This window comes from Mycolicibacterium sichuanense, from assembly GCF_033741125.1.
Lineage (GTDB): Bacteria > Actinomycetota > Actinomycetes > Mycobacteriales > Mycobacteriaceae > Mycobacterium.
Genome location: NZ_JAWQPU010000006.1, coordinates 281,262 through 491,817, shown reverse-complemented (window position 1 = coordinate 491,817; position 210,556 = coordinate 281,262). Strand labels below are relative to the sequence as shown.

Below are 210,556 nucleotides of genomic sequence, written 5' to 3'. Positions count from 1 at the left end.
GCCCGGACCCATCCCGAACCCGGAAGCTAAGCCTACCAGCGCCAATGATACTGACCACACGGTCGGAAAAGTAGGACACCGCCGAACACCCTTTATGGAATCACCCCCCACGATTGCGTGGGGGGTGATTCTCTTTGGCGACCAAGTGAATGCAATTCGCCATTCATCGCGAATTGCCGAACACCGCCGTATCCTCGTGCGGAACGGTGAGCAGAACAGGGAAGGCAGACGTGGCCCAGGACACGCAACGCGGAGGCGAAGAACGACGGCCTCGGCGGACCACGGGTGCCGGCGCGCCGCGACGAGGCGCTGGCGGCGACCGGCGCGGGGCACCTCGATCGTCAGGGCCCGACCGACCTCGGCGCCCCTCGTCTCCGTCCGAGGACCCTCGTTCGGATCGCAATGCGCCTCCCATTCCAGATGGTGTCGAGGCCAAGCAGTTGGCTCCCGACGTCCGCGGCGAGTTGATGACCCTGGACAAGGCGACCGCCGACTACGTCGCCAAGCATCTGGTGGCGGCCGGCGATCTGCTGGACACCGATCCGGAGCTCGCGCTCAAGCACGCCCAGGCGGCCAGGACGCGATCGGGTCGCATCGCGGCGGTACGGGAGGCGGTCGGCATTGCGGCCTACCATTGCGGTGATTGGGCGCAGGCGCTCTCGGAGTTGCGCGCCGCCCGGCGGATGGGCAGCAAGTCGCCACTACTGCCGCTGATCGCCGACTGCGAACGCGGCGTCGGCCGCCCGCAGCGTGCCATCGACCTGTCCCGCACGCCCGAGGCCGAGGAGCTCACCGGTGACGACGCCGACGAGCTGCGCATCGTCGTGGCCGGCGCGCGGTCGGATCTCGGCCAACTCGAACAGGCTCTCTCGGCCCTGTCCACGCCCGCGCTCGACCCGGAGCGGACCGGGCTGACGGCAACGCGGCTGTTCTACGCCTATGCCGACACCCTCTTGGCCCTCGGCCGCAGAGACGACGCGCTGCAGTGGTTCATTCACGCCGAAGCCGCCGACATCGATGGCGTCACCGACGCCGACGAACGAATCACGGAGCTGAGCTGACTTGACGATCCTCGCGCAGGAACACGACTGCCTGCTGCTCGACCTGGATGGCACCGTCTTCCGGGGCCAGCAGCCCACGGAGGGCTCCGTCGAAGCCCTCGAGGCCATCGAGGTCCGGACGCTGTTCGTCACCAACAACGCCTCGCGTGGTCCCGAGGAGGTGGCCAAGAACTTGCAGGCAATGGGGTTCGCCGCCAAGGCCGACGACGTCGTGACCAGCGCGCAGAGCGCGGCGCGGCTACTGGCCAATCAGTTGGATCCTGACGCAGCGGTCTTGGTGATCGGCACCGAGGCGCTTGCCGAGGAGGTCCGCCGGGTCGGGTTGCGACCCGTCCGGCAATTCGCCGACGGACCGGCTGCCGTCGTGCAGGGGCACTCGCCGCAGACCGATTGGGCCGATCTCGCCGAGGCGGCGCTTGCCATTCGCGACGGTGCCCTCTGGGTTGCGGCGAACGTGGATCGCACGCTGCCGTCCGAACGCGGGCTGCTGCCGGGCAACGGGTCGATGGTCGCGGCGCTCGAGGCGGCTACCGATCAGCGTCCGCAGATCGCGGGCAAGCCGCAGCCACCGTTGCTGCTCGACGCTCTGGCGCGGGGTGACTTCGAGCGTCCGCTGGTGATCGGCGATCGATTGGACACCGACATCTCCGGCGCCACCGCCGCGGGGTTGCCCAGCTTGCTGGTGCTGACCGGTGTCAGCACGGCAGCCGACATGGTCCATGCCGACGCCGCCGAGCGTCCGAACTACCTGGCGCGGGATCTGCGGTCGCTGCACGCCGACGGCAGTGCCCTGCGGGTCGCGCCACATCCCGCGTGGCGAGTAGAGGTCGGACCGCAGGACGTCACGGTCTACTCGACCGGCCGCGATGCCGACGACTCGTTGAGCGTCGTGCGCGCGGTCGCGAGCGCGGTGTGGGGGTCCAGTGTCGACGGCGTGCGCTTCGCGATCCTCGGCGGCGATCATGCGGCGCAGGAGGCGTTGCAACAGTGGTCGCTGGTGGATACCGGCGATCGGATAGCGTAGGCGTCGACATGACGACCGATCCCGACCAGATCCGTGCCAGGGTGGCGGCGCTGCTCGCCGAGCTGCCCGACCCGGACGCCGAGGACGCCGCGCACGTCGACGTGGAGTTCATTGCGGCCCGGTTGGAGGAGGCACACGACGTGCTGGTCCGGGCGCTGGAATCCGTCGAGAGGTAGCCAAAGGTGACTCGGCGCGCTCGGGTTGATGCCGAGCTGGTCCGGCGCGGTCTGGCGCGCTCGCGTCAGCAGGCCGCCGAGTTGATCGAGGCCGGTCGCGTGCACATCGACGGCATGCCCGTCGCGAAGGCCGCCACCGCCGTCGCCGTCGAAGCCAAGCTGACGGTGGCCGTCTCCGACGAGCGCACCTGGGTGTCGCGCGGTGCGCACAAGCTGATCGGTGCGCTCGACGCGTTCGCCGTGACCGTCGAGGGTCGCCGGTGCCTGGACGCCGGGGCGTCCACTGGGGGATTCACCGAGGTGCTGCTCGACCGTGGTGCGGGTGAGGTCGTCGCCGCCGACGTCGGCTATGGCCAGCTGGCCTGGTCGCTGCGATCGGATTCGCGGGTCACGGTCCTGGAGCGAACCAACGTCCGCTCGCTGACCGCCGAGGCGATCGGCGGTCCGGTCGACCTGGTGGTCGCCGACCTGTCGTTCATCTCCCTGGCCACGGTGTTGCCCGCTCTCGTGTCCTGCGCGTCGGCGGCCGCCGATATCGTTCCCATGGTGAAACCACAGTTCGAAGTCGGCAAGGACCGCGTCGGGCCGGGTGGCGTGGTGTCCGATCCCGCGATCAGGGCCGACGCGGTGCTCTCGGTCGCGCGGCGGGCAGGTGAGCTGGGCTGGCAGACGGTCGACGTGACGTCGAGCCCGCTGCCAGGCCCGTCGGGCAACGTGGAGTACTTCCTGCGTCTGTGCGCGCAGACCGACGATCCCCTGCTGGGTGCGTCGCTGGAGGATGCCGTCAGCCGAGCCATCGAAGAGGGGCCACGATGACCTGCGAGCGCCAGGTTCTGCTCGTCGTGCACACGGGGCGCGACGAGGCCACCGAGACGGCTCGACGCGTGGAGAAGGTGCTCGGCGAGAACGGCATCGGCCTGCGCGTGCTTGCCGCCGAGGCCGTCGACCATCAACCCCTTCACCTGGGATCGGCCGAGCTGGCCGCGCTGGGGGTCGAGGTCGAAGTGGTCGACGCCGACGAGCGCGCGGCCGAGGGCTGCGAGATGGTGCTGGTGCTCGGTGGCGATGGCACCTTCCTGAGGGCCGCGGAACTCGCGCGCAACGTGGAGATCCCGGTGCTCGGCGTGAACCTCGGTCGCATCGGCTTCCTCGCCGAGGCGGAGGCCACCGCGATCGACCAGGTGCTGGAGCAGGTGATCGCCCGCAACTACCGCGTCGAGGACCGCATGACGCTCGACATCGTCGTGCGCGTCGACGGTCAGATCAAACAGCGCGGCTGGGCACTCAACGAGGCCAGTTTGGAGAAGGGCCCACGACTCGGCGTCCTGGGCGTCGTGTTGGAGGTCGACGGCCGGCCCGTCTCGACGTTCGGGTGCGACGGCGTGCTGGTGTCGACGCCGACTGGTTCGACGGCGTACGCGTTCTCCGCGGGCGGTCCCATCCTGTGGCCCGATCTCGAATCGATCCTGGTGGTTCCCAACAACGCTCACGCGCTGTTCGCGCGCCCGATGGTGACCAGCCCGGACGCGTCGATCGCGATCGAGGTCGAGGCAAGCGGATACGACGCGATGGTGTTCTGCGACGGCCGTCGCGAGATGGTCGTGCCCGCGGGCGGCCGCCTCGAGGTCACGCGGTGCGGAACGCCGCTGAAGTGGATTCGGCTGGACAGCGCACCCTTCACCGACCGACTGGTACGCAAGTTCCAGTTGCCCGTCACCGGCTGGCGGGGGCACGGTGCTCGCTGAGATCCGCATCTCCGAACTCGGGGCCATCAGGGCGGCCACCGCCGAGTTCGACCGGGGATTGACGGTGCTGACCGGCGAGACCGGTGCCGGCAAGACCATGGTCGTCACCGGTCTGCATCTGCTGGGTGGCGCGCGCGCCGATGCCAGCCGGGTGCGCTCGGGTTCCGCGCGGGCCGTCGTCGAGGGCCGCTTCACCACCACCGACGTCGGCAGTTCGGTGGCCGCGCGGATCGACGAGATCCTCGATTCCTCGGGCGCTGACCGCGACGACGACGGCACCGTCATCGCCGCCCGCTCGGTCAGCCGCGAGGGTCCGTCGCGCGCCTACCTCGGCGGGCGCAGCGTGCCGGCCAAGTCGCTGAGCACGTTCACCACCGAACTCCTGGCGCTGCACGGCCAGAACGACCAGCTGCGGTTGATGCGCTCCGACGAGCAGCGCGTCGCGCTCGACCGGTTCGCCGACGTCGAGGCGCCGCTGGCCCGCTATCGCGCGGCGCGTGAGGAATGGCTGACGCTGCGGCGTGACCTGGCCGATCGCCGGAACCGGGCGCGCGAGCTGGCGCTGGAGGCCGATCGCCTGCAGTTCGGGCTTGGGGAGATCGACGCCGTCGCACCCCAGGTCGGGGAAGACGAGACGCTGGTCGCCGAGATCCGCAGGCTGTCGGAGCTCGACGCGCTGCGCGACGCTGCCCAGACCGCCAGGATGGCGCTCTCCGGTGAGCTGGACGATCCCGCGTCGGGCGCGGTGTCCGCGGTCGACGCCATCGGTCAGTCGAAGGCTGCGCTGCAGGCCACCGACGACGCGGTACTGCGGGCGCTGGGGGACCGGCTTGGCGAGGCGCTGGCCATCGCCGCGGACGTGGGAGCCGAGCTCGGCGACTACCTGGCCGAGTTGCCCAGTGACGCAAGCACCTTGGAGGCCAAGCTGGCGCGTCAGGGGGAGCTGCGCAACCTCACCCGCAAGTACGCCGCCGACGTCGACGGCGTGCTGGCCTGGGCCGAGGACGCACGCACCCGGTTGGCTCAGCTCGACGTCTCGGAGGAGACCCTGGCGACGCTGGCCGCGAGGGTCGACGAACTTCAGGGCAAGGTCGTGGCGGCGGCAGCCGAGGTCACCAAGGTGCGCACCAAGGCCGCCAAGGCGATGGCCAAGGCGGTGACTGCCGAACTGGCCGGCCTGGCGATGTCCGGGGCGGGCTTCAGCATCTCGGTCGGTCCGCTGCTGGCCCGCGCCGACGACTCGGCGCCGTTGACGCTGGCCTCCGGTGAGGTGGTGCACGCCGGGCACGACGGCGTCGACGCCGTGGAGTTCGGCTTCACGCCGCACTCCGGGTCCGACGTGCTGCCCCTGGCCAAGAGCGCCTCCGGCGGCGAGCTGTCACGCGTGATGTTGGCACTCGAGGTCGTGCTCGCGGCATCGGCCGAGGGGACCACCATGGTCTTCGACGAGGTCGACGCCGGTGTCGGTGGCCGGGCTGCGGTCCAGATCGGCAAGCGCCTGGCCCGGCTGGCGCGCACGCATCAGGTGATCGTCGTGACGCACCTGCCTCAGGTGGCGGCGTTCGCCGACGTGCACCTGGTGGTCGACAGCAGCTCCGGCAAGGGGAAGTCGAGCGAGGTGCGCCGTCTCGACGACGAGGACCGGGTCGGCGAGCTGGCCCGGATGCTCGCCGGGTTGGGCGAGACCGACAGTGGGCGGGCGCACGCCCGCGAGCTCCTCGAGTCCGCGCAGCGGGAATCCGAGACCGAACCGTCGGCCTGATCGTGTTGCGCATGTGACTGGAGATGACTTCTGAGGCTGGTGTTACGGCGCGCCTCCACCTCAACTTGAGGGTTGGCCGACAGAATCCCAGCATGAAGATGTCAGCGCTGCTCTCGCGTAATGCCGGCTCCCGACCCGGCGTATCCGGCACGGCCCGCGTCGATCGCGACATCGATCGCCTGCTGCGTCGCGTCGGCCCCGGTGACATCGTGGTCATGGACGCGCTGGACCTCGACCGCATCACCGCCGACGCGCTGGTGGACGCGCAAATCGCCGCCGTCGTCAACGCCTCGCCGTCGATCTCGGGCCGCTACCCGAACCTTGGGCCGGAGGTGCTCGTCGCCAACGGCGTCGTGCTGATCGACGAGGCGGGCCCCGACGTCTTCAAGAAGGTCAAGGACGGCGCCAAGGTCCGGCTGCACAACGGCGGCGTCTACTCCGGTGACCGCCGGATCGCGCTGGGCACCGAGCGCAACGACGAAGAGATCCACGATCTCATGCACGAGGCCAAGAGCGGCTTGGTCGCCCACCTCGAGGCGTTCGCGGGCAACACCATCGAGTTCATCCGCAGCGAGAGCCCCCTGCTGATCGACGGCATGGGCATCCCGGACATCGACGTCGACCTGCACCGCAGGCACGTCGTCATCGTGGCCGACGAGGCCGACGCCGCCGAGGATCTCAAGGCGCTCAAGCCGTTCATCAAGGAGTACCAGCCGGTACTGGTCGGCGTTGGCGCCGGTGCCGACGTGCTGCGCAAGGCCGGGCACCGTCCGGCCCTGATCGTCGGCGATCCGGAGGAGATGAGCGTCGAGGTGCTGCGGTCCGGGGCGCAGGTGGTGCTCCCGGCCGACGCCGACGGTCACGCGAAGGGACTCGAGCGCATCCAGGATCTCGGGGTCGGGGCGATGACCTTCCCGGCTGCCGGATCGGCCGCCGACCTGGCGATGCTGCTGTGCGACCACCATGGTGCGTCGCTGATCGTCACCGCGGGCCACAACGCCAGCATCGAGGAGTTCTTCGACCGCTCCCGCCAACAGAGCAACCCGTCGACGTTCCTGACGCGGCTCAAGGTGGGCGAGAAGCTGGTCGACGCCAAGGCGGTCGCCACGCTGTACCGCAGCCGGGTATCCGGCGGTGCCATCGCACTGCTGGTGCTGGCGATGCTCGTCGCAGTGATCGCCGCCCTGTGGGTGTCGCGGGCCGACGCCGTCGTCATCCAGTGGGTCACGCAGTACTGGAACCAGTTCTCCCTGTGGGTGCAGGGTCTGGTCACCTGACCCGTCGGCGCACGTCACTTCTTGTGGAGGCACAGTGATTTCCCTACGCTCGCACGCGATTTCGCTGGCTGCGGTCTTCCTTGCCCTGGCGATCGGCGTCGCCCTGGGGTCCGGGTTGCTGTCGAACACCCTGCTGGCCGGCCTGAAGGACGACAAGGCCCAGCTGCAGAACCAGATCAACGGGTTGACCGATGAGAAGAACGTGCTCAACGAGAAGCTCAGCGCGGCTGGTGAATTCGACGCTCAGATGGCACCGCGCATCCTGCGGGACGCGATGAAGGGCAAATCGGTGGTGGTGTTCCGCACCCCCGACGCCGTCAACGACGACGTCGAGGCGGTCTCGCGCATGGTCGGTGATGCCGGCGGGGTGGTCACCGGCACCGTCAACCTCACCCAGGAGTTCGTCGAGGCCAATTCGTCGGAGAAGCTTCTCTCGGTGGTCAATTCGCCGATCGTGCCGGCCGGCAGGCAGCTCAGCACCACGTCCGTCGACCAGGGGTCGCAGGCCGGTGACCTCCTCGGCATCGCACTCTTGAGCGGCCGCGATCCGGGCGCACCCGCGGTCGACGACGCGCAGCGCGACGCCGTGCTGGCCGCGTTGCGTGACACCGGTTTCCTCACCTACGGCTCGCAGCGGATCGGCGCGGCGGACACCGCGCTCGTCGTCACCGGGGGCGGCCTGGCCGACGACGCCGGCAACCAGGGCGCGACCGTGGCCCGCTTCGCCGCGGGTCTGGCGCCGCACGGCACGGCCACGCTGGTCGCCGGCCGCGACGGGTCGGCGTCGGGTACCGGTGCCGTCGCCGTGATCCGCGCCGACGCCAGCCTGGCCAACGTGGTGAGCACCGTCGACGACGTGGACAGCCAGTCCGGGCGCATCACCTCGGTGCTGACGTTGCAGGAGATGGCGGGCGGTGGGCGGCCAGGGCAGTACGGCATCGGGCGCGGTGCGAGCTCGGTCACCATCGCCCAGTGATTCAGCCCAAGACACCTCCCGATCCTGCCTCCGACCGGCGCGTCCGCGACGAGTTGTCGGTCTCGGTGTTAGGGTGAGTTTCCGTGGGTCGGCAGGCCCCAAGCCATTCGCCACGGAGGTTGCTCTTGCTCAGCCGAACCAATCCGCTACGCAGGCACCCGCAAACCACGACCAAGCACTTGTTCGTCAGTGGTGGTGTGGCGTCCTCTCTCGGCAAGGGCCTCACCGCCAGTAGCCTCGGACAGTTGCTCACCGCGCGCGGTCTGCAGGTCACCATGCAGAAGCTCGACCCCTACCTCAACGTCGACCCGGGCACCATGAACCCGTTCCAGCACGGTGAGGTGTTCGTCACCGAGGATGGTGCCGAAACCGACCTCGACGTGGGACATTACGAGCGCTTCCTGGACCGCAACCTGTCCGGGTCGGCGAATGTCACCACCGGGCAGGTGTATTCGACGGTCATCGCCAAGGAGCGCCGCGGCGAGTACCTCGGCGACACCGTGCAGGTGATCCCGCACATCACCGACGAGATCAAGCGCCGCATCCTGGCGATGGCCCTTCCCGACGACGAGGGCAACCGGCCCGACGTCGTCATCACCGAGATCGGTGGCACGGTCGGCGACATCGAGTCGCTGCCGTTCCTGGAGGCGGCCCGCCAGGTCCGTCACGAGGTGGGCCGCGACAATGTGTTCTTCTTGCACGTGTCGCTGGTGCCCTACCTGGCGCCGTCCGGCGAGCTCAAGACCAAGCCCACCCAGCACTCGGTGGCCGCGCTGCGCAGCATCGGCATCAGCCCCGACGCGCTAATCCTGCGCTGCGACCGTGACGTGCCGGAGCCGTTGAAGAACAAGATCGCGCTGATGTGCGACGTCGACGTGGACGGGGTCATCTCCACGCCCGACGCGCCGTCCATCTACGACATCCCGAAGGTGCTGCACCGCGAGGAGCTCGACGCCTACGTCGTGCGCCGGCTCAACCTTCCGTTCCGCGACGTCGACTGGACCGAATGGGACGATCTCCTGCGCCGCGTCCACGAGCCGCAGGAGACTGTGCGGATTGCGTTGGTGGGCAAGTACATCGACCTCTCCGATGCCTACCTCTCGGTGGCCGAGGCGCTGCGGGCGGGTGGGTTCCGCCATCACGCCAAGGTCGAGATCCGGTGGGTCGCCTCCGACGATTGCGAGACCGACCCCAGTGCGGCCATGGCGCTGAACGACGTGCACGGCGTGCTGATCCCTGGCGGCTTCGGCATTCGCGGCATCGAAGGCAAGCTCGGCGCGATCAAGTTCGCCCGCAAGCACGGTGTCCCCGTGCTCGGCTTGTGCCTTGGGCTGCAGTGCATCGTCATCGAGGCGGCGCGCTCGGTGGGCATCGACGACGCCAACTCCGCTGAGTTCGACCCCGACACGCCGAACCCGGTGGTCTCCACCATGGCCGACCAGCAGGACATCGTCGCCGGTGATGCCGATCTCGGCGGCACCATGCGCCTCGGTGCGTATCCGGCTGTCCTGCAGGAGGGTTCGCTGGTCGCGCAGGCTTACCAGTCGACCAAGGTGTCCGAACGGCACCGGCACCGCTACGAGGTCAACAACGCCTACCGCGACCGCATCGCCGCGAGCGGGCTGCGCTTCTCGGGCACCTCACCCGACGGTCACCTGGTCGAGTTCGTGGAGTACGACGCGAACGTGCATCCGTTCCTGGTCGGCACGCAGGCCCACCCCGAGCTCAAGAGCCGGCCGACCCGGCCGCATCCGCTGTTCGTCGCCTTCGTCGGGGCCGCCCTGGACTACAAGGCCGCGGAGCGGTTGCCGGTCGAGCTCGCCACCCAGCGGCCCAACGGCGCCGAGCTGCCCGAGCCCGCGCACCGTGGCTGACCACGAGTTCAGCACGGTCGCCAGCGAGACGATCTACGTCGGCAACATCTTCGCGCTGCGCGCCGACGAGGTCAGCATGCCGGGCGGACGCACCGCCCGCCGCGAGGTGGTGGAGCACTACGGCGCCGTCGGCGTCGTGGCACTGGACACCGACGGCAACGTCGCATTGATCTGTCAGTACCGCCATCCCGTTGGTCGCCGGCTGTGGGAGCTGCCGGCCGGTCTGCTCGACATGGGTGCGGAGGCGCCGCACTTGTCGGCTGCCCGCGAGCTCGAGGAGGAAGCCGGCCTTCGGGCGCGGGATTGGGGCGTGCTGGTCGACGTCATCTCGGCGGCAGGGTTCAGCGACGAGAGCGTGCGCCTGTACCTGGCGACGGGACTCACCGACGTCGGGCGCCCCGACGCGCACGACGAAGAGGCGGACCTCACGCTGAAGTGGGTGCCACTGGCCGAGGCCGTCGACATGGTGCTCAGCGGCGAGATCGTCAATTCCCTTGCGGTGGCCGGAATTCTGGCCGCCCGGATGGTCGGCCAGGACGGCCGGGCGTTGCGCCCCGTCGATGCGCCGTGGCCGGACCGGCCGACCAGGTTCGCCGCCAGACGGGCCGCCAGGTGACGATTGCCCTGCGCGCCGTCGACGATCAGCTGCAGGGGTACCTCGACCACCTGACGATCGAGCGCGGGGTGGCGGCCAACACGCTGAGCTCCTACCGGCGTGATCTGCGTCGGTACGTCGCCTACCTGTCGGCGCGGGGCATCGACGACCTCGCCGACGTCACCGAGCAGGACGTGAGCGACTTCCTGGTCGCGCTGCGGCTCGGCGACAGTGATCAGGGCCTGACGCCGCTGTCCGCGGTGTCGGCGGCGCGGACCCTCATCGCCGTGCGCGGGTTCCACCGCTTCGCCGCCGCCGAGGGATTCAGCACCGCCGACGTGGCCCGCGCGGTGAAGCCACCCACGCCGACCCGTCGGCTGCCCAAGAGCATCAGCGTCGACGAGGTGGTCGCGCTGTTGGAGGGCGCCGGCGGTGACAGCGAGACCGACGGCCCGCTGACGCTGCGCAACCGGGCACTGCTCGAGGTGCTCTACTCGACCGGCTCGCGCATCTCCGAGGCCGTCGGGTTGGACGTCGACGACGTCGACACCCACTCCCGGTCGGTGCTGCTGCGCGGCAAGGGCGGCAAGCAGCGGCTGGTGCCGATCGGCAGGCCCGCGGTCAGCGCGCTCGACGCGTACTTCGTGCGCGGCAGGCCCGACCTGGCCCGCCGGGGCAAGGGCACACCGGCGATCTTCCTCAACTCCCGCGGTGGCCGGCTGTCGCGACAGAGCGCCTGGCAGGTGTTGCAGGACGCCGCCGAGCGCGCCGGGATCTCCGCGTCGGTGTCGCCGCACACCCTGCGCCACTCGTTCGCCACCCACCTGCTCGAGGGTGGTGCCGACGTGCGCGTCGTCCAAGAGTTGCTCGGGCACGCGTCGGTGACCACCACGCAGATCTACACGTTGGTGACGGTGTCGGCACTTCGTGAGGTGTGGGCCGGCGCGCATCCGCGGGCCCGCTAGTCTCATCGGCCGCGACGACCGGGGAAGCGGGTGCTTGTCGATCGCGTTGCGATTGCCATGGATTCGAACGCACGGCTGGGTCTGTCGGCTGACGAGGTACTCACCACCACGCGGGCCGTTCGCAGGCGGTTGGACTTCGAGCGACCCGTCGCACGCGAGCTGTTGCGGGACTGCGTGACGGTCGCCCGCCAAGCCCCCAGCGGGCGCAACCGTCAACGCTGGGACTTCGTCTTCGTCGGTGACGGTCCCCGCAAGCGGGAGGTGGCGGAGTGGTGGTTGGCGGGATTGCGGGCCGGCCAACCCGGTGGGGCGCTCACCCGCGACGGGTCGTCTGCGGGGTGGCGGCGGATCGCGGCGAGCCTGGACGACCTCGCGTCGCGACTGCACGATGCGCCGTGGTTGATGATCCCGTGCGTCCGGGTCGATTCTCGCGCCGAACTCGACGACGTGCGCGGGCAGGCGGGCGCGTGGGGATCCGTGTTGCCCGCGGTGTGGAGTTTCATGTTGGCCGCCCGCGAGCGTGGTCTGGGCACCGCGTGGACGACCGCGCACCTGACCTTCGAACGCGAGGTCGCCGGCGTCCTGGGCATCCCGTACGACACGGTGGTTCAGGCTGCGCTGACCCCCGTCGCCCACACCGTCGGCACCGACTTCGCACCGGCGCGACGGGCGCCCACGGAGGACTTCGTCCACTGGGATGAGTGGTAGCGGTCGCTGCGGCGCCTCGGGAGCGGTGTTGCGGTCCGTCGAATGGGGCCGTCGTGCGGTATTGGTCGACCCGGGTCGCGCGGGTCTGGCGTCCGAGGCGTTCTCGTCCCGTTAAACTCCATGCGATGTTCGCCAAGCCCGAAGGTTGCCTGAGCGGCGGCGGTTCCTCGTGACCGACGACGCCGGCACCACCGACGGCATCGGACATACCGGTCGTCCCTTCCGGCCCATCCCGGAACCCAGGCCCCGAAGCGTGCACGGCCCCGCCAAGGTCGTGGCGATGTGCAACCAGAAGGGCGGGGTCGGCAAGACCACGTCGACCATCAACCTGGGTGCGAGCCTCGCCGAATACGGCCGACGCGTGCTGCTCGTCGACCTCGATCCGCAGGGTGCGCTGTCCGCGGGGCTGGGCGTGCCGCACTACGAACTCGACAACACCGTGCACAACCTGCTGGTCGAGCCGCGGGTGTCCATCGACGACGTGCTCATCAAGACCCGGGTCAAGGGCATGGACCTGGTGCCGAGCAACATCGACCTGTCCGCGGCGGAGATCCAGCTGGTCAACGAGGTGGGGCGGGAGCAGTCGCTGGCCCGCTCGCTGCATCCGGTGCTGGATCGCTACGACTACGTACTGATCGACTGCCAGCCGTCGCTGGGCCTGCTCACCGTCAACGGGCTGGCCTGCTCGGACGTCGTCATCATCCCGACCGAGTGCGAGTACTTCTCGCTGCGCGGCCTGGCCCTGCTCACCGACACCGTCGACAAGGTGCACGACCGGCTGAACCCCAAGCTCAGCATCGGCGGCATCCTCATCACCCGCTACGACCCGCGCACCGTGAACTCGCGCGAGGTGATGGCCCGGGTGGTGGAACGCTTCGGCGATCTGGTGTTCGACACCGTCATCACCCGTACCGTGCGTTTCCCCGAGACCAGCGTCGCCGGCGAACCGATCACCACGTGGGCGCCGAAATCGACTGGTGCGCAAGCATATCGGTCACTGGCGCGCGAGGTCATCGACCGGTTCGGCGCGTGAGCTCGCCAGAACCCGACGAGGCGCCCCAGGCTGGATTTCAGGTTCGGCTGAGCAACTTCGAAGGCCCTTTCGACCTGCTGCTGCAGCTGATCTTCGCCCACCGCCTCGACGTCACCGAGGTGGCGCTGCACCAGGTCACCGATGACTTCATCGCCTATACCAAGGACATCGGTCGCCAACTCGCACTCGACGAGACCACCGCCTTCATCGTGATTGCCGCCACTCTGCTCGACCTCAAGGCCGCCCGCCTGCTGCCCGCCGGCGAGGTGCACGACGAGGAGGACCTCGCGCTGTTGGAGGTTCGCGACCTGCTGTTCGCCCGGCTGCTGCAGTACCGCGCGTTCAAGCACGTGGCCGTGATGTTCGCCGAGCTCGAGGCCGCCGCGCTGCGCAGTTATCCGCGGGCGGTGTCGCTGGAGGACCAGTTCGCCGACCTGTTGCCCGAGGTCATGCTGGGTGTCGACGCCAAGGACTTCGCCCAGATCGCGGCGACGGCCTTCACGCCACGGCCCGTCCCCACCGTCGGCACCGACCACCTGCACGTCCAGGGCGTTTCGGTACCAGAGCAGGCGAAGCGGTTGCTGGCGATGCTCGAGGAGCGCGGGATCGGTACCTGGGCGTCGTTCACCGAACTGGTCTCTGACTGCGAGGCGACCATCGAGATCGTCGGCCGCTTCATGGCGCTACTCGAATTGTTCCGGGCCAACGCGGTAGCATTCGACCAGCCAGAACCGCTTGGTGTGCTGCAGGTTTCCTGGACCGGGGATCGCCCCACCAGTGAGTACCTGGCCACCGCGGTGGAAGAGTGAGAAACACGCAATGACGGACGAGTACCCAGAACCCGGTCCTGCCCCCGATCCGGGTGAGGCCGAGGCCGTCGTCGACCTCGGCATCGACGTCGCAGAACCGCCCGAGATGGACGATTCCCAACTCGGTGCCGTGCTCGAGGCGATGCTGCTGATCGTCGACACGCCGGTGACGGTCGACGCGCTGGCGACGGCGCTGGGCCAGCCGGCCTACCGCGTCGCGGCGAAGCTGCGGCTGTTGGCCGACGAGTTCGCCGCCCGCGACAGCGGCATCGACCTACGTGAGGCCGGCGGCGGCTGGCGGATGTACACCAGGGCGCGCTACGCACCCTACGTCGAGCGCCTGCTGCTCGACGGCACCCGGTCCAAGCTAACGCGCGCCGCGCTGGAGACCTTGGCGGTGGTGGCCTACCGCCAGCCCGTCACCCGGGTGCGGGTGAGTGCGGTGCGCGGCGTCAACTGCGATGCGGTGATGCGGACCCTGCTGGCTCGCGGCCTGATCACCGAGTCGGGCACCGACTCCGAGACCGGCGCAGTCACCTTCGCGACCACCGAGCTGTTCCTGGAGCGTCTCGGGTTGTCGTCGCTGACCGACCTGCCCGATCTCGCACCGCTGCTGCCCGACGTCGACGTCATCGACGACATCACCGAAACACTGGGCGACGAACCGCGTTTCGCGAAGCTCGGAGTAGTGCCCGCCAACCAGGGGTTGGCATTCGACGTGGACAAGGACTGACATGACTGACGAAGACGAAGGCACCCGACTGCAGAAGGTGCTGTCGCAAGCCGGGGTGGCGTCGCGCCGGGTCGCAGAACGGATGATCCGCGACGGACGCGTCGAGGTCGACGGTCACATCGTGACCGAGATGGGCACCCGGGTGGATCCCGACACCTCCGAGATCCGGGTCGACGGGGTGAAGGTCCGCGTCGACGACACGATGGTGTATCTCGCCATCAACAAGGAACGCGGCATGCACTCGACGATGTCCGACGACCAGGGCAGGCCGTGCGTCGGGGATCTGGTCGAGTACCGGGTTCGAGGCCACAAGAAGCTGTTTCACGTCGGACGGCTCGACGCCGACACCGAAGGCCTGCTGATCCTGACCAACGACGGCGAGCTGGCGCACCGCCTGATGCACCCGTCCTACGAGGTGCCCAAGACGTACCTGGCGACGGTCGTCGGCGCGGTGCCGCGCGGGCTCGGCAAGAAGCTCAAGGCCGGCATCGAGTTGGACGACGGTCCCATTCACGTCGACGACTTCGCGATGGTCGACACGGTGCCCGGCAAGTCGCTGGTGAAGGTGACGCTGCACGAGGGTCGCAAGCGGATCGTGCGCAGAATGCTGGCGGCGGTGGGCTTTCCGGTCACCGACCTGGTGCGCACCGACATCGGGACGGTGTCCCTCGGTGAGCAGAAACCCGGCAGCATCCGAGTATTGACCAGCAAGGAAGTCGGCGAACTGTACAAGGCGGTGGGAATGTGAGCGGCGCCTTGACGGTGGCCATCGACGGACCGGCGGGTACCGGAAAGTCCTCGGTGTCGCGGGGTCTGGCGCGCGAACTCGGTGCGCGCTACCTCGACACCGGTGCGATGTACCGGATCGTGACGTTGGCGGTGCTGCGGGCCGGGCTCGACCTCGACGACGCCGCCGCAGTCGCGACGCTGGCGTCCGGCGTGGATCTCGCCGTCGGCTTCGACCCGGACGAAGATCTGTACTTCCTTGCGGGAGAGGATGTCTCGGCCGAGATTCGCGGTGACGCCGTCACCAAGGCAGTCTCGGCGGTGTCGGCCGTGCCCGACGTGCGGACCCAGCTGGTGCAGCGACAGCGCGAGCTGGCAGACGGCCGGGCGGCAGTGGTCGTGGAGGGCCGCGACATCGGCACCGTCGTGCTGCCGGATGCCGACGTGAAGATCTTCCTGACCGCCTCGGCGGAGGAACGGGCCCGCCGGCGCAACGACCAGAACCTGGCCTCCGGGCTGGCCGGTGACTACGACGCGGTGCTGGCCGACGTGCGTCGTCGTGACCACCTGGACTCGACGCGGGCGGTGTCGCCCCTGCGGGCCGCCGAGGACGCAATCGTCGTCGACACCAGCGACATGACCGAATCCGAGGTCGTGGCAAGCCTTCTCGACCTCGTCGAGCAGCGACGCGGCAGCGATGAGCGCTTACGCCAAGAGCAGAGAGTGCAGCGATGAGCGAGACAGAGGTCGACGGCACGTGGTCCGACGAAGGCGATTGGGAGCTGCCTCCCGAGGGTGTCGACGTCGGTGACCTCGAGGCCGAGTACGCCCCGCCGCCGGTGGTCGCGGTGGTGGGCCGGCCCAACGTCGGCAAGTCGACGCTGGTGAACCGGATCCTGGGGCGCCGCGAGGCCGTCGTGCAGGACATCCCCGGAGTCACCCGCGACCGGGTGTCCTACGACGCGAGCTGGCTGGGCCGGCGTTTCCTGGTGCAGGACACCGGCGGTTGGGAACCCGACGCGAAGGGGCTGCAGAGCCTGGTGGCCGAGCAGGCGACCGTGGCGATGCGCACCGCCGACGCGATCATCCTCGTCGTCGACGCCGTCACCGGGGCCACCAGTGCCGACGAGGCGGCGGCCAAGCGGTTGCAGCGCTCCGGCAAGCCGGTCTTCCTGGCGGCCAATAAGGTCGACAACGAGAAGATGGAATCCGAGGCCGCGCTGCTGTGGTCGCTGGGGCTGGGCCAGCCGCATCCGGTCAGCGCGATGCACGGCCGCGGGGTCGCCGATCTGCTCGACGCGGTGCTGGCCGTGCTGCCCGAGGTCTCCGAGATCGGCACGGCGACAGGCGGTCCGAGGCGCGTGGCGCTGGTCGGCAAGCCCAACGTCGGCAAGAGCTCGCTGCTCAACCGGCTCTCCGGGGACGAGCGGTCGGTGGTGCACGACGTCGCGGGGACGACGGTCGACCCGGTCGACTCGCTGATCGAATTGGACGGCAAGCTTTGGCGTTTCGTCGACACCGCCGGTCTGCGCCGCAAGGTCGGGCAGGCCAGCGGGCACGAGTTCTACGCCTCGGTACGCACGCACGGCGCCATCGACGCCGCCGAGGTGGTCATCGTCCTCATCGACTCGTCGCAGCCGCTGACCGAGCAGGACCAGCGCGTGCTCACGATGGTGATCGAGGCCGGCCGCGCAGTGGTGCTGGCGTTCAACAAGTGGGACCTGATGGACGAGGATCGGCGCTTCCTGCTAGACCGCGAGATCGACCTGTCGCTGGAACAGGTGCAGTGGGCGCAGCGCGTGAACATCTCCGCCAAGACCGGTCGCGCGGTGCAGAAGCTGGTGCCCGCGTTGGAGAGTGCGCTCGCGTCGTGGGACCGGCGCATCGCCACCGGCCCGCTGAACACCTTCATCAAGGAGATCGTGGCCGCTACCCCGCCGCCGGTGCGCGGCGGCAAGCAGCCCAAGATCCTGTTCGCCACGCAGGCCACGGCGCGCCCGCCGACATTCGTGCTGTTCACCTCCGGCTTCCTGGAGGCGGGCTACCGGCGCTTCCTGGAGCGCAAGCTGCGGGAGAAGTTTGGCTTCGAGGGTAGCCCCATCCGGATCAACGTCCGGGTTCGGGAGAAGCGGGGAGCTGGCGCCAAGAAGCGCTAGATAGGGTCAGACGAGTGTCCGTCCTCAACATGATCCTCATTGCGCTGGCCGGTGTCGGCGCGGGCGCCATCAACGCCGTCGTCGGGTCTGGCACGCTCATCACGTTCCCCACGCTGGTGGCCCTGGGTTATCCGCCGGTCACCTCGACGATGTCCAACGCCGTCGGCCTGGTCGCCGGCGGTGTCTCCGGAACCTGGGGCTACCGCCGCGAGCTGGCGGGGCAGTGGGACCGGCTGAAGTGGCAGATCCCCGCCTCGCTGCTCGGTGCTGTGCTGGGGTCGTGGCTGCTGTTGCACCTGCCCGAGCGGGTGTTCGTCTCCGTGGTGCCGGTGCTGCTGATCCTGGCGCTGCTGCTGGTGGTGTTCGGACCGAGGATCCAGGCGTGGGCGCGGGGGAGGTCGGCCGACGAGGGGCAGCCGGTCTCGATGCGGCGGATGGCGCTAGTGGTGATCGGCACCTTCGCGGTCGGCGTCTACGGCGGGTACTTCACTGCGGCGCAAGGCATTCTGCTCATCGGCGTGATGGGCGCGCTGCTGCCCGAGTCGATGCAGCGGATGAACGCCGCCAAGAACCTGCTGTCGCTGCTGGTCAATCTGGTGGCCGCCGCGGCGTACACGCTGGTGGCGTTCGACCGGATCAGCTGGGCGGCGGCCGGGCTGATCGCGGTGGGCTCGCTGTTGGGCGGCTTCCTCGGCGCGCACTACGGGCGCCGGCTGTCACCGAATGCGCTGCGCGCGGTGATCGTCGTGGTGGGGCTGATCGGGTTGTACCGGCTGCTCGCGCTCTAGAAGTCCTCGCGGACGGCTTCCTGTTCGAGGACCGCGTCGAGGTCGGCGAGCCGGTTCATGTTGGCGACCACCCGCTGGGTGCGGTTGTTGTTGGCGAGCATCTCGCGGTTGCGGTGCACGAAGTTCCAGTAGCCGGCGGTGAACGGGCAGGCGTCATCGCCAAGGCGCTTCTTGGGGTCGTACGCGCAGTCGCCGCAGTGGTCGCTCATCTTGTTGATGTACGCGCCGCCGGAGGCGTAGGGCTTGGTGGCGAGCAGGCCGCCGTCGGCGTGCTGGCTCATCCCGACGACGTTGGTGGGCATCACCCACCGAAAGCCGTCGACGTAGGCGGTGGCGAACCACTCGGTGAGCTCGTCGGGTCGGTAGCCGCGCTGCAGGGCGTGGTTGCCGAGCACCATGAGGCGCTGGATGTGGTGGCTCCAGCCGCGGTCGCGCACCCCCTCCAACGCGTGGCTCAGGCAGGCGGCGGTGACCGCGTCGGCGTCGAGATCGGCCCACCAGTCGGGCAGGGCAGTCGTGGCGCCGAGGGCATTCTTGGCGGTGTAGTCGGGGCCGAAGTGCCAGTAGAGATGCCACATGTACTCCCGCCAGCCGAGGATCTGCCGGATGAAGCCCTCGACGGCCGACAGCGGGGCGTCGTCGCGGCGGTAGGCGGCCTCGGCGGCCTCCACGGCGTCCAGCGGATGTAGCACGCCGAGGTTGAGGGGGACCGACAGCAGCGAGTGCGACATCGCCCAGTCCTGGCTCATGATGGCGTCCTCGTAGCGGCCGAAGGCGGGCAGCCGATGCTCGATGAACCGGTCCAGGGCGCGCTTGGCCTCGGCGGGGGTGACGGCGAACAGCCGCGGCCCGTCGACGCCGACGGTGTCGAGGTTCATCCGGTCCAGGTCGTGACGGACCTGTTCGTCGATGTCGTCCTCGCGCGGTTGATACGGCTTGGGCAACTCGAGGGTCTTCTGCTTCTTCGGAGGGGGTTCGCGGTTGTCCTCGTCGAAGTTCCACCGGTTGCCGACGGGGTCGGTGCCGTCCATCAGCACGCCGAAGCGGCGGCGCTGGTCGCGGTAGAAGTCCTCCATGCGGAACCGGCTGCGGTTGCCGGCCCAGTGCTCGAAGTCCTTGCGCGGCAGGGCAAACGTCGGGGTGGGCAACACGTCGGCGACCAAGCCCTGGTCGCGCATCCGGTGCACGAACCGCTCGGCGGCGTGGGAGGTCGGCTCGTGCACCAGGACGGGACGGCCGTACCGTTCCAGCGCCTCGGAGTAGGTGTCGGACTGCAGCAGAGTGGCGCGCTCACCGAGGTCGCGGGCGGCGTGGCGCAACGCGGAGAGCACCAGGTGCAGCTTCTGGCGGTGGTAGCGCCGACGGCCCAGGGCCGAGGTCGCCTCGACCAGCAGCACCTCGCGGTGGGCGTGATCACCCCCATGCACGGCCGGGCCGAGCTGGTCGGCGAACAGCCAGAGGGGAGTGTCCTCGCGTACCTTCGGGCTCACCCGGTGGGTAGTACCCGAAGCGGTGCGTGGTGACGCGTCCCTGGCGGTTGGGATTGCGGGTGGGGGCTGGGGTAGCATTTCGACCGCTGCCGGCGATGCCGGTGGCGCCGCGGGCTGTGGCGCAGCTTGGTAGCGCACTTGACTGGGGGTCAAGTGGTCGCAGGTTCAAATCCTGTCAGCCCGACGCAGAGAAACCGCTTCGACCGTGGGTCGGGGCGGTTTCGTCGTTTCGGGATCTGGGTGACGAGGCTTCGCTCCGGCGATCAGACGTGTCAGCGCGCGACCATCAGTCCGACCATGTCGAACACGACGGTGGCTGCGGCGATCGAGGTGATCTCGGCGTGGTCGTAGGCCGGTGCCACCTCCACCACGTCGGCACCGACGAGGTTCAGGCCGGTGAGTCGCCGCAGCATCCGCAGCAGTTCCCGCGCCGTCAGCCCACCGGATTCGGGGGTACCCGTGCCGGGCGCGAAGGCGGGGTCCAGCACGTCGATGTCCACCGACAGGTAGACCGGCGCATCGCCCACCCGGCGCCGGATCACGTCGACGGCGGCGTCGATGCCCATGACGTCCAGATCGCCGGCGCGGATGACGCGAAAGCCCATCGCGGCGTCGTCGTCGAGGTCGGCGCGGTCGTAGATGGGCCCGCGGATGCCGATGTGGATCGAGTGGTCCTCGATCAGCAGGCCCTCCTCGAACGCGCGCCGGAAGATCGTGCCGTGGGTCACCGGGGCGTTGAAGTAGGTGTTCCACGTGTCGAGGTGCGCATCGAAGTGCACCAGCGCGACGGGGCCGTGCACCGCGTGCAGCGCGCGCAGGTTTGGCAGGGCGATGGTGTGGTCCCCGCCGATCGAGACGATGCGGCGGCGGCCACCGCCGAGGATCTCGGCGGCGTGCCGTTGGATCTGGCGGCACGCCTCCTCGATGTCGAACGGCGTGACCGTGACGTCGCCGGCATCGACGATCTGCACGACCTCCAGCGGCGCGACGCCCAGTTCGACGTGGTAGCCCGGCCGCAGCGTGCGGGCGGCCTGGCGGACCGCCATGGGACCGAAGCGGGCTCCAGGCCGGTAGGAGGCGCCGCCGTCGAAGGGCACGCCGAGGATGGCGATGTCGTAGTCGCTCACCTCGCCGATGTCGGCGATCCGCGCGAAGGTCCCCTTTCCGGCATAGCGCGGCACGTCGATTGCGGGTACGGCGCCCAGCGGCGCGGACTCGGTCATCGGGAGTCCACCTCGCGCGCAAATTCCTCGTCCAGGACCTCGAGCACCCGCTCGACGAACCACTCGGTCAGCATGCGGCCCTTCTCGGCACTCGCCGGCACCGGCGAGGACAAGGCTCCACTCGCGGTGGACAAACGCGTGTCGATGGGCAACACGTCGTGATCCACCACGCGTTCGGGCTGATCGGGGGCGATGCGCTCGGTGCGCACCATGTCCGGCTGATGGTGCATCCACAGCGAGGTTTCGATGACCGCCGCGTGTTCCAATGCGAGTCCGGGAAACGCGTCGGGCCAGAGGAGTTCGCGGCGCTGCGGGGTGTAGTCGGGGTTGACGTCCTCGATGACGACGATCTTGACCTCGGGTCGTCGCTGGCTGACCAGAAAGGCTGGCTCGTAAACGAACCCGCTGTTCTCGAAGTGCCAGTTGTACAGCACGATGCTGCGGAATCCGCCACGGACGAGTTCGTCGAGGACGTCCTCCAGGACGCTGATCAACGTGGTCGCGCGCAGCGAGAGCGTGCCCGGAAAGTGTTGTCCGCCGCCGCTTCCCGGCCGGCTGCGGTAGCCGAAGGGGATGAACGGTCCGACGACGAGGCGGCGATGCCGTGCGGCGTGCACCAGGATCCGTTCGGGCAGCACCCAGTCTGTGCAGACCGGGAGGTGGTGACCGTGCTGCTCGGTGGCTCCGATGGGAATCACCACGGGCACGTCGGCTGCGGCCGCGTCGGCGATCTCCGGCCACGTCATGTGTTGGTAGAGAACGGGAGTGACGGCGCCGGTCATGGCGTCGGCTCCAGGTCCGGGGCCTCGACGGCCTTGGTGGGCGTGGGCGGTGACCACACCTTGGATCCGGCCCACGCCAGCAACGCCACGGCGATCAGCACCAATTCGGCGATCAGGTACGGCGTGTCCTGGGTGGCCAGCGCGATCGCGGTGAACGCCACGACCGCCAGCGGCGGCAGCGGCCACAACGGCATCTTGAACGGGCGCGGCTCGTCGGGCAGCGATCGGCGGCTGCGCAACGCGGCCAGGCCGATGCACAGGTACACCGCGGCGATGACGGTGCCCGCGAAGATGATCAGGAAGTTCAGCGCGGAGGTGAACACCAGCACCGCGGCGGGCACGGCCAACACCAGCACGCCGACTCCTGGCGCCCGGAACCGGTTGAGGCTGCCGAGCATCCGGTTCACCGGCGGTGGCCAGGCCCCGTCGCGACCCGTGGTGTAGACCCCCCGGGCGAAGTACATGAGCAATGACAGCATCGCGTTGAACAACGCGACGATGGCACCGATGTCCACGATCGCGCCCGCCTTCGAGCCCAGGGACGCCTCCACCGAGTAGACGACCGGCGCCGGGGCGCTGAAGAACTCCTTGAGGTCCGGCGCGGCGACCACGGCGGCGATGAGCGGCACCATGATCAACACGCAGGCCAGCACCGCCGAGATGATGACCGCCTTGCCGATGTTGCGTTCACCGCCCTTGAGTTCCTCGGAGAAACCGAGCGCGGCGTCATACCCGTTGATGACGTTGAAGGCCGGGGCGAGCGTCGCGAGCATGACCGCGAACCCCACGGCGACGAGTTCGCCGTTGCTGAGCACGGTGGGGTGGAACGTGACCTCGGTCAGGGACTGATGCGGATTGGCGAAGGCGGCGATCGTGATGATGCTCAGCACGACGAGCTCGACGACGACCATCAGCGCGGTGGCCCACGCTCCGATCTCGACGGTGGTCAACGCGAGAGCGGTGGCCAACGCTAGCAAGATTATCGCAATGACGCCGTCGGACAACGTGATCCCCGGGATCAAGTTCTTGAGGAAGGCACCGATTCCGAGCGCGATACTGGCGGGGATGACGACGCCCTGGATCAGGTAGTTGAACATCGTGATCCAGGACAGCGGCCCCGGCAGCACCTTCTGGACGAGTGAGTACATGCCGCCAGCGATGGGGAACATGCCCGCGAGTTCGGCCAGACACAACGAGATCAGCACCACCACAACGGACAGGAGCAGGCCCGCCCCAATCGAGAACGTGCCGCCGACGACGAACACGCCCGCGGAGAGGAAGAGGACGGCCATCGTCGGGGAGACGTCGGCCATGGCCAGGCCGACGACCTCAGGGACATTGAGTCGGCGGTGCAGGTCCTGGGTGTAGCCCAGCTGTTCGAGCCGGGACGGGGCTGGGGCTCGTTCTGGTTCGGTCATCGTCGTGCTCTCCCTCTCGTAGATCGGGTTCTATTGGGCGGCAACGCCGATGGTGCCCACGGGTACGCAATTGGTGCGGCCGCCGTCGGCGACCATCTGGGCGCCGGTGACGTAGCTGGCGCGATCGGAGAGCAGGAATGCGACGACTTCGGCGATCTCCGCTGGTTCGGCGATGCGTTGCATCGCCACGCTCGCCGCGTTGTCGGCGAGCTCCGCCTCTGGGTCCGTGGCTCCGTCGAACTCCGCGAGGAACATCGGGGTCTTGGTGGTGCCGGGACACACCGAGTTGACCCGGATTCCCCACGAGGCAAGTTCGGCGGCGGCGCTGCGGGTCATCGCCAGGATGGCCCCCTTGGTGGCGGTGTACGCGACGTAACCGGCCTGGCCGATCAGCGCGAGTTCGGATGCGGTGTTGACGACCGCGCCGCGGCGACGGGGCTGCATGACGCGGGCGGCTTCGCGCAGGGTGTGGAAGCTGCCTGCCAGATTGGTGCGCACCAACCGGTCGAACATCTCGTCGGTGGTGTCGACGAGCGGTGCCACGATCGAGATGCCCGCGTTGTTGTGCACGGCGTGTATGGGGCCGAGGTCACGTTCGACGCGTTCGAAGGCATCGCGAACGGAGCGGGGGTCGCCGACGTCGACTCCGACCGGCATAGCCTGGCGGCCATGGCCTTCGACGAGCTCGACGGCGGCGCCGAAGTCATCCTCGGCGCGCGAAAGCAGTGCCACGTCGGTACCGTCGCGGGCGAGTGCGGCGGCCGTGGCCATCCCGATTCCCGATGCGGCGCCGGTGACCAATGCAACTCGTCGAGCACTCGATGTCATGGGTGTTGCTCCTCGTGGTGGTGTTCGGGTGTCAGGTGTTCGCGCGCAGCCAGTCGATCTGATCGCGTAGACCCCGGTCGAGGTCCCACTGCGGGCGATAGCCGAGGTCGCGTTCGGCCGCGGAGATGTCGAAGGCGCCCATGTGGTCCCAGGCCGGTAGCAGGCCGGGTCCGATGTCGAACGTCGCCTGCGGCAACAGCTTTGCGAGCATCGCGGCGGTCTCGGTAACCGAAACCTGCCGTCCGCCGGAGACGTTGTACGTCGGTTGGGCGGGCGCGTCGGCGATGGACGCCAGCCGTGCCGCGGTGGCGACGTCCTCGACGTGGACGAACTGGAACGGGTGGTCCCCACCCTCGGGGAGACGGAACGGCTCCTGGTTCAGTGCCGCGCGGATCATGTCGCCCAGCAGGCTGGGCATCCAGAGGCCCGGCCCGTATACCTCGGTGATGCGCAGGGACACGACGTGAATGCCGTACAACGACGTGTAGACCGAGCCGAGCAGTTCCCCCGTCACCTTGGTGACGCCGTAGACGGTGGTCGGGGCGGGGGTGACGGCCTCGCCTACTACCGTTCCCGGCGCGATGTTGCCCAGTGCGCACTCCGACGAGAAGTTGACCACTCGCTCGACGCCGGCCATTCGAGCGGACTCGAGGACGGAGAACGTGCCCTCGGCGTTGGCTGCGAATGTGGTCACCGGGAGCTCGATGGAGACGCCGGGATGACTCTGCCCAGCGGTGTGAATGATTCGCGTGACCTGGTGGTCGCGCAGCGTCTGAACCAGCCGGGGGATGTCGAACAGTTCACCCTGGACGAGCACGAGCCCGTGGCGGTCATCGACGGCGAAGTCGCGGTTGTAGCTGACCACCGGTTCGCCGAGGCCGATGAGCTGGTCGACGAGGTGGCGTCCGACGAATCCGCGGCCGCCCGTGACGAGGGTGCTCATGTGGTTCTCCGCTCACCAGGTGGGATAGACGGCGGGGTCGACGGCCAGCGGTTCGAGGCGCCGCCGGTCGACGGTGGGGTCGGCGAGCACCGCGTCGCGCAGCTGGGTGCCGGTCATGAAGGTGACGTCGCCGCGGTCGTAGATGATCTCGATCATGCGGCGCAGGTTCCGCGCCCGTCCGGCACGACCGGATAGGAAGGAGTGCGCGGTGAGCTGGAACAGCCCGCCGAATTCGCGCAGTCCGTCGAGTTCGGCGGTCCAGAGGGCGAGCGCCTTCTCCGGAGGCTCGATGACGTAGCCGAGGTGTGGCTCGGGCAGGTATGCGTACTGTTCCCAGTCGTCCAGCGACCAATGCGGCGGTAGTTCGACCAGCGGGCCGTGGTCGGTCTCGATGACGTAGGGGCGGTCGTCGTCCATCAAACTGGTGTCGTAGGTCAGCCCGTGCTCGACGGCCAGTCCCGCGCTGCCCCACGTGGCGGCCCACATGGGGGAGCGGTAGCCGTTGGGCGTGATCCCCAGTCTGGCGAGGGCTTCGTAGCCTCGCTCGAACTCGATGCGCTCCTCGGCGGCGCTCAGCTGGGTGGCGGGCCGGTGCGAGTAGCTGTGGTGGGCGACGTCGTGGCCGCGCTCCACGATCTCGGTCACCAGCGCGGGCCAGAGCTCGGCGGAGATTCCGGGCACGAAGAACGTTGCCTTGATCCCGAATTCGTCGAGGATGTCGAGAAGCCTCGGGGTGCCACGGCGCGCGTCGAACTGCTGGTGGGTGACTGCCATCGCGTTGTCGGCGTGCCTGCGTCCTGCGGCGAGGACCGGTGTCACGCCGTCGACGGCGAAGGTCAACATGGCGACTGCTGCCGCGCCGTTGCGCCACCCGGGGGATGGGTGCGTGGACTCGCGCGGGTTCACTGCCGGTTGGGCGGTCATCGGGCTCCTGTCTGCCGTGACCGCCAACGATTGTCGCGTTCGTGCGCCGTTGCAACGGACGTAGTGTCAGCAATACAAGCCCGAATCATGGGACATACTGTCGTATGAGTTTGATCCTGAGCGAGGTGCTCGACCACCCGCTGTTGCAGTTGGCCGACCCCGTCATCCTGAGCGGGCACGACAACCTCGATCACACGGTGCGCTGGGTGCACTCCGCCGATCTGCTCGACATCGCACCGCTTCTGCGGGGTGGCGAGGTGTTGCTGACCAACGGTGTGGGACTGGTCGGCGTCGACCAACCGACACGACGGCACTACGTTCGGAGCTTGGCCGAAATCGGAGTTGCGGCACTGCTGTTCGAAGTCGGTCGGACCTTCATCGAGGTGCCGCAGGAGATGGTCGTCGAGGCGACGGAAGCAGGTCTGACCATCGTGCAGATGCAGCCGGTGCTGCGGTTCACCGAAGTCGCCGAGGCGGTGAACAGCGAGTTGATCGATCGGTCGGTGATCCGGCTGCGTCATGCCGACGAGACGTCCCGCGCGCTGTCCGTGGCACTGGCCCGCGGTGCCTCGCTGCGTGAACTCGTCGCACAGGTGGCGGCCACGCTGGGCTCTTGGGCGCAGCTTCGAGACCGGGCCGGCCGGCTGGTGGAGGAGGCCGGTGGTCCGCACGATCCGGAGGCCGCGAGCGCCGACGCGCCGGTGTTGGTCGACGGCGCCGCCTGGGGGCGGCTGGTGATCGGAACGGACGGCGCACCCGAAACACAGTGCGAAGCGGTGCTGGATCGCGCCCCGACGGTGCTGGGGTTGTGCCTGATCCGCGAGCACAAGGACGTCGCAGACGCGGTCCGCGCTCAGCAGATCCTGCTCGAGCAACTCGTCGGGAACCGTTCGGTGGCGCGCGGACTGCTCGAGGCCCAGCTGGCGGCAGCCGGGGTGGCCGTCGACGGTCACGAGTACGTCTGCCTAATCGCAGACTTGCACCGGATCCCCTCCGCCGAGCACTTCGTGGACAAGGTGCTCCGCCAGTGCGGGCACGGAATCTTCGGCGTCGTAAGAGGTTCGCTGTGCGCGGTGGTAGCCCGCAGCCGCGACGTCGAGGGGGCGGCGTTCGGCGACACCGTGCGGCGGGTGGCCAAGCGCGAGCTCGGGCGGGACAAACGGGTCTGCGCTGTCGTGGGCCGCCGGGTCCAGGATGTCTCCGACGTACCCAGGGCAATGGCGGATGCGCACGCCACCCTCGAACTGGCTCGGGAACTGCACCAGTCCGACCCCGTCATCGAGGTACAGCAGCTCGCGCTTCAACGACTGCTCGATGGGTACAGCGACCGGGAGACGCTGCGCCAGTTCGTCAACGAACAGATTGGCATGCTCGACGACTCCGACAAGCGCCGCAGCGGGCAATTGCTGCAGACGCTGGAGGTCCTGGTGGCGTGCGCGGGCAACAAACTCGAAGCCGCTCGACGCCTGCACATTCGGCGCCAGTCGCTGTACTACCGTCTCGACCAGATCCAGCGGCTCACCGGCCGCAATTTGGACGACGCGCAGCAGCTGCTGCCGATGGCGGTCGCGTTGACGGCGCGCACCATGCTGACCGCCGGCCGCTGATCGAGAAGCGCTCGGCCGGAACGCAGCACGGGGTTGAGGGTCGGTCCCTGCTTCGCCGCTAGTTGAAGTTCACGGGTGTGAATCCGCTGGCATCCGTGTAGGTGGGCGGCAGCCAGTCGGGTTCGCCCGGCACAACCGTGTCCGGCGTGACCGGGTACTTCACCTTCTCGAAGATCTGTTGGTCTTGCCAGTAGCCGCCGCTGGTGCTGCAACTGTAGGTGCCGCAACTCGTACTGATCGGCACCTGGTGCGCCGGTATCCAGACCATGCGGAATCGCACCCAGCTGCCGTCTGGTTGCTTGGGTCCATCGCAGATGCTGCGGGTCTGCATGCCGAGGAATCCCCACCGATCGTCTTGACACCCGGCTTGCACGTCTGCGTTTGCCTGCGGGACCCAAGCAAGCCCGGCGACCATCGCGGTAAGCGCTGCGACAGCTAATCTCAAATTCACGACTTCCCCTCCCCAACTGGCAATGTAGACCTCAGTTCGTCTCCACGGCAAGGAAATTGCCGAAGTGGAACGGCTTGCGTTGCCAATGGTTCTGATGTTGCTGGTGTGGCTGGCGCAGGTCGGGGCACCATGATTTGACGACCGCCGTGAACACCGATGCCAGGCGCCCGTGGGCCGGAATGCAGTAGTGCTCGAGGCGAGCAGGGAAAGGTGCAGCGATCGCAGGCGGAAGCAAACTCTCCTGCTGAGGATGCGTGCGCGGGATAGGTTGTCGCCGTGAGTCGATGGCTGGTGTCCTACGTCCCCGCTGGGGTTTTGCTCGTCCTCCTCGTCGTGTTGGTCTCCGGCGGAGCGATGCTGATCCAGCGGTTCGTCCGGCGACGCTTCCCGACCCTCACCGGCGACGAGCACAACGACGTCACCAGATTCACCTACGGGTTCATCGGTTTCGTCTACGCCTTCTTCACCGGCTTCATCGTGTCGACGATGTGGGGCCAGATCAATACCGCCGACGGCGACGCGCGGAGCGAGGGGGCCGCTGCCGTCCAGATGGTGCGTGACGCCGTGGTGTTCGACGGGTCGGACCGGGCCGGCATCCAGTCATCGCTTCGCCGGTACGCATCGGCTGCCATCGGGGAGTGGAACACCGCCGACTTGGCGACGTCGAAGGCGGCCGACGAGGCGTTGGCCGGCGTGTACGCCGCCTACCAGCAGGTCCGGCCGACGACGGACGTGCAGAAGGCTGCCCTCGCCACCTCCCAGTCCAACCTCGACGAGATCAGTCAGGCGCGAACCGTTCGCCTGCTGACGGCACGCGAGGACACCGGACCGCCGGGGCCGCTGTGGGCCGTCATCCTGGTCACCAGTGCCCTGGTGCTCGGCACCGCCATCGTCTACGGCGTCGAGCGTCCCAGATTGCACTACCCGATGGTGGCGATCGTGGGCATCATCGTCGCAACCAACCTCTTTCTCGTGTTGGAGCTCTCCCACCCCTACGCCGGGGCCGTGTCGACGTCCTCCGACGCGCTGCAGGAGGTGCTTCGCGTGCTCGACCGGTGACCGACGGCGAGGTCGGCGGGCCGTGAGACGACCGACTTGCATTGTGGGACAACGCTCTTGCCGAGCTGGCCGCGCACCCAGGTTCGCGTCCTAGGGTGGGAGGTTGCGCGACCGCATAGTCGAGGGAGGCTCGTGAAGATCACGGCGTTGGAGGAGCACTACCTGACATCGGAGGTGGCCGCAGCCTGGGATCGGCTCGACGAGCGATGGCGTGATCCGACGGCCTCGCTCTCGTCCGCATCCGACATCGGTCGCCAGCTGGTCGACCTCGACGACGAACGACTGGCGATCATGGACGCCGCGGGCGTCGACCAGCAGGTGCTGTCGCTGACGACCCCCGGTCTGTTCGACCTCGACCCGGCTGACGCCGTCGCGCTGCAAACGACGGTCAACGATCGGGTCGCCGACGCGGTCCGGCGCCACCCGGAGCGGCTGCAGGGCTTCGCCACGCTGGCACCGCAACGGCCGGATGAGGCCGCCGCCGAACTCGAGCGCGCGGTACGGCACCTGGGATTCCATGGCGCACTGATCTTCTCGCGCGTGCGCGACGAACAGATCGACCACCAACGGTTTTGGCCGATCTTCGAGGCCGCCGAAGCGCTGCGCGCACCGCTGTACCTGCACCCCCAGACCCCGCCGGCCGCAGTCCGGCAGGCCTACTACGGCGGCCTGCGCGACGGGCTCGGAGCGGCACTGTCCACGCACGGCATCGGTTGGCACTACGACGCCGGTCTGCAGTTCCTGCGTCTGGTGCTGACTGGCGTCTTCGACCGGTTCCCCGACCTCCAGGTGATCCTGGGGCATTGGGGCGAGATGATCGCGTTATATCTGGATCGCATCGACCGCGTCGCCCCCATCGCCGGTCTGGACCGCAGCATCACCGACTACGTCGCCCACAATGCGTTCCTCACCCCTGGCGGCGTCTTCAGCCAGCGCTATCTGGGCTGGGCGCGGGAGGTGGTCGGCACGGACCGGCTGCTGTTCGCCGCCGACTACCCCTACGTCCCGACCGGGGGCGGGGCAGCGCGCAGGTTCCTCGACGAGGCCGCGTTGTCCGACGAGGACCGGCGCATGATTGCCTCGGGCAATTGGGACAGACTGGTGGCGGGCATCCGGCGCTGAGCCATACCGGCTGAATCGAAGCAGGGGGAGAGACCATGGCAGTCGACGACTTCTTCCGGGGTTTCCTGCGGGCCGCTCCGCTGTTGAACGGGCCGGTCGAAGCGATGGTGAACTCCCGGATCCTGGGACGCTTCGTCGGCCGCAGCATCGCAGTGCTCACCTACACCGGCCGCCGGTCGGGTCGCGAGATCACCATCCCGGTGTCCTACCGCCGCTCGGGTGACGACGTCCGGATCGCCGTCGCCATGCCGGATGCCAAGACCTGGTGGCGCAACTTCACCGGAGACGGCGCACCACTGTCGGTGCGACTCGACGGCGTAGACCGCGCCGGACATGCCGTGGCGCAGCGCGACCCCAGCGGGCGGGTCAAGGTCGACGTCCGGCTCGACGCGTCCTGACCTCAGCCCGCCGCGTGGCGGCCAGCCCGGAGCGGCCCGTGCCCCCGGTCTCACTGCTCGCCCGGTAGGCGTGGCTCTCGATGCGACATGCCGCTCGGCGCGGTGATGACAGCGTCTGTCATCACGTCTAGTGTCGATGACACTCACTGACATCGTGCGGTCGTCCGGCCGCCCCGAGGAGGATCTCGTGAACACCATCGTCGATGCCGCCCATCAGTCCCTCGGGCCGGTTGGCGCACTCCTTCCGGTGACGTTCACCGATACGCCGTCGGTCGACGAGCAGCGCGAGGCCGCCCGGCGACTCGAGCGCGCCGGTTACGGCACCACGTGGACCAACGAGGTGATCGGCAAGGACGCGCTGGTGCAACTGGCGATGTTGTTGGGGGCCACCGAGCGCATGGTGTTCGGCACCAGCATCGCCAACGTATGGGCCAGGGCACCGCAAACCTTGCACGCTGCCGCCGCGCAACTGGCCGATGGACACCCCGGCCGGCTGGTGCTTGGGCTGGGGGTGGGCTATCCGCAGCAGGCGGAAAGCACGGGACGGGAGTTCGGCAAGCCGCTGTCGACGATGCGCGACTACGTCCAGCGCATGGACGGTCAGACCTGGCCGCCGGCGCCTGCGGCCAGCTACCCACGATTGATCGCCGCGAACGGTCCGAAGATGCTGGCGCTGGCCGCGGAAATCGCCGATGGCGCACTGCCCGCCGGGTTGCCCCCGGAGTACACCGCCCTGGCGCGGCAGGCGCTGGGCGTCGACAAACTGCTGGTCGTCGGCATGTCCATCGTCGTCGATTCCGACCTCGACCGGGCGCGGGCGAAGGCCCGCGAGACGGTGACGGCTTTACTGGGGCAGCCGTCCTACGGGGCGACTCTCGATCGGCTGGGTTACGCCGACGAACTCGACGGTGTCGGTGACCGACTCGTCGACGCGGTGGTCGGCCATGGTGACCCGGCTGGCGTCGCGGCCGCGATTCGGCGACATCTCGCCGCGGGCGCGGATCACGTCATGGTGATGGGACCCAGCGGCGACTTCGACGCCGGACTACGGCAGCTGGAGAGTCTGGCTCGGGTTCTGACCACCATCGGCTGATTCGGCATCACAGCCCGAAGGCGCCCCCCTCGACCAGGATCGCGGCCCCGAGGCCGATCAGCACGACGGGTAGCAGGACGTGGCCCCACCGGACCAGCGCCCGCGCGACGACCGGGCGGGTCGCCAGGTACCGCCCCGCGGCGAGACATCCGGCAACCAGGACGAGGAACGTCACGACGTAGACGCCCGTTTCGGCCACGCCCGCCGTGGCGAAGATCGGGACGTACACCCCGACGTTGTCGCCGCCGTTCGCGAACGTGACGGCGGTGACCTCGAACACCGTAGGCCCACTGGGCCCGATCGACGGGGCATCGCCGTCGGTGTCGGTGCCTCGGCGTGCCTCCCAGGCGGCCTTGAGTCCAAGGATCAGCGGGAGAAGTCCCAGGTAGGGCAGTGCGGCCGCGGGCAGCAACGTCGCTCCCCAGGCTCCCGCCACGGCAACGACGAGGATGAGCGTGAAACCGAGGTACTGGCCGGTCGCGATGCGCGCCGTCGACCCCCGGTGATCGGCACCACGGCCGAAGAACAGCGCCAGGATGACAAGGTCGTCGACGTTGGTCACCACGAAGATCAGCAGTGCCTGCCAGAGCAGGCCCGCGCTCACCGGCGCCTCGTCGGCGTGCGCGCACTCACGCCCGCACTGTACGGCCCGGCTTCATCGGGACGAGACGCCAAGGCGTGCAACGCTGCTGGTGCGCCATGGGACCAGTCGATCTCAGCGGCCGAAGGTCGACACCCCGTCGGGTGTCACCTGGAATCCCTGCGTGGCCCCGGCCAAGGTGCCGACGCACGCCACGCCGCCGGTTACCGCCATGCAGGTCGAGCCGATGCCGTTGACGCGGTAGCCCACCGGCAGCCGTTTGATCGGCCCCGGATACGCCGGCGTGCCGAACTTCGGCGCGTCGGTGCGCCGGATTCCGGCGCCACCGGGCAGCTGGGCGTAGACCTCGTTCTCACCGCCGGAGACGCCGGGCAACGGTCCGTCGCAACCGATCTCGCCACCGCTGGACACGACGATGGAGCAGGTCAAACCGCCATCGACGGTGAACACCGGAAACATGTTCTTGGCGCCCTGACCCACCAGGTAGCTCTCGTCGCCCACGACGTAGGCGTTCGGGTCCGGGAAACCCGGCGGCAGGCCCTCGGTGGCGGGTCCGATGCCGGTGCCCTGCGGCGACACCACCATCCACTGCGCCACCGGCTGGCCCTTGGTACAGGCCGTGAAGGACCCCGCACCGACGGCGCACTCGAAGTCGCCGAACACCAGCTTCTGGCCCACTGGCAGGACCCGGGCGGCGTCACCGGTCGACTTCACGAAGTCGTGCGAGCTGGTGGCGCGCAGCCCGCCGGCGTTGACGTCGGCCGACAGCACGATCTCGTTGGCGCCGCTGACCGTGCCCGGCAGCCGGCCGCCGCATCCCGCGACGCCGTGGTCGGGCTGGATCGCGCAGAGCAGACCGTCGGGGGTCTGGAAGTAGGCCTCGTTGCCCATCGTGAACGGCTCCGGTGCGACCGCGATGTAACCGCGCAGGTCCGGTGCCGCTGGGGGCTGGGCGCCCGCGGGGGTGATCGGTGACAGCGCGAGGCCGATGACGAGGGAGAGGAGGATCAGGGCGAAACGCATCACCTAGCAATGTAGGCGAATGACGCGCGGGGTCCCAAGGCCGCTCGTCGGCCGGAGGAGGTAGACCGGCGATCCGCGGTGTGATGATCCCCACTGCTAGCTAGAGCAAGCGATTCGTTTGCGCTGGCAAGCGCAGGGGAATGCAACTCGCGCCACTTGCACCAAGAGATTGAGATGACCCGTGGAAATGCCAGACACCGTCCGAGGCGTTGGTCTTGGCGTGATGACCCTCAGTGCAGCCCAGGCCGACACCGCCCGCCGTCTGCTGGATTCGGTGCGCTCCGGCGCCGGCCTCGGGTCGCTGCCGTCCACGGCGAACCTTCTGGGCAGGACCATGGTGACGTGGGTGGATGCGTTGTCGCTCGCACCTCGCGCCGAATGTCCCGTCGAGCCGGCCCAGGGTTACGTCATCGTCGACAGGGCGCTCACTCGCTGCTGATCTGGCGAGCCCGACCCGACCTATCCCCGGACGACGAGGTCGGCGACGGAGCGCGGGTCGTGGTGGGCGATGTGAGCGCATTCCTGCGCGGCCCAGCGGTCCCACTGCGCCGCGAAGGTGGCGCCGTCGCGGCGAAGCGCGCGCCGTTTGCGCGTGTCGTCGGCGCATTCGATCCAGATGCCGAGGTCGGCCAACGCGCGATTCTCCGGTGTGAGGGCGCCTGAACCCTCGACGATGAGCGGTCGATCGGGTGCGACGTCGTGCCACTCGGCGGGTGACTCTCGCGACCAGTCCCATCGCCGCCAACGACCGCCGCGGTGGGCGCGGCGTGGCGCCAGCAGAGCATCGTGAACGTGCTCGACGCCGGCGCTCAGCCCGCCCCAACCGGGATAGACGTCGTCGAGGTGCACCACGGCGCTGTCCTCCCACAGGGCCTGAAGCGCCGCGGCGAACGTGGTCTTGCCGGCTCCCGATCGCCCATCGACCAGTACGGTCCTGGCCTCGGCGCGCACGAGGCGGCGGACGACCTCACTGGCGTCCAATGAAGTTCCAGTGTCCCGTCGCGATCGAGGCGCCGACCGAGATGGCGGCGATCGAGATCCCGGTGGCGATGAGCGCGACGTCCCGCCCGTGCAGCGACGAGGGCCGTGCCCAGGTGCGCGTGCGGTGAGCGCCGAGGCCACGCGCCTCCATGGCCGTGGCCAGCATGGAGCCCCGCCGGATCGCCGACACCAGGAGGGCGAATGCTTGCCCGGTGGCTCGTCGAATCCTGGCGTGATCGCCGACCCCGCGCGCTCGCCGCGCGTATCCGATGGTGCGCCAGTCGTCGGCGAGGACCCCGACCAGACGCAGTCCGGCGAGGGCGCCGAGGACGAAGCGGGCTGGCAGCCGCAGGATTTGACCGAGGGCGTCGGACAGGTCGGTGGGGTCGGTGTCGATGAAGAGCGCAATCGACGGCAACGCGATCGCCAACACCCGCAGCAGCGTGGCAACGGCCAGAGTGATCGACCCGTCGCTGACGTTGATCAGCAGGAAGTGCCAGTGCACGGTACCGGTCCTCTGCCCGTAGAGCAGGATGGTGACCGCCGTCAACGCCGCCGCGAACACCAAAGGAACGGATCGAATTATCAACGTTTGCAACGGTATTCGTAGAACGGCAATCAGCACGATCTCGAGGACCAGTGCCGTCAGTGCGGACACCCAGTCGACGCTCAGGACCAGTGCGCAGGCAATGATCACCGTCGCCGCAAGCTTCGCTACGGCATTCAACCGCGGGGCAGCGGCCGTCGTCGAGGTGACCGGCGCCGTCATGGGTGCGCCCCTAGTGCGTCCGATCCTCGGATCGACGGCAACTCGATGCGCCGATCGGCGAGCGCCTCGACGAAGTCCAGGTCATGGGTGCAGGCCACGACTGCGACTCCGTCGTCGGTGGCTTCGGCGAGCAACTGGACGAGTTCGTCCCAGGTGTTGCGGTCCTGGCCGAACGTGGGCTCGTCGAGCACCATGACGCGCGGTCGGGTCGCCAGCACGGTGGCCACCGATAGTCGGCGCTTCTCACCGCCGGAGAGCGTGTAGGGGTTGGCCTCGGCGAGATGAGTCAGTCGCAATCGAGCCAGTAGGCCGTCGGTGATCTCGGTGACGGTGGCGGGGGAGCGCTTGAGCGCCCGGGGGCCGAGGCTTATCTCGTCGCGGACGTCACCGGTGAGGAACTGGTGCTCGGGGTCTTGGAAGACGCTGCCGATGCGGGTGAGCAGCTCCCTGGACCGCCAGCGGATCGGGTCGCGTCGGCGCGAGCTGGGTGCCAGGGCGGTGCTCGCCTGCAATCGGCCGTGGCGGCCGGGGATGAGTCCGCCGAGGGTGAGCGCGAGAGTGGACTTGCCGGTTCCGTTGGGGCCGGTCACAACCGTGGCTGCGCCCGAACCGATCTCGAAGTCCAGGCGATGGGAGAGCGGCTCGGCCGCGGACTGTCCGATCTCAAGTCCGGACGCGACCAGCGAAGGTTCCCGGGCGCCGTTGCCGGACCGCGTGATCCGAGGGGGTGGGTGGCCGGGAACCCACACCCCGGCCCTGTCGAGGTGACTGCGTTCGCGGGTGACGACCTCTTGGCCTGGCCCGTCGGCCAGGATCTGGCCCCGCTCATCGAGCACGACCACCCGGTCGACGACGGGCAGCCACACCGACGTGCGGTGCTCGATGACGACCAGCGTGGCGCCGGTGCGGTCCGCCACCGCCGCGACGGCGTCACGCACCTCGATCACCCCCGCCGGGTCGAGGTTGGCGGTCGGCTCGTCGAGCAGTAGCAACCCGGGGCGCATGGCCAATACCCCGGCGAGGGCCAGGCGTTGCTTCTGCCCACCGGACAGTGTCGACGTCTCGGCATCGAGCGGGACGGCCAACCCGACGTCGGTCAACGCCTCGTGGACCCGCGACCAGATCTCGTCGCGGGGGACGTTGAAGTTCTCCATGCCGAACGCGACGTCGTCACCGACTCGGGGCAGGATGACCTGGCCGTCGGGGTTCTGCAGCACCATGCCGATTCGATGCCGGGTCTGGGTGGGCGATACATCGTCGACGAGCAACTGCCCGCTCTCGCAACCGTCTTCGCTGCCGCCCAGCAGTCCCGCGACACCGTGCAGGAGGGTCGACTTCCCGGAGCCGGATGCGCCGAGCAGCAGCACTCGCTGCCCTGGCTCGATGGTGAGGTCGAGGCCCTCGATGGTCGGCCGCAAGCGGCCGGCATGGCGCCATCCCCACCCTCGCGCGTCGACCCGAGCGCCGCCCTGGCGGCCCGGGTGCGGCGTGGTCATGCCGCGTCGAGCCGCTTGGCCTGCCTGCCGGATTCGAAGCGTGACAGTGCGCCGGTGCGGGCCAGGGCGCGCACCACGAGCCAGGACAGCACTCCGGCGATGAGCGCACCGGAGGCGACCCCGGCGACGGTGTACACGACGGCGAACGCCGCCGCCGAGCCCGGATACCACAGGATGAGGTCGTTGATCGCCATGGCAAGCCCGGCCACCGCTCCGGCGAGCGCCGCGACGGGAAGACCCCACCGGCGATACAGGAAGACCGCGAAGACCAGCTCGGCGCCCAACCCCTGCACCAGACCGGACTCCAAAGTCAGTACGCCCCACTGGTTTCCGACCAGAGCCGACAGCGCGGCAGCCACCAGTTCGCCGTAGAGGGCGGCACCGGGCTTGCGGATCACCAGACCGGTGAGCACGCCGGCGAACAGCCAACCGCCCCCGACGAGGGCGTTCAGGCCCGGCAGCACGGCACCCAGCGGAGCGCTGATTGGATTGGACGCGACGTTCCACAGCACGAACACCATGCCCGACGCGACGGCGAGCACGCTGGCTACGACGATGTCGATGACGCGCCAGCGGTGCACCTGGCGAGCCTTCTCGGTAACGGACGACGTTCTCATCACTTCACTCCCTACGCCGGCATTACCCGGTCAGGTTCGTACGGTCGACGGACCAGCCGTCCTCTCAGCGCACCCGGTGTGCGCTCCCGCGTGGATTGCGACTACCAACTTAGAGCACGTCTGCCGCTCGAGGTCGATCGCCGACATGGTGACCCATCCGGGTACTACTACTCATGTGCAACGGCCCGCGGCCCGGCATGCTGAGGTCATGGCACTGACCAAGCCCTCGCCCGACGCGTCGGCGATGGCCGGCGCGCCCCCCGGCCGCGACCGCGCCGTCGACGTCGCCCGCCTCGCCGCGCTGCTGGTGGTGATGTTCGGGCACTGCGCGCTGCTGCTGGCCACCATCGACTCCAGCGGCCTGTGGATCGGCAATCTGCTTGGCCAACTGCCCGCGCTGGCGCCGATTACCTGGGTGGTGCAGGTGATGCCCCTGTTCTTCCTGGCCGGCGGCGCCGCCGGTGCCTACGGCTGGAAGCCGGGCACGCCGTGGGGCACGTGGTTGTTCACCCGCTCGCAGCGTCTGTGCCGCCCGGTGTTCTGGTATCTCGCCGCCTGGGTGGTGGGACTGCTCATCACGCGGATGGTGCTCGGTGCCGAATCCGCCGTGGGCCTCGGCCGCGAATGCGTCGCCCTGCTGTGGTTCCTCGGGGTCTACCTGGTGGCGCTGGCCTTCGTGCCCGCGCTGACGCGGCTGCGGACGGGGCGTGCGGTCGTCGGCGTCGTGCTCGCGTTGCTGACGGCCGCGGCCTCGAACGACGCCATCCGGTTTGCCGTCGGCACGCCGGAGGCGGGGCTGGCCAACTTCCTGTTCGTGTGGCTGATCTCCGTCGTGATCGGCGTCGCGCTGGCCCGCCGCTTGCTCGGCCCGTGGGCGGCCCTGGCCATCGCCGTGGTGGCGTTCGCCGCGCAGGTCGGGTTCGCGTTGCTCGGGCCCTACGAGGTCTCGCTCGTCGTCACCGGCACCGAACGCCTGTCGAACGTCTCGCCGCCGACGCTGCTGCTGGGACTGCACTGCACCTGGATGTCGTGTCTGTTCGTCGCCGTCGTCGGACCGATTCGGCGGTGGGCCCAGCGCCCGCGGGTCTGGGGTGTCGTCGCGCGGGGCAACGGCGGTGCCATGACGCTCTACCTCTGGCACATCCCGGCGATCGCAGTGGCCACGTTCTCGCTGCATGCCGTCGGCCTGGACGCCTACGACGTGCACGCAGCCCACTTCTGGCCGCTGCTCGCGCTGCGCGAGGCGGTGTTCGCGGTGGTCATGCTCGTCGCGTTCGTCCTGCTCTCACCGTTGGAGCACCGCAAGCTGCCCTGGTGGGACGCACCCAGCCGGGCCAGGGGAGCCCGTTCGGTCGCTGCCGGCATCCTGGTGTGCGTGGCCGGGCTCGCCGTGCTGTCGATGGCCAAGGACGGGCTGAGCGGGGTGACGGGGTGGTCGGCGCTCGGCGCCTTCGTCGTGGCGGCCGCCGCGGCGCGTGCGTGTGCCGGGTCCGGTCGGTGAGCGACGCGCCCGCCCCACCAGCGCCGGGAGGGCCCGTCGGACTCATTGGGTAGGGTCTCGGCGTGACACAGAGCGCCCCCGTCAAATCCGTAATTGCCCGTCTCGCTGATGAACTGGCTGTTCGCGAGGCTCAGGTGGCCGCGACAGTCCGGTTGCTCGACGAGGGGGCCACGGTGCCCTTCATCGCCAGGTACCGCAAGGAGGTGACCGGCAGCCTCGACGATGGGCAGCTGCGCCTGCTCGAGGAACGCCTGGGCTACCTGCGTGAGCTCGACGCTCGCCGCACCGCGGTGCTGGCCTCGATCGAAGAGCAGGGCAAGCTCACCGACGACCTGCGGGCTGCACTGCTCGCCGCCGAGACGAAGTCCCGGGTGGAGGACATCTACCTGCCCTTCAAGCCGAAGCGGCGGACCAAGGCGCAGATCGCCCGCGAGGCCGGCCTGGAACCGCTGGCCGACCGGTTGCTGAGTGACCCGACGCTGGTGCCCGAGGACGCGGCCGCCCAATTCCTGGGCGACGACGTCGCCGATGCCGCCGCCGCGCTGGACGGCGCCCGGCACATCCTCATCGAACGGGCCGCCGAGGACGCGGAGCTGGTGGGTGCCGTGCGGGCCAAGTTCTGGGCCGACGGGTCGTTGCGCACCTCGCCGTGGTCCGAGGAGATCGCCAAGAGCGCTGCGGCACAGAAGTTCCGGGACTACTTCGACTTCTCCGAGCCGCTGGAGAAGATGCCGTCGCACCGGGTGCTCGCCGTGATGCGTGGGGAGAAGGAGCAGGTGCTCGCGCTGCAGCTCGAGGGTGGTGACGAGGAGGTGTACCACGCCATGGTCGCCAAGACGCTTGGCGTCGACCTGTCCGCAGGCGCACCGGCGACCCCGTGGTTGGCGACCACCGTCAGGCTGGCGTGGCGGGTCAAGCTGATGGTCTCGGCGGCGGTCGACGCCCGCATCCGGCTCAAGCACCGTGCCGAGGAGGACGCCGTCGCGGTGTTCGCCAAGAACCTCAAGGACCTGCTGCTCGCGGCGCCGGCCGGAACGCGCACCACCCTGGGCCTGGACCCGGGATTCCGGACCGGCGTCAAGGTTGCCGTCGTCGACGCCACCGGCAAGGTGGTCGACACGTGCGCGATCTTCCCGCACCAGCCGCAGCAGAAGTGGAACGAGGCCAAGGCGACCCTCGGTGCCTTGATCGCGCGCCACGGGGTCGAACTCATCGCGATCGGCAACGGGACGGCCTCCCGCGAAACCGATTCCCTGGCAACCGAACTCATCGCCGACATCCAGAAGTCCGGTGCCAAGGCCCCGATCAAGGCCATGGTCAGCGAGGCCGGCGCCTCGGTGTACTCGGCCTCGGCCTATGCGGCGCACGAGCTGCCCACCCTCGACGTCACGCTGCGGGGCGCGGTGTCGATCGCACGTCGCCTGCAGGATCCGCTGGCCGAGTTGGTGAAGATCGAGCCGAAGTCGATCGGCGTCGGCCAGTACCAGCACGACATCACGCCGGGCACGCTGGCCCGCAGCCTCGACGCGGTGGTCGAGGACGCCGTGAACGCCGTCGGCGTCGACCTCAATACCGCCTCGGTGCCGCTGTTGGCCCGAGTGTCCGGGGTGACGGACTCGTTGGCCGAGGCGATCGTCGCGCACCGCGAGTCGACCGGTCCGTTCCGCAACCGCAAGGCGCTGTTGACGGTTCCGCGGCTGGGGCCCAAGGCATTCGAGCAGTGCGCCGGGTTCCTACGGATCCGCGACGGCGAAGACCCGCTCGACGGGTCGGGCGTGCACCCGGAGTCCTATCCCGTGGTGCGCCGCATCCTGGACCGCTCGGGCGTGACCCTGGCCGAACTGATCGGCGACGAGAGGGCGCTGCGCCGGCTGGCGCCTGCCGACTTCGCCGACGACCGGTTCGGCATCCCGACGGTCACCGACATCCTCGCCGAACTGGAGAAGCCGGGCCGCGACCCGCGGCCGGCATTCTCGACCGCGACGTTCGCCGCCGGCGTGGAGAAGGTCGCCGATCTCGAGGTGGGCATGGTGCTCGAGGGCGTGGTGACCAACGTCGCCGCGTTCGGTGCGTTCGTCGACGTCGGCGTCCATCAGGACGGCCTGGTGCACGTCTCGGCGATGTCGGACCGCTACGTCTCCGACCCGCACGAGGTGGTCCGCTCCGGACAGGTGGTCAAGGTGAAGGTCCTCGAGGTCGACGTGGACCGGCAGCGCATCGGGCTGACGCTGCGGCTCAACGACACCCCGCAGCAGCGCAGTGCGGGCAAGCCCGGAGGGCAGGGGCAAAGGAGCCGGACGGAGCGGCCAAAGGTCAACCGCGGCAAGGACACCGGACGGCGCGAGGCGGCCCCGGCGGCCGGGTCGATGGCGCAGGCGCTGCGGGACGCCGGCTTCGGCCGCTGACGCCGGCCCTAGGGCGTCACCACAACGAGAGCTGCCGGGTGTCCTCGTCGCCGAACTTCACCGGCACCGGCCGGTTTCGCACCCGCACGGGCCACCAGAACCACCGCCCGAGGATCGCCGCGATGGACGGCGTCATGAACGACCGCACGATCAGCGTGTCGAACAGCAGACCAAGGGCGATCGTCGTACCGATCTGCCCGAGCACCACCAGATCGCTGACGATGAACGAGGCCATGGTGAACGCGAACACCAGCCCGGCGGCGGTGACGACCGAGCCGCTGCCCGCCATCGAGCGGATGATGCCGGTGTTGATGCCGGCGTGGATCTCCTCCTTGAACCGCGTGACGAGCAGCAGGTTGTAGTCCGATCCCACGGCCAGCAGCAGGATGATCGCCAAAGCCAACACCACCCAATACAGCTGGACGCCAAAGATGTACTGCCACACCAGAACCGACAGCCCGAACGACGCTCCCAGCGACAGCGCGACGGTGCCCACGATCACCACCGCGGCGATGATGCTGCGCGTGATGAACATCATGATCAACAGGATCAGGCTGAGCGAGGCGATGCCGGCAATGATCACGTCGTACTTGGCCATGTCCTGAATGTCCTTGTACGTGGCCGCCGTCCCGCCGAGGTAGATCTTCGACCCGGCCAGCGGTGTGCCCTTGACCGCCTCCTGGGCCGCGTGCCGGATCCCGTCGATGTGCGAGATGCCCTCGGGCGTCGCGGGATCACCGTCGTGGGTGATGATCATCCGGGCGGCCTTGCCGTCGGGGGAGAGGAACAGCTTCAATCCGCGAACGAACTCGGGGTTGGTGAACGCCTCGGGTGGCAGGTAGAAGGAGTCGTCGGTCTTCGACGCGTCGTATGCCTTGCCAAGCGCCGTGGCGTTGTTCAGCGCCGCCTGGGTCTGGTCGTAGATGCCGGCGGTGGTGGCGTAGTTCGTCATCGTCAGATCGCGGTTGGTCTGCTGGTTCTGGATCTGCGGCGGAATCAACGACAGCAACTTGGGTTGCAGCGCATCCAGTTTGGCGATGCTTCCCGACACCGTCGCCAGCTGATCGGTCAGTGCGTCGATGCCGTCGAGGGCATCGAAGATCGACCGCAGCGAGGCGCAGACCGGGATGTCGAAACAGTGCGGCTCCCAATAGAAGTAGCTGCGCAGGGGTCGGAAGAAGTCGTCGAAGTTGGCGATCTTGTCGCGCAGGTCCTGCGCGGTGGCGACCGTCTGCTTGAATGCCTCACTCTGCTCGTGGGTGATCGCACCGGACTGTTGCTGCAGCGAATACTGTTGGCGCAGCACGTTGATCGTGTCGTCGATGACTCCGACCTGCTTGACCAGATCGGAGGCGCGGGCCTGCTGGTAGGGCAGGTTGTTGATCTGGGAGGCGCTCGATGCGCTGATCTGGAACGGAATGGACGTGTGGTCCAGGGGCGTGCCCAGCGGGCGGGTGATCGATTGCACCTGGGCGATGCCGTCGGTGTGGAAGACAGCCTTGGCGACGCGTTCGAGCAGGATCATGTCCGTCGGGTTGCGCAGGTCGTGGTCGGTCTCGATCATCAGCAGCTCGGGGTTGAGCCGGGCCTTGGAGAAGTGCCGCTCGGCCGCGGCGTAGGCGAGGTTGGACGGGGCGTCGGCGGGCAGATAGGCGCCGACGTCGTAGCTCGTCTTGTAACCGGGCAGGGCGAGAAGACCGATGAGCGCGATGCCGATGGTGGTGAGCAGGATCGGCACCGGCCAGCGCACGATCGCCGTGCCGATGCGCCGCCAGCCGTACTTCTTGGTCGCCCGCTTGGGGTCGAGCAGCCCGAACCGGCCGCCGATGACGATCACGGCGGGAGCCAGGGTGAGTGAGGCGAGCAGGGCGACGAGCACCCCGATGGCGGCCGGCACGCCCAGGCTCTGGAAATAGGGCAGGCGCGTGAAGCGCAGGCAGAACACCGCGCCGGCGATCGTCAAGCCCGACCCGAGCACGACGTGGGCCGTCCCGCGGTACATGTCGTAGTAGGACGGTTCGCGCTCCGCGCCATTGCCGCGCGCCTCGTGATAGCGCCCAAGCAGGAAGATCACGTAGTCCGTGCCGGCGGCTATGACGAGCAGCGTCAGGATGTTGGTCGAATACGTCGACAGCCCGATCAGGTTCGCGTTCGCCAGGAAGGCGACGATGCCGCGGGCGGCGGCCATCTCGACCAGCACGGTGACCAGCGCCAAGAGCATCGTGACGAACGAGCGGTAGACGATGAGCAGCATCACCGCGATCACCCCGACGGTGAGTGCGGTGACCAGGTTCGTGCTGTCATTGCCCACCTCGAACTGGTCGGCGATCTGTGACGCCGAACCGGCGACGTAGGCCTTGACCCCGGGCGGTGCCGGGGTGTCGGCGACGATCTTGCGCAGCGCATCGACCGACTCAAGCGACCTCGCCTCGCCCTGGTTGCCGACGAGGAAGACCTGGACGTAGGCGGCCTTGCCGTCGGGGCTCTGGGAGCCGGCCGCGGTGAGCGGGTCGCCCCAGAAGTTCTGCACGTGTTGGACGTGGGCGGTGTCGGCCTCCATCCGCTTGACCAGGTCGTCGTAGTAGCGGTGAGCGTCGGCACCGAGGGGAGCGTCACCCTCGAGCACGACCATGGCCTCGCTGTCGTAGTCGAACTCGTGGAAGACCTTGCCGATGTGCTGAAACGCCTGCAGGGACGGCGAATCGGGCGAACTCAACGCCACGTTGTGCTGCTCACCGACGGCTTCGAGCTGGGGGACCAGCACGTTGGTGAGGCCGGCGACGACGACCCAGAACACGACGATGGGCACGCAGAGTGGGCGAATCCAGCGAGCCGTGCGGTCGGTCAGTGATGAGGGTTCGGCGTGCTGTGTGATCATCCCGACTTGTCCAGGCAGAAAGTGTAGGCGTTCAGAGTGTTCGCAGTGCGCTCGTCCTTGACGGCATCGTCGATCTTGATCCGGCAGCCGATGGAGTCGCTGTTGCCCTGGGCCTGCACGTTGACGAAGACCGCCGGCTGGGTGGTGGTGGTGTCGTAGGCCCACGGCAGGGTGGCGGCGTCGACCCGCTGGGGTTGGGCTTCGACGTCGAGATAGGTGATCGTCGCGACCGTGCCTGGGGGCCCGAAGACCTCCATGACCACGTGTTTCGGGTTGAACGGGACGATTGCGTTGGCGTTTCCGTCACCGGTGGACGTGACGTCCTCGGAGCCGAAGATGCGGTTGAGGCGGTAGACGGCGAAGCCCGCGATGGCCACGACCACCACGGCAACGACGATCATCCACCGCCGCCTCAGCACCCCGCCGGGCGAAATCCGCTGCATCCGTGACCCTTCGCCGATCCAAACCAGTACAACCGGTGGTGTGCGCGCTCAGCGCATGTCAACTAGGTTGATTCTTACGGTACGAAGCGGTGCGCCGCAACACCGGCGCCGAATCAACAGGCATCCTCGTGCTCGGCGAACGCCCGGTCGCGGGCGGCGCGCGGTGCGGCACCCGGCAAACGGCGACGGCTGCGCATCTGCAGCCAGACGGCCAGTGACGACATCGCGGCGTAGGCGCACCACAGCGAGGTGAAGGCATCGAAGTAGGCCACGGCGACGACGATCAGACCCGCCAGGTTGAGCACGCCGAACACCACCACCAGACGGTGGCTGGACGTCACCAGCGCCCCGACGATGGCCACCACGTACAGCGTCGCCCACACCAGTGGGTGCGTGACGCCGGTGCGGTACTCGAGCGCGTGCGGGTGCACGACGACCACGACGGGACGGGTGAGCACGACGGTGGCCAGGTAGGCCGCGACGACGACGCCCATCGCCACGAACGGCGCCATCCTGCGCCGGGCCTGCCTCGGTTCGAGCAGGATCACGGCGATCGGCACCAGGGCCGGCAACAGCGGCCACGCGATGAACACGTACACCAGTGCCGCGAGGTGGCCCGTCTCGGCGGAGACCCGCCCATCTCGTTGAGCCCACACCAGTGCCTCGATCAACTGGTGTGCGGCGAACACCGCGGGCAGCGCGGCGAAGGGAACCTCGCGCCAGTGCCGAACCTCGCGCAGCGTGAGTGCTGCGACCGGGAGCAACGCCGCACCCGCCGCGAGATCGGCAGTGACCGAGAAACACATCCCTGGCGGCACCTCTCGTGGGCGTTCTACGAGAACAGGTTGCCACGAGCCTGGCGGCGCGCGGGGGTCATGACACGGCTAGCCTCGAGGGATGCGCATCGTCGTCCTCGGTATCGGCATCGTCCTGGCGTGTTTCGGCGTCCTGTTCGCCCTGCAGGGTTTCGGGTTCGTGCACGGCAGCCCGATGACCAACACCACGACCTGGTCGGTGCTCGGGCCCATCATCGCGCTGGTGGGCATCGCCATCGCCGGGTTCGGCGTGCGAATGCGAAAATAGTCTTGCCTCAGGGCAATTCAAGCTCCGCGGTGAACATGCTGACGTCGGTGAGTGCCTGCTCGAGACGCTCCATGACGGCGTCTGGACCACACCGGTCGGCGACGCCGCTGGCGATGATGTCGCGGCACGCGCTGACGATGGTCGTGCTGAACACGGCGACCGCCAACTCCAGGCGAGGATCGTCGGTGGCGACGCCCATCTTGGCGGCCAGCGCCTCCATTGCGGCTGGACAGCGGTAGTCGATGGCCGCCTGCCGCAGCGTCGGCGACGAGTACACCACCCGAAGGATCAGCATGATGCGTTCGGCGGTCAGTCCAGCCGAGACCCGTCCCCGTGCCGCCCGCGTCAACACCGCAATGTGCGCGGCCCGCAAGGCCGCCAGCGGACCGACGGTGGACTGCTGGGAATCGAGCTCGGCGGCGATCTCGTTGGCGAGGTCGTCGATCACCGCGATGAACACCGCGTCCTTGGAGGCGAAGTAACGGTTGAAGGTGCGCGGCGAGACCGAGACCGCATCCGAGATCTGCTCGACGGTCGTGTTCTCATAGCCTCGACTCAGGCAGAGGTCGACCGCGGTGTCGATCAACATCTTCCGAGTTCGAGCCTTCTTGCGCTCACGCAGTCCCGCTGGATGCGAGCCGGAGGGGTCGACCACGCGCCACACCATACCGGCGTGGGTGACCCGCCAGGCCGGGACGAAACCGTCGACCGGACCCGCCGAGATGGTCGCGGCGGCGGTCCGGCGAGCCGGTGAGCAGCCCGTTTGGCTCCACGGGCCGCCGTCGTCGGTGCTGGCGCATGCGCGGCTGGCCGACTCGATGCGTCACGAAATGGAAAGAAGGCGCCCTCGCCGAGCGGTCTAGATCGCGACGGGTCCCGCATCGGGAGCCGGCGGCACCTCGGACGCCGGTGGCGGCGGTACCTCGGCGCCTGGCGGCGGCAGCAGCTGTGCGTCGGCTCCCTCGACGGCCGGAAGGTCGGCGGGCCCGGGGGCGGGCGGTGGCGGCGCGAACGGGTCCGCCGGCGGGGCCTGCGGATCGGTGGCCGGCTCGTCCTGTGCCAGCGGTAGGTACATGTGCCGGGTGAACTGGGGCTGGAAGGCGCCGCCGCCGCCGATGCGCACGCCGCTGCCGCTCTCACCGGCCGAGACCGGGGTGCCGTCGGGCAGCGTGACGGCGGTGTGGCCGGAGTTCCAGCCGATGTTCAGCGCACCGGGCTCGGTGCCGTACTTGAACCCGCGCGCCAGCAGGGCCTGCTCCTCGTTGCCGGTGTGGAACCGATCACCGTAGATCGGCCGGCCGCTTGCCGCGTTGGCCACCCATGACACCAGGCCTGAGCAGTCCGTGCCGGCAGGAGAGTCGCCACCGGTGCGGTACGGCGTTCCCGAGACCTGGTTGACCAGAGTCAACAAGGCCGTGGTCGCAATAGCATCGATCATGCCGTCGGACGCTAGCAACGGGCTTTGCCCATCACCAAAATCTGTGGCGGCCATCACGTTTCATGATCATTACGGTGCAAATCGCAAAATACGTTGGGAGAAGCCCTTTCTCGCGCAAAATCTGGTGGCTGATCGACGTTCGCGATTCTCCGGGAAGCAAATTGGTGAATTGTCCCGGTAGGTCCACGAATGTGCATGTCAAAGCGCATATCTCGACACGGCGCCAGTCTGTCGCACACCCGCTCTGGCAGCTTCGCCGGCACGTCGGCCGTCGTTGCCAAGATCGCGCAGCCGTGACGTCGATCAGGTCGTCGGTGAATCGATCAAGTGCGTCAGCGGAATACGCCCATCCCGCCGTCGACCATGATGGTCTGGCCGGTGATGTAGCGGCCGTCCTGGCTCACCAGGAACGCCACGACCGCTCCGATGTCCTCGCGTGTGCGCCCCACCCGTCCCAATGGGACGCCGCGGAGGGCCCGTTCGAAGTCCTTGGGGGCGACGTCCTGCCAGAAGCGAACACCGGGGGAGTCTGCGAACGGGCAGACGACGTTGACGTTCACCGCGTCGCGTCCCCATTCCAGTGCGGCGGCCTTGGACATGCCACGGATCGCCTCCTTCGCCGCCGCGTATGCGGCGAATCGAGCCTGACCGCCCGTTCCCGAGGCCGACCCGAGGTTCACGATCACCCCACCGCCGCCGGCCTTGAGCACGGGATGCGCAGCCTGCATCAGGAAGAACGTCGCCCGTGGACCGACGTCGAAGACCAGGTCGTAGTCATCGGAGGTGATGTCCACCAAGGGTTTTGGCTCGTTCGTCGCAATCGCGTCGTTGACCAGCGCATCCAGTCCGCCAAATCTGCGGACGGCAGTCTCGACGATGGCGCGCGGACTGCCGGGATCGCGTAGGTCCGCCACCATTACCTCGAATTCGCCTGCTGCGGTGGAGAATTCGTCACCGGTCTGGTGCAACGTATGGGCGTCGTGGTCCACCAGGAGGACTGACGCGCCTCGGTCGAGCAGCGCACCGGCGATGCCCTTGCCGACGCCTTGGGCTGCACCGGTCACGATCACGGTGTGGCCCGCCAACGCCGCCGGATGCGAGTAACCGCCCGGGGTGGCTGGTGGGCTCGTCATGGCGACAATGTACCGGCCAGGACGCAGGCAGATGACCGATTCGTGACGTCCCGTGCGTCGATGCTTCGTTTGCCAAATAGGGGGTAATAGGGTCGCTGGGTCGTGGCACCGTCGTAACGTAGGGTGGCGAGCGGTGCCGGCCCGGGGCCGACGCCGACGAGGCGCAAACACTTGAGGAGGCGCCCGTGAGTACGAATGAGGACAAGCTGGACCTGGAACCACATTTCGACGACATCCAGGCGCATTACGACCTGTCCGACGAGTTCTTCCGGCTCTTTCTCGACCCGACGCAGACCTACAGTTGCGCGTACTTCGAGCGGGACGACATGACGCTGGAGGAAGCGCAGATCGCCAAGATCGACCTGGCGCTGGGCAAGCTCGACCTCGAGCCTGGGATGACTTTGCTGGACATCGGCTGTGGATGGGGCGCGACGATGAAGCGCGCCATCGAGAAGTACGACGTCAACGTCATCGGGTTGACCCTGAGCCGGAACCAAGCCGCGCACGTGGAGAAGATGTTGGCCGCCATTCCCGGCGAGCGCAGTCGGCGCGTCGAACTCAGCGGCTGGGAGGAATTCGACGGATCGGTGGACCGCATCGTCTCCATCGGTGCCTTCGAGCACTTCGGCTACGACCGGTACGGCCGGTTCTTCGAGATGGCCTACCGGGCGATGCCCGACGACGGCGTGATGCTGCTGCACACGATCACCAGGGCCGGACCCGAGGAGCGGGCCGAGCTGAACCTGCCGGTGACCATGTCGCTGCTGCGGTTCACGAAGTTCATCGGCGACGAGATCTTCCCGGGCGGGCAGATTCCGGTGATCGCCGAGGTGGAGAAGTTCTCGACCGAGGCCGGATTCACCATCGAGCGGAGACACGAGCTCAGGGAGCACTACGCCAAGACCCTCGACATCTGGTCGGCGACGTTGGAGGCCAAGCACGACGAAGCCGTCGCGCTGCAGTCCGAGGAGATGTACGAGCGGTACATGAAGTACCTCACCGGCTGCGCCAACTTCTTCCACAAGGGCTACACGAACCTCTGCCAGTTCACGCTGGCCAAGTAGCCCTTGCCGCTAGGGCGCGCCGACGGCCGTCGACGCCACTTCCTTGGCCCAGCGGTAGTCGGCCTTGCCGGCGGGGGAGCGGACCACCTTGGGCGTCCTGATGAACGCCTTGGGCACCTTGTACCGCGCGATCGAGGTGCGGCATACCTCGAGGAGCTCCTCGTCGGTGGCCTCGGCTCCCTCGGCGAGTTGCACCACCGCGACGACCTCGTTGCCCCAGCGCTCCGACGGCCTGCCGACGACGACGACGTCGTAGATGCTGGGATGCGCGGCGATCGCGCGTTCCACCTCCTCGACGAAGATCTTCTCGCCGCCGGAGTTGATGGTCACCGAGTCGCGGCCGAGGAGTTGAATTCGCCCGTCGGGCAACACGTCTGCGCGGTCACCGGGCACCGACCAGCGCACCCCGTCGATCGTCGGGAACGTCTTGGCGGTCTTGGCTGCGTCGCCCAGGTAACCCAGGGGGATCAGATCGCGGCGCGCCAACCAGCCCTGGCCCTCACCGGGCTGCAACACCCGGTCTAGGTCGGCGGAGACGACCGCGGTGTCGAACTGCGGGGTGAACGTGGCCGGCGCGGTCTCATCTCCGGCCGTGGTGGCGGTACTCATCTGGGCGCCGGACTCCGAGGCCCCAACGGCGTCGAGCAGCATCAGGTGTGGCAGCGCCACGAGGAGGCGTTCGCGGACCGTCGGTGAGAGTGGCGCGCCGCCGTTGGTGATGGTGAGCAGGTTCGACAGGTCGTAGTCGCCCGCCTCGATCTCGTCGACCAGGGGCCGCGCGATCGCGTCACCCACCACCGGAAGGCTCAGCACCTTCTCCTCGACGGCCAATCGCAAGACGTCGGCCGGGCGCATGCGCTCGACGTCGTCGGGAATGACGATGCGGCCGCCCATCGTCACGGCATTGAACGCGGCCCACTGGGCGGCGCCGTGCATGAACGGCGGGATCATCAGCATCGACACCGCCCCCGCGCTCGCCCGCGCCTTCTCGGCCAATTCGTCGTGCGAGGCCAGCGGCTGGTCACTGCCCCACGGCCGGCCGCCCATCGACGACAGGAAGATGTCGTGCTGACGCCACAGCACGCCCTTCGGCATGCCGGTGGTGCCACCGGTGTACAGCACGTAGAGATCGTCACCGGACGGCGTCGGTAGGCCCGAGCCCGGAGCCGGGGTGGTCAGGATGGTCTCGAAATCGACTGCACCAGGCAGTAATTCGTGTCCGGAGTGATCGGCTACCTGGATGAGGATGCGCAGGTGAGGCAGGCGCTCGCGAATGGCCGCGACCCGCGGGGCGAACTCGCCGGGGTAGACCAGCGCCGCGGCCCGTGAGTCGGTGAGCAGGTACACCAACTCCTCCTCCACGTAGCGGAAGCTGACGTTGAAGGGTGCGACGCGCGCCCGGAAGGAGCCGATCATGGCCTCGAGGTACTCGTTGCCGTTGCGCAGGTAGATGCCCAGGTGGTCCTGGCCGGATTCGTGGCCAGCCAACCCGTCGCGTTCGGTGTGGCAGCCCAGCCCCACCGACGTCAAGTAGTTGGCGAAGCCGGTGACTCGGCGGTCCACCTCGCCGTAGGACAGCCGGCGGCCCCGCCACACCAGGAAGGTGTCGTCGGGAATGGTCTTGGCAACCGTGCCGAAGACATCGGAGAGATTGAACTCGGTGCCGCTACCCATGGCAATCGACCATACAGGCGCGTGGTCGATGTATGGTCTGACTTCGGCGATCAGCCGGGGAAGAACCCGGCTCCGGTGAGGGTGCCCGGCTGCCAGCCCTGCTCGCCAAGGCAGACCATCGGGCGTCCGTCGGGTGCCTGTGCGGCCATCTTCGGGCTCTCGCACGGCGAGCCGATGTCCTTGACCCCCTGCAGCGGATAGGACGACACCCAGAATCCGGTGTAGACCGGCGGCCACTGGTTGGGAATGTAGTGGCAGACCTCGGTCTGGCCGCCGGGACCGCGACCGAAGGTGAACAGCTGATAGTTGTCGCAGGGCGCGCCGAGCGACGCGTCGTAACGAATGCCGGGTACGTCGGTGGCGTAGTGCCCCGGATTGTCGGGATACATCGGACCCGGGTCGGCCATGGCCGACGGCGCCAGTGCGATGGCTGCCCCGGCGACCGCCGCGGCGACCGTCAGTTCGCGAATCATGATGAGCCCTCCAAACACGGTCGCCGCCGAGCGGCCCCAGAGACGTTTGGCAAAGCCTAGCGGGTCAGGCCAAGGCGGTGAGCGGGTTTGGGGCAGGTGTCGGTAGCCGCTACTCGGAGTCGAGCACGCTGACCGCGATGCCGTAGGGCAGGAACCGCACCCTGCGGCCGGGATCGGTGTTGTTCTTGTTGGCGCGCAACGCGTCCAGCTCGGTCGGGTAGACCTCTTCGATGTGGGCGCCACCGGCGTCGTCGACGGTGTAGATGGACCACACGCCGTCACCGGTCTCACCGGCGGTCTCCGGTTCGTTCTTTCCCCTGGTGCCCCTGGTGAACTCGTCGAGCAGCGTCGCCCAGCCCGCCTGCTTGCCCAGACGGCCCAGCGCATCGCGAAGCCCGTCGCCCGCCTCACGCATGACGCGGTCGAAGTCCTCGGGGTCGATTCCGAACGGATTCTGGCTCATGGCGGACTCCTCGTCTGCGCCGGCTCGAGGCGCGGCGCCTCCGTCCAGTGTGCAGGTCGCCGGCGAACTTCGCCACGACGGTGACCTGGCCGCACCCGCGGTGTTGGACGATGGGGGACATGTCCGCCAACCGCGCCGACCTGCTGGCCGCCGTCGAACGCTCCCCGCAGGCCGCTGGCGCACACGATCGCGAGGCCTGGGTCGGCCTGTTCGCCACCGACGGGGTCATCGAGGATCCCGTCGGGTCGCGCCCGCACCGCGGACGCGCCGCGATCGCGCGCTTCTACGACACCTTCATCGCGCCCCGCGACATCACCTTCCACCGCGACGCCGACTTCGTGGCCGGGTCGACGGTGGTTCGCGATCTGACCCTCGAGGTGCGGATGGGGTCGGCGGTGACCATGACCATCCCCGCCTACCTGCGCTACGACTTCGACGAGACGCTGAGTATCGTTCGGCTGCAGGCATTTTGGGAGTTGCCCGCGATGACGAGGCAGTTCGTCCGCAACGGTCGCGGAGCAGTGCCGGCCGGACTCGGCCTCGTGCTGGCGTTGCTGGGCAACCAGGGGCCAGCGGGAACGGCCGGTTTCCTGGCCGGGTTCGGCGGCGCCGCGACCAGGGGCAAGCATCACCTGGCGGGGCTGCTCGACGACGCCTGCGCGGGGGACCAGGTGGCCGTCAAGAGACGGCTGGGCGACGCGGCGACCCTGACCAGGGATGCCGGTGCACGCATCGGGACCACCGAGGTGGTGGCGCTGCTGCACGGCTGCCGGTGGGACGGGATGATCCGGGCCGGACGCACCGTGGTTGCCAGGGCCCGGCGGGACGGTCGCCGGGTGCTCGTCTTCGGCGACCTCGAGATGCGACCGACGCATTTCCGTGCACTGCACGTGTTCGCCGACGACCAGCCGACGTGACAAGGTGAATGAACCATGTCTGATTACGACTCGATGACGTACGAGGAATTCGGGCGCAGGTTCTTCGAGATCGCGGTGACCGAGGACCGCGTCGGCGCCGCGATCGCCGACATCGCCGGCGCCGAGTTCTCGATGGGGCCGATGGCGCAGGGCCCGGGCAAGATCGCCAAGGTCACCGCCAACGTCAAGGTCCAGGACCCTGCGGTCACGCGGCATGACGGCGACCTGCTGACCTTCGACATCCGCATTCCGCTCGAGATCGGGCTGGTCATCGACCTGCGCATCGACAAGCCACGGTTCATCGTGTTCGGCGAGATCGCGCTGCGAGCCACCGCGATCGCCGCGCACCCGCTTGCGCTAATCCTCGACGTCGAGAAGCCCCGCCCGTCGGACATCTCCATCCACATCACCTCGACCACCCTGCGGGCCGAGTTGCTGCGCATCGTGGGAGGGGTCGACGCCGAGATCAAGCGGTTCATCTCCCAGCACGTCGCCGGCGAGATCGACAGTCCGGGAGCGGCGAAGGCCAAGGTCATCGACATCGGTGGCCAGATCGACGAGGTGTGGACCGGCGTCTGATTGGGCCGATCCCGCGATTTCGCCGTACGCTTTGGCCCGTGGACAGCAAAACTCGCAAGTCGGCCTCGCGCATCGCCATCGTGACCGCCGGTGCCATCTGCACCGCGGTCCTCGCCGCGTCGCCCGCCTCCGCGGACTCGACGACCGACTTCATCGACTCGCTGGGCACCGCCGGCATCCCCTCGGTCGACCCCGGTCAGGCGGCCGACCTCGGACGCTCGGTGTGCCCGATGCTGTCCCAGCCCGGCCAGGACCTGGCCGACACCGCCGCCAAGGTCGCCGATGCGGGCGGCATGTCCCTCGGCCCGGCGACGATGTTCACCGGGCTTGCCATCTCGGCCTTCTGCCCCAGTGCGATGAGTTCGCTGGCCAACGGTGAATCGCCGGTTCCGCTCGGCCTACTCGGCGGCCTCGGCTTCTAGCTCGGGAGCCACGGGCGTCAGCAACGGGCGCTTCGGATCGCGGCCATTGCCGCTCGACAGCCCCCGCAGATGGCGCCAGATCCACGGCATCAGCAGGTTCTGTGTCCACAGCGCCTGCGAGTACAACCGCGAGCGCACCCCGGGCCTGACCACGTCGGTCTTCGCAATGGCCCAATCGTGACTGCTGCCCGGCAACTCCAGTGCCTCGGCGGCGGCCTCGGCGAACACGGCGTGCCCGGCCGGGGAGCCGTGCACGCGGTCGGGACTCCAGATGTCCGGGTCGCTCAGCGAGGGCGCGTGGTACAGGTCGACCAGCCGGAACCCGTGCCGCTCGGCCGCAGTCCTGATGACGGCGTTCATCTGCCGCACGCGCGATCCGAGGAGCCGGCCCACCGGCAGGATCCGTTCGAGGTCGGGGAAGGTGGTCGTGACGACGGTGGCGCCGGTGAGCGCCATCCGGTCGTGCAGCAGGTCGATGTCCTGCAGCGCGGTGGCGAAGCTGCGTCCGGGCCGGGTGACGTCGTTCATCCCGATGCAGCTGGTGATCAGGTCGGGCCGCATCGCGACCGCGGCCGGCAGCTGACGGTCCAAGACGTCCCGGATGCGACGCCCGCGTACGGCGAGGTTGGCGTATTGCACACCGGGATCGAGTTCCTCGAGTCTGGCGGCCAGCCGGTCGGCGAAACCCCTGACGCCCGAGGCGTCGTCACCGTCCCAGAGACCCTCGGTTTGACTGTCGCCGAGTGCGACGTATCGGCGGTATGACTCGTCGGCCACGAAGGCACTCTAGCGGTCGTGCGGCACGCGGGTCGGTCCTGGCGGGCGCGGGTGTGGGAAGGTGGGGCATGCCCGAGCCCGTGACCGCGACTGCAGCTCTTCTCGACGCGCCGCGACTCACCCGCGAGCAGGTGTTCGCCGAACCGTGCCCCGTGCCGAACGAGCCGGGTGTCTACGGCTGGTGGTTCCGCGGGCTGCCCGAGACCCTCGACGTGTCCGGCTGCGAGGTGCGCGACGGCTTTGCGCTGCTGCACGTCGGGATCAGCCCGACCCCGCCGCCCGCCAACGGCCGCCGCCCAGTGAGCCAGGACCTTCGCAAGCGCATCCGGTACCACTTCGGCGGTAGCCGCGGGAACGCCGAGGGGTCGTCGCTGCGCAAGACGCTCGGCGTGGTCCTCGCCGGTGAACTCGGACTCGAGCTGCGCCGCATCGGGTCGGGCCGGTCGATCACCCTCGCCGGTGGCGAGTCCGTGCTCAACGGGTGGATGGCCGAGAACGCGTTGGTGTCGTGGGTGGTGCAGCCCGAGCCATGGCTGGTCGAGGACGCGGTGGTCGCCGCACTGAAGCTGCCACTGAACCTGCAGGGCGACGACGACTTCCATCCGGAGCTCAAGCGCCTGCGGCGGGAGGCCATGCAGCGTGCCAACAAGCTACGCGTGCTGAAGGAGTGGTAGCGCGGTGCCACGCGTCAGCGCAGGCCTGCTGCTGTACCGACGCGCCGGTGACGACGGCATCGACGTCTTGATCGGGCACCCCGGTGGTCCGTTCTGGGCCCGCAAGGACGAGGCCGCGTGGTCGATCCCCAAGGGCGAGTACGCCGACGACGAGGATCCGTGGACTGCCGCGCAACGGGAATTCGTCGAGGAGATCGGCCTTCCGGTGCCCGACGGGCCGCGTGTCGAGCTGCCCCCGGTCAAGCAGTCGGGCGGCAAGATCGTCACCGCCTTCGCCGTCGAGGCCGATCTCGACGTGACCGACAGCAAGAGCAACACCTTCGAGATGGAGTGGCCCAGGGGTTCGGGAACGTTGCGCGAATTCCCCGAGATCGACCGCGTCGGTTGGTTTTCCGTCACCGAGGCGCGGGAGAAGCTGCTAAAGGGTCAACGACCGCTGCTCGACGCCCTCATCGCCCATCTCGAAGGAGTTTGATCGGGCGCGTCTCAATGGCGTTGACGGTCAACCGGCGGCCGTGGATGCGCCACCCCAGTGGAGTCTGTAGGTACTCGTCGTCGTAGCGAAGGTGCCACACCACGTCGGTGAGCTGGTCCGCGGCCCTGGTCCAGTGGTGTGCGACGCAGGTGATGCGACCCAGCGCGTAACCCGGCTCGGGGCCCGGCGCGTACACCTCGCCGACGATGGCGTGCTCCGTGCGTTCGATCGCGCGCAGGGCCGCCATCGCCTCGGCCACCCCGGCCCGGCCGCGCTTGACGATCACCGGTGCTAGGTCGCGGGGCGGATCTGGCAGGCGCAATTCGGCTGTCTCGGTGAATAATTCGGTCACGTCGTCGAGGCGTCGGTCGTCGACGGCGGCGGCGTAGAGGTGCACCAGGTCGGCCACGGCGAGCCGGTCGGCGAGGCTCAGCGTCACGGCAGCCCCTTGTCGCGCCGGATGTCCTCCCAGCACCGGAGCCGGGACTGACCCGTCTGCTGCATGCAGACCCGAACCGGCGTCTCCTGTTCGGTTGGCAACGGCGCCTCCGTCGGATCGACCGTCACCGTGGGGCTCGGCACCTGCCCGGGAGTCAGTGACCAGATCGTGGCGCTGGTGCCCTGCAGCGTCGAGCAGTACGCCGTCGCCCCGCTGGTCGTGGTCCCGCTGCTGCCGGCCGGAGCGCAGTCCGATCCGATCACGGCGGGCGCGGGTGCGGTGGTGGCCGTCGCGGCGGGAGTGTCGGTGGTGGTCGCCGACGTGGATGGCGAAGACGGCGGCCCGGGTGGTGGCGGCAGTGGGGTCACGGTGGGCATGGGCGTGGGGGTGGTCGCGGGGCCGGCCCGCTCGTCGTCGGCCCGGGTTAGCTCGAACAGTCCGAAGGCGAGTGCCGCCACCAGCAGAACGGCCAGCACGGCAGGCACCAGCACCGCCGTCCGCAGTGGTGATTGGCGTGTTGCGACGGGCGCCGACAGCCGCGTCTCGCCAGTGTCCGCCTCCTGCGCGAGACGATGTCGCAGGGCGCGGGCGAAGTCTGCGCACCGCTCGTAGCGGTCACCGGGATCCTTGGCCAGGGCCTTGGCGAATACCGGATCCAGCGCGGCCAATTCGGGCCGGCGATCGCCGATCACGGGCGGTGCGGCCGAGAGGTGCTGGCTGATGACGACCGCCGGATTCGAGTGCTGAAACGGCGGGGAGCCGGTCAGCAGGTGAAATGCCGTGGCGGCCAACGCATACTGGTCGGCGCGGCCGTCGAGCTCACCGCCCATCAGCTGTTCGGGAGCGGCGTAGGACACCGTGCCGACGGTCATGTTGGTTGCGGTCAGCCCGCTCGGATCGTCGACCCAGCGGGCGATACCGAAGTCCGCCAACGATATTCGACTGTCAGGTGTGCCAAAGTTGGCGAGCAGGATGTTGGCGGGCTTGACGTCGCGGTGCAGCAGCAGACGCTGATGCGCATAGTCGAGCGCGTCGGCCACGGCGGCGATGACGTCGGCGACGGCCGGACCGGGCATGCCGTCGGGGTACTGCCCGTGCAACAGCTGCGCGGCGTCGGAGCCGTCAACGTAGTCCATGTCGATCCACAACCGACCCTCGGCTTCGCCCCGGTCGTGCACGCCGACGATGTGCGGGTGCCACAGCGAAGCGGCGATGTCGGCCTCGCGATCGAAGCGCTCGCGATACTCGTGGTCGGCCGACACCTCCGGCCGCAGCACCTTCAACGCGTCGAGACGCGGCAGCCGCGGATGCTGGACCAGATAGACCTCACCCATACCACCGGTGCCGAGGCGCCGGACGATGGTGTAGCCGGCAAAGGTCGAACCCTCGTCCAACGGCATGGAGGCATGGTAGTCGGCCGGGAGGCCTCAGAGGTCGAGGATCAGGTCCTCGTCGCCCGCCGCCCGCGAGACGCAGGTCAGCATCATTCCGGCGGCGCGCTCGGGGTGGGTGAGCAGCATGTCGCGGTGCTCCACCGCGCCTGCCAGCACCCGGGTGCGGCACGTCCCACAGAACCCTTGCTGGCACGAGTAGGGCGCGTGCACGCCTTCCCGGTTGAGCGCGGTCAGCAGCGTCTCGTCCCTGCCGACGCGGATCCGGCGGGCGGTCGAGGCGATCGAGACGGTGAATTCGGCGCCGTCGACGACCGGGGGAGCGGCGAAGCGCTCGAAGTGCAGCTCGACGTCGTCGCGGCCGACCAGCGCCGTGCGCAGCGCGGTGAGTACCGGGGCAGGTCCGCACGCGTACACCGTGGTGCCGTCCGGGCAGTCCCCGAGCAGTTCGGCGGCCGTCGGAAGGCCCGCCTCGTCGTCGGTGCGGATCTCGATGCGGTCGCCGAATCGGGCCAGCTCCTCGAGGAACGGCAGGGTGTCGCGGCTGCGGCCGGCGTAGACCATCGACCACTCCACGCCGAGCTGCTCGGCCTGGGCCAGCATCGGCAGGATCGGCGTAATGCCGATGCCACCCGCGATGAACCGGAAGCGCTGAGCCGGCGAACCGTAACCCGGCACGGTCAGGGGAAACGCGTTGCGTGGTCCACTGGTGGTGATGGTCGCCCCGACTGCCAGTGAATCGTGCACCTCGATCGATCCGCCGCCCCCGGAAGGAATGCGGCGCACCGCGATTCGGTACGAGTCGGTGACGCCGGGATCGCCGCACAGCGAGTACTGGCGCACCAGCCCGCTCGGCAGGTGCACGTCGATGTGGGCTCCGGGATGCCAACGCGGCAGTGCACCGCCGTCTGGCGCGGTCAAGGTCAGGGCGATGACGTCCTGGTCGTGGGCGACGACGCGGCGGTCGGCGACGACGAGTGAGAAGGTGCGCTCGACGCCGGGCAGCGGCGCCACGTTGCGGACGGCGCCCGAGAGGTTGAAGAGCCCGTCGATCACGGTGGCGGCAAGGCCCAGCGGCACGTCGTGGCGGGACCGTCCGGAGGTGCTCGGGGGCGCCTCGCGAAAGCGCGCGAACATCAAAGATGCGCCGCGCGAGCCGCGGGGGAGCTCGCCAGGTAGGCGACGGCCTGTGCCGTCGACCCCATGTCCTCGGGGGAGAAGCCGGGGCGGAAGTAGGTGAAGGTGTTGGAGCCGAACAGCTTTCGATACTTGGGCAGCAGCCCGAGCTTCGAGTCCCGCATCCGCAGCTTCTGCATCTGGAACCAATTCATCGTCATCGTCGGGTCGTTCTTCGACAGGTACCAGGCGCCGCGCTGGAAGAACGTCGCCATCAGCACGACGGCCAGCATCATCGCGCGAATGCGATCGACGTAGCTGTCGTGGAAGTACCTGGCCACGTCGTGGGCCACCATCCGATGCTCGACCTCTTCGCTTCCGTGCCATCGGAACAGGTCCACCATCGTCGGGTCGGCGGCATGGTCGTCCCACGCGCAGTTCAGCGAGAAGTCGCCAAGCACGGCGGTGTAGTGCTCGATCGCGGCGATCAGCCACAGTCGGTCACACAGGTGGTTGAGCTTGCGCTTGGGATCGGTGATCGACGGATCCGGGGCGAGCACCTTCTCGAAGACGTACTCGATCTGATCGAGGACCGGCTTGACGTCGACCCCGTGCCCGACCATGTACTCGTGGAGCACCTTGTCGTGGACGTCGGCGTGGGTGGCCTCTTGGCCGATGAAACCGCGCATGTCCTCGGCGAGCTTGGGGTCACGCACCAGCGGCAGCGCCTCGTCGTAGGCGGCCACGAACCAGCGTTCGGCGGCGGGCAGCACGATGTTGAGCAGGCTGATCATGTTCGACGCCACCGGGTGCTCGGGAATCCAGTGCAGTGGGACGTCGTCGACGTCGAAGTGCACCCGACGGGCCTGGATCTGCACCGGACCGGGGTCGATCTCGGTGTGGAACCGCTGTGGTCGCAACATCGCGTACCCCTTCCTGCGAAGTGTCCGGAGGGATTCTACGCGGGATACATGGGAACGCGGGTCCCGGGTACTTCGGTTTAGCCGACGGGGACGGGAACCCCGATGGGTCCGCCATAGGTGCCCTGGCCTGCGCCGGGCGCCGGGGCGGTCCCGCCGGCAGCAGGGGCGCTCGGCGCGGCAGGCGTCGAGTCCGAGGCGTGGTCGGCCGCGGCCTGCGTGCAGTCCAGCATCAGGATCATCTTGTTCTTGGAGTTGACCTTCTGCTGGCTGACGATGCACTGGGACTGTGGCAGGTCACTGCCGAACGACCCACCGAACGTCGCCTTGACGCCTTGGGACTTCAAGATCACCACGGCCTTGGCGTACGGCTCGCCGACGACGTTCATCGCGTTCAAGCTGCCCGGGTCGGCGGATGCCGACACCGGGGCGAGCAGGGCCGACGCGATGGCGGCGGGCACGACGAGCCCAGCGGCTCCCAGTCCAAGAATCTTCTTCACGTGCCCTCCGAAGGTCGTGGTGCAAAGGCGAACATAACGCAGTTCAGTCTCGCGAGAAACTTCGTTCACTCGGCAGCCGGCGTTACCTGCGTGCGCATGACCTCGGCCAGCGCCGCAGCCCGCGGGTCGGCGAAGACGTCCTCGACCAGCATTTCCCGGCCGTCGGGGCCGGCCAGTTTGACCCGCCAATTCGGGTATTCGTCGGTGGTTCCCGGCTGATTCTGGGTGCGCACGTCGCCGACCGCGTCGGGCAGCGCCAGGGCCAGCAGCCGCGAGGGCGTGCGGCCCAGGTAGGCATACAGCGCCGCGACGACCTGCTCGACGCTGGGATCCTCGCCGATCAACTCGGCGTCCCGCAGGGTGGCCAGCCAGGCCTGCTGCTCGGCCCGGTCGTGCGCCAACTCCTCGCTCGCCGGCCGGGTGAGCAGCCCGAGCTCGTCGCGGATGCGGACGTGCTCGCCCGCCAGGTACCCCGCCGTCGGCGGCAGATCATGCGTGGTGACCGACGACAGGCAGTACTCCCGCCACCTCCTGGCGGGCAGCGGACCGCCGCCTGCGTCGCGGTCCAGCTCGAACCACAGGATGGAGGTTCCCAGCACGCCACGCTCGCGCAGGTAGTCACGCACCCACGGCTCGACGGTGCCGAGGTCTTCACCGACGACGACGGCACCGGCACGCTGCGCCTCGAGTGCGACGATGCCGATCATCGCCTCGTGGTCGTAGCGGACGTACGTGCCCTCGGTCGGAGCGGCGCCGTTGGGGATCCACCACAGGCGGAACAATCCGATCACGTGGTCGATGCGGACACCCCCGGCGTGCCGGAGCGCGGCGTTGACGAGCGCCCGAAACGGTTCGTACCCCTGCTCGATGAGTTGATCGGGTCGCCACGGGGGCTGCGACCAGTCCTGGCCGAGCTGGTTGAACTCGTCCGGCGGTGCGCCCGCGCTGACACCGAGCGCCAGCACGTCCTGCAGCGCCCATGCGTCGGCGCCGTTCGGGTCGACGCCGACGGCCAGATCGTGCATCACCCCGAGCGCCATGCCCGACTGGATCGCGGTGGCCTGCGCCGCCGTGAGCTGATCGTCGAGCTGCCACTGCAGCCAGCGGTGGAAGTCGACGGCGTCGGCGCGCTTGGCGGCGAACGCCGCGACCGCCTCGCTGGCGGGGTGTCGCAGGTCCTCGGGCCACTGGTGCCAGTCGTTGCCGTATTTCTCGGCGAGGGCGCACCAGGTGGCGAAGTGGTCCAGGCTGACGCCCTCGCGGGTGCGGTAGGCGGCGTAGGCCAGTTCCCTGCCCGCGGACCGCTTGACGCGGTAGACCGCCTTCAACGCCGCGCGCTTGATCTTCCACACCGAGTCGCGGTCGATGAGCTTGGACTTCTTCGCCCGGGCCTGGGCCACCGACCTGGCCTTGCGCAGTTCCCCGCGGTCGGCGACGTAGGCGAACTCCGGCACCGCCTCGACGCGCAGGTAGATCGGGTTGACGAAGCGCCGCGAGGTCGGCAGGTACGGCGACGGTTCCATCGGCGCCGCCGGAGCTGCCGCATGCAGCGGATTGACCAGGATGAAGCCCGCGCCGTGCTGGGCCGAGGACCATACCGCCAGATCGGTGAGATCGGTTTGGTCGCCCATGCCCCACGACTTGTCCGAGCGCACGCTGTAGAGCTGGGTGGACAATCCCCAGGTCCGCCCGCCGCCGAGCGCGGTGGGAAGACGGATGCCGTCCGGGGTGACGATGAGGGCCGCCGCGGCATCCACCCCGCCCGCGTCGACGTGCAGCCGGTGGTACCCGACGGGCAGGTCGGCGGGCAGCTCGAAGGTGGCCTCGCCGATCAGCCGACCGTCCAGTTCGTAGGGCGGCCGGTTGTTCTCCAGCTGACGTAGCCCGGTGCGGACCGTGCCGTCCTCGAGCCGGATCCACCCGCCGACGTGCTGGCCGTGGGTGACGTGGACCCAGAACGGCGTCGCGCGGCCCGACCTGGCCACCACGGTGTGCGGCAGCGTGCGGCGCCAGTGGTCGCGGTCCAGCGTCAGCAGCGCCGCCTGCCGGTCGTCCTCGGTGGCCGCGGCAACGCCAAGCGCGGCGAGGACCGCGACCAGCGTCGACTCCGAGACCACCCGGTGCCCACCCGTCCAGTCGTGGTACGTGGCCGCCACGCCATGGCGGCGGGCGAGTTCGACCAACGACGCGGCCAGTTCAGTCATGATCGCAATCTTGCCGGGAAAGGCCCCCGCGTGCGTGCTCCGGCGCACTCACCGGGCCCGGTTGGTCGCCCAGTATCGTCTGCTCGGTGGTGACGGGCGGCCGGGTCGACGCGAGCGCCGGCCGGGCCAGGGTCGCGGTGTCGGCGATGTTCCTCACCAACGGAGCCATCTTCGCCAACCTGGTGCCGCGCTTTCCCGAACTGAAGGCGCAGCTGGCGCTGAGCAACACCGAATACGGCGCCGTGGTGGCGGCGTTCCCGGTGGGCGCCCTGGTCGCCGGGCTGGCCGCCGGGGTCATCGTGCGCCGGCTGACGTCGGCGCGTACCACGCTGATCTGCACCGTCGGGATCGCGCTGTTGCTGTTCGCGGCAGGTCTGGCGACGACGCCGGTCCTGCTGGCGGTCCTGCTGTTCGGTGGCGGGCTGTGCGACTCGGTGACCGACGTCGCCCAGAACGCGCACGGGCTGCGCGTGCAGCGGGTCTACGGCCGTTCGCTGATCAACTCCATGCACGCGTTGTGGTCGGCGGGTGCGATGCTCGGAGCCGGCATGGCGGCCGTGGCGATTGCCCTGCACGTGCCGATCGGGGTGCACCTGGGGCTGAGCGCGGCCGCGTTCATCGCGGTGGCCGCCGCGGCCTACCCCTTCCTGTTGAAGGGGCCCGACGGCCGGGACCATGGCGCCGACCCGACGCCGGTGACCGGCCGGCCGGGGTGGCGGGTCTGGGCGGCCATGGCGACGCTGCTGGTCATCGCGACGGCGGGCGCGATCATCGAGGACGCTGGCAGCTCGTGGGCGGCGCTGTATCTCGGCGGTGGACTCGGCGCGGCGGGCGCGATCGCCGCTCTCGGCTACGTGGCGCTGCTCGGTGCCCAGTTCGTCGGGCGGTTGGTTGGCGACCGCCTGGTGGACGCGCTGGGGGAGCGAACCGTGACGCGGGTCGGCGGTCTGCTCCTCGCGGTGGGCATGGGGCTCGCGCTGGCGTTTCCGAGCGTGCCGGGCACCATCGCCGGGTTTGCCGCGGCGGGTCTGGGGGCGGCGACCGCCATTCCCGCAGCCATGCACGGCGCCGACCGGCTGCCCGGCCTGCGGGCCGGCACCGGGTTGGCGCTGCTGGCGTGGTTGATGCGCGTCGGTTCCGTCGGGGCGCCACCGATCGTCGGGGCCATCGCCGACGCGACGAGCCTGCGGGTCGGGCTGGTGATCGTTCCCGTCGCCGGGTTGGCGATCGCGGTCGCGGCCGGGGTGCTCAGTGGGCGGCGCCCACCAGTTCGATCGTGAGGACGCCGGCGATCACCAGACCGATGCCGATCAGCATCCGGGTGGTCAGCGGGTCGCCGAACAGACAGCGGGCGATCACCGCGACGAGGGCGACCCCGCAGGCCGTCCAGACGCCGTAGGCGATGCCCACGGGCATGCCGAGTCGCAGCGTCAACCACAGCAGGTAGAACGAGGCCAGGTAACCGGCCACGACGGGTGCGATCCACGCCCGTTTGCGCAGCCCGTCCGAGGCGCGCAGGCCCAGCGTGGCGAATACCTCGACGCCGATCGCCATCGCCAGGGCAAGCCACATCAGGACGCGCGATCCTCGGTGCGGGAACCGAACTCGATGAACAGCACGCCGGCGACGATGAGGGCGATGCCGAGCGCAATGGGCCAGGTGAAGGGATCGCCAAAGAGCACGGCGGCCAGTATCGCGGTGAGTGCCGTGCCGGTGGCGCCCCAGATGCCGTAGGTCACGCCGACCGGGAGGCCTTGTCGCAGCACCAGCGTCAGCAACGCGAATGCCGCCGCGTACCCCAGCACGACCGTCACCAGCCAGGCGGAGTGTTCCTGAGACGCACGCAGCGAGAGCGTTGCCCCGACCTCGGTGAGGATGGCCGCGGTCAGATAGGCCCACTTTCGCACCGAATCAACCTAGTCGCCCGGGCGGCGTCGAGGTTCGCGCGAGTAGCCTGGTGAACTTCAGGTTTCACCAGTTCGTTGATTTCGTTGAGTTCGTCGAGGAGTCCCGATGTCGGATACCCCATGTGCATTGACTGCGGTGCCGCTCGATCACCCGGGTTCGGCGACGGGGATCGAGGGCGACCGCGTCGCTGCCAGGGGTGACCGACGGTGACGGCGGGCCCCGGCACCGGACGATCCCTCGACGCACCGGTCGTCGACACCGCCTACGGACGGGTACGCGGCGTCGACGACGGCACCGTCAAGTCGTGGCGCGGTGTTCGGTACGCCCGCCCGCCCGTCGACGAGCTGCGCTGGCGGGCACCGCAGCCCCCCGAACCGTGGGCCGCCGTCGCCGACGCCACCAGGGTCGGGCCGGCCTGTCCGCAGCCCACCGACCCCCGGATTCCGATCGACCTCGGTGCGCCACAGGGCGACGACTCGCTCACCCTCAACGTCTGGGCCTCCTCGGACACCGAACCCGGGGACCGCAAGCCGGTCATGGTGTGGGTGCACGGCGGTGCCTACGTGCTCGGTTCGGCGTCGCAACCGCTCTACCGGGGACGGGCACTGGCCCGTGGCGGTGAGGCGATCATCGTCACGGTCAACTACCGCCTCGGCGCCTTCGGCTTCCTGGACCTGTCCTCCTTCTCCACCGATCGCACCCGCTTCGAGAGCAACCTCGGACTGCGCGACGTGTTGTTCGCCCTGGAGTGGGTCCGCGACAACGTCGCCGCGTTCGGGGGAGACCCCGCCAGGGTCACGCTGTTCGGGGAGTCGGCCGGTGGAGGCATCGTCACGACGCTGCTGGCCAGCCCCGCGGCCGCAGGGCTCTTCTCGGCGGCGATCGCCCAGAGCTCACCCGCGACGTCGGTGTACGACGCGAGCCGCTCGCGCGGCATCGCCCAACAGTTCCTCGACACGTTGGGCATCGCCGCCGACGAGGTGGACCGCTTGCCGGCGGCGCCGATGAGCGCCGTGCTGGCGGCCACCAAACGGCTCTTCGACGAGGTGCCCGTGCGCACGCCGGGCACGCTGGCCTACGCCCCGATCGTCGACGGCGACGTGGTGCCCGACTATCCCGTCGCGGTCGCGCGGGCCGGCAGGACGTTGCCGGTGCCGCTGATCATCGGCACCAACAAGCACGAGGCGGCGCTGTTCCGGTTCATGAAGTCGCCCCTGATGCCCATCACGCCGCCGGCGATCAAGGCGATGTTCGAGGGTATTGCCGCCGAGCAGCCGGGCTTGCAGCTGCCCAGCGAGGCGCAGCTGGGCTCGGCCTACCGCGGCCGCGGCAAGACGCCCGGCATGGGCGTGGCCAGGGACATCGGTTTCCGCATGCCGTCCATCTGGTTCGCCGAGGGGCACGACACCGTGGCGCCCGTGTACGCCTACCGATTCGACTGGGCCACCCCGATGCTGCGACTGATCCGCCTCGGAGCGGCTCATGCCACCGAACTGCCCTACGTCTGGGGCAACCTCGTGATGGGCCCGAAGGATCCGACCTTCAAGTTGGGCGGACTCAAGACGGGCACCGCGGTGTCCGAGCGCATCCGCACCCGGTGGCTGAACTTCGCCGCCACCGGCGAGCCGACGGGCCCCGCCGGTGAGCCGCGCTGGCGGCCCTACCGCGACGAGGACCGGGCGACGCTGATGATCGACCGGCAGGACACCGTGGTCGAGGATCCAGACCGGGCGCTGCGCGCGGCTTGGGGAAACGACGTCTTGAGCTTTCGGTGACGGCGCGGGGCTGACATCCCACTCGAGGAGGCGTGAACATGCAGTGGCTGGCAGACGTCCGTTCGTTCCTCGACGTGCTACCGCCGCAGATGCGGGATCCGGTGCTCTTTGCGATCCCCTTCTTCCTGCTGTCGTTGATCCTGGAGTGGACCGCCGCGCGCAAGCTCGAACGTCTGACCGATGCCGACGAACGGGCCCCGGCTGGGGCGTATCTGCGCAGGGACGCCGTGGCAAGCATCTCGATGGGCCTGGTGTCGATCGCCACGACCGGCGCGTGGAAGCTCCTGGCGTTGCTGGGGTATGCCGCGATCTATGCCTACCTCGCGCCCTGGCACCTGTCCTCGACGCGCTGGTACACCTGGGTCGTCGCGATCGTCGGTGTCGACCTGCTGTTCTACGCATACCACCGCATCGCCCACCGGGTTCGGCTGGTGTGGGCGACGCATCAGGCGCACCACTCGAGTCAGTACTTCAACTTCGCCACCGCGCTGCGCCAGAAGTGGAACAACAGCGGCGAGATCCTGATCTGGATCCCGTTGCCACTGCTGGGGATCCCGCCGTGGATGGTGTTCGCCAGCTTCTCGCTGAACCTGATCTACCAGTTCTGGGTGCACACCGAACGCATCGATCGGATGTGGCGGCCCATCGAATACGTCTTCAACACCCCGTCGCACCACCGCGTGCACCACGGGATGGACCCCGAATACCTCGACAAGAACTACGCCGGCATCTTCATCCTGTGGGACCGCCTTTTCGGCACCTACGCCGAGGAGCTGTTCCGGCCGCACTACGGGTTGACCAAGCAGGTGGCCACCTACGACATCTGGAAGCTGCAGACCCACGAGTACGTGGCGATGGCTCGCGACGTCCGGCGGGCCGAGCGCTGGCGCGACCGCCTCGGCTACGTGTTCGGCCCGCCGGGGTGGCAGCCCAAGCACGCGGCCCCTGCGGCTGGCCTCTCCAGCAGCAGGCTGGCTAGCGGTTCCTGAGTAGGGTCTACCCGTGCACACCGTCTTCGATGCCGCCGTCGATCCCGCGCTGATCGACCGGTCCCTGGCCGTCAGCGCGTTCGGCTCCATGTGGCTCGACGTCGAGCGGCCCGAGTATCCGAGGTTGACCCAGTCGACCAGTTGCGACCTGCTGGTGGTGGGTGGCGGCTACGCCGGGCTGTGGACGGCACTGCATGCCGCGCAACGCGATCCGGACCGGCGCATCGTCCTGATCGAGGCCCACCGCATCGGGTGGGCGGCCTCGGGCCGCAACGGCGGTTTCGTCGAGGCCAGCCTGACGCACGGCCGGGAGAACGGAAAGAACCGGTGGCCCAACGAGATCGACCAGCTCGACGTCATGGGTCTGGAGAACCTCGACGGCATGCAGGCCGAGATCGAACGCCTCGGGCTCGACGTCGAGTGGCAGCGCAGCGGCATGCTGGCCGTCGCCACCGAACCCCATCAGGTCGCGTGGCTGGCAGAGTCCGCTGCCGATGGCGACGGCGAGTACCTCGACGAGTCGGCCGTGCGGGCCGAGGTGCGCTCGCCGACCTACCTCGCCGGGTTGCAGCATGCGAACACCTGCGCGATCGTGCACCCCGCCAAGCTGGTGCTCGAGCTGGCTCGCGCCTGCACCGAGGCCGGCGTCGCCATCTTCGAGCACACCAACGCGACGGCACTGGACTCCGGGACCGCCTCGATCAACGTGACCGCCAGGCCTGCCACCATCCGCGCCAAGCAGGTGGTGCTGGCCACCAACGTCTTTCCGCACCTGCTGCGGCGCAACCGCTTTCACACGATTCCAGTCTACGACTACGTACTGGCCACCGAGCCGTTGACCGCCGAGCAGGTCGAGAGCATCGGCTGGCGCAACCGCCAGGGCATCGGTGACTCGGCCAACCAGTTCCACTACTACCGGATGACCCAGGACGACCGGATCGTCTTCGGCGGCTACGACGCCATCTATCACTTCGGCCGCAAGGTGGCCGCCGACTACGAGGATCGCGACGAGAGCTACCGCAGGCTCGCCGCGCACTTCTTCATCACCTTCCCGCAGCTGGAGGACGTCCGGTTCAGCCATCGCTGGGCGGGGGCGATCGACACCAATACCCGCTTCTGCGCGCATTGGGGGCTGGCCCGCGACGACCGGGTCGCCTACGTCAACGGGTTCACCGGGTTGGGGGTCGGGGCCGCGAGGTTCGCCGCCGACGTCTGCCTCGATCTGCTCGACGGCGTGCCGACGCCGCGCACCGAGCTCGAGATGGTGCGCCGCAAGCCCCTGCCCTTCCCGCCGGAGCCGTTCGCCAGCATCGGGATTCAGGCCACCCGGTGGTCACTTGACCGGGCGGACCACGCGGCCGGTCACCGCAACGCGCTGCTGCGCACCCTCGATGCGTTGGGGCTTGGCTTCGACTCCTGACCCCGACTCCCGACGTGCGTCTTCGCGAGATCGACACGCCACCGACTGTTCGTCAAGCGTTCTGATTCCGCTCAGCGGAATTGCCTCCGACGTCGAGGTCCGCGGTTACGCAGAAATTCTGCCTACGCGGAAAGGGCGAAATTCGTGGGAGACACACTTCAAAGCGGCGAGAAGCTCGAGGTAGGTCAGTCACTTACCTCGCTCAACGAGGCCTACACCCTGATCCTCCAGGACGATGGCAATCTCGTGATCTATGCCGGTGCCGAAGCCGTCTGGTCGACGGGTACCAACGGCAAGAACGTCGTTCGCGCCGAGGTTCAGGGTGACGGCAACTTCGTCCTCTACACGCCGGACGATGCGGTGTGGGCCAGCCAGACCAAGGGCGCCAAGGACGTTCGATTGACCCTGCAGAACGATCGCAACCTGGTGCTGTACGGATCCGATGGACCAGCGTGGTCGTCGGGAACGCAGACCGACGAGGTGCCTGCACCGCCGCCGGCCGCAGCGGAGCCCGAGGTGACACCTGCCGCCGCCGAGGAGCCGGCACCGCCGGTACCGGCCGAGGCCGAACCGGCAGAGGTGCCAGCACCGCCGCCGCCTCCGGAGCCCCGGACCTACACCGTGGTGTCGGGGGATACGCTGTGGGCAATCGCCGAGCGGTTCTACGGCGACGGCAACAGGTACCCCGACATTGCAGCGGCCAGCGGTATCTCGAACCCCGATCTCATCCAGCCCGGTCAGGTCGTGACGATTCCCTAGGCCATCCCTAGAGCCGCGTCGATGAGGCGGCTCGCACCTTTGGGTGCGGGCCGCCTTTGCTCTGGGTACGCTATGCGTTCTCTTGCCACTACCGATCGGAGACGACGATGCGTCTGATGCGTCTGACGCGCATGCGCGCGATCGCGCTGGCAACCGCGTCCGTCGCAACCCTCGTCGTCTCGCCCCTGACAGCGACGGCGCCGGCCGGTGCCACGCCGGGTGCTCCGGTGTTCCCTGGCATGGAGATTCGCCAGGACACCAACAAGTGCACGCTCGGATTCGTCGACGTCCAGGCGCGGACCGCGTTCACCGCGGGGCACTGCCGCGGCAGCGGGACGGTCGGTGACAAGGACGGCAACGTCGTCGGTCACCAGACGGTGTTCAGCGACAACACGCCCGACGGCGCCACCGTCTCCACCGACCATCCGATCTCGGACTGGGAGGCCATCGCACTCGCGCCCGACGTCCAGGTCAACGACACCCTGCCGAGCGGTCGGGCACTGTCCTACGACCCGACGGTCGTGCCGCAACAGGGGCAGCGCGTCTGCCACTTCGGCGTGGTGACGGGTGAGAGCTGTGGCACTGTGGAGGCCGTCAACAACGGGTGGTTCACGATGGCCAACGGCGTCGTCAGCCAGAGAGGTGATTCGGGTGGCCCCGTCTACGTGCTCACCGACGATGGCCGTGCCGTCATCGTCGGCATGTTCAACAGCACCTGGGGGCAGTACCCCGCGGCCGTGTCATGGCCGGTCACCGATCAGCAGATCCGCCAGCAGGTCATCAGTACGACGTCGGGAAGCGCCCCACTCCCGCAGTCCTGAGTCTTGCCGTCACCCATGAGGCGTCCGTTCGTCACGGGTGAGCGGTGGACCGGTCGACGGCTCGGCATCGCCATCTTGGCATCGATTGGCATCCTGGCGATGCTTGGGACCGTCTTGGTCGGCGTGGCAATGGGTTTCATGACCGAGCAGCCTGGCCGCGCCGCACCCCGCACCGCACCGATGCCAACGTCGCGCACGCCCGAGGTGATCGGCATACCGCTCGCGGTGCGCCCCGTCGTCGAGGTGCCCCTGGTTGCCACCCCCGAGGACTGCCCGCCCGTGCCGCCTCCCGCCCCGCCCGACGCACCCATCCGGGTGTGTGACGTCGACCGTGCCGCGGTGTTCCAGCTCGGCCCAGTTGCCTTGTCGCTCAACCTGACCGGGGCCACCGAAACGAAGCTGCCGACCAGTGACTTCCACACCGTGCAGATGTCGATGGACCCCGAGTCCAGCACCGCCTTCGCTCAATACACCGCCGCGAACGTCGGCAAGCAGCTCGCCTTCGTGCGCGATGGCGTGGTGCTCGCCGCCCCGGCCATCACCGAGCCGATCGACGGTCAGTCGCTACAGATCTCCGGTGAACTGAGCGCGCAGACGGCGGCCACCATCGCCAGGATGCTGCGCGAGGGGTCCTAGGGCTCGAACCTGCTGGCACACGTCCTGGACCGCGTGTCGTTGCCGGGCAACGGATCACACCGCGGGTGCTCGGTCGGTCATGGCGCGCAACGATCTGGCGTTACGCACCGCGTTGCCGTCGCCGTCGTTGTTGAAGTAGACCAGCACGTCGTGACCCTGGGCCTGCCACTCGTCGACCCGCTGTGCCCACCAGTGCAGGTCGTCATCGGAATACGAACCCGCGTAGAGGGTTTCGTGATCGGGACCGTGCATCCGCACGTAGACCAGGTCGGAGGTCGCCCGCAGTAGGCAGCCCATTCCGGCACCGCTGGTGACGACGTAGGACGCGCCGTGCCGCTCCAGCAGGTCGTAGACCGCCGGGTCGTCCCACGACGGATGTCGCAGTTCGACCGCCACGCGGACCCGTCCGCCCAGGCAGTCCAGGAAGTAGTCCAATCGGGCGTCGTCTCGCGGCTGCGCGGGATGGAGCTGGACGAGCAGGGGGCCACCCCTGTCGCCGAGCGCACCGCACGCCCTGATGATCCGAGTCGCCCATTCCTCGGGTGAGCGCAACCGTCGCGCGTGGGTGAGGCCGCGGGGCGCCTTCACCGACATCGTGAACCCCGGGGGCAGGCGATCCCGCCACGCCGCGAACACCTCGTCTCGCGGCCACCGGTAGAAGGTGGCGTTGACCTCCACGGTGTCGAATTCCTGGGCGTACCGAGCGAGTCGGGCCGCACTGGTCACCCCGGGTTCGTACAGCACGCCCCGCCAATGGTCGTACGACCAGCCCGACGTGCCAATGTGCACCGTCATCGTCGCGAGGTACCCGGCTGGCCGGCGGCCCAATCGGGCTCGGCGGGGCCATCACACCAGTTCGAACACCGGAATCGACGGCGCCGCGGCGCGGATCTCCTCGGCAGTGGACTCCGGGGTCAGCCCACCCACATGGCCCTTGACCTCCCAGTACCACCGCCGCAGGTAGTGCGCCAGCAGATCGGGCTTGGCGTCGTCGGGCAGCTCGCGGACCACGGCTTGGCGCCGACGCCACCGCGGACCGACCTCCACCTGGCCGGCGGCCCTGGCGTTGCGCGCCCACTGGGTGTTGCCGCGGGGTGAGACGGCGTAGTCGCGGCCATCGACGGTCAGCAGGTTGATCACCACGGTGCGGGTCTTGCCGGTGGTGCGGCCGCGCACGCGCAGAGCGCGTGTCCCGGCGATGCTGACGCCCCACTCGGCGAGCCGGCGGAAGACTTCGTTGGCGGCGCGGGCGGTGCGGTTGGGTACGTCGTAACGGGTGGTCATGTCGTCTCCTGGGCTAGATGGATTACGAGAGCATCGCTCTCGTTTTGAGCATGACACGAAGCGTCGGCGAAATCAAGAGCATTGCTCTCATTTCGTGCGACACTGGCGACATGGGCAAACGACAGGAGACCCGCGAGCGGATCGAACGCGACATCGTCGAGGTGGGCCGGCGGCATCTGGCGACCGACGGCGCGGCAGCGCTATCGCTGCGGGCGATCGCCCGCGAGCTCGGCATGGTCTCCTCGGCGGTGTACCGCTACGTGGCCAGTCGCGACGAGCTGCTGACGCTGCTCATCGTAGACGCATACACCGAACTGGCGGACGCCGTCGACCTGGCGGGCACCGGGGTAAGGGAGTGGCGGGCGCGGGTGCTGGAGATGGCGCGGGCGGCGCGCCGATGGGCCATCGCCGAACCGGCGCGGTGGGCGCTGGTCTACGGCAGCCCGGTGCCCGGGTACCACGCCCCCGCGGAGGTCACGGTCGGCCCGGGGACGCGGGTGATCGGCGGCCTGCTCGCGGCAGTCGCCGACGGCGTGGCCGCGGGGGACATTTCCGACACCGGTCCGGTCGTCACTCCGGCCACGTCGGCCGACTTCGCCCGCATCCGCGCCGAATTCGGCTTCGCCGGGGGTGATGGCGCGGTGGTGAAGTGCTTCGTGCTGTGGGCCGCCCTCGTCGGGGCGATCAGTCTGGAGGTGTTCGGCCAATATGGCGCGGACACGCTCTCGGACGCCGCGGACGTGTTCGACGGCCAGATCGGGCTCGTCATCGCGGGACTGTCGAACTAGAACACGTTCTAGCCAGCGGGGGCCGTCGGCGATATCCTCGATTCGATGCATGACCAGACACCTGTCCAGATTGCCTGGGTGACGCACGATCTCGACGCCACCGAGGCCGCGCTGAGCGCACTCGTCGGCGCCAGGAAGTGGGTACGGATGTCCGACGTCCACTTCGGCCCCGACACCTGCGTGCACCGCGGGCGGCCCGCGGACCACGTCGCCCACGTCTCGCTGTCCTACGCGGGGGACACTCAGCTCGAGGTCATCACCCCGGTGCGCGGGGAGAGCGTGTACGCCGAATTCCTGGCCGCGCGTGGGCCGGGGCTGCATCACGTCTGCGTCGCGGCGCCCGACGTCGACGGCTTCGACGCCATGGTGCACGACGCCGAATGCGGCGGCGCATCGGTTGTCGCGCACGGCATGATGCCCGGCGGCATGCGCTTCGCCTACGTCGCCAACGCCGAGGCCGGCGTGCCCTATCTCGAGATCGCCCACATCCCGTCGGAGATCCAGGCGTTCTTCGACTACGTGAAACAGGAGCAGAAGTGACGACGCAGCCCAGGAGCCATCGATGAAGCAGGTACCCGAAACCGTTGCTGCGTCCGATGTCTCGGAGTGGTCCGACGAGGTGGACGTCCTCGTCGTCGGCTTCGGCATCGCCGGCGGGTGTGCGGCGGTCAGCGCTGCCGCCGAGGGGGCCAGGGTGCTGGTCCTCGAACGCGCCGCAGCCGCCGGCGGCACCACCGCCATGGCCGGCGGACACTTCTACCTCGGCGGCGGTACCGAGGTCCAGAAGGCCACCGGACACGACGACACCGCCGATGCCATGTACGACTACCTGGTCGCCGTGTCGCGCGAACCGGAGCTCGACAAGATCCGCGCCTACGCCGACGGCAGCGTCGAGCACTTCGAATGGTTGGAGAGCTTGGGTTTCCAGTTCGAGCGCAGCTTCTACCCGGGCAAGGTGGTCGTGCCGCCGGGCACCGAGGGGTTGTCCTACACCGGCAACGAGAAGGTCTGGCCGTTCTGCGAGCAGGCCACCCCGGCGCCCCGCGGACATTCCGTGCCGGTGCCCGGTGAACTGGGCGGCGCCGCCATGGTGATCGACCTGCTGGTCAAGCGCGCCGCCGACCTCGGCGTGACGGTGCTCTACGAGACGGGCGCGACCAACCTCGTCGTCGAGGACGGCAGGCAGGACGGCAAGGTCGTCGGGGTCCGGTGGAAGCGCTTCACCGAGACCGGCGCGATCCGGGCCAAGTCGGTCGTGATCGCCGCGGGCGGCTTCGCGATGAACCCGGAGATGGTCGCCGAGTACACACCAGAGCTCGGAAAGCCGCGCCGCACCAAGCATCACGGCGTGGTCGAGCCGTACATCCTCGGCAATCCCCACGACGACGGTCTGGGCATCCGGCTGGGCGTGTCGGCGGGCGGGGTGGCCAAGAATCTCGACGAGAAGTTCATCACCGCCGCGGCCTACCCGCCGGAGAAGCTCATCACCGGGGTGATCGTCAACAAGGAGGGCCAGCGCTTCGTCGCTGAAGACTCCTACCACTCGCGCACTTCGGCGTTCGTGCTCGAACAACCGGACCAGACCGCGTATCTGGTCGTCGACGAAGAGCACATGGAGATGCCCGCCATGCCGTTGATCAAGTTCCTCGACGGATTCGAGACCATCGCCGAGATCGAGACGGCACTGGAGATTCCCGCCGGCAAGCTGGCCGCCACCCTCGAGCGCTACAACGAACACGCCGCGCGCGGCGAGGACCCGGACTTCCACAAGCAGCCGGAATACCTCGAGGCGCAAGACGCCGGGCCGTGGGCGGTGTTCGACCTGTCCCTCGGCGTGGCGATGTACTCCGGCTTCACCATGGGCGGGCTGGCCGTCTCGGTCGACGGCGAGGTGCTGCGCGGGGACGGCAGCGCGGTGCCAGGCCTGTACGCTGCCGGCGCCTGCGCATCCAACATCGCCCAGGATGGCAAGGGATACGCCAGCGGTACGCAGCTCGGCGAGGGCTCGTTCTTCGGCCGCCGGGCGGGTGCCCACGCGGCCCGCGGCCGGACCGGCAGCGCAGCTAGACCAGACCGCGGCTAGACCGGCACCGGCTCGGGCTGGGTCCCGACGTCCCTGAGCTGCCACTCGCCGCCACCGAGGAGGTGGAGCTCCTTGGTGTGATGCTGCTCGACGGTCTTGCGGTGGCTCACGCTGACCAGGATGGTGTCCGGCAGCTCGGTGCGCACCAGCTGATACAGCGTCATCTCCAAGCCCTCGTCGAGCGCCGAGGTGGACTCGTCGAGGAATACTGCCTTGGGCCGGGTCAGCAGGATGCGGGCGAAGGCTACGCGCTGCTGCTCGCCCGGCGAGAGCACCTTGGCCCAGTCCTGCACCTCGTCGAGGCGGTCGCGCAGATGCGGCAGCGCCACCTTGGTCAGCACGTCGTGCAGCTGGGAGTCATCGAGCGTGCCCTCCTCGCAGGGGTATGACACGACGGCCCGCAGATCGCCAAGCGGCACGTAGGGCATCTGCGACAGGAACATCGTCTCGTTGGGACCGCACGGCCGGGTCAGCGTGCCGCTGGTGAACGGCCACAGCTCGGCCAGGCTGCGCAACAGCGTGGTCTTGCCGCTGCCGGACTTGCCGGTCACGACCAGGGTGTCGCCGATCTCCAACCGCATGTCCAGCGGCTTGACGAGCTGCTTGCCGTCGGGGGTGCGGACCTCGACGCGCTCGAGCCGGACCGTGCCGTCGACGCAGGCCGCGGTCTCCACCGACGGCAGGGCCCGGCCCTCCTCGTTGGCGACGACGAGACCGTGCAGACGGATGATCGCCGCGCGGTAGCCGGCGAACTGGTCATAGGCGTTACGGAAGAAGGAAAGCCCGTCCTGGATGCTGCCGAACGCCGATGCCGTCTGCGTCATGTCGCCGAGCTTGATCTCACCGGCGAAGAACCGGGGGAACTGCAGCACGTAGGGCAGCGGCACGATGATCTGGCTCAGCGAGAGGTTCCAGCCGTAGAAGCCGATCATCCGGTTGATGTAGCGCTTGTAGTTGCCGACGACCGAGGCGAAGCGACGGCGCAGCCCCGTGCGCTCGGCGATCTCGCCGCGGTAGAAGGCGACCGCCTCCGACGCCTCGCGCAGGCGCACCAGCGCGTACCGGAACGCGGCGTTGTACTTCTCGTTGTCGAAGGCGAACCAGATGATCGGCTTGCCGATCCAGAACGCGATCACCGAGGCGAAGACCACGTAGCCCAGCCCGATCCAGAACATCGCCCTTGGCAGGGTGACGCCGAACAGCGTCAGCGGGCCGGAGAGATTCCACAGGATCTCGGTGAAGGAGATCATCGTGACGATCGAGCTGATCGCGCCGAACAGAAGCGTCGACCCGGTGGTGTTGTTCGGGTTGTTGGGCGTGGGGCCGACACCGGTGGTGAAGATGTCGATGTCGTACTGGATGCGCTGGTCGGGGTTGTCGATGGTGTCGTCGATGAAGCGCGCCCGGTAGTAGGCCTTCCCGTCGAGCCAGTCTCCGGTGAGCCGATCGGTCAGCCAGGCGCGCCACCGCAGGATGAAGCGCTGCATGAGGAACAGGTCGAGCATCACGCGCGCCACGTAGATGACGGCCATGATGCTGAACACCCCGATGGACAGCCAGAAACCCTCCCGGCCGGATTCCTTCACCGTGGCGTCGCCACCGCCGACACCGGCGGCAATGACCTGGAAGCTGGTCAGCATGTCGTTGCTCTGATAGCTGAAGAGCACCGTGAGCCGGACGCCGATGATCACCGACAGGAGCAAACCGGCGAGCCAGGCCCACACCTTGATGCTCGAACGCCCGCTGAAGTAGTCCCCGGTGACCTTCCAGAACTGGCGTCCCCAGGTGGTGAAGCGCGCGATGAGCACCAGGATCACCATGGTGGCCACGGCGGAGATCGCCCAGGCCTTCGCGATCCACCACAGCGAAGTGAGCCACTCGGCGCTCCAGTCGAGCGTCGGGGTGAACATTTCCATTCCGGCAAGGTACCCCGGTCTTCTCGTGAGAGCCGTCCTCCGGGTTCAGCGTGTGGCGGAAATCCGATCCAGCCGCCATCGGCCGTCACCGAGCAGGGTGAGCTGGCGGTCGTGGTGCTGCTCGACGGTGTCACGGTGGCTGACGCTGACGACGATGGTGTCGGGCAGTACGTCGCGAAGCAGCCGGTAGAGCATTAGTTCCAGGCCCTCGTCCATGGCGGAGGTCGACTCGTCGAGGAACACCACCCGCGGCGCGTTCAGCAGGATGCGGGCGAACGCGATTCGCTGCTGTTCGCCCACCGACAGCACGGTCGCCCAATCCCTGATCTCGTTGACGCGAATGACGAGATGGGGCAGTGCCACCTCGAGCAGCGCGGCCTGGACCCGGCCGAGGTCCACCTGGTCACCGGGCAACGGATAGGACGCGACGGCGCGCAGATCGCCGAGCGGGAGATAGGGAAGCTGCGCGACGAACATCACCTCGCGCGGCGGCACCGGGAAGCGCGCGTGCCCGCAGGCATGCGGCCACAGCCCCGCCAGGCTCGCCAGCAGGGTCGTCTTGCCGCTGCCCGACGGACCGGTGATCACCAGGCTCTCGCCGGGAGCCAGCCGGGCGTTCAGGGAATGCACCAGCAGTTTGCCGTCGGGAGTGCGGACGTCCACGCCCGCGCACTGCAGGCTGTCGTCGGCGGACTGCTCGACGACCAGCTGCGGATCGACCCGGGTACGGGCGTTCGCGTCGAGCAGGCCGTCGAGGCGGATCAGCGCGGCCCGGTAACTCGCGAACGCGTCGTAGGCGTTGCGGAAGAACGACAACGCGTCGTGGATGGCGTGGAACGCGGTCGCGGACTGCATGACGTCACCGAAGGAGATCTCGTTGGCGAACAGCCGCTGGGCCTGGACGAGGTAGGGCAGCGGGTTGATCGCCTGGCTCACCGAGAGGTTGAAACCGAGGAAGAGCACCATGCGGCGCAGCCAGTGCCGGTAGTTGGCGATCACCTCGCCCAGCCGGCCGGTCAGCTGCCGGCGTTCGGCCTCCTCACCGCGGTACAGGCCGACGGCACTCGCGGAGGCCTTCAACCGGATCATCGCGTAGCGGAAGCTGGCGTTGCGGAACTCGTTGAGGAAGCTCAGCCGGATCAGCGGGCGGCCGATCCAGAAGGCGACGGCGGTGGCCACCAGCACGTAGACGATGACGATCCAGAACAGCGCCCGCGGCAACGTGACGTCGAAGACGGTCAACGGCCCGGACAGCTGCCACATGATCACGCCGAAGGACGCGACGCTCAACACCGATTCGACGGCCCCGAACAACAACGTGGCACCCGATCCGTGCGACGGGGTGTTCGGCTCGCCCGTGCCCGCGGTGACGATGTCGACGTCCTGCTGGATGCGCTGGTCGGGATTGTCGATCGGCGTGCTCATCAGCTGGCCGCGGTAGTAGGCGTACCCGCCAAGCCAGTCGTCGACGAGCCGACGGGTCAGCCATATTCGCCAGCGAATGGTGAAGCGCTGCATCAGATAGAGGTCGACCAGCGTGCGGGCCGTCGCGACCGACGCCAGCACGGCGAAGATGCGCATGGCCGACCAGAACCCGTCGATGCCGGTGTGCTTGCGGACGCCATCCGGCGTCCCGCTGCCCTCGAACGCCACCTGCAGCGACGAGAACAGGTCGTTGCCGTAATAGCTGAGCAGCACGGTGATGCGGACCGAGACGATGGCCGAGACCAGCAGGGCGGCCAACATGGCCCACACGACCAGACGCGATCCGCGGGCGGTGAAGTACGGCCCGTTGATCCGCCAGAACTGACGTCCCCACGCGGTGAGGCGAGCGAGCAGGACCAGCACGACGGCCAGGCCGACCGCGGTGATGGCGAAGGTCTTCAGCACCCAGAGCGTGGAGCCGAGGAACTCGGTGCTCCAGTCGATCGAGGGTCTGAACCGTCCCGAATCCATCAGACCCCCCGCGGATGTCCGGCGACACTCCCGAGCGCGAAGTTACCGCAGTACCGAGGTCGGCGAGCGTGCGCGGAGTGCCGAAGTCGAGCGGCGTGTCGCGGACCGACACGCACGCTCGCAGAGTCCGGGAGGCGCCGCGTACCGTGAACGGGTGCCAAAGATCGCGCCCAAGACCAAGGACCGTACCCAGGGGCGGCTGAGCAACCGCTTCTGGAAGCTGCTCGGTGCCAGCACCGACAAGGACCAGGCCCAGTCCATGGATCTGGTGCGCGCCTCGGCGGAGTACGACGAGAAGGCGGCCGGCCTCGACGCCGAGAAGCTGCAGAAGGCCGCGAAGCTGCTGAACCTGGAGGGGCTGGCCGAGTCGGCCGACATCCCGCAGTTCCTGGCCATCGCCCGGGAGGCCTCCGAACGAGCAACCACGTTGCGCCCGTTCGACGTTCAGCTGCTCGGCGCGCTGCGCATGCTGGCCGGCGACGTCGTCGAGATGGCCACCGGTGAAGGCAAGACCCTGGCCGGTGCGATCGCCGCCGCGGGTTATGCGATCGCCGGGCGCAACGTGCACGTCATCTCCGTCAACGACTACCTGGCCCGCCGCGACGCCGAGTGGATGGGCCCGCTGCTCGAGGCCATGGGCCTGACCGTCGGCTGGATCACCGCCGAGTCGACCCCCGACGAACGCCGTGCCGCCTACGCCTGCGACGTCACATATGCCTCGGTCAACGAGATCGGCTTCGACGTGCTGCGCGATCAGCTCGTCACCGACGTCGAGGACCTGGTGTCTCCGGACCCCGACGTCGCGCTGATCGACGAGGCCGACTCCGTGCTCGTCGACGAGGCCCTGGTGCCGCTGGTGCTGGCCGGCACCACGCACCGCGAGACGCCGCGGCTGGAGATCATCGAGATGGTCGGCGAACTCGTCGCCGGCAAGGACTACGACACCGACGCCGACCGTCGCAACGTGCACCTGACCGACGCGGGCGCCCGCAAGCTGGAGAAGGCCCTCGGCGGCGTCGACATCTACTCCGAGGAGAATGTCAGCACCACGCTGACCGAGATCAACGTCGCCCTGCACGCGCACGTGCTGCTGCAGCGCGACGTGCACTACATCGTGCGCGACGGCCGGGTGCAGCTGATCAACGCCTCGCGCGGGCGCATCGCCCAGCTGCAGCGCTGGCCGGACGGACTGCAGGCCGCGGTCGAGGCCAAGGAGGGCATCGAGACCACCGAGACCGGCGAGGTGCTCGACACCATCACGGTCCAGGCGCTGATCAACCGCTACCCGACGGTGTGCGGCATGACCGGTACCGCGCTGGCGGCCGGCGAGCAGCTGCGCCAGTTCTACAAGCTCGGGGTATCGCCAATTCCGCCGAACACCCCGAACATTCGCGAGGACGAGGCCGACCGGGTCTACATCACCGCGGCCGCCAAGATCGACGCCGTCATCGACCACATCAAGTCGATCCACCGGACCGGGCAGCCGGTGCTCGTCGGCACGCGCGACGTCGCCGAGTCAGAGGAACTGCACGAACGGCTGGTCAAGGCCGGTATCCCGGCGGTCGTGCTGAACGCAAAGAACGACGAGGAGGAGGCGCTCGTCATCGCCGAGGCGGGCAAGCTCAACGCGGTGACGGTGTCGACCCAGATCGCCGGGCGTGGCACCGACATTCGGCTCGGTGGCTCGAACGAGGCCGGCCACGAGGAGGTCGCCGCACTCGGCGGGCTGCACGTGATCGGCACCGGCCGCCACCACACCGAGCGGCTGGACAATCAGCTGCGCGGTCGCGCCGGACGTCAGGGCGACCCGGGTTCGTCGGTGTTCTTCTCCAGCTGGGAGGACGACGTCGTCGTCGCGCACCTGGAGCCGGAGAAGCTGCCGATGGCCACCGACGAGGACGGGCGCATCACCAACCCCAAGGCCGCCCAGCTGCTCGAGCACGCCCAGCGCGTCGCCGAGGGCAGGCTGCTCGACGTCCACGCCAACACCTGGCGCTACAACCAGCTGGTGGCCCAGCAGCGCGCCATCCTGGTGGAGCGGCGAAACACGTTGCTGCGCACCGCAACCGCCCGCGAAGAACTCGCCGAACGCGCACCCGAGCGGTATGCCGAGCTGGCGGCGGAGGTCGACGAGGAGCGGCTGGAGAAGATCTGCCGCCAGATCATGCTGTACCACCTCGACCGCGGCTGGGCCGACCATCAGGCCTACCTGTCCGACATCCGCGAGAGCATCCACCTGCGCGCCCTCGGCAGGCAGAACCCGCTCGACGAGTTCCATCGGCTCGCCGTCGACGCGTTCGCCTCACTGGCCGCCGATGCCATCGAGGCCGCGCAGCAGACCTTCGAGACGGCCAACGTGCTGACCGACGAGCAGGGTTTGGACCTGTCCAAACTCGCCAGGCCGACCTCGACGTGGACCTACATGATTCACGACAATCCCTTGGCGGACGACTCCATGTCGGCGCTGAGCCTGCCTGGGGTGTTCCGCTAGGTTCATCTGCATGGAGCCCACGACGAAGGGCCGTGGCGAGGCTACCCGCGAGCCGAGCGACCGAATACTGACCATTCCCAACGCGCTGAGCGTGTTGCGGCTCGTCCTGGTGCCGGTGTTCATCTACCTGCTCGTCGCCCAGGCCAATGGCTGGGCCGTCGCGGTGCTGATGTTCAGCGGGTTCTCGGACTGGGCGGACGGCAAGATCGCCCGGCTCGTCGACAACCAATCGTCGCGGCTGGGCGCGCTGCTCGACCCGGCCGTCGACCGCATCTACATGGTCGTGGTGCCGGTCGCGCTGGCCTCGGTCGGCATCGTGCCGTGGTGGTTCGTGGTGGTGCTGCTGGTCCGCGACGTCGTGCTGGCGTCGACGCTGCCGGTGCTGCGCAGCCGCGGACTGACCGCGCTCAGCGTCACCTACGTCGGCAAGGCCGCCACGTTCGCGCTGATGTCGGGCTTCCCGCTGGTGCTGCTCGGCCAGTGGGACGCGCTGTGGAGCCGGGTGATCCTGGCCATCGGATGGGCCTTCCTTGGCTGGGGGATGGCGATGTACCTGTGGTCGGGCGTGCTGTATCTGATCCAGGTGACGATGGTGGTGCGACGGATGCCCCGGCGCCCGCGGGGACGTGTCTGACGAGGGGCGCGCGCTCGGCGGCTACAGCCCGGACGCCGGACGCAGCGCGCACGTCGCGGGGGCGCCGAGCCTGATCCCGGTGCCGTCGCTGTTGCGGTCGCTGCTGTCGGATCACCTCGACCCCGGGTACGCCGCGGCGGCCGAGCGCAGGGCTTCGGGGGAGCGGCGGGGGGTGGCAACGAACTGGGGCTGGCGGATCCTGGCCGGGTCACTGGTCACCGCGGTGTTCGCGGCCGCCGCCGCGCAGGCGCAGTCGGTCGCCCCGACGACCCAGGAGAGCCGGCAGGTGCTGGCCGAGGGGGTGCGTAGCGCGCAGCGCGCGACCGACCAGGACCTGGCCCGGCGCAATGCGCTGGCGGGACGGGTCGAGTCGGAGCGGCGCAGCCGGCTCGAGGGCGACCAGCGCGGCCGTCAGCTGCTGGCCGACCTCGACGTCGCGGAGTTCGCCGCCGCGGCCACCGCGGTGCACGGCCCCGGCCTGACCGTCACCATCACCGAGCCCAGCGCGGCCCGCGACCTGACCGACGTGACCAAGCAGCGGGTCGCCGGCAGCCCGCAGGTCATCCTCGACCGGGATCTGCAGCTGGTGGTCAACTCGCTGTGGGTCAGCGGCGCCGAGGCCATCGCCGTCGGCGGCGTGCGGATCGGACCGAACGTCACCATCCGCCAGGCGGGCGGGGGCCTGCTGGTCGACAATCAGCCCATCGCCAACCCGTACGTGGTCCTGGCCGTCGGGCCGCCGCACGGGATATCCGACACCTTCGGCCAGAGCCCGGCGCTGGCACGGTTGCATCTGCTGGAGGCGTCGTACGGCGTCATGGTCACCGTCGGCGAGGCCGACGACTTGAAGCTGCCCGCAGGCTCGGTCCGAGACGTCAACTTCGCCAAGCAGGTCGGGCCATGATGCGGGAATCCGTAGAGAGCGTGATCGGAGATAGATGGTCGGTATAGCCGCACTCGTCGTCGGCATCGTCCTCGGCCTGGTGTTCCATCCCAGCGTGCCGGAGGCGATCCAGCCCTACCTCCCGATCGCGGTCGTCGCGGCGCTGGATGCGGTGTTCGGCGGCCTGCGCGCGTATCTGGAGCGCATCTTCGACGCCAAGGTGTTCGTGGTGTCGTTCGTCTTCAACGTGCTCGTCGCCGCGCTGATCGTCTTCGTCGGCGATCAGCTGGGAGTGGGGACCCAGCTGTCCACGGCGATCATCGTGGTGCTCGGCATCAGGATCTTCGGCAACGCCGCCGCCCTGCGGCGCAGACTGTTCGGCGCCTGAGCCATGACCGAGACCGAACCCGAACCGACCCCCGAACCGACCCCCGAACACGGCAGGCACGAGCGGCGCGCCGGCGCCGCGCCCCCCGCCCCCCGCCGCAGCCGGTCCCAGCTCGTCTTCGGGGGGCTGGCCATCGTGCTGGTGGTGCTGCTCGGCGTGGCCATCGTCACGCAGGCGCGCCAGACCGAATCTGGAGACTCCCTGGAGACCGCAAGGCCGGCCGACCTGCTGGTCCTGCTCGACTCGCTGCAGCAACGCGAAGCCGCGCTCAATACCGAGGTCGCCGACCTGCAGCGCACGCTCGAGTCGCTGCAGTTCTCGGGCAGCAACGACGAGGCGGCGATCGAGAACGCGCGGGCGCGGCTGGCGGCCCTGTCGATCCTGATCGGCACGGTGGCTGCCACCGGACCCGGAGTGACGATCGCCATCGCCGACACCGCTCCTGGAGTGTCGCCGGAGACCATGCTGGACGTGGTCAACGAGCTGCGCGCCGCGGGCGCCGAGGCCATGCAGATCAGCGGTCCGGTCCAGCCGCCGGTGCGGGTCGGCGTCGACACCTGGGTGGTCGGGCAGCCCGGTGCGCTCGTCGTCGACGGCACCACGCTGTCCCCGCCCTATTCCGTTCTGGCAATTGGCGATCCGGCCACCCTGGCCGCCGCGATGAACATCCCAGGCGGGGCCGTGGACAGTGTCGAGCGGGTTGGCGGCACAATGTCGGTGCAACAGGCTGGCGTGGTGAACGTGACCGCCTTGCGGCAACCGAAACCCCGCCAATACGCTCAGCCAGTCAAGTGAGCACGACATCCGCACCACGCTGATGACCACCGAGGCCAATGAGGAGCCCAGTGAGCGAGATTCCGTCCGATCTCTACTACACCGAGGAACACGAATGGGTGCGTCGGACCGGCGACGACACCGTCCGGGTCGGCATCACTGACTACGCCCAGGCCGCGCTCGGGGACGTCGTCTTCGTCGAGCTGCCCGACGTCGACGCCGAAGTCACCGCCGGCGCCGAGTTCGGCACCGTCGAGTCGACGAAGTCGAATTCGGATCTGTACGCCCCGATCACCGCGAAAGTGGTTGCCGTCAACGGCGACGTCGCGGACTCGCCGGAGTTGGTCAACTCCGATCCGTACGGCGCCGGATGGCTCGTCGACCTGCAGATCGATGCCGCCGAGCTCTCCGAGGCACTCGACGGTCTGCTCGACGCCGACGCCTACGGCGCGACCCTCGACGAATGAAATTCAGGCGGTGGTGGACACGGCCGACCCCGGCGCGCGGTACGGTCGTCTCGAGACGCATGACGGCCGGCGTCGTGGTTGGCGTGTCCGCCGACCATCGCCACAGCAGCCAGTGAGGAGCACCGGGTGACGGACAACGACACCAGTTCGGGAGCTGATCAGTCCGAAGAAGTGACGGTCGAGACCACATCGGTCTTTCGATCGGACTTCCTCAACGAATTGGACGCCCCGCCAGCAACGGGCGGTGACAACGCCGTATCGGGAGTCGAGGGACTTCCGGCTGGTTCGGCCCTGCTCGTCGTCAAGCGCGGTCCGAACGCAGGGTCGCGATTCCTGCTCGATCAAGCGCGCACCTCGGCGGGTCGCCACCCCGACAGCGACATCTTCCTCGACGACGTCACCGTCAGCCGCCGCCACGCGGAGTTCCGGCTCGAGTCCGGTGAGTTCCAGGTCGTCGACGTCGGCAGTCTCAACGGCACCTACGTCAACCGCGAGCCCGTGGACTCCGCGGTGCTGGCAAACGGCGACGAAGTCCAGATCGGAAAGTTCCGACTGGTCTTCCTCACCGGACCGAAGGGCGACGACGGCAGCACGGCAGGCTAATGACCGCGCCCGACACCCCAGCGCTCGCCGGGATGTCGATCGGAGCGGTCCTCGACTCGCTGCGACCCGACTTTCCGGACGTGACCATCTCCAAGATCCGCTTCCTGGAAGCCGAAGGTCTGGTCACGCCGCAACGCTCGGGCTCGGGCTACCGGCGATTCACCGCATACGACTGTGCGCGGTTGCGCTTCATCCTGACCGCTCAGCGGGACCACTACCTGCCGTTGAAGGTCATCAAGGCCCAACTCGACGCGCAGCCCGACGGGGCGCTCCCCGACACCGGAACCGGTTATGGCGTACCGCGATTGGTCCAGGTCTCGCAGGACCGGGCCGGTGACGCCAGCGCCTACGACACGGCCGCCGTCGCGCCGGCCCAGGTCCGGCTGAGCCGGGAGGACCTGCTGTCCCGCTCTGGGGTCGACGAAGAACTCCTCGGCTCGCTGATCAAGGCGGGCGTGATCAGGACCGGGCCCGGTGGGTTCTTCGACGAGCACTCTGTCGTGACGGCGCAGTGCGCCAAGGCCTTGGCCGACTACGGCGTCGAACCCCGGCACCTGCGGGCGTTCCGTTCGGCCGCCGACCGGCAGTCGGACCTGATCGCCCAGATCGCCGGGCCGGTGGTCAAGGCAGGCGCGCGAGACCGCGCCGACGACCTGGCCCGCGAGGTCGCTGCACTGGCCATCACGTTGCACACCTCGCTGATCAAGTCTGCGGTGCGCGACGTACTCGATCGCTGAGGATTAGACTCGGCACGACGGTTTCAGGACCGGCTTTCAGGCGGAGGGCAGACACAGATGGGCGAAGTTCGTGTGATCGGAATTCGCGTTGAGCAGCCCCAGAACCAGCCGGTTCTGCTGCTACGCGAATCCAATGGTGATCGCTACCTGCCGATCTGGATCGGTCAGACCGAGGCCCAGGCGATCGCGCTGGAGCAGCAGGGCGTCGAACCGGCCCGCCCGCTGACCCACGATTTGATCCGGGATCTGATTACCGCCCTTGGCCATTCGCTCAAGGAAGTGCGGATCGTCGACCTGCAGGAGGGCACCTTCTACGCCGACCTGGTCTTCGACCGCGACATCAAGGTCTCGGCGCGCCCCTCGGACTCGGTGGCGATCGCCATGCGGGTCGGGGTGCCGATCTACGTCGAGGAGGCGGTGCTCGCCGAGGCGGGCCTGCTGATTCCGGACGAGTCCGACGAGGAGACCACCGGCGCGGTGCGCGAGGACGAGGTCGAGAAGTTCAAGGAGTTCCTCGACAGTGTGTCTCCCGACGACTTCAAGGCCACCTGACGCGATAGTCACGGATACGTCTCACGCGCTCGACACGCGGAGCGAGTTTCCCCGATGGAACCCGTCGACAGCCATACTTCATTCACTACGAGAGGCAGTGAGTGCCGAGCAGGGAGCGTATGCTCGACATACTCGAGAACTCGGAGCAAACGTGCTGAACCGTCGCTGACGGCTCGTGGGCACGTATCCAGTTCGATCGGCGAGAGGATGGGCAGTGGGCGACACGCCACGTCAGGAGCAGTTGGATCTCACATCCAGCGGCACCCCGGAGCGGGTGGTCTCAGCCGCACCTGGCGAACCCATCCAGGCGGGCCTGTTTCCCGACGACTCGGTGCCGGACGAATTGGTTGGCTACCGCGGTCCCAGTGCGTGCCAGATCGCGGGCATCACCTACCGCCAGCTGGACTACTGGGCACGCACCTCGCTGGTGGTCCCGTCCATCCGCGGTGCGGCGGGCTCGGGCAGCCAGCGGCTGTACTCGTTCAAGGACATCCTGGTCCTCAAGATCGTCAAACGGCTTCTGGACACCGGCATCTCGCTGCACAACATCCGTGTCGCGGTCGATCACCTACGCCAGCGCGGCGTCAAGGACCTCGCGAACATCACGCTGTTCTCCGATGGCACCACGGTCTACGAATGCACCTCCGCCGAAGAGGTCGTCGACCTTCTGCAAGGTGGTCAGGGCGTGTTCGGCATCGCGGTCTCGGGTGCCATGCGCGAACTCACCGGCGCCATCGCCGACTTCCCGGGTGAGCGTGCCGACGGCGGGGAGTCCATCCCCAGCCCCGAGGACGAGCTGGCCTCGCGCCGCAAGCACCGCGACCGCAAGATCGGCTAGATCCCGGCACTCCGGTAGACTCGGCACCGCATCGCCCCCTCGCGGGAGAGTTCCGTGGTCGCCAGCTGCGGACGCCGAAGGAGCAACACCTCTCCGTCAACCTCTCAGGCACCCAGGACCGCGCGGAGCCACGATGCCTCTGGAAAGCGGCGGATGTTCGCCCGCCCATGGGGAAAGGCAGAAACCGGCCCTGGCCGGCTCCGGCCGAATCTCTCAGGCACCCGTCACGGGTCGACGACAGAGGGAGAGGACCGCTAGCGGTTCCACGCTCTGACGTGTGAGAGGTCCTCCCTTGTCCGGTACCCCGCCCCATCCCCGCAATGAGCACCACACCCCCCGCTTCTCCGACCGGCACATCGGACCCGACACCGACGCCGTCGCGACGATGTTCGGGGTCATCGGTGTCGACAGCCTCGGCGAACTGGCCGAGAAGGCGCTGCCCGCGGGCATTCTCGACGCGCTGACCGCCGATGGCGTGGCGCCCGGACTCGACCAGCTTCCGCCGCCCGCGTCGGAGGAGCAGTCGCTGGCCGAACTGCGCGCGATGGCCGACGCGAACACCGTCGCCGTCTCGATGATCGGTCAGGGGTACTTCGACACGCTCACCCCGGCCGTGCTGCGCCGCAACATCCTGGAGAACCCCGCCTGGTACACGGCCTACACGCCCTACCAGCCCGAGATCAGCCAGGGCCGGCTCGAGGCGCTGCTGAACTTCCAAACCATGGTCGAGGACCTCACCGGCCTCGAGGTCGCCAACGCCTCCATGCTCGACGAGGGCACCGCGGCCGCAGAGGCCATGACGCTGATGCACCGCGCGGTGAAGGGTTCGGTGAACCGGATCGCCGTGGACGTCGACGTCTACGCCCAGACTGCCGCGGTGATCGAGACGCGCGCCAAGCCGCTGGGCATCGAGGTCGTCACCGCCGACCTGCGCGAGGGCCTGCCCGATGGGGACTTCTTCGGCGTCATCGTGCAGCTGCCTGGCGCCAGCGGACGCGTCACCGACTGGAGTGCACTGGTCGCTCAGGCCCACGAGCGCGGCGCACTGGTCGCGATCGGTGCCGACCTGCTGGCTGCCACGCTGATCACCCCGCCGGGAGACCTCGGCGCCGACGTCGCGTTCGGCACCACCCAACGCTTCGGCGTCCCAATGGGATTCGGCGGCCCGCATGCCGGTTACCTGGCCGTGCACGCCAAGCATGCCCGTCAGCTGCCCGGCCGCCTGGTCGGCGTGTCGGTGGACGCCGACGGGTCGGCCGCCTACCGGCTGGCCCTGCAGACCCGTGAGCAGCACATCCGCCGCGACAAGGCCACCAGCAACATCTGCACCGCGCAGGTGCTGCTCGCGGTGATGGCGGCGATGTACGCCAGCTACCACGGCGCCGACGGACTGACTGCAATCGCGCACAGGGTCCACGGCAATGCGCTGGCGATCGCCAGCGGACTCACCGACGCCGGTGTCGAGGTGGTGCACGACGCGTTCTTCGACACCGTGCTCGCCCGCGTGCCCGGCCGGGCCGAGGAGGTCCGCGCCGCCGCCAAGGAGCGCGGCATCAACGTGTGGCTCGTCGACGCCGACCACGTCTCGATGTCATGTGACGAGGCGACCACCGCCACCCACGTCGAGCAGGTGCTCGAGGCCTTCGGCGCGAGCCGCGGCGGTCAACACTGGGCGGGCCCGGAGATCGCCACCCGCACCTCGCCGTTCCTGACCCACCCCGCCTTCACGCGCTACCGCACCGAGACCGAGATGATGCGCTACCTGCGCTCGCTGTCGGACAAGGACATCGCGCTCGACCGCAGCATGATTCCGCTGGGTTCGTGCACGATGAAGCTCAACGCCGCCGCCGAGATGGAACCCATCACCTGGCCGGAGTTCGCCCGTCAGCACCCGTTCGGACCGGCATCGGACACCCCGGGGCTGCGCAAGCTGATCGCCGACCTCGAGACCTGGCTCACCCAGCTCACCGGCTACGACTCGGTGTCGCTGCAGCCCAACGCGGGATCGCAGGGGGAGTACGCCGGGTTGCTCGCCATCCAGGCCTACCACCTGAGTCGTGGTGACGCGCAACGCAACATCTGCCTGATCCCGTCGAGCGCGCACGGCACCAACGCGGCGTCCGCGGCGCTGGCCGGTATGCGCGTCGTAGTGGTCGCCTGCCGTGCCAACGGTGACGTCGACCTGGACGACCTGCGCGCCAAGATCGCCGAACACGGCGACCGGGTCGCGGCGCTGATGATCACCTACCCGTCGACGCACGGCGTCTACGAGCACGACGTCGAGGAGATCTGTGCCGCCGTCCACGACGTAGGAGGACAGGTGTACGTCGACGGCGCGAACCTGAACGCGCTCGTCGGGCTGGCCCGGCCGGGGCATTTCGGCGGCGACGTCAGCCACCTGAACCTGCACAAGACCTTCTGCATCCCGCACGGCGGCGGCGGTCCCGGTGTCGGGCCGGTCGCGGTGCGCAGCCATCTGGCGCCGTACCTGCCGGGACATCCGCGCGCCGACGAACTCGGTGAGCACTACACGGTGTCGGCGGCGCCCTACGGTTCGGCCTCGATCCTGCCGATCACGTGGGCCTACATCCGCATGATGGGAGCACCCGGCCTGCGCGCGGCGACCCTGACCGCGATCGCGTCGGCCAACTACATCGCCCGCCGGCTCGACGAGTACTACCCCGTGCTCTACACGGGCGAGAACGGCATGGTGGCCCACGAGTGCATCCTGGATCTGCGCACCATCACCAAGACCACCGGCGTCACGGTCGACGACGTGGCGAAGCGGTTGGCAGACTACGGTTTTCACGCGCCGACCATGAGCTTCCCCGTCGCGGGCACGCTGATGGTCGAGCCCACCGAGAGTGAGAGCCTGGCCGAGGTGGACGCCTTCTGCGAGGCCATGATCTCGATCCGCGCCGAGATCGACCAGGTCGGTTCCGGGGCCTGGTCGGTCGAGGACAACCCGCTGCGCGGTGCCCCCCACACCGCCGAGTGCCTACTGGTGGAGAACTGGAAGCACCCCTACACCCGCGAGCAGGCGGCCTACCCGCTTGGCAAGGGCTTCCGGCCCAAGGTGTGGCCGCCGGTGCGCCGCATCGACAGCGCCTACGGTGACCGCAATCTGGTGTGCTCCTGCCCGCCGGTGGAGGCCTTCGCCTAACCTGGGCCGATGTTGCCCAGAAGCGTCGAGGACTGGCTCGACGGAGGACACTTCGTCGAGACGCCGGTGGGTTCGGTCTTCGTCCGGGCATCGGCGGGTACCGGGCCGACGGTGCTGATGCTGCACGGGTATCCGTCGAGCTCGTACGACTACCGCAGCGTGGTGCCCCACCTGGGTGATCGCGCCTGGCTGACGATGGACTTCCTCGGGTTCGGCTTGTCCGACAAACCCCGACCGCATCGCTACAGCCTGTTCGAGCAGTCCGACCTGGTGGAGACGGTCGTGGCGGCCGAGATCTCCGGGCCAGTGGTGCTCGTCGCCCACGACATGGGCACCTCGGTCGCCACCGAGCTACTGGCTCGAGACATCGAGAGGCGCTTGAGTTTCGACCTTCGCGCGGCAGTACTCACCAACGGCAGCGTGATCCTGGAACGGGCATCCCTGCGGCCGATGCAGAAGGTGCTGCGGGGACCACTTGGGCCGCTCGCCGCGCGGCTGGCCAACCGCAGGACGTTCCGGACGGGCTTCGGTGAGCTGTTCAGCGCGGGCCACCCGCTGTCGGACGAGGAGGCCGAAGCTCAATGGGCGTTGCTGTCCCGCGACGGCGGCCACCGCATCTCCCACCTGACGATCTCCTACCTCGACGAGCGGGTGCGCCATGCGTCGCGGTGGCACGGCGCGGTGCGGAATTGGCCGAAGCCGCTTAGCTTCCTGTGGGCGCTGGAGGATCCGGTGGCCACGGTGAACGTGCTGGCGGGACTGCGTGAGTTGCGCCCCGCCGCCAAGGTCGTCGAGCTTCCCGGCGTCGGCCACTATCCACAGGTCGAGGTGCCCGGGGTGTTCGCCGAGCGCGCCCTCGAGTCGTTGGGCCCGCGTTAGCCGATAGCTGCCGTCAGCGCCGCGGTGAGGTCTGGACCCGCAGAGCTCGCGACGTTGCGGTAGCTGCCACCGGTCGTCTGCGCGACCGCCTCCCAGGTGGCGCGGTCGGGGTCGGACCCGAAGTCGATCACGTCGACCGCCACCGGCTTGGCCTGGTTGAAGGTTTGCTTGACGAAGTCCTGAAGGCCGGGCCCGTCCAGCGACTGGTCGGTGTGCGGACCCGCGGTGATCACCAGCACCGAATTCGGCTGTCCATCCCGGAAGTTGGCGACGGCATCCGGATACAGCAGCCGCAGCGTCGTGAACGACACGGCGCCGCCGTTGCTGGCCACCTGGCCGTTGAGGTTGGTGGTCAGTGCCGCCGAGCGGGGTTGGCCGCCGATGGGTTCGTCGAGTGCTCCCAGCGCGATCTCGGAACGCCCGGCCACGCCGTCGAAGGTCCACAATCCGACGGCGGCGTTGGGCGGCAGCGCCTGCAGTCGCGCGGTGAGCGCGGCGGTCACGTTGGCCAGCCGGGACTTGCCACCCTCGTCGGTGGTCATGGACTGATCGAGCAAGATCGTCACGGCCGGGTTCTGGGCGGGGGTGCTGACCAGGTTGGCCAGCGTTGCCCTGGTGCTGCCGTCACCCACCGAGAGCGGTGCCTGCAGGGCCGGGAAGTCGGTCACGTCGCTGGCCGGCATCGTGGCGCCGTTGGAGCGGAAGCCCGCTTCGGTCAGGCTGGCCAGCGCCTCGGGCTTGCGCAGGAATCGCGCGAATTCGCTTGCCGCGCTGATCTGTTCCTGGCTGAGCCAGTTGCCCGCGAGCAGCACCGTCGGATAGTCGGCCTGCGCCGTCGGCCCCGGGGGCAGCCAGGCGGCCAACCGGTCCTTGGCGCCCGACTGCGTGCCGCGCTGGAAGATCTGCTGCTCGGTGGCCACCACGGCGTGCACGTCGGCCGTCGCGGGATCGGCGGCCCCGAGGAGGGCATCCAGCGCCGTGGACGCCTTGGCGTCGGCCAACTTCGGCTGACCCGCCATCAGTGCGGCGACCGCATTGGCGCCCGAGGTGACTGGCGCGCCCGGCGGTGCCGCGGCCGACGCCACGGCCTCGGCGGCGAGGTAGGTCGCATCGCCACCTCCGGACATCGGCAACGCCAGTCGCAGTGAGCCCCAACCCGGCAGATTCAGCCCGTCCAACGACGTCGCGTTGTTCTGCAGACCGGGCAGCGCGCCCCAGTTCTGTTGTGCCAGAGCAGCCCTCAGCTGCGGCCGCACCGCGAGCACTACCGGCGAGGTGACCAGTGACCGACTGTCGCTGACGGTCTTCTCACCCGTCGACGCCTCCAGTCGGGCTTCGGAGATCGAACTGCCCGGGATCCACAGGGCCGGCCGCTCACCGAGGTCCGCGGGCCACGTCCCGCCGAAGCCGTCGACCACCTGATCGGCGTCGGCGGACTTCACTCCGATCTTGACGCACTTGTCGCCGACGGGATCGGCGGACTGGTTGTACTTGTCCGCGAGTGGGGTGATCTGCGGTTCGATCGAGGGATCGACCACGACCGCGACGGCGACCTCACCCGAGACGCAGCGGGCCGCACCCGCCTGTGAGCGGTGCGACAGGGCGTCGCCGAAGAAGCGCCACCCGATGACTGCACCGACGACCACGACGACGGTGACGAGCGCGACGATCACGCCGACGCTGATGCCGCGTCGCTTGGGCTGGATCGCGCGATGGCTGCCGGTCCACTCGCTGCTGTCCCAGTCACGACGGTTGGGCGGCGGAGCCGACGCGGCGAACGCGTGCGTCGTCTCTTCCTCGTCCCGTTCCGCTTCGGGGTGTGATGCTGGCTCGGAGTCCCCGAGGTCGGAGAAGTCGTTGCCCCGCGCCGGCGCCCAGTGGTCGTCGTAATCGTCGTCGTAATCGGCGTCGTAGTCGGCGCTTTCGTACTCACCGGACTCGTACTCACCGGATCCCTCGCCGGGTCGGTAGTCAGCGGGGCCGTACTCGTCGTCGGGGTAGTCGCTACCGGGACGACCCGGCTGGTCGGCGCCCGTCGGCACCTCGTCGGGGGAGTCCTCGGGGTCCGGAATGCTGTGCCTGCCCATCCCTAACCCCTGTCCTCCTCGTGTCCGTCGCGATCGTCGGGCTGCGTCACTCACCGAGCCGAGGCGTCGCCGGACGCCGTCTCGGTGAGCCCCGACGAAGTCTAGTCACTGCCCGGCGTGGCGAGCCTTGAACTCCCGGCGGCGCCGATGCAGGATCGGCTCGGTGTAACCGTTGGGCTGCGCCGCTCCCGACAGGATGAGTTCCTGTGCGGCCTCGAACGCGATGCTGGCCTCGGGGTCCGGCGCCATCGGCAGATAGTCGGGGTCCTTGGCGTTCTGCTCGTCGACGACGGCCGCCATCCGCCGCAGGCTGGCCTTGACGTCGTCGGCGGTGATGACGCCGTGGCGCAGCCAGTTGGCCAGCAGCTGGCTCGAGATGCGCAGCGTGGCGCGGTCCTCCATGAGGGCCACGTCGTGAATGTCGGGGACCTTGGAGCAGCCGACGCCGGCGTCGATCCACCGCACCACGTAGCCGAGGATCGACTGGCAGTTGTTGTCGACCTCCTCGCGGATCTCCTCGGGAGCCCACGCGAGCTCCTTGGCCAGCGGGATCGTGAGCAGTTCGTCGATGGTGGTACGCGGGGCCTCCTTGGCGATCTCCTTCTGCACCTCGAACACGTCGACCTGGTGGTAGTGCATGGCGTGCAGCGTCGCACCGGTCGGCGAGGGCACCCACGCGGTGGTCGCGCCCGCCTTGGGCTGACCGATCTTCTGCTCGACCATGTCGGCCATGAGGTCGGTCATTGCCCACATGCCCTTGCCGATCTGGGCCTTGCCGGACAACCCCGTCGCCAGGCCGGTGTCGACGTTGGCGTCTTCGTAGGCCTTGATCCAGGGCTGGCTCTTCATCGCGCCCTTGCGGACCATCGGGCCCGCCTCCATCGAGGTGTGGATCTCGTCACCGGTGCGGTCCAGGAAGCCGGTATTGATGAACACGACGCGGTCGGCGGCGGCCTTGATGCAGGCCTTCAGGTTCAGCGTGGTGCGCCGCTCCTCGTCCATGATGCCGACCTTCAGCGTGGCCTGCGGCAGGCCGAGGACGTCCTCGACGCGGCTGAACAGTTCGCACGTGAACGCGACCTCGGCGGGGCCGTGCATCTTTGGCTTCACGATGTAGATGGAGCCGGTGCGGCTGTTGAGCAGTGGCCCATTCTCGTCGTCGTCCTTCAAGCCGTGCATCGCGATCAGCCCGGTGAACAGGGCGTCCTGAATGCCCTCTGGCACCTCGGAACCGTCCTCGAACACGATCGCGTCGTTGGTCATCAGGTGCCCGACGTTGCGGACGAACAGCAGGCTCCGGCCGGGGAGCGTCAGCTCGGACTCGCCGCCGGGGGCGATGAACGTGCGGTCCTGGTTCAGCACCCGGGTGAAGGTCTTGCCGCCCTTGCTGACCTCTTCGGAGAGGTCGCCGCGATTCAGGCCGAGCCAGTTGCGGTAGCCCAGCACCTTGTCCTCGGCATCGACCGCGGCGACGGAGTCCTCGAAGTCCATGATCGTGGTGACCGCGGACTCCAGCACGACGTCCTTGACCCCTGCCCCGTCGGTGGAGCCGACGGGGGAGTCGGGGTCGATGAGGATCTCGACGTGCAGGCCGTGGTGGACCAGCAGCACCGACGTCGGGGCGCTTGGCTCACCGAGGTAGCCGGCGAACTCGTCGGGGTTGGCCAGGCCGACCGAGAGGCCGTCGCCGAGGGTGACCAGGAGCTGTCCGTCCTCCACCGTGAAGCCGGTGGCGTCGGCGTAGGACCCCGAAGCCAGCGGCACCGACTCGTCGAGGAACTTCCTGGCGTAGGCGATGACCTTGGCGCCGCGCACCTGGTTGTATCCGCCGCCACCCTTCTCGGCGCCGTCGGTCTCCGGAATCACGTCGGTGCCGTACAGCGCGTCGTAGAGCGAGCCCCAGCGGGCATTGGATGCGTTCAGCGCGAAGCGGGCGTTGAGGATTGGCACCACCAGCTGCGGGCCGGCGGTGCTGGTGATCTCCGCGTCGACGCCCGACGTGGTGATGGTGAAGTCCTCGGGTTCGGGCTCCAGGTAGCCGATCTCGGTGAGGAAGGCGCGGTACTCCTGCGCGTCGAACGGTCCGATGACGCGCTGCCGATGCCACTTGTCGATCTGCGCCTGCAGTTCATCGCGCCGCGCCAGCAGATCCTGGTTCTGCGGCGCCAGGTCGGTGACGACCTTGTCCACGCCCGCCCAGAAGCTGTCGGGGTCCAGACCGGTACCGGCGAGTGCCTCGTTGGTGATGAAGTCGTGCAGCACCTTTGCCACCCGCAGGTTGCCGACGGTCACGCGATCGGTGGTCATGGTTTCCTCTCTCAAGCGTCGATCAAGCTTACCCGTGGGTAATGCGCAGCCAATTGCCCTGTCTCGGGCTGAAATCGATGGGGACCACGAACGTGGGCGCGGTCACGAGGCGGGTGCGGCCCCCGGCAGGGGTACGACGGGCGTCGCCGGGGTGCCCAACCGGCCAGCCAGCCACGGCAGCGCGGCCGCGAATGCTCTTGCCGCGCCGCCGAAGTCGTGATTTCCGGCAGTCGGTACCACCGCGCACGGGATGCCGTGCGAACTGGCGAGGGGGCACAGGTAGGACGCGACCGCGAGGTGGTCCTCTGGCGCGATGTCGGCGGGTCGTTGGTCGGGTGGGTTGCCGCCGGCGGGGTAGTAGACCGTCGGGCCAGGCGTCGAGACCGCGAACCAGCCCGCCGGTCCGGTGTACTGGCCGTGCGCCTCCATCACGGTCGCTGGGTCGAACGCCGTGAAGGCCGTTGCGTCGCCGCCGAAGAGCCGGGCGATGGTCTGCTGGCGTGAGCCAGCGGTCGGCCCGAGTTCCCCGTCGACGTCGACGAAGGCCGAGAACAGCTCGGGGTGCATTACCGTCGTCATCAGGGCGCACGTCCCGCCGGCCGACCATCCGACGAAACCCCACCTCGCCGCATCGGAACTGGTGCCGAAATGCGAGACGACGAAGGGCACGACGTCCTTGGTGAGGTGGTCGGCCGCATTGCCGCGGATGCCGTTGACGCATTCGGTGTCGTTGCTGAACTCACCGCTGGTGTCGACGAACACCAGGACGGGGGCGTTGCCGCCGTGCGCGGCCGCGAAGGCGTCCGCAGTCTGGCGGGCCTGACCCGTGGTCGGCCAGTCGATGGGGTGACCGAACTCACCCCCCGCCATGATCACGGCGGGCAGCTCGGGCGGGGCATCGCCGGCGAACCACGCCGGCGGTAGGTAGACCAGTTCGTCGCGGTGCCGGAAGCCCGAGGCGTCCGCGCCGATCCGCACCGACACCAGCGTGCCCTCCGTCGGGTGCACGTGGCGCCGGCGCATGTCCGCAACGCCGGCCTCGTCGGTCTGGCTGGGCAGCGCGGCGCCGGTGGCGCGGCCCAGCGCCGCGTCCAGCGTGGGCAGGTAGCCCGTCCAACCGTCGACGAGCAACGCCACGCACACCGTGCACAGGGGGATCGCCGCCAGCGACGTCACCCGTCGCCACCAGCGGGAACCCCGCCAGCCGAGCACGGCGACCACGACAGCCAACCCCGTCATGGCGACCCACGGCCACAGCAGGACGGGTGCCGGATCGTCGGCCAGATCCTGGTCGGTGACGAACCAGTAGGCGACCGCGGCGAACGCGACCCCCACCGCCGCGGCCACCGGCACCCACCTCGACCGCCAGGTCCTCGACCGCCACCCGACCGCGGCGAGCACCACCGCGAGGGCGATCACCTGGACGACGATCGGCAACCAGCCGCGCACGAGAGAGACATCCACCAGACCAGGTATCGCAAACCTGCTCGTGAATCGGCTGAGTGCGGTGTCAGCTGGCGGCGGGCGCGGGGCAGTCGCTACGCGCCGCGACCCCTTGGAAGCGATCGGTCAGCCAGCCGATCGGGTCGGTGTCCGGCGTGCCGAACGTGATCGCGTCACCCATGGCGCACGCCCTGTCGACGGCCGCGGCGGCCTGCTCGGGCGGGATGACACCGTCGGGCGCTTCGGGCACGATCAGCATCGGCGATGCCGCGGGAGCCTGGGGCAGCGACGTCTTCTGCAGATATCCGCGCAGTACCTCGGTGGCATCGTCCCCGTCGGGTCGCAGGTCGTCCGGTCCGATCCGGTTCACCACGTTGGCCCGATCCTCGAGCGCCGGACCCCAGCACGCCGAGAGGACGTCCCACTGGTCCTTGACCACCCCGTGCCGGTAGGCGTCGACGTGGAAGTCGTCGTACTCGCGGCTGAGCGCGGCCAAGAACTGCTGCAGCGTGGTCTGCTGGTCCCTGTTCAGCGTGCCGTTGGCTGCGGCATCGGCGAGGCCGCCGAGGGCGGCCGTCGGCCGCACCGCCGCCACGCCGACCAGATCGAGGCCGCCACGGTAGTCGGCGGCCAGCTCGTCGGCGGCCCAGGCCGCCTGCCCGCCCTGCCCGATGCCGTACGCGGCGAAGGACTTCGACGCGGCGGGTACCAGGGTGCGCGCCGCCCGCACCGCGTCGATGACGTCGTAGCCCTCGGTCATCGAGTCCAGGAACGGGTGGTAGCCGTTGTAGGGGCCGATGCTCGGATCGGCCGTCGAATGATCGGTATCCCGCAGCCCGAGGCCCTGGTAGTCGGTGGCAGTGACGAGGAAACCGGCGTCGAGCAGCGCGGCGACGTCGGGTGCCGACCCGAGCAGGGTGGGCGACCCCGATGGCGCACACGGGGACTGGATGCCCGTCGCGGGGTGGGCGAACGCCACGATCCGCCAACCGCCGGGCGGCGGGGCGCCCTTGGGGACGAACACCGTCCCGGTGACCAGCGAGTGGCTGTCGTTGATGCCCGAGGTGGACTCGTAGACGATGCGCGCTGCCAGCGAGGTCTTGTCCCGCAGCTGGGGATCGAGGTCGACCAGCCCCTCGGCCGACACCAGGGCCCCGGGGCCGGTATGGCTGAAGTCGGCCGCCAGGGCCGGACCCCTCGGCGGACCGGGCTGCGGGGGGCCTGGCGCTGGATGGGTGCTGCATGCCGCGAGGACCAGGGCGGTCACGGCCAGCACGCAGATCCCGGTGCCGGTGGCTCTCATCGGTGCTCAGCCCTTCTCAGCCGTCTGCGGCCACGATCAGCTCGCCACACCAGCCAAGCAGCGCTGCCCGCAAGGGAGCTGCCCGTTTCACGAGAGCTTCCTGTGCACGCGCGTATTCGGCTCGGCCCGTGGGTGTTTCGATCGCAATGGGCTCGAATCCGTAGGCGGCCAGATCGTAGGGGCTGGCCCGCATGTCGAGCGCGCGCGCTTGGGCCGCCAACTCCAGACAGTCCATCAGCAACTCCGAGGGCGCCAGTGGGCCAAGCTTGTAGCACCACTTGTAGAGATCCATCGTGACGTGCACGCAACCCGGTTGTTCGGTGCCGATCTGGGTCTGCCGGCTCAGTGGCTCGGCGTTGCGTGGCACGGCGGCCGGGGTGAAGAAGCGGTAGGCATCGAAGTGGCTGCAGCGCAACGGCATCGACTCGACCACTGCGTCGGTGCCCGCGCTGCCGAGACGCAGCGGTACGCGGCCGTGCCGCACGTCGCGGGTCCGGTACACCATCGCCCACTCGTGCAGTCCGAAGCAGTTGAGTCGCGCCGGCCGGGTGGCGGTGGCGCCGAGCAACTCCGCGACGAAGCCGACCGTGTCACGGCGGGCGTGCAGGTGGGCGGTGGTCACGGCGGCGCCGTCGGCGGTGGCGCCGTACCCGGCGCGGTCCAGGAAGCGTCGCGCCGCGGGGCCGCCCAGCGCGACGCCGTAGCCCGGATGCCACCGCTGCACCTGGCGCGGCTTGAGGCTGTAGTAGCTGAACAGGAAGTCCCACACCGGATGCGGGTCACCCCGCTGGGCCCGCGCACGGTGTGGTGCGAGGAACTCCTCGGCCCGTTCGACGTGGCGTCGTTCACGCTCGGTCCAGTCGGTCTCGGCGAGTACCCGGTGCTCGAGCACCCGTGTCTCAGACACGGTGCGTTCCGTCGCGCACCGTCCCCACCAGATCCTCGACGAGGTCCTCCAGCGCGACGACGGCGGTGACGCGGTCGCCGGTGGTGACCAGGGCCAGGTGGCTGTTCTCGCGCCGTAGCCGGGACAGCGCGTCGGGCACCGGCAGCGTGGCCGCCAGGCGCGGCAGTGGCCGCACGCTGTCGGCGTCCAGGACCGCATCCGGATCGCTCATCCGGGAGAGGACGTCCTTGATGTGCAGGTAACCCAGGAAGGCGCCCGTGACGTCGGTGACGGGGAAGCGCGAATACCCGGTGTCGACCAGGGCCCGTTCCACCGCGGCGACGGTCGGGCCGAGTCCCGGTCCGGCGACGGGTACCGCACGGATGTCGTGAAGCGGAATCGCGACGTCGGCGACCACGTGGGTGCGCACCTGGAGGGCGCGGGTCAGCCTGCCGTGCTCCTCGGGATCGAGCAGCCCCTCGGACAACGACTCGGCGATCATCTCCGAGAGCTCCACGGTCGAGACCGTGACGTCGAGCTCGTCCTTGGGCTCCACCCCCAAGCCGCGCAACGTCGAGTTGGCGCACCAGTTGTAGAACGCGATGAACGGCTTGGCCAACCGCATGTAGACCAGATACGGCGGGATCAGCAGCATGGCCGCGGACTCCGGCCCGGCGATCGCGATGTTCTTGGGGACCATCTCGCCGAGCAGCACGTGCAGCGTCACCACCACGCCGAGCGCGATCAGGAACGAGACCGTGTGCAGCACCGTGTCGGGGATCCCGACGACGCCGAACGGCACCTCCAGCAGATGGGCGACCGCGGGCTCGCCGACCCGGCCCAGCAGGATGGAGCAGATCGTGATGCCCAGCTGGGCGCCGGCGAGCATCAGCGAGAGCCGTTCACCGGCCCTGATGACCGTGACGGCACTCTTCTTGCCCTGTTCGGCGAGCGCCTCGAGGCGGTCGCGCCGCGCGGAGATCAGCGCGAACTCGGCGCCGACGAAGAACGCGTTGAGGGCGAGCAGCAGCACCGTGAGCAGCACGCCGAAGACGTCGGATCCCATCAGGCCTCCTCGTCCGTCGCGCCGCGGCGGCCCAGCTCGGTGAGCTCGACGACGTCGATGCGGCGGCCGTCCATCTGGATCACCTTGGCCTGCCAGTGCACGGGATCGTCCAGCGGGCCGTCCGGGTCGAATTCGGTCAGCACGACGGTCTCCCCGACGTCGGGGATGTGGCCGAGCTCCTGCAGGATCAGACCGCCGATGGTCTCGTACTCGCCTTCCGGCGGCCGGAACGGCGTCTCGGTCTGGACCTCGTCGATGCGCAGCAGCCCGGAGACCTGCCAGCCGTCGCGCATCTCGACGACGTCGGGGGTGGCGTCGTCGTGCTCGTCGCGGACGTCGCCGACGATCTCCTCGATCAGATCCTCGACGGTGACCATGCCCGCGGTGCCGCCGTACTCGTCGACCACCAGCGCGGTCTGCAGGCCGTTGGCGCGGATCTGGGCCATCACGGCGTCGCCGTCCAGGCTGGACGGCACGGTGGCGACCGGCAGCGCGATGGCGGCCAGCCGGGTGTGTTCCCGCTCGGCGAACGGAATGGTGAACACCTGCTTGACGTGCACGATGCCGAGCGTCTCGTCCAAATCGCCGTCGACGATGGGGAAGCGGGAGAACCCGGTTTCCATGGCCTTGACGACGAGGTCGGCGACCGTGTCGTCGGCGTGCAGCGACTCGATCTTGGACCGGGGCGTCATCAGTTCCTCCGCGGAGCGTTCACCGAACTGCAGCGAGCGGTCGACGAGGTCGGCGGTGCTCGCGTCCAGTGAACCGCTTCGCTTGGAGGTGCGCACGAGCGAGACCAGCTCCTGCGGCGAGCGGGCCGACCGCAGCTCCTCGGCGGGCTCGATGCCCAGCCAGCGCAGGATCCAGTTGGCGGTGCCGTTGGTGATCTTGATGGCGGGGGTGAGGAACCGGGAGAACCACCATTGCAACGGGGCGACCCAGCGGGCGGTCGGCAGGGGCTCGGCGACTGCAAGGTTCTTCGGCACCAGCTCGCCAAACACCATCGACACCGACGTTGCGATCAGCAGCGCCAGGGCCAGGGCGATGCCGTCCACGGCGCCCGGCGGGATCTTCAGCGCCGTCAGCGGGGCGTGCAGCAGCGACGCCACGACGGGTTCGGCCAGATAGCCGGTGGCCAGCGTGGTGATGGAGATGCCGAGCTGAGCCCCGGACAACTGGAAGGACAGCGAGCGATGCGCCTTCTGGACGTACGCGTCACGCCAGCCGCCGTCCTTGGCGTTGGCCTCGACGGTGCTGCGCTCCAGCGCGGTGAGGGAGAACTCCGCGGCGACGAAGAGTGCCGTTCCTGCGGTGAGCAGCAGAAAGGCGATCAGACTCAGGACCAGGCTCAACGGAGCCTCGCACGACGGGCGCCGGGCACTAGGCCCGGCTGCCTACTGGAGGGTTCGGCGTCGGATGGCTCCGAGGAGGCCCGTTCGGGTTCGGGGGCCTCGGCGGGTGCCTGCGGCACGTGTTCCCTTTCGATCGAAGACGAGGAGAACCCAATGGTAGCCGAGTCGAGGCGGCACTCAGGGTCGGCTAACCCGGTTCACCACCCCGTGGGCAGGGGGTGTCCCTCGGCGAAGCCCGCCGCGGACTGCACGCCGAGGACGACCTTGTCGTGTAGTTCGGGCAGCGTGGCGGCGCCGACGTAGGTGCAGGTGCTGCGCACGCCGGAGGTGATGTGGTCGAGCAGGTCCTCGACACCGCCGCGCGTCGGGTCCAGCGCCATCCGCGACGTCGAGATGCCCTCCTCGAACAGTGCCTTGCGAGCCCGGTCGAACTGGCTGTCACCGGCGGTCCTGGCGGCCACGGCGCGCTTGGAGGCCATGCCGTAACTCTCCTTGTACAACCGGTCCTCGCGGTCGTGGAGCAGGTCGCCAGGGGACTCGTAGGTGCCGGCGAACCAGGAGCCGATCATCACGTTGGACGCGCCGGCGGCCAGGGCCAGTGCCACGTCGCGGGGGTGGCGGACTCCGCCGTCGGCCCAGACGTGACCGCCGAGTTGTCTTGCGGCAGAAGCGCATTCGACGACGGCCGAGAACTGCGGCCGACCGACGCCGGTCATCATCCTGGTGGTGCACATCGCCCCGGGGCCGACGCCCACCTTGACTATCGACGCCCCCGCGCTGATCAGGTCGCGCGTGCCCTCGGCGGAGACCACGTTGCCCGCCGCCAACGGCAGGCCCAGGTCCAGCGAGGAGACCGCCTTGATCGCGTCGAGCATCTTGAGCTGGTGGCCGTGGGCGGTGTCGACGACCAGCAGGTCCGCCCCCGCCTCGGCCAACGCCGTCGCCTTGGCCGCGACGTCACCGTTGATGCCGACCGCGGCGGCGATGCGCAGACGCCCGGAGGCGTCGACCGCGGGGGAGTAGATGCCCGCGCGGATGGCACCGGTGCGCGTCAGCACGCCCGCCAGCCGTCCGTCGGGCCCGGTCATCACGGCGACTCCGACGGGGCTGTGCTCGAGCAGGTCGAACACCTCCCGCGGAGCAGTGCCGACGGGTGCGGTGGCGAAGTCGGTGGCCGCGACGTCGCGCACCCGGGCGAAGCGGTCGACGCCGTGGCACGCGGCCTCGGTGACCAGCCCGACCGGCCTGCCGTCGGCGTCGACCACGACGGCCGCACCATGGGCCCGCTTGTGGATCAGCGCCGTCGCGTCGGACACCGAGTCCTCCGGTGACAGCGTGACCGGGGTGTCGACGACCAGGTCGCGGCTCTTGACGAACTCGACCATGTCGCGCACCGCCGAGGCCGGAAGGTCTTGCGGCAGAACGACGATTCCGCCGCGGCGGGCGACCGTCTCGGCCATCCGGCGGCCAGCGACGGCGGTCATGTTCGCGACCACCACGGGGATCGTCGTGCCGGACCCGTCGACGGTGGACAGGTCGACGTCGAACCGCGAGGTCACGTCGGAGCGTCCGGGTACGACGAACACGTCGTCGTAGGTCAGGTCGTAGGGCGGGCGGTGCCCGTCGAGGAACTTCATCTCACTTCGCTTACCGTCGGCGGGTAGATCATGCAGGTGACTCGCTGCGGTCACCGCTCCACTGGGTGTGGAACTTCTTGGCCGGATCCTCGTCGATGCGTCCGTAGGTATGGGCACCGAAGAAGTCGCGCAGGCCCTGGGTCAGCGCGGCGGGCAGCCGCTCGGTGCGCAGCGCGTCGTAGTAGGACAGCGCCGAGGAGAAGCCGGGGATCGGGATGCCCAGCTCGGTGGCGGTGACCACGACGCGGCGCCAGCTGTCGACCGCGGCCTCGATGGCGTCGCGGAAGTAGGGAGCGACCAGCAGCGTAGCCAGTTCGGGCTCCTCGTCGAACGCCTCCTTGATGCGGTTGAGGAACTTGGCCCGGATGATGCAGCCGCCGCGCCAGATGGTGGCCAGGTCGCCCGGGGTGATGCCCCAGTCGTATTCGAGGCTGCCGGCTTGGATCTGGTTGAACCCCTGCGCGTACGCGACGATCTTCGAGGCGTACAGCGCCTTGGACACGTCATCGGTGAACTTCGCCGCGTCGGTGGGCTTGGCGCCTAGCTCGCCGGAGGCCAGCCCGGTGGTGGCCTTGCGCTGCGCCACCGAACCCGACAGCGCGCGGGCGAACACGGCTTCGGCGATGCCGGTGACGGGGACGCCGAGGTCGAGCGCGGACTTGACCGTCCAGCGGCCGGTGCCCTTCTGCTCGGCCTCGTCGAGGATGACGTCGACCAGCGGCTTGCCGGTCTTGGCGTCGATCTGCTTGAGCACCTCGGCGGTGATCTCGATCAGGTAGCTGTCCAGGTCGCCCTCGTTCCACTGGGCGAAGACGTCGGCGATCTCGGGCGCCGACAGGCCGAGGCCGTCGCGCAGCAGCTGGTAGGCCTCGCCGATGAGCTGCATGTCGGAGTACTCGATGCCGTTGTGCACCATCTTGACGAAGTGGCCCGAGCCGTCGGGGCCGATGTGCGTGCAGCAGGGCACGCCGTCGACGTGCGCGGAGATCTCCTCGAGCAGCGGGCCGAGGGACTCGTAGGACTCGGCCGGGCCGCCGGGCATGATCGACGGACCGTTGAGCGCACCCTCCTCGCCACCGGAGATGCCGGCGCCGACGTAGTGCAGGCCGCGTTCGCGGATGGCCTTCTCGCGCCGGATGGTGTCGGTGAAGAGGGAGTTGCCACCATCGATGATGATGTCGCCATCCTCCATCGCGTCGGCGAGCTCGCCGATCACCGCATCGGTCGGGTCACCGGCCTTGACCATGATGATGACGCGGCGCGGCTTCTCGAGGGTGGCAAGGAATTCCGGGATGGTCTCGCTGGGGACGAAGTTGCCTTCCGAGCCGTGTTCGGAGATCAGCGCGTCGGTCTTGGCCTTCGACCGGTTGTGCACGGCGACGGTGTAGCCGTGGTGCGCGAAGTTGCGTGCGAGATTGGAACCCATCACCGCCAGTCCGGTGACGCCGATTTGAGCTGTTGCCTTGGTTTCGGGCGTGGACACGGGCAGCCTTTCGTCGAGGGTTCGCGCGGGGGTTCGACGCTTGAATCTACGCGGTGAGGAGTCGTTGCAGCTCGGTGAGCCACGGAACGGCGAGCGCAACGGTGGGCACGACGAGCACGGCCGCCGCCGTCACGTAGGCGGCCACGGCCAGTGGCACGCTGTTGGGCTTCCCGCCGAGCCTGCGTACCCGGGTGACGGTGTGCGGGCCGCCCGCACCGAGCGCACCCGAGGGTGTTCTGCCGGACGCGCAGGCGACCAATGCCCTGGCCAGCGGTGTCGGTCCGGCGGTCCGCACGGCGGCGTCGTCGGCGAGCAGCTCGATCAGCAGGCGGACGGCGTCCAGGGCGTTGCCGCTGCGGACGAACCGCGGGAACGCGGCGTGCACGGCGGTGAACATCTCCAGCACCAGGTCGTGCCTGGCGCGCAGGTGGGCGTGTTCGTGGCTGAGGATGGCCGACATCTCCGTGCCTGACAGCGCGCTGAGCGTGCCCTCGCTGACGACGACGCGGCTGCGCACGCCGGGCAAGCAGTAGGCCAGCGGCTGCTCGACGTCGAGGATCCGCAGGCCGCTGGAGCGGCGCAGACAGGGATCGTAGGACCGTCCGAGCAGGTCGACGAGCATGCGGTGATGGGCCCGGCGCCGGCGCGTCGCGATCGCCACCTGCACGACCGCGACCATCAGGCGGGCGCCGATCAGCAACGTCAGGCCGAACACGACGACGTAGAGCACCCACAGTGGCCAGCCCAGCGCCTCGATCTCACTGGTGACGGTCGCGGTCGGCCGTCCGTCTGGGCCGGGAACGAAGAGTCTGCTCGCAATGGCGATGCCGGCGCTGAAGGCCGACAGGACGGCCGCCAGCACGATCGACTGCCACAGCACGATGGCGGCCCTCGGGGCGCGCAACGTCCAGGTCGCCCGCGCCAACACCGCTGGCACTGGTCCAATCAGGAACAGCGCGACAGCGGAGAAGGCCAGCGCGGACACACCATGAGTGTCCCTTAGTCGGTGCCCGGATTGCTAGCGGGTTGGCGGAGGTGATCCTTGGCCTCGAGTTCGGCCAGCGCCCGGCGCAGGGCGGCCGCCTCGTCGGCGCCCACCCGCTCGACGAAGTGCACGAGGGCGGCCTCCCGGCTGCCCGAGTCCGAGGCCTGGTCGAGGGCGTCGACCATCAGTCCGGCGACCAGGACGTCGCGGCCGTGGGTCGGGGCGTAGCGGTGGGCCCGGTCGTCGCGGTGCTGGACGACCAGGTTCTTCTTCGCCAGGCGCTGCAAGACGGTCATGATCGTCGTGTAGGCCAGGTCACGCCGCGCCGCGAGTGCCTCGTGCACCTGGCGCACCGTTTGAGGTTCGCGCGCGGACCACAGGTGGTCCATCACTTCGCGTTCGAGTTCCCCGAGTCGCGTCTGCTTGGCCATTTTTCGTTCACTCTCCTGAGCAATGGATTCAGGGTACTACGCGCTTACTACCGTGCGTCGTATCCGTCGTGGACGTGCGCTCGACCTGGTGGGTGGGGCCGTCCGGCGGTGTGCTGGAACTGCCTTGGTCCTGCGGCGAGACGCCGTCTCGCGACGTCCCTGTGAGTCCGGTCACTAGGGCTGTCCTCGCCTCGGGCTGTCACTATAGTAAGGCTATCCTAACTTGGGAGGTGCTCATGTCCGTCGTCGTCGACGATCCCCTGATCGACCGGATGTCGATCAGCCGGACGCTTCCGCTGCACGAATCCAGTCGCAGGTTGCGGGAGCTCTATCCGGAGTGTCCGCGGGTCTACGGCGTGGCCGTCATGCGCGATCTGTCGCGGCGGCGCTGGTGGCCGCTGGCCGAGGCCCTCAACGGTGACCGGCTGCAGGCGATGTTCGACACGGCCGTCGCCGAGGCGGGCAATTGCGCGGCCGTCGCCCAGCAGCTCGCCGCCACCCTGGCGCACGTCGTCGTGGGGCGGGTCATTCCACTGCTGGTGTTGGAGGGGCGCGCCTGGGACACCGGCATCGAGAACCTCTGGGTGCACGTGGACTCCGAGGGGGCCATCGACTGGGTGGGGGTGGTGGACCCGACGCTGCGCGCGCTTCCCGACGACGCCTACTTCTCCGACCCGTTCGACCGTCCCGGTGGCGGTTTGGTCGCGCTGCCCAGCGAGGCGGCGCTGACGACCTGGGTAGCCCATCGCAGCCACCGTTCGTTGCAGCCGTTGTTCGAGCGGCTGTCCGCCGCCAACGGGGGCGTCCTGTCGGTGGCCGCGATGTGGCACGTCGTGGGGACGACGGTGGTCAGCGCCGCGACGCAGATCCCGCTGTTGGCCGGGTCGAGCGAGCTGACGAGCATGAGGCGCGGGCAGGCCGTCCTCGACGCGTTGGTCGGATTCGGCGCCCCGGTTCGGGGTCTGGGCCGGCCGGCGGCGGGAAAGGGGTTGCTTAATTAGGCTAGGCTTGCCTATTATCTAATCACGCCTTCGAGGGAGGGCAGAGATCCACCGGACCGCCGCGGAATCCTGAGGGCTGCAGAGATATCCCCGGTCCATTCGAGGATGGGCCCCGTACACGTAGTACGGGGCCCATCCGCATCTCCGGGCGGGCACGGAGAATTCCAGGGGGTGTCGCCGCGCCGGGCGGACGGGGCGTGTAGACACTTCGATGTGACGACTTGGATGCCAACGGGCGTGGGCGGCGGCTTCGACGACGAGATCGGACTGACCTACGCAGAGGTGACCCCGGACGGCGCCCGAGCCCAGGTGCTCATCGGCGAAAAGCACCTGCAGCCCCATGGCATCGTGCACGGCGGGGTGTACTGCGCGATCGTGGAGAGCGTCGCCAGCGTCTCGGCCGCGACATGGCTGGAATCCACCGGCGGCGGCAACAAGGTGGTCGGCGTCAACAACAACACCGACTTCCTGCGCGCCATCACCGCCGGCCTGGTCACCGCGACCGCCACCCCGATTCACCGCGGCCGGCGTCAACAGCTGTGGCTCGTCACGATCACCGACACCAATGATCGCGTCGTGGCCCGCGGCCAGGTTCGGCTGCAGAACCTCCCCAACGAGGGCTGAGCCGGGCCCTCCGCGTGAGTGCTGCTGACTCCCGCCCGCCGTGGCAGGATCGCCAGCTATGCGCTTGTCCCCGCACGAGCAGGATCGCCTGCTGATCTCGTACGCGGCCGAACTCGCCCGCCGCAGGCAGGCGCGCGGTCTGCGGCTGAACCATCCCGAGGCGGTCGCGGTCATCACCGATCACCTCCTGGAGGGGGCCCGCGACGGCCGAACCGTGGCCGAGCTGATGAACAGCGGGCGCGAGGTGCTCAGTCGCGACGACGTGATGGACGGCGTCCCGGAGATGCTCTACGACGTCCAGGTCGAGGCGACCTTCCCCGACGGCACCAAGCTCGTCACCGTCCACCATCCGATTCCGTGACGAGGAGCCAGCGATGATTCCCGGCGAGATCGTCTTCGGTGACGGTGACATCGAGATCAACCCAGGCGCCCAACGCATTTCGATGGACGTGCTGAATACCGGCGACCGGCCCGTCCAGGTAGGCAGTCACGTGCACCTGCCGCAGGCCAACGCGGCGCTGCAGTTCGATCGCGAGGCGGCCCACGGCCACCGACTCGACATTCCCGCCGGCACCGCGGTGCGCTTCGAACCCGGTGTCGCCCAGCACGTCCCGCTGGTTCCGCTGGCCGGCTCCCGCGAGGTCCATGGGTTGTCGCTGACCCCACCTGGAAGATTGGACGCCGAGTGAGCGAACTGTCCCGCAGCCGATACGCCGCGCTCTTCGGCCCCACCGCGGGTGACCGGATCCGGCTGGCCGACACCGACCTGTTCATCGAGATCACCGAGGACCGCAGTGGCGGTCCCGGGCTGGCGGGTGACGAGGCTGTCTTCGGTGGCGGCAAGGTGCTGCGCGAGTCGATGGGCCAGTCGCGGGCCACCCGTGCCGACGGCGCCCCGGACACCATCATCACCGGCACAGTGATCGTCGACCACTGGGGAATCATCAAGGCCGACGTCGGGATTCGCGACGGGCGCATCGTCGCGATCGGCAAGGCGGGCAACCCCGACATCATGTCGGGCGTGCACCCGGACCTGGTGGTCGGACCGTCCACCGAGATCATCGCCGGCAACGGCCGCATCTTGACCGCCGGGGCCATCGACTGTCACGTCCACCTGATCTGCCCGCAGATCATGGAGGAGGCCCTCGGCGGCGGCATCACCACGATCGTCGCGGGCGGCACCGGTCCCGCGGAGGGCAGCAAGGCCACCACCGTCACGCCGGGCGCCTGGCACCTGGCCCGCATGCTCGAGGCGCTCGACCACTGGCCGCTGAACGTACTGCTGCTCGGCAAGGGCAACACCGTCAGCAGCGAGGCCATGTGGGAGCAGTTGCGGGCTGGCGCAGGCGGATTCAAGCTGCACGAGGACTGGGGCACGACGCCCGCGGCGATCGACGCGTGCCTGACCGTGGCCGACGTCGCCGGCGTCCAGGTCAACCTGCACTCGGACACCCTCAACGAGGCCGGCTTCGTCGAGGACACGCTGGCCGCGATCAACGGCCGGGCCATCCACGCCTACCACACCGAGGGCGCGGGCGGCGGCCATGCACCCGACATCATCACGGTCGTCTCGCATCCCAACGTGCTGCCGAGCTCGACCAACCCGACGCGTCCGCACACCGTCAACACCCTCGACGAGCACCTGGACATGCTGATGGTGTGCCACCACCTCAACCCCAGCGTCCCGGAGGATCTGGCGTTCGCGGAGAGCCGGATCCGGCCGTCGACGATCGCCGCGGAGGACCTGCTGCACGACATCGGCGCGATCTCGATGATCGGTAGTGATGCCCAGGCGATGGGCCGCATCGGCGAGGTGGTGTTGCGCACCTGGCAGACCGCGCACGTCATGAAGAAGCGCCGCGGTGCGCTCGAAGGCGATGGGGCAGCCGACAACAACCGCGTCCGGCGCTACGTCGCGAAGTACACGATCTGCCCGGCCATCGCCCACGGCATGGACCACGAGATCGGCTCGGTCGAGGTGGGCAAGCTCGCCGACCTGGTGCTCTGGGAACCGGCGTTCTTCGGCGTTCGCCCGCACGCGGTGATCAAGGGCGGCATGATCGCGTGGGCCGCGATGGGGGACGCGAACGCCTCGATCCCCACGCCGCAGCCGGTGCTGCCGCGGCCGATGTTCGGTGCCGCGCCCGCGGCGGCCGCGGCGACGTCGTTGCACTTCGTCGCACCGCAGGCCATCGAGGACGGCCTGGCCGACCGGCTGGCGGTCAACCGCCGGCTCGTCGCCGTCGGCGACGTGCGCAACGTGGGCAAGGCCGACATGCCGCTCAACGACGCGCTGCCCCGCATCGAGGTCGATCCCGACACGTTCACCGTGACCATCGACGGCGACGTCTGGGCCGAGCAGCCCGCCACCGAGCTGCCGATGGCCCAGCGCTACTTCCTGTTCTGATGTCGTCTCTGGCGTCACTGTCCACGCTGCTTGCCCTGTCCGACTCGCGGCTGCCCACCGGCGGGCACGTGCACTCCGGCGGGGTCGAGGAGGCGGTGACGAGCGGACTGGTCACCGACGTCGCCAGCCTCCGGGCCTTCCTTCGCCGCCGCATCCGCACCAGCGGGCTGGTGGCCGCCTCGGTGGCGGCGGCCGTGCACGCGGGCTCGCTCACCGTGGCAGCGGCCGACGTCGAAACCGATGCGCGCACACCGGCTCCCGCGGCGCGCACGGCATCCCGGGCGCAGGGGAGGGGCCTGGTCCGGCTGGCCCGCAAGGTATGGCCGCAGCAGGACTGGGCGAGTCTCGGCGCCAAACCGCACCTCGCGGTCGCGGCCGGGGCGGTCGGTGCCGTCAGTGGCGTGCTGCCGGAGCAGACGGCACTCTCGGTCGTGTACACCACGATGACGGGCTCGGCGACCGCGGCGCAGCGCCTGCTGGCACTCGATCCCGGCGACGTCGCGGCGCTCACCTTCGAGCTCGCGGCGCTGTGTGACCGGACGGCCACCGAGGCCGCCAAGGAACTCGCCGACCTGTCCGATCCATTGCTCGACATGCTGGCCCAGCGTCACGTCGAACGCGACCGTCCGCTCTTCGTCTCCTGAAGTCCGCTTTCCTCGAAAGGCCTTTCATGCCACCACATCTGCTCGACGGCGAGCCCCATGACCACACCGAGCGCCCCCGGCGCGTCCGCCATGCGGGTGAGCCGCTGCGAATCGGCATCGGCGGGCCGGTGGGGTCCGGCAAGACCGCCCTGGTGGCCGCCCTGTGCCGCCAGCTGCGCGACGAGCTCTCGCTCGCGGTGCTGACCAACGACATCTACACCACCGAGGACGCCGACTTCCTGCGTCGCAACGCCGTGCTGTCCGACGAGCGCATCACCGCCGTCCAGACCGGCGGCTGCCCGCACACCGCCATTCGCGACGACATCACCGCCAACCTCGATGCCATCGACGATCTGATCGCAGCCAATCCGCGGCTCGACCTCATCCTGGTCGAGTCGGGCGGTGACAACCTCACCGCCACCTTCTCGTCGGGGTTGATCGACGTCCAGATCTTCGTCGTCGACGTGGCTGGTGGTGACAAGGTGCCGCGCAAGGGCGGTCCGGGGGTCACCTTCTCCGATTTGCTGGTGATCAACAAGACCGACCTGGCGCCGATGGTGGGCGCCGACCTCGAGGTGATGCGACGGGACTCGACCAAGGTGCGTGGCGATCGCCCGTTCGTGCTGGTCTCGCTGACCGAGGATCCCGCCGCGACGCCGGTGCTGGACTGGGTGCGCCGGCAACTGCGCGTCCCGGTGTAAGGCGCTGCGCCGCAATGCTCTCCGACGTCTTGATCGTCGCCGCCGCGGGGCGGGCGCCGCGCATCGAGTGCACGGGCGGGGTGGCGGGACGACGCACCCTCCCCGACACCGTGCATCTCATCTCGGCCGCGGCGACGCCGCTGGGCGGGGACACCATCAGGGTTCGGGTGGTGGTCGAGCCCGGTGCCGCACTCGCGGTGCGCAGTGCCGCCGCGACGATGGTGATGCCGGGAGCGGCGACCATGGAGTCCCGCTCGCACTGGGAGCTCGAGGTCGAGGGCGAGCTGGACCTGGACCCACAGCCGACGATCGTCGCTGGCCGCGCCAGACACGTCACCTCGACCCGCCTGACGGCCTCGGCGCAGGCCAGCGTGCGGGTGCGCGAGCGCATCCAGATCGGCCGGACCCGCGAGAACCAGGGCTTCTGGACCGGCTCGCTGTACGCCGACGTCGACGGCACGCCGCTGCTGCGGCACCGCATCGAACTCGGCGCCGGTTCGGTGACCGACGACGAACTGGGCACCCCGCTGGCGAACGTCAGTGAATTGCGCTATCCCAGTCCGGCTTTCGACGAGGCGGCCGGCACGCTGCTGGAACTGGCCGCCGGCGGCTGCCTGGCGACGTGGCAGGGCGACCGGTTGTGATCCCCGGGTCGCCCCCGCCCGTCGAAACCTAGCTCGCGGCGTACCAGGCTTCACAAAGCCTGCCATGATGCCATGATGCCATGATGTCTCGGTGGGGAGGCGGCTGGAAGCTGCCTGTGACAATCATGATTGTTGCGATGCTTGGTATCACGTGTGGTGGCTTGGCCAGTTCGCGTTGGTTCGACACCGCGAGAATATCGGAGGGGGTTACGTCGCAGAGTCAATATTCGTTGGGTTCGAACTCGGGCGACGGATGTCCGACGATAGATAGCGCGACGGCTACTTTCGATACAAAAGTCACTCCAAGTCGGCGTGGCCTGGGGATTGAGATGGCAGCCGATATAGTATTGGACGGCGTCTATCCCAGGGATCCGCCGGTTCATTTAGGTTCATTGGACTCGACTGACATCGTAGTGAACCGGCTAGGCCAGTGCATCCTAGGAACAACAGGAAGAATATCGAGTTTACAATGGTCTAGCGGCTCGATTCGCGCCCACATCTTCCTCCCAACGTCCACTGCAAGTGATTCGCTCGGATTGAATTCCGATTCGTCAGCTAGGGGCGTCACGTACTCGTCCTATGGACGTCCATATAGTCCACCCGCGGTGCTTCATGTAGGAGCTCATCGCGGAGCGGAATTAGTTCTCGACGTGTGCAACGCAGGCTCAAACGACGATCGATTCGCAGCAAGTCACCCATATTCAAACAGCACTACTCCATACATCTGTAGAACGCGTGCACACAACTTGATATCAGCGACTGTATCGGGGGTTGCGGCTCAAACTGTCGATCAGTACCGAGCCTGGACGCAGTTAGTACAACGCGATCCCCCTGCGAAGGTCGACAGCGGCGGCAGCGGAACATCGAATAGTCTGCTTGCGACTCCATTACCCTCGAAAATCGATTTCGAACGCGATTCTTTCTCGTTCCTCTGGGATGTTCATGGACCGTCGCCTAAGATCACTGTTTGGGTCGATGTGCCGTTTCGAGTGGGCGCTGGGTTAACATTATTGCACTTACGCACGTCTTTTATTTGTTCAGATGAATACGGATGCGCAGGGGGAGCCGACTGGTCTTTCATCGCTTACTGCTTTTCGGTATTTCTGATAATTGCAGCGGCGGCGGTCGTAAACCGGGGCTATATTTGCCGATCAGGTCTCCGTTCTATGCTGGTGATCTTTGCATTGTTACTGATCGGGAGTGTCTGGCTTGCTGGCCCGCGTTCCTCGACGGGCCCAGTTGGGGCAATCCCAATAATTTCGGGATGGTGTCTTCTTTCCGCTATGCTTCTGCCCTTTGGCAGTTCGTGGAGGGTATTTCGATGGGGTTTGATTAGCGCGACGACAGGAATGATGGGATGGCTGGTGGTGTCGACCGTTCTAACTTGGCGTTCCCTGCCTGCCACAGTTCCCGATAATGCAGATGGCAGGAATAGGGGATTTTCTGACATTCGATGTTACGGGCCGCCGGTAAGGCCACCTGTCGACTACTCTCAAGTCGTCGCGGGTGCCTTCGTCCTCATAATTGTCGTTATGGGCATTTATGTCATACTTTACCGCGTTTCAGATATCTTTCAGCTGGCGGTTCCGGCAGCAAGCTCGGACGCGAGAACGGTCCGCGGTATAGCGCTTTTGGGAACAGCGGGGTTGAGTGTAGGAGTTGGATATACGGTAATCGGGCCCGTTGTTGATTATTATCGATCAGGTGGTCAGTATCGAATAGATGACGTGGCACGTGCCATAGGATCCGATTTAGCGGATGCCTCTACGGTGGCGGCGGTGCAGTTAATTCCTACCGTTGCGTTGGCGCTTGTCGCGATTGCAATAACAGTGCGGCTTCGGTCAATGTTTGTGTGGCATTCCTTGTGGTGGCCCTTGGCGTTGATGCTTGCTATTGCGGTACCGTTTGCAGTAAACGGCACCATTCCATTCGTTATAGATTTGCCGGTGTGGATCATTCAATTCATCATCACAGCAGTCATCTTCAAATACTCGGTAAAGATGCGAACAATCGAGACTCGGCCTCGAAGTGGTGAGCGATTTTTGGCTCTAGCTCAAATTCGTTACGAAGATGCCCGACAATCTGATCTGCATTCTCGAAGGCCTCGGGGGTTGTCAGCAGTCACGTTCATGTTGTCGCACCCCGTCGCGATCGACGGACAGGCCTCGACATCGGCCGCGCGAATTCTCTTTCTCGGTCCTCGCGACGGCGTAGCAGAGAATGCGCGCTACGCAGCCAGAATGGCTGGAGCGATGTCAGTGGTCCCCGTATCGCTTCTCGCGTGGAACACGCTATCGGTAGGCGGCTGGCAGTCGTGGGGCTGGGGAACATTCATCACGGTAATCGTCGTCATGACAGAGGCCGCCAGATGGTTAGCAGCAGGATTCGTTTTCGGACTGCTCTACTCTCGGTTGCCCACGTTGTCGGGTCCCACCAAGGGCCTTGTGTTCGCTGCAATTTGGGCGTCGGGTGCCTGGGCGTCGGTCTTGGTGTCGAGAGTTTTCGGGGTTGACATTGCGCAGCAGGCAATTTACCGGACCATTCAGTTTGCCGTATTCATGCTGGTCCTCGGTCTTCTATATGACCTTCAGGCCATACGGTGCGGTGGCGGAAATTGGCGCGATCTGAGACGTGTTTATGCTTTGCACAACGTCTTTGAGGTCGTTGCGGCGATAGCGCCGGCTCTCCTGCTCACGATTGCACTCATCCAGCAGATATCGTCGGGCTCGGCCGTGGAGGTCGCTGATACGTTGATAAATGGGTTCAACGACATAGCCAAAGGGGTGCGGCCCAGTGGCGGCAGCGGATGAGTCTCGGCTTCCTAGCTGAGCGTGCCACTGACGTCGACGGCACGCCGCTGCTGCGGCACCGCGTCGAACTCGGCGCCGGTTCGGTGACCGACGACGAACTGGGCACCCCGCTGGCGAACGTCAGTGAATTGCGTTATCCCTGTCCGGCTTTCGACGAGGCGGCCGGCACGCTGCTGGAACTGGCCGCCGGCGGCTGACTGGCGACGTGGCAGGGCGACCGGTTGTGATCCCCGGGTCGCCCCCGCCCGTCGAAACCTAGCTCGCGGCGCGTTCGGTCTCGCGTACCGAGGCCGCGATGTCCTCGAGCTGCTCGATGCGCGTTCGCGCGTAGGCCTGCTGCTCGGTGATGGTCAGCTGACCGCGCTGCCTGCTCAGGAACGTCACCGCCCACGACAGCAGCGTGGCGATCTTGGTCTTGAAGCCGACCAGGTAGATCAGGTGCAGCCCCAGCCACGCCAGCCACGCGAAGAAGCCGCCGAACTCGAGCTTGCCGACCTGAGCGACGGCGTTGTACTTCGACACCGTCGCCATCGAACCCTTGTCGAAGTACTTGAAGGGCTCACGGGGCTTGGGCGTCGTGCCGTGCGCACGCGCCGCGACCTCGTTCTGGATGATCTTGGCGACGTACTTGGCGCCCTGGATGGCACCCTGCGCCATGCCGGGCACGCCCTCGACGAACGCCATGTCGCCAACGACGAAGACGTTGGGGTGACCGGGGATCGACAGATCGGGATTGACCTTGACGCGGCCGGCACGATCGACCTCGACGTCGGACTGCTCGGCCAGGTTGCGGCCGAGTGGGCTGGCGGCCACTCCGGCCGACCACACCTTGCAGGCCGATTCGATGCGGCGAATCGTGCCGTCGGCGTCCTTGACCGTGATGCCGTTGCGGTCGACGTCGGTCACCATGGCGTTGAGCTGCACCTCGACGCCCATCTTCTCCAGCCGCTCCTGCGCCTTGAGGCCCAGCTTCTTGCCCATCGGAGGCAGCACCGCGGGCGCCGCGTCGAGCAGGATGACGTTCGCCTCGGTCGGGTCGATGTGCCGGAAGCTGCCCTTGAGCGTCTGGTCGGCCAGCTCCTGGATTTGACCGGCCATCTCCACGCCCGTCGGACCCGCGCCGACGACGACGAACGTCAGCAGCTTCCTGCGGCGCACCGGGTCGCTGGAGCGCTCAGCCTGCTCGAAGGCGCCGAGGATGCGGCCGCGCAGCTCCAGCGCGTCGTCGATGGTCTTCATGCCCGGCGCGAACTCGGCGAAGTGGTCATTGCCGAAGTAGGACTGACCGGCGCCCGCGGCGACGATGAGCGTGTCGTACGGCGTGACGTAGTCGTGGCCGAGCAGCTCCGACGTCACGGTCTTGGCGGTCAGGTCGATGTGGGTGACGTCGCCGAGGAGCACCTGGGCGTTCTCCTGCTTGCGCAGGATCAGCCGCGTGGGCGGCGCGATCTCGCCCTCGGAGATGATGCCGGTGGCCACCTGGTACAGCAGCGGCTGGAACAGATGGTGCGTCGTGCGGGCGATCAGCTTGATGTCCACGTCGGTGCGCTTCAGCTTCTGGGCGGCGTTCAATCCGCCGAAGCCGGATCCGATGATGACGACCTTATGCCGATCCGATGCCGTAGCTCCGGGATGGCTCATTGCTGCTCCTCGCAAAACGGGAAAACCTACTCGGTACAACCCCTAGGTTAGTCGGCGGGCTTCCCCGCAGCGCGGTGAGATGACCCACCGCGCCGTTCGTTCACCTCGCGAGGTACGGCAGAAGCTTCTCGGCCACCTCCGTGGCACCGCCCGGCTGGTACCCGTTCAGGCTCGTCACCGGGCTGATGATGACGCCGTCCACGCCGGCGTCGAGGACCTTGGTCTTGATCTGGTCGGCGACCGACTCGGCGCTTCCGAACGCGGCCTGCTGACGGAAGTCCTCGGGGATGAAGTCGGCGGTGACGTTCTCATCGATGATCGCGACGACCAGCATGCTGGTCTCGAGGGTGGCGGGGTCGCGGTCGATCTTCTCGCAGTTGTCCTTGACGACCTGGATCTTGCGGGGCAGTTCGTCGAAGCCGGCGATGATGTTGAGGTGGTCGAAGTGCTTGGCCGCCAACGGAATCGTCTTCTTCTCGCCGCTGCCGCCGATCATCAGGGGGATGTGGTCGCGGAAGCGGGGCTCGGCCATGGCCTCCTGGGTGCGGTAGTACTTGCCGGTGACGGTGGGGCGCTCGCCGGCCAGCATCGGCAGGATGATCTGCAGGGCCTCGCCGAGCTTGTCGAATCGATCGGTGAAGGTGCCGAACTCGTAGCCCAGCGAGTCGTGCTCGAGTTCGAACCAGCCGGTGCCGATGCCGAGGATGGCGCGGCCGGCGCTGATGACGTCGAGGGTGGTGATGGCCTTGGCCAGCAGGGTGGGGTTGCGGTAGGTGTTGCCGGTGACCAGGGTGCCCAGTTGGACCTTCTCGGTGGCGGCGGCCAGTGCGCCGAGGGCGGTGTAGGCCTCCAGCATGGGCTGGTCGGGGGTGCCAAGGCCGGGCAGTTGGTAGAAGTGGTCCATCAGGAACACCGAGTCGTACCCGGCGGCCTCGGCCTCGCGGGCCTGCGCGATGACGGTGGGGAAGAGTTCCTCGACCCCGGTGCCGTAGGAGAAGTTCGGGATCTGGAGTCCAAGTCGAATGGTCACGATGTGAACGTAACCACGACTAAACGGAACCGGAACCCCGTTTCACTGTCCGCGAAGTGCGGAATAAATCGGTCGTCAGGCGAAGGTGGCCAGCGCACCATGGCTGACGTGCAGCGTCTGCCCAGTGATGTGCCGCGAAGCCGGCGTCGTGAGGAACAGGGCCAGCCGGGTGATCTCGGCCGCGACCGTCGGCGACGTACGCGCGATGCCGTCGTAACCGGGCTCGGCACCGCGCCCGGAGGCCACGGCGTTTACCGTGATTCCGCGGATGCCGAAGTGGCTGGCCTGTCCCTCGGTCCAATTGGACAGTGCGGCCTTCGCGGCGGCCTCGGGGCTGCCCTCGGTGGAGTTGTCGGCGACGACGTTGACGATCGATCCGCCCGAGCGCAGGTGGTCACCGAGGATCTGGACCGTCAGCACGGCCGACAGGACGGTGGCGTCCATCGCCGTGCGCCACGCGGTGGCGCGTTCGGTCAGCGTGTAGGTGCGTGGATCGCCGCCCCCGCCGCGATGAGCCGGCACGTTGACGATGGTGTCGAGGTGATGCGGGAACTGCGCGCGCGCCGCTTCCAGGCTGGCGGCGTCGGTGTTGTCGAAGACGATCGAATCGACGTCGAGCTCCTTGGCCGCGACCTCGAGATCGTCGCGGCGGGAACCGGTGATCACGACCTGGTGCCCGGCGTCGCGGAAACCTTCCGCGATGACGCGTCCGAGTTCGGTGTCACCACCGGTGAGCAGCACATCCGCCATCCCGACCTCCTTGTGTTCGACGCTGAACCCAGCGAGTCGCCGACCATGTTACTGGACAGTAGCTACCTGGCCGAATGCGCCACGCGGAGACGCCAGGACTCCGTCGGCGCGGTGACCTAGGGTTTGCATCGTGACACCCATGCGCACACCCTGGCGCTGGCTCCTCACCTTCGCCTCGCTGCTCCTGCTCGTCGCGGTCAGCGCCTGTGGATCGGGGAGTCGGCAGGGCACCCCGGCTAGCAGCAAGGCGCCTGCGGGCGGCTCGCTGACCGTCTTCGCCGCCGCCTCGTTGAAGAAGACGTTCACCGACATCGGCAAGCAGTTCTCGATCGACCATCCGGGCTGGACCGTCGACTTCACCTTCGCGGGGTCCTCGGATTTGGTCACTCAGCTCACGCAGGGCGCCAAGGCCGACGTCTTCGCATCCGCCGACACCAAGAACATGGACAAGGCGAGCCAGGCCGGTCTGCTGTCGGGCGCCCCGGTGAACTTCGCGTCGAACACGCTCGTCATCGTCACCGCGCCGGGCAACCCGAAGGGCGTGGCGAGCTTCGCCGATCTGGCCAGGCCGGGCCTTGCCGTCGTGGTCTGCGCGCCGCAGGTGCCGTGCGGTTCGGCGACCAAGGCGGTCGAGCAGGCCACCAAGGTCACGCTCGACCCGGTCAGCGAGGAGTCGCAGGTGACCGACGTGTTGACCAAGATCATCACGGGGCAGGCCGACGCAGGCCTGGTCTACGTCACCGACGCCATCGGAGCCGGCAATGAGGTGACCAAGGTGGACTTCCCGGAGTCCGCGACGGCGGTCAACACCTATCCGATCGCCGCGCTCAAGACCGCGACCAATGCGGGGGAGGCGAAGGACTTCATCGACCTGGTGACCAGTGAGGCAGGCCAGAAGACGCTGTCGCAGGCAGGCTTCGCGAAGCCTTGAACCGGTCGGGCGGCCTGCCGCGCTGGATCTTCGTCCCCGCCGCCATCGGCGCGATCTTCGTGGTCCTTCCCCTGGTCGCGGTGGCCGTCAAGGTCGACTGGTCGAACTTCTGGGCCCTGATCACCAGCCGCTCCTCGCTGACGGCGCTCGCACTGAGCTTCCGGACCGCCGCCGCGAGCACGGTGCTGTGCGTCGCACTCGGCGTGCCGATGGCGCTGGTGCTGGCGCGCAGCGGCGCGCGGATGGTGCGCTGGGCCCGGCCGTTGATCCTGCTCCCGCTCGTGCTGCCACCGGTCGTGGGCGGCATCGCCCTGTTGTACGCCTTTGGCAGGCTTGGGCTGCTGGGCAGATACCTCGACGCCGCTGGCATTCAGATCGCGTTCAGCACGACCGCGGTGGTGCTGGCGCAGACCTTCGTGTCGCTGCCGTTCCTGGTGATCGCCCTCGAGGGGGCGGCGCGCACCGCCGGAGCGGACTACGAGGTGGTGGCTGCCACCCTCGGCGCTCGGCCGACGACCGTGTGGTGGCGGGTGACGTTGCCGCTGCTGGCGCCAGGCTTGGCCTCCGGCGCGGTGCTGGCCTTCGCACGCTCGCTCGGCGAATTCGGGGCGACGCTCACGTTCGCCGGCTCGCGAGAGGGGGTCACGCGCACCCTGCCGCTGGAGATCTACCTGCAGCGCGAGGTCGACGCGAATGCCGCGGTCGCGTTGTCGGTCCTACTGGTCGCGGTCGCCGCGGTCGTGGTGGTGGGACTGGGCAGCCGACGAATTCGGGCCGGTGGTGTCAGTGGTTGGTAGCGAGCCGTGAGCGGCGTCGAACTCCGGGCCGTGGTGCGCGAGCGTGGACTGGACGTTCACGTCGAGGTGGCGCCCGGTGAGGTGTTGGCGATCCTCGGCCCCAATGGGGCTGGCAAGTCCACCGTGCTGAGCGTCATCGCGGGTCTGGTCCGGCCCGACGCGGGAACGGTCCGGGTGGGAGACCGGATGCTCACCGACGCGACCGCGGGCCGGCAGGTCCCCGTGCACGACCGGCGGGTTGGGCTGCTGATGCAGGACGCGCTGCTGTTTCCGCACCTGTCGGTGGCCGCCAACGTGAGCTTTGGGGCGCGCCGTGGAACCCGGCTGGCGCGCAAGGGGTCCCGGGCACTGGCCGAGCACTGGCTGAGTGAGGTCGACGCCGCCGAGCTGGCCGACCGCAGGCCGCGCCACCTGTCGGGCGGCCAAGCCCAGCGAGTCGCCCTGGCGCGCGCGCTCGCGGCCAATCCCGAAGTGCTGCTGCTGGACGAGCCGCTGACCGGCCTCGACGTGGGCGCCGCCACCGCGATGCGCAAGGTTCTGCGGCAGGTGCTGGGGCGCGATGGCCGCTCGGCGGTGCTGGTCACCCACGACCTGCTCGACGTCGTGACGCTGGCCGACCGGGTCGTCGTCCTGGAGGCGGGACGGGTGGTGGAGTCCGGGCCGACGGCCGCGGTGCTGGCCGCGCCTCGAAGTGGCTTCGGCGCACGATTCGCCGGGGTGAACCTGGTGGCCGGCCGGGCCGGGGCCGACGCGACGCTGGTGACCGGCGGTCAGCAGGTGTGGCACGGCGTGTTCGACGACGGCGTCCGTCCCGACGATCACGTCGTCGCCACGTTTCATCCGTCGGCGGTGTCGGTCTACCGGGACAAGCCGAACGGCAGTCCGCGCAACGCGGTCGAGCTGGTGCTCGCCGAGCTCGACACGCGGGGCCCCGCCATCAGGGTCAGGGCCGACGAGCAGCCCGACGGTGCGCCGGGATTGTCGGCCGACGTGACGGCGCAGGCCGCGGCCGATCTCAGGCTTGGTCCGGGGGAGCGGGTGTACTTCGTGGTCAAGGCGCAGGAAGTGGCGATCCACCCGGTGCGGTAACGGCAATCGGGGACGGCACGATCAACAAGCAGCACCGCCCGCGCGTCGCGTGGGCGCCTCGTCATGCCAGCAACATGTCAAAAGCTTGTGATTTGGGCGATCATCTAACCCAGCAACTCGCCGGAAAAGCACTTTAAGAGCAACTCACACTTGCGTCACGGCCGTAACACGGTAGTTTCTTCCCCATGCAGCACCCTCGTCGACGCAGGAGCCTTCCGAAGTCGCTGGCCACGGCCGCCGTGGCAGGCATGACTGCCGTGTCGCTGGCCGTCAGCGGCCCGGTCGCCCATGCCGATCCAGCTCCCGCACCAGCTCCTGCGCCTGCTCCCGCACCCGCTCCCGCGCCGGCACCTGCTCCCGCGGATCCGAACGCGCCGGCACCGGCGCCCGCGCCGCCGGCCGACCCGAACGCGCCAGCGCCAGATCCCAACGCGCCGCCGCCCCCCGCACCGGAGCCCGGTCGCGTCGACAACGCCGCGGGTGGCCTGAGCTTCGTCGTCCCCGCGGGATGGAAGGTCTCCGACAACACCCAGCTGTCCTATGGGCAGGCGTTGCTGACGAAGGTTCCCGAAGCCGGAGCCGAGGCGCCGTCCGATACCAGCGTGCTGCTCGGCCGCCTGGACCTGAAGCTGTTCGCGGGCGCCGAGACCGACAACGCCAAGGCGGCTACCCGACTCGCCTCGGACATGGGTGAGTTCTTCATGCCGTTCGCTGGCACGCGCATCAACCAGCAGGCCGGTCCGCTGGATGCCGCGGGCATGCCCGGTGCGTTCTCCGCCTACGACGTCAAGTTCACCGACGCCGCCAAACCCGACGGTCAGATCTGGGCGGGCGTCGTCGGCCAGGCCCCGGACCCCGGCACTCCGCGCGGTCAGCGAACCCCGCAGCGCTGGTTCGTGGTGTGGCTGGGGACGGCCAACCATCCCATCGACAAGGCGGCCGCGACCACGCTGGCGCAGTCGATTCGGCCGTTCACGCCGCCCCCGCCGCCACCACCGCCGGACCCGGCCGCGCCGCCGAACCCCAACGCGCCTGCGCCGGATCCGAACGCGCCACCTGCCCGGCCCGCCGTGGGCGTTCCGGTGCCGGTGACCAACGCGCCGCCGGAGATGCTGCCGCCCTCCTGATCCGCTGAATCGCGCCGATCGTCGATCTACCGTGCATCTTTCGCGTGCTCAATCGTTACCCGGCGCGGGTAATGATTGAGCGGTTCCAGTAAACGGTGCTGGATGGGTCGGAGGCAGGAGTTCGACATGAACGCGATTTTGGCAACCGATTTGGCCTTCGCGCCGCCGACTGCGGTCGGTTGGATCGCCTACATCGTCATCGGCGGAATCGCCGGCTGGCTTGCGGGCAAGATCGTCAAGGGCGGCGGTTCGGGCATCATCCTGAACGTCGTCATTGGCGTGATTGGCGGATTCCTAGGGGGGTTCCTCTTGGAGAAACTCGGTGTCAACGTCATTGCGGGCCGCAAGTGGTTCACGTTCTTCACGGCGTTGATCGGAGCAGTGATCCTGCTGTGGATCGTGGGTTTGGTTCGCGGCGGCTCGAAGCGGGGGTAGCGCCCGCGGCCTACATGGCCGCGAGGACGCCGCGCATCGCGGCGGCGAAGGAACCGCTTCGGTAGAGCGGGCCGCGGCCGTCGCCCAACAGCAGCCGCAGCCGTGCCATGCCGCGCGCCCGCACCGGCAGCGGTCCCAGCAGTCGCGCCAGTACGTCCCGCACGACGTCGGCCGATTCCTCGACGGCGTCGATGCGGATGGGCATCCGCGACGCGGTGCCACGAACGTGAGGCAGGCGACCGGCATCGCTCAACAACAGGGTGACGCTCGCCGCCATGTCCTGCCGTTCGCGGCGGGAGAGCAGGCGCGCGCGGTGTGCGGCCAGCGGTGAACCGGCGGCGACGGGGACGCCTCGTTCGAGCTGTTCGTCGTAGCGCGAGGCCAAGACGCGGGCCTGTAGGCGTCGGATGAAGGGCACGGTCACCCGGGCGCCGTTCTGCTGATCGGTGTCCGGGTGCAGCGGACCGGTGAGGTAGCTGGTCGCACCATCGCTCGATGTCATCGCCTGATCTCCCATTCATGACCTGTCTAGACGCTATACCGGTCACGGATGACCAGTCAAGAACTTTCAGTAGTCATGGGAGTTACCCTGTCCTGGTGACGCAAGAGCACTGGGCCGGGGACGACGAGGCCAAGCCGGCCCCGGAGCCGCTGCGCCGGGTCCAGGCCTTCGTCAACACCCTCGACATGGAGTCCGGCCGGGACCGGCTGGCCGACCCCGCCGATGCCCGCCCGTGGCTGGTCCGCAACGGTCTGCTGGCGCCGACCGCGACACCGGACCACGACGATCTGAACCTGCTCGCCGGGGTGCGCGAGGCGCTGCGCGCGTTGGTGATCCAGAACTCCGGCGGACCCACACCGGAGCCGGCCGCGATCGCGCCGCTACGGGTGATCGCCGAATCCGCAGCGGTCCGGCCCGTAGTCGACGAGAACTGCCGGGTGTCGCTGGTGTGCGACGGCGACGCCATTCGCGCGCGGCTGCTCGAGCTGTTGCTGATCGTCAAGGACGCCCAGGTCGACGGCAGCTGGACACACCTGAAGGCCTGCGCGAACGACGACTGTCGCTGGGCGTTCTACGACCGGTCGCGCAATCACGGCGGGACCTGGTGCGACATGGCGACGTGTGGCAACAAGCTGAAGAACCGCGACTTTCGGGCCAGACGCCGCCAGCACCGGTGACCCGCCCCTGCGCTAGGTGGACAGGTGCCAGACCAGCGCGGCAGCTAGGGCCCCGAGGCCGTTCAGCGACCAGTGCAGGGCGATCGGCGCGATCAGACTGCCACTGCGACGGCGCAGCCACGTGAATACGAAACCGGCCGCGCCCGTGGCGATCACCGCCATCACCACCCCGGCGACCATGCCGACGACGCCGGTCCCGAACAGATCGGTGAACCCGACGTTGCTGCTGGTCAGGCCCATGGAGGTGACGATGTGCCACATACCGAACAGCACTGAGCCGGCTGCGGCCACCCCGCGGAAGCCCCACGCCCGGTCCAGCGCGCCGTGCAATACCCCGCGGAAGGCGAGTTCCTCGGGGATCACCGTCTGCAGCGGAATGATGATCATCGATGCGACCAAGGCGCCGGACATGGTGGCGTAGTGATCGTTCAGGAACATCGGTCGCGTCCACGGCAGCAGGGCGCCGATCGCGATCACCGTCCCGACCAGTCCGACGGCGCCGAGCGCGTACAGAGTGCCCGAACGCCAGTGATCGCGGCCGAGCCCCAGCTCGCTCCAGCCAAGACCGCGCGAGCGCACCAGCAGGACCAGGCCGATTGCGGCGGCAGGTACCACGACGACGTTGGCCCACGGGGTGGTCAGATGGGCGATGAGGTTCGTGGCCGCCAGCACCACGACCACGACGGCGATGTCGACGTAGGTGCGGAAGTGATGCAGGGCGGAGAGCTGACCGATCAGCGGGTGGGGCGGCGCGTCGGCGGCGGCGAGGTCGGTCATGACCACGCCAGCGTACGCCGGGTTGGCATCGACGCAGCTCAACTGTGGGATCTGGTGGCGCACCCCGGTGACAGGTGTGTGTCGCCCCGGTGAAACTTCCGTGGGTGCGAGCGCCGGGGCGCGGACGGGAGTTGGATGGGAGTGAGCCCCCGACTGCGACGCCTAGGAGCCTGTTCGACGATGACTGCCTCGACCAAGGCGTGGAGTTCCCCGCCGTCCGTCCCCCTCGACGACGATGGCGTCGCCCAGCTGGACGGCTGGTGGCGCGCGGCGAACTACCTGTCGGTCGGGCAGATCTACCTGCTCGCCAACCCGCTGCTGCGTACCCCGCTCACCCGCGACGACGTCAAGCCGCGACTGCTCGGCCACTGGGGCACCACGCCGGGGCTCAACTTCCTATACGCCCATCTCAACAGGGCGATCAAGGCCCGCCGGCAGCCGACCATCTACGTGACCGGACCCGGTCACGGCGGACCGGGTCTGGTCGCCAACGCCTATCTGGACGGCACCTACTCGGAGGTCTACTCCGACATCACCAGCGACATCGAGGGCATGCGGCGACTGTTTCGGCAGTTCTCGTTCCCGGGTGGCATTCCGTCGCACGTCGCCCCCGAGACGCCGGGGTCGATCCACGAGGGCGGTGAGCTCGGCTACGCCCTCTCGCACGCGTACGGGGCGGCCTTCGACAATCCCGACCTACTGGTCGCTGCCGTCGTCGGCGATGGCGAGGCCGAGACGGGGGCGCTGGCGACCAGCTGGCACTCCAACAAGTTCACCAACCCGGCCAAGGACGGCGTCGTGCTGCCGATCCTGCACCTCAACGGGTACAAGATCGCCAATCCGACCGTGCTGGCCCGCATTCCGGAAGACGAGTTACGCAGCCTGATGATCGGCTACGGACACCAGCCGTACTTCTTCGAGGTGTCGGACGAGAACGAGGACCACGCCGAGGTGCACCGGAGATTCGCGGGGCTGCTCGACGAGGTGCTCGACGCGATCGCCGAGATCAAGGCGAGGGCGCTGGCCGGTGACGAGACCCGCCCGTCCTGGCCGATGATCGTCTTCCGCACCCCCAAGGGCTGGACCGGTCCGGCCTACATCGACGGCAAGAAGACCACTGGATCGTGGCGCGCCCATCAGGTGCCGCTGGCCAACGCCCGCGACACCCCCGAGCACCTGCAGGTGCTCGCCGACTGGCTGGCGTCCTATCGCGCCGAAGAGCTGTTCGACGAGAACGGCACGCTGCGTGCGGATCTCGCGGCCCTGGCACCCGAGGGCGAGCTGCGGATGAGCGACAATCCGCACGCCAACGGTGGCCTGCTGCTGAAGGACCTGCGCCTGCCCGACTTTCGCGACTACGCCGTCGAGGTGCCCGCGCCGGGAGCGACGATCGCCGAGGCCACCAGGGTGCTCGGGAGCTGGCTGACCGACGTCGTGCGGCTCAACCCCGACAACTTCCGCATCTTCGGGCCCGACGAGACCGCGTCGAACCGGTTGCAGGGCGTGTTCGAGGCCACCGACAAGCAGTGGAACGCCGAGTTCTTCGGCCCGGAGGTCGACGAACATCTCGCGCGGGCCGGCCGGGTCGTCGAGATGCTGTCCGAACACCAGTGTCAGGGCTGGCTGGAGGGGTACCTGCTGACCGGCCGGCACGGGCTGTTCAACTGCTACGAGGCGTTCATCCACATCATCGACTCGATGTTCAACCAGCACGCCAAATGGCTGAAGGTCACCAACCACATCCCATGGCGCCGCCCCATCGCCAGCTTGAACTACCTACTGTCCAGCCATGTCTGGCGTCAGGACCACAACGGGTTCAGCCACCAGGACCCAGGGTTCATCGACCACGTGATCAACAAGCGGGCCGAGGTCGTCCGGGTCTACCTGCCGCCGGACGCCAACACGCTGCTGTCCACCTACGATCACTGCCTGCGGTCGCGCCAATACGTCAACGTGGTGGTCGCCGGCAAACAGCCCGCGCCGAACTACCTCACGATGGAGGACGCCGTCGCCCATTGCACCAGGGGCCTCGGCATCTGGGAGTGGGCGGGCACCGAAGAGCTCGGCGAGGAACCGGACGTGGTGGTGGCCACGGCTGGCGACGTCCCGACGCTTGAGGGGCTGGCCGCCGTCGATCTGCTGCGCAGGCACGTCCCCGAGCTGAGGATCCGATTCGTCAACGTCGTCGATCTGATGCGGTTGCAGGACGAGAAGGAGCACCCGCACGGGTTGTCCGATCAGGCCTTCGACATGGTGTTCACCCGCGACAAGCCGGTGATCTTCGCCTATCACGGGTACCCGTGGCTCATTCACCGGCTGATCTACCGCCGCGTCGGCAGCCCCAACTTCCACGTCAGGGGTTACAAGGAGGAGGGCACCACCACGACGCCGTTCGACATGGTGATGCTCAACGACCTGGACCGGTTCCATCTGGTCATCGACGTCATCGACCGGGTGCCGTCGCTTCAGACCAGGTATGCGACGTTCCGCCAGGAGATGGTCGACGCCCGGCTGCGCGCCAGGGAGTACACCCGGCTGCACGGTGACGACCTTCCCGAGGTGCGTGACTGGGTGTGGCCGGCCGCGCGTGGGTTGGCGACGGGCACGGACGTCGCCGCGACCGCGTCCACCGGCGGTGACAACGAGTAGCCAGGACCCGCTCCGCGATGGTGCGAGGGGCTGAACGATACTGGTCGGCATGCTTGACGGGTGTCAGCTCTTGGCGTCGGTCCGGGTGCTGGACGCGGGTGGTCCCGGGTCCGATGGCGTGGGGCGACTCCTCGCCGATCTCGGTGCCGACGTCCTCAAGGTGGAACCGCCGGGCGGCGCCGTTCATCGCACCGCCGCGCCCGCCGTCGCCGGGGTGTCCATCGCCTTCGCCATGGACAACGCCAACAAGCGCTGCGCGGTGCTCGACCCCGCCGACGCGGGGGATCGCGTCCGGTTCGTCGAGCTCGCCGGCGACGCGGACATCCTCATCGACGGACCGCCCTGGGGCGTAGCCGCCTTCGGTACCTCGGCCGCCGAGCTCGCCGAGCGCTTCGCACACCTCGTCGCCGTTCAGATCACCGACTTCGGGACCAACGGCCCGCACGCCGACTGGCAGGCCACCGACGCCGTCTTCTACGCCATGTCGACGGCGCTGTCCCGGTCGGGACCGACCCAAGGAACGCCGGTGCTACCCCCGCAGGGGCTCGCCTCGGCAACCGCTGCCGTGCAGGCCGTCTGGGTGGCGCTGGTCGCCTACTATCACCGATTGCGTTGCGGGCACGGCGATTACATCGACTTCGCCCGGTTCGAGGCCGTCGTCCAGAGTCTTGATCCGCCCTTCGGTTCTGAGGGGCAAGCGGCCGTTGGGCAGAAGCCGTCGGCCAAATCGTGGCGGGGCCGTCCACGCAATCAACAGATCTATCCCACCTTGCCGTGCCGCGACGGATTCGTCAGGATCTGTCTGCTCTCGCCGCGCCAGTGGCACGGCATGCGAGCCTGGCTCGGTGAGCCCGAGGAGTTCGCCGACCCCAAGTTCGAGACGATCGCCGCGCGGTACGTCGCGTCGAAGGAGCTCAACGCCGCCATCGCCGAGCTCTTCGCGCCGCAGACGATGGATGCGCTCGTCGCCGAGGGGCAACGCCGGGGGGTGCCGATCGCGGCGGTGCTCTCGCCCGCAGAAGCGTTGGCCTCCGAGCACTTTCGCGCCGTCGCAGCGCTGACCGAGGTCGAGCTCGCCCCCGAGGTGTCGCTGTCGGTGCCCGCCGGACCATTCGTCGTCGACGGGCGCCGTGCGGGTTTCTCGCAGAACTGCCCCGCCCCGGGTGCCGACGAGGGCCGCTGGCTCGCCGCGCCCCGCCCGGTGGGAGCCGCGGTGAGCGGTGAGCTTCCCTTCGAAGGCCTGCGGGTCCTGGACCTCGGCGTCATCGTCGCCGGTGGTGAACTCGGCCGGTTGTTCGCCGACCACGGTGCCGAGGTGATCAAGGTCGAGAGCGCGACCTACCCCGACGGGTTGCGCCAGACCCGCCCCGGGCAGCCGATGAGCAGGTCCTGGGCACTGACCCATCGCAACGAGGTCAGCCTCGGCCTGGATCTGCGCCATCGGGAGGGCGCGGAGCTGTTCCGCCAGCTGGTCGCACAGTCGGACCTCGTGCTGGCCAACTTCAAACCGGGAACGCTTGATGCCCTTGGGTTCTCCTACGACGAGCTACGCCACGTCAATCCCCGCATCGTGCTGGCCGAGAGCAGTGCCTTCGGTGCCGCCGGTCCGTGGAGCGCGCGCATGGGGTACGGGCCGCTGGTGCGCGCCGCCACCGGCGTCAGTCGACTCTGGACCACGGATGACGACGACGGGTTCCATGACGCAACCACGATCTTTCCCGACCACGTCGTCGCCAGGATCACCGCGATCGCTGCACTGGCGGCGCTGGTCGACCGCGACGTCCGGAAATCCGGTGCACACGTTCACGTCTCACAAGCGGAGGCGGCCGTCAACCAGCTGGCAGTCTCCTACGTCGCCGACGCCGCCAAGGCCGCGGGGATCGCCGTCGAATCCGACGACGCGGTCCACGTCGTCTGCCCCTGTGCCGGTGACGACGAGTGGTGCGCGATCTCGGTACGCGGCGACGGGGACCGCGCCGCATTGGCCAAGGTGCTCGGCGTGAGCGAGTTGCCAACTAGTCGCGAGGAATTCGTCGCCACGGTGCGGGCCTGGACCGCGACGAGGGACAAGGCCGACGCCGTCGCCGCGATGCAGGGTGTCGGGGTGCCGGCCGGTCCGATGTACCGCGCCGTGGACGTACTCGCAGACCCACAGCTCGAAGCCAGGCACCTGTTCACCGAGATGGTGCACCCGCTCTTCGACGAACCCCTGACCGCCGAGTCCCACCCGGCGCCGTTCCGCCACATCCCCGACGCTCCGCTGCGACCTGCACCCATGCCGGGGGAGCACACCCGGCAGGTCGTCGGCGGCGTGCTGGGACTGGGCGCGGACGAGATCGACCGACTGCTTGCCGACCGCGTGCTCTTCGGCTGGAGCCCCGACCCCACCTCCCACTGACTCCCAGCGTGCGCCGACACGCCGCCAACATCCACAGCGCACGCACGCTCGCGTGCGCGACACATCGAGAAAGGCAGGCCCTTGCCCATCGCCCCCAGAACCCCGGTGCTCGTCGGCTACGGACAGGTCGATCATCGTGACGGCGATCCCGCCGTCGAGCCCGTCGACCTGATGGAGCGGGCGGCCAGGTCGGCCGCCGATGCGCGCGTCCTCGAGGCGGTCGAGTCGGTGCGCATCGTGAATCTGCTGTCGTGGCGCTACCGCAACCCGGGTGTCCTTCTGGCGCAACGGATCAACGCTCCAAGCGCGGAGGGCAGGTATACCAGCATCGGGGGAAACGTCCCGCAGGCGCTGGTGAACCAGGCCTGTCTCGACATCCAGCGGGGCAGCGTCGACTCCGTTCTGATCGCCGGTGCCGAGACCTGGCGCACCCGCACCAAGGTGCGGGCCGCGGGAGGCAAGCTCGACTACACCAAGCAGGACGACACCGTGCCCGTCCCACGGGGCGCCGAGGACGAGTTTCAGCTGGCCGGCCCGGTGGAACTGCGGATCCACCTGGACCGCCCGTCCTATGTGTATCCCCTGTTCGAGCAGGCCCTGCGCATCAGCGCGGGGCGGACGCCGCAGGAGCATCAGCGGCTGATCGGGGAGCTGTGGGCCGGCTTCAGCGCCGTCGCGCAGGGCAATCCGCACGCGTGGAACCGCACGCCGGTCAGCGCCGAGGAGATCGCCACGCCCAGCCCAACCAACCGCATGATGAGCTGGCCGTACACCAAGCTGATGAACTCCAACAACATGGTCGACCAGGGCGCCGCGCTGATCCTGATGTCCGCGGAAAAGGCTACCGCCCTTGGTATTCCGACCGAACGCTGGGTCTTCCCCTACGCGGGCACCGACGCCCACGACACCTATCTGATCGCCGAGCGCGCCGAGCTGGACCGCTCGCCGGCCATCAGGATCGCCGGCAATCGAGCGCTCGAGCTGGCCGGCGCCGGGGTCGACGACATGGACTTCGTCGACGTCTACTCCTGCTTCCCTTCGGCGGTTCAGGTCGCCGCGCGTGAGCTCGGGCTGTCGCTGGACCGTCCGCTGACGGTGACGGGCGGCCTGACCTTCGCCGGTGGGCCGTGGAACAACTACGTCAGCCATTCGATCGCGACCATGGCCGAGCGGTTGGTGGCGTCCCCTGGTGCGCGCGGATTCGTCACGGCCAACGGCGGCTACCTGACCAAGCACAGCTTCGGGGTCTACGGCACCGAACCTCCCATCGGTGAATTTCGTTGGGAAGACGTTCAATTCGCTGTCGATGCCGAACCGACCCGGGTTGCCGAGGACGTCTGGGCGGGTGTCGGGACCGTCGAGTCGTGGACCACGCCGGTCAGCCGCGATGGCGTGCCGGAAAAGGTGTTCCTTGCGGTGCGCACTCCTGCCGACAGCCGGGCGCTCGCGGTGATCACCGATGCCGACGAGGCGCAGGCCAGCATTCGCGAGGACATCGCCGGGGCCAAGGTGCGCGTCGACGACGAGGGCACCGCCCACCTCGTCTAACGCCGAAATCGCCGCAGGGGGGCGTTGACTTCCGCCACGACGTCTGGTTAGGGTGAGCCACGTCACGCATTGAAACGTTTCAATCGTCAGGAGACCCGGATGGCCGACGGTGCGATCCAGCGGGTGTGCTTCGTGCTCCCGCTCAAGCCCGAGCGTGTCGAGGAGTACGTCGAGGCCCACCTGCACGTCTGGCCCGAGATGCTCGCGGCCCTCAGCGCCGCGGGCTGGCGGAACTACTCGCTATTCGTCCGTGCCGACGACGGCCTGGTGGTCGGCTACCTCGAGACCGACGACTTCGAGGCCGCTCGGGCCGCGATGGCCGCCACCGAGGTGAATGCCCGCTGGCAGGCAGGCATGGCCGGCTACTTCCAGACCCTCGACGGCACCGCGCCCGACGAGGCGATGACACCGCTCACCGAGTACTTCCACCTCGACTAGACCCGAAGGACGTCCATGAGAATCGGAGCACGCGCCACGACCGGTTGGCGGGCGACCATCGCGGTCGCCATGTCCAACTACATCGAGGCGGGATCGATCATCGCGATCGCCACCAGCCTGGCCTTCTGGCAGTCGGAGTTCGGAATCAGCAACTTCGCCGTCGGTCTGCTGGCAGCGTTGAGCGCCAACGCCTTTGGTGCCGCCATCGGCGCCATCCTCGGCGGCCCGCTGTGCGACCGCTTCGGGCGCAAGGCGATCTACACCTACGACCTGCTGGTGTACATGGCAGGCGTGCTGCTGGCTGCCTTCGCCGTGAACTACACGATGCTGCTGGCGGCGTTCGTGATCACCGGAATCGCCGTCGGCGCCGGTGTTCCCGCCTCCTGGACCTACATCGCCGAGCAGGCTCCGTCCGACGGTCGCGCCAAGCACGTCGGCACCGCCCAGCTGGCGTGGTCGGTGGGCCCGCTCATCGGTTTCGCCCTGGCGGCGGGGTTGGCTCCGCTGGGGCTGCTCGGGTCACGCCTGGTCTTCCTGCACCTGTTCGTCGTCGCCGCGGTCGTGTGGTGGGTGCGCCAGGGGCTGGCCGAGTCGACCATCTGGACGCAGGAGGGCCGGCACGAACCGAGTGGAGTCGCGTCAGCCGTCGGCCTGGGCGGGCTTCGCGGGCTGTTCTCCCGCCGCGTCAACGTCTCGGCGCTGCTGTTCCTCGGCGGCATCTACCTGTTCTGGAACACCGTCGCGGGCCAGGCCGGCATCTTCATGCCCCGGGTCTACGACACCGCAGGCCTGCACAGCCCGGTCGCCCAGAACCTGCTGCAGGTCCTGGTGTGGGGGTGCACCGTGGCCGCGACCTACTTCGGCTTCATGCGCTACGGCGACCGGATGTCGCAGCGCCTGCTCTACGTGATCGGCGCCGCCCTCGGCATCGTTGGCTGGATCGTGCTGGTGGCCTTCACCGACGGAGGCGTGCCGACGATGCTCGCCTTCGCCGTGCTGTGGGGCGTCTCGGCAGGCATCGGTGCGCAGGCGTTCTACAGCCTGTGGGCCAGCGAGCTGTTCGCCACGCCATACCGCGCCAGTGCCCAGGGCGTGATGTTCTGCGTGGTGCGAAGCTTCACCGGTCTGCTGAGCTACTTCTTCCCGACGTTGCTCGCGGTCACCGGCCTGACCGCGGTCGGCCTGCTGCTCATCGGCCTGCTGACCGTGGCGCTGATCATCGGGGCGGTGTGGGCTCCCGAGACCCGGGGAAAGACATTGCAGCAGATCGAGATCGAGCGTTACGGCAAGATGGAGAGCTCGACCAACAACGAGGTGGCGGCATGATGCACGAGCTACTCGACAACCTGTCCATCGAATTGCCGTCCTGGGCGTTCGGAAACTCGGGCACCCGGTTCAAGGTCTTCGGCACTCCAGGCACGCCGCGCACCATCGAGGAGAAGATCGCCGACGCGGCGACGGTGCACCGCTTCACCGGCATGGCTCCGACCGTGGCTTTGCACATCCCGTGGGATCGGGTCGACGACTACACCGCGCTCGGTGAGTTCGCCGCCGAACACGGCGTTGCGCTGGGCACCATCAACTCCAACACCTTCCAGGACGACGACTACAAGTTCGGCAGCCTGACGCACGTCGACGAGATGGTGCGGCAGAAGGCGATCGACCATCACCTGGCCTGCATCGAGATCATGAACCAGACGGGGTCGCGGGACCTCAAGATCTGGCTGGCCGACGGTACCAACTACCCCGGTCAGGGTGACATCCGCGGTCGGCAGGATCGGTTGGCCGATTCGCTGGCGGCAATCTACCAGCACATCGGTGAAGGCCAGCGAATGGTGTTGGAGTACAAGTTCTTCGAGCCCGCGATGTACATGACCGACGTCCCGGACTGGGGCACCTCCTTCGCACAGGTCAGCGCGTTGGGCGAGCGGGCGAAGGTGTGCCTGGACACCGGTCACCACGCCCCGGGCACCAACATCGAGTTCATCGTCGCGCAACTGCTGCGGCTGCAGAAGCTGGGTTCGTTCGACTTCAACTCACGCTTCTACGCCGACGACGACCTCATCGTCGGCGCGGCCGATCCGTTCCAGTTGTTCCGCATCATGTTCGAGGTGATCCGGGGTGGCGGCCTCGACGAGGGTTCCGATCTCGCGCTGATGCTCGACCAGTGCCACAACGTGGAGGCCAAGATCCCCGGCCAGATCCGCTCGGTACTCAACGTCGCCGAGATGACCGCCCGCGCCCTGCTGGTCGACACCGATGCGCTGGCGACGGCGCAGGTCGACGGAGACGTGTTGGGTGCCAACGAGATCTTGATGGACGCCTTCTACACCGACGTGCGGCCAGCGATGGCGCGGTGGCGCACCGAGCGTGGGTTGCCGGCCAACCCGATGCGGGCCTTCGCCGAATCCGGTTATCAGAGCGCCATCGACGCCGAACGCGTCGGCGGCACCCAATCCTCGTGGGGAGCATGACGATCATGAGCAATCCGACCATCGACGACCTCATCGCCAGGTCCAACCGTCTTGGCGCCGATCCGAAGAACACCAACTACGCCGGTGGCAACACCTCGGCCAAGGGCACCGACGTCGACCCCGTCACCGGCAAACCGGTGGAGCTGTTGTGGGTCAAGGGATCCGGGGGAGACCTCGGCACCCTCACCGAGAACGGGCTCGCCGTGCTTCGGCTGGACCGGATGCGGGCGCTCGTCGACGTGTATCCCGGCGTCGAGCGCGAGGACGAGATGGTCGGCGCCTTCGACTATTGCCTGCACGGCAGGGGTGGGGCGGCCCCGTCCATCGACACCGCCATGCACGGCCTGGTCGACGCCGCGCACGTCGACCATCTGCACCCCGACTCCGGCATCGCGCTGGCCACCGCGGCCGACGGAGAGGCATTGACCAAGCAGATCTTCGGGGACCGGGTGGTGTGGATCCCCTGGCGGCGCCCAGGTTTTCAGCTGGGTCTGGACATCGCCGAGATCAAACGGCGCAACCCGCAGGCCATTGGGACCATTCTCGGCGGCCACGGCATCACCGCGTGGGGTGACACCTCGGCCGAGGCCGAGGCGCGGTCGCTGGAGATCATCGACACGGTGCAGCGCTACCTCGACGCCAACGGCAGGCCGCAGCCGTTCGGAATGCCGCTGGACGGATATGGGACGCTGCCCGATGAGCAACGCCGCACCAAGGCCGCCGAGCTGGCACCCTTCCTGCGCGGACTGGTGTCGACCGACAAGCCGCAGGTCGGTCATTTCACCGACGACCCGCGCGTGCTCGAGTTCCTGGCTGGCAGCGAGCATCCGCGGTTGGCGGCGCTCGGCACCAGCTGCCCGGACCACTTCCTGCGCACCAAGGTCAAGCCGATGGTGCTCGACCTGCCCGCGGATGCTTCGGTGGATGACTGCCGCGACCGGCTGACCGCGCTGCACGAGGCCTACCGCGCCGACTACCAGGCGTACTACGACCGGCACGCCTCGCCAGACAGCCCCGCCATCCGCGGCGCCGACCCGGCCATCGCGCTGATTCCCGGCGTCGGAATGTTCAGCTACGGCAAGGACAAGCAAACCGCGCGGGTGGCCGGTGAGTTCTACCTCAACGCCATCAACGTGATGCGCGGTGCCGAGGCCATCTCCACCTATGCCCCGATCGACGAGGCGGAGAAGTTCCGCATCGAGTACTGGGCGCTCGAGGAGGCCAAGCTCGCGCGGATGCCCAAGCCCAAGCCGCTGGCCACGCGCATCGCGCTGGTCACCGGCGCGGCGTCGGGCATCGGCAAGGCCATCGCCACCCGGCTGGCCGCCGAGGGGGCGTGCGTCGTGATCGCAGACCTCGACGCCGATAAGGCCGCTGCGGCAGCCAAGGAGATCGGCAACTCCGACGTGGCGATCGGGATCGCGGCCGACGTCACCGACGAATCGGCCGTGCAGGCCGCGGTCGACGCCTGCGTGCTGGCGTTCGGCGGCATCGACATCGTCGTCAACAATGCCGGGCTGTCGTTGTCGAAGTCGCTGCTGGAGACCACGGCCGAGGACTGGGACCTGCAGCACGACGTGATGGCACGCGGTTCGTTCCTGGTGTCCAAGGCCGCCGCCCGCGCGCTGATCGACCAGAAGCTCGGCGGCGACATCATCTACATCTCGTCGAAGAACTCGGTGTTCGCCGGCCCCAACAACATCGCGTACTCGGCCACCAAGGCCGACCAGGCGCACCAGGTCCGGCTGCTGGCCGCCGAGCTGGGTGAGCACGGCATCAAGGTCAACGGCATCAACCCCGACGGCGTGGTCCGCGGCTCGGGGATCTTCGCCGGCGGCTGGGGTGCCAAGCGGGCCGCCGTGTATGGGGTGCCCGAGGAGGAGCTCGGCGCCTATTACGCGCAGCGGACCCTACTGAAACGCGAAGTGCTGCCGGAGAACATCGCGAACGCCGCGTTCGCGTTGTGCACGGCGGACTTCTCGCATACGACGGGCTTGCACGTGCCGGTCGACGCGGGTGTCGCGGCCGCGTTCCTCCGATGAGCGCTCGCGCGAAGAGCAGCGTGATCCGATGAGCGCTCGCGCGAAGAGCAGCGTGATCCGATGAGCGCTCGCGCGAAGAGCAGCGTGATCCGATGAGCACGGGTCGGTACGTCGCCGTCGACCTCGGCGCCAGCAGCGGCCGGGTGATGCTGGCCGAGGTGGGCCCCGGGTCCTTCGAGATGCGCCAGTGCAACCGCTTCGCCAACGACCCGGTGTACCTGTGGGACGGCCGCCGCACTGCGATGCACTGGGACCTGCCCGGGCTCTTCGCAGGGGTCTGCACGGGTTTGGCGGAGGCCGGTAGGCAGGCGCCGGACCTGACCAGCGTCGGCGTGGATTCCTGGGCCGTGGATTACGGACTGCTGCGGGCCGGGAAACTGCTTGGGCTGCCGTACAACTACCGCGACGCACGCTGCGGTCGTGGTGCCGACATCGTGCACCGGAAGCTGTCGCAGGAGGACGTCTTCGCCCGCAACGGGCTGCAGTTCCTGCCGTTCAACACGATGTTCCAGTTGGCTGCCGACGATGCCGAGGGTCTGCTCGGGCTCGCCGATGCCGCGCTCCTGGTGCCGGATCTGATCGGCTACTGGCTCACCGGTGAGATGTCGACCGAACGCACCAATGCCTCGACGACCGGGCTACTCGGCCTAGACGGGCGCTGGGATGCCTTCCTCGAGTCGATGCTCGGCCTGCCGCGAGATCTGTTCCCGGCGCTGACCGAACCTGGATCGCGCCTCGGGCCGGTGCTGGACGATCTGGCCGACCGACTCGGCCTGCGCCGCGGGGTACCGGTCACCACGGTCGCCTCGCACGACACCGCTTCGGCGGTGGTTGCGATCCCGATGCAATCCGACACCGCCGCGTACGTGTCCTGCGGCACCTGGGCCCTGGTTGGCGTCGAACTTCCCGAGCCAGTGGTCAGCTCCGAGGCCCGGACCGCCAACTTCACCAACGAGGTCGGGGTCGACGGCCGAATCCGGTTCCTGCGCAACGTGATGGGGCTCTGGTTGCTCAGTGAGTCGGTGCGGCACTGGGAGCGCGACGGGGCCCCGGTCGACTTGCCGTCGCTACTGGCGCAGGCGGCGGATTGCCCACCGCCGGTCGAGGTGTTCGACGGTGACGACCCGCGCTTCGTCGAGCCTGGGGACATGCCGGGCCGCATCACCGCGTGGTACGCCGAACGCGGGTTGCCGCCGCCCGCCGGCCGGCCGGAGATGACCCGCGCCATCGTGGAGGCCTTGGCCGCCGGCTTCGCCAGGGGCGTCGAGCAGGCCGCCGAACTGTCCGGAGTGCCCGTTCGGACCGTGCACCTGGTCGGCGGCGGGGCCAGGAACCGGTTGCTGTGTCAGCTGGTGGCAGATCGGGTCGGCAGGCCGGTGGTCGCGGGCCCGGTCGAGGCCACCGCGATCGGCAACGTTCTGATCCAGGCGCGCGCGCACGGCCTGTTGCACGGCGACCTCGAGGATCTCCGTGGCACCATGGCCTCGGCGCTGGCCGGGATGCGTTTCGAGCCCCAACGAGCTCCGACCGAAAGGGTCAGACGATGAAGAGAAGATTGCCGAACAGGCATGACCTGGCGCCGCTGATGCAGTTCAAGAAGCCGGAGCTGAACGCCACCAAGCGCCGGCTGGACAGGGCGTTGACCATCGAGGACCTGCGCCGCATCGCCAAGCGCCGCACGCCGCGGGCGGCGTTCGACTACACCGACGGTTCGGCGGAGGGCGAGATCTCCATCGCGCGTGCCCGGCAAGCGTTCTCCGACGTCGAATTCCACCCCGCGATCCTGCGCGACGTGTCGAAGGTGAGCACCGGGTGGGACGTACTCGGCGCGCCGGTGAGCATGCCGTTCGGCATCGCGCCGACGGGATTCACTCGGATGATGCACACCGAGGGCGAGATCGCCGGGGCGAGGGCCGCGGCGCGGGCGGGCATCCCGTTCTCACTGTCGACGATGGGCACCACCGCCATCGAGGACGTCAAGGCTGCCAACCCATTGGGGCGCAACTGGTTTCAGCTCTACATGTGGAAGGACCGCGACCGGTCGATGGCGCTGGTCGAGCGTGCGGTCGCGGCGGGATACGACACGCTGCTAGTGACCGTCGACGTGCCCGTCGCGGGTGCGCGGCTGCGCGACAAGCGCAACGGCATGTCGATTCCGCCGGCCCTCACGCTGCGGACCGTCGCCAACGCGCTGCCACGACCGCAGTGGTGGATCGACTTCCTGACCACCGAGCCGCTGTCCTTCGCGTCGCTGGACCGCTGGTCGGGAACCGTGGCCGAACTGCTCGACACGATGTTCGATCCCACGGTCACCTTCGAGGACCTGGCCTGGATCCGGTCGCAGTGGCCGGGCAAATTCGTGGTCAAGGGCGTCCAGACGGTCGCCGACGCGAGGGCGGTGACCGAGCTGGGTGTCGACGGCGTCCTGCTCTCCAATCACGGTGGGCGCCAGTTGGATCGCGCACCGATCCCGTTCCATCTGCTCCCCGCGGTGGTTGCCGGCGTCGGCAAGGACGTCGAGGTCCTGCTCGACACCGGCATCATGTCCGGAGCGGACGTGGTGGCGGCGGTCGCACTGGGAGCACGCTTCACGCTGATCGGCCGGGCCTATCTCTACGGGTTGATGGCCGGCGGTGAGGCCGGGGTGGACCGCGCCATCGAGATCCTCTCCGGGCAGGTCGAGCGCACGATGCGACTGCTCGGTGTCACCTGTCTCGAGGAATTGACTCCACAGCACGTCACGCAGCTGGTGCGCCTGGCGCCCCGGGCGCTGACGGCCGAGTAGCCGACGATGGCGGCCGGGATCCGAGACGTCGCCGCTGCGGCGTCGGTGTCGGTGGGCACGGTGTCCAACGTGCTCAACGCCCCGGAGCGAGTGGCCCCGGCCACCGTGGCGCGCGTGCACGCCGCCATCGAACAGCTGGGCTTCGTTCGCAACGACGCCGCCCGTCAGCTGCGGGCTGGCCAGTCGCGCTGCGTCGGGCTGCTGGTCCTCGACGTGGGGAACCCGTTCTTCACCGACGTGGCCCGCTCGGCGGAACGGCAGGCCTCGCAACACAATCTGGTGGTGCTGCTCGGAACGTCCGACGACGACGCGCAGCGCGAACGAGCCTACCTGGAGACGTTCGAGGAGCAGCGCGTGTTCGGTCTGCTGATCTCGCCGGTCGGCGAGGACCTGGACCGACTGGTCGCGCTGCACGGTCGCGGCGTGCCGGTGGTGCTGGTCGACCGCGAAGGGTCCGGCACGCCGTTCGCGTCGGTGGCGGTCGACGACGTCGCGGGAGGCCGGCTGGCGATGGGCCATCTGTGTGCCCGGGGGCGTCGGCGGATCGCCTTCGTCGGTGGCCCGCTGAGTCTGCGGCAGGTCGCCGATCGGTTGACCGGAGCGCAGGCGGCGGTCGCCGAATGTCGTGGTGCCACCTTGGAAGTCGTGGCGACCGAGGAACCCAGCGTGCTGGCCGGGCGGGGGGCGGGGGAGCAGTTGTGTGCCCGGCCGTTGCAGAGCCGGCCCGACGCGGTGTTCTGCGCCAACGACCTGCTGGCGATCGGGATGTTGCAGGCGTTGCACGGCAACGGGATTCGGGTGCCCGACGAGGTGGCGGTGATCGGCTACGACGACATCGACTTCGCGCGCTCGGCATCGGTTCCGCTGTCGTCGATCCGCCAGCCCAGCGCCGAGATTGGAACCACCGCCATCGAGCTGTTGCTCACCGCCGTCGACACTCCCGATGCCCGGCCGAGCAACGTGGTGTTCGTTCCCGAGTTGGTTGCCAGGGCATCGACGGCTACTTGATGGTGTAGCCGCCGTCGATGACGAGGTCGGCGCCGTTCACCATGGCTGCCGCGCTGGACGCGAGATAGACTGCTGCCGCAGCGATCTCGGCCGGGTAGGCAAACCGGCCGGTGGGAATCAGCTTCTTCAGCGCGTCGCCCTTGGGGTTGTCCCAGGCCTTGATGCCGAGGTCGGTGAGCACGACGGTCGGGGAGATGCTGTTTACCCGGACGCCGCGCCCAGCCCACTCGGTGGCCAGGACCTTGGTGATGCCGACGACGCCGAACTTCGACGCGCAGTAGGCGACGTGCTGGTCGATCGCGACGGACGCGGCCTGCGAAGCCATGTTGACGATGACGCCGCGGCCAGCGTCGAGCATGCGCCTGCCAACCGTCTGGCACATCAGGAACGTGCCCTTGAGGTTGATGGCGATGGTGGCGTCCCAGTCGGCCAGGGACAGGTCCTCGGCGGGCGCGAGCCTGGCGATGCCCGCACTGTTGACCAGGACGTCGATCCGCCCGAATTCGGCGATCACCGCATCGACCGCACCGGTCACCGAGTCGGGATCGGCTACGTTGCAGGCGAATCCGCGGCTTCCCGGCAGCTCCTTCGCGCGTTCGGCCGCACCTTCGGCGTTCAGGTCGACCACGGCGATGCGCGCGCCCTTGGCCGACAGCGCGGCGGCGATCGCCGCCCCGATGCCCGAGGCGCCGCCGGTCACCAGCGCGACCGCACCGTCCAGTCGAAAGTCGAAGTCGACGACGGGTTCGGCCGATTCGGACATGTGCATCTCTCTTCCTGTGATTCGTGTCAATCGATTACGGCAGCGGCGATGTCGACGTCGGTGACCAGAGACGACACCAGCCCGGACTTGAGGACCGCCCGGGTGGCGGCCACCTTCTCCTTGCCCGCGGCGATGGCGATTCTGGTCGGGATGGCCCGCAGCACGTTCTCGTCGATGCCCATCCGGCGCTCGTCGAGCCCCGCGATCCGTTGGCCGTCGACGTCCAACAGCAGCGCGCAGGTCTCGGCGCAGACCCCGGCCTCGGCGAGGGTGTTCACCTCCTGCGCGGTCAGTGACTCGTAGACCTGCGAGGCGCCTGCGCTCCAGGCGCCGACCGAGACGATCGCGCAGCTGACCGACGACTGGTGCTCGACGGTCTCGCGGATCTGGAGGTTGTCACCGAGGCTGCGGGCAGTGCGGGCGTCGGTGACGACGAGCGGGGCGTACAGCGGCCAGGACTGGCCACCGCTGACCTCGCTGATCCGCCGCACCAGATCGGTGCCATTGGAGCTGATCGGTCCGGCCATGCCGGTCAGCTGCACGACGTCGCAGCGCGGCAGTGAGGTGAGGTACGGCGCGATGTGGGTCAGGGTGCGGCCACAGTCGACGCCGACGACGTCGCCGGCGCGCAAGATGGATTGCAGCAGCTCGGCCATCGCCCTTGCCACGGCTTCGACGTGGTCGGCGGTGTTGCTCGAGTCGGCGGTGACGGCATAGGCGTGTTCGAGTCCGTACTGGCGCTGCAGGGCGGTGGACAGCTCGACGTCGATGGCACCGGGGTTGTGGATCTTGATCTCCACCATCCCCGATTCGACCGCCTCGTCGAGCATCCGAGCCACCTTGAAGCGCGACAGCCCGAACTCCTCGGCGATCTGGATCCTGGTGCGTCCTTCCAGGTAGTAGCGCCGTGCGATCACCGCCCGTTGGAAAAGCTCATCGGGTCCCATGGCGGCCTCCCGTGACTCCCGAGCCGTTGGGCTCGCCACCGGCTGCACATATGTGCAGCCGCATTGACATGTGAGCATAAGCATTGCATGATCCACATCACAAAGAAACAGATGAGTATCGGGGCTATCAGATGAGCAGTGACGACACCGGCCTGACTTCCCTGGCCGGCGCCGTGTTGTCCCGGGAGTCCGCCGCGCTTGCTGCGCTGGTCGGGTCGGTCGAGTCCAGTGTCGTCACCGTCGCCCGGCAGATGATCGACGTGCGCGGCAAGGTCGTGACGACCGGGTCCGGTACCTCGGGCATCATGGCCGAGCGGCTGGCGCACCTGTTGTCGGTATGCGGGACGCCTGCGGTCTACCTGCCGTCGATGGACGCCCTGCACGGCGGGATGGGTGCCATCACGGCGTCCGACCTGGTGCTGGCCATCTCCAAGACGGGCCAGAGCACCGAACTCACCCACCTGGTGGAGCGGCTCGGCCGCCGTGGCATCCACGTCGTGGCACTGACCGAGAGCCCGCAATCCCCGTTCGCCAGGGCCGCGAGCAGTGTGGCGGCACTCCCGCCGACGCCAGCCGACGCCGATCCCGGCGACATGATCGCGATGGCGAGCACGCTGGCGGTCGGCGCCTGGAGCGACGCCGTCGCCGTGGTCACCATGTCGATGCGGGGTCATACCGTGAGCGACGTCATCGACAGCCATCCCGCAGGCGGCGTCGGCGTCCGAGGTCATCGACCGGGGGATGAATCGGTACCGGTGGTGCGCGGCGCATGACGGTCTCGGCGGTGATGGGGGTCGATTCCTCGACGCAGTCGTGCAAGGTGGAGATACGCGAGGCCGAGTCCGGCCTCTTGCTGGGTTCGGGGTCGGCTCCGCACCCGCCCGCATTTCCGCCCAGTAGCGAGCAGCACCCCGACGACTGGGTCGGCGCGTTCGTCGCGGCCGCCCGCCAGGCACTGGCCAGCTGCGAGCAGCGCCCCGACGTGCGGGCCATCTCGGTGGCCGCACAGTGCCACGGTCTAGTCCTGCTCGACGGCCGGGGCGACGTACTGCGACCCGCCAAGCTGTGGAACGACACCACCGGCGCACCCAACTTGGCGCGCCTGGTCGAGCGCATCGGCGCGCGCCGCTGGGTGATGCGCATCGGCACGCTGCCGACGGCGGCTTTCACCATCGCCAAGCTGGCGTGGGTCGCCGAGCACGAACCCGGGCTCCTCGACCAGGTGGCGACCGTGCTGCTGCCCCACGACTACCTGACGTACTGGCTGACCGGGCAAAGGGTGACCGATCGCTCCGATGCGTCGGGCACCGGTTACTTCGACGCCACCGACGGACGGTGGATCCCGTCGTACCTGGACCTCGCGGCCGGTGACCGGGACTGGGCGGCCAAGCTGCCGACCGTCCTCGGCCCAGCCGACGTGGCAGGCACCGTGTTGCCCTTCCCGGCAAGCGAACTCGGCATCGGTGCGGACGTGCTGGTGGGCGCCGGCGGCGGCGATCAACACGCGGCCTACCTCGGCCTCGGTCTTTCCGACGGCGACCAGTACTTCAGCATCGGCACCTCCGGGGTGGTGGCGACGTCCTCGCGCGGTCCGGTCTTCGACACGACGGGCGCGGTCGACGGCGTCGCGGACATGACCGGCGGCTACCTGCCGCTGATGAGCACGCTGAACGCGGCACGCGTGGTCGACCGGGCCGCGGTTCTGCTCGGCACCGACCTGGCCGGCATCTCCGAGCTCGCGCTTGCGGCGGGACCCACCCAGGGGCCGGTGCTGGTGCCCTTCCTCGACGGGGAGCGCACCCCGGACCGTCCCGACGCGCGCGGCGCCTTCGCCGATCTCACGTCGCACACCACCCGCGCCGAGCTCGCAAGGGCCTTCGTCGAGGGGCCGTTGCTGTCGCTGCTCTCGGGTCGCGACAGCCTGCTGGCGTGCGGGGTCGAATTGGGCGGCGCCGCAACGGCAGTCGGTGGAGGAGCCCGGTCACCGGCGACCCTGCAGCTACTGGCCGACCTGCTCGATGACGAGGTCACGCTGCCCGACGTCGAGGAGGCGACCGCACGCGGCGCCTGCATTCAGGCCGCGGCCGTGGCATCGCGCACCGACCGCGCCGGGCTCGTCGACCTGGCCAAGCGCTGGCTTCCCGACGCACGGGCCCGGGTGGCTCCCCGTGCGCACGGCCGGGATCTCGACGCCTTGCGCACGCGGTGGTCGGCGCTCGCGGCGTCGCCGATCCTGGACGCCGGTGGTGTGCGATGACCGGGCTCGCGTCGTGGCACCGCGACTTCCCCGATCTGTTGGCCGGATCGGTCTACGCCGCGCCCGGCTCACGGGTCGCCGCCGCCCAGACGCTGGCCGAGGCCGGCATCGACGTGCACGTCGACGTGATGGCAGTCTCGGAGGGATTGCCCGTCGGTGTGAGTCTGGCCGAGCTGCAGATGATCTCGACGTCCGTCGACCGCAGTCGGATCGGGGTGCACCTGATCGGGTCGGCCGACTTCGTCGACGCGGTGCTGCCCAAGATCCTGGCGCAGCACCCCGGTGTGGTGTTCCTGCCGTGGCACGCGTTCACCGACGAGCGCGTCCGAGCGATCCGCGCGGCCGGTGCCGCGGCGTGGATCGCGGTGTGGCGGGAGTGGGACGGTCTGGCCCAACCCGGCTGGTCCGCCGACCCCGACGGCGTCCTGGTGATGCTCATCGAGCCCGGCACCAGGGACCGTTGCCGCCTGGACCGGCTGGGCCTGGTCACCGCCTGCACCACCAGATTCACCGATCTACCCGTGGCCGTCGACGGCGGAGTCACCCGGGAGGTCGCGCCGTTGTGCGTGACCGCCGGTGTCCGCCAGATGATCGTCGGCCGCGCACTGATGACCTCAGAACGAAGGGAAGCGATGTGAGCACGATGAAGGCCAGCGTGATGACCGGGGTTGGCACGCTGCAGATCGAGGACCGACCGGTCCCGACCCCCGGCCCGCACGAGGTGCTGGTCGAGGTCGCGGCCGTCGGCGTGTGCGGATCGGACGTGCACTACTACCGTCACGGACGCATCGGCGACTTCGTCGTCGAGCAGCCGATGATCCTCGGGCACGAGTTGTCGGGCCGCATCACGGCGGTCGGGGAGAAGGTCGACCCGACGCGGGTCGGTCAACGCGTCGCCGTCGAGCCGCAGCACCCCTGCCGGCGCTGCGTGCAGTGCACCGCCGGGCGCTACAACCTGTGCCCCTACATGGAGTTCTACGCGACGCCGCCGGTCGACGGTGCGTTCTGCCGCTACGTCACCATCGACGCCGAATTCGCGCACCCGGTACCGGATTCCATGTCCGACGAGGCGGCGGCGCTGCTCGAACCGCTGTCGGTGGCCGTGGCCACCATGCGCAAGGCGCACGTCCAGCCCGGCAGTTCGATCCTGATCGCGGGTGCAGGCCCCATCGGCGTGATCTGCGCCCAGGCCGCCAAGGCCTACGGTGCCGCGCGCATCGTGGTGTCGGACCCGATGCAGTCCCGGCGGGAGAACGTGCTGCGTTTCGGGGCCACCGAGGTGATCGACCCGATGGTCGACGACGTCGCCGCGCTCGATCCGCAGGTGGACGCCTTCGTCGACGCCAGCGGCGCCGCGCCCGCCGTCGTCAGCGGCATCAAGGCCGTCGGTCCGGCCGGATACGTCGTGCTGGTCGGCATGGGCTCCGGTGACTACGCCCTGCCCATCGGCCACATCCAGAACATGGAGATCAACGTGACCGGGGTCTTCCGCTACACCGACACCTGGCCCGCAGCAATACATCTGGTGACCTCCGGCGCGGTGGACCTCGACGCGATGGTCACCGGCCGCTACGACCTCGAACACGTCGGCGAGGCGCTGGACAGTGACACCGATCCGGCCAGCCTCAAGTCGATCGTCGTTCCCAAGTGATGGGTTCCCAAGTGATGGGCCCCCAAGTTATGAAGGAGAGTGCGCGATGAGCGCCCGTTCACCGTTCGACCTCACCGGCCGCACCGCCCTGGTCACCGGTGGCAATCAGGGTCTTGGCCGGGCCTTCGCGTTCGGTCTCGCGCAAGCCGGTGCCACCGTGGCGATCTCGGGCCGCAGCGCCGAGCGCAACGAGAAGGTGACAGCAGAGGCGGCGTCCGCCGGACACCAGTTCCACCCGATCACCGCCGACATCACCCGGTCCGCCGACGTCGACCGGATGACCGCCGAGGCCATCGAGGCGCTCGGTCACGTCGACATCCTGGTCAACAACGCTGGCACCTGCTATCACGCCGAGTCGTGGGACGTGACCGAACAGCAGTGGGACGACGTCTTCGACCTCAACGTCAAGGCGCTGTGGGCGTGCTCGCTGGCCGTCGGCGCGCACATGCGCGAACGGGGGTCCGGCTCGGTGGTCAACATCGGTTCGATGTCCGGTCTCATCGTCAACCGGCCGCAGATGCAGCCGGCCTACAACGCGTCCAAGGCCGCCGTGCACCATCTGACGAAATCCCTTGCCGCCGAATGGGCCCCGCTCGGTATCCGGGTCAACGCCGTCGCGCCCGGCTACTGCAAGACCGAGATGGCGCCCGTCGACCGGCCCGATCTGAAGCGCTACTGGATCGACGACGCGCCGCAGCAGCGCTACGCCATGCCCGAGGAGATCGCGCCGAGCGTGGTCTTCCTCGCCAGTGACGCCGCCTCGTTCATCACCGGATCGGTCCTGGTCGCCGACGGGGGGTACACCGCATGGTGAACGGACCCGAAGCGGGCGTCAACCGTCGCGTCGTCGTCAACTCCATCGACGACGTCGTCGTCGAGACCGTACCGGAGGCCGCCCCCGAGGCGGGTGAGGTGCGCATCCGCGGCACGGTGGTCGGCATTTGCGGTTCGGACACGCACGCGGCGTGTGGCCACCACCCGTTCATCGACCTGCCGTATCGCCCCGGCCACGAGGTGATCGGGGTCGTCGATGCCGTGGGCGCCGGCGTCGCGGAGTCCTGGATCGGTCGCCGCGTCGTCGTGGAGCCGAACCTGGCGTGCGGGCGCTGCCCGCAGTGCCTGGCGGGTCGCTACAACATCTGCCGCGAACTGCTCGTGCTGGGTTGCCAGACCCCTGGTGGCCTGGCCGACAGCTTCACCGTCGCAGTCGACCGGGTGGTGCCGTTGCCCGACGAGCTCGACGACGACCACGCGATCCTGATCGAGCCGCTCGCCACCCCCATCCACGCCGTGCGCCGGGCCGCCGAAGCCGTCGGTGACCTGCGCGACCGACCGGTCGTGGTGGTTGGTGCCGGGCCGATCGGACTGTTCGTGCTGCTGGCCCTGCGCCAGGCCGGCGCCAGGGTCGTGGTCGCCGATCTGCTGGAATCCAAGCGGGCGCGGGCCGAACGCCTCGGCGCGGCAGGCAGTTTCGATCCGTCGGCACCCGACGCGGTCGAGTCTGCGCTGGCGCTGCTCGGCGGGCCCGCTGCCGCAGTGATCGACTGCGTCGCCATCCAGAGCTCGGTGGCCCAGGCCATCGAACTCGTCGACAAGGGCGGGGCGGTGATGATCGTCGGTGTCTCGGCGGGTGCCACGCCCGTCCGGCTCGACCTGATCCAGGACCGCGAGCTGGCGCTGATCGGCAACCTGATGTACGTCCGCGAGGACTACGCCGCCGCGATGGACCTGCTGGCCTCAGGTGTGGTTCCGATCGACGAGATCATCACCGCCCGTTACGACTTCGCACAGTCCGCGCAGGCGTTCGCCGCGTCGATGGATCCGGAGAACGTCAAGGTCGTCGTGGAGTTGACGAACGCCGACGGCGCCCCGATCTCCGTCGGTGCCGGCTCGACGGGTGGTGTCCGATGACCGCCATCCTCGAATGCGCGGACATCACGAAGAGCTTCGGTGGCGTACCGGTGCTCAAGGGCATCACCCTCGATCTCGAACCCGGTTCGGTGACCGCACTGGCCGGTGAGAACGGCGCGGGCAAGTCCACGCTGATGAAGATCGTCAGCGGTCAGTACAGCGCCGACGGCGGTTCCGTGTCGGTGCAGGGCACCCACCTGGCGCCCGGCAATCCCCGTGACGCCGTTCGCCATGGCGTGGCGATCGTGCCGCAGGAGCTTGCCTCCATCGAGGACATGACCGTCTACGAGAACCTCTTCGTAGGACGCGAACTCAAGCGTGGCCCGTTCCTGAACCGGCGGGCGATGATCGCCGAGGCCAAGGAGACGCTGTCTGCGTTCGACGTCTCGATCTCGCCCACCGCGCGGATGGGCAGCCTGCCCGTCGGTCTGCGGCAGATCGTCGAGATCGTCAAGGCCGCCCGCACCGGTGCTCAGGTGGTGATGCTCGACGAACCCACCTCGGCCATCTCCGAGCGCGAGGTCGAGGGTCTGTACGGCATCGTGCGCCGGCTTCGCGACCGCGGCGTCGCGATGGTGTACACCACGCACAAGATGGCCGAGATCCGCGCCATCGCCGACCGCGTGGTGGTGCTGCGCGACGGTGGGTTGATCCTCGACGAGCCACTGTCCAAGATCACCGACGACGACATCGTCACCGCGATGATCGGCCGCGAGCTGAACGCGCTGTTCCCCGAACTGGTGGCGCCGAAGTCCGAACCCGTACTCGAAGTACGCGACCTCCAGGTCGACGGGGCGTCCGAACCGGTGTCGTTCACGGTCTCCTCCGGGGAGATCGTCGGGCTCGCCGGTCTGGTCGGGGCGGGCCGAACCGAGCTGCTGGAGGCCATCTTCGGCGCCAGGCACACCAGCTCCGGGGAGATACTGGTGCGCGGCAAGCGGGTCAAGCGCAATGCCCCCGCGGCCGCCATCACCGAGGGCATGGCGATGGTGCCCGAGGACCGCAAGATCTCCGGCGTGGTGCTGTCGATGAGCGTGCTCGACAACGGCTCGCTGCCGCGGTTGTCGTCGTTCAGCGTCGCGGGTTGGCTGCGCGGCAAGGCCCGCACCAAGGCGGTCTCCGAGGTGATGAAGTCGGTCCGGTTGCGCAGCAGCGGGATGGGCCAGCTCGTCGGTACGCTCTCGGGCGGCAATCAGCAGAAGGTGGTGCTGGCTCGCTGGCTGACCGGTGAGGTCAACGTCCTGCTGCTCGACGAGCCCACCCGCGGCGTCGACGTCGGGGCCAGAAGCGAGATCTACCGCATCATCACCGAATTCGCCGAAGCCGGCATGGCCGTGGTGATGGCCTCGTCCGACATGCCCGAGATCATCGGGCTGTCGCACCGGGCCTTCGTCATGCGCGAGGGTGCCTTCGTCGGTGAACTCGACCGTGAGGCACTCGACCATCCCGCCGTCCAGGAGTCCGTGTTCCGCATGGCAACCGCACTCGACGGCCCGAAACACATCTCCAACCCAGATCCGGAGGCAACATCGTGACCACCCCAGTCGACACCGAGAAGACGCCGGAGGAGTCCGGCGCTCCCGTCGTCACGTCGCCGATCACGGGGGAGCCCGTCCGATTGTTCTCCCGCGAGTGGATCGGCGGCATCGCCCTTCGCTACTCGATGGTCATCATCATGCTGCTGGTGATCGCGTACTTCTCCTATCGGAGTGCACGATTCGGCACCGTCGACAACCTGGTCACCATCTTGGTCGCGGCCGCTCCGTTCGCGCTGATCGCGCTGGGCCAGACCCTCGTGGTGCTCACCGGTGGCATCGACCTCTCGGTGGGTTCGGTGATCGCGGTGTCCGCCATGGCGGGGGCGGCGACGGCCAAGGCCAACCCCGGCCAGGTGTGGATGACCGTCGGAGTGGCTATGCTCGTCGGTCTGGCGGTCGGTTCGCTGAACGGGATCATGGTGTCGCGCATCAACGTGCCCCCGTTCATCGCGACGTTGGGCACGCTGACCGCGGGATCGGGTCTGGCGTACGTGATCGGCGGCGGTGCACCCATCAACGGGCTGCCTGCCGAGTTCGGTTCCATCGCCAACACCAAGATCCTCGGCCTGACCATCCCCGTCCTGGTCATGATCATCGGCATCATCGTGCTGGCGATCGTGATGAAGCGGACCACCTACGGCATGCGGGTGTACGCGGTCGGCGGCAACCGGAATGCCGCCGAGATCGCCGGGATCAACGCCAAGAACGTCCTCTTCAGCGTCTACGCCCTGTCCGGCCTGTTGGCCGGCATCTCGGGTGTGATGCTGGCCTCGCGCGTCATCTCGGGCCCGCCCAACCTCGGTCAGGGGTACGAGCTCGACGCCATCGCCGCCGTGGTCATCGGTGGCGCCAGCCTCATGGGCGGTCGCGGGACCATCTGGGGAACGGTGCTGGGCCTGTTCATCATTCAGACGCTGAACAACGGGTTGGACATCTTGGTGGTGCCCGCCTACTGGCAGGACGTGATCAAGGGCGTCCTGATCGTGGCAGCGGTCGCGGTCGACGTCTGGTCGACCCGAAGGAGGACGTGATCGACCGTCCAGCAAGTCAATTCAACCAAAGCTCGACCAACTGAGAGGGCTAGACCAGATGAGACTGACAACGAAGTTCGTCGCCATCGCCTCGGCGGGAGCCCTGGCACTGGGCATGACCGCCTGCGGCGCCGGAGATACCGAGTCCAAGAGCGGCAAGACCCGAATTGGGGTCTCGGTGTACGACATGAGCTCGTTCATCACCGCCGGCAAGGAGGGGATGGACCAGTACGCGAAGGACAACGACATCGAATTGGTGTGGAACTCGGCCAACCTCGACGTCTCCACCCAGGCCACTCAGGTCGATTCGCTGATCAACCAGGGTGTCAGCGCGATCATCGTGGTTCCCGTGCAGGCAGATTCGCTGGGGCCGCAGGTCGCGTCGGCGAAGGCCAAGGGCATCCCGCTCGTCCCGGTCAACGCCGCGCTCAACAGCAAGGACGTCGCCGGCAACGTGCAGCCCGACGACGTCAAGGCCGGTGAGCAGGAGATGCAGATGATGGCCGACAAGCTCGGCGGCAAGGGCAACATCGTCGTGCTGCAGGGCCCGCTCGGCCAGTCCGGTGAGCTGGACCGAACCAAGGGCATCCAGAACGTGCTCGCCAAGTACCCGGACATCAAGGTGCTGGCGATGGATACCGCCAACTGGAAGCGTGACGAGGCCGTCAACAAGGTCAAGAACTGGATCTCCGGCTTCGGGCCGCAGATCACCGGCGTGGTCGCCGAGAACGACGACATGGGTCTGGGCGCATTGCAGGCGCTCAAGGAAGCCGGCCGCACCGGGGTGCCAATCGTCGGCATCGACGGCATCGAGGACGGCCTGAACGCCGTCAAGAGCGGTGAGTTCATCGGTACCTCGCTGCAGAACGGCACCGTGGAGCTGTCGGCCGGGCTGGCCGTCGCCAACGCGCTTGCCAAGAAGGAACAGGTCAACACCGAGCCGGTGTACATCATGCCGGCGATCACGCAGGCCAACGTCGACGTCGCCATCGAGCACGTCGTCACCAAGCGAGCCGAGTTCCTGGCCGGACTGAGCGCACTGACGGCGCAGAACCTGAAGACCGGTGACATCGCCTACGAGGGGATCCCCGGCCAGAAGCAACCGTGACCGCCCTTCTCCCAACACCTTTCAACCACATTCGACGACGAACGAAGAGAGAGCGATAGATGAGACTGACGATGAAGCTGGGTGCGATCGCCTCGGCCGGCCTGCTGGGCCTTGGCATGACCGCCTGTGGTGCCGGTGACACCGAGGCCAACAAGAACACCACCCGCATCGGTGTCACGGTGTACGACATGAGCTCGTTCATCACCGCGGGCAAGGAGGGCATGGAGACCTATGCCAAGGCCAACGACATCGAACTGGTGTGGAACTCGGCCAACAATGACGTCTCGACCCAGGCCAGCCAGGTCGACTCGCTGATCAACCAGGGCGTCTCCGCCATCATCGTCGTTCCCGTGCAAGCGGATTCGCTCGCCCCGCAGATCGCGTCGGCCAAGGCCAAGGGCATTCCGCTGCTGGCGGTCAATGCCGCGCTGGATAGCAACGACCTCGCCGGCAACGTGCAGCCCGACGACGTGGCCGCGGGCGCGCAGGAGATGCAGATGATGGCCGACCGCCTCGGCGGCAAGGGCAACATCGTGATCCTGCAGGGCCCGCTCGGCGGCTCCGGTGAGATCAACCGCGGCAAGGGCATCGACCAGGTGCTGGCCAAGTACCCGGACATCAAGGTGCTGGCCAAGGACACCGCCAACTGGAAGCGTGACGAGGCGGTCAACAAGATGAAGAACTGGATCTCCAGCTTCGGCCCGCAGATCAACGGCGTCGTCTCGCAGAACGACGACATGGGCCTCGGCGCATTGCAGGCGCTCAAGGAGGCCAACCGCACCGACGTGCCGATCGTCGGCATCGACGGCATCGAGGACGGCCTCAACGCCGTCAAGAGCGGTGAGTTCATCGGCACCTCGCTGCAGAACGGCACCGTGGAGCTGTCCGCCGGGCTGGCCGTGGCCAACGCGCTGGTCAAGAAGGAGGACGTCAAGAAGGATCCGGTCTACGTGATGCCCGCCATCACCAAGGACAACGTCGACGTCGCCATCCAGCACGTCGTCACCGAACGCCAGAAGTTCCTGGACGGCCTGACCGAGCTGACCGCGCAGAACCTCAAGACCGGTGACATCGCCTACGAGGGCATTCCGGGGCAGAAGCAGCCGTAACCCGGTTCGAGCAGTGACACGGGATCGGCCCCACCCGGGGTCGGTCCCGTGTTGCACGTGGCGCCGAGCGATGAGTTCGAGCACGCGGGCCGGTCGGTACCGGTATGACGATCGAGCACGTGCTGGCCGTGGTCCCGGTGTCGGATCTCCCGAGGGCGAACGCCTGGTACGAGAAGCTGTTCGGACGGGCGGCGGACAACCACCCGATGCCGGTGCTCGTCGAATGGCAGGTGGTGCCCGGTGGTTGGGTGCAGGTGTTCGTCGACGACGAGCGTGCCGGCTCCGGGCTGCTCAATCTCGCCGTCGACGACCTCCCCGGGCAGGTGGAGCGGGCCCGTGACGACGGTCTCGACCCGGGCGAGGTGGACACCGTGACCAAGGGCGTTCAGCTCTGCACGCTTCGCGACCCGGACGGCAACGTCCTGCGCCTGATCGGTGGCTTCCGGGTCGAGTACTGATCGGATGCGATGTAGCGCCGTGGTTACGTGCTCCACACGGCCATGTCACCCGATGGCCGTACCCATTGTCTGTGACCGACTCCAAGACCTTCACCGAACTCGAGCTGGCCGAGGACGGAGCACCGCCGAAGTCACGCTGGTACACGTCGTTGTTCACCCAGTTGCTGGTCGCGATCGTCGCCGGGATCATGGTCGGTTGGTTGTGGCCCGGCGTCGGCGCAGACCTGAAGCCGGTGGCCGACGGGTTCGTCAAGCTGATCAAGATGCTCATCGCGCCGATCATCTTCTGCACCGTCGTGATCGGCATCGCCCACGTCGGTGACCTCAAGTCCGTCGGCCGGATCGGCGTCAAGGCACTCGTCTACTTCGAGGTCGTCACGACCCTCGCCCTGCTGTTCGGGCTGGTGATCGGCAACGTCGTCAAGCCGGGGGCCGGTTTCGACGTCGATCCGCAGACCTTGGCCGCGGGTGCCGACGCCGTTGCCAAGAAGACCGGCAGCGGGGAGCTGCCCCACACCGTGGAGTTCCTGCTGAACATCATTCCGACGTCGGTCTTCTCGGCGTTCGCCGAGAATCAATTGCTGCAGGTGCTGTTCTTCGCGGTGCTGTTCGGTCTGGCGCTGGCCAAGTTCGGCGAGCACGGGCCGCCGGTCGTCTTCGAGCTGATCGAACACCTCGGCAGCCTGCTGTTCACGATCATCGGCTGGATCATGAAGCTGGCGCCACTGGCCGCATTCGGTGCGATGGCCTACATCATCGGCCAGTACGGCATCTCGTCGCTGGGGAGCTACGCCAAGCTGATCGGGGCGTGCTATCTGGGCGCGGCGCTGTTCATCCTGGTGCTCGGGGCGATCGCCCGGTTCCTGGCCGGGGTCAATCTCTGGCGGTTCTTCCTCTACGTCAAGGACGAGTTCTTCCTCGCCCTGGGCACCGCGTCCACCGAGGTCGTGCTGCCGCGCATCATCGACAAGTTGATCCACGCCGGATGTTCGCGCACCACGACGGGTTTGGTGGTGCCGACGGGCTACTCGTTCAACCTCGACGGTGCGACGCTGTACCTGTCCATCTGCGTGCTGTTCCTGGCGCAGGCCCTCGGCGTGGACCTCAGCCTGGGCGAGCAGATCACCGCCGTGCTGGTGCTGATGTTGACCTCCAAGGGCATGGCCGGCGTGCCGGGGTCGTCGTTCCTGGCGCTGTCGGCGACGGTGGCCGCGATCGGGCACGGGGCGATCCCAGTGGCGGCGGTCGCCCTGCTGCTGGGTGCCGACCGCATCATGGATTCGATGCGGGTGTCGGTGAACCTGCTCGGCAACTGCGTCGCGACGATGGTGGTGGCGCGCTGGGAGGGCCAGCTGGACTCGGCGCGGATGAAGGCCGTCCTGCGCGGCGAGCCGGTCGAGGACGTCGAGCCTGCCGCGGTGCCGGAGGTCGTCGTCTCCGGACGCTAGGCCACCGGCCGTGAATCCTCTGCGGCGCATCGACCACTTCACCGTAGAGGATTCACATCCGGCGATCAGGGTTTGGGGCCGAGCGGTTCCCGGGCCAGTTCGAGCACCTCCTCGGTGGTCAGCGGGCTGTGCGGATGCCGAGACAGGCACCATGGCGCCGTGATCTTCTGGAACGCCCGCCCTTCCAGCGCGGCATAGAAGTTGCCAGCCCGCAGCCTGCCGATGTCGGGCACCAGCCCGCCCTTCACCCGGGCCATCTCCTCGGCCACGGTGATCTGGACCGGAGCGTTGAGCAACCCGAAGAACTGGGTGGCCGCGTTGCCGGGGATGTTGGGGTTGAGCCCACGCGGTGCCTGGGTGGCGAAGATCAGCCCGAGGCCATACTTGCGGGCCTGCGACGAGAGCGCCAGCGTGCTCTGCAGGCAGGCCGTCGACCGCCCCGACGGTGCGAAGTTCTGCGCCTCGTCCATCACCAGGAGGCCACCCAGCGGCCGGTCACCGGCGGGGTTGCGCTTGATCCACGCGAACAACCCCATTTGCAGCTGGTTGACGAAACCCTCACGCTGGTCGTCGTTTTGCAATCCGACCATGCTGATCACCGACACCCTGGCGCGATAACCCTCCGAAGGGGTCAGCAGCATCCCGGGATCCGCGGGGGCGCCGTCGCCGCCGAACATCCGGTCGTTGACCATCGACGCGCGCAGGTTCTGCCCGAGCTCGGCCGCCAACTCCCTGGCGTTGCTCATCACGCTGACGCCGTCGGGCAGCTCGGCGAGCACGTCGAGGAACCCCGGCAGCGAGGTCGACTGCCGTCGGCCATACCACTGCAGCGATTGGCGCAGGACCGCCCGTCGGGAGTTGGCCTTCGGGGTGTTGCCCGAGATGAGGGCGCGGGGTTCCAGTGCGGCGAAGGCGGATTCGACGGCCACCTCGTACTCGTCGCGGTCGTCGACGACGCTGGCGAAGTCCGGTAGCGGCTGGAACGACAGCGGTCGCCCGCCCGCCCGACCGGGCGTCCACACGACGACCTCGGTGTTGTCGAGGTAGTCGGCGGCGCGCGGCGTATCAGCGGGCTGCCACCCGTTCGGCGGCTCGGGCCACGCCGAACCCAACCGGGACAGATCGTTGTTGGGGTCAAGCACGATCGACGACACCCCGCGGCGCGCGCACTCCTCGACGATCCGTCGGATCAGCACCGTCTTGCCGGATCCGGAGCCGGCGAAGATCGCGGTGTGCTTGCGCAGTGCCAGCATCTCCACGCTCAGCGGCTCGCCCGATTCGTCGTCCTGGCCGAGGGGAATGGTCGTCGGGTGGTCCTCGCGCCGCGGAGTCTTGAGCCGTTTGGCCCATGGTTCCGGTCGTGGCTCGGGTTCGGGCTCGGGAACCGGTTCGGGCTCGGGCATCTCGGGCGGAAGCGGACCCGCGCCCTCGCCGAGCGCCTCGCGAAGGAAGGCCAGTCCGTGGGCGGGTTTGCGCGACACCAGCCAGCCGACGAGGTCGGGATGGTCGTCGTCGATCAGATCCCGAAGTGCCGACGCGGTGCGCAGGTCGTCGTCGGACAGGACCAGCGTCCTGCCGCCGGCCTGCTCGAACTCGGCGATTGTCTGCGCCGTCTTGGCTCCCCCGGGCCAGCGGTCGTTGCGGAGCAGGAACAGCTGACGCTTGTCGAGGTTGGACCCGAAACCGGCTGCTACACAGGCGTTCTTGATCCTGTTCTGCACCGCGATCGCGTTGGTACTTGCGATCGCCCGGAAGGCCCAGTGCCGTTCGTCGTCGGTCTCGGCGTCCAGGCGCTGGCGCAGCCGGCCGTGCAATCGCACCTGCTTGCCCGGCGGCGGGTCGAGCGAGAAGGCTTGCTCGGTGTCGGCGCGTTCGGTGATCCAGGCGTCCAGTACCGCCGACAGCAGGCCTGGCACCGTGGTGTCCTCGCCCTCGGGATCCAGCGCCGCGGCGCCGACCGCACGACGCCGGTAGTCGGCGAACCGGCGGTCCAGATCGGTGGTCTCGCGGGGCCCGTCGTCGGCGGGGGCCGGCGCGGTGCCGGTGGTGGCGCCCAGGTGCTCGAGTTCCTCGACGACGTCGCGATCCAGGCACGCCCGCACGTGTGCATCGGCGCGCTGCAGCAGCCGGCGCGGGGTGTAGTCGGGCGCGTCGTCGAACGCCGCCGGCAAGATCGGCCAGCTCGGGTACGGCGGCGAGAAGCCAACGGCCCGGTAGCTCGCGGTGAACCGCCGCTCCAGGATCGCCCGTCCGACGTCGGCGCTCGGCAGCCCCTCCAATGTGGCCGTCTCGCGGAACCGGTCGGCGACGGTGGCCGTCGCCCGCGAGCGGATCGACTCCCACACCGAGGGCAGGCAGGCCACGACTTCGGCGGTGCGGCGCATGGTCTCGCGGACGGACATCAGCCCGTGCGCGACGTGCTCGAGATCGCGGTTGTCGGTGCCGCCGTCGTCGCGGCCTGCCGTCGAGGTGGCCGACTGCGCCAGCAGGGTATCGATCTGGTCGATGGCCATGACCGCGGGACCGGCCAGCGCGACGAGGCGGGAGATGTCGCGCACGCACTCCTGCGGCGTCAGCGTCGACACCCCGATGGCCCAGGTCCGACGGCCGGTGTCGTCGACGTCCTCCGCGGAGTTCAGATACGCCTGCCCGACGTCCTGCACGCCGAGGTCGGTGGCGCCGAGCAGGACCAGCGCTCGCAGGGTGTGGTGCGTGGGGCGCACGGTCTGCGGCTGCACGCGGTGCAGTGCGTTGACGAAGGAGGTCAGGGTCTCCGGGGTGAGCTCGTCGTCGCCCGCGATTGCGCGTCGGTCGGCCCGGGACACGTGCGCCACCGAGGCGAGCTGCCACAGCAGCTGCTTGAGCTGGGTCTCACGTTCGACGGCCGGCCGGCCGAGGCTCTCCAGAATGCTGCTGCGCGCAGACTCCCAGAAGCTGGTGGCGTCGAGGAGTTGCAGCAGGAAGAAGAATCCACCGCCGGCCTGCACCCGCTCACGCACCTGGCCCAGCAGGTGGGTCTTGCCCGAGCCGGCCTGGCCACGGACCACCACGCCCAGCGGGCTCGACTCCGGCGTCCGGTCGGCGTCGGCGAAGGCGTCCATGACCTGCTCGAGCGCCCGGTCGTGCACACCGGGCACGTGGAAGGCGCCGCTGGCATTCCACAGGTCGTCGGCCGACGGCGCGAAGGACAGACGCAGCGACTTGAGGGCTTCGCGCTGCTGGGGATCCATCACGCCTCGATCGCGATCAGGTGCTTGTCCTGGTCGCCGATGGATACGGCCGCAGCCCGGTCGGCATCGGTGAGAACCTTCTGGTTCTCCTCGGGGATAAGGCTGACCCCCGGGATGCGGTACATCCTGGTCAGCGCGGCATCGAGGTCGTGACGGGACAGGTCGCCGAGCTCCTGACGCAGGCGGACCAGGTCGACCCAGCCGCCGTGGCGTGCGGCGAGCCGGACGTAGGCGGCGCGGACCCGCTCCTCGATCCGATCGCCGATGGCGTCCGGTTCGCCGGCCAGCGCGTCGTCGTCGCGCGGAAGGAACACGTCGCCGGGGGCGAGGTCCTCGCGATCGAAGTAGCGGCGCAGCGCCCGAAGGACGGTGTAGAGCGCCTTGCCCTGCCCGGAGGGCCGGTCCGGGGTCGGCGCGCCGAAGAGCTTCGCGGCCGTCGCCCAGCCCCGGTCGGTCAGTTCGAGCACCATCGCGCCCTTCTCCTTGCTCACCTCGATCAAGCCCTTGTCGACGAGACGGTCCCGCTTGTCCTTGTCGAGCTTCGGCCCGAGCGTCGCCAGGTCCGGGTTGCGGACGGGTCGCGACTCAGCCATCAGAACCAGGAGGACGGCCTGCTCGGTGCCGGTCAGTTCGTCCGGTTCGACGCTCACGAGAGGATCCCTTCGTCGTGTCTGTTCCTGCCTAGCATTCCTGCGGTCACGACGAGCACCTGCACGCGGGGTCGACGCAGACGTCCGCTACTTCGGCGGCAGCGTCCTGACGTAACCGATCCCGCGGACCACCCACGCCTGCAACTGCCGCTTGGTGCGCACGCCCTCGGCCGCGACCCTGATCCACCCCCGCGTCTGGCGACCCGCCATGACCATCGGCTCGACGTGTTCCTTGGCCAGCAGGTTCTCGGTCTCCGACGGCGACACCCGGACCATCAGGCCGCCCTGGCCGCTCGCGGCGACTGCCATGTGCCCGTCGACCATGAACGCGAGACCGCCGAACATCCGCCTCTCGTCGACGCCCCGCTCGCCACCGGTCAGCTCCCTGATGCGGTTGGCGAGGTCCTCGTCGTAGGCCACGCCCCGACGTTAGTCAGTCGACGGCAGTGTTGGCCACGCGAACGCCCAGAGCTGGCTCAATCGGTCAGCGCGGCACGGAGTTCGGCGTCGAGCGATACCCGGACCAGGGCGGCCGCGAGGTGGGCGACCCGCCGCGGGGCCAGTGCGGCCAGCGCAGCTGGATCGGTGGGCAGCCCGAGTTCGCGGGCTGCCTCGATGGCCCGGTCGTCGAAGAATGGCCGCACCCAGGTCCAGGTGTCCTGCACCTCGCGCAGGAAGATCGCCGATCCGGTTGGGCCGATCCCGGTGAACTCCTGCAGCAGCGTGGCGACGCGGTGGACGTCCTGACCGGCGGCTTCGGCCAGGGTGCGTAGATCACCGTGGTGGCGGTCGCGGACGGTCTCGGCGATGGCGACCAGCCGCGTCGCCGAGCTCTCGTCGTAGCGCGCGTAACCGGCGCGCCCGAAGGCGGCGATCATGGTGCAACGCCGAGCGTCGAGGACTGCCTCTGGGGTGCGCAGGCCGGCGTGGAAGATCTCGCGGGCGGCGTGCACCGCGATCTCGGCGTCGATCGGCTTGCTGGCCAGCATGCACAGCACCAGCAGCTGGAACAGCGGTTTCGGGGTGTCCTCGAGGGTGATCCCGGCTTCCTCGGCGTAGGTCTGCCCGGCTTGATTCAGCAGCTGAGCGACCTGGTCTTCGTGGGTACTCATGCCAGCGGCGTACCCGGTCTGGCGCCGCTCAGTCCTCGGCGGCGGGCGTCCATCCCAGCCGCGGCCCGAGCGCTTCGGCGAGGTCGGTGACGATTTGGCGGTAGTCGGCTTCGTCGAACGTGAAGGGCAGGGCGAAGGCGACCTCGTCGGCGCGCTGGAACCCGGCGTGGTCGAACAGCTGGTCGGCCAGTTCGTCGGAGGTCCCGACGTAGTCGGGGGAGAAGAGCAGCTGCCGCGGTCCCTGGGGCGTCTTGGTGCGTTCGAACCGGCTGGCCGCGTAGTCGCGATAGCGGCGAATCTGGTCGTCGGTGGCCGAGTCGACCGGGATCACCACCAAACCCTGTGACACCCTTGCCTTCTCGGGGTTCGCGTGATGCGCGCGGTAGGCGTCGATCTGCGTACCCTGGATGGTGGCGAAGTCGGGCGCTGCGGTGCTCTCCGACGCGTCTGCGGCGCTGACCACCGAACTGGTGAGGTAGTTGATGCCCTGCTGGCCGGCCCAGATCGCGGAGGACAACCCGCCGCCGTACCAGACCCTGTCGGCCAGCCCTGGGGAGTGCGGCTGGATGCGATTGGTGAACCGCTCGATGCCGACCGTGCCCTCGAAGTCGCTGACGGGTTCACCGCGCAGGCACCGCAGCAACCGCAGCACCCGCTCCTTGGAGAAGTCCTCCAACTCGTGGGTGTCGGGATACAGCGCGGTCTTGTAGTGGTCGTACATCATCGGCGTGCCGACGGACACGCCAGGATTGATCCGGCCGCCGGAGAGGATGTCCACGGTCGCGAGGTCCTCGGCCAGTCGGAAGGGGTTCTCCAACCCCAAGGGGATGACGGCGGTGCCCATTTCGATGTGCGAGGTGCGCTGGCTGGCCGCCGCCATGATCGCGACCGGCGAGCTGATGCCGGGTTGCAGGTGCCGGTCGCGCAGCCACACGCTGTCGAAGCCGAGCGCCTCGGCGCGTTCGATCACCTCGAGCGTCTGCTCGATGCCGGGTCCGGGGTTCGCATCGTCGAAGCGGCCGATGGTCAGGAATCCGAGCTTGCGCAACGGTTCTCCGCGTCGTGGCATGTGCTCACCCTTCTAAGCCGAGCAGTCGCAAAGTGCCCTCGATCTGGGCGATTGAGGGCACTTTACGTCTGCTCACGGTGTCGAGTGGTCTGGCTAGGCGGCGACGGTGGCTGCCCATTCCGCCGGCTCCAGCGCCAACGCGACGATTTCGGCCACGTCCGTCATCGGCTTGACGTCCAGCGCGGCGAGCACCTCGGCCGGGACGTCGTCCAGGTCCGGCTCGTTGCGAGCCGGGATGAACACCGTCTTCAGCCCGTTGCGCTGAGCGGCTAGCAGCTTCTGCTTGACGCCGCCGATGGGCAGCACCCGCCCGTTCAGCGTGACCTCACCGGTCATGCCGACGTCACCGCGGACCTTGCGGCCGGTGGCCATCGACACCAGCGCCGTGACCATCGTGACACCCGCGGACGGGCCGTCCTTTGGCACCGCACCGGCCGGGAAGTGCACGTGGATCTGCCGATTCAGCGCCTGCGGATCGACGCCCAGTTGCTCGGCGTGCGCCTTGACGTAGGACAGCGCGATCTGCGCGGACTCCTTCATCACGTCGCCCAGCTGACCGGTCAGCTGCAGCCCGGCGTCCCCATCGTTGGCGTTGGCCTCGATGAAGAGCACGTCGCCACCGAGTCCGGTGACGGCCAGCCCCGTCGCCACACCGGGCACCGCGGTGCGTTCCTCGGATTCCGGCGTGAACCGCGGACGTCCCAGGTAGCCAACGAGATCCGGCTCGTCGATGGTCAGGCCGTCCGCACCGGCCGCCAGCTTGGTCGTCGCCTTGCGCAACGCCTTGGCCAGCAGCCGCTCGAACTGACGCACACCGGGCTCCCGGGTGTAGTCCGCGGCGATCTTGCGCAGCGCCGCGTCGGTCACCGTGACCTCCTCGGGGGTCAGCGCCGCGCGGTCGCGCTGCCGGGGCAGCAGGTACTCGCGGGCGATGGCCACCTTGTCGTCCTCGGTGTAGCCGTCGATCTGCACCAACTCCATGCGATCCAGCAGGGCCGAGGGGATGTTCTCGATGACGTTGGCCGTCGCCAGGAACACCACGTCGGACAGGTCCAGATCCAGGTCCAGGTAGTGGTCGCGGAACGTGTGGTTCTGCGCGGGGTCCAAGACCTCCAAGAGCGCGGCCGACGGGTCGCCCCGGTAGTCGGAGCCGACCTTGTCGATCTCGTCGAGCAGCACGACCGGGTTCATCGAGCCGGCCTCGCCGATCGCCCGGACGATCCGGCCGGGCAGTGCGCCGACGTAGGTGCGCCGGTGCCCGCGGATCTCGGCCTCGTCGCGCACGCCACCCAGGGCGACGCGAACGAACTTGCGGCCCAACGCTCTGGCCACACTTTCTCCCAGTGACGTCTTGCCGACACCGGGAGGACCGGCCAGCACCATCACGGCGCCGGAGCCGCGACCGCCGACGACTTGCAGCCCGCGCTGGGTGCGACGGGCGCGGACGGCCAGGTACTCGACGATGCGGTCCTTCACGTCGTCCAGCCCGTGGTGGTCGGCGTCCAGGATCTCGCGGGCCGACTTCAGGTCGGTCGAGTCCTCGGTCGTGACGTTCCACGGCAGGTCCAGCACGGTGTCCAGCCAGGTGCGGATCCAGCCGCCCTCGGGGCTCTGCTCGCTGGAGCGCTCCAACTTGCCGACCTCGCGCAGTGCGGCCTCGCGGACCTTCTCCGGCAGCTCGGCGGCCTCCACGCGAGCGCGGTAGTCATCGGACCCGTCGGGTTCGCCCTCGCCGAGCTCCTTGCGGATCGCGGCCAGCTGCTGACGCAGCAGGAACTCCTTCTGCGTCTTCTCCATGCCGGATCGCACGTCGTCGGCGATCTTGTCGTTGACCTCGACCTCGGCCAGGTGCTCGGCAGTCCAGTCGACGAGGTTGCGCAGCCGCGCGGCCACGTCCTCGGTCTCGAGCAACTGCCGCTTCTGCACGTCGGTCAGGTACGACGCGTAGCCGGCCGTGTCGGCCAGCGCCGACGGGTCGGTGATCTTGTTGACCACGTCGACGATCTGCCACGCCTCGCGGCGCTGCAGCATCGCCAGCAGCAGCTTCTTGTACTCGGCGCCAAGCGCCTTGGTCTCGTCGGTGGTCTCGGCTTCGGTCGCCTCTTCCACCAAGACCCAGAGAGCGGCGCCGGGGCCGGTCGTGCCCGACCCGATGTGGGCGCGCTTCTCGCCACGGATCACCGCGGCGGCACCACCCCCGGGAACGCGACCCACCTGCACGATCGACGCAATCACGCCGTGGGTGGGGTAGCGATCGTCCAGCCGTGGCGCAATGAGCAGCTTTCCGCTCTCGCTGGCCTGCGCCGCGTCGACCGCGGTCCGGGCGGCGTCGTCCAGCTCGATCGGCACCACCATTCCCGGCAGCACGATCGGCTCACTGACGAACAAGACCGGCACTGCGATGTTCTCTGACATCCATCCTCCAAAGTTCAGCCTGTTGCGCTCAACTTCTTCGTGGTGTCGTTTGTTCCCCCCAACGCTTACGCTGCCGCCCGGGCTGCCGCCGCCCGCTTGCCGACGATCACCGTGGCCAGCACCAGCAGACCGATCACCGGCAGCGTGATCGCCGAGCTCACGCCGTTGGCGGCGTCCACCGAGAGACGGGCGATGACCACCAGCCGGATGGCGACCTCGACGAGCAATCCGATGCCCCACATCGCCGAGAGCTGAACGTGGACGCGCCGGATGCGCCTGGCCTGCTCGGCGGTGGGTTGGGGATCGTCCGGGGAGCGGAACCGCTCGCCGACCACCTGGGTCAACGGCATCCCGACCACGCAGCTGCCCAGGAAGAGCAGCCCGCCGATGCCGTTGACCAACGTGTTGCCGACCAGGATCAGCTTGGGGTCGGTGGTCGCCAACCCGACCGCCAAACTGAGGCCGAACGTCAGCAGCAGGTACGCGGCGAACGGGTCGAGCCGCCGGCTGCGCACCACGCCGTAGATCACGCGAACCCCCGACAGCACCGTGGCCGACAGGAGCGCGGCGTACTCGGAGGCGCCCGCGGCGCGCAGACCGTAGTAGGCGACCAGCGGGGGCGCGACGTCGAGGAGCATGGTCTGGAAGAGGGGGCGCATCGAGCGTGGCTGCGCCGGGGCTGGATCGCTCACGCCGATCACCCTAGGAGGACCACCTGCCGCGTCGCTGTGGGGGACGCCGGGGCCTTCCTCGCCCTTTTCGGTGGCGGGTACGTCCCTGCTCGCCGTCGAGGAGCTCGGTGTCACAGCCGAAGGCAGCGCCGGCCGATGAGCGCGAAGGAGGTCACCGCGCGGACGTGGGTAACAGCCTCGCCAGCACGTCGTTGAGAGTGACCAGTCCGAGTTCGCGATCACCGTCTCCGGTCACGATCGCGACGTGACTCCTGGCGTCGCGCATCAGGCTCAGTGCGACGTGAACGGGGGTGTGGGCATCCACCACGAGGGCGGGACGCACGAGGTCGGCGGCGGTGGCGTCGGTCGTCAGGGTGTCGCGCACGTGCACCACCCCCACTGCGCAACCGTTCTCGCGCACGATGAGTCGCGAGTGACCGGTGCGGTGGGCGAGCGTCTGAACCTGCGCCCGGTCGGCCTGCGCCGGGACCGTCGCCGGATCGGTGCCGACGTCGACGATGTCACCCACCTCCAGGGAGTACAGCTCCAGTGCCCGGCTGAATCGGTCGCGGTGGTACTCGTCCAGGGTTCCCTTCGTCGCCGAATGCTCGACGAGGTGGCGCAGCGCCTCCGCGTTCTGTGCGGACGCCACCTGGTCGACGGGTTCGACCCCGGCCCTGCGCAGGCACCAGTTGGCCACGTGATTGAGGCCCGCAATGAGCGGTCGGGTCAGGAACATGAAGCCGCGCATGGGAATTGCCAGCACGATCGCCGATCGTTCGGGGTGGGCGATGGCCCACGACTTCGGCGCCATCTCACCGATCACCAGATGCAGGAAGGTGACGGCGAACAGTGCGCCGACGAACCCCAGGACGTCGGCCAGCCACGGCAGTGCTCCCCACCCGCCGAACAGCGGCGTCAGCCACGCGTCCACCGCTGGCTTGGTCACCGCGCCCAGCAGGAGGGTGCACACGGTGATGCCGAGTTGTGAGCCGGCGAGCAGGACCGACAGTTCCGAGGCGCTGCGGAGCGCGGCGCGGGCCGATCGGCTGCGGGGTGCGGCGTCCTCCAGTCGGTGTCTGCGCGCGGCGATGAGCGCGAACTCCACGGCGACGAAGAAGGCGCTAGCGGCGATCAGTGCGATCGTCACGGCAGTGACGACGAGCGGCTCAGTCATCGGATCCCGTCCTCGTCGTCACGAACACCGATGAGGGAACGTGCCTTTCGACGGCACGCACCTCGGCGCAGACCACCTCGCCAGCATCGTCCGGCACGCTGATCCCGACGATGTCCCCCACGGCGGGCAGCCCGCCGAACACGGCTATCACCAAACCGGCCAGCGTCTCGGAGTCACCGTCGACGAGACGGTGGTCGATGGACCTGACGACCTCGTCGAGGGGTGTCTGGCCATCGATGAGCCAGCCGTCCGGCTCGCGGACGATGTGGTGGGAGAGGGCGTCGTGTTCGTCGGCGATCTCACCGACGAGCTCCTCGGCCATGTCCTCCACGGTGATGATGCCCGCGAACCCCCCGTATTCGTCGATCACCAGGGCCATCTCGTCATCCGCGGCCGCGAGCCGCGCCTGCACCTCGGGTAGGGGCAGCGTCGTTGGCACGATGACCGCCGGCCTGGCGTGCGTCGCGACGTCGTCGTCGACGTCACCGGTCAGTAGGTCGTGGAGGTGAACGATGCCAAGGAGGTCGTCGGACGACGCGCCAACCACGGGATAGCGGGTGTGGCCCGTAGCCATCGTCGTCAACAGCGAACCGACGGGCTCGTGCCCGGCAACGACGTCGGTGAGGGCGCGGGGAACCATGGCGTGTTCCGCGGTGCGCGTGGGGAAGTCGAGGATGCGGTCCAGCAGCGTGGACAACTCGGCGGGCAACTCGCCCGACCGGCGCGATTCGGCCACGATGTGGGCGAGATCGCGTGGAGTGGCCGAATGTTCGACGTCATGGACCGGTTCGATCCGCAGTAATCGCAACAACGCGTTGGACGACGCATCGAAGAGCCTGATGAGCCAACCGAAGACGGTCAGATACGCGGTGGTCGAGCGGGCGAGCCAACGGGCGACCGGTTCGGGACGTGCGATGGCGAGATTCTTGGGGAACAGTTCGCCGAAGACCATCTGCACCACCGTCGAGAAGACGACGGCCAGAATGGCTCCGATGGCGAACCCGACCCCTGCGGACAGGCGGTCGGTCCCGATGATCGTGGCGACGCTCTCGCCGATGAGCGGTTCGGCCACGTAGCCGACGAGCAGGCCGGTGACCGTGATGCCGAGTTGCGCGCCCGACAGCATGAACGACGTCCGCCGGGTCACCGCGAGTGCACGTTCGGAGGCGGTGTCACCGGATCCAGCGCGCGCCGCCAGCCGCGACCGGTCCACGGCCATGTACGCGAACTCCTGGGCCACGAAGTATCCCGTGAGCGCCGTGATGGCCAGCACGATTAGGACGCCCGCGCCGAGCGTGAGCAGCGCCGTCACGCCAGGGGAGTGCGCGCACAGTGCCCGGTGGACGTGCGCCCGGGTCTTCGCGGTGTGCTCTCGGTGGGGCTCATGGCTCTCCTTCTGCGGATGCGGCTCTGACGATCGGGGACGTCATGGAGACGTTCGAGCCGGGCACCAAAGTTCCTTGGTGGCTGAGAGTCTCCTCAGCCAACGTCGTTTCTGGCCAGCTCGAAGGACTCGATGTGGTCGGCCCGGATCCGCACCACCGCGGCGCCGGTGATGTCGTGGAACACCCCGATCACCTCGAGGTCGCGCGTGCGACGGGCGGCGCGGACCAGCGGGTGCCGGTCGAGCGTCTCGACCTGGACGGCCACGTTCACCATGCTCAGCGCGTCGACGGGACCGAAGCCCGCCTCGGCGGCGGCGCGGGCGACCGGGTGGGTGCCGCCGGCGAAGGCCGCGAGTACCGGTTGGCCGTGCGCCAGCCACGCCGAGAGGTGTCGTTCGCCCTGGCTGCGGGGTGCCTGGCCACCGAGCAGCGCGTTCATCGCACCGCAGCTGGAGTGTCCGCACACCACGATCGACGTGACGTCGAGCTTCTCCACCGCGTAGGCGATCGCGGCCTCCACCGACGCGTCCTGGTGATCCGCGGGCACCAGGTTCCCGACGTTGCGCACCGTGAACAGGTCCCCTGGCCCGGTGTGGGTGATGGCGCCCGGCGCGATGCGGGAGTCGGTGCACGTGATGAACAGTGTCTCGGGGCGTTGCGCGTGCGCCAAGTCGCGCGCGCGGGACCGGCCCTCGGGGGCGGTCGCGATGCCGCGAATCGGCGGTCCGACGAGCGCGCTGTCCATCTCCACCGATCCGGACTGATGGATCTCGACGGTGCCGCCGCCCGCGCAGTGCTGACGACGCCAGTCGTCGATGGCCTGGTGTGCGGCGTGGTCGATGAAGTCGACCGACAGCTCCACGCTCACAGCAGTCGCGGGCGGGACCGACGCCAGCGCCGCGGTCAGCCGCGGCAGTGCCAGGAAGCTGCACGAGCCCTCGATGACGACGCGCCACGAGCCGTCACCGGCGGCCTCGGCCGCGATCCTGGTGCGCACCACCCGCCACACCGTCAACGCGATGGACAACGCCAGCCCGATCAGGACGCCCTCGAGCAGGTTTAGGAACAGCACGCCGAGCACGGTGACCAGGTACACGGCGATGTCACCCGTCCGCCGGGCGGTCTCGATGTGCACCCGCTTGACCAACTGGAACCCGATCACGATGAGCAGGCCCGCGAGCGCGGCCATCGGGATCTGTTCGGCCAGTCCGGCGAAGGGCAGGGCGAACACCAGCACCCAGATGCCGTGCATGATCGCCGAGGCACGGGTCTTGGCGCCGGCGCTCACGTTGGTCGAACTGCGGACGATGACACCGGTCACGGGCAGCCCGCCCAGCGTGCCAGAGGCGATGTTCGCGGTGCCCTGGCCGATGAGTTCACGGTCGAAGTTGGTGCGCGGACCGTTCTGCATCCGGTCGACGGAAACCGCCGACAACAGACTCTCGACGCTTGCGATCAGCGCGACGGTGAGGACGCCGGTGGCGAAGGCACCCCAGTTGCCGTCCGGAAGGCTCGGCAGCGCGATGGCGTCCAGCAGCGAGCCGTCCAGCCTGACGCGTTCGACGTCGAGCGCGAAGGCGGTGGCGGCCGCGGTCGACGCGACGATGGCGACCAGCGGGGCGGGCAGCCGTCCGAGGCGCCCGGGCACCCGCCGCCACCCCACCAGGATGGCGATGACGAGGACCCCAAGGACGACCCCAGCGCCGTGCGCGCCGACCACCTGTTCCGGCAGTTCGACCACGTTGCGCCAGGCCGAACTCCGTGATTCGCCGCCCAGCAATACGTGGACCTGTTGCAACGCGATCGTGAGTCCGATGCCGGCGAGCATGGCGTGCACCACGACCGGTGAGATGGCGAGCGCGGCGCGAGCCACCCGGCTCAACCCGAACAGCACCTGCAGGACACCTGCCGCCACGGTGATGGCGCAGGTGACCTTCCAGCCGAATTCGGCGACCAAGCCGGCCACGATCACCGTCAGCCCCGCGGCCGGACCGCTGACCTGTAGTGGCGAACCGCCCAGCGCGCCCGCGACGACACCGCCCACCACCGCGGCGATCAGACCGGCCAGCGCCGGGGCGCCGGAGGCGATCGCGATACCCAGCGACAGCGGCAGGGCCACCAGGAACACCACCAGCGACGCCGGCAGATCATGGCGCAGGACGGGCTCCAGTCGTTGGGGGAGTGATCTCCCCGAGCGTTGCAGAATGACGAGCTCCCGTCGTAGGTACTTTCAATTGACCTCGGTGAAAGTGGTTCCGCTGCAACCACTTATCCGAATCGTGCGTCAGATGCCAAGGGCGAGCGTAGGTATCACCGGAAGCGGTGGTCAAGGCGATCGTGGCGACCCATAGAAGACACAAATCTGGGGTTTGCGGATGGTGTCGTCGGTCACACGCCGGGCTCGTGGCGGTCGCGGTCAAAGGGTTTGAGAGACAACGAAGGGGGGAATGGGCGCTCGACCAAGATATGAGGAGCACGAGAACTCAGTGACAGCCCAGCGTCTGCCCGGAAGAATCGGTACGTGACGACCACGTCGATGAACATTCCAGCCTCGCATCAGCCCCGATCGGCGATCCTTGGGAAGCTACCGCCCATCCGCCGGGCCGACGGATCCCCGATCAAGGTCCTGCTCGTCGACGACGAACGTGCCCTGACCAACCTGGTCACGATGGCGCTGAAGTACGAGGGCTGGGACGTGGAGGTCGCTCACGACGGCCGCGACGCCATTGCCAAGTTCTCCAGCACCGAGCCCGACGTCGTGGTCCTCGACATCATGTTGCCCGACGTCGACGGCCTGCAAATCCTCAAGCGCGTGCGAGCCGAGTCGGCCACCGCGCCGGTGCTCTTCCTCACGGCGCGGGATTCGGTGACCGATCGGGTGACGGGATTGACCGCGGGTGCCGACGATTACCTGACGAAGCCGTTCAGCCTCGAGGAACTCGTCGCGCGGCTGCGCGGTCTTTTGCGGCGTGGCATCGAGCTCTCACCGCCGGAGGACGACACGCTGCGCGTCGGCGACCTGGTGCTCGACGGCGCGAGCCGTGAGGTGACTCGCGGCGGGGACCGCATCGAACTCACCACCACCGAGTTCGACCTGCTGCGGTACCTCATGCGCAACCCGCGCCGGGCGCTGACCCGCGAGGACATCCTCGAGCACGTGTGGAACTACTCGTTCGGCGGCCGGACCAGCATCGTCGATCTCTACATCTCGTATCTGCGCAAGAAGCTTCACAATGGGCGCGCCCCGATGATCCACACGATCCGAGGGGTCGGCTACCAGCTACGGCCCGCAGAGTGACCCCAGCCGCGCACGCCTCACCGTGGTGGCGCCCGCGGACGCTCAGCAGGCAGGTCACCTATGGCGTGTCCGCTCTGGTCACGGTGGTCGTCTTCGGAATCGGTGCGTTGTCGGTCTACAGCTTGCACACCTACGTGACGACCATGGGCGACGCCGAGGTCTCGCATTCGCTGGCGGCCTTCGAGCACTCGTTCAAGAAGATGCGCACCTACGAGGCGCTGGGCACCGGTGGTTCCGTTGACGGTGACGCGTTGCAGGACTTCACCGGCCAGGCGCCGGGCACCGTCATCGCGGTGGTCCGGGACGGGCACGTGGTGGACTCCGCGGTGTTCTCCGACGACGACACCGAAGCCGCACCTGCCGAGGTCAAGGCGCCGATCGAGTCGGCCGACTGGGATCACGGCGCGACGAGGAGTCTGAAGCTGGGCGACATGGGCCACTACCGGGCGAGGGCCGTCGACGTCGGCGACGGTGAGCACTTGGTCTCGGCGGTGTCGATGGAGAGCGCCAACGAGGTGGTGGCCCGTAAGACCGTTGCCGTCGTACTGCTGACCGTGGCCGCGGCGCTCATCGCCGCGATCGGCACCGTCGTGATCCTCCGCCAAGCCCTGCGACCGCTGCGACGGGTCGCCGCCACAGCCGCGAAGGCGGCGAACATGCCGCTGGCCGACGAAGACCATCGGATCACCACCCGCGTGCGCCGTGCGGACTCCAACCCCGACAACGAAGTTGGCATCGTCGGTGAGACGTTGAACCGGCTGCTGGCCAACGTCGACTCCGCGTTGGCCGCGCGCGCGGCGTCGGACCGGCGGATGCGACGATTCCTCACCGACGCCAGCCACGAGCTGCGCACACCGCTGACGGCGATCCAGGGTTACGCCGAGCTGACTCGCCAGGAAGCGGCCGATCTGCCGCCGACGACCGAATACGCGCTGGCACGAATCGAATCCGAGGCCCGGCGCATGACGGCTCTGGTCGGCGACATGCTGCTGCTGTCCCGGCTCGACGAGGGACAGGGGTTGGACACCCGGCCGCTGGACCTCCGCCGCCTGGTGATCGATGCCGTCAACGACGCCGAGGTCTCCGCCCCCGAGCACCGGTGGGAGACCGATCTGCCGGATGCCCCGGTGCAGCTACTGGGTGATGAGGCCCGCCTTCGTCAGGTGCTGGGAAACCTGTTGTCCAACGCCACCTTTCACACGCCTGCCGGTACGACGGTCAGGACGGCGCTGGTGACCGTCGAGGACGCCGATGGACTCGGGGTGGAACTGACCGTGACCGACGACGGACCCGGCATCGACCGTAAGCTGCTGCCAGAACTGTTCGGCCGCTTCGTGCGGGGGAGTAGCTCTCGCGCCGGCGAGGAGACCAGCACTGGGCTCGGGCTGGCCATCGTGGCATCCATCGTCGCGGCCCACGGAGGAACCGTCGGCGCGCGCTCGGAGGCCGGGCTCACCGAGTTCCGAATCGTGCTACCGGCCGGAACCCGGTGAGCGCCGGCGTTCGTCAGGGGTTGTGGCAGACGACGTCGACGTAGACCGTGGAGAACTGATCCGGGTCGATCTTGCTACCCGACGAGTCGACGTTCGAGTCGCGCAGGCCGTGCACGCCGGTGGCCTTGCACTGTGACAGCGGAGCACTCGACGATGGTCCGTTTATCTGCACGTGGTGGCCATTTGCCTGCAGATCGCCGACGACGTCGTCGGCGCTGCGTCCCGTGCCCACTGCGCCGGCCGTGCCTGCGAAGATCACGGCGCCGACAGACAGTCCTGCCACGGCGGCGCTCATCGTAAGGGTCTTCATCGTGAACTCCTTCGTTCCGGTGGATTCTTGATCTCTCGACACCGACCCTAGCGAGCTCGCGGCGGGCCGTATTGAGCCCGAACGTCGACACTCGGGGCCTTGAGCCTTCTCGATTGGAACGCAAAACAGCTGCAGTACAACATAATTCGCCATCATGCGCTGCCTAGTCGAAGGTTCAGGCGTCGCGGTGACACCTTCCGGGACGGCCACTTCTCTTGTCGAACTCATAGATATCAGGCAGTGCGATCACCAAAATCGTTGCCACACATTTGTGTTTGACATGAGAGGCGTGACATCTGTTGGGACATACGTAGATTGGTTCTTGTATCCAGTAAGTCGAACGAAGACAGGAGCAAGACAATGAAGTTTCGCTACATCGCTGCAGGCCTGATGACCGGTCTGGCCGCCGGGGCCATCGCGGCAGCCCCCGTGGCCGCCGCTGCGAACCCGAGCACCGTGATCGACAACGGTCGGACCACCGTCGTCGACAGGCAGGGCCACAATGCCATCGTCGTCAAGCCGCCGGCCGTCTCGCCGCCGAGCAGCTACGGCCAGTTCTCGTCGCCGGCGCCGTTCATGTTCTTCGACTGAGCGTCACGCCGCTGGTGACTCTGCCAGGGTAGACGCCCCACCCGGGGGTGGCGCGTCTACCCGTGGAGGACCCCCCAATGGGCGATGCCATGGGCCGCGCGGGTCGGTTATCAATCACCCGTGCATCCATGGCGCCTACGGGACTTTCACGACGACGACCTGGACCAGGCCATCTCGATCTGGGACCAGGACAGACTTCCTGGCGAACCGCCGCCGGCCTTCGGAGTGTCCGAGGTGATCACCGCCGCCCGCGGCGGGCAGCCATGCGTCGTCGCCGTGGTCGGTGACCAATTGGTCGGGATGGCGGGGGGAGTGGTCCACGGCGAGCGCGCGTGGATCACGATGATGGTGCTCAGCAGCCGATGGCGGGACCGCGGCATCGGCAGCGCACTGCTCGGCGAACTCGAACAGCGACTGCGAATCGCCGGTGCCCGCCGCATCACTGCGCTACTGGCGCCCAAGGCCACCGGCACCAGGGCGCTGACGAATTCCGGCTACGAGGAACGCACCGGCCTCAGCTACTTCGAGAAGGTCGATCATCTCGGCGCCTCGGATGCGGGCTTGCTCTCTGCGCTTGGCGCGCAGCTCATCCCGCGCGGGCAGTGGCAGGAGATGGCCGGGATGGAGTCGGAGAAGCTCGTCATCGAGCGACGCATCGTGCTTCCGCTCGTCGAGCCCAACGCCGCCGCCGAATACGGTGTCTCACCTCCGAAGGCGGTCATCCTGTTTGGCCCTCCGGGCACCGGCAAGACCAGTTTCGCCAAGGCCGTGGCGGGCCGCTTGGGCTGGCCGTTCGTCGAGCTGTTTCCGTCACGATTGGCCGCCCCCGGTGCCACGATGGCGGCTGCGCTGCGAGATGCCTTCGGCGCGTTGGCCGATCTGGACTCGGTGCTGGTGTTCATCGACGAGGTCGAGGAGATTGCCGGCTCGCGATCTGGGGTCCCGACCGACCCCGCGCATGGGGTGACCAACGAGCTGCTCAAGCTCATTCCGACGTTCCGCCAACACCGAGACCGCCTACTCGTCTGCACCACGAACTCGGTGCGGTCGCTGGATTCGGCGATCCTGCGGCCGGGAAGGTTCGACTACGTCATTCCGGTCGGTCCACCGGATGCGACGGCCCGCGCGGCGATCTGGGGCCGATATCTCGGTGCGACGGGTGGTTTCACCTCATCGGTCGACATCGCCCAATTGGTGGCCGCCAGTGCGATGTTCACCCCGGCCGACATCGAGTTCGCGGCCCGCAAGGGAGCTCAGACCGCGTTCGAGCGGGAGATCGAGTTCCGCCGGGGTGAGCCAGCCCGCACCGAGGACTACCTGGCCGCGATCGCCGACACCAGGCCGACGCTGACCGACGCGATGCTGGCCGAGTTCGAGGAGGACATCGCCCACCGCACCCGGCTCTGAGCGCCGGCGTACCCGAAGCGGCGGCTCCCCGCAACCCCGAAAAGAGGAAGCCTGCCGTCCGGGGGGTGACGGCAGGCTCCCTGGCCCTTCGGTTCTCGCGTGGTGTCAGGCGGTGGCCTGAGCACCCAGCGTGCGCTGGATGTCCGGGATCATCTGCTGCAGCTGCTGACCCCAGTAGCCCCAGCTGTGGGTACCGGTCGGCGGGAAGTTGAACACGCCGTTGGTGCCACCCGCCGCGATGTAGTTGTCGCGGAAGGTCTGGTTGGTCCGCAGCGTGAAGCCCTCCAGGAACTGGGCGGACATCAGGTTGCCGCCCTCGGCGCCACTGTCCAGATCCGACGGCGTACCGGTGCCGCAGTAGATCCAGATGCGAGTGTTGTTGGCCACCAACTGGTTGATGTTGACCATCGGGTCATTGCGCTTCCACGCCGGATCGCTCGACGGACCCCACATGCTCTCGGCGTTGAAGCCGCCGGCGTCATTCATGGCGAGTCCGATCAGCATGGGCCACCAGCCCTCGGACGGGTTGAGGAAGCCCGACAGCGACGAGGCGTAGATCCAGTTCTGCGGGTGGTAGATGGCGTAGGTCAGCGCGCTGCCACCGGCCATCGACAGACCGACGACCGCGTTGCCGGTCTGCGACACACCGTAATTGGCCTCGAGGTAGGCGGGCAGTTCCTGGTTCAGGAACGTCTCCCACTTGTAGGTGTAGTCCTGGCCGTTGCCCTGGGACGGCTGGTACCAGTCGGTGTAGAAGCTGGACTGGCCACCGACGGGCATGACGGTCGACAAGCCGGACTGGTAGGTCCACTCGAAGGCGTTGGTGTTGATGTCCCAGCCGTTGTAGTCGTCCTGGGCGCGCAGGCCGTCGAGCAGGTAGACGGCGTGCGGACCGCCACCCTGGAACTGAACCTTGATGTCGCGGTTCATCGCCGCCGAATGCACCATGAGGTATTCGACCGGCAAGCCCGGCCGGGAGAACGCACCAGCAGTCGCCGACCCCCCGACGAAGCCGATCAACCCGGGCAGGGTTACCGCTGCCAGGAGTCCCACGACCATCCGGCGCAACCACGTACCGCGAATCTTTCTGACCATCTTCATAACGGCAACAGACCGTCCTTTCCTTTACGACTAGAAGCAATCGCCGTTGCTTTTCGTGCGTTAGTGAAACACGCTGCACGGCACCGATCTGCGTGTCAGGGCCGCGCTATCAGATCGCGGTTGGCTAACGATTTCGACTCGGCGTGGAGACCTTGGAGCTGGATCTCCCGTGTGACCTGTGTGAATGAAGTGATTAACGAGGTTGAAAGCGGCGGCGTGTGACGGTGCGTCTCCACAGCTGAATGGGTGCGGCGAGGTAACCCGCACCACGGGTATGAAGCGGGCTGGGAGCCGCTGAGCTGCAGTGATGGGGCGAATCGGGGGCTAGCACCCGGTGTGGCGTCCGGTGCGCGATCGCGACGTCGGCGTGTCGGGGTCCGCCATGACACGCGGTGGTCGGCACTGCGCCGCAACCGTGGCGACGCCGACCGGGCGTCGATTCAGCAAACTCAACCGCCGGCTGCGGCCAGGGCGCGCCTTACCTCGTCGTTGCGCTCTTCGATGGTGCGGCCAATGTCCTGCAGCAGCAGCGGTCTTCGCATCACGAGTTCTTCCATGTGCTCGCGCGGGACCTGCAGCACGGTCACCTCGTCGACCGCGTACGCACCCGAGGTCACCGGCTCGCGTGTCAACGTCGTCGAACCGATGAAGTCGCCGACCTCTACCGTCCGGACGGGCACCATCGCACCGTCGACGCCCTTGGCGATCAGCCGGACTCGGCCGCTGACGATGAACGTCATGCACTCGGGCACCTGACCCGGCGATTGGATCGTCTCCTCGGCGCCGTATCGGGTGACGCGGGCATGGGGCAGCAGCTGCTGCTGGTCGGCCTCGTTCAGCCGGATGGTGGGCGCGATGAGACGCAGGGACGTCGCCAGGCGTTCCGAGGTCGCGAAATCGTCGTCGACGCCGTCCAGATGCAGCCCGGACCGTCGGGCGGCGTACCAGGACCAGCGCAGGAAGGTCGCCCGCGCCGCCCCCGCGTCGGCCGGGCTGCGCAGCGGAATGGAGGTCCGGTATTCACCCGCTCCCGCCACCGAGCAGGTGGCGGCCGCTCCCGGACGCAGCTGCGGCAGGTGATTCGCCACCCGGACCAGTTCGGCGCAGACGTCGTCGGGTGCGTCGTTGGTGCCGAACTCGGTGATCACCGACACCGAGTGCTCACCGGGTGGGCGGCTCAGGTTGGCGAACGACGCCGCGGCCAGCACCGAGTTCGGAATGATGTGCAGGCCATCGCCGGTGTTGATGTGGGTGGCGCGCCAATTGACCTCGACGACGCGGCCCCGCGCCGACGGCGTGTCCACCCAGTCCCCGATCTGAAACGGCTGCTCGAAGAGCAACAGCAGACCGGAGATGATTTGGCCCACCGAGTTCTGCAGCGTCAGGCCCAGCACGATCGAGGTGATGCCCAGCGCGGTGAACAGACCGCCGACGTTCGCGCCCCAGACGTAGGAGAAGATGATCGCCAACCCGATGGCGATGACCAGGAAGCGTGCCACGTCCAGGAAGATCGACGGAATTCGCTTACGCCAAGAGCCTTCCGGCGCGCCCTGGAAGAGGGTGGCGTTCAGGCCGGAGAGCACCAGGATCAGCAGCACGAACCCCAGCACCGTCGAGACGATGCGCACGGGGGTGGCCTCGGCCGACACCTGGGTGGCCTTGACCAACAGCAGCAGCAGCGCGGCCAGCGGCAGGATGTAGTTGCGCACCAGCCCGACCGGGCGGGCCAGCCCGCTACCGCGGCGCACCAGCGTGGCCCGGACCTCGGTCAGCACCACCAGCCCGATCGGCAAGCCGATCGCCACGCCGAGCGCCCAGTAGAACCACGACGAGTCCACCACCCGCGTCACGACTGCGCCTCCACCAGCCGCCAGATGGGCTTGGCCTCACCGTCGAAGGTGACCTCTCCGGCCGGGGTGAACTGACGGGTGTCGCGCATCGCGTCGTACACGTCGGAGGTGACGTACACCCCTGGTTGCGGGGAGCCGCTCTGCACCTGGTAGGCGAGATCGACTGCGGCACCCCACATGTCGTAAGCCAGGCTGGCCCTGCCGACCAGGCCGCTGCTGACGCGACCGGTGTCGATGCCCGCCCGCAATCTCAGGGCATGGTCACCTTCGGTGTTGAAGCGGTCGACTATGCGGTGCATCTCCAAGGCGAAGTCGACGGTGCGGCGCACGTTGTCGATGCGCGGCACGCTGAGCCCGCAGCTGGCCAGGTAGCCGTTGCGCAGCGTCCGTATCCGCTCGATGCCCAAATTCTCTGCGGCGGCGTCGAACTGGCGCACCAGCTTGTTGACGATCGCCAGCGATTCATCGGAGGTCAGACCGTCGGAGAGTTCGTCGAGCCCCACGATGTCGGCGAAGACGACCGTGACGTCCTGGTGGTCCTGGGCGATGGTCTCCTCGCCCTCGCGATATCGCGCGACCACCTGCTCGGGCATCAGCGAGAGCATGATCCGGTCGTTCTCCCGTCGCTGCTCGTTGAGCAGGTCCTCCTTGATCGCCAGATTGCGACTCATGTCGTTGAAGGCGACGGTGAGGTCGCCGAACTCGTCACGGGAGAGCACCGGGATCGTCGATCCGTAGTCCCCGGAGCTGATCTGCTGAGCGCCGCGCTCGAGCCGGCGGATGGGGCGCACGAACAGGCGCGCCAGCAACATCGCGGCGATGCACACCACGAAGATGATCGCCACCGTCGAGAGCACCAGGTGCCGGGTGAAGGTCGATACCGGCGCGAACGCCTCCGAGGTGTCGATCTTCGCGATCACGACCCATCGCAAGCCGGGAATGTCGGCAGGTGCGTAGGCCTGCAGGGTCTCGTGGCCGAGGTAGTCGTCTGCGATCAACGTGCCGCGCTGCCCCTGCTGGGCGAGTTTGGTGGCCTCGGTGGGCACCGGTTGCACCAGCGTGGTGCCGCGCTGGCGGATGGCGTCCTTGGCGACGTCGGGCGGGGTGCCCGCGGCGACGACGTCGCGTTCGTAGGTCTGCTGATCCTCGATGAACAGTCGCGAGTTCGAGCGCATCAGGTCGTCGGGACCGACGATGAACGTCTCACCCGTCGCACCCATGCCGGATTCCTCCCAGCGGCCGTCCATCGTCATCAACGTGTTGATCTTCGAGATCGGGAATTGCAGAGCCAGAACGCCTTCCACTCGCCCCTGTGGTCCGACGGGCGAGACGAACCACGCCGTCGGCTCGCTGGCCGGCTGGTAGTCGCCGAAGTCGGTCAGGCCGACGTAGTCGACGGCGTTGGAGTCCAGCGCCTTCTGGTACGCGCCGGTCAACTCGCTGCCCTTGTACGGACCGGTCAAGACGTTGGAGCCCAGGTCGACGCCCTTGTAGGCGCTGTAGACGACGTTGCCGCGGGTATCGAGCAGAAGCGCATCCTCGAACTTGAAGCGAGTGACGATCTCCCGGAAGAAGTCGTTGTAGCTGGCGTTGGCTGCTGACCACGCGCTGCCGTCCCGCGCGTCATTCAACTCGATGGCGCCATTCCAATCTGCGGACGGCTGACCGTAATTACCGAACGGCACGGTGTAGCGGGTCTGGAGGTAGCGCTCCGCGGGTGTGGTCGGCACCAGCGCCTCGACGTCGATGTCGGCGCCGGTCTGGGCGGCCTCGTCCTTGGCGAACCGCTTGGTGTAATAGTCGACGAGCGACTGCTGCTGGGCCGGGCTGATCGGTGCGTTGGCGAGCTGATCGAATCCTGCGGTGAAGGCCGCGATCGCCTGGGTCGCCGTCGATCCCCGGGAGTACACCACCAGAGAGTTCTTCAGATCCGAGATGCCAGCCTGCAACTCGCGGCTTTGGGACTGCCGGATCTCGGTCAACCTGTCGAACACCGAGGTCCGCAGCGAGCTTCGCCCGGACTGGTACCCGATCGCGCCGACGATCGCCGCCGACAGGATGCTCGTCAACAGCAGCATCACCAGGAGTTTGGACTGGATGGACACTCGGGAGAGCAGCCGACGGCGGCTCCGCTTGGCGGTTTCGGGGTGGGCCGGCTCCACCGTCTGGTCGTCGTGGTTCAGTGTCGTCGTCATCGGATGCCTAGATTAGCCCGCAAACGTCCCCGGCCTGCGGTTCTCTGCGAATGTCCAACGCCCCTCGACAGTGCGCCGACGGTGGGGCACGGTGGAATCATGGCCGATCGAGAGATGACCCGCTACGACGTGACCCGCTTTCGCGAGGCCCAGGACCGCGACGGCAGCTATGCCGCGGCAGTGCGGGAGCTGAGCGCAGGACGCAAGACGTCGCACTGGATGTGGTTCGTCTTCCCGCAGCTGCGTGGGCTGGGGCGCACCGCCATGGCCCAGCGGTATGGCATCGAATCGGCCGGTGAGGCAGCCGCTTATCTCGCCGACGACGTGCTGGGTCCGCGCCTGCGTCACTGTGCCCACCTGGTGGTGGCGTCGAAGGCCGCGACCGCGGAGACACTGATGGGATCGATCGACACCATGAAGCTGCGGTCGTCGATGACGCTGTTCGCCGAGGTATCCGAGGACGACCGCGACTTCGTCGAGGTGCTGGACGAGTACTACGGCGGTGAGCGGGACGGGCTGACCCTCGAGCTGCTCGAGCGCCGCTAGATCGCGACGATCGCCCAGCCGTGCGACTCGACGTCGAGTCGGTCGACGTCGCGCTCGACTGGCGCGCCCGAACCCGCGACGAGCCGCCCGGCGCCGATGCCGAACTCCGATAGGGACACTCGCAGCGGTGCGTCGTCGACGTTCAGTGCCACCACCAGGGCCCCCTGGTCGGAACCGGTCCGGTAGACGTATTGGGTGTTCGACAGCCGAAGCGACGTCGTTCGTGCGGCATGCAACCACGGGTGGCGCCGGCGCAGGCCGATGAGGTGCTGGTGCAACCGGAAGGTGTCGTGGCCCAGGTGTTCGGAATCTTCTGGGTGCGCAGGGAATTCGGGCCGAACCGCATCGTCGCCGCCGACGCGTTCCTCCTTGACGCCGCGATAGGCCCACTCGTCGCCCGCGTACACGCTGGGGGTGCCACCGATGGTGAACAGCAGGGCCAGCGCATGGCCCACGTGGCGTTCGTCCGCCAGCTGGCTGGCGATGCGGGTGACGTCGTGATTTCCCACGAACGTCAGCGGCACGAAGGACTCCAGGAATTCGTCGTGGCGGGTGAGCGCGTGGTCCAGTTCGTGGAAGTTTGCGTCGTTGAGGCTGCTCCAGGTCGCCTTCCACAATTCGTACTGCGTCACCGAGTCGAACGTCGACGCGGCGACGGTGCCGGCGTAGTCACCGTGGATGACCTCACCGACGAACCAGGCGTCGGGAAACTCGCTACGTACCCGCGGCAGCACCTCGGCCCAGAACTGGTCAGGCACCGCATAGGCGGCATCCAGGCGCCAGCCGTCTGCGCCGCGGCGCAACCAGTGCAGCATGACGTCCGCCACGTAGTCGACCACGGCCGGGTTGCGGTGGTTCAGCGTGATCAATCCATCGTGCCCCTCGAAGGTGGCGAAACCGTTGCGGCCCTTGCGGAACCACGTGTCATCGCCACCGTCGCTCGCCTCGCGGTAGCGCTCGAAGCCGGTGCCGACGTGGTTGAACACCCCGTCGAGCAGCACCCTGAGGCCGCGCGTCTTGGCCTCGGCGACGAGGTGGTCGAAGTCGTCCCCGTCACCCAGCCGCGGATCGATCGCGTAGTGATCGGTGGTGTCGTAACCGTGGGTCTGGGATGCGAACACCGGGCCCAGCGCGATGCCGGACGCCCCGAGTTCGGTGGCGTGGTCCAGCCAGGCGGCGAGGCGACGCAGCCGGTGCTCGTCGGCGGTCGGCGCGGGATCGGCGGGAAATGCCCCGACGAAGCCCAGCGGGTAGACCTGCCACCAGATGGCGTGTTCGACCCACGCGGGATCGGTCACGAGGTGAATGCCTTGTCGTACAACGCCTTCATCTCCTCGGCGAGTTCGGGTGCGGGGCCGTCCGCGCGAACGGCCGGCGCGATGGTCGAGATCGGCAGCGGGGCGACCGGCGACGGCGTCACCCCCGACATCTGCAGCCAGCCCACCAGCTGCGCTGTCGACGCCGCGTACACGATGCGGCCGAGGCCCACCCAGGCGTGGGCGGCCGCACACATCGGGCAGTGCTCCCCGGAGGTGTAGACCGTGGCGGCGGCGCGCTCGTCCGGCGTGAGGTGTGTGGTGGACCAGCGGGCGATGGCGAACTCGGGATGCTGGGTCCCGTCACCGCCGGAGATCCGGTTGCGTTCCTCGATGAGCACGGACCCGCCGGCGTCCACCAGCAGCGACCCGAACGGCTGGTCACCGGCTTCGAGGGCGTCCCTGGCCAGCTCGACGCACCGGCGCAACTGCCGCAGGTCCTCGTCGCTGATCACCACAGCCGGAGTGTACGCAGCCACGGGAGTCGTCCTCCGCCGCGTCAGCGGTTGGCAGGCCAGGCCGAGGAACAGCGCACACAGGTGGCCGAGCGAGGTGAAGTTGGTCTGCAGGGCCAGCGCGCCACCGACGATGCCGACGGCCGCGGCCAGATAACCCCACCGCCACCGCCGGGGCACGCGGTAGAACAGCACGCCGACGATGCCGACGACGAAGTAGCTGACCCCGACGTCGCGGGCGTCGATCAGCCGTGACGACGCCCCCGATTCGTGGATGGCCCAGTACAGGTAGCCCTCGCTGAGGTAGGTCGCGCCGACGTGGCAGAGAAGCCCGACCGCCAGCCACCGCAGGTGCCCCAGCCAACGCTCGGCCGGGGCCAGGAAGACGGTGAAGATGAGAAGGTAGGGCCACCAGTAGCGGCCGTCGATCCACAGCAGACTCTGAAACAGCACGCGCAGCGGATCCGAGGCCAGGTGGTGGATGTTGGTCGACGTGGACTCCAGCAGCCGGCGCAGCGTCCGTGCCGCCAGTTGATGCTGGACCAGCGTCGTGGCCAGCAACACGGCTAGCCACCCATAGGTCAGCGGTGCGCTGCCGACGTAGCCGCGCACGCGATCCCACACCTGGTCCACCCGGTTCACGTTCACCGACGACGACGATAGAGAACCGGGCACCCTCGGCGCGGGCGGCGGGCCGGTAAGGGGTCGGGCAGTTTCAGTCGCAGCACCCGCCGCCGACGTCGAGCCGGCACGCGCACGACGCCAGGATGGGCACGTCGGCGCCCGCGCTGGCGAGCTCGAGCCGGCGGCCGATCTCGGCCGCCTCGTCGTCGCGGCCCAGCCGCTGCAGGCATTCGTGGTAGCCGTGCAGGCTCCGCACGTTGTTCGGATGCTGGCAACAGCGGCTCAGCGTCGGGTCCAGTCCGAGGTCGGCGGCGTACACCGCGGCGGCCTGCTCCACCCGGCCCTGCTCGAGCAGCAGGGCGCCCAGCGCGTGCCGGGTTGGCTGCATCCAGCCCCACGGCTCGTCGTACGGCAGCGCATCGTCGAGTTCGACGGCATGCCCGAGCAATTCGAACGCCTCGTCGAATCGGCCCTGGCGGTAGGCGATCTCGCCGTCCAGCATGGCCGCTGCCACCGCGAGGATGTCGCGGCTGGTGTTGTTGAACAGGTAGCGGCTCTCCGGAATGGCGGCGTAGGCCAGGGTGAACGCCTCCCGCTCGGCCAAGGCCTGCGGCAGCCGACCCAGGGCGGCATTGGCGATGCCGCGGCCGTAGTGGATGGTGGCGGCGGTGGTGCAGTAGAGCTCGACGTCGTCGGGCAGCGGGTGGGCGGCCAGCTCGGCCCACTGGCCGAAGCGGATCAGCACGTGCACCCGCAACGGGACGAAGGCCTCCAGCCAGTCGGCCATCGGAGGTGAGGTGATGGCGAGCAGTTCGGGAGTGAGCTGCGCGGCCAACTCGTCGGCAGCCTTCAGCGCGGTCGCGTACTGGCCGTCGAACATCGCCGAGTACACCACGAAGTGCAAGTCGTGCGCGCGGTAGAGCGAGTAGAAGTTCAGCGGGCCCGCGCGCTCCACGAACCGTCGATCCGCCTGCACGGCAGCCAGATTCGACGCGATGGAACTGCGGTAGTCGCCGCTGAGAACGTCGATGTGGCTGGGCATGTGTTGCAGGTGCCCCGCGTCGGGAGCCAGGCCGCGCAGCAGGTTGGCCGCGGGCAGCGCGGCCTCCGGATGCGCCGACATCTCCATCGCGTGCAGGTAGAGGTGAAGCACCCCGGGATGGCGGCGACCCTCCTCGGTGGCCAGGGCGTCGTCCAGGATGCGGAGGGCCTCCACGACGCGCGAACCTGGGGCGGGTTCCCCGGTCCTGGTGTCCCACAGCGCCCACGCCGAGACGTTCACCAGGGCGTCGGCCGTCAGGGCCGCGACGTCGACGTCGTCGGGGTGGTCTCGAGCGAGCGCGCTCATGGCGTCGGCGTAGGCGGTGTGACCATCGGTCAGCGCGGCGACGTCGGTGGGATCGTCGGTGGGGAAACGGGCCGTAAGGGCATCGATCAGCCCGCGTTCGACGGCCGACGCCCGGTCGTCGACGGCCCTGGCGAGTTCGGCGCGGGCCCGGGCCAGCGATGCGGTCAGGTCGGCGGGGTCGAAAGCCTCCCAGGCCTTGTTGTAGTTGGGTCCGATGGCGTAGGCGATGCCCCAGCGGGCGATGGCGAACTGGGGGTCCAGTGCCAGCGCCCGCTCGAAGCAGTGGATCGCTTCCTCGTGGTTGAACGCGTAGGCCCAGACCATGCCGCGGTCGAACCACAGCTGGGCCTGGGTCGACGGCGTGTCAGTCGACCGGTGATAGGAGCCGAGGTCGTAGTACGGCTGAGTCTCGTCCGGACTCTCGCCGGGCCGTGACGCGGTAGCGGTCATGACTGGCACGATAATTCGTCCACACGCGGGGGGCGAGGACTGTGATCATCGCGAGCGTGAGTCCGACGGCGCCCCAGATGGCCAGGGTCAGGATCGGCGTCGCGGCACCGTTGCCGCCGAAGTATTCGATGCTGCGCAGCAGGGCCACACCCGAACCCTGCGGCACGACCACGTTCAGCGCCCGGTAGAAGCCGGTCAGCAGCGGCAGCCCGACCGGCCCTGCGGCGGCGGCGTTGCCGACGATCACCAGGAAGGCGGTGAGCAGTGCCGACGCGACGGTGCCCAAGGCGGCGGCCACACCGGTGACGGCGCCCGCTACGGCCATCGCGTACAACCACAGCGCGCCGAAGACCTGCCAGGTGTGGCTGGTCAGCGCTCCGAGGACACCGTCGACGTAGAGCGTGACGCCCGCGGCGAGCAACGCGGAATACACACCGAGACTGAGGGTCCGCAGCGCCAGCGTCGAGAACCTGCGGACGCTGCCCATCATGAAGCCGAACACCGAGGCGCCGAGCGTTGCGCCGATCGACAGGAAGATGACGGCGTAGAACTCGACGGTCCCCTGCGGGTCGGCGGCCGAGGTCGGGGCGACGTCCTCGACGCTCGGGGTCAGGCCGGCCTTGGCGGCGATGGCGCGGCCGACGCTCTCCGAGGCGTTCGCGACGCTGCGGCCGCCCCCGCCGGCGACGTAGATCTTCAGCTCACCGGTCGGTCCGACGGCGTACGCGGCGTCGGCCGTGCGGTCGTAGACGGCGGCCCTGGCGGCGTCGGCGTCGGCGACCTGGGTCACCGAAAGGGAGTCCTGGGCGCGCATGCCGTCCACCAATTGCGACGGCGCGGCGACCGCGACGTCGAGATGGTGCAGCGTCGGCTTGGCGAAGGCACCGCTGTAGCTGGCGATCATGGCGATGACGAAGACCGTCAGGGCCAGCATCGCCAGAACCATCTTGCGGACGTCGCTGCGAGACACCCGCTTGTTGGCGATCTCGGCGATGTCCTTGGCGATGTCGAGGTGTGGAACGTGGCGCTGAGGTGGTGCGTCGTGCTTTCCCACGGGGGGGTCCCTTCGGCTTGAGTTTCAGTGAATGTCGTTGGTGCGCAGGCCCAGTAGCGCATCGACGGTGTCGAGCGCGGCGCCTACCCTGGCGCGGAGGTCGGTGGAGTGGTCGGGGTCTTCCATCCACGACCGCAACACCTCCTGGAAACCGCCGACGAGGAAGCGGCTGACGGACTCCGGTGCGATGTCGGCGATTGGTCCCACGACGTTCATCGCGTGCCCGGCGATCTCGTCGCACGCCGGCCGGAGTTGGTCGCGGAACGCGGCAACCACCCGCTGGGTGACCGCGCTGGGCACGACGTTGCGGTACATGGAGTGGTGCTCGGCCGCAAAGGCGAACAACGCGATGATCCGAGACCGGGCGTCGCCATCGATGTCGGCGGCGGCCGCGGCGAATGCCGTCGCGAACGCCGTCGCGACCGCATCGTCGCGGTCGGTGTAGTGGCGGTAGAAGACCTGTCTGCTGACCCCGGCGCGGGCCGCCAGATCACCGACGGTGATCTCGTCGACCGGCCGTTCGTGGGCCAACGCGAACGCCGCGTCGCGCAACAGGGTGCGGACGCGTTCGGCGCGGGGATCGGCGCTGTGCGTGCGAGTTGGCATGACGACGAGTCTAGGGGACTTCGTGGACAAGTGACTACGAATTATTAGGTTAACTAAGACACGTGTCGTTGCAGGTGTGACGGCCGCCTCCCGGGCGTACTACGGTGACGGCATGATTCGATGCGTCCGGCTGTGGACCGGCCAGGAGGGGTCCTCCCACGTCGAGATCGGCCGGCTGGACATGCGCACGGGCCGCAACGACGACCTGGTGTCGGGCGCGATGTCGGCTTCCCACGTCACGGTCGAGGAGACGGCTGGCGGGGGCACGCTGGCATGGCACACCGCGCCCGTCCGGCAACTCGTCGTGACGCTGTCGGGCACGCTTCTGTTCACCACCCGCGATGGCGAGGAGTTCATCCTCCGCCCCGGTGACGTCCTGCTGGCCGAGGACACCGAGGGCTCCGGTCATCAGTGGCGGCTGGAGGGCAGCGACCCGTGGCGGCGGATGTACGTCGTGCTGGCGCCGGCTACCGAGGTGCCATTCCTGCGCGACTGAGCGTTCGCATGGCGCGAGCGCCGACGAGACGCTCGATTCGTCATCTGGCTGCCGACTCGCCGTCGATGGCCATCCACTACGACGAGGTCGCCCTCGGCTACCGGGGTACCGCCGCACTGCGCGCGTTCACCATCCGGCGTGCCGATTCACCAGACGCCTTAGGCAATTGCCGGTGGTGGTGCTGTGGGTTCGTAGGGGTTGTACCACCACCAGTCGGCACGTTCCCCGAGGGGGCCGCGGCATGGTGCGACGTCGGGTGGCGGTTGGGTCGGTGGCCGGGCCAGCGAGGCGCCGGTCAGCGGGGTGCCGTCAGCGTCGGTGACGACGAGATCGTAGGCGGTGCCGGCGATGGTGAGGCCACCGCGGTGGTGCAGCCGGTGGTGGTACGGGCAGACGAGGACGAGGTTGGCGAGCTCGGTCGGTCCGCCGTCCTCCCAGTGCCGAATGTGGTGGGCGTGCAGTCCGCGGGTGGCTCCGCAGCCGGGGACTACGCAGCAGCGGTCGCGGTGTTCGAGGGCTCGGCGTAGTCGGCGGCTGATCTGGCGGGTCTCGCGTCCCGCACCGATGACCCGGCCGTGGCGTTCGAACCAGACCTCACAGGTGGTGTCGCAGAGCGACAGGCCGCGTTCGTCGTCGGAGAGCAGGCCACCCAGATGCCAGGCCGCCGAACGGCTCTCCACGTCCAGATGCACCACCACCGTGGTCCGCTGCCCGTGCGGGCGGTGAGCCACGTCGGTGTCCCAGCCGGCCTGCACCACACCCAGGAACGCATCGACCCGATCCGGGAACGGCGGCACCCGCACGTCATCACCGCCGGCACCATCAACGTCGCCATCACCGTCCCCGCCGTGGTCGCGTCTCCATTGCGCGATCAGGGCGTCGTGGTGGGACTGCACCGCGGCGTCGAACACCGCCGCCTCCGCCGGTGGCAGGGTGATCTTCCATGTCGTACCGCGGTCGCCTTCCCTGCGGATGAAGGAACGTTCCGGTTCCGGGCGTGGTCCGGGTCCGGGTTCGGGCTTGGGTTCCAGTTTCACCGCGGTGCGCAACTGGGTCACCGTGGCCACCGACGCCAACTTCGCGTAGTGATCGTCGGAGCCCGATGCCGCCCCGGCGGCGATCACCCCGATCTGATCCAGCGAGAGGCGGCCTTGGACGGTGGCCTCGGCCAGGCGGGGGAATTCGTGTAGTCGCCGCGCCACCGTCACCAGCGTGGTCGCGTTGTGCGGGGAGATGCCTAGCTTCCAGGCCATCAGTGCGGGCACCGAGCGGGCGCCGGTGGAACCCCAGATCCCGTCGCGGTCGATCTCGGCGGCGATCTGCGCCAGCCGGCCGTCGATGGCGTTGCGTTGCCCGGCGAGTTCCTCCATCTCGGCGAACAACACCTCGAGCCGCTCCTGAGGAGCCAAAGACGTTGCCGGCGAAGACATGCCACCATCATCGCAGACGGGTCCGACAAGAAACGGTCCGCGAATAGCGGGGACTCAGTGGCCGGCGACCACGTCGGACTCGTCGACCGTCACTGGATCCTTGGCGCCGGGCAGGAACCAGTACAGCAGGCACACCAAGCCGAAGAACAGATAGCCAAGGGCCACCGCGGGATTCGCCGCCCACGCGACCTCCGGGGCGTGGATCAAACCGATGAAGGACAGCACGGCGCCGACGGCCGAGGCGATGGCGGCGTAGAGGAACTTCTTCTCCAGGATGAAGGTGACCATGGTGCCGAGGATCAGCCCGACCAGCACCGCGCCCTCGCCGAGGGTTTGCAGGCCCTGGTACACCACGCCTGCGCCGTTGAGTGCGTCCATGCCGACCTTCGACGCCGAGGTGCCTGCGGCGTTGAGCGCGTTGTCGATCAGTCCGCTGGCCCACTGCGCCAGATTCGGCAGGATGGCCGCCACCACGGCGACCGCATGCAGCCGGGGCACGGCCTGGAACGCCTGCGCGCCGATCAACAACCCGATGTAGAGCAGGATCGGCACGATGGCCGGGACGGGGAGCACGGCGTCGAGGACGCCGAACAGGCCGAGGAAGCAAAGGATTCCGATGACGACGCCGCTGGCGAGCGAGTAGCCCGCCCGGCCCCCGGCATCCTTCCAACCCGGGTGACCGATGTACACCGCGGGCGGGAACGGCGAGCCGAACGCCGAGCCGATGCACGCGCCCGCGCCGTCGGCCAGCAGCACGCTGCGCAGGTTGTAGTCGTCACCGGCGGCTGCGGCACTCTCCACGTTGCTCATCGCCTCGGTGAAGTTGTAGACGCCCAACGGTATTGCGGTGCCCAGCAGTGGCGCCAGGTGCGCCAGACCGGAGAGCAGCATGTCCACCCGTAGATCGGGCACGCCGATCGCGATGTCCGACACGGCCTTGGCGACGTCGGGTGCGGACATGAAGCCGCCGATCCAGCCGATCGCGGTGCCGACCAGCAGGGCCGCCAGCCCCACCGGGATGCCGAACGGCAGCTTCACGTCGGTGAAGAACCCGATGAGGATGATCGCCATCACGGGCAAGCCGATCCAGGCCGCCTCCCACATCTGTGCGGCCGGTCGCATGGAGATGAACGTGATCGAGATGCCGGCCAGCGTGCCGAGCATGGCGGCGCGCGGTGTCAGTTTGCGGATGTAGGGCCCGACGAAGGCGCCGATCATCACGATGATGCCGATCATGAACGCCCACGCGAGCCCAGATTGCCAGGCCTGCATGGCATCCTTGGTGTTCAGGTATACCGGAAGCATCACCACGAACACCACGATGAACATGTGCGGGACGCTGGGGCCGTACGGCAATGCGGTGACGTCCGTGCGGTCCTCTCGACGGGCCAGTCGCCGGGCCAGGAACGTGTAGTAGAGATTGCCGAGGATCAGCGCGACGCCGAGCGCGGGCAACACCGTGCCGAGCACGTCGCCGGCCGGGACCTTCACCACACCGATCATCAGACCCGTCAGCGTCAGCACGTTGACCAAGATGTTGAAGCCGAGTCCGAAGAAGGCGTTGGTGTCCCCGCGCGTCCACCAGGGAATCGACATCGGTTCGGCAGCAACGGATTCCGGTGGCTCCGCGGGCGGTTCGGACGGAGTCTGGGTGAGGTCGGTGGACATGACGGTGGTCCTCTCAGGCTTGGAAGAGGGGAGTGGAGGCGAGGGACTGGATGGCCGGTATCACGGCCGCGGTATCGGCGACCCACCCGAAGATGCCGCCCTGGGCCTTGATCATCTCGAGGCCGACGCGTTGGAACTCGGGGAAGTACGAGCCCACGCAATCGGATACGACGAGGCACTCATAGCCACGGTCGTTGGCCTCCCGCGTGGTGGTGTGCACGCACACCTCGGTGGTGACGCCGGTGACGAGCAGCTGGGTGATGCCGGCCTCGGTCAGCACGTCCTGGAGATCGGTGGCGTAGAAGGCGCCCTTGCCAGGTTTGTCGATCACCACCTCACCGTCGACGGGCGCCAACTCGTCGAGGATGTCGTGGCCGTATTCTCCGCGAATCAGGATGCGGCCGTACTTGCCGGGATCGCCGATGCGCTTGCTCGGTGCGCCGCGATTGAGCTTGGCCGGCGGGCAGTCCGACAGGTCGGGCTGATGACCCTCGCGGGTGTGGATCACCATCATTTCCGCGGTGCGCGCCGCCGCGATCAGTGCCGCCAGCGGCGGCACGACCTTGAGCAGCTGGTCGACGTCGTTGCCAAGGCTCTCGCCAAAACCCCCGGGCAGCACGAAGTCTCGCTGCATGTCGATGACGACGAGCGCCGTCTTGCCGGGGATGAGCGAGAACGGGGTGGGTTCGGCGGGAACCTCGACGGGTGCGGTCATGTCTGCTCCAGGGTTGCGGTGAGAGGGGTGGGTGCCGACGCGGTGGTGCCGACCCCGAGGGCGCGGCGCGGTTCGTCTAGGACCCGCGCGGCGAGCTCGAGCACGGTGTCATCGCTGAGGGCGGGACCCAGAAGCATTGCGCTGTAGGGCCGTCCGTCGGACGTGGTTCCCAACGGTACGGCCACGCCCAGCAGATCGAGCAGGTTTCCGAAGTGCGTGTAGTGGCCGAGCATCGTGTTGCAGTCGATCGGTCGGGCCAGCACCTCCTCGACGGTGAAGGTCGTGCCGATGGTCGGGACGACGAGCACGTCGGCACCTCGCCACGCGCGCCCGACCTCGGCCTTGAGTTCCTGCAGTCGCTGCAGCGCCGCGAAGGCATCGACGGCGGTGTACTTCTCGCCGCCGCGCAGGATCTCGCGAACGACCGGGTGGATGGAGTCCGGCTTCTCGGCCAGGAAGCCGGCGAACTCCACGAGCCGCTCGGCCACCCATGGCCCCTGATAGAGCAGCGAGCCCGCCGCCAGGAACGGTGCGAGCGACATCTCCACGGTCGTCGCGTACCGGGCCAGCCGGTCCCGGAATTCGAGATGGGCGTTGCGCATCTCGTCGTCACCGAAGAACTCGAGCTCCGCGACCGGTGGGAGCCCCACCCGGATGGTGGCACCGCCATAGGCAGGTCCGCGATCGCGCGACCACGCGTCGGCGTCGTCGCGCCCGATCATCACGTCCAGCACCCGGTCGACGTCGTCTATCGAACCGGCCATGACGCTGATGCAGTCCAGCGACTTGCACGCCGGTACCAGTCCGACCGTGCTGATCAGCCCGCGCGACGGCTTGTATCCGACGACTCCGTTGAGTGCGGCCGGCACGCGGCCCGATCCGGCCGTGTCGGTGGCGACGGCGAACGGCACCTGCCCGAGGGCGACGGCCAGGGCTGAACCCGAACTCGAACCGCCCGAGATCATCTCGTTGCCGAACACGCTGCGCGGCACGGTATACGGCGTCCTCGTTCCGTTCAGGCCGGTGGCGAACTGGTCCAGGTTGGTCTTGCCGACGTACAGGGCGCCTGCGTCGAGCAGTCGCTGCACCGCGGGCGCGGTCGCCGACGCCACGTACGAGTAGTCGGGGCAGGACAGCGTGGTCGGTACGCCTTCGACGTCGATGCTGTCCTTGACGCCGAACGGCACGCCGTAGAGCGGCAGAGTACGCGCGCCGGGCCGCTTCTCGATCTCTGCGGCGGCAGCGAGCAGTTGTTCCCGCGGAACCGTCGAGAGCCAGGTGCCGTCGTCGCCGCGGGCCGCGATGGCGCTGGCCACCCGGTTCGCCGTCTTCGTCGGCGAACCGGATCCGCCGGCGTGCGATGCCAGGATCTCGGCGACCGAGGGTCCGATCGAGGGTCCAGATGGGAAGGCCATAACCGTCGATTGTCGACAGAATGATGGCGGGCGGGGTACGGCCGTGTGTCGTTCTTGTTAGCGATGCGATTCGAGATGCAGATAGTGCAGGTGACCGTGATCCTCCAGCGCGGCGATCGCTGCGGCCACGTCGTTGGTCTCCAGCGCCGACAGCACCTTGCGGTGGCGATGGAGGCCGGCGGCCGCCCGGTGATGACGCGCTTCCTCGCGCAGGTTGGTGGCCATCGGCAGCTGGAGCTTGAGCAGGATCGGTTCGAGGGCGATGTCGAGCTGACGGTTGTCGGCGAGTGCGACGACGCTGGCATGGAAGAGGCGGTGGGCATCGTCTCGGGCCAGTTCGGTCGTCGCCGAACGCATTTGATCGAGGGCGTCGCGCACGGGCGCGAGTGCGGTGGTCGGGTCCGCCAGCGGCAGGGCGCTCTCCACGGCGTGGCGTTCCAAGACGTGCCGCAGGGCGAACAACTGCAGGATGTCGGTCGGCGACCACTCCATGACCCGGGATCCGCGCCGGGGCAGGTGCTCGACGAGACCCTGCTGCGCGAGTAGTCGCAACGCCTCACGCAGGGGCGCCCGGCTGATGCCGAAGTCGGCGCACAGCTGTTCCTCGACGATCTTTTGACCGGGCGCGAGCGCGCCGCAAAGAATCGCGTCGCGCAATCGACGGGCAGCAAGTTCGACGAGAGTGGCGGGCAGGCCGTTGTCCGCCGTCGGCATCGCCCACCACCCGTCGCACTCGATTCCGGAACCTCGGTCAGTCAACGATCCTAGGAACCATCCAGCGGTCCAGCCAATCGCGGAGCCGGTCGGCGTCTCCCGCTTGCCCCGCCGCGGCGAGATGGCCGTCGGGCCGCACCAGCAACCAACCCGGGCCGGGGACCAGGTCGTCGGGCAACGCGACCTCGCGCACCTCGAGGGTTCCGGCCCACGGCTGAGCGGCCTCGACGATGCCCGTGCACCCTCCCGAGACGAGCAGGGTCGGCGTCGTGATGTCGATCAGATCGTGGAGCGCGACCCCGCCGGGGACACGGACCCCGTCGACTCCGTCGATCGCCGCGTCCGGAACGCGGTCACCCGCCCGCAGACCGCCAATTGCACCGCCGCCCTTGGTGATCGGTGCGCCGCGGTAGGACGCGGCGATCTGACCGAGCTGTGGTACGGCCCTGTCCTGCACGGCGGACTGCGCCAGCGCCAGCGGTGCCAGGCGGGTCAGAACCGCGTGCGCCAGCGGGTTGGTGGAGTTGAAGACCCGCGTCGCCCGTTCGGTCATCCCCACCAGCCGGCGGATCACGGGCAGCCGGTCGGACTCGTAGGTGTCGAGCAGTTCGGGCCTGCCCGCGCCGCGCAGCACCATCGCCAGCTTCCACGACAGATTGATCATGTCCTGGATGCCGGCGTTCATGCCCTGTCCGCCCGCGGGGCTGTGCACGTGGGCGGAGTCACCGCCGAAGAACACCCGACCCACACGCAGGGTCTCCAGGTGGCGGCTATTGATCCGGAAGCGCGAGCTCCAGTCCAGGCCGCGAAGTCGGACCGACCCGCCGACGGCACGGGTGAGCAGAGTCTGCACGTCGGTCGACGACGGCTGCTCCGCGCCACCGGTGATGCCGTCCGGGTCGGTGGCCATCAGCCGGAATCGACCGTCGCCCATCGGAAAGACCGCCAGGAATCCCTTGGCCGCCAGGAAGATCGACAGTTGGTCCTCGGCCATCCCGCCGTCGACGTGGACGTCGCCGAGTACGTAGTTCTGCGGTAGCGCCCGGCCGGTGAACGGCAACCCGAGGAACTTGCGGACGGTGCTGTGGCTCCCGTCGGCGGCGATCACGTAGGAGGCTTCGACCGTCTCGAGGGTGCCATCGGCTGCGGTGAGGACCACCTGGGTCGCGTCCGATTCCTCGGTGAGGGAGCTGAATTGGACACCGCGCTCGACCTTGACACCCTGGCGGGCCAGGTGCTCGGTCAGCACGCGTTCGGTCTCGGACTGGGCGAGCAGCAGGATGTAGGGGAACTGGCTGTGCATGCGGGTGAAGTCGAGGGCGGCGATCCGATGCCCGTTGGCGTGCAGCGCCGTGCGGCGGGCCTCGTTGCCGAGCCGCACCAGCTCGTCGGAGACCCCGCGAGGCCGGAGCAACTCCAGAGTGCGGGCCTGCACGCCCAGCGCCCGCGACGTCGTCGACGGCTGCGGGGCCATGTCCACTATGCGTACCTCGACGCCCATCCGGGACAGCTCGAATGCGGCCACCAGCCCCGTCGGGCCCGCGCCGACGACGAGAACGGGTGGCTGCTCCATGACGACTCCAAGGCTCGAGCGGACAAGTCAACAAACGGTGACTTACACCGTAGGAGGATTCGACGACGGTGTCAACGCTTGATGACATACTCTCTGCTCATGGTTCCCAGCCGCACCCGCAATGCCGCCGAGACGCGGGCCGACATCCTCGCCGCGGCGCGCACCCGCTTCGGTGCGGAGGGTTTCGAACGCACCACGCTGCGGGCGGTGGCCGCCGACGTCGGCGTCGACCCGGCGCTGGTCATCCGATACTTCGGCAGCAAGCAGGACTTGTTCGCCGCGGCCGCCGAGTTCACCCTCGACCTGCCCGACCTCGTGGGAGTCGATCCCGACGACGTGGCCGAGCTCCTGCTGCCGAAGTTCTTCGCCGTATGGGAGGACGACACCACCTTCGTCGCGCTCCTGCGTGCCGCGATGACCAGTGCTACCGCCGCCGACACGATGCGCCAGGTGTTCGCCACGCAGGTGGCCCCGGTGCTGTTCGCCGTGACGCCCGACCACGCGCCGCAGCGGGCCGGCTTGATGGGGGCGTTCATCATCGGCCTGGCCACCACCCGCTACGTGCTGGCCAACCCCGCGGTCGCCGAGCTGGGCCACGACGAGCTGATCAACTGGGCCGCGCCGGTGGTCCGGCAACTGCTGGTCGGGCCCGCGCCGACGTCGTAGCGACTCGACACCGGCGCTAGAACGTGTTCTAGTTCAGAAGTGCTTGACTTCCCCGTGGAGAACCTAGGTGCCGAGGACGTCGAACGGCTCCGCGCCATCTACGAGCCGCTGACCGTCGCGGTGCGAGAGCTCGTCGACGCCACCATCCGGACCGAGGCCGACGCCGAGGCCGTGGCCACCGCACGGGCCGAGATCGAGGCGGCCACCGTCCGGCTGCGCAGCAGGCAGCTCGACGGCCCCTTCGGAGTGCGGTTCGGCAGCGACGGCAGCCAAATGCCGTGGGGCAACGCCGTCATCGGGTTGCGCAACCCGTTGGCCCCGCCCGTGTCGTTGCGCCCGCTGCCCGGTGGCGGGCGGCAGGCCGACTTCCACCTGGGGGCGGCCTACGAGGGCCCTCCCGGGCACGTCCACGGCGGCGTCGCCGCGCTCATCCTCGACCACGTCCTCGGGGAGGCGGCCTGCGCGAGCGCCTTCGACAAGCCACGCCTCACCGGGACCATCACCCTGCGCTACCGCCGCATCACCCGGCTGGGCGACTTGCACGCAGAGGCCGCCATCGTGAGAACCGAGGGGGTCAAGACCTTCACCGCCGGTCACCTCTCCGACGCCGACGGCATCACCGTCGAGGCGGAGGGCGTCTTCATCGCACCGCGGTGGGCCCGCGACTGATCCCGTCCGAGCGCAGGTCAGTCGGTGATGCCGACGAGACTGCGGGTGATGTCGCCGATCTCGGCGACCAGCACGCGACTCGCGGTGTCGTCGGGACCGAGCTGACGGGCCGCCTCGCGGATGCGTTGTTCGGCCGCGGCCACCCGGTCCCCGTCGATGCGCCACGGGGCGCCGGGCGTCGAGGGACCGCCGCAGAGCGCGTCGGCGTATTCGTCGACCGCGACCACGAAGTCGCCGCTCAGCGTCGGTGACGGCTCGGCGGGCAGGGTGGCCTCCAGGGCCGCGCACGACGTGGTGACGGCGTTCAGCGCGGTGCGATAGGACTTGAGCCACCGCCGCAGATCACCGGAGTCCGAGGTGGTGGCCCCGGCGGCCGCCTCGAACGCCGCGCGGGCCCGAAACGCTCGTTCCCAGGCGGCGGCGAGCGCCTCGCCGGGATGGTCCAGGCCGTGGACGAAGGCCTTGATCACCGTTGCGGCGTACTCGATCTCGGTCTTGAGCAGTTCGCCGGCGCGCTGCCGCAACCGGATCAGCGAATCGTCGGGCAGGGTGACGTGGACGAGGATCGCCAGCGCGCCCCCGATCAGCGTGGCGATCACCCGGTCGGACACGGTGCCGTCACCCGCGGTGCCCGTGACGTCGATCAGGAACACGATCGCCGCCGCCAGTGCACTGGTGGTGGCTACGTACCCCAATCCCTGGATCGCGTAGGCGATTCCCAGGGCGAGCACCGCGAGCAGGGCGGCCATCAGCCCGGACGGCTGCCACATCGTGGTGACGACGGACGCCGCGAAGATGCCCACGGCGGTGCCCGCCACCCGTCCGACGCAGCGGGTGTAGGTGTGCGCGGTCTCGGGCCGCAGCACGATCAGCACGGTCAGGGCGATCCAGTAACCGTGCGGCACCTCGGCGAACCGCTCGACGGCCACACCGGCACCGACGCCTGCGGCGAGCCGCAACGCGTGGCGCAGGATCGGCGAGCCCCACGTCAGATGCGCACCGATCGCGGCGATGGCCACCGGAACCGCCGCGAACGGCCCCGGGCGCTGGGGGTGCATGACGTGTTCCTGGCCGGGATTCAACTCGCCGAAGCGCAGCGCGACGGCCTCCCGGAGCTGGTGGGAGAGGCGGTGTGTAAGAGCGACGTTGGCGACCGCGACGGTCCCGGCCGCCGCGTCGAGCCGCTGCAAGCCAGCCATCGCCGCGGCCCGCTTGGCGCTGCGGCCACGGCTGGCCACCACCTCCAGGACCGAGGCGGCGGCCTCGAGCACCTCGCTCAGCGCCGGGTCCGTTGGGGAGCGGCCGGCCAGGGCGGTCAGCGTCACCGAGATGCGCTGGGGCAGGCCGTACCAGGCGCGATACGCCAACGGGCCGCGTCTGGCCTGCTGGTCGGTCTGGGTGAATGCGTCGCGCAGCCACAGTAGGGGCGCCGGGTCGATGCCCGCGGCCGGATCACCGGCCATCCTCTGGGCGTCGGTGCCGATGGACCGGTAGGCACGGGTCAGCGCATCGCGCTGGACCCGCCAGCGGCTCCGCGGCCACAGCCCGATCATCACCGCCTGCACCAATCCGCCGCCGGCGGCCAGCGCAGCCGCGACCAGGACCGAGGACGGGGTCGGCGCGACGGGCGCAGCGGTGACGAGCAGGGCTCCCGCGGCCGCAGCGATGAGCCCGGCATTGGCGCTCACCGCCCACTGCAGACCGGCGAAGAAGCACCATGCGGTGGCGACCAACACGAACAGCAGGCCGTACGACGACGTCGCGGTGCCGAGCAGCACCGCGATGCCCATCTGCACCGACATGGCGCACACCACTCGCAGCGGGCCACGTGGACTGTCCTGCAGCGCAGCGGCTCCCGCGATCGCCGCGGCGCCGGCCGCCGACGTCGCCGCGACGGCCGATCCCCAGTGCAATCCCGCGGCGGCGGCGATCATGACACCGAGAAGGCAGCGACCCACGGCGCCGAGATCGGGCATGGCGAGGCGCTGTGCGAGCCCCTTCATCGCTTGTCCATCACAACTCGTCGAAACTACCCAATCGAATCCCCATTGTCGGTCACCGCCGCGGCGGCAGCGGTACCTTCGTGCGGTGGAGAAGGTCATCCTCACCATTCGTGCCGCAGCGGGCGACGATGCGTGGTGCACGCGGCTGCGTACCGAGATCGCCGACGATCTGCTGTCGCTGGGTGCGCCTGGCGTGACCGTCAACGTGCGCGACGCGGCGGTCGAGCACTCGCTGATGACGCTGACGACGCTGGACCCGCCCGTGGTCGGGTTCGTCGGCATCTGGACCCAGCAGTCCTACGGCCCGCACGTGTTCGGCGCGCTGGAGCGGCTGGCCGGCGAATGCGAGCGCGTCGATGCCTACCTGGTGACCGAATCGGTGCCGCTGCCGCCACCGAGTCCCGTCGGCACCCGCACGCCGGGGTTCGCGAACGTCGCGCTGCTGCGCCGCCCCGCCGAACTGGACGAGCGAACCTGGCTCACCCGCTGGCACGTCGACCACACGCCGGTGGCCATCGCGACGCAGTCGACCTTCGGCTACACGCAGAATGCGGTGGTCCGCGCCCTCACGGCCGACGCGGCGCCCGTCGACGCCATCGTCGAGGAGCTGTTCCCGATCGAGGCCACCCATGACTTGCACGCCTTCTTCGGCGCCGCCGACGACGACGAGCTCAGCAACCGGATGACCCGCATGGTCGCCAGCACGTCGGCCTTCGGCGCCAACGCGAACGTCGACACCGTCCCGACCAGTCGCTACGTCCTGCGTTCCCCGTTCGGCGTCGAGGTGCCGGCATGAGGACGCCGGTATCGGCCCGGCGCCGCCGCCCAGTGCATACGCTGCCACCGTGCTGGTAGAGATCGACGACGCCAACGGCGTCCGGACCCTGGTGCTCAATCGACCCGAGGCGCTCAACGCGTTCAACGAGGCGCTGTACGACGCCACCACGATCGCTCTCCGGGAGGCCGACGAGGACCCGGCGGTCGCCGTCGTCCTACTGACGGGCGGCGGGCGGGCCTTCAGCGCGGGCAACGACCTGCTGGAGATGCAGGCCCGCATCACCGACCCGCAGTTCCGGTCGGGTCGGTACGGGTTTCCCGGCATGATCGAGACGCTCACGGCGCTGCGCAAGCCGCTGGTCCTGGCGGTCAACGGCGTCGGCGTTGGCATCGGCGCCACCATCCTCGGCTACGCCGACCTGGTCTTCATGTCGGCGACGGCGCGGTTGAAGTGCCCGTTCACCAGCCTGGGGGTGGCTCCGGAGGCCGCGTCGTCCTATCTGCTGCCGCAGCTCGTCGGCCGGCAGAACGCCGCGTGGATGCTGCTGTCCTCGGAGTGGATCGACGCCGAGCAGGCCAAGAGCATGGGGTTGGCGTGGCAGATCTGCGCGCCCGACGCCCTGCTGCCGGAGGCCCGTCGGCACGCGGAAGTGCTTGCGTCCCGGCCGATTCCCAGTCTGATCGCCGTCAAGCAGACCATGGTGGAGCCGACCCGTGCCGAGATCACGGCTGCGGCGGCACGCGAGTACGCGCAGTTCGCCGAGTTGCTCGGGGGAGTGGCCAACGCCGATGCACTGGCCGCGTTCGCGGATCGCCGCGCGTCCAGTTAACTCATCGCGTGCACGGGGCAGGCCGCGGCCGCCTCGATGATCGCGCGCACCGTGCGCTTGCACCGACCGCAATCGGTGCCCGCCCCGCAGGCGTCGGCGATCTGCCGTGACGTCGTTGCCCCCGATGCGACCAGGTCGGTGACGGTCTGACTGGTCACCCCCGTGCAGAGACAGACGAACACCGTTGACACCGCCTCGAAGTTGGTCGCGCCGCAGGTTTTCTGCCGACGCTCCGTCAGGTTAGCTCAGTCTACCCTTACTTAGGGCAGCCAGTCCATGCTTCGCTGCCGAACACGCCGAATTGGCCCCGGATCCTGCGCTGGGCGACGCCGATTGGACTAGGTTGAGGGGGCATTGGAGCCTCTCCTGGGCATCCGTGCGATACGCCCGTACGACCAGCCCCCGCACGGTGTCATAGGAGTAGTGAATGCAAGGCGATCTCGATGTCCTCAAGTTGCTCAACGAGCAGTTGACCAGCGAGCTGACTGCGATCAACCAGTACTTCCTGCACTCGAAGATGCAGGAGAACTGGGGTTTCACCGAGCTTGCCGCGCACACGCGCAAGGAGGCGTTCGAGGAGATGAACCACGCCGAGGCGATCACCGACCGGATCCTGTTGCTGGATGGCCTGCCCAACTACCAGCGGCTGTTCTCCCTCAAGGTGGGACAGACGCTGCGCGAGCAGTTCGAGGCCGATCTGACGATCGAGTACGACGTGATGGCGCGTCTCAAGCCCGGAGTGATCATGTGCCGGGAGAAGCAGGACTCGACGAGCGCCATCCTGCTCGAGGGCATCCTGGCCGACGAGGAGGGTCACATCGACTACCTCGAGACCCAGCTCGAGCTCATGGACAAGCTGGGTGAGGAGCTCTACTCGGCGCAGTGCGTGTCACGTCCGCCACAGTAGGCATTCCCACGTAACTATATAGCCTGTCTAAGCGACATGGTCTTGGGTGTGGTCATGCACCCGAGACCTCGGAGGGATGGGCATGTCGAGTCATTCTGGGCAGTCGGGAACCGCGACGGCGGATCCTGAGTCGGCCAACGCGCTGATCAGCCCGCAGCGACGCAACTTCATCTTCGTCGGCGTGCTGCTGGGCATGCTGCTGGCCGCCCTCGACCAGACCATCGTCGCCACCGCGCTGCCCACCGTCGTCGCCGACCTCGGTGGTGCCGGCCACCAGTCCTGGGTGGTGACGAGCTACCTGCTGGCCTCGACCATCGTCACGGCGATCGTCGGCAAGCTCGGCGATCTGTTCGGACGCAAGACGGTCTTCCAGGCGGCGGTGGTGTTCTTCCTGGCCGGGTCGGTGCTGTGCGGGCTGGCCAGCTCGATGAGCATGCTGGTGGCCTCGCGCGCGCTGCAGGGCATCGGCGGCGGTGCCCTGATGGTGACCGCGATGGCGGTCATCGGCGAGGTGATCCCACTGCGGGATCGAGGCCGCTACCAGGGTGCCCTCGGCGCAGTCTTCGGCGTGACGACCGTGATCGGGCCGCTGCTCGGCGGGTTCTTCACCGACCACCTGTCCTGGCGCTGGGCGTTCTGGGTGAACGTGCCCGTCGCCCTGGTCGTGCTGCTGGTCGGTGCCGCGGCGATCCCGCCGCTGGCGCGCACGGCCAAGCCGATCATCGACTACGCGGGCATCCTGTTCGTCGGGCTCGGCGCGTCGGGCCTTACCCTGGCGACGAGCTGGGGCGGCGGCGAGTACCCCTGGTCGTCACCGGTGATCATCGGGCTGTTCGTGGCGTCGGCCGCCGCGCTTGCCGTCTTCGTCCGGGTGGAGCTGCGCGCCGTCGAGCCGATCCTGCCCATCCGCCTGTTCGCCAGCCCAGTGTTCACGGTGTGCTGCATCCTCGGCTTCATCGTCGGCTTCGCGATGCTCGGCGCGCTGACGTTCATGCCGACGTTCATGCAGTTCGTCGACGGAGTGTCGGCCACCGAATCGGGGTTGCGCACGCTTCCGATGGTCGTGGGTCTGCTCCTGACGTCGATGAGCAGCGGCGCCACCGTCGGGCGAACCGGTCGCTACAAGGTGTTCCCGGTCGCCGGCACGGCCATCATGGCGCTGGCATTCTTCCTGCTGTCCGGCATGAACCAGACCACGCCGACCTGGCAGCAGTCGATCTACCTGTTCGTGCTCGGCACCGGGATCGGCCTGTGCATGCAGGTGCTCGTCCTCGTCGTGCAGAACACGTCGAGCTTCGCCGACCTCGGCGTCGCGACCTCCGGGGTCACGTTCTTCCGCACGATCGGAAGTTCCTTCGGCGCGGCGATCTTCGGCTCGCTGTTCGCCAACTTCCTGGCCGACGAGCTCGGCCCTGCGATGGCCACCAGCGGTGCACCCGCGCAGGCCGCCCAGTCACCCCAGGCGCTGCACCGGCTGGCCCCGGAGATGGCCAACCCGATCATCGATGCCTATGCCAACTCACTCGGCACGGTGTTCCTGTGCGCAGTTCCGGTGGCCGTCGTCGGCTTCGTGGTGGCGCTGTTCCTCAAGGAGATCCCGCTGCGCGAGATCGACGCCGCCTCCGCGACCGATCTCGGCGAGGGCTTCGGCATGCCAAGCACCGAATCGCCGGAGAAGATCCTCGAGGTCGCGATCGGCCGGATGTTCAGGGACTCGCCGGACATCCGGCTGCGCAGCCTGGCCGGCGGTCCCGGTTGTGAGCTGCCGGTCGCGCAGCTCTGGGCGCTGCTCCAGATCTACCGCAACAACCAGGTGTTCGGCTCGGCGACGCTGGCGGACATCGGCGAGCGCCTGCGGGTGCCGTACGAGGCCTTCGAGCCCGTGTTCGCCGACGTGGTGAACCGGGGTTTCGCGCTGAACACCGACGGCAAGCTGTTCCTCACCCAGGCGGGCCGCAATCAGGTCGACACGCTGTCGGCGGCCATCGTTGGACGGATCGTCGAGAAGCTGGCCACGTCGCCCAGCTTCGACGGGCGCCCGGACCGCGTCGAGGTGTACGCCGCGCTGGAGCGGATCGCCCACCGCATGCTGGTTCAGCGGGACTGGACCGACGCGCCGCAGGGGATGGCCACCGCTCGCTGAGACGGGAAACTAGAACGCGTTCCAGAACTGCGCTTGCGGGCGTAGCATGCGGCGATGAGCAGAATCGGGGACTTCGCCGACGACGACGCCGCCGCCTGGGTGACCAAGTCACCGGACATCGGGATGGCCATGGCGGGGTTCTCTCGCGCCGTCTACACCAAGAACCGGTTGCCGTTGCGGACTCGGGAGCTGGCCCGCATGGTGATCGCGCTGGACAACGAGTGCGTGGTGTGCCAGCACACCCGTGACTCGGCAGGTGCGGCCGCGGGCGTCGACGAGGACCTCTACGAGCACGCCGGCCAGTGGCGGACCTGGCCCGGGTATAGCCGGCAGGAGCGGATCGCCGCCGAGTTCGCGGACCGATTCGCCAAGGACCACACCGGTCTTCGCGACGACGAGGACTTCTGGGCGCGGTGTCGGGAGCAGTTCGATGACGAGCTGCTGGCCGATCTCGCGCTGTCCTGTGCGATGTGGTTGGGGATGGGCCGGATGCTGCGCACCCTCGACGTCGCACAGTCCTGCTCGATCACGCTGTAGCCCGCGGTCGACGCTCCTCGTGCAGAATGGGGGCATGCCAGCCAAACCGCTTGCTGCAGCGGCCATCGCACAGCTCGAGTCCGACGGAGTGGTCAGTCTCGTCGGAACCGTCGTCAACCCGGCCGGTCTCGTCCACGCCAAGACCGTCCCGCTCCGGCGGGTGGGGGCGTTCGCCGATCCGGGGCTGGGTGCGAGCCCGGTGTGGCACGTGTTCGCCATCGACCAGGCCGGCATCGTCGTCGGTGGGGACGTCGGCGTCGTCGGCGACCAGCGCATCAGGATCGACCTCGAGCAGCTGCGCACGCTCGGCGACGGCCTCGCCTGGGCGCCGGGATCATTCTTCGGCCAAGACGGGTCCCCCGATCCGCTCTGCGCGCGCGGCACGCTGGCCGCGGTGGTGGACCGCCTGGCCGCCACCGGCCTCGAGGCCATGGTCGGCCACGAGATGGAGTTCGTCCTCGTCGGGCCCGACGGCGCCCGGCTGCCCGCACACCTGTGGGCGCAGTACGGATTGGCCGGGGTGCTCGAATTCGAGGGCTTCGTCAAGGACGTGACCGAGGCGGCGACGAAGGCCGGTGTCGCCATCGAGCAGTTCCATCCGGAGTACGGCGCCAACCAGTTCGAGATATCGCTGGCGCCCGCGCCACCGGTGGCCGCCGCCGATCAGCTGGTGCTGCTGCGGATCATCGTCAGCCGGGTGGCCCGCCGGCACGGCCTGCGGGTCAGCCTGTCTCCGGTGCCGTTCGCGGGCGCCGTCGGATCTGGTGCGCATCAACACTTCTCACTGCTGCACGACGGCATCCCACTGTTCTCGGGTGGGCAGGGTGCGCGTGGGATGCGGGCGTCGGGCGAGGCCGCCGTCGCCGGCGTGCTCGCCGGGCTGCCGCAGGCTCAGGCCGTGCTGTGCGGTTCGATCCTGTCGGGGTTGCGCATGCAGCCGGGCAGTTGGTCGGGCGCGCGGGTCTGCTGGGGGACCGAGAACCGCGAGGCGGCGGTGCGGTTCCTCGACGGTGGTCCCGGCAACCCCTACGGCGCCAACGTCGAGGTCAAGGTCGTCGACCCGGCCGCGAACCCGTACTTCGCCACCGCGGCGATCCTCGGTCTCGCGCTCGACGGCATCGATCGCGAGCTCGCGCTGCCCCCGGAGACCACGGTCGATCCGGCTACCCTCACCGACCAGGAGCGCACCGCGGCAGGCATGGCGCTGCTGAGCGACAGCCAGTCCGTCGCCGTGGGAGCGCTCGACGAATCGTCGTTGCTGCGAGGCATTCTCGGTGATGCGGCGGTCGATGCGATCGTTGCCGTGCGCCGCTACGAGCACGAGAACTACGGCCAGCTGGCGCCCGAGGCGCTTGCGGAGAAGTTCCGGTTGGCCTGGAGCGTGTAGCGGCGGTCAGATCAAACCCGTCGCGTCGAAGATCCACGACATGTCGGCCGTCATCAGGTCTTCCATCCAGCTGGCGGGCGCGAAGGCCTGCAGCCCGGCCATGTCCCAGTAGTCCTTCCACAGCGTGATCTTGCCGTCGCGCACCTCGTGCACGCTGACGAACTTGAGCGTTGCCGTCTCGCCGGTGGACCACGTCCATGTCTCGGAGTGCTCGTACATGACGTGCGGGCCGTCGCTGAGCAGGAGACCGTCGTGATTCTCGTAGGACGCCAAGGGGGCGATGCCGATTCTCAGCCGCTTGACGATGTCGCCGGGACCCCGCGCCGCCAGCGCCGGGCCGGTGGGAACGTCGAGGTAGATGCAGTCCTCGGCGAGGAAGGTCTCGACCTCGTCCCAGTTGCGCGCCGACAGTGCCCTCCACAGCCCGCGGACCGGATCCTCAACCGACACTGGAGAACTCGCCTTGCTGCGCGGGAGTCGCCGGGCTGCGATGCGCGGCGCGCAAGAAGCGGCCGGTGCGCCGCCGACCCACCAGCTCGGTTGGCTCGCCGTCGAGGACCACTGCGCGGCCACCGACCAGGACCGCCGCCACCGCCTCCGGATTGCGGTTGACCATGCGCGACAGGCCGCCGTACTGCGGGACGGGCTCCTCGGCGTAGGCGTCGAGGCGGTCGTCGAGATGGGCTGGATCGACGATGACGACGTCGGCGCGGTCGCCGACGCGCAGATGGCCGGCGTCGAGGCGGTACCAGTCGGCCAGTTCGCCGGTCAGCCGGTGCACGGCTTGCTCGACGGTCATGAACGGCGTGCCTGCGGCCTGCGCGTCGCGGACGTGGCGCAACAACCGCAGACCCATGTTGTAGAACGCCATGTTGCGCAGGTGCGCACCGGCATCGGAGAACCCCATCTGCACACCGGGTTCGGCGGCCAGCTTCTTCAGCACCTCGGGCCGGTGGTTGGAGATGGTGGTGCGCCAGCGCAACGCCGTGCCGTGTTCGAGCACCAGGTCGAGGAAGGCGTCGACCGGGTGCAGCCCACCGCGGTCGAGCCCGACCCGCCCGAACGACTTACCGGTCACGCTGGGGTCCGGACACTCCACGATCTCGGCGTCGAAGAAGTCCCGATGCCACACCCGCATACCGAACTTCGCGTCGTAGTCCTTGCGGAACCGGCGGCGGTAGGCCTCGTCGCGGAGGAGTTCGTTGCGTTGGACCTCGTCACGCAGGTGCAGCGCGGCGGCGCCGGCGCCGAACTCCTCGAAGATCACCAGGTCGATGCCGTCGGCGTACACCTCGAACGGGACTGGCAGATGCTGCCAGCGGAAGTCGCCGCCGAGGCGGTTGACCAGCCGGGCGACGGGGCCGAGCACCTTGATCGCGACGGGATTGGACTTGACGTCGGCGGCCGAGAGCAGGCTGGTCTTCAGCGGATTGCGGAAGATCCCGAGCGACTGAGCCAGCTGCGACCCCAGGTTCAGCGGGTTCTCGATGTCGGGGCCGGACTGCAGCACGCGACCGGCCTTGCGCAGCAACGACTTCAACCTGCGCAATTCGCGGGGCTTGGCATAGGTCGACGGCAGCGTGCGGGAGCGGCAGACCTCGCCGTCGAGCTTGTCGAAGAGCAGCTGCATCGACGACATCCCGACGAATCCAGCCGCCAGGGCCTCGCTCAGCATGCGCTCCATCTCGGCTTGTTCGTCCCGGCTGGGCCGCTCGGTGTGCCGGGTGGCGCGGTCCAGACCCATGACGGCCGTGCGCATGTCCGAGTGCCCGATGAACGCCGCCAGGTTCGGCCCGAGCGGCAGACGCTCCAGCGCTGCGACGTACTCGTCGCACGTGCGCCACGTCTTGGCCGCGTCCACCGCGGCGATGACGTGCTCGCGGGGGATGGCCTCGACCCGGCCGAACAGGTCGCCGGCGTCGGTGCCGTCGACGTGAATGGTCGACAGCGAACACGAACCGAGCATCACCGTCGTCACCCCGTGGCGCAGTGACTCCGCAAGGGCCGGGCCGCCGAGGACCTCCACGTCGTAGTGGGTGTGGATGTCGAGCAGGCCCGGCAGTACCCAGCGGTCGGTCGCGTCGAGCACCCGGGGGCAGGCGGTGGCGTCGAGCGGGTTGGCCGAGATGGCGATCACGTGGCCGTCGCGGATGCCGACGTCGCGTACCGCGGACGGCGCGCCCGTGCCGTCGAACCAGCGGCCGTTGCGAATGATCGTGTCGTACGTCACTCGAGTCATCGAACAGCCGCTGGGCACCGCTGTCAACGAAATCGTGAACACTTCTCCAAGATTGTCTACTGCGGGTCCGGGCATGGGCGTCCTGCCGGTGACGCCAGGACGTGGAGGATCGCCGTCGCAGACGTCTCCCATCGCCAGTTCACGATCGCCGGGCATACTCGGCTGGGTGACTCCCTTGCAGCGCTACATCGCCGAAGAGATCGCAACCGACCACGTCGACGGTCTGATGTCCCGGCGGGAGGCCATGCGCCGGTTGGCCCTCATCGGGGTCGGCGCCACTGCGGCGTCGGCGTTGATCGCCGCCTGTGGCGACGGTGGCAAGTCCGGCAAGGGCACCCCGACGGCTGAGGCGCCGGTCACCTCGACCGGGGCGGCGACGGAGAAGGCGCCGCCGCCGGGCATCGAGAACGCGCTGCAGACCGAGCCGGTCACCTGGGCCGGGCCGCGGGGCGAGCTCCAGGGGGCCTGGGCGGCGGCCGAATCCCCACGGGGCGCGGTGCTCGTCATCCACGAGAACAAGGGGCTCACCGACTGGGTGCGTTCGGTGGCGGGCCGGTTCGCCGGCATCGGCTACTCGGCCCTGGCCATCGACCTGCTCTCCGGAGCGGGCGGCACCGCGACGTTCGCCGATCCCGCCGAGGCCACTGCCGCGTTGAGCAAGATCGCGCCGCAGGACTTCGTCGCCGACATGGCCTCGGGCGTCGCCGAACTGCAGCGGCGCACGCCCGGCGTGAAGGTGGCGGCCGTCGGCTTCTGCATGGGTGGCGGACTGGTGTGGCAATTTCTGGCGGCAGGGGAGCCGCAACTGGCGGCCGCGGTGCCCTTCTACGGTCCCCTGCCCGACGGGGCGGACTTCGCTGGCTCCAAGGACGTTGCGGTGCTGGCGTTCTACGGCTCGGAGGACGCCAGGGTCACCGGTACCAAGGATGCCGCGCAGCAGGCCCTCGACAAGGCTGGGGTGGTCAACCAGCTCGTCGTCGAGCCCGGCGCCAACCACGCCTTCTTCAACGACACCGGCGATCGCTACGATCCGACGGCCGCGGCCGACGCCTGGCAGAAGACCCAGGACTGGTTCGGCAAGTACGTCGGCTAGGCCGCCCACCGCTGTTCACGGCCCGTTGGGGTGACCGTTCACCCCAGGTTCTCCTCGCGCACACCGGCTTCCGTTCTGATGAGTCATGCGGGTCGTGCAGGTGGCGAATTTCTACGGCCCGCGCTCCGGTGGGCTGCGCACGGCCGTGGACCGGTTGGGCGCGGAATACTGCGCGCTCGGACACGAGGTGTACCTGGTGGTCCCCGGACCGGGCGCCGACCGCCAGCTGATGCAATCCGGTGTTCATCGAATTGCATTGCCCGCCAGGCAGATTCCCTTCACCGGCGGCTACCGCGCGGTGCTGCCGGGTCCGATCACGGCGCTGCTGGCCGACCTGCGGCCCGACGCGCTGGAGGTGTCCGATCGACTCACGTTGCGCTCGCTTGGGCCGTGGGGGCGTCGGCATGACGTCGCGACGGTGATGATCTCCCACGAGCGATTGGATCGCCTCGCTGGACAGTTCCTGCCACGCCGCGTCGCCAGGGCGGTCGCGGACGTCGCCAACCGCCGGACCGCGGCCAACTACGACGCGGTCGTGTGCACGACGGCGTTCGCACGGGAGGAATTCGACCGGATCGGCGCGCCCAACGTCATGACCGTGCCGCTGGGCGTCGACCTCGAGCAGTTCCATCCACGACGGCGGTCGGCCCACGTCCGCAGCCGGTGGGCCACGCCGGCGCAGACACTGCTGGTGCACTGTGGGCGGCTGTCGGTGGAGAAGCATGCCCACCGCAGCATCGATGCCGTTGCCGCCCTTCGCGATGGCGGTGTCGACGCCCGGCTCGTCGTGGTCGGTGAGGGGCCACTGCGGGCCAGACTGGAGCGCCAGGCCGCCCGACTGCCGGTGGCGTTCACCGGCTTCATCGGATGCCGCGACACGGTGGCGTCGATCCTGGCCTCGGCCGACGTCGCGTTGGCGCCCGGGCCGCACGAGACGTTCGGCCTTGCCGCGCTGGAGGCCCTGGCCTGCGGGACGCCGGCCGTCGCGTCCCGGACGTCGGCACTCGCCGAGATCCTCACCGCCGACAGCGGGGCCGCGGCCGACAACGATCCCGACGCCATCGCCGCGGCGGTGACGTCGGTGATCAGCAGGCCGGAGTCGAGCCGGCGGACCAGCGCCCGCCGTCGTGCCGAGCAGTTCTCCTGGCCCATCTCGGCGGCCGGGATGCTGACCGCACTGGGCGCGAACGGGCCACTCACGCACTAGGTCGTCGGCACGGGGCACCCTGGTGCTCATCGACGAGCGCGTGCTGCGGTGAGGTGAACCGAACCCGGCCCGCGCCCGTGTCAATCGTGCAAGCCCGCCAACGGAAGAGGACACCATGACCAAGCTCGGCTCGCTGCTCGTGGCGCTACTGTCGATCGGCGCCCTACTCACCGCGTGCAGCAGCACGCACCCGTCGCAGACGAGCTACGGCGGCTCGTCCACGTCGGCACCGGCACCGGCACCTGCATCGACACCGGTCGCGGGACCGGCAATCACCATCTCCGGGATGGCCTTCGGCGCTCCCATCACCGTGTCACCGGGTGCGACGATCACCGTCGTCAACGACGACACCGTCGAACACTCCGTCACGTCCAATCCCAAGGGCGCCTTCGACACCCACGTCGACGGGGGCGCGAGCAAGACGTTCACCGCACCGACCGAGCCGGGAACGTACCCCTTCACCTGCGTCTACCACCCGTCCATGACGGGAACGCTGGTCGTTTCCTAGGCCGACCGCGGTTTGACGGGGCGAGATCTGGGGCACTCGCGCAATCAGCGAGTACGTCAATTCATGACGTGCCAGTAGCCGAAGGAGCCCGACATGGGTAACAACTCCGTCGTCCTGATCGTCGTGGCCGTCGTCGTCGTCCTGCTGTTGATCCTGGTCTTCGCCTTCATGGCGCGCAGTGCCCGCGACAAGAGGCGCCGCGCCGAGGCCGACCGCATCCGCGAGGAGGTGCGCGAGGAGGCCAGCCGGGTCGAGAAGCGCGAAGCCATCGCCGCCGAAACCGAGGCAAGGGCCCGCGCTGCCGCCGCCGAAGCCGAGGCGAAGGCAGCCGAGGCCGCGCGATTGCGGGATCGGGCCGCCAGCCACCGCGACGAGGCGTCGTCGTCGCGCGAGCACCTCGACGCGAAGTCGCAGCGCGCCGACGAGCTCGATCCGCGCCGCAAGGACGACGCCGACGACGCGCGAGCAGACGCCGAGAAGGAGCGCGCCGATCGCGACGAGCCCGTCGTCGCGGAGCCCCGGCACGAGCAGCAGCACCGGGTGGTCAACTAGCGGCTACCGGGCCGGAGGAGTCCACGCGACCGGCAGGCGCTTGATGCCGTGGATGAAGGCAGACTGCAATCGCGCGGGCTCCTCGGTGGCGGTCAGGTCGGGCACGCGCTGGTGCAGTTCCTCGAACACCACCGTGATCTCCCGGCGCGCGAGGTTCGCCCCCAAGCAGAAGTGCGCGCCGCCGCCACCGAATCCGACGTGTGGATTGGGATGGCGCCGGACGTCGAACGTCCACGGATCGTCGAACTTCGCCTCGTCTCGGTTGGCCGATCCGTACCAGAGGGACACCTTGTCACCCGGGGCCAAGCGCACCCCGCTGAGTTCTGTCTCGCGGGTCACGGTCCGGCGCATGTACGCCACCGGCGACGCCCACCGCACGATCTCCTCGACCGCGGTCGGGGCTACGGCGTCGTAGTCACTCCACCAGACCTCGCGTTGTTCGGGATGGCGGCTCAACGCCAGGACGCCGTGGCTGATGGCGTTGCGCGTGGTCTCGTTGCCGGCGACCACGAGCAGGATGAAGAAGGACGCCACCTCCGCCGAGGTGAGTCGTTCGCCGTCGAGTTCGGCCTGCACCAGGCTGGTGGTGAGGTCCTCACCCGGGTCGGCGCGGCGATCGTCGGCCAGCGCGGCGGCGTACGCGCCGATGTCCATGGCCACCTTGACGAACTCGTCGAAGTCGGCGGTGATCTCGGGATCGCCGAAGCCGAGGATGACGTTGGTCCACCGGAACACGTCGAGATGATCCTTCTCGGGGATGCCCATCATGTCGCAGATGATCTGCAGCGGAAGGGGTCCCGCGAGGTCGCGGACCAATTCACCGCTGCCGTCCGGGTTGTCGACGATCATCGCCTCGACCAGTCGCCTGGCGCGGTCGCGAACGGAATCCTCGATGCGGGCCAGCACCCGCGGGGTGAAGGCACTCCTGACGATGTTGCGCAGCCGGGTATGGCGCGGGTCGTCCAGCGCGATCATCGAGCCGAAGTACTCGGCCAGTTCCGGGGTTTGGTCACCGATCACGATGCCCTGGGCGGAGCTGAAGATCTCGGGGTGACGGCTGGCGTGGAAGACGTCGTCGTAGCGCGTCACCGCCCAGTGCCCCCGGCCCTGCTCGAAGCCGTCTTGGACGAACTCCGGGTGATGCGACACCGGCGCCTCGCGACGCAGGGTGGCGAAGGCACCGTCGCGAACCTCGTCGTCGAGCGCCCAGAAGTCCCAGGACCCCAGGTTGACGTCGGCAAGCGGCACGTCCGGTGGTGCGGAGCCATTGACCCTGGTCGTGATGCCCACAGAACCCCACCTCACCGTCGAAAGTGCGTCGAGGCCGAGCGTAGCGTCACGGCCTGGCTTCGTGACCCGTTCTGCCGTGGGTGCGTCGGTCGTCCTTCATCTTCGCCTCGAAGACGTGGCGCTGGCCTGCCATCAACTCGTCGCGCACCCGACGCTCGAGGTCGCGGAATTGGGACCAGTAGCCGTCGTCGAACTCCTCGACGATTTGAAAGGTCCAGCGTCCGTAGAGGACGTTGCGGCCGACGAGGTCGGTCTCGAGGCGTTCGGCGACCTCGCCGTGGCCCGCCTCCCGGAGCGCGTCGCACGCCTCACCCAGCGTCAGGTCCGCATGACCCATCAGTTGGTGAAACGAGTAGAGATGACCACGCGCGCGTTCGACGTACTCCAGCGCCTCGGAGACCTTGCCGGCCGCCGCGATCGTGTCGTCGTCAACGCCCTCGGGCCGTCGCCCGAGCGCGCCGTCGGTGTCGTCGTTGCTCACGGTGGCTAGGTACCCGGGGACCTGGGCCCCCAACCCCCGGCCGGTTGCCCCGATGGCCTGCGCTGGGCGGTGGGCCTGTGCTAGCACTCAATCGTGCGCAACCCACATGCAGGGCAACCGTTTACGACCTCCGACGCCGAGATCGCCGACGCGCTGCTGGACGTCAGCATCCCGACGCTGCTGCTGTCGCTGGTCCACATGGCCGGCGATCCGTCGATCATCCGCGGTGCGCTCAAGCCGGCCGGGCTGTTCCTCAACGAGGTGCAGGGCTTCATGTCCGAGGAGGACAAGGCGGCGGCCCGCGCCCTGGCGCTCGAGGTGATCGCCGACTACCGCGACCGCGGCTGCCCCGAGCCGGAGCCGGTGGGCCCCGAACTGCTCAAGGAGATGATGGAGTGGCTCGTCTGCGAGCCCGTGCCCGACGAATACGTGCCGCTGTTGCTCGAGGAGATGGAGCTGGATGGCACCGACGCGCGGGCGGTCAGTGGCGCGGGCGGTGACGCCCGGGCCGAGTTCGGGGTCGTCGTGATCGGCTGCGGCGAGTCCGGCCTGCTCGCCGGCATCCGGCTGAAGGAGGCGGGCATCCCGTTCACCATCGTCGAGAAGAACGCCGGCCCCGGCGGGACGTGGTATCAGAACACCTATCCCGGAGCGCGGGTCGACGTCGGTAACCACTTCTACTGCTACAGCTTCGAGCCCACCGACCAGTGGACGCACTTCTTCGCCGAGCAGCCCGAATTGCAGGCCTACTTCCAGCGCGTGATGGACGACCACGACGTCGGCCGGCACGTCCGCTGGCACACCGAGGTCACCGATGCCGCCTGGGA

198 protein-coding genes, 1 tRNA gene, 1 rRNA gene, 1 pseudogene and 3 riboswitches (1 of these 204 running past the window's edge) are annotated in these 210,556 nt (G+C 68.6%); of the genes and pseudogenes, 115 read left to right on the top strand and 86 right to left on the bottom strand.

Features of this window, described 5'->3' with window-relative positions; all coding sequences use genetic code 11:
- The 20 genes from rrf to SBI80_RS20665 form a co-directional block, all read left to right on the top strand.
- A 5S ribosomal RNA gene (rrf, locus tag SBI80_RS28305) occupies positions 1–87 on the top strand; the annotation flags it as partial.
- Between the two features lie 143 nt (positions 88–230).
- A complete protein-coding gene (locus tag SBI80_RS20755; RefSeq protein ID WP_318976713.1) occupies positions 231–1,061 on the top strand; it encodes a tetratricopeptide repeat protein in 831 nt (276 codons plus the stop codon).
- Position 1,062: 1 nt separating this feature from the next.
- Positions 1,063–2,085 carry an HAD-IIA family hydrolase gene (locus SBI80_RS20750; protein ID WP_318976673.1) on the top strand — a complete coding sequence of 341 codons (1,023 nt, stop codon included), beginning with the start codon at positions 1,063–1,065 and terminating at the stop codon, positions 2,083–2,085.
- A gap of 8 nt (positions 2,086–2,093) precedes the next feature.
- Entirely contained in the window at positions 2,094–2,261 is a 168-nt protein-coding gene (locus SBI80_RS20745; protein WP_318976672.1) for a hypothetical protein, read from the top strand.
- A gap of 6 nt (positions 2,262–2,267) precedes the next feature.
- Complete coding sequence (locus SBI80_RS20740) at positions 2,268–3,077, top strand: TlyA family RNA methyltransferase (protein ID WP_318976671.1); 810 nt, start codon at positions 2,268–2,270, stop codon at positions 3,075–3,077.
- Entirely contained in the window at positions 3,074–4,006 is a 933-nt protein-coding gene (locus SBI80_RS20735) for an NAD kinase (protein ID WP_318976670.1), read from the top strand. The genes SBI80_RS20740 and SBI80_RS20735 overlap by 4 nt, the downstream gene beginning before the upstream one ends.
- Complete coding sequence (gene recN / locus SBI80_RS20730) at positions 3,996–5,768, top strand: DNA repair protein RecN (RefSeq protein WP_318976669.1); 1,773 nt, start codon at positions 3,996–3,998, stop codon at positions 5,766–5,768. Before SBI80_RS20735 ends, recN begins: the two co-directional genes overlap by 11 nt.
- Before the next feature lie 92 nt (positions 5,769–5,860).
- Positions 5,861–7,045: a putative cytokinetic ring protein SteA gene (steA, locus tag SBI80_RS20725; protein ID WP_318976668.1), complete on the top strand. Its 1,185-nt coding sequence runs from the start codon at positions 5,861–5,863 to the stop codon at positions 7,043–7,045.
- 34 nt (positions 7,046–7,079) lie between these two features.
- Positions 7,080–8,021, top strand: a complete 942-nt coding sequence (locus SBI80_RS20720) for a copper transporter (RefSeq protein WP_318976667.1) — start codon at positions 7,080–7,082, stop codon at positions 8,019–8,021.
- A gap of 125 nt (positions 8,022–8,146) precedes the next feature.
- On the top strand, positions 8,147–9,895 hold the full coding sequence (gene pyrG / locus SBI80_RS20715; protein WP_318976666.1) for a CTP synthase: 1,749 nt from the start codon (positions 8,147–8,149) through the stop codon (positions 9,893–9,895).
- Positions 9,888–10,511, top strand: coding sequence for an NUDIX domain-containing protein (locus SBI80_RS20710; RefSeq protein WP_318976665.1), 624 nt, complete (start codon positions 9,888–9,890; stop codon positions 10,509–10,511). The genes pyrG and SBI80_RS20710 overlap by 8 nt, the downstream gene beginning before the upstream one ends.
- Positions 10,508–11,455, top strand: coding sequence for a site-specific tyrosine recombinase XerD (gene xerD, locus SBI80_RS20705; RefSeq protein ID WP_413232766.1), 948 nt, complete (start codon positions 10,508–10,510; stop codon positions 11,453–11,455). Before SBI80_RS20710 ends, xerD begins: the two co-directional genes overlap by 4 nt.
- A gap of 57 nt (positions 11,456–11,512) precedes the next feature.
- Positions 11,513–12,163 carry a nitroreductase family protein gene (locus SBI80_RS20700; protein ID WP_318976664.1) on the top strand — a complete coding sequence of 217 codons (651 nt, stop codon included), beginning with the start codon at positions 11,513–11,515 and terminating at the stop codon, positions 12,161–12,163.
- Between the two features lie 169 nt (positions 12,164–12,332).
- Positions 12,333–13,196, top strand: a complete 864-nt coding sequence (locus SBI80_RS20695) for a ParA family protein (protein ID WP_318976663.1) — start codon at positions 12,333–12,335, stop codon at positions 13,194–13,196.
- On the top strand, positions 13,121–14,005 hold the full coding sequence (locus SBI80_RS20690; protein ID WP_413232760.1) for a segregation/condensation protein A: 885 nt from the start codon (positions 13,121–13,123) through the stop codon (positions 14,003–14,005). The genes SBI80_RS20695 and SBI80_RS20690 overlap by 76 nt, the downstream gene beginning before the upstream one ends.
- Before the next feature lie 10 nt (positions 14,006–14,015).
- Complete coding sequence (scpB, locus tag SBI80_RS20685) at positions 14,016–14,738, top strand: SMC-Scp complex subunit ScpB (RefSeq protein ID WP_318976661.1); 723 nt, start codon at positions 14,016–14,018, stop codon at positions 14,736–14,738.
- A 1-nt stretch (position 14,739) separates the two neighbouring features.
- A complete protein-coding gene (locus SBI80_RS20680; RefSeq protein WP_318976660.1) occupies positions 14,740–15,486 on the top strand; it encodes a pseudouridine synthase in 747 nt (248 codons plus the stop codon).
- Positions 15,483–16,199: a (d)CMP kinase gene (gene cmk, locus SBI80_RS20675; protein WP_318976659.1), complete on the top strand. Its 717-nt coding sequence runs from the start codon at positions 15,483–15,485 to the stop codon at positions 16,197–16,199. The genes SBI80_RS20680 and cmk overlap by 4 nt, the downstream gene beginning before the upstream one ends.
- Positions 16,196–17,620: a ribosome biogenesis GTPase Der gene (der, locus tag SBI80_RS20670; protein ID WP_318976658.1), complete on the top strand. Its 1,425-nt coding sequence runs from the start codon at positions 16,196–16,198 to the stop codon at positions 17,618–17,620. Before cmk ends, der begins: the two co-directional genes overlap by 4 nt.
- A 29-nt stretch (positions 17,621–17,649) precedes the next feature.
- Positions 17,650–18,408 (top strand): sulfite exporter TauE/SafE family protein, encoded by a 759-nt coding sequence (locus tag SBI80_RS20665; protein ID WP_413232765.1) that lies wholly within the window; start codon positions 17,650–17,652, stop codon positions 18,406–18,408.
- On the opposite strand, the gene SBI80_RS20660 is transcribed toward SBI80_RS20665, so the two are convergent.
- The gene (locus tag SBI80_RS20660) at positions 18,405–19,898 is read right to left on the bottom strand and encodes a cryptochrome/photolyase family protein (RefSeq protein WP_318976656.1); all 1,494 of its coding nucleotides are present in this window, start codon (positions 19,896–19,898) and stop codon (positions 18,405–18,407) included. The two genes, SBI80_RS20665 and SBI80_RS20660, sit on opposite strands and share 4 nt — an antisense overlap.
- Positions 19,899–20,008: 110 nt before the next feature.
- Here SBI80_RS20660 and SBI80_RS20655 point away from each other — a divergent pair.
- A tRNA-Pro gene (locus SBI80_RS20655) sits at positions 20,009–20,082 on the top strand.
- Between the two features lie 88 nt (positions 20,083–20,170).
- Here SBI80_RS20655 and speB read toward each other — a convergent pair.
- From speB to SBI80_RS20625, 6 genes are read right to left on the bottom strand one after another with little or no spacing between them, the layout of a single operon-like run.
- Positions 20,171–21,121, bottom strand: a complete 951-nt coding sequence (gene speB / locus SBI80_RS20650; RefSeq protein ID WP_318976655.1) for an agmatinase — start codon at positions 21,119–21,121, stop codon at positions 20,171–20,173.
- Complete coding sequence (locus SBI80_RS20645; protein ID WP_318976654.1) at positions 21,118–21,903, bottom strand: creatininase; 786 nt, start codon at positions 21,901–21,903, stop codon at positions 21,118–21,120. The genes speB and SBI80_RS20645 overlap by 4 nt, the downstream gene beginning before the upstream one ends.
- Positions 21,900–23,321: an APC family permease gene (locus SBI80_RS20640; RefSeq protein ID WP_318976653.1), complete on the bottom strand. Its 1,422-nt coding sequence runs from the start codon at positions 23,319–23,321 to the stop codon at positions 21,900–21,902. Before SBI80_RS20640 ends, SBI80_RS20645 begins: the two co-directional genes overlap by 4 nt.
- 30 nt (positions 23,322–23,351) lie before the next feature.
- Positions 23,352–24,149, bottom strand: a complete 798-nt coding sequence (locus tag SBI80_RS20635; protein ID WP_318976652.1) for an SDR family NAD(P)-dependent oxidoreductase — start codon at positions 24,147–24,149, stop codon at positions 23,352–23,354.
- A 31-nt stretch (positions 24,150–24,180) separates the two neighbouring features.
- Positions 24,181–25,092, bottom strand: a complete 912-nt coding sequence (locus tag SBI80_RS20630; protein ID WP_318976651.1) for an NAD-dependent epimerase/dehydratase family protein — start codon at positions 25,090–25,092, stop codon at positions 24,181–24,183.
- 12 nt (positions 25,093–25,104) lie between these two features.
- Positions 25,105–26,016, bottom strand: a complete 912-nt coding sequence (locus SBI80_RS20625) for a polysaccharide deacetylase family protein (protein WP_318976650.1) — start codon at positions 26,014–26,016, stop codon at positions 25,105–25,107.
- 104 nt (positions 26,017–26,120) lie between these two features.
- Here SBI80_RS20625 and SBI80_RS20620 point away from each other — a divergent pair, with 104 nt between their 5' ends.
- Positions 26,121–27,623 carry a PucR family transcriptional regulator gene (locus tag SBI80_RS20620; protein ID WP_318976649.1) on the top strand — a complete coding sequence of 501 codons (1,503 nt, stop codon included), beginning with the start codon at positions 26,121–26,123 and terminating at the stop codon, positions 27,621–27,623.
- Positions 27,624–27,681: 58 nt separating this feature from the next.
- Here SBI80_RS20620 and SBI80_RS20615 read toward each other — a convergent pair whose 3' ends face one another.
- Positions 27,682–28,038 carry a CDGP domain-containing protein gene (locus SBI80_RS20615; RefSeq protein ID WP_489685609.1) on the bottom strand — a complete coding sequence of 119 codons (357 nt, stop codon included), beginning with the start codon at positions 28,036–28,038 and terminating at the stop codon, positions 27,682–27,684.
- 312 nt (positions 28,039–28,350) lie between these two features.
- On the opposite strand from SBI80_RS20615, the gene SBI80_RS20610 reads away from it, so the two are divergent.
- From SBI80_RS20610 to SBI80_RS20595, 4 genes are all read left to right on the top strand, one after another.
- Positions 28,351–29,133 (top strand): bestrophin-like domain, encoded by a 783-nt coding sequence (locus SBI80_RS20610; protein ID WP_318976647.1) that lies wholly within the window; start codon positions 28,351–28,353, stop codon positions 29,131–29,133.
- Between the two features lie 132 nt (positions 29,134–29,265).
- Positions 29,266–30,255, top strand: coding sequence for an amidohydrolase family protein (locus SBI80_RS20605; protein WP_318976646.1), 990 nt, complete (start codon positions 29,266–29,268; stop codon positions 30,253–30,255).
- 35 nt (positions 30,256–30,290) lie between these two features.
- Positions 30,291–30,653, top strand: a complete 363-nt coding sequence (locus SBI80_RS20600; protein WP_318976645.1) for a nitroreductase/quinone reductase family protein — start codon at positions 30,291–30,293, stop codon at positions 30,651–30,653.
- A gap of 187 nt (positions 30,654–30,840) precedes the next feature.
- The gene (locus SBI80_RS20595; protein ID WP_318976644.1) at positions 30,841–31,746 is read left to right on the top strand and encodes a TIGR03620 family F420-dependent LLM class oxidoreductase; all 906 of its coding nucleotides are present in this window, start codon (positions 30,841–30,843) and stop codon (positions 31,744–31,746) included.
- Between the two features lie 7 nt (positions 31,747–31,753).
- Here the strand turns inward: SBI80_RS20595 and SBI80_RS20590 are convergent, their stop codons facing one another.
- Both SBI80_RS20590 and SBI80_RS20585 read right to left on the bottom strand, forming a co-directional pair.
- Positions 31,754–32,350, bottom strand: coding sequence for a cadmium resistance transporter (locus tag SBI80_RS20590; protein ID WP_318976643.1), 597 nt, complete (start codon positions 32,348–32,350; stop codon positions 31,754–31,756).
- A 111-nt stretch (positions 32,351–32,461) separates the two neighbouring features.
- The gene (locus SBI80_RS20585) at positions 32,462–33,370 is read right to left on the bottom strand and encodes a hypothetical protein (RefSeq protein WP_318976642.1); all 909 of its coding nucleotides are present in this window, start codon (positions 33,368–33,370) and stop codon (positions 32,462–32,464) included.
- Between the two features lie 223 nt (positions 33,371–33,593).
- On the opposite strand from SBI80_RS20585, the gene SBI80_RS20580 reads away from it, so the two are divergent.
- Positions 33,594–33,809, top strand: coding sequence for a hypothetical protein (locus SBI80_RS20580; RefSeq protein WP_318976641.1), 216 nt, complete (start codon positions 33,594–33,596; stop codon positions 33,807–33,809).
- Between the two features lie 20 nt (positions 33,810–33,829).
- Here the strand turns inward: SBI80_RS20580 and SBI80_RS20575 are convergent, their stop codons facing one another.
- From SBI80_RS20575 to SBI80_RS20560, 4 genes are all read right to left on the bottom strand, one after another.
- Positions 33,830–34,351 (bottom strand): nucleoside/nucleotide kinase family protein, encoded by a 522-nt coding sequence (locus SBI80_RS20575; RefSeq protein WP_318976640.1) that lies wholly within the window; start codon positions 34,349–34,351, stop codon positions 33,830–33,832.
- On the bottom strand, positions 34,338–35,120 hold the full coding sequence (locus SBI80_RS20570) for an energy-coupling factor transporter transmembrane component T family protein (RefSeq protein WP_318976639.1): 783 nt from the start codon (positions 35,118–35,120) through the stop codon (positions 34,338–34,340). The genes SBI80_RS20575 and SBI80_RS20570 overlap by 14 nt, the downstream gene beginning before the upstream one ends.
- Positions 35,117–36,616: an ABC transporter ATP-binding protein gene (locus tag SBI80_RS20565; RefSeq protein ID WP_318976638.1), complete on the bottom strand. Its 1,500-nt coding sequence runs from the start codon at positions 36,614–36,616 to the stop codon at positions 35,117–35,119. The genes SBI80_RS20570 and SBI80_RS20565 overlap by 4 nt, the downstream gene beginning before the upstream one ends.
- Entirely contained in the window at positions 36,613–37,233 is a 621-nt protein-coding gene (locus tag SBI80_RS20560) for an ECF transporter S component (RefSeq protein WP_318976637.1), read from the bottom strand. The genes SBI80_RS20565 and SBI80_RS20560 overlap by 4 nt, the downstream gene beginning before the upstream one ends.
- A riboswitch (TPP riboswitch) is annotated at positions 37,225–37,333 on the bottom strand. It overlaps the preceding gene by 9 nt.
- Before the next feature lie 108 nt (positions 37,334–37,441).
- Here SBI80_RS20560 and SBI80_RS20555 point away from each other — a divergent pair.
- Positions 37,442–38,734, top strand: a complete 1,293-nt coding sequence (locus SBI80_RS20555; protein WP_318976636.1) for an acyltransferase family protein — start codon at positions 37,442–37,444, stop codon at positions 38,732–38,734.
- A gap of 62 nt (positions 38,735–38,796) precedes the next feature.
- Complete coding sequence (locus SBI80_RS20550) at positions 38,797–41,139, top strand: Tex family protein (RefSeq protein ID WP_318976635.1); 2,343 nt, start codon at positions 38,797–38,799, stop codon at positions 41,137–41,139.
- Positions 41,140–41,155: 16 nt separating this feature from the next.
- Here SBI80_RS20550 and SBI80_RS20545 read toward each other — a convergent pair whose 3' ends face one another.
- The 3 genes from SBI80_RS20545 to SBI80_RS20535 form a co-directional block, all read right to left on the bottom strand.
- Positions 41,156–44,017 (bottom strand): MMPL/RND family transporter, encoded by a 2,862-nt coding sequence (locus SBI80_RS20545; RefSeq protein WP_318976634.1) that lies wholly within the window; start codon positions 44,015–44,017, stop codon positions 41,156–41,158.
- The gene (locus SBI80_RS20540) at positions 44,014–44,460 is read right to left on the bottom strand and encodes an MmpS family transport accessory protein (protein WP_318976633.1); all 447 of its coding nucleotides are present in this window, start codon (positions 44,458–44,460) and stop codon (positions 44,014–44,016) included. Before SBI80_RS20540 ends, SBI80_RS20545 begins: the two co-directional genes overlap by 4 nt.
- Before the next feature lie 113 nt (positions 44,461–44,573).
- Positions 44,574–45,266: a DUF6629 family protein gene (locus SBI80_RS20535; protein WP_318976632.1), complete on the bottom strand. Its 693-nt coding sequence runs from the start codon at positions 45,264–45,266 to the stop codon at positions 44,574–44,576.
- Positions 45,267–45,357: 91 nt separating this feature from the next.
- Here SBI80_RS20535 and SBI80_RS20530 point away from each other — a divergent pair, with 91 nt between their 5' ends.
- A complete protein-coding gene (locus SBI80_RS20530) occupies positions 45,358–45,543 on the top strand; it encodes a hypothetical protein (RefSeq protein WP_318976631.1) in 186 nt (61 codons plus the stop codon).
- Between the two features lie 7 nt (positions 45,544–45,550).
- On the opposite strand, the gene SBI80_RS20525 is transcribed toward SBI80_RS20530, so the two are convergent.
- The 3 genes from SBI80_RS20525 to SBI80_RS20515 all read right to left on the bottom strand — a co-directional run bounded on the left by SBI80_RS20525 (position 45,551) and on the right by SBI80_RS20515 (position 48,114).
- Entirely contained in the window at positions 45,551–46,198 is a 648-nt protein-coding gene (locus SBI80_RS20525; protein ID WP_318976630.1) for a TetR/AcrR family transcriptional regulator, read from the bottom strand.
- A gap of 204 nt (positions 46,199–46,402) precedes the next feature.
- Positions 46,403–46,981: an NlpC/P60 family protein gene (locus tag SBI80_RS20520; RefSeq protein WP_318976629.1), complete on the bottom strand. Its 579-nt coding sequence runs from the start codon at positions 46,979–46,981 to the stop codon at positions 46,403–46,405.
- A gap of 332 nt (positions 46,982–47,313) precedes the next feature.
- Positions 47,314–48,114, bottom strand: coding sequence for an SDR family NAD(P)-dependent oxidoreductase (locus tag SBI80_RS20515; RefSeq protein WP_318976628.1), 801 nt, complete (start codon positions 48,112–48,114; stop codon positions 47,314–47,316).
- 185 nt (positions 48,115–48,299) lie between these two features.
- On the opposite strand from SBI80_RS20515, the gene SBI80_RS20510 reads away from it, so the two are divergent.
- Positions 48,300–49,178: a cyclopropane mycolic acid synthase family methyltransferase gene (locus SBI80_RS20510; RefSeq protein WP_318976627.1), complete on the top strand. Its 879-nt coding sequence runs from the start codon at positions 48,300–48,302 to the stop codon at positions 49,176–49,178.
- 9 nt (positions 49,179–49,187) lie between these two features.
- Here the strand turns inward: SBI80_RS20510 and SBI80_RS20505 are convergent, their stop codons facing one another.
- The 3 genes from SBI80_RS20505 to SBI80_RS20495 form a co-directional block, all read right to left on the bottom strand.
- A complete protein-coding gene (locus SBI80_RS20505; protein ID WP_318976626.1) occupies positions 49,188–50,852 on the bottom strand; it encodes an acyl-CoA synthetase in 1,665 nt (554 codons plus the stop codon).
- Between the two features lie 50 nt (positions 50,853–50,902).
- Positions 50,903–51,325 carry a hypothetical protein gene (locus tag SBI80_RS20500; protein WP_318976625.1) on the bottom strand — a complete coding sequence of 141 codons (423 nt, stop codon included), beginning with the start codon at positions 51,323–51,325 and terminating at the stop codon, positions 50,903–50,905.
- A 109-nt stretch (positions 51,326–51,434) separates the two neighbouring features.
- Positions 51,435–51,788 (bottom strand): Rv0313 family protein, encoded by a 354-nt coding sequence (locus SBI80_RS20495; protein WP_318976624.1) that lies wholly within the window; start codon positions 51,786–51,788, stop codon positions 51,435–51,437.
- A 119-nt stretch (positions 51,789–51,907) separates the two neighbouring features.
- On the opposite strand from SBI80_RS20495, the gene SBI80_RS20490 reads away from it, so the two are divergent.
- From SBI80_RS20490 to SBI80_RS20480, 3 genes are read left to right on the top strand one after another with little or no spacing between them, the layout of a single operon-like run.
- Positions 51,908–52,705 (top strand): nuclear transport factor 2 family protein, encoded by a 798-nt coding sequence (locus tag SBI80_RS20490; RefSeq protein ID WP_318976623.1) that lies wholly within the window; start codon positions 51,908–51,910, stop codon positions 52,703–52,705.
- A 15-nt stretch (positions 52,706–52,720) separates the two neighbouring features.
- On the top strand, positions 52,721–53,284 hold the full coding sequence (locus tag SBI80_RS20485; RefSeq protein WP_318976622.1) for a hypothetical protein: 564 nt from the start codon (positions 52,721–52,723) through the stop codon (positions 53,282–53,284).
- A 38-nt stretch (positions 53,285–53,322) separates the two neighbouring features.
- Positions 53,323–53,706 (top strand): DUF732 domain-containing protein, encoded by a 384-nt coding sequence (locus SBI80_RS20480; RefSeq protein ID WP_318976621.1) that lies wholly within the window; start codon positions 53,323–53,325, stop codon positions 53,704–53,706.
- Here SBI80_RS20480 and SBI80_RS20475 read toward each other — a convergent pair.
- A complete protein-coding gene (locus SBI80_RS20475) occupies positions 53,683–54,483 on the bottom strand; it encodes an SGNH/GDSL hydrolase family protein (RefSeq protein WP_318976620.1) in 801 nt (266 codons plus the stop codon). The genes SBI80_RS20480 and SBI80_RS20475 overlap by 24 nt on opposite strands.
- A gap of 68 nt (positions 54,484–54,551) precedes the next feature.
- On the opposite strand from SBI80_RS20475, the gene SBI80_RS20470 reads away from it, so the two are divergent.
- On the top strand, positions 54,552–55,157 hold the full coding sequence (locus SBI80_RS20470) for a GIY-YIG nuclease family protein (RefSeq protein WP_318976619.1): 606 nt from the start codon (positions 54,552–54,554) through the stop codon (positions 55,155–55,157).
- Between the two features lie 4 nt (positions 55,158–55,161).
- The gene (locus SBI80_RS20465; protein WP_318976618.1) at positions 55,162–55,632 is read left to right on the top strand and encodes an NUDIX hydrolase; all 471 of its coding nucleotides are present in this window, start codon (positions 55,162–55,164) and stop codon (positions 55,630–55,632) included.
- Here the strand turns inward: SBI80_RS20465 and SBI80_RS20460 are convergent.
- The 6 genes from SBI80_RS20460 to malQ all read right to left on the bottom strand — a co-directional run bounded on the left by SBI80_RS20460 (position 55,607) and on the right by malQ (position 62,202).
- Positions 55,607–56,071, bottom strand: coding sequence for a nuclear transport factor 2 family protein (locus SBI80_RS20460; protein WP_318976617.1), 465 nt, complete (start codon positions 56,069–56,071; stop codon positions 55,607–55,609). The two genes, SBI80_RS20465 and SBI80_RS20460, sit on opposite strands and share 26 nt — an antisense overlap.
- Complete coding sequence (locus SBI80_RS20455) at positions 56,068–57,471, bottom strand: serine/threonine-protein kinase (RefSeq protein ID WP_318976616.1); 1,404 nt, start codon at positions 57,469–57,471, stop codon at positions 56,068–56,070. Before SBI80_RS20455 ends, SBI80_RS20460 begins: the two co-directional genes overlap by 4 nt.
- A 27-nt stretch (positions 57,472–57,498) precedes the next feature.
- Positions 57,499–58,599 (bottom strand): PDR/VanB family oxidoreductase, encoded by a 1,101-nt coding sequence (locus SBI80_RS20450; protein ID WP_318976615.1) that lies wholly within the window; start codon positions 58,597–58,599, stop codon positions 57,499–57,501.
- Complete coding sequence (locus SBI80_RS20445) at positions 58,599–59,501, bottom strand: metal-dependent hydrolase (protein ID WP_318976614.1); 903 nt, start codon at positions 59,499–59,501, stop codon at positions 58,599–58,601. The genes SBI80_RS20450 and SBI80_RS20445 overlap by 1 nt, the downstream gene beginning before the upstream one ends.
- A 77-nt stretch (positions 59,502–59,578) precedes the next feature.
- Positions 59,579–59,998, bottom strand: a complete 420-nt coding sequence (locus SBI80_RS20440) for a hypothetical protein (RefSeq protein ID WP_318976613.1) — start codon at positions 59,996–59,998, stop codon at positions 59,579–59,581.
- Positions 59,999–60,063: 65 nt separating this feature from the next.
- Positions 60,064–62,202: a 4-alpha-glucanotransferase gene (malQ, locus tag SBI80_RS20435; protein ID WP_318976612.1), complete on the bottom strand. Its 2,139-nt coding sequence runs from the start codon at positions 62,200–62,202 to the stop codon at positions 60,064–60,066.
- 89 nt (positions 62,203–62,291) lie between these two features.
- On the opposite strand from malQ, the gene SBI80_RS20430 reads away from it, so the two are divergent.
- Complete coding sequence (locus SBI80_RS20430) at positions 62,292–63,482, top strand: MFS transporter (RefSeq protein ID WP_413232764.1); 1,191 nt, start codon at positions 62,292–62,294, stop codon at positions 63,480–63,482.
- Here the strand turns inward: SBI80_RS20430 and SBI80_RS20425 are convergent.
- Complete coding sequence (locus tag SBI80_RS20425; protein WP_318976611.1) at positions 63,451–63,774, bottom strand: DMT family transporter; 324 nt, start codon at positions 63,772–63,774, stop codon at positions 63,451–63,453. The two genes, SBI80_RS20430 and SBI80_RS20425, sit on opposite strands and share 32 nt — an antisense overlap.
- Entirely contained in the window at positions 63,774–64,109 is a 336-nt protein-coding gene (locus SBI80_RS20420) for a DMT family transporter (protein ID WP_318976610.1), read from the bottom strand. The genes SBI80_RS20425 and SBI80_RS20420 overlap by 1 nt, the downstream gene beginning before the upstream one ends.
- 207 nt (positions 64,110–64,316) lie before the next feature.
- On the opposite strand from SBI80_RS20420, the gene SBI80_RS20415 reads away from it, so the two are divergent.
- The 6 genes from SBI80_RS20415 to SBI80_RS20390 all read left to right on the top strand — a co-directional run bounded on the left by SBI80_RS20415 (position 64,317) and on the right by SBI80_RS20390 (position 70,510).
- Positions 64,317–65,885, top strand: a complete 1,569-nt coding sequence (locus SBI80_RS20415) for a carboxylesterase/lipase family protein (protein WP_318976609.1) — start codon at positions 64,317–64,319, stop codon at positions 65,883–65,885.
- 38 nt (positions 65,886–65,923) lie between these two features.
- On the top strand, positions 65,924–66,874 hold the full coding sequence (locus SBI80_RS20410) for a sterol desaturase family protein (protein ID WP_318976608.1): 951 nt from the start codon (positions 65,924–65,926) through the stop codon (positions 66,872–66,874).
- A gap of 13 nt (positions 66,875–66,887) precedes the next feature.
- Positions 66,888–68,294, top strand: coding sequence for an NAD(P)/FAD-dependent oxidoreductase (locus tag SBI80_RS20405; protein ID WP_318976607.1), 1,407 nt, complete (start codon positions 66,888–66,890; stop codon positions 68,292–68,294).
- A 144-nt stretch (positions 68,295–68,438) separates the two neighbouring features.
- Positions 68,439–69,053 carry a LysM peptidoglycan-binding domain-containing protein gene (locus SBI80_RS20400; RefSeq protein WP_318976606.1) on the top strand — a complete coding sequence of 205 codons (615 nt, stop codon included), beginning with the start codon at positions 68,439–68,441 and terminating at the stop codon, positions 69,051–69,053.
- Positions 69,054–69,169: 116 nt separating this feature from the next.
- Complete coding sequence (locus SBI80_RS20395; RefSeq protein ID WP_318976605.1) at positions 69,170–69,874, top strand: Rv1815 family serine proteinase; 705 nt, start codon at positions 69,170–69,172, stop codon at positions 69,872–69,874.
- Between the two features lie 15 nt (positions 69,875–69,889).
- On the top strand, positions 69,890–70,510 hold the full coding sequence (locus SBI80_RS20390) for a SecDF P1 head subdomain-containing protein (RefSeq protein WP_318976604.1): 621 nt from the start codon (positions 69,890–69,892) through the stop codon (positions 70,508–70,510).
- Between the two features lie 54 nt (positions 70,511–70,564).
- Here SBI80_RS20390 and SBI80_RS20385 read toward each other — a convergent pair whose 3' ends face one another.
- Positions 70,565–71,305: a DUF72 domain-containing protein gene (locus tag SBI80_RS20385; protein ID WP_318976603.1), complete on the bottom strand. Its 741-nt coding sequence runs from the start codon at positions 71,303–71,305 to the stop codon at positions 70,565–70,567.
- 51 nt (positions 71,306–71,356) lie between these two features.
- Positions 71,357–71,794: a nitroreductase/quinone reductase family protein gene (locus tag SBI80_RS20380; protein ID WP_318976602.1), complete on the bottom strand. Its 438-nt coding sequence runs from the start codon at positions 71,792–71,794 to the stop codon at positions 71,357–71,359.
- Between the two features lie 110 nt (positions 71,795–71,904).
- Between SBI80_RS20380 and SBI80_RS20375 the strand changes: the two genes are divergently transcribed.
- The 3 genes from SBI80_RS20375 to SBI80_RS20365 are packed head-to-tail and all read left to right on the top strand — an operon-like array spanning position 71,905 to position 74,665.
- On the top strand, positions 71,905–72,582 hold the full coding sequence (locus tag SBI80_RS20375) for a TetR/AcrR family transcriptional regulator (protein WP_318976601.1): 678 nt from the start codon (positions 71,905–71,907) through the stop codon (positions 72,580–72,582).
- Between the two features lie 45 nt (positions 72,583–72,627).
- Complete coding sequence (locus SBI80_RS20370) at positions 72,628–73,122, top strand: VOC family protein (RefSeq protein ID WP_318976600.1); 495 nt, start codon at positions 72,628–72,630, stop codon at positions 73,120–73,122.
- A 22-nt stretch (positions 73,123–73,144) separates the two neighbouring features.
- Positions 73,145–74,665, top strand: coding sequence for an FAD-binding protein (locus SBI80_RS20365; RefSeq protein WP_318976599.1), 1,521 nt, complete (start codon positions 73,145–73,147; stop codon positions 74,663–74,665).
- Here the strand turns inward: SBI80_RS20365 and SBI80_RS20360 are convergent.
- Positions 74,662–76,581, bottom strand: coding sequence for an ABC transporter ATP-binding protein/permease (locus SBI80_RS20360; RefSeq protein WP_318976598.1), 1,920 nt, complete (start codon positions 76,579–76,581; stop codon positions 74,662–74,664). The genes SBI80_RS20365 and SBI80_RS20360 overlap by 4 nt on opposite strands.
- Positions 76,582–76,626: 45 nt before the next feature.
- Entirely contained in the window at positions 76,627–78,537 is a 1,911-nt protein-coding gene (locus tag SBI80_RS20355; RefSeq protein ID WP_318976597.1) for an ABC transporter ATP-binding protein/permease, read from the bottom strand.
- Positions 78,538–78,700: 163 nt separating this feature from the next.
- Here SBI80_RS20355 and secA2 point away from each other — a divergent pair, with 163 nt between their 5' ends.
- The 12 genes from secA2 (at position 78,701) to SBI80_RS20295 (ending at position 90,946) form a co-directional block, all read left to right on the top strand.
- Entirely contained in the window at positions 78,701–81,028 is a 2,328-nt protein-coding gene (gene secA2 / locus SBI80_RS20350; RefSeq protein WP_318976710.1) for an accessory Sec system translocase SecA2, read from the top strand.
- A gap of 10 nt (positions 81,029–81,038) precedes the next feature.
- Positions 81,039–81,662, top strand: a complete 624-nt coding sequence (locus SBI80_RS20345; protein ID WP_318976596.1) for a CDP-alcohol phosphatidyltransferase family protein — start codon at positions 81,039–81,041, stop codon at positions 81,660–81,662.
- The gene (locus SBI80_RS20340; RefSeq protein ID WP_318976595.1) at positions 81,655–82,566 is read left to right on the top strand and encodes a DUF881 domain-containing protein; all 912 of its coding nucleotides are present in this window, start codon (positions 81,655–81,657) and stop codon (positions 82,564–82,566) included. The genes SBI80_RS20345 and SBI80_RS20340 overlap by 8 nt, the downstream gene beginning before the upstream one ends.
- 34 nt (positions 82,567–82,600) lie before the next feature.
- On the top strand, positions 82,601–82,933 hold the full coding sequence (locus tag SBI80_RS20335; protein WP_163738697.1) for a small basic family protein: 333 nt from the start codon (positions 82,601–82,603) through the stop codon (positions 82,931–82,933).
- Positions 82,934–82,936: 3 nt separating this feature from the next.
- On the top strand, positions 82,937–83,728 hold the full coding sequence (locus SBI80_RS20330) for a DUF881 domain-containing protein (protein ID WP_318976594.1): 792 nt from the start codon (positions 82,937–82,939) through the stop codon (positions 83,726–83,728).
- A 50-nt stretch (positions 83,729–83,778) separates the two neighbouring features.
- Complete coding sequence (gene gcvH / locus SBI80_RS20325; RefSeq protein WP_318976593.1) at positions 83,779–84,174, top strand: glycine cleavage system protein GcvH; 396 nt, start codon at positions 83,779–83,781, stop codon at positions 84,172–84,174.
- Positions 84,175–84,300: 126 nt separating this feature from the next.
- Positions 84,301–84,777 (top strand): glycogen accumulation regulator GarA, encoded by a 477-nt coding sequence (garA, locus tag SBI80_RS20320; RefSeq protein ID WP_318976592.1) that lies wholly within the window; start codon positions 84,301–84,303, stop codon positions 84,775–84,777.
- Positions 84,777–85,514: a transcriptional regulator FtsR gene (ftsR, locus tag SBI80_RS20315; RefSeq protein WP_318976591.1), complete on the top strand. Its 738-nt coding sequence runs from the start codon at positions 84,777–84,779 to the stop codon at positions 85,512–85,514. Before garA ends, ftsR begins: the two co-directional genes overlap by 1 nt.
- 57 nt (positions 85,515–85,571) lie before the next feature.
- A complete protein-coding gene (locus SBI80_RS20310; RefSeq protein ID WP_318976590.1) occupies positions 85,572–86,066 on the top strand; it encodes a bifunctional nuclease family protein in 495 nt (164 codons plus the stop codon).
- A gap of 214 nt (positions 86,067–86,280) precedes the next feature.
- Positions 86,281–86,904, top strand: a complete 624-nt coding sequence (locus tag SBI80_RS20305) for a MerR family transcriptional regulator (RefSeq protein ID WP_318976589.1) — start codon at positions 86,281–86,283, stop codon at positions 86,902–86,904.
- Between the two features lie 32 nt (positions 86,905–86,936).
- Positions 86,937–87,035, top strand: a riboswitch (glycine riboswitch).
- A riboswitch (glycine riboswitch) is annotated at positions 87,036–87,155 on the top strand. It abuts the riboswitch before it with no gap.
- Positions 87,156–87,196: 41 nt separating this feature from the next.
- Positions 87,197–90,067 carry an aminomethyl-transferring glycine dehydrogenase gene (gene gcvP, locus SBI80_RS20300; protein WP_318976588.1) on the top strand — a complete coding sequence of 957 codons (2,871 nt, stop codon included), beginning with the start codon at positions 87,197–87,199 and terminating at the stop codon, positions 90,065–90,067.
- 9 nt (positions 90,068–90,076) lie between these two features.
- Positions 90,077–90,946 carry an alpha/beta fold hydrolase gene (locus SBI80_RS20295; protein WP_318976587.1) on the top strand — a complete coding sequence of 290 codons (870 nt, stop codon included), beginning with the start codon at positions 90,077–90,079 and terminating at the stop codon, positions 90,944–90,946.
- Here the strand turns inward: SBI80_RS20295 and SBI80_RS20290 are convergent.
- The 11 genes from SBI80_RS20290 to SBI80_RS20240 all read right to left on the bottom strand — a co-directional run bounded on the left by SBI80_RS20290 (position 90,943) and on the right by SBI80_RS20240 (position 105,926).
- Positions 90,943–93,033 (bottom strand): substrate-binding domain-containing protein, encoded by a 2,091-nt coding sequence (locus SBI80_RS20290; RefSeq protein WP_318976586.1) that lies wholly within the window; start codon positions 93,031–93,033, stop codon positions 90,943–90,945. The two genes, SBI80_RS20295 and SBI80_RS20290, sit on opposite strands and share 4 nt — an antisense overlap.
- A 105-nt stretch (positions 93,034–93,138) precedes the next feature.
- A complete protein-coding gene (locus SBI80_RS20285; RefSeq protein WP_318976585.1) occupies positions 93,139–95,340 on the bottom strand; it encodes a malate synthase G in 2,202 nt (733 codons plus the stop codon).
- Positions 95,341–95,442: 102 nt separating this feature from the next.
- On the bottom strand, positions 95,443–96,906 hold the full coding sequence (locus tag SBI80_RS20280; protein WP_413232763.1) for an alpha/beta hydrolase: 1,464 nt from the start codon (positions 96,904–96,906) through the stop codon (positions 95,443–95,445).
- Positions 96,851–98,086: a lipase family protein gene (locus tag SBI80_RS20275; RefSeq protein ID WP_318976583.1), complete on the bottom strand. Its 1,236-nt coding sequence runs from the start codon at positions 98,084–98,086 to the stop codon at positions 96,851–96,853. The genes SBI80_RS20280 and SBI80_RS20275 overlap by 56 nt, the downstream gene beginning before the upstream one ends.
- Before the next feature lie 16 nt (positions 98,087–98,102).
- On the bottom strand, positions 98,103–98,993 hold the full coding sequence (locus SBI80_RS20270) for a 3-methyladenine DNA glycosylase (protein ID WP_318976582.1): 891 nt from the start codon (positions 98,991–98,993) through the stop codon (positions 98,103–98,105).
- On the bottom strand, positions 98,986–100,038 hold the full coding sequence (locus SBI80_RS20265; RefSeq protein WP_318976581.1) for a hemolysin family protein: 1,053 nt from the start codon (positions 100,036–100,038) through the stop codon (positions 98,986–98,988). Before SBI80_RS20265 ends, SBI80_RS20270 begins: the two co-directional genes overlap by 8 nt.
- Complete coding sequence (locus SBI80_RS20260; protein ID WP_318976580.1) at positions 100,038–101,390, bottom strand: hemolysin family protein; 1,353 nt, start codon at positions 101,388–101,390, stop codon at positions 100,038–100,040. The genes SBI80_RS20265 and SBI80_RS20260 overlap by 1 nt, the downstream gene beginning before the upstream one ends.
- A gap of 197 nt (positions 101,391–101,587) precedes the next feature.
- Positions 101,588–103,027, bottom strand: coding sequence for a GuaB1 family IMP dehydrogenase-related protein (locus SBI80_RS20255; protein WP_318976709.1), 1,440 nt, complete (start codon positions 103,025–103,027; stop codon positions 101,588–101,590).
- A 28-nt stretch (positions 103,028–103,055) separates the two neighbouring features.
- Positions 103,056–104,510: an NADP-dependent phosphogluconate dehydrogenase gene (gene gndA, locus SBI80_RS20250; protein WP_318976579.1), complete on the bottom strand. Its 1,455-nt coding sequence runs from the start codon at positions 104,508–104,510 to the stop codon at positions 103,056–103,058.
- 46 nt (positions 104,511–104,556) lie between these two features.
- Positions 104,557–105,495: a M56 family metallopeptidase gene (locus SBI80_RS20245; RefSeq protein WP_318976578.1), complete on the bottom strand. Its 939-nt coding sequence runs from the start codon at positions 105,493–105,495 to the stop codon at positions 104,557–104,559.
- Positions 105,496–105,509: 14 nt separating this feature from the next.
- A complete protein-coding gene (locus tag SBI80_RS20240; RefSeq protein ID WP_318976577.1) occupies positions 105,510–105,926 on the bottom strand; it encodes a BlaI/MecI/CopY family transcriptional regulator in 417 nt (138 codons plus the stop codon).
- Between the two features lie 236 nt (positions 105,927–106,162).
- Here SBI80_RS20240 and SBI80_RS20235 point away from each other — a divergent pair, with 236 nt between their 5' ends.
- The 10 genes from SBI80_RS20235 to SBI80_RS20190 all read left to right on the top strand — a co-directional run bounded on the left by SBI80_RS20235 (position 106,163) and on the right by SBI80_RS20190 (position 114,954).
- Positions 106,163–106,927: an iron reductase gene (locus SBI80_RS20235; protein WP_318976576.1), complete on the top strand. Its 765-nt coding sequence runs from the start codon at positions 106,163–106,165 to the stop codon at positions 106,925–106,927.
- A 213-nt stretch (positions 106,928–107,140) separates the two neighbouring features.
- Positions 107,141–107,551, top strand: a complete 411-nt coding sequence (locus SBI80_RS20230; RefSeq protein ID WP_318976575.1) for a PaaI family thioesterase — start codon at positions 107,141–107,143, stop codon at positions 107,549–107,551.
- Between the two features lie 58 nt (positions 107,552–107,609).
- Positions 107,610–107,912 (top strand): urease subunit gamma, encoded by a 303-nt coding sequence (locus SBI80_RS20225; protein WP_318976574.1) that lies wholly within the window; start codon positions 107,610–107,612, stop codon positions 107,910–107,912.
- A 13-nt stretch (positions 107,913–107,925) separates the two neighbouring features.
- Positions 107,926–108,240: an urease subunit beta gene (locus tag SBI80_RS20220; protein WP_318976573.1), complete on the top strand. Its 315-nt coding sequence runs from the start codon at positions 107,926–107,928 to the stop codon at positions 108,238–108,240.
- Complete coding sequence (locus SBI80_RS20215) at positions 108,237–109,958, top strand: urease subunit alpha (RefSeq protein WP_318976572.1); 1,722 nt, start codon at positions 108,237–108,239, stop codon at positions 109,956–109,958. The genes SBI80_RS20220 and SBI80_RS20215 overlap by 4 nt, the downstream gene beginning before the upstream one ends.
- Positions 109,959–109,966: 8 nt before the next feature.
- On the top strand, positions 109,967–110,602 hold the full coding sequence (locus SBI80_RS20210; RefSeq protein WP_318976708.1) for an urease accessory protein UreF: 636 nt from the start codon (positions 109,967–109,969) through the stop codon (positions 110,600–110,602).
- A gap of 26 nt (positions 110,603–110,628) precedes the next feature.
- Positions 110,629–111,303, top strand: a complete 675-nt coding sequence (ureG, locus tag SBI80_RS20205; protein ID WP_318976571.1) for an urease accessory protein UreG — start codon at positions 110,629–110,631, stop codon at positions 111,301–111,303.
- A gap of 14 nt (positions 111,304–111,317) precedes the next feature.
- Positions 111,318–111,947: an urease accessory protein UreD gene (locus tag SBI80_RS20200; RefSeq protein WP_318976570.1), complete on the top strand. Its 630-nt coding sequence runs from the start codon at positions 111,318–111,320 to the stop codon at positions 111,945–111,947.
- A 1,532-nt stretch (positions 111,948–113,479) separates the two neighbouring features.
- Positions 113,480–114,757 carry a DUF6185 family protein gene (locus SBI80_RS20195; RefSeq protein ID WP_318976569.1) on the top strand — a complete coding sequence of 426 codons (1,278 nt, stop codon included), beginning with the start codon at positions 113,480–113,482 and terminating at the stop codon, positions 114,755–114,757.
- Positions 114,754–114,954, top strand: coding sequence for a hypothetical protein (locus tag SBI80_RS20190; protein ID WP_413232759.1), 201 nt, complete (start codon positions 114,754–114,756; stop codon positions 114,952–114,954). The genes SBI80_RS20195 and SBI80_RS20190 overlap by 4 nt, the downstream gene beginning before the upstream one ends.
- A gap of 58 nt (positions 114,955–115,012) precedes the next feature.
- Here the strand turns inward: SBI80_RS20190 and SBI80_RS20185 are convergent, their stop codons facing one another.
- The 3 genes from SBI80_RS20185 to SBI80_RS20175 form a co-directional block, all read right to left on the bottom strand.
- Positions 115,013–116,398 carry a type II NADH:quinone oxidoreductase Ndh gene (locus tag SBI80_RS20185; RefSeq protein ID WP_318976568.1) on the bottom strand — a complete coding sequence of 462 codons (1,386 nt, stop codon included), beginning with the start codon at positions 116,396–116,398 and terminating at the stop codon, positions 115,013–115,015.
- Between the two features lie 100 nt (positions 116,399–116,498).
- Positions 116,499–117,428 (bottom strand): LLM class F420-dependent oxidoreductase, encoded by a 930-nt coding sequence (locus SBI80_RS20180; protein WP_318976567.1) that lies wholly within the window; start codon positions 117,426–117,428, stop codon positions 116,499–116,501.
- A 75-nt stretch (positions 117,429–117,503) separates the two neighbouring features.
- Positions 117,504–118,178, bottom strand: coding sequence for an SDR family oxidoreductase (locus tag SBI80_RS20175; protein WP_318976566.1), 675 nt, complete (start codon positions 118,176–118,178; stop codon positions 117,504–117,506).
- A gap of 139 nt (positions 118,179–118,317) precedes the next feature.
- On the opposite strand from SBI80_RS20175, the gene modA reads away from it, so the two are divergent.
- The 5 genes from modA (at position 118,318) to SBI80_RS20145 (ending at position 122,557) form a co-directional block, all read left to right on the top strand.
- Positions 118,318–119,109 carry a molybdate ABC transporter substrate-binding protein gene (gene modA / locus SBI80_RS20170; RefSeq protein ID WP_318976565.1) on the top strand — a complete coding sequence of 264 codons (792 nt, stop codon included), beginning with the start codon at positions 118,318–118,320 and terminating at the stop codon, positions 119,107–119,109.
- Positions 119,106–119,906: an ABC transporter permease gene (locus tag SBI80_RS20165; protein WP_318976564.1), complete on the top strand. Its 801-nt coding sequence runs from the start codon at positions 119,106–119,108 to the stop codon at positions 119,904–119,906. Before modA ends, SBI80_RS20165 begins: the two co-directional genes overlap by 4 nt.
- Before the next feature lie 6 nt (positions 119,907–119,912).
- The gene (locus SBI80_RS28255; protein ID WP_413232758.1) at positions 119,913–120,995 is read left to right on the top strand and encodes a sulfate/molybdate ABC transporter ATP-binding protein; all 1,083 of its coding nucleotides are present in this window, start codon (positions 119,913–119,915) and stop codon (positions 120,993–120,995) included.
- 185 nt (positions 120,996–121,180) lie between these two features.
- The gene (locus tag SBI80_RS20150; RefSeq protein ID WP_318976563.1) at positions 121,181–122,122 is read left to right on the top strand and encodes an APA family fibronectin-binding glycoprotein; all 942 of its coding nucleotides are present in this window, start codon (positions 121,181–121,183) and stop codon (positions 122,120–122,122) included.
- 126 nt (positions 122,123–122,248) lie between these two features.
- Positions 122,249–122,557 carry a GlsB/YeaQ/YmgE family stress response membrane protein gene (locus SBI80_RS20145; RefSeq protein ID WP_318976562.1) on the top strand — a complete coding sequence of 103 codons (309 nt, stop codon included), beginning with the start codon at positions 122,249–122,251 and terminating at the stop codon, positions 122,555–122,557.
- 10 nt (positions 122,558–122,567) lie between these two features.
- Here the strand turns inward: SBI80_RS20145 and SBI80_RS20140 are convergent, their stop codons facing one another.
- Positions 122,568–123,059: a hypothetical protein gene (locus SBI80_RS20140; RefSeq protein ID WP_318976561.1), complete on the bottom strand. Its 492-nt coding sequence runs from the start codon at positions 123,057–123,059 to the stop codon at positions 122,568–122,570.
- A 92-nt stretch (positions 123,060–123,151) separates the two neighbouring features.
- Between SBI80_RS20140 and SBI80_RS20135 the strand changes: the two genes are divergently transcribed.
- Positions 123,152–123,736, top strand: coding sequence for a CGNR zinc finger domain-containing protein (locus SBI80_RS20135; protein WP_318976706.1), 585 nt, complete (start codon positions 123,152–123,154; stop codon positions 123,734–123,736).
- Between the two features lie 12 nt (positions 123,737–123,748).
- Here the strand turns inward: SBI80_RS20135 and SBI80_RS20130 are convergent, their stop codons facing one another.
- On the bottom strand, positions 123,749–124,513 hold the full coding sequence (locus tag SBI80_RS20130) for a CPBP family intramembrane glutamic endopeptidase (RefSeq protein WP_318976560.1): 765 nt from the start codon (positions 124,511–124,513) through the stop codon (positions 123,749–123,751).
- 180 nt (positions 124,514–124,693) lie between these two features.
- Here SBI80_RS20130 and SBI80_RS20125 point away from each other — a divergent pair, with 180 nt between their 5' ends.
- The 10 genes from SBI80_RS20125 (at position 124,694) to SBI80_RS20080 (ending at position 139,855) form a co-directional block, all read left to right on the top strand.
- Positions 124,694–127,162: a phosphoketolase family protein gene (locus tag SBI80_RS20125; protein WP_318976559.1), complete on the top strand. Its 2,469-nt coding sequence runs from the start codon at positions 124,694–124,696 to the stop codon at positions 127,160–127,162.
- A 49-nt stretch (positions 127,163–127,211) separates the two neighbouring features.
- Positions 127,212–129,560 (top strand): CoA transferase, encoded by a 2,349-nt coding sequence (locus tag SBI80_RS20120; protein WP_318976558.1) that lies wholly within the window; start codon positions 127,212–127,214, stop codon positions 129,558–129,560.
- Positions 129,561–129,641: 81 nt separating this feature from the next.
- The gene (locus SBI80_RS20115) at positions 129,642–131,108 is read left to right on the top strand and encodes an acetyl-CoA acetyltransferase (protein WP_318976557.1); all 1,467 of its coding nucleotides are present in this window, start codon (positions 129,642–129,644) and stop codon (positions 131,106–131,108) included.
- 99 nt (positions 131,109–131,207) lie between these two features.
- Positions 131,208–131,546: an L-rhamnose mutarotase gene (locus tag SBI80_RS20110; protein ID WP_318976556.1), complete on the top strand. Its 339-nt coding sequence runs from the start codon at positions 131,208–131,210 to the stop codon at positions 131,544–131,546.
- A 15-nt stretch (positions 131,547–131,561) separates the two neighbouring features.
- Positions 131,562–132,872, top strand: coding sequence for an MFS transporter (locus tag SBI80_RS20105; protein ID WP_318976555.1), 1,311 nt, complete (start codon positions 131,562–131,564; stop codon positions 132,870–132,872).
- A complete protein-coding gene (rhaI, locus tag SBI80_RS20100; protein ID WP_318976705.1) occupies positions 132,872–134,020 on the top strand; it encodes an L-rhamnose isomerase in 1,149 nt (382 codons plus the stop codon). The genes SBI80_RS20105 and rhaI overlap by 1 nt, the downstream gene beginning before the upstream one ends.
- A 5-nt stretch (positions 134,021–134,025) precedes the next feature.
- On the top strand, positions 134,026–136,062 hold the full coding sequence (locus SBI80_RS20095) for a bifunctional aldolase/short-chain dehydrogenase (protein ID WP_318976554.1): 2,037 nt from the start codon (positions 134,026–134,028) through the stop codon (positions 136,060–136,062).
- A 92-nt stretch (positions 136,063–136,154) separates the two neighbouring features.
- A complete protein-coding gene (locus SBI80_RS20090) occupies positions 136,155–137,609 on the top strand; it encodes a rhamnulokinase (RefSeq protein ID WP_318976553.1) in 1,455 nt (484 codons plus the stop codon).
- Positions 137,606–138,847 (top strand): alpha-hydroxy acid oxidase, encoded by a 1,242-nt coding sequence (locus SBI80_RS20085; RefSeq protein ID WP_318976552.1) that lies wholly within the window; start codon positions 137,606–137,608, stop codon positions 138,845–138,847. The genes SBI80_RS20090 and SBI80_RS20085 overlap by 4 nt, the downstream gene beginning before the upstream one ends.
- Positions 138,848–138,853: 6 nt before the next feature.
- Positions 138,854–139,855 carry a LacI family DNA-binding transcriptional regulator gene (locus SBI80_RS20080; protein ID WP_318976551.1) on the top strand — a complete coding sequence of 334 codons (1,002 nt, stop codon included), beginning with the start codon at positions 138,854–138,856 and terminating at the stop codon, positions 139,853–139,855.
- Here the strand turns inward: SBI80_RS20080 and SBI80_RS20075 are convergent.
- Together SBI80_RS20075 and SBI80_RS20070 are read right to left on the bottom strand one after the other, a co-directional pair.
- Positions 139,848–140,618 (bottom strand): GolD/DthD family dehydrogenase, encoded by a 771-nt coding sequence (locus tag SBI80_RS20075; RefSeq protein WP_318976550.1) that lies wholly within the window; start codon positions 140,616–140,618, stop codon positions 139,848–139,850. The two genes, SBI80_RS20080 and SBI80_RS20075, sit on opposite strands and share 8 nt — an antisense overlap.
- 26 nt (positions 140,619–140,644) lie before the next feature.
- Positions 140,645–141,565, bottom strand: coding sequence for a sugar-binding transcriptional regulator (locus SBI80_RS20070; protein ID WP_318976549.1), 921 nt, complete (start codon positions 141,563–141,565; stop codon positions 140,645–140,647).
- 131 nt (positions 141,566–141,696) lie between these two features.
- Between SBI80_RS20070 and SBI80_RS20065 the strand changes: the two genes are divergently transcribed.
- From SBI80_RS20065 to dctA, 12 genes are all read left to right on the top strand, one after another.
- Positions 141,697–142,338, top strand: a complete 642-nt coding sequence (locus tag SBI80_RS20065) for an SIS domain-containing protein (RefSeq protein WP_318976548.1) — start codon at positions 141,697–141,699, stop codon at positions 142,336–142,338.
- Positions 142,335–143,822, top strand: coding sequence for a xylulokinase (xylB, locus tag SBI80_RS20060; RefSeq protein WP_318976547.1), 1,488 nt, complete (start codon positions 142,335–142,337; stop codon positions 143,820–143,822). The genes SBI80_RS20065 and xylB overlap by 4 nt, the downstream gene beginning before the upstream one ends.
- On the top strand, positions 143,819–144,460 hold the full coding sequence (locus SBI80_RS20055; RefSeq protein ID WP_318976546.1) for a beta/alpha barrel domain-containing protein: 642 nt from the start codon (positions 143,819–143,821) through the stop codon (positions 144,458–144,460). The genes xylB and SBI80_RS20055 overlap by 4 nt, the downstream gene beginning before the upstream one ends.
- Positions 144,461–144,465: 5 nt before the next feature.
- Positions 144,466–145,473: an NAD(P)-dependent alcohol dehydrogenase gene (locus SBI80_RS20050; RefSeq protein WP_318976704.1), complete on the top strand. Its 1,008-nt coding sequence runs from the start codon at positions 144,466–144,468 to the stop codon at positions 145,471–145,473.
- 46 nt (positions 145,474–145,519) lie between these two features.
- Positions 145,520–146,287, top strand: coding sequence for an SDR family NAD(P)-dependent oxidoreductase (locus SBI80_RS20045; RefSeq protein WP_318976545.1), 768 nt, complete (start codon positions 145,520–145,522; stop codon positions 146,285–146,287).
- Positions 146,281–147,384 carry a zinc-dependent alcohol dehydrogenase gene (locus tag SBI80_RS20040; RefSeq protein WP_318976544.1) on the top strand — a complete coding sequence of 368 codons (1,104 nt, stop codon included), beginning with the start codon at positions 146,281–146,283 and terminating at the stop codon, positions 147,382–147,384. The genes SBI80_RS20045 and SBI80_RS20040 overlap by 7 nt, the downstream gene beginning before the upstream one ends.
- Positions 147,381–148,919, top strand: a complete 1,539-nt coding sequence (locus SBI80_RS20035) for a sugar ABC transporter ATP-binding protein (protein WP_318976543.1) — start codon at positions 147,381–147,383, stop codon at positions 148,917–148,919. Before SBI80_RS20040 ends, SBI80_RS20035 begins: the two co-directional genes overlap by 4 nt.
- Positions 148,916–149,953 carry an ABC transporter permease gene (locus SBI80_RS20030; protein WP_318976542.1) on the top strand — a complete coding sequence of 346 codons (1,038 nt, stop codon included), beginning with the start codon at positions 148,916–148,918 and terminating at the stop codon, positions 149,951–149,953. The genes SBI80_RS20035 and SBI80_RS20030 overlap by 4 nt, the downstream gene beginning before the upstream one ends.
- Before the next feature lie 58 nt (positions 149,954–150,011).
- On the top strand, positions 150,012–151,061 hold the full coding sequence (locus tag SBI80_RS20025) for a substrate-binding domain-containing protein (RefSeq protein ID WP_318976541.1): 1,050 nt from the start codon (positions 150,012–150,014) through the stop codon (positions 151,059–151,061).
- A 59-nt stretch (positions 151,062–151,120) separates the two neighbouring features.
- Positions 151,121–152,170 (top strand): sugar ABC transporter xylitol/L-sorbitol-binding protein XypA, encoded by a 1,050-nt coding sequence (gene xypA / locus SBI80_RS20020; RefSeq protein ID WP_318976540.1) that lies wholly within the window; start codon positions 151,121–151,123, stop codon positions 152,168–152,170.
- 104 nt (positions 152,171–152,274) lie between these two features.
- Entirely contained in the window at positions 152,275–152,628 is a 354-nt protein-coding gene (locus SBI80_RS20015; RefSeq protein WP_318976539.1) for a VOC family protein, read from the top strand.
- A gap of 71 nt (positions 152,629–152,699) precedes the next feature.
- Positions 152,700–154,076, top strand: a complete 1,377-nt coding sequence (dctA, locus tag SBI80_RS20010) for a C4-dicarboxylate transporter DctA (RefSeq protein WP_413232757.1) — start codon at positions 152,700–152,702, stop codon at positions 154,074–154,076.
- Between the two features lie 65 nt (positions 154,077–154,141).
- On the opposite strand, the gene SBI80_RS20005 is transcribed toward dctA, so the two are convergent.
- The 10 genes from SBI80_RS20005 to SBI80_RS19960 all read right to left on the bottom strand — a co-directional run bounded on the left by SBI80_RS20005 (position 154,142) and on the right by SBI80_RS19960 (position 167,991).
- Positions 154,142–157,306: a helicase HerA domain-containing protein gene (locus SBI80_RS20005; RefSeq protein WP_318976538.1), complete on the bottom strand. Its 3,165-nt coding sequence runs from the start codon at positions 157,304–157,306 to the stop codon at positions 154,142–154,144.
- Positions 157,306–157,956 (bottom strand): hypothetical protein, encoded by a 651-nt coding sequence (locus SBI80_RS20000; RefSeq protein ID WP_318976537.1) that lies wholly within the window; start codon positions 157,954–157,956, stop codon positions 157,306–157,308. Before SBI80_RS20000 ends, SBI80_RS20005 begins: the two co-directional genes overlap by 1 nt.
- Positions 157,957–158,043: 87 nt before the next feature.
- On the bottom strand, positions 158,044–158,376 hold the full coding sequence (locus SBI80_RS19995; RefSeq protein ID WP_318976536.1) for a TfoX/Sxy family protein: 333 nt from the start codon (positions 158,374–158,376) through the stop codon (positions 158,044–158,046).
- Between the two features lie 56 nt (positions 158,377–158,432).
- Positions 158,433–159,068: an endonuclease gene (locus tag SBI80_RS19990; protein ID WP_318976535.1), complete on the bottom strand. Its 636-nt coding sequence runs from the start codon at positions 159,066–159,068 to the stop codon at positions 158,433–158,435.
- 28 nt (positions 159,069–159,096) lie between these two features.
- Positions 159,097–160,137, bottom strand: a complete 1,041-nt coding sequence (locus tag SBI80_RS19985; RefSeq protein ID WP_318976534.1) for an LLM class flavin-dependent oxidoreductase — start codon at positions 160,135–160,137, stop codon at positions 159,097–159,099.
- Between the two features lie 93 nt (positions 160,138–160,230).
- Positions 160,231–162,552, bottom strand: coding sequence for an endopeptidase La (lon, locus tag SBI80_RS19980; RefSeq protein ID WP_318976533.1), 2,322 nt, complete (start codon positions 162,550–162,552; stop codon positions 160,231–160,233).
- Between the two features lie 65 nt (positions 162,553–162,617).
- A complete protein-coding gene (locus tag SBI80_RS19975) occupies positions 162,618–163,244 on the bottom strand; it encodes a VC0807 family protein (protein ID WP_318976532.1) in 627 nt (208 codons plus the stop codon).
- Positions 163,245–163,395: 151 nt separating this feature from the next.
- Positions 163,396–164,400 carry a hemolysin family protein gene (locus tag SBI80_RS19970; protein ID WP_318976531.1) on the bottom strand — a complete coding sequence of 335 codons (1,005 nt, stop codon included), beginning with the start codon at positions 164,398–164,400 and terminating at the stop codon, positions 163,396–163,398.
- Positions 164,393–165,712, bottom strand: coding sequence for a hemolysin family protein (locus tag SBI80_RS19965; RefSeq protein WP_318976530.1), 1,320 nt, complete (start codon positions 165,710–165,712; stop codon positions 164,393–164,395). Before SBI80_RS19965 ends, SBI80_RS19970 begins: the two co-directional genes overlap by 8 nt.
- Positions 165,713–165,879: 167 nt before the next feature.
- Positions 165,880–167,991 carry a SulP family inorganic anion transporter gene (locus SBI80_RS19960; protein ID WP_318976702.1) on the bottom strand — a complete coding sequence of 704 codons (2,112 nt, stop codon included), beginning with the start codon at positions 167,989–167,991 and terminating at the stop codon, positions 165,880–165,882.
- 330 nt (positions 167,992–168,321) lie between these two features.
- Between SBI80_RS19960 and SBI80_RS19955 the strand changes: the two genes are divergently transcribed.
- Positions 168,322–169,083 (top strand): response regulator transcription factor, encoded by a 762-nt coding sequence (locus tag SBI80_RS19955; RefSeq protein WP_318976701.1) that lies wholly within the window; start codon positions 168,322–168,324, stop codon positions 169,081–169,083.
- Entirely contained in the window at positions 169,080–170,576 is a 1,497-nt protein-coding gene (locus SBI80_RS19950) for a sensor histidine kinase (protein WP_318976529.1), read from the top strand. The genes SBI80_RS19955 and SBI80_RS19950 overlap by 4 nt, the downstream gene beginning before the upstream one ends.
- A gap of 13 nt (positions 170,577–170,589) precedes the next feature.
- Here the strand turns inward: SBI80_RS19950 and SBI80_RS19945 are convergent, their stop codons facing one another.
- The gene (locus tag SBI80_RS19945) at positions 170,590–170,886 is read right to left on the bottom strand and encodes a hypothetical protein (RefSeq protein WP_318976528.1); all 297 of its coding nucleotides are present in this window, start codon (positions 170,884–170,886) and stop codon (positions 170,590–170,592) included.
- A 360-nt stretch (positions 170,887–171,246) separates the two neighbouring features.
- On the opposite strand from SBI80_RS19945, the gene SBI80_RS19940 reads away from it, so the two are divergent.
- Together SBI80_RS19940 and SBI80_RS19935 are read left to right on the top strand one after the other, a co-directional pair.
- Entirely contained in the window at positions 171,247–171,477 is a 231-nt protein-coding gene (locus SBI80_RS19940) for a hypothetical protein (RefSeq protein ID WP_318976527.1), read from the top strand.
- A gap of 120 nt (positions 171,478–171,597) precedes the next feature.
- Positions 171,598–172,884 carry an ATP-binding protein gene (locus tag SBI80_RS19935; RefSeq protein ID WP_318976526.1) on the top strand — a complete coding sequence of 429 codons (1,287 nt, stop codon included), beginning with the start codon at positions 171,598–171,600 and terminating at the stop codon, positions 172,882–172,884.
- A gap of 105 nt (positions 172,885–172,989) precedes the next feature.
- Here SBI80_RS19935 and SBI80_RS19930 read toward each other — a convergent pair whose 3' ends face one another.
- The 3 genes from SBI80_RS19930 to SBI80_RS19920 all read right to left on the bottom strand — a co-directional run bounded on the left by SBI80_RS19930 (position 172,990) and on the right by SBI80_RS19920 (position 178,030).
- A complete protein-coding gene (locus SBI80_RS19930) occupies positions 172,990–173,985 on the bottom strand; it encodes an esterase family protein (protein WP_318976525.1) in 996 nt (331 codons plus the stop codon).
- Positions 173,986–174,434: 449 nt separating this feature from the next.
- The gene (locus SBI80_RS19925) at positions 174,435–175,835 is read right to left on the bottom strand and encodes a mechanosensitive ion channel domain-containing protein (protein WP_318976524.1); all 1,401 of its coding nucleotides are present in this window, start codon (positions 175,833–175,835) and stop codon (positions 174,435–174,437) included.
- Positions 175,832–178,030 carry an adenylate/guanylate cyclase domain-containing protein gene (locus tag SBI80_RS19920; protein WP_318976523.1) on the bottom strand — a complete coding sequence of 733 codons (2,199 nt, stop codon included), beginning with the start codon at positions 178,028–178,030 and terminating at the stop codon, positions 175,832–175,834. The genes SBI80_RS19925 and SBI80_RS19920 overlap by 4 nt, the downstream gene beginning before the upstream one ends.
- Positions 178,031–178,129: 99 nt before the next feature.
- Between SBI80_RS19920 and SBI80_RS19915 the strand changes: the two genes are divergently transcribed.
- A complete protein-coding gene (locus tag SBI80_RS19915; protein ID WP_318976522.1) occupies positions 178,130–178,576 on the top strand; it encodes a DUF1810 domain-containing protein in 447 nt (148 codons plus the stop codon).
- On the opposite strand, the gene SBI80_RS19910 is transcribed toward SBI80_RS19915, so the two are convergent.
- The 6 genes and pseudogenes from SBI80_RS19910 to SBI80_RS19885 form a co-directional block, all read right to left on the bottom strand.
- A complete protein-coding gene (locus SBI80_RS19910) occupies positions 178,573–179,874 on the bottom strand; it encodes an alpha-amylase family glycosyl hydrolase (protein ID WP_318976521.1) in 1,302 nt (433 codons plus the stop codon). The genes SBI80_RS19915 and SBI80_RS19910 overlap by 4 nt on opposite strands.
- Complete coding sequence (locus tag SBI80_RS19905) at positions 179,871–180,350, bottom strand: nucleoside deaminase (protein WP_318976700.1); 480 nt, start codon at positions 180,348–180,350, stop codon at positions 179,871–179,873. The genes SBI80_RS19910 and SBI80_RS19905 overlap by 4 nt, the downstream gene beginning before the upstream one ends.
- A 39-nt stretch (positions 180,351–180,389) precedes the next feature.
- A pseudogene (locus tag SBI80_RS19900) lies at positions 180,390–180,959 on the bottom strand (rhomboid-like protein); the annotation flags it as partial.
- Between the two features lie 103 nt (positions 180,960–181,062).
- Positions 181,063–182,769 carry a tetratricopeptide repeat protein gene (locus SBI80_RS19895; RefSeq protein ID WP_318976520.1) on the bottom strand — a complete coding sequence of 569 codons (1,707 nt, stop codon included), beginning with the start codon at positions 182,767–182,769 and terminating at the stop codon, positions 181,063–181,065.
- Positions 182,684–183,823: a hypothetical protein gene (locus tag SBI80_RS19890; RefSeq protein WP_413232756.1), complete on the bottom strand. Its 1,140-nt coding sequence runs from the start codon at positions 183,821–183,823 to the stop codon at positions 182,684–182,686. The genes SBI80_RS19895 and SBI80_RS19890 overlap by 86 nt, the downstream gene beginning before the upstream one ends.
- Positions 183,824–183,847: 24 nt before the next feature.
- On the bottom strand, positions 183,848–184,429 hold the full coding sequence (locus SBI80_RS19885) for a TetR/AcrR family transcriptional regulator (RefSeq protein ID WP_318976519.1): 582 nt from the start codon (positions 184,427–184,429) through the stop codon (positions 183,848–183,850).
- Positions 184,430–184,541: 112 nt separating this feature from the next.
- Between SBI80_RS19885 and SBI80_RS19880 the strand changes: the two genes are divergently transcribed.
- A complete protein-coding gene (locus tag SBI80_RS19880) occupies positions 184,542–184,925 on the top strand; it encodes a cupin domain-containing protein (RefSeq protein WP_318976518.1) in 384 nt (127 codons plus the stop codon).
- 158 nt (positions 184,926–185,083) lie between these two features.
- On the opposite strand, the gene SBI80_RS19875 is transcribed toward SBI80_RS19880, so the two are convergent.
- The 6 genes from SBI80_RS19875 to SBI80_RS19850 are packed head-to-tail and all read right to left on the bottom strand — an operon-like array spanning position 185,084 to position 192,440.
- Positions 185,084–186,355 (bottom strand): HNH endonuclease signature motif containing protein, encoded by a 1,272-nt coding sequence (locus SBI80_RS19875; RefSeq protein ID WP_318976517.1) that lies wholly within the window; start codon positions 186,353–186,355, stop codon positions 185,084–185,086.
- A 54-nt stretch (positions 186,356–186,409) separates the two neighbouring features.
- Positions 186,410–188,023 carry a SulP family inorganic anion transporter gene (locus SBI80_RS19870; RefSeq protein ID WP_318976516.1) on the bottom strand — a complete coding sequence of 538 codons (1,614 nt, stop codon included), beginning with the start codon at positions 188,021–188,023 and terminating at the stop codon, positions 186,410–186,412.
- A gap of 13 nt (positions 188,024–188,036) precedes the next feature.
- Complete coding sequence (locus SBI80_RS19865) at positions 188,037–188,738, bottom strand: cysteine hydrolase family protein (RefSeq protein WP_318976515.1); 702 nt, start codon at positions 188,736–188,738, stop codon at positions 188,037–188,039.
- Entirely contained in the window at positions 188,735–190,153 is a 1,419-nt protein-coding gene (locus tag SBI80_RS19860; RefSeq protein ID WP_318976514.1) for an allophanate hydrolase, read from the bottom strand. The genes SBI80_RS19865 and SBI80_RS19860 overlap by 4 nt, the downstream gene beginning before the upstream one ends.
- A gap of 57 nt (positions 190,154–190,210) precedes the next feature.
- Entirely contained in the window at positions 190,211–190,867 is a 657-nt protein-coding gene (locus SBI80_RS19855; protein ID WP_318976513.1) for a GntR family transcriptional regulator, read from the bottom strand.
- A 37-nt stretch (positions 190,868–190,904) separates the two neighbouring features.
- The gene (locus tag SBI80_RS19850; RefSeq protein WP_318976512.1) at positions 190,905–192,440 is read right to left on the bottom strand and encodes an FAD-dependent oxidoreductase; all 1,536 of its coding nucleotides are present in this window, start codon (positions 192,438–192,440) and stop codon (positions 190,905–190,907) included.
- 99 nt (positions 192,441–192,539) lie between these two features.
- Between SBI80_RS19850 and SBI80_RS19845 the strand changes: the two genes are divergently transcribed.
- Positions 192,540–193,106, top strand: coding sequence for a TetR/AcrR family transcriptional regulator (locus SBI80_RS19845; protein ID WP_318976511.1), 567 nt, complete (start codon positions 192,540–192,542; stop codon positions 193,104–193,106).
- Between the two features lie 39 nt (positions 193,107–193,145).
- Positions 193,146–193,775: a PaaI family thioesterase gene (locus tag SBI80_RS19840; protein WP_318976510.1), complete on the top strand. Its 630-nt coding sequence runs from the start codon at positions 193,146–193,148 to the stop codon at positions 193,773–193,775.
- 17 nt (positions 193,776–193,792) lie between these two features.
- Here SBI80_RS19840 and SBI80_RS19835 read toward each other — a convergent pair whose 3' ends face one another.
- A complete protein-coding gene (locus tag SBI80_RS19835; RefSeq protein WP_318976509.1) occupies positions 193,793–195,778 on the bottom strand; it encodes an FUSC family protein in 1,986 nt (661 codons plus the stop codon).
- A gap of 85 nt (positions 195,779–195,863) precedes the next feature.
- Between SBI80_RS19835 and SBI80_RS19830 the strand changes: the two genes are divergently transcribed.
- Both SBI80_RS19830 and SBI80_RS19825 read left to right on the top strand, forming a co-directional pair.
- Positions 195,864–196,574, top strand: coding sequence for an EthD domain-containing protein (locus tag SBI80_RS19830; RefSeq protein ID WP_318976508.1), 711 nt, complete (start codon positions 195,864–195,866; stop codon positions 196,572–196,574).
- Between the two features lie 49 nt (positions 196,575–196,623).
- Positions 196,624–197,385 (top strand): enoyl-CoA hydratase/isomerase family protein, encoded by a 762-nt coding sequence (locus SBI80_RS19825; protein ID WP_318976507.1) that lies wholly within the window; start codon positions 196,624–196,626, stop codon positions 197,383–197,385.
- Here SBI80_RS19825 and SBI80_RS19820 read toward each other — a convergent pair.
- A complete protein-coding gene (locus tag SBI80_RS19820; RefSeq protein ID WP_318976698.1) occupies positions 197,382–197,567 on the bottom strand; it encodes a (2Fe-2S)-binding protein in 186 nt (61 codons plus the stop codon). The two genes, SBI80_RS19825 and SBI80_RS19820, sit on opposite strands and share 4 nt — an antisense overlap.
- Before the next feature lie 245 nt (positions 197,568–197,812).
- On the opposite strand from SBI80_RS19820, the gene bfr reads away from it, so the two are divergent.
- From bfr to SBI80_RS19800, 4 genes are all read left to right on the top strand, one after another.
- Positions 197,813–198,292 (top strand): bacterioferritin, encoded by a 480-nt coding sequence (gene bfr, locus SBI80_RS19815; RefSeq protein ID WP_318976506.1) that lies wholly within the window; start codon positions 197,813–197,815, stop codon positions 198,290–198,292.
- 76 nt (positions 198,293–198,368) lie between these two features.
- Positions 198,369–200,435 (top strand): MDR family MFS transporter, encoded by a 2,067-nt coding sequence (locus tag SBI80_RS19810; protein WP_413232755.1) that lies wholly within the window; start codon positions 198,369–198,371, stop codon positions 200,433–200,435.
- A gap of 54 nt (positions 200,436–200,489) precedes the next feature.
- Positions 200,490–200,972: a carboxymuconolactone decarboxylase family protein gene (locus tag SBI80_RS19805; RefSeq protein ID WP_318976504.1), complete on the top strand. Its 483-nt coding sequence runs from the start codon at positions 200,490–200,492 to the stop codon at positions 200,970–200,972.
- A gap of 34 nt (positions 200,973–201,006) precedes the next feature.
- Entirely contained in the window at positions 201,007–202,359 is a 1,353-nt protein-coding gene (locus SBI80_RS19800) for a type I glutamate--ammonia ligase (RefSeq protein ID WP_318976503.1), read from the top strand.
- A gap of 6 nt (positions 202,360–202,365) precedes the next feature.
- Here SBI80_RS19800 and SBI80_RS19795 read toward each other — a convergent pair whose 3' ends face one another.
- The gene (locus SBI80_RS19795; protein ID WP_318976502.1) at positions 202,366–202,809 is read right to left on the bottom strand and encodes a nuclear transport factor 2 family protein; all 444 of its coding nucleotides are present in this window, start codon (positions 202,807–202,809) and stop codon (positions 202,366–202,368) included.
- Positions 202,799–204,598 carry an N-acyl-D-amino-acid deacylase family protein gene (locus tag SBI80_RS19790; protein ID WP_318976501.1) on the bottom strand — a complete coding sequence of 600 codons (1,800 nt, stop codon included), beginning with the start codon at positions 204,596–204,598 and terminating at the stop codon, positions 202,799–202,801. The genes SBI80_RS19795 and SBI80_RS19790 overlap by 11 nt, the downstream gene beginning before the upstream one ends.
- A 166-nt stretch (positions 204,599–204,764) precedes the next feature.
- Between SBI80_RS19790 and SBI80_RS19785 the strand changes: the two genes are divergently transcribed.
- The 4 genes from SBI80_RS19785 to SBI80_RS19770 all read left to right on the top strand — a co-directional run bounded on the left by SBI80_RS19785 (position 204,765) and on the right by SBI80_RS19770 (position 207,958).
- Entirely contained in the window at positions 204,765–205,691 is a 927-nt protein-coding gene (locus SBI80_RS19785) for a dienelactone hydrolase family protein (RefSeq protein WP_318976500.1), read from the top strand.
- 85 nt (positions 205,692–205,776) lie between these two features.
- Positions 205,777–206,898 (top strand): glycosyltransferase, encoded by a 1,122-nt coding sequence (locus SBI80_RS19780; RefSeq protein ID WP_318976499.1) that lies wholly within the window; start codon positions 205,777–205,779, stop codon positions 206,896–206,898.
- A 115-nt stretch (positions 206,899–207,013) separates the two neighbouring features.
- Positions 207,014–207,406 (top strand): cupredoxin domain-containing protein, encoded by a 393-nt coding sequence (locus SBI80_RS19775; protein ID WP_318976498.1) that lies wholly within the window; start codon positions 207,014–207,016, stop codon positions 207,404–207,406.
- Positions 207,407–207,499: 93 nt separating this feature from the next.
- Positions 207,500–207,958, top strand: a complete 459-nt coding sequence (locus SBI80_RS19770; protein ID WP_318976497.1) for a hypothetical protein — start codon at positions 207,500–207,502, stop codon at positions 207,956–207,958.
- Between the two features lie 3 nt (positions 207,959–207,961).
- On the opposite strand, the gene SBI80_RS19765 is transcribed toward SBI80_RS19770, so the two are convergent.
- Both SBI80_RS19765 and SBI80_RS19760 read right to left on the bottom strand, forming a co-directional pair.
- On the bottom strand, positions 207,962–209,248 hold the full coding sequence (locus SBI80_RS19765) for a cytochrome P450 (RefSeq protein ID WP_318976496.1): 1,287 nt from the start codon (positions 209,246–209,248) through the stop codon (positions 207,962–207,964).
- A 46-nt stretch (positions 209,249–209,294) separates the two neighbouring features.
- Positions 209,295–209,729, bottom strand: coding sequence for a hypothetical protein (locus tag SBI80_RS19760; protein WP_318976495.1), 435 nt, complete (start codon positions 209,727–209,729; stop codon positions 209,295–209,297).
- A gap of 93 nt (positions 209,730–209,822) precedes the next feature.
- Between SBI80_RS19760 and SBI80_RS19755 the strand changes: the two genes are divergently transcribed.
- Positions 209,823–210,556, top strand: the beginning of a protein-coding gene (locus tag SBI80_RS19755; protein ID WP_318976494.1) for a flavin-containing monooxygenase. 1,192 nt of this gene lie beyond the right edge of the window; the window shows 734 of its 1,926 coding nt (coding positions 1–734); its start codon is at positions 209,823–209,825; its stop codon lies beyond the right edge, outside the window.

Bases quoted from the DNA above. Each gene is read 5' to 3' on its own strand.
- SBI80_RS20745 (WP_318976672.1), top strand. From the start codon at position 2,094: ATGACGACCGATCCCGACCAGATCCGTGCCAGGGTGGCGGCGCTGCTC.
- SBI80_RS20735 (WP_318976670.1), top strand. From the start codon at position 3,074: ATGACCTGCGAGCGCCAGGTTCTGCTCGTCGTGCACACGGGGCGCGAC.
- steA (WP_318976668.1), top strand. From the start codon at position 5,861: ATGAAGATGTCAGCGCTGCTCTCGCGTAATGCCGGCTCCCGACCCGGC.
- SBI80_RS20700 (WP_318976664.1), top strand. From the start codon at position 11,513: ATGGATTCGAACGCACGGCTGGGTCTGTCGGCTGACGAGGTACTCACC.
- scpB (WP_318976661.1), top strand. From the start codon at position 14,016: ATGACGGACGAGTACCCAGAACCCGGTCCTGCCCCCGATCCGGGTGAG.
- SBI80_RS20680 (WP_318976660.1), top strand. From the start codon at position 14,740: ATGACTGACGAAGACGAAGGCACCCGACTGCAGAAGGTGCTGTCGCAA.
- der (WP_318976658.1), top strand. From the start codon at position 16,196: ATGAGCGAGACAGAGGTCGACGGCACGTGGTCCGACGAAGGCGATTGG.
- SBI80_RS20665 (WP_413232765.1), top strand. From the start codon at position 17,650: ATGATCCTCATTGCGCTGGCCGGTGTCGGCGCGGGCGCCATCAACGCC.
- speB (WP_318976655.1), bottom strand. From the start codon at position 21,121: ATGACCGAGTCCGCGCCGCTGGGCGCCGTACCCGCAATCGACGTGCCG.
- SBI80_RS20645 (WP_318976654.1), bottom strand. From the start codon at position 21,903: ATGACCGGCGCCGTCACTCCCGTTCTCTACCAACACATGACGTGGCCG.
- SBI80_RS20640 (WP_318976653.1), bottom strand. From the start codon at position 23,321: ATGACCGAACCAGAACGAGCCCCAGCCCCGTCCCGGCTCGAACAGCTG.
- SBI80_RS20635 (WP_318976652.1), bottom strand. From the start codon at position 24,149: ATGACATCGAGTGCTCGACGAGTTGCATTGGTCACCGGCGCCGCATCG.
- SBI80_RS20630 (WP_318976651.1), bottom strand. From the start codon at position 25,092: ATGAGCACCCTCGTCACGGGCGGCCGCGGATTCGTCGGACGCCACCTC.
- SBI80_RS20625 (WP_318976650.1), bottom strand. From the start codon at position 26,016: ATGACCGCCCAACCGGCAGTGAACCCGCGCGAGTCCACGCACCCATCC.
- SBI80_RS20620 (WP_318976649.1), top strand. From the start codon at position 26,121: ATGAGTTTGATCCTGAGCGAGGTGCTCGACCACCCGCTGTTGCAGTTG.
- SBI80_RS20615 (WP_489685609.1), bottom strand. From the start codon at position 28,038: ATGGTCGCCGGGCTTGCTTGGGTCCCGCAGGCAAACGCAGACGTGCAA.
- SBI80_RS20600 (WP_318976645.1), top strand. From the start codon at position 30,291: ATGGCAGTCGACGACTTCTTCCGGGGTTTCCTGCGGGCCGCTCCGCTG.
- SBI80_RS20585 (WP_318976642.1), bottom strand. From the start codon at position 33,370: ATGCGTTTCGCCCTGATCCTCCTCTCCCTCGTCATCGGCCTCGCGCTG.
- SBI80_RS20580 (WP_318976641.1), top strand. From the start codon at position 33,594: ATGACCCTCAGTGCAGCCCAGGCCGACACCGCCCGCCGTCTGCTGGAT.
- SBI80_RS20570 (WP_318976639.1), bottom strand. From the start codon at position 35,120: ATGACGGCGCCGGTCACCTCGACGACGGCCGCTGCCCCGCGGTTGAAT.
- SBI80_RS20565 (WP_318976638.1), bottom strand. From the start codon at position 36,616: ATGACCACGCCGCACCCGGGCCGCCAGGGCGGCGCTCGGGTCGACGCG.
- SBI80_RS20560 (WP_318976637.1), bottom strand. From the start codon at position 37,233: ATGAGAACGTCGTCCGTTACCGAGAAGGCTCGCCAGGTGCACCGCTGG.
- SBI80_RS20555 (WP_318976636.1), top strand. From the start codon at position 37,442: ATGGCACTGACCAAGCCCTCGCCCGACGCGTCGGCGATGGCCGGCGCG.
- SBI80_RS20545 (WP_318976634.1), bottom strand. From the start codon at position 44,017: ATGATCACACAGCACGCCGAACCCTCATCACTGACCGACCGCACGGCT.
- SBI80_RS20540 (WP_318976633.1), bottom strand. From the start codon at position 44,460: ATGCAGCGGATTTCGCCCGGCGGGGTGCTGAGGCGGCGGTGGATGATC.
- SBI80_RS20535 (WP_318976632.1), bottom strand. From the start codon at position 45,266: ATGTGTTTCTCGGTCACTGCCGATCTCGCGGCGGGTGCGGCGTTGCTC.
- SBI80_RS20530 (WP_318976631.1), top strand. From the start codon at position 45,358: ATGCGCATCGTCGTCCTCGGTATCGGCATCGTCCTGGCGTGTTTCGGC.
- SBI80_RS20520 (WP_318976629.1), bottom strand. From the start codon at position 46,981: ATGATCGATGCTATTGCGACCACGGCCTTGTTGACTCTGGTCAACCAG.
- SBI80_RS20515 (WP_318976628.1), bottom strand. From the start codon at position 48,114: ATGACGAGCCCACCAGCCACCCCGGGCGGTTACTCGCATCCGGCGGCG.
- SBI80_RS20505 (WP_318976626.1), bottom strand. From the start codon at position 50,852: ATGGGTAGCGGCACCGAGTTCAATCTCTCCGATGTCTTCGGCACGGTT.
- SBI80_RS20500 (WP_318976625.1), bottom strand. From the start codon at position 51,325: ATGATTCGCGAACTGACGGTCGCCGCGGCGGTCGCCGGGGCAGCCATC.
- SBI80_RS20495 (WP_318976624.1), bottom strand. From the start codon at position 51,788: ATGAGCCAGAATCCGTTCGGAATCGACCCCGAGGACTTCGACCGCGTC.
- SBI80_RS20490 (WP_318976623.1), top strand. From the start codon at position 51,908: ATGTCCGCCAACCGCGCCGACCTGCTGGCCGCCGTCGAACGCTCCCCG.
- SBI80_RS20485 (WP_318976622.1), top strand. From the start codon at position 52,721: ATGTCTGATTACGACTCGATGACGTACGAGGAATTCGGGCGCAGGTTC.
- SBI80_RS20470 (WP_318976619.1), top strand. From the start codon at position 54,552: ATGCCCGAGCCCGTGACCGCGACTGCAGCTCTTCTCGACGCGCCGCGA.
- SBI80_RS20455 (WP_318976616.1), bottom strand. From the start codon at position 57,471: ATGCCGTTGGACGAGGGTTCGACCTTTGCCGGCTACACCATCGTCCGG.
- SBI80_RS20450 (WP_318976615.1), bottom strand. From the start codon at position 58,599: ATGTTCGCGCGCTTTCGCGAGGCGCCCCCGAGCACCTCCGGACGGTCC.
- SBI80_RS20445 (WP_318976614.1), bottom strand. From the start codon at position 59,501: ATGTTGCGACCACAGCGGTTCCACACCGAGATCGACCCCGGTCCGGTG.
- malQ (WP_318976612.1), bottom strand. From the start codon at position 62,202: ATGACTGAACTGGCCGCGTCGTTGGTCGAACTCGCCCGCCGCCATGGC.
- SBI80_RS20425 (WP_318976611.1), bottom strand. From the start codon at position 63,774: ATGTGGCTTGCCCTGGCGATGGCGATCGGCGTCGAGGTATTCGCCACG.
- SBI80_RS20410 (WP_318976608.1), top strand. From the start codon at position 65,924: ATGCAGTGGCTGGCAGACGTCCGTTCGTTCCTCGACGTGCTACCGCCG.
- SBI80_RS20395 (WP_318976605.1), top strand. From the start codon at position 69,170: ATGCGTCTGACGCGCATGCGCGCGATCGCGCTGGCAACCGCGTCCGTC.
- SBI80_RS20390 (WP_318976604.1), top strand. From the start codon at position 69,890: ATGAGGCGTCCGTTCGTCACGGGTGAGCGGTGGACCGGTCGACGGCTC.
- SBI80_RS20385 (WP_318976603.1), bottom strand. From the start codon at position 71,305: ATGACGGTGCACATTGGCACGTCGGGCTGGTCGTACGACCATTGGCGG.
- SBI80_RS20380 (WP_318976602.1), bottom strand. From the start codon at position 71,794: ATGACCACCCGTTACGACGTACCCAACCGCACCGCCCGCGCCGCCAAC.
- SBI80_RS20375 (WP_318976601.1), top strand. From the start codon at position 71,905: ATGGGCAAACGACAGGAGACCCGCGAGCGGATCGAACGCGACATCGTC.
- SBI80_RS20370 (WP_318976600.1), top strand. From the start codon at position 72,628: ATGCATGACCAGACACCTGTCCAGATTGCCTGGGTGACGCACGATCTC.
- SBI80_RS20365 (WP_318976599.1), top strand. From the start codon at position 73,145: ATGAAGCAGGTACCCGAAACCGTTGCTGCGTCCGATGTCTCGGAGTGG.
- SBI80_RS20360 (WP_318976598.1), bottom strand. From the start codon at position 76,581: ATGGAAATGTTCACCCCGACGCTCGACTGGAGCGCCGAGTGGCTCACT.
- SBI80_RS20355 (WP_318976597.1), bottom strand. From the start codon at position 78,537: ATGGATTCGGGACGGTTCAGACCCTCGATCGACTGGAGCACCGAGTTC.
- SBI80_RS20345 (WP_318976596.1), top strand. From the start codon at position 81,039: ATGGAGCCCACGACGAAGGGCCGTGGCGAGGCTACCCGCGAGCCGAGC.
- SBI80_RS20335 (WP_163738697.1), top strand. From the start codon at position 82,601: ATGGTCGGTATAGCCGCACTCGTCGTCGGCATCGTCCTCGGCCTGGTG.
- SBI80_RS20330 (WP_318976594.1), top strand. From the start codon at position 82,937: ATGACCGAGACCGAACCCGAACCGACCCCCGAACCGACCCCCGAACAC.
- ftsR (WP_318976591.1), top strand. From the start codon at position 84,777: ATGACCGCGCCCGACACCCCAGCGCTCGCCGGGATGTCGATCGGAGCG.
- SBI80_RS20310 (WP_318976590.1), top strand. From the start codon at position 85,572: ATGGGCGAAGTTCGTGTGATCGGAATTCGCGTTGAGCAGCCCCAGAAC.
- SBI80_RS20295 (WP_318976587.1), top strand. From the start codon at position 90,077: ATGTTGCCCAGAAGCGTCGAGGACTGGCTCGACGGAGGACACTTCGTC.
- SBI80_RS20290 (WP_318976586.1), bottom strand. From the start codon at position 93,033: ATGGGCAGGCACAGCATTCCGGACCCCGAGGACTCCCCCGACGAGGTG.
- SBI80_RS20285 (WP_318976585.1), bottom strand. From the start codon at position 95,340: ATGACCACCGATCGCGTGACCGTCGGCAACCTGCGGGTGGCAAAGGTG.
- SBI80_RS20275 (WP_318976583.1), bottom strand. From the start codon at position 98,086: ATGAGAGCCACCGGCACCGGGATCTGCGTGCTGGCCGTGACCGCCCTG.
- SBI80_RS20265 (WP_318976581.1), bottom strand. From the start codon at position 100,038: ATGGGATCCGACGTCTTCGGCGTGCTGCTCACGGTGCTGCTGCTCGCC.
- SBI80_RS20255 (WP_318976709.1), bottom strand. From the start codon at position 103,027: ATGAAGTTCCTCGACGGGCACCGCCCGCCCTACGACCTGACCTACGAC.
- SBI80_RS20240 (WP_318976577.1), bottom strand. From the start codon at position 105,926: ATGGCCAAGCAGACGCGACTCGGGGAACTCGAACGCGAAGTGATGGAC.
- SBI80_RS20235 (WP_318976576.1), top strand. From the start codon at position 106,163: ATGTCCGTCGTCGTCGACGATCCCCTGATCGACCGGATGTCGATCAGC.
- SBI80_RS20225 (WP_318976574.1), top strand. From the start codon at position 107,610: ATGCGCTTGTCCCCGCACGAGCAGGATCGCCTGCTGATCTCGTACGCG.
- SBI80_RS20220 (WP_318976573.1), top strand. From the start codon at position 107,926: ATGATTCCCGGCGAGATCGTCTTCGGTGACGGTGACATCGAGATCAAC.
- ureG (WP_318976571.1), top strand. From the start codon at position 110,629: ATGCCACCACATCTGCTCGACGGCGAGCCCCATGACCACACCGAGCGC.
- SBI80_RS20200 (WP_318976570.1), top strand. From the start codon at position 111,318: ATGCTCTCCGACGTCTTGATCGTCGCCGCCGCGGGGCGGGCGCCGCGC.
- SBI80_RS20195 (WP_318976569.1), top strand. From the start codon at position 113,480: ATGGGCATTTATGTCATACTTTACCGCGTTTCAGATATCTTTCAGCTG.
- SBI80_RS20190 (WP_413232759.1), top strand. From the start codon at position 114,754: ATGAGTCTCGGCTTCCTAGCTGAGCGTGCCACTGACGTCGACGGCACG.
- SBI80_RS20185 (WP_318976568.1), bottom strand. From the start codon at position 116,398: ATGAGCCATCCCGGAGCTACGGCATCGGATCGGCATAAGGTCGTCATC.
- SBI80_RS20175 (WP_318976566.1), bottom strand. From the start codon at position 118,178: ATGGCGGATGTGCTGCTCACCGGTGGTGACACCGAACTCGGACGCGTC.
- modA (WP_318976565.1), top strand. From the start codon at position 118,318: ATGCGCACACCCTGGCGCTGGCTCCTCACCTTCGCCTCGCTGCTCCTG.
- SBI80_RS20150 (WP_318976563.1), top strand. From the start codon at position 121,181: ATGCAGCACCCTCGTCGACGCAGGAGCCTTCCGAAGTCGCTGGCCACG.
- SBI80_RS20145 (WP_318976562.1), top strand. From the start codon at position 122,249: ATGAACGCGATTTTGGCAACCGATTTGGCCTTCGCGCCGCCGACTGCG.
- SBI80_RS20140 (WP_318976561.1), bottom strand. From the start codon at position 123,059: ATGACATCGAGCGATGGTGCGACCAGCTACCTCACCGGTCCGCTGCAC.
- SBI80_RS20130 (WP_318976560.1), bottom strand. From the start codon at position 124,513: ATGACCGACCTCGCCGCCGCCGACGCGCCGCCCCACCCGCTGATCGGT.
- SBI80_RS20125 (WP_318976559.1), top strand. From the start codon at position 124,694: ATGACTGCCTCGACCAAGGCGTGGAGTTCCCCGCCGTCCGTCCCCCTC.
- SBI80_RS20120 (WP_318976558.1), top strand. From the start codon at position 127,212: ATGCTTGACGGGTGTCAGCTCTTGGCGTCGGTCCGGGTGCTGGACGCG.
- SBI80_RS20110 (WP_318976556.1), top strand. From the start codon at position 131,208: ATGGCCGACGGTGCGATCCAGCGGGTGTGCTTCGTGCTCCCGCTCAAG.
- SBI80_RS20105 (WP_318976555.1), top strand. From the start codon at position 131,562: ATGAGAATCGGAGCACGCGCCACGACCGGTTGGCGGGCGACCATCGCG.
- rhaI (WP_318976705.1), top strand. From the start codon at position 132,872: ATGCACGAGCTACTCGACAACCTGTCCATCGAATTGCCGTCCTGGGCG.
- SBI80_RS20095 (WP_318976554.1), top strand. From the start codon at position 134,026: ATGAGCAATCCGACCATCGACGACCTCATCGCCAGGTCCAACCGTCTT.
- SBI80_RS20090 (WP_318976553.1), top strand. From the start codon at position 136,155: ATGAGCACGGGTCGGTACGTCGCCGTCGACCTCGGCGCCAGCAGCGGC.
- SBI80_RS20085 (WP_318976552.1), top strand. From the start codon at position 137,606: ATGAAGAGAAGATTGCCGAACAGGCATGACCTGGCGCCGCTGATGCAG.
- SBI80_RS20080 (WP_318976551.1), top strand. From the start codon at position 138,854: ATGGCGGCCGGGATCCGAGACGTCGCCGCTGCGGCGTCGGTGTCGGTG.
- SBI80_RS20075 (WP_318976550.1), bottom strand. From the start codon at position 140,618: ATGTCCGAATCGGCCGAACCCGTCGTCGACTTCGACTTTCGACTGGAC.
- SBI80_RS20070 (WP_318976549.1), bottom strand. From the start codon at position 141,565: ATGGGACCCGATGAGCTTTTCCAACGGGCGGTGATCGCACGGCGCTAC.
- SBI80_RS20065 (WP_318976548.1), top strand. From the start codon at position 141,697: ATGAGCAGTGACGACACCGGCCTGACTTCCCTGGCCGGCGCCGTGTTG.
- xylB (WP_318976547.1), top strand. From the start codon at position 142,335: ATGACGGTCTCGGCGGTGATGGGGGTCGATTCCTCGACGCAGTCGTGC.
- SBI80_RS20055 (WP_318976546.1), top strand. From the start codon at position 143,819: ATGACCGGGCTCGCGTCGTGGCACCGCGACTTCCCCGATCTGTTGGCC.
- SBI80_RS20050 (WP_318976704.1), top strand. From the start codon at position 144,466: ATGAAGGCCAGCGTGATGACCGGGGTTGGCACGCTGCAGATCGAGGAC.
- SBI80_RS20045 (WP_318976545.1), top strand. From the start codon at position 145,520: ATGAGCGCCCGTTCACCGTTCGACCTCACCGGCCGCACCGCCCTGGTC.
- SBI80_RS20040 (WP_318976544.1), top strand. From the start codon at position 146,281: ATGGTGAACGGACCCGAAGCGGGCGTCAACCGTCGCGTCGTCGTCAAC.
- SBI80_RS20035 (WP_318976543.1), top strand. From the start codon at position 147,381: ATGACCGCCATCCTCGAATGCGCGGACATCACGAAGAGCTTCGGTGGC.
- SBI80_RS20025 (WP_318976541.1), top strand. From the start codon at position 150,012: ATGAGACTGACAACGAAGTTCGTCGCCATCGCCTCGGCGGGAGCCCTG.
- xypA (WP_318976540.1), top strand. From the start codon at position 151,121: ATGAGACTGACGATGAAGCTGGGTGCGATCGCCTCGGCCGGCCTGCTG.
- SBI80_RS20015 (WP_318976539.1), top strand. From the start codon at position 152,275: ATGACGATCGAGCACGTGCTGGCCGTGGTCCCGGTGTCGGATCTCCCG.
- SBI80_RS20005 (WP_318976538.1), bottom strand. From the start codon at position 157,306: ATGGATCCCCAGCAGCGCGAAGCCCTCAAGTCGCTGCGTCTGTCCTTC.
- SBI80_RS19990 (WP_318976535.1), bottom strand. From the start codon at position 159,068: ATGAGTACCCACGAAGACCAGGTCGCTCAGCTGCTGAATCAAGCCGGG.
- SBI80_RS19985 (WP_318976534.1), bottom strand. From the start codon at position 160,137: ATGCCACGACGCGGAGAACCGTTGCGCAAGCTCGGATTCCTGACCATC.
- lon (WP_318976533.1), bottom strand. From the start codon at position 162,552: ATGTCAGAGAACATCGCAGTGCCGGTCTTGTTCGTCAGTGAGCCGATC.
- SBI80_RS19970 (WP_318976531.1), bottom strand. From the start codon at position 164,400: ATGACTGAGCCGCTCGTCGTCACTGCCGTGACGATCGCACTGATCGCC.
- SBI80_RS19955 (WP_318976701.1), top strand. From the start codon at position 168,322: ATGAACATTCCAGCCTCGCATCAGCCCCGATCGGCGATCCTTGGGAAG.
- SBI80_RS19945 (WP_318976528.1), bottom strand. From the start codon at position 170,886: ATGAAGACCCTTACGATGAGCGCCGCCGTGGCAGGACTGTCTGTCGGC.
- SBI80_RS19940 (WP_318976527.1), top strand. From the start codon at position 171,247: ATGAAGTTTCGCTACATCGCTGCAGGCCTGATGACCGGTCTGGCCGCC.
- SBI80_RS19930 (WP_318976525.1), bottom strand. From the start codon at position 173,985: ATGAAGATGGTCAGAAAGATTCGCGGTACGTGGTTGCGCCGGATGGTC.
- SBI80_RS19920 (WP_318976523.1), bottom strand. From the start codon at position 178,030: ATGACGACGACACTGAACCACGACGACCAGACGGTGGAGCCGGCCCAC.
- SBI80_RS19915 (WP_318976522.1), top strand. From the start codon at position 178,130: ATGGCCGATCGAGAGATGACCCGCTACGACGTGACCCGCTTTCGCGAG.
- SBI80_RS19895 (WP_318976520.1), bottom strand. From the start codon at position 182,769: ATGACCGCTACCGCGTCACGGCCCGGCGAGAGTCCGGACGAGACTCAG.
- SBI80_RS19885 (WP_318976519.1), bottom strand. From the start codon at position 184,429: ATGCCAACTCGCACGCACAGCGCCGATCCCCGCGCCGAACGCGTCCGC.
- SBI80_RS19880 (WP_318976518.1), top strand. From the start codon at position 184,542: ATGATTCGATGCGTCCGGCTGTGGACCGGCCAGGAGGGGTCCTCCCAC.
- SBI80_RS19875 (WP_318976517.1), bottom strand. From the start codon at position 186,355: ATGTCTTCGCCGGCAACGTCTTTGGCTCCTCAGGAGCGGCTCGAGGTG.
- SBI80_RS19870 (WP_318976516.1), bottom strand. From the start codon at position 188,023: ATGTCCACCGACCTCACCCAGACTCCGTCCGAACCGCCCGCGGAGCCA.
- SBI80_RS19865 (WP_318976515.1), bottom strand. From the start codon at position 188,738: ATGACCGCACCCGTCGAGGTTCCCGCCGAACCCACCCCGTTCTCGCTC.
- SBI80_RS19860 (WP_318976514.1), bottom strand. From the start codon at position 190,153: ATGGCCTTCCCATCTGGACCCTCGATCGGACCCTCGGTCGCCGAGATC.
- SBI80_RS19855 (WP_318976513.1), bottom strand. From the start codon at position 190,867: ATGCCGACGGCGGACAACGGCCTGCCCGCCACTCTCGTCGAACTTGCT.
- SBI80_RS19850 (WP_318976512.1), bottom strand. From the start codon at position 192,440: ATGGAGCAGCCACCCGTTCTCGTCGTCGGCGCGGGCCCGACGGGGCTG.
- SBI80_RS19845 (WP_318976511.1), top strand. From the start codon at position 192,540: ATGGTTCCCAGCCGCACCCGCAATGCCGCCGAGACGCGGGCCGACATC.
- SBI80_RS19835 (WP_318976509.1), bottom strand. From the start codon at position 195,778: ATGAAGGGGCTCGCACAGCGCCTCGCCATGCCCGATCTCGGCGCCGTG.
- bfr (WP_318976506.1), top strand. From the start codon at position 197,813: ATGCAAGGCGATCTCGATGTCCTCAAGTTGCTCAACGAGCAGTTGACC.
- SBI80_RS19810 (WP_413232755.1), top strand. From the start codon at position 198,369: ATGGGCATGTCGAGTCATTCTGGGCAGTCGGGAACCGCGACGGCGGAT.
- SBI80_RS19805 (WP_318976504.1), top strand. From the start codon at position 200,490: ATGAGCAGAATCGGGGACTTCGCCGACGACGACGCCGCCGCCTGGGTG.
- SBI80_RS19800 (WP_318976503.1), top strand. From the start codon at position 201,007: ATGCCAGCCAAACCGCTTGCTGCAGCGGCCATCGCACAGCTCGAGTCC.
- SBI80_RS19790 (WP_318976501.1), bottom strand. From the start codon at position 204,598: ATGACTCGAGTGACGTACGACACGATCATTCGCAACGGCCGCTGGTTC.
- SBI80_RS19780 (WP_318976499.1), top strand. From the start codon at position 205,777: ATGCGGGTCGTGCAGGTGGCGAATTTCTACGGCCCGCGCTCCGGTGGG.
- SBI80_RS19775 (WP_318976498.1), top strand. From the start codon at position 207,014: ATGACCAAGCTCGGCTCGCTGCTCGTGGCGCTACTGTCGATCGGCGCC.
- SBI80_RS19770 (WP_318976497.1), top strand. From the start codon at position 207,500: ATGGGTAACAACTCCGTCGTCCTGATCGTCGTGGCCGTCGTCGTCGTC.